Raw genomic sequence first — 167,566 nt, forward strand, 5'->3', positions numbered from 1 at the left:
CCCGGAAGCTAAGACCCACAGCGCCGATGGTACTGCACCCGCGAGGGTGTGGGAGAGTAGGACACCGCCGGACAACACCACCAGGTCGAGCCCCCCAGCACCCGCCGGGGGGCTCCCTGCATTTAAGCCACGCCCCGGGGCAAGCCCCGCCCACAAAGGCGAACCGCTGGAGAAAAAGAGAGGGCCCCGGAGCGCACAATTGGGGGGGTATGCGCTCCGAGGCGGTTCTCTGGTGCCGCCCGCACTCCTAAGCTTCCGAAGGAAACTGAGTGTGCGCTGGCACATAAAAACACTACATGGCAGAACTGCCCTTGGCCAGCATTCGAGCGCCCAGCGCGCCGCAACCTGGGTGCCGCGCCCGCGCCGCCGGTGCGGAGGGCGCCGCCCGTCCTTGTCGGCGTCGTGCGCGGGTGCTCGAATAGGCGCATGGACTCTCCCCGATACCTTCTGGCCATCGGCACGAAGAAGGGCCTGTGGCTCGCCACGAGTCAGGACCGCACAACCTGGACCCTCGGAGCACCGCAGTTCCTCATGCAGGAGATCCCCTCCGTCGGGATCGACACGCGCGGCGGCCGCACCCGGCTCCTGGTCGGCGTCCGTTCAGAGCACTTCGGCCCTACGGTTGCACATTCCGATGACCTCGGAGCGACGTGGACCGAGCCCGAGGCGGGGTCGGTCGTGTTCCCCGAGGACACTGGCGCTGCCGTGGAGCGCATCTGGCAGATCCGCCCGGACAACGAGGACCGGCCTGGGGTCGTCTGGGTGGGCGCCGAGCCGATCTCGGTGTGGAAGTCGACGGACGGCGGCGAGACCTTCGAGCTCAACCGCGCGCTCTGGGAGCACCCCGACAGGAACAAATGGGGTCCGGGGGCCGGCGGCGCGGCCGTCCACACCGTGGTCCCCGATCCCGCTGACGATGACCGGATCCACCTCGCGATCAGCGCCGGAGGGGTGTACCGCAGCACCGACGGCGGAGCGAGCTGGTCGGCGCGGAACCACGGCATCTCCGCGTACTTCCTTCCCGATCCCGAGCCCGAGGTCGGGCAGTGCGTGCACAAGATCGCGAGGGATGCAGACGGCCGCCTCTACGCCCAGAACCACCGGGGCGTATACCGCAGCGACGATGCGGGGGACACCTGGACCTCGATCGCCGACGGCCTCCCGGCGGACTTCGGCTTCGTCATGCTGACGCACCCCCGCCGCAGCGGGACTGCGTGGGTCGTGCCGCTGGTCTCCGACTGGGAGCGCGTGGCGCCCGGGGGCCGCCTCGCAGTCCACCGCACCGACGACGCCGGCTCCACGTGGCGCCGGCTGGACGCAGGCCTGCCCGAGTACGACTGGAACACCGTGCTCCGCGACGCCGCGTGCGTCGACGCCGCCGATCCGGTCGGCGTCTACTTCGGCACCCGCGGCGGCTCGGTCTACGCAAGCGCCGACGAGGGCGAGAGCTTCCGTGAGGTCGTCTCGAGGCTCCCCGATGTGCTGTGCGTGCGGGCGGCCGTGCTCGACGACGGGCAGGGCGCCTGAGCGTGGCGGTCACCGTCGTCGTGCCCTCCGTCCTCGCGGACGTGGCCGGAGGCCGCACCGAGTTCGAGGTTCCGGACGCCGAGGCGACCACCGTGCGCGCGGCCCTCGACGCCGTCGCCGCCCAGTTCCCGGTGCTCGGCCGGAGGCTGCGGGATGAACGGGGGTCGCTGCGCCGGCACGTGAATGTCTACCTCGGCGGGGAGAGCGTCCGTTCCCTCCAGGGCCTGGAGACCCACGTGGCCGCTGGCCAGGAGGTGCTGGTCATCCAGTCGATCGCCGGCGGATGACCAGCTCGGTCCTCGTGCGACGGCAGCGGACGCTCAGGCAGCCTGGTCGCGCACGTGCCACAGGGTGAAGTCCTCGGACTGCACCGCGCGGCGCGCGTGGCTCGCCTCGAGCCTGATCCAGACGAGCCCCACCCCGGGTGCCGTGTCGTAGACCGTTCCCCGCAGGATGGTCTGCCCGCTGCGGGCCTCGATGAGTTCGCCCCGACGGACGTCGGTGAGGCGGCGGATCCGGCTGTGGGTATCGGCGGTCATCGTCTGCCCCTTCTCGAACATGTGCGCTGGTGAGACCAGTGTCCCGGGGACCGGTTTCCATGCTGTTTCCGGCCGGTAATCGGGCCGTAAGCAGATCTCGGCGGCTCCGTTTCACGTTCCCCTCGGCTACGGCGGGGCGTCGAGAAAAGTCACGTACTCAGTGGTAAGGCGAAATTTCGCCTTCCTGTGGCTAGCCTCGAATGCGCAGATGTCATGCGCGTCACACGCGCATGGGCCGAGAATGCAGGAGGGTGTCTGCTCATGGCAGCAAGGTTTGAAGTACGTCGCGGCGGCAAGGGTGCCGGCGCCTATCTGGTCCAGCTCTGCGCCGGCGACGGCAAGGTCGTCGCTGATCTGGGGGGATTCCCGAGCCTCGACGAGGTCAAGAGGGCCATCGCGTTCCTCCGCGAGGGCGCGGCGCAGGGCCACGTCGTCGACCTGACAGGCACTGCGTGACCGGCGCCGGCTGAGGGCCCCGGGTGGGGCCGCCGTCTGGATGGTCCAGGGGCGGAGAGCGCGGGTCCGGACCGATGCAACGTGCATGCAACCTCCGCCCACGGACGACCCGGGGCGACCGCGATACACTTGTGAGCCACGGCACACATGAAGGGGTGGGTGGACGTGCGCACACAGGACCCGGTGGACGCCCCGGAGCGGCCCGTCGTCGCTGACTCATGGCGTCGGTCCCTCGCTGCGCACCCGCGCCGCGAGGACGCGGTCGTCACTGACGTCCTCGACGACGACGAGCTGGCCTCCTACCGGGAGAGCCACGCACTCGCGCGGGTCATGCCCGTGATCGAGGAACTCCTCGTGCAGCCCGCGCGCGACTCCGGCATCCTCGTGGCAGTCGGGGACGCCGACAGCAGGCTCCTGTGGCTCGGGGGCGATGCCTCGGTGCGCCGCCGCGCCGAGGGCATGGCGTTCCTCGAGGGCGCCGACTGGTCCGAGTCCAGCATCGGGACGTCTGCCCCCGGCACGGCGCTGGCCACCGGGGGTGCCGTCCAGATCCGCGGAGCAGAGCACTTCAGCCCCCTCGCGGAGGCCTTCTCGTGCACCGCCGTCCCGATCCACGACCCCCGCACCGGGGACCCGATCGGCGTCGTCGACATCACGGGAGGCGAGCAGGCCGCCGCCGGGCACGCGCTCCCATGGCTCCGCGCCGCCGTCGCCGCGGCCGAGGAGAGGCTGCGCGGCCTCGCCAAGGCGGCACCGCGCACGACGCCGGGCCCCCCGGGCGGGGGGAACCGCGCCGGCGCCGGGCCCTCGGCCGGGCCAGCGGTCCTGTCGGTCACCGGCCGGGACCAGGGGATCCTCCGCGCGGGTGCACATGAGCTGAGCCTGAGCGTGCGCCACTCCGAGATCCTCGTCCTGCTCGCCGACAACCCGCGCGGGCTCACGGCCGAGGAGCTTGCCGAGCGCCTGTACACCCAGGCCGTGCCGCCCGTGACGCTGCGGGCCGAGCTCGTGCGGCTGCGCAAGGCGCTCGACGCCTCGGGAACCGGCGTCCGGCTCCTCTCTCGGCCGTACCGCGTGGAGGGTCTCGAGGTCGACTCGATGCATGCGCTGGCCCTGCTCGAGCGGGGGTCGCACCGCCAGGCCCTCGGGTCCTACGGAGGGCAGCTCCTGCCGCGCTCGGAGGCGCCCGCCATCACCGAACTCCGCGAGGAGCTGTCCGCGACGCTGCGGGAGGCCGTGGTCGGCAGCGCCGCGGTCGACGTCGTGCTGCACTACCTGCGCCTGCCGGAGGCCGCCGATGACCTCGAGGCGTGGCGCACCGCCCTCCGGCTCCTCCCGCCGCGCTCGCCCAAGCGGGCCGCGGTGGTCGCACACCTCGAGCGCCTCGCGGGCTGAGGCGCGACCTGCCGGGGGTTCAAAGTGTCGGTGCCCGGGCGTAGGCTCACGCTCGTCAGCGAGGATCTGCGATGCAAGGAGCGGCTGTGACAGCGACACTGAACCCCTACATCAGCTTCAAGGACACCACCCGGGAGGCCATGACGTTCTACCAGTCGGTGCTGGGCGGTGACCTGGCCATCTCCACCTTCGCCGACCTCCACGCGGCCCAGGATCCCTCCGAGGCGGATCTGGTGATGCACTCCCTGCTGAGCACGCCGAGCGGCTTCACGCTGATGGCCTCGGACACGCCAGCACGCATGGAGTACGCGCCCGGGAACAACTTCTCGATCTCGCTCAGCGGCGACGCTGCGTCCGAGGATGAACTCCGTGGCTACTGGGACCGGCTCTCCGACGGGGCCACCGTCTCGATGCCGCTCGAGAAGGCCATCTGGGGCGACACCTTCGGCATGCTCACGGACCGATTCGGCATCGCGTGGCTCGTGAACATCGCGGGCGACGACACGCCGACCGGTCACTCGTAGCCACCAACGTTCATCATCGCCACCTCCGCGGAAGGATCCATCGTGCCCACGCTCCTCAACCCCTACCTCAGCTTCACGGGAGAAGCCCGCGAGGCCCTCACCTTCTACCAGTCGGTCTTCGGCGGCGACCTCACCATCAGCACGTTCGGGGAGTTCCAGCCCCCCGCGGACGCTGGCGGGAACGCCCCCGGCATGCCGGCGTCGGAGGCGGACAAGGTCATGCACGGCATGCTCGTCACCCCCAACGGACTGGTGCTCATGGGCTCGGACACGCCGGAAGGCATGCCCCACACCGAGGGCAGCAGCGTCTCCCTCTCGCTCTCCGGCGAGGACGAGTCCCAGCTGCGCGGCTACTGGGACAGGCTGGCCGAGGGCGGCAGAGTCACCGTGCCCATGGAGCGGGCGCCCTGGGGCGACGTGTTCGGCATGCTGACGGACAGATACGGCATGGCGTGGCTGATCAACGTGAACTCGGGCCAGCAGGGAGGGGCGGCCCAGGGCTGACGGCCGCCGGCGCGCCGCCCGGCGCGTCGCCCCTGAATCTGCTCCCTGCTGCAGCGGGGCCTGGCACATAGACTCGGCTCACGGGCGGCAGCGGGGCCGCCGGAGCGGAGGATGCGCGCGTGAAGGTCGGGATTGCGAGGGAACGTCTTGCCGGGGAGCAGCGCGTCGCGGCCACGCCCGAATCCGTGCGGCAGCTCGTGGGCCTCGGGCTACAGGTCATCGTCGAGTCGGGTGCGGGGACGGCGGCCGGCCACTCCGACGCCTCCTACACCGAGGCGGGGGCGGAGGTTGCCTCCTCGCTGGACCCGGCTGCCGTCGACGTTGTGGCCCACGTCCGCGCCCTCGCGCCGGGCACGGCCGCGCGGCTCAAGCCCGGTGCCGTGACCGTCGGGCTAGCGTCGCCCTCGACTGACCTTCCCACGGTCCGGGCGCTCGCCGACGCGCGGGTCACCGCGTTCGCACTCGAGCTCGTCCCGCGCATCTCCCGGGCGCAGTCGATGGACGCGCTCACCTCCCAGGCCCTCGTGACCGGCTACCGGTGCGTGCTCGAGGCCGCGATCCGCCTGCCGCGCTTCTTCCCGCTCTACATGACGGCTGCCGGGACCGTCCCGCCGGCGAAGGTCCTCGTCCTGGGCGCCGGGGTCGCCGGCCTGCAGGCCATCGGCACGGCGAAGAGGCTCGGCGCGCGCGTCTCCGCGAACGACATCCGGCCAGCTTCCGCGGACGAGGTCGCCTCCATGGGCGGCACCTTCATTCGGCTCGACGTCGAAGGGGAGGCCGCCGGCGGGTACGCTCGCGAGCTCACCGCCGACAGGGGGGCGCTCCAGCGCGAGCTCCTCGCCCCCCACGTCGCCGACGCCGACGTCCTCATCACGACCGCCGCCGTCCCCGGCCGCCGGGCCCCGCTCCTCGTCACCCGGGACATGGTCGCCCGGATGCGCCCAGGATCCGTCGTCGTGGACATGGCCGCGGAGTCGGGCGGCAACGTCGAGGGCTCCGTTCCCGGCCAGGACCTCCGCGTCCCGACGGCCGACGGCGCCGGGGAAGTCACCGTCGTCGGGCTCAAGGACGCGGCCTCCGCGATGGCCGCCGACGCCTCGCGGCTGTACGCGAAGAACGTCGCGAACTTCATCGCCCTGCTCGTGCCCGGGGCGGACGGCACGGTGGCGCCCGACTTCAGCGACGAGGTGGTCGCCGGCGCGTGCCTGACGCGCGACGGCGAGGTGCGGCACGAGCCCACGGCCGAGGCGCTCGCGGCGCTCGCCTCGGCCGAGGCCCCGCCGGGCGAGATCGACGAGACCGAGGAAGGAGCAGGCTGATGGGCGGCATCGAACTGCTGACGATCACGGTGCTGGCGGTGTTCGTCGGCTTCGAGGTGGTCTCAAAGGTCTCGAGCATCCTGCACACCCCCCTGATGTCGGGGGCGAACGCGATCCACGGGATCATCCTCGTCGGTGCGATCACCGTTGCGGGGCAGGCGACCGACGCGTGGGTGCTCGCGGTGGCGCTGCTCGCCATCGTGCTCGCCACGGCGAACCTCGTGGGCGGGTTCGTCGTGACGGACCGCATGCTTGAGATGTTCCGCGGACGGAAGGCGCCGGCCGTCGGGGAGCCGGGAGCGTTGAGCCAGGAGGCGGGCAGGTGAGCGCCGTTCTGGACCCGACGTGGACGGAGCTGCTGTACCTGGTCGCGGCCGTGTGCTTCATCCTCGCCCTCAAGGGCCTGTCCTCGCCGAAGCATGCGCGGCGCGGCAACCTCGTGGGGGCGTTTGGCGCGCTTGTGGCCCTCGTGACGGTGTTCCTCTCGAGCCGGCTCGGCAACATCCCGTGGATCCTCGCGGCGATCGCGGTGGGCGCGGCCATCGCCGCCCCCGTCGCGCGCCGGGTCCAGATGACCCAGATGCCTCAGCTTGTGGCCCTCTTCAACGGTGTGGGCGGCGGCGCCGCGGCGCTCGTGGCGCTGCTCGAGCTCCCGCACGCAGACGATGCGTGGGTACGCCTCGCGATCGTGTTCACCCTCCTGGTCGGGGCCGTCTCGTTCGCGGGCTCTGCCGTGACGTTCGCGAAGCTCCAGGAGCTCATGACCACCCGGCCGATCGCCTTCCCGGGCCTTCCGACGCTCATGGGCGCCGTGCTCCTCGCCGCCGTCGTCGCCGCGGGCTTCGTGGTCGTGCTGCCGCTGTCCGCCGGGTCCACCGTGGTCGCCGTCGTGCTCCTCGCGCTGGGCCTCGTGGCCGGCGTCCTGCTGGTGCTGCCCGTGGGAGGGGCAGACGTGCCGATCGTCATCTCGCTGCTCAACGCCTTCACGGGCCTGGCGGTGGCGGCGTCGGGCCTCGTCCTCGGCAACGTGCTGCTCGTCGTCGCGGGCACGCTCGTGGGAGCCTCCGGCACGATCCTGACCCGGCTCATGGCCGCGGCGATGGGCCGCAGCGTCTCCCACATCATGTTCGGCGCGTTCCGGGGAGGCTCGACGGCGGGCTCCACCGCCGTCTCCGAGCGTCCGGTGCGCTCGAGCACCGCGGAAGACGTCGCGATCCTGCTCGGGTACGCGCAGAAGGTCATCATCGTGCCCGGGTACGGGCTCGCCGTCGCACAGGGCCAGCACACCGCCGCCGAGCTCGCGCAGGCCCTCGAGGCGCGCGGCACCGACGTGGAGTTCGCGATCCATCCCGTCGCCGGGCGCATGCCGGGGCACATGAACGTCCTCCTCGCCGAGGCGAACGTCCCCTACGAGTCGCTCAAGGAGATGGCGGAGGTCAACGGCGACTTCCGGCAGGCCGACGTCGCGCTCGTGGTGGGCGCGAACGACGTCGTGAACCCTGCCGCGAAGTCCACCCCCGGATCCCCGATCTACGGCATGCCGATCCTCGAGGTCGCGGATGCGAAGCAGGTCGTGTTCCTCAAGCGGTCCATGCGGCCGGGCTTCGCGGGGATCGAGAACGAGCTCCTGTACGAGCCGCAGACCACGCTGCTCTTCGGGGACGCGAAGGATTCGCTCACGAAGGTGCTCACGGCGGTGAAGGCGCTGTGATTGAAGGCACTGTGATTGAAGTCGCTGTGACGGGCACGGGAGGACTGGCATGACGGACAGGACCATCGCGGTGGTCGGCACCGGCCTCATCGGCGCGAGCTGGGCGGCCTACTACCTCGCGCGCGGATTCCGGGTGGTCGCGAGCGATCCCGCTGCGGGCGCCGAGGAGGCGCTGCGCGAGCGGATTGACGGCTTCTGGCCCACGCTCGAGACGCTCGGACTCGACGAGGGCGCGTCCAGGGACCGGCTGGAGTTCGCGCCGTCGATCGCTGACGCGGCCCGCGGAGCGGACTTCGTGCAGGAGAACGGCCCGGAACGCCTCGACATCAAGCGCTCCATCCTCGCCGAGATCGAACAGGGGGTGGGCGAGGACGTGCTGATCGCGACATCGTCCTCCGGACTGCTCGTGTCCGAGGCCCAGAAGGGCATGCGCCACCCCGAGCGGCTCGTGCTCGGGCACCCGTTCAACCCGCCGCACCTCATCCCGCTCGTGGAGGTGCTCGGCGGGGAGCAGACCTCCCCGGAGAACGTCGAGCAGGCCCTGGCCTTCTATGCCGCGATCGGGAAGAAGCCGATCCGGATCAACCGGGAGGTTCCGGGCCACGTGGCGAACCGGCTCCAGGACGCGCTGTGGCGGGAGATGTTCCATCTCGTCCGCACCGGGGTCGCGAGCGTCGCGGACATCGACACCGCGATCTCCTACGGGCCCGGCCTCCGCTGGGCGCTCATGGGGCCCTTCCTCACGATGCACGCGGGCGGCGGCGACGGCGGGATCACCCACTTCCTCGAGCACCTCGGGCCGGCCATGCGGGACTGGGCCAGGGACCTCGGCGAGTACCCCGAGACCGACGAGTACGTCAGCACCATGGCCGAGGGCGTCGAGGACGAGCTCGCGGGACACGACTGGGCCGCGGCGCTCGCGGCACGGGACCGGCTCCTCCTGGGCCTCCTCGCGGCCAAGGCCGAGGCGCCGGAGATCCCCTGACTACCTCGGCCCGGGCCGGATCGGCACGCAGGTCGCGCAGGCCTGCGCTTCCGCCGGATCGGCCAGGGCGTCGCGCTCGAGCTTGAGCCGCGCTGACAATGCGACGGCCATGAGCACGACGGCGGCGACCCCCACCGCCGGCTGCACTCCCCAGCGGATCGCGTCCAGGGGCAAGCCGGCGAACATCTGCACGAGGAGGCTGGCCTGGCTCTGCGTTGTGGCCAGCAGCAGCCCGATCGCGCCGAACAGCGGGCCGCGGAGGTCGCAGAAGGTCGCCTCGGCGCCGATCGGGGCTCTCACGAGGCTGGCGACGAGCAGACCGAGCGCCCCCGAGCCGGCGAGGACGAGCGCTCCGGTCCACGCGGCACCCGGGAGGGCTGCGCCGTCGAACGCGCCGTTGGCGAAGACCAGCGCGGCCGCGGAGAGCACCGCGGCCGCCGAGCCGATGCCCCAGCGGGCCGCCGTCCACGTCGTGACGACCGGCCAGCGGCTGGTCACCGGAACGAGAGCAGCTTGTTGATGAAGCTCGCGTTGGACCCGGTGCCGGAGTCGTGGCCGGGGCAGCGGCGATCCTGGGGGACGTTTGCGAAGACCTGGTCGATGTGCTGGCCGCAGCCAGCCCAGGTCACCTTGCCGCAGGTCGAGCACGTCGCGGGGCTGCACATGGGATTCTCCTTCTTGTCACATCTAAATACCCTGGGGGGTATTTCTAGAATAGCGTCGAGGGGGCCTCCGGGCAAGGGAGGAGCCTTGCGGCCGCACCGGCGCGAGAACCGACACGCGCCGGAGGTGCGCCGATGAGCAGCCCGGATGTGGATACCCTTCGCGTAATTGGGGGGCCCATTCGTTCTCTGGCAGGAGGGGACAGCCAAGGGCCTGAAGCTCCCCCCGGCACGAGTGCCGGGGCATCCAGAGAGGGGGGCCAATGCCGGCCCACAGGAACATGTCCGCCGTCGCGGCGCTGTCCGTCTCCGTACTCCTTGCGCTCACCGGGTGCAACCCGGCGGCGAACTCCGGCGGCTCGGCGGCTCCGAGCAGCTCCGGCGGCTCGGGCGCCTTCAGCAAGGACCAGTCGGGAACGCTCAAGACGAGTGGCTACAACCCCTCCGACGAGGTCGGCAAGGCCCGTTCGGACCTCGCCACCCAGGCGGTGGCGCCCGCCGAGGTGTCCATGGACACGACGAACTTCGACGCCCAGAAGTTCGCGGCGCAGGCGGCCTCCGGCCAGGTCCCCGACCTCATCCAGGTGGACCGCAGCATGGTTCCGACCCTGGCCGACAAGGGCCTGATCCAGCCGCTCGACGCGTGCTTCTCGCTCTGGGGAGTCACCCCCAACGACCAGTACTACCCGGCCGCGGTCAAGAGCGTCACCTACAAGGACAAGGTGTACGCGGTTCCGCAGTTCTTCCAGACGTCCATGCTCATCGCGGACAAGACCGTCATGCAGGCCGCCGGCGTGACCGAGGACCAGCTCGACACCTCCAAGCCGGACCAGATCATCGCGGCGGCCCAGAAGATGTACAAGGCCTCGGGCGGCAAGCCCTCCGTGATCGGGTTCGATCCGGACCTCCCGGGCTCGGCCGACCTCTGGCTGCAGGTCTTCGGGGGCAACGCGATGGACGGTGACGGCAAGCCGACGCTGGACAACGGCGACAACGTCAAGGCACTCACCTGGATGAAGCAGCTCATGGACGCCCAGGGCGGCTACGCGGCCATCAAGTCGTTCAAGGACTCGATGGACGTGTTCGGGAACCAGAACCAGTACGTGAAGCACCAGGTGGGCGCCCAGACGTGGGCCCAGTGGTACATCAACGTCCTGTCCAACACGAAGGGTGACGTCAGCGTCGTCGGCGCACCGATCAAGACGCTCCAAGGCAAGCCGATCGGCTACGCGGGCGGCGCTTCGCTCGCCATCCCGACCGCGGCGAAGAACCCCTCGGCGGCGTGTGCCTGGGCTATCAAGGCCACCTCGCTGGACGCCTGGAAGGCCGCCGGGGACGCCCGAGCCCAGACGGTCCAGAAGAAGAACTCCATCAACACCGGCCTGTTCACGGGCTCGCCCGCCGCGGACAAGGCTGTCCGGGACGCGCACGTCACCCCGTCCGGGAACGCCGACTTCGACCAGCTGATCAAGACCTCCTACTCCACGCTCGACAACACCGCCTCCTTCGGCAGCTCCGCCGCCGGCCAGACCATCAAGGACTCGCTCGCCAACGCCGTGGCCGTGGCGCTGTCCGGGGAGAAGGACCCGACCGCCGCCCTGAAGGACGCACAGGACACCGCGATGCGCGCCTGGCAGCAGACCTCGGCCGGGCAGAACCACTGATCCCTGTGGGCACGCGCATGAGCCGGCGCACCCGGTCGAGGAAGTACAACGTCCGGGAGTCCATCGCGGGGTACCTCTTCATCTCGCCGTGGATCGCCGGACTGCTGATCTTCACCGTGATCTCGATGGGCTGGAGCCTGGTGCTCTCGTTCCAGAACTACGATCTGGCGACGGGAGCCAGCTCGCCGGCCGGATTCGAGAACTACCGTCTGCTGGCCGAGGACCCCAACGTCCTCGGCTCGCTGGGCAACACCTTCGTGTACGCCCTCATGGCGGTACCGCTGGACATCGCCTTCGCGCTCCTGCTCGCCTCGCTGCTGAACGGCGTCAAACGGGGCTCCGGGTTCTTCCGGCTGGTCTACTACCTGCCGAAGATGACCCCGGGCGTGGCGACGGCGGCGGTGTTCCTGCTCCTCCTGAACGGCAACAGCGGCGCGATCAACAACTTCCTCGGGCTGTTCGGGATCGCTGGACCGCAGTGGCTCTCGGACCCCGTCTGGATGAAGCCCTCGATCGTGCTCATGAGCCTGTGGGGCGTGGGCGGCACGACCGTCATCCTGCTCGCGGCCCTGCAGGCGGTTCCGAAGGAGCTCTACGAGGCGGCTGCGACGGACGGTGCGAGCCGGCGGCAGCAGTTCTTCTACATCACCATCCCGATGATCTCGCCGACGCTGTTCTTCCTGGTCATCGTCAACACGATCGCGGCCCTGCAGATCTTCGACCAGGCGTACCTGCTGTTCTACCGCGACGGGAACTCCAGCGTCCCCGACGCGGCCCGCTTCTACGGGGTGTACCTCTACCAGCAGGCGTTCCAGCACTTCAACTTCGGGCCCGCGGCGGCCATGGCATGGCTGCTTTTCGTGATCATCATGGTCATCACCGTGGTCCAGATCAGGGTCGGGAACCGCTTGGTCCACTACGAGGGGGGTGATCGCCCGTGAGCAACGTCAACCCGGGTCTGGAACCGGGCACGACGGCGGGGCCGGCCGCCGCGCCGGCAGGAGCACCGGCGGTGCCGCTTGCGGGAGAGGGGGCGAGCCCGGTCGACAGGGCCGGGCGGCCTTCGAACCCGGCCGACGTCCAATGGGCGGGGGAGCGCCGCAGCCGGCTGGCACGGCGTGTAGGCCAGGGCATCCGGTGGCTGCTGCTCGTCGGCTTCGCCCTGCTGTTCATGTACCCCTTCGCGTGGCTGCTCGCCGCCTCACTCAAGCCGCGCGGGGAGGTGTTCGACAACCGGCTCATCCCGCTGACGCCCACGCCGGAGAACTACGCCGAGGTCTGGAACCAGCTGCCGCTGCTGAGCTGGGTCTTCAACTCGGTGTTCATCGCGCTGGCCTCGGCCACCATCGTGACGCTGACGAGCTCTGCCATCGCCTTCGGCTTCGCGTACTTCCGCTTCCCCGGGCAGAAGATCCTGTTCGGCATCCTCTTGGGCACGATGATGCTCCCGGGGGCCGTCACCCTCATCCCGAACTACCTCATCTGGAAGACCCTCGGCTGGCTCGGGACGACCGTGCCGCTGTGGGGCGGGACGCTGTTCGGCTCCGCGTTCTACATCTTCCTGATGCGGCAGTTCTACCTGTCCCTGCCGCGGGACCTGTTCGAGGCGGCGCGGATCGACGGGTGCTCGTTCTTCGGGCTGTTCCGCAGGATCGCCTTCCCGCTCGCGCTGCCGAGCGCGATCATCGTGTTCATCTTCGAGTTCCAGGCGTCCTGGAACAACTTCGCGGGCCCGCTCATCTACCTCAACTTCGGCGACCCGAAGGGGTACACGGTGCCGCTCGGGGTCGCCTATGCGATGACGATGTACTCGCCGACGGCGGGCGGCCACGGCGACTACCAGTTCGTGATGGTGGCGTCCCTGCTGGTGACGCTGCCGATGATGGTCATCTTCGCCGTGGGCCAGCGCTACTTCATCGAGGGCATCGCCGCGGGCTCGCTCAAGGGGTGAGTGGTCTGGATGGGTGACGTGGGGTGCGTTCCGGGCGCCGGATGGGCTGACGCCCTGGCCTGAGTCGGAAACGATCGTTTCTGAGACGCCCGGGAATGGCCCTGTATCGCCGCGGAAATGTGATCCCTGATTTGTAATGCTTGCCACGTACGCGCCTATGTTCTGCATGCCCCGGTTTCTGATACGTTCCTGGTATGCGTGTTGGGTACGGGAGAGTGTCAACGAGGGACCAGCACGTCGATGCCCAGCGGGATGCCCTTGCCGCGACCGGCTGCGACCAGGTCTTCGTGGACTCGGCCTCCGGAAAGCTCGCCTCCCGTCCCGGGCTGGAGAAGGCGCTGCTGTGCGCGAATCGGGCAGGGGACCAGCTGGTGGTGACGAAGCTGGACCGGCTCGGTCGGTCGTTGGAGAATCTGATCGAGCTCTCGAAGCAGCTGCAGGCCAGGGGCGTCGACCTTGTGGTTCTGGATCAGGGGATCGACACCTCGACTCCGGTGGGGAAGATGTTCTTCCACATCCTCGGGGCGATCGCAGAGTTCGAGCACGCCCTGATGTCCGAAAGGACCCGCGATGGTCTCGCCGCTGCCAGGGCCCGCGGCCGTACCGGCGGCCAGAAGCCCAAACTCGGTCCCCGTCAGGTACGCCTGGCCCGCCAGATGTACGAGGAGACCGGCCCCGACGGCAAGCGGGCCTACACGGTGGAGCAGATCGCGGCCGAGTTCGGCGTGACTCGTCCGACCATCTACCGGCACCTCTCGAAGCAGCCCCGAGTCTGACCGTGAGGAGACACAGCCCATCGAACCCCGCCCAGGGTCGCTGCCGCGGCGACCCACCGGCCAGATCTCGTCAAGCACATGCGATGAGCATCCCAAGTTCCCTGCAGCTTCGCCGCGGTCCTAGCGCATGGTCCTTGACGTCGGGCGCACAGCTTGACCCGGCCGCCCCTGAAGTGCCCTGACCGGCAGCCATCTGGGGCCAGCCTCCTACAGCAGGACCAGACCGCTGTGTCCGCCTCGCCGTGGAGAGCCGGCAATCAGGGGTCGTCCAGTCAGGGCTTCCCAGGAAATGTCGCCGGCCTCATCAATATCCGAGGTCCCGTTGCCCTCAGGGAACACCGCATACAGCTCATAGCTAAGGAGCCGTTCACGAGTTAGCGCGGGTGTGCGCTGACTGAGCTCGAAGACCGCCACCTCCGCTCGGCCGGACTCGACCCATTCCCCAGCCTGCTGGGAGTCGCTGGCCTCTGCTATGGCAATCTGCACACCGGGGTACTGCTGCGTGAAGTGGCGGACGAGCTCCGCCGTGGGGTACGTGATCAACGACGACGGAGCAACACGACGAGCACGAACGGCTCGTCCGCGAGCGAGGCGAGCTCCACGGACGGGGCCGCGGCGAGCAGGTGGTCTGTGGCGACGGCGATGCCCGGTGGGTCGTCGGCGACGACCCGCGCGCGGAGCCCGTGCACTGTGCGCTGGCCTGCGGTGAAGCCGATGTCGAGCGCGTCGGTTGTGAGCAGGTCCATCACCTGGGTGCTGCCGAGGTGGGCCGTGAAGCGCAGCTCGATCCCCGGATGCCGGCGGCGGACGAGCCGGGAGATGTCCGCGACGGCCGGGGCGCCCATGCCTCCGGCGAACCCGATGCGCACGATCCCGTGGTCGTCGCGCTCTGAGTTCCGTGCGGCGCGCACTGCCTGGTCTGTCCGGGCGAGGACATCCTGGGCGAGGGGCAGGAACGCCAGTCCCGCCCGGGTCAGGGCCACGGTGCGGGTGCTCCGCTCCACCAGCTTGACCCGCACGCTGGCCTCGAGCTGGCGGATGTGCTGGCTCACCGCAGGGTGGCTCAGGTGGAGCGACTCGGCGGCCCGGCTGTAGTTGAGCTCATGGGCGACCGCAACGAACGAGGCGAGCCAGCGCAGTTCCATGGTGACAGGCTAGGGGAATGGCAGGCCCGGGCTGGGCGCGCGTCGGGCCGAGCGGGAGGCGATGGGCATCGCACCCCCGGTTCCTGTCCGGGCGGTCCCCTCGCAGCGGGCCTCGGTCAGTACGGGACTGAAGGCAGGCGAACCGTCTCTGCCTGCGGCGCCGGTTCCCTCGCTGGGATGGACGCGCAGGACACCTGCCTGCGCCCGGGCCCCACCCCGCGTTCCCGGCGGGAAACGGCCGGGGGGCGACGGACTGCGGGGTGGGGGGTGGGTGCCGGGTCTCAGTGGCTGAGGTCCTTGCCCTTGGTCTCGGGGACGGAGAGCACGACGACGGCGCTGACGACGAGCAGGGCGACTGAGTAGAGGTTGAAAAGGCCGGCGGAGCCGATCCCCGTGAGCCACTGCTGGAGGTAGGGCGCGGTGCCGCCGAACACTGCAACGCAGATCGAGTAGGGCACGCCGACTCCGACGGTGCGGATCTTGGTCGGGAAGAGCTCGGCGTACACGGCGGGGACGATCGCGGCCGAGCCGGCGATGAAGAACAGCATGACGGACATCGAGACGGTGAGCTGCCAGGGCGAGTCCCTGAGCAGCCAGATCATGGGGTAGTGCATGGCGGCGGCGCCGAGTGCGGAGGCCCACATGATGGGCTTGCGGCCGAACCGGTCTGCTGCCCTGCCCCACAGGGGCAGGACGGCGATGAAGACGACGAGGGCGATGCTGGATGCCCAGAGGGCCTCGCCGCGGTCCATGCCGAGGGTGGTGGAGGCGTAGGTGGGGGCGACGACGCCCCAGATGTAGTAGGAGACGGTGAGGCCGACGGTCAGCCCGATGACCTGGAGTGCCTGCCTGCGGTGGCGCACGATCTGCGGCCACATCGGCTCGTGGCGCTCCTGGACGGTCTCGTGCTCGAATGCGTCGGTCTCCTTGAGGCGGGCGCGCATGATGAGCGCGTACAGGCCGAAGGCGGCACCGATGAGGAACGGGATGCGCCAGCCCCACGCGGCCATGTCCGCCTTGCTCAGGACTCCCGAGAGGACCGCGCCGAGCAGCGTCCCGCCGAGGATGCCGACGGTCCCGGAGGTGTAGATGAGCGTGGACCACAGGCCACGCTTCTCGCGGGGGGCCATCTCGGAGAGGTATGTCTGCGACGAGGGCAGCTCGCCGCCGTGCGCCAGGCCCTGGATGAGGCGGGCCACGAGCAGCAGCAGGGACGCCCAGGCGCCCACGGCGCCGAAGGTCGGGGAGATGCCGATCAGCAGGCTGCCCAGGGCTGCGAGGCCGACCGCGAGCGTCATGGAGGACTTGCGGCCGATCCGGTCGCCGATCCAGCCGAAGATGAAGCCGCCGAACGGGCGGGCCACGAAGCCGACGGCGAAGATCGCCAGCGTGCTCAGGATCGCCGAGGTCGGGTCGGTGTTGCTGAAGAGCTGGGCCGCGAAGTACGGGGCGAAGGTCGCGTAGATGGCCCAGTCGTACCATTCGACGGCGTTGCCGATGCCGGTGCCGATGAGGGTGCGCCGCGTCGACGGGGCGCCTTTCGCGGTGGTCGAGGCGGGGGTGGCGGTGGTCATGGTGTTCTCCGGGGGCGTCGGTGGGGTCGGGGGCGTGGGGTCGGGGACGGGGTTCACAGGCGTGGGGCGAGTTCGGCCGAGCGGGTGAGCGCGAGGTGGGCGTAGAGCGCGGCGCCGTCGGCGAGCACGCTGTCGTCGAAGGTCGCGAACGGGGAGTGGTTGAACGCGGTGGTCGCCGGATCCGTCCCGGGCGGGACGGCGCTGAGGCCGATGAAGCTTCCGGGGACCTCCGCGAGGATGCGCGAGAAGTCCTCCGACCCGCTCAGCGGCTGGGCGAGACGGGCGTGGCGGCCGTCGAACAGTTCCGCGATGGAGCCCTCGGCGAAGTCGGTCTCCGCCAGGTCGGTGACGGTGAGCGGGTATTCGGCCTCGTAGCGGACCTCGGCCTCGAGCCCGTGCGCGTAGGCGATGCCCTCCAGCAGCCGGGGGACGGCCTGCTGCATGCGCGCCCGGTGCGCGTCCGAGAACGTGCGGATCGTCGCGTCGAACTCCGCGGTGTCGGGGATGACGTTGCGCTTGGCGCCGGCCGCGAGCCTGCCCACCGTGATGACGGCCGGGTCGAACATGTCGAACTGGCGCGTGAGCATGGTCTGCAGGGCGAGGACCATCTCCGCGGCGACGGTCACGGGGTCCTTGGCCAGGTGCGGCGCGGACCCGTGGCCTCCGGCGCCGTGGACGGTGACGAAGAGGCCGTCCGAGGCGCTCATCATCACGCCGGGACGCGTCACGAACTGGCCGTGCGGGGCCAGCGACGAGAAGACATGGAGGGCGTAGGCGGCGTCGGCCCGGCGCCCGGCGGCGTCGAGGACGCCCTCGCGGACCATGTGCGCGGCCCCGTCGAAGCCCTCCTCGCCGGGCTGGAACATGAGGACCACGTCGCCGGCGAGGGTGTGCCGGCGGTCGGCCAGGAGGGTCGCGGCGCCCACGAGCATCGCGGTGTGCAGGTCGTGGCCGCAGGCGTGCATCGCGCCGTCGATCCGCGAGGTGTAGTCCACGCCCGAGCGCTCCTGGACGGGGAGGCCGTCCATGTCGGCGCGCAGCAGCACGACGGGCCGCGTCGCCTCGCGGGGGAGCGCCCCTCCGCGGAGGACCGCGGTGACGGAGGTCGTCTCGGTGCCGGTCGTGACCTCGAAGCCGAGGCCGTCGAGCGCGGCGAGGACCCTCTCCTGGGTGCGGGGCAGGTCGAGGCCGATCTCCGGCTCGCGGTGGAGGTCGTGCCGGAGGGCGGCGATCTCGCCCTGGAGGTCGCGGGCATCCTGGAGAAGCGTCACGGCTGCCTTCCTATGGGGTGGCTATTGTCTGCTGGTCGCCTTCAAGTGTCAGGCAGCGGTGGCCTCTGAGCGTAAACTCGTCATTATCATGCAAACGGATGCCGGTATTGGTAGTGATCATGCATCGAGTGGTCTGGAACACGTCCTCACGGAGGCCGACCTCGAGCTCATCAATGCCCTCCAGATCGCGCCCCGCGCGACGTGGCAGGACGCCGGCCGCATCCTCGGCGTGCGGCCGGCGACGCTCGCCGTGCGGTGGGAGCGGATCCGGCGCAGCGGCGTCGCGTGGATCACCGGGTACAGCATCGGCGACCCCACCGCCATGAACCTCGCGTTCGTCGACGTGGACTGCGAGCCGGGCCGCGTGGGCGAGGTCGCCGACGCCCTCTGCGAGATCCCCGAAGTGCAGTCCGTCGAGCTTCCGGCCGGACACCACGACCTCCTGCTGACCGTGTTCACGCCCACCGTGACCGACTACGCCCGCACTACCGGCCCGGCGATCCTCCGGGTGCCGGGGGTCGAACGCACCCAGACCTCCCTGGGCAGCCGCCTGCACCTCGCGGGGCACTCGTGGCGCCTGTCTGCCCTCGACCCGGCCAAGGCAGCGGCGTTCGCCGCGCTTCCCGCCCCCCGGCCCGCCCCCGGACCGCTCCCCGAAGCGTGCCAGGACCTGCTGCCGCTGCTCATGCGGGACGGGCGGGCCACAGCTGCGCAGATGGCCAAGATCCTCGACCGGAACGCCTCGACCGTCCAGCGCCAGCTCGCACGCGTGCTCGGCTCGGGCCTGATGTCCTTCAGGTGCGACGTCGCCCACGGCCTGGTCGGCTTCCCCGTCACCTGCACGTGGTACGCCAAAGTCCCGCCCGGAAAGCACGCCGCCGCCGCGGTGGCGGTCCGCTCGCTCCGCTCGGTCCGGCTGGCCGCCTCGGTCACCGGACAGGCCAACTTCATCGTCACGATGTGGCTCCGGTCAGTCGCGGAGGTCATGAACGCCGAACTGGCACTGCAGGAGAAGATTCCAGGCATCGAGCTCATCGAGAGCCTCGTGATGCTCCGTATCGCCAAGCGGATGGGCGTACTGCTCGACGCGGACGGGCGCTCGCTCCACCGCTCCGTCGTTGCGGGCGGAGTCCTGCCCAGCGATCTCGACGACAGCAGCCTGCCAGCCGGTTGACGCCCTCGGACTTCGAGGGACTCAACCGCCCGGGAGGGAGGCCGTGGCCCGGATGAGCAGCGATTGAGAGGATGCCCAGCCGCCGCCGAACCATCGGCGAGTGACGTCGGAGCGGACCCGTGGCGGCTTCGCCCCGGCCAGGGCCCGTGGCCGCATCGGGGGGCCAGAAGCCCCAGCTCGGGCACCTTCGGTTCAGCGGCGCTTCCCAAATCGGTGAACTGCAAGCCTGCACGAGCAGCCTCGGCTTCTGGCGTGTTACGTACCGCCCCCGCTTCTCACGTACCCACCAACCCGGACGGGTTATGGAGAAGCCATCAGCTACTCAAGTCTGGAAGCAAACCCGAGAGGTGCTCGGGAGATTGCTGCGCGCATCAGCAATCGGGTGATTGTTGATAGGCCCCTACTGAATGGGCAGGCGAGACGGTTCCATGAGGCCCGGAGAGCCGCTTAAAGGTCTGCGCCGAAGAGAGCAGGAGTGAGAGTTATCTGGCAGAAGGTTGGCGTGGGGCGGAGCTGATTCCCCCTCGGTCGGCAGCTCGCCGCCGCAGCTCCAAGGCCAGGCTTGCGTGCCCCCAATGAAATGTGTGCTTCCACTGGGCGGTCACCCCGTCCGGCTTGGGGGGCGCCGGGACGGGGCGCCGCATGCCGGCTTCCCATCCCGAAGGCGGCAGGCCAGCACCATTTCAAGGTAGGGAAGTGCGCCCCCATGCGTTAGAGGATTTCTGCCCTTGCCGAGGGTTGCGGGCGAAGAGCTGCGAGACTGCGGGGGTTCGCGCTTCTACTGTGGCCGCCGCTCTTGCGGCGTCGGCGACCCCGAACCATGTGGGCGACACTGGCCCCAGCCGAAGCCTGGCCGGCCGAGCGGCAGAGCCCAAGCTCGAGTCTCGGCAGGTGTGTCTATCTGCGAGGTGTGCGACAGACCGGCTCGGTGGGAGGCGGCACCGTAGCAGGAGATCGCGCCGAGTTCGGACCACCCCTCTGACGAATCGCTGGCACCCCCAAATGACTCAGCGCATCCCATCGGGTGGCCAGGGCCGGTCTTGAGCACGGGCCGACTGCTCTTTCCGCAGGCCGCAGGCCGCTGGGAACTGGGGTCGGCTCCGGCCCGGCGACGAGGGGGAGCACAACATCCGCAAGTCCCGGAGAAGGGTCACTTCTGGAGATCGATAGGTTTTTACGGTCATAGAGACCGTCGATTTGTATTGGACGCGAACGTTCAGTTGGGCTGGAATTGATTGAGGAGATGTGAAGCACGTCTCAATCGAATCCGCTCCCTGCGCATCCAGTCCAAGGCGCGCCCGAAACCCAGGGGCCAAGAATGACCAACAAATCGGAAGCATTGAAGTCTGCTGAATCAGGTGTTCGGCCGCGGCTTGCCATGACGCCGCTGCGGGCATGGGCGATCACGGTGCTGCTGGCCGTCTTCCTGTTCATCAATTACGCCGACAAGTCCCTCCTGGGCCTTGGCGGTTCCCAGATCATCAAGGATCTGGGCATCACGGCTGAGCAGTACGGCATCATCCAGAGCGCGTTCTACTGGATCTTCGCCATCGGCGCCATCGTCTTGGGGGCGCTCTCGGGCCCTGTGAACCTGCGCTGGTACCTCCCGGTCCTCATGCTCGTGTGGGTGGCCACGATGGTCCCGCTCATGGGGACCATCGGGTTCACCGGGCTGCTCGTGTGCCGTCTCATCCTCGGGTTCGCGGAAGGCCCTGCCTATGCGCTGGCCAATCACTCCGCGCAGTCGATGTTCCCGCCCGAGAAGCGCGCCCTCGCCTCGGGCGTGGTCACGGCGGGATCATCGCTCGGCCCGCTCGTCATGGCCCCCATCCTCACCTGGATCATCGTCCAGTGGTCGTGGCACACGGCCTTCGGCGTCCTCGCCGTCGGCGGCATCGCCTGGGCCCTGGCGTGGCTGGCGTTCGGTGGCTCGTCCAAGGCCCGCAAGGCAACGGCCACCAGCGGGCCCGAGGCCGGAGCGGAGGCCGAGGACAAGCGCGCCAAGGCCGCCAGCGCCGAGCCTGTCCACGTTCCCTACTGGGTGCTCCTTGGCACATCCACTGTGATCGGCATCGCACTGCTGAACTTCTTCAGCTACTGGTCCACGAGCCTGAAGGTCGCGTGGCTCCCCGTCTACCTCAAGGACGGGCTCGGATACGGCACGATCGCTGTCGGCCAGCTCGTGGCCGTGCCCTTCGCCACTGCGGCGGCCTTCTCGATCGGGGCCGGCTTCGTCTCCAACTGGCTCTACAAGCGGGGATTCTCCCGCCGCGTATCCCGCGGCTACCTCGCCGGCGGCCTCGTGGCCGGCTCGGGTGTGGCCATGTGGGCCTTCACCGTGATCCCGGCGGGTCCGTCCCAGATGGTGCTGGTGACCCTGGCCTTCTCCCTCAACACGGCATCGATCGGCGTGGGCTTCACGGCCCTCGGCGACCTCATCCACAGCAGGAAGCGCGGCGGCATCATGGGCGGCATCGTCGCCTTCTCATCCCTGGCGGGGGAGAGCCCCTCGTGGCAGGACTCGCCTCCCTCGGCGCCCAGCACATCCACCTGGCAGAGAGCGAGCACGTGGGCAGGCTCGTGGGAGCCGCCGAGCTCGAGGCGCTGGCCGTGGCGGCCGCAGCCCTCGAGCCGGCCGCGATCCTCGTGCCGCACTCGGTGCTCGGCCGCGAGGTGGCCGGCCGCCTCGCGGCCCGCCTGGGCGCCGGCCTCGCGATCGACGCCGTCGACGTGCGCGGGGAGGACCGCCGCACCGTTGCGACGCACTCCGTCTTCGGCGGCGCGTACACGGTCGAGTCCACGGTCGAGGGCGGCCTCCCCGTCATCACCCTCCGTCAGGGGTCTGTGGAGGACCGCGCCCCCGCAGTGGACGCCCCCACAGTGACCCGGGAAGCCATCCCGGCCGACCCCGGCCGCTTCGGCACCATCACCGCCATCCGGGAGCCCTCCGCGGCCTCCTCGCGGCCCCCCCTCCGCGGCGCCGAGAAGGTCGTCTCCGGCGGGCGCGGACTGGGCTCGAAGGAAGAATTCGTGCTCGTCGAGCAGCTGGCCGACGCCCTCGGGGCGGCACTGGGCGCGTCTCGTGCGGCAGTCGACGCCGGCTACGTGGACCAGTCAGCCCAGGTCGGCCAGACCGGCGTCACCGTCTCCCCGAAGCTCTACGTCGCGCTCGGGATCTCCGGCGCCATCCAGCACCGCGCCGGCATGCAGACCGCCAAGACCATCGTGGCGATCAACAAGGACCCCGACGCCCCGATCTTCGAGGTTGCGGACTTCGGCGTGGTCGGCGACGTCTTCACCGTCGTCCCGCAGCTGATGGAGTCACTCAAGGAAGTCGCCCGGTAGCAGCCATGACCACCCTGACGAAGCTGATCCCACCCGGCAAGAGGAAGATGGCCGTGCGGTCGGGACTGGCCCTGGCCGCCGTGCTCCTCCTCGCGCTGCTCTCCCTCGTGGCCCGCTCCATCCTCCCCACGGCGCCCGTGCAGGCTTTCCTCGCCGCCTACCCGGGGCACACCCCGCTGCCCGCCTCGGCCCCCGTGGGGCTCCCCGCATGGCTGGGATGGCAGCACTTCCTCAACGCGTTCTTCCTCCTGCTGATCATCCGTTCCGGCTGGCTCGTGCGGACGACCGCGCGGCCCAAGGCGTACTGGACCCGCAACAACAAGGGACTGCTGCGCACCAAGAACGCGCCGAAGAAGATCAGCCTGGACCTCTGGCTGCACCTGAGCCTGGACGCCCTGTGGGTGGTGAACGGCGCCGTGTTCGTCGTCCTGCTCTTCACCACGGGCCAGTGGATGCGGATCGTCCCGACGAGCTGGGACGTCGTCCCCAACGCAGCATCCGCGCTGCTGCAGTACGCCTCCTTCTCCTGGCCCCTCGAGAACGGCTGGGTGAACTACAACAGCCTCCAGGTACTCGCCTACTGCGCGACCGTGTTCGTGGCGGCGCCGCTGGCACTGATCACCGGTCTGCGCATGTCGCCGGCCTGGCCCCGGAACGCGGCAGCGCTGAACAGGGCCTACCCCATCGAGGCGGCCCGCGCGGTGCACCTGCCGGTCATGGCCTACTTCGTGGCGTTCATCATCGTCCACGTGGGCCTCGTGCTCACCACAGGCGCCCTTGCGAACCTCAACCACATGTACGGCTCACGCAACGACGACAGCTGGGTGGGCTTCTGGGTGTTCGTCGCGTCGGTGGCGGTCATGGCCCTCGCCTGGCTCGCAGCGCGGCCGCTCTTCCTGCGGCCCATCGCCGCACTCATGGGAAAGGTCAGCCGATGACCGTCCCCGCTCACCGAAGGGAAGCACAGATGGACCACCGCGACCAGGCACCGCTCGTCGTCCAGGAGCGCGGACGGGTGCTCGTCCTGACGCTCAACCGGCCGCTGGCCAAGAATGCCGTCTCACTGCAACTGGCCGAGAAGCTCGCGGACGCACTGGAGGCGTTCGACGCCAACCCGGCTCTGAGCGTCTGCGTCATCACCGGCGCGGGCGGCACGTTCTGCGCCGGGATGGACCTCAAAAGGTTCGCCCGCGGAGAGGTCCCCGTGGTGGCGGACCGAGGCTTCGCCGGCATCGTCAAGCAGCCCCCGCTCAAGCCGATCATCGCCGCCGTGGAGGGCTACGCCCTAGGCGGAGGATTCGAGATCGCACTGTCGTGCGACCTGATCGTGGCAGCGGAGAACGCGGCGTTCGGGCTACCCGAGGTGAAGCGCGGACTGACCGCGAACGGCGGAGGGCTGCTGCGGATCCAGCACCGCGTTCCCTACCACTTCGCCATGGAGCTCGTCCTCACCGGACGCATGCTGCCCGCGGCCGAAGCCGCCGAGCTGCATCTCGTCAACCGCGTTGCCCCCGAGGGGGAAGCACTCGGCATTGCCCTGGGCCTCGCGGACCAGATCGCCGGGAATGCCCCGCTCGCGCTGACTGCGTCCAAGCAGGTCCTCGTCAACTCCGTCGACTGGCCAGTCGGGGAGAAGTTCTCGCGCCAGCACGAGTACGTCGGGCCGATCCGCAACTCGAACGACGCCGCCGAGGGTGCACGGGCCTTCATCGAAAAGCGCGAGCCTGTGTGGTCCGGAACCTAGCCCGATCCGGGATGCGCCCTCAGCGCCGCGCGGCGGTCCCAGGCCTGGAACGCGGCCGCCGCGCGCTCGATCAGCGGAGCGTGGGCGGCGGAGGGCGCCGTCACGGCATCGACCCAGTGGTCCAGCGAGGACTTCGCGGCGTCCAGGAAGGCGGCCGTGGCAGGGGTCAGCCTTCCCTGCCGGTGCACCGCATAGATCTTGGTGGTGGGCATGGGGTCGAGTTCGCGGACCACACCTCCCCTCTGCCAGAATCCGACAGCCACGCGCAGCGGGACGATGCCCACCGCGCAGCCCGAGAGGACGAGCGGGACGACGGCCTCCCGCTGCCGGATCTCGACCGCGATCCGGGGCTCGACCCCGTGCTCGCGGAGCAGCTGCTCCACGTACTCGCGGGTTCCCGTTCCCTGCTGCGCGAGGACGAAGTGCTCGTCCCGCAGGGACCGCACGGGCACGGGATCTGGCCAGCGGGCCTCGCTGCCCGGGGGAGCGATCAGTACGTACCTCTGCTCCACGAGCTCGTCACTTTCCAGGTCTCCGAGCGCCGGGGCCGAGACGAAGCCCAGCTCGCACGCGCCCGTGCGCACCATCTCCGTGACCGCGGCCAGGTTGTCGCCCTGTTCGACCCTGCACCGGACCTCCGGATGGTCCATGAGGAAGCTCGCGATCCAGGTGGACACCGGATCGACGGCAAGGTCCGAGAGCGTCGCGATGTCAATTGAGCCCGCCCGCACCGCCGCGATGTCCGTCATGGCGCGCTCGGCACTGGTGACCTCGCGGAGGATCGACCGGGCCGGCCCCACCAGGCCCTCACCGGCAGGGGCGAGGACGAGTCCGCGGCCCACCCGCTGGAACAGCTCGGTGCCGAGGTCGCGCTCCAGCGCGCGCATCGTCTGGGACAGCGAAGACTGGGCGATGTGGAGAGCCTCGGCCGCGCGGTGGACACCGCCATGGTCGACGATCGCCAGGAAATAGCGCAGCTGCCGGAGGTTCATTCCAGTCATTGTGGCATCCATGTGCATGGCCTCCCGGCACGGACCTTGGACCTTGAACTCGTAGGCGCTTCTGACCCTCCCGCCCGCCAGCTTCGTCCCGTCAAAGGTCAAATTCGCTTCCTACTGAGAATTGCCATCTGAGACACATTGCTGAGACGGCGAGGGAGCCAGAAGTGCGAGAGCGACCCTCGGACTGTGGATTTCATCGGTGTTTGGCGGTTCTTTGTGAGCGGTAAGTGGCGGTCAGTTGCCGATGACGAGGATGCTGGCGGCGGCTTCGATGACGTCGTCGGTGATGGTGTCGAGCTGGTTGATCTTGAGCACGCGGCTGATCTGCGGGAAGAGGCGCTCGAGGAGGCGGAAGTTGCCGCGGGTGATGCGTTCGATCGCGGCGATGGCCTGGGCGTCGGTGAAGTCGTCGGGGTCGAGGGTGCGGCCGAGCCTCTTCCAGTGGCGGTCGAGGACGAAGAGCAGCTCGTCGCGTCCGAGGGCGCGGTAGCGGTGTGAGAATCCGAGGCGGCTGTAGAGCTGGGGGTAGTGGCGGAAGCGCTGGTCGATGCCGGGCATGCCGATCAGGATGATGGCCAGGTGCTGGCGGTCGTGCTTGTCGCGCAGGAGTTCGAGCGCCGGTGGGGTGAGCCGTTCGGCCTCGTCGATGATGAGTAGCTCGACCCACTTGTCGGTGTCGCCCACGACGGTGCCGGTGATCTTGCCGGTGAGGCGCTGGTGTTCGTCGACGCAGACGCCGAGCCGGACTCGCAGCTGGTCGATCTCGCGCATGAGGTCCTTGGGTCTGGGGAGCACCTCGGGGGTGTAGAACACGGTGCGGGAGCGGTTGGCGGCCGCGAAGTGCTTGGGGTCCTCTTCTTCGCTGCGTGGTCCCCACTCGGTGATGAAGGGTTCGAGGGTGTCCCAGTGGGAGTAGCGCCGTGCCGACTGGGTCTTGCCCACGCCTGCGTCGCCGTGGCAGATGCCAATGGTGCGTTCCTTGCGCACTGCGTTGGCGAACTCGGTGAAGCGGCGGTGTTCCTTGGTGACGATGAAGTCCTGGCTCACGGGTCGTCCTCTTCGTAGGTTCGCAGCCGCACGGGCCGTTGGGCCGGCTGGGCAGGGCTGGGCTCGTCGCGGGCCGCGGTTCGGGGGATGCGGTCGTTGATCTCCTTGCGCAGCTGCCGGCGTCGGGCCCGGCGCGCTGTCTCGATCTCGCTCAGGCTCAGGCGCTGGTTCGGGTGGTTCTCGTCGATGGCGGTGCAGACGAAGGCATCGTGGTCGTAGACGCGGATCTCGGAGAGGTCGCGGGGGTCGTACCGGATGGTGACGGTGTGGCCGACGAAGGGTGCGAGGGTCGTGGAGAGGTAGCGCTGGCCCTGGAAGTGGATCCCGTCGCGCTGGACGGTGCGGTGCTTCGGGACGGTCAGGAGGAGCCCGTCGAGCTCCTCGAGGGTCTCGGGCATGCGGGGCAGCCAGCCGTCGGCGGTCCAGGCCTTCTTCGGGCTGATCCCGAGCTCGCGGTGGGGGCGTTCGTTGTATGCGGTGATGAAGCCGGCGATCGCCGCATCGAGTGCGGGCAGGTCCAGGACCGGCTTCGGCGCGGCCGTCCCGTGGGCGATGTGCCCGGGGAGTGCCTCGAGGAGTTCGGTGTTGAGGGTGCGGAAGAACCGTTCGGACTTGCCCCTGCCCTGGGGGCGCCCGATGGTCGAGTAGACCAGGCGGATCTTCAGGGCTACCGCCGTGTATTCGAGGTGGCGGCTGGTGAAGTCGCTGCCGTGGTCGACGTGGAGCACGTCGGGGATCCCGCACATCGCCCAGGACGGGTCGCTCTTGCGCCAGATCGCCTGCCGCAGCGCGAGGGCTGTGTTGAGCGCCGATGGCGCGCCGGTGAAGACCATGTAGCCGCAGACCGCCCGCGCGTAGTCGTCCATCACGACGGTCAGCCACGGTCGCTCCGGCTTGCCGTCGGCGCCGACGATGAGGATGTCCAGCTCGGTGTGGTCGGGCCTGCCATGTGGCGTTCGGCCTCTCCGCCCGTCGCCGGAAGACGAGCTCGTGCCGGTCGCGGTAGGCCGCTGGGCCCTCCAGGGCCAGGGTCACCAGGGCCGGGTCGAGGCCGCGCACGATCCCGCGCACTGTCGCGTAGCTCGGGGACGGGAGCCCGAGCCGGTCGGCCTCCGCGACGGTGAGCCGATGGACCGTGGCGATGCCCGGGCGGGGCCTGGTCAGTGCCAGCCGCTCGATGAAGGCCACCAGCTGCTGGGCGGTGCGCCGGGTGCCGGCGTCGTTGCGCGGCCGCGGCTCGAGTGCGTCGATGCCACCGTCCTTGTAGTTCTGGTGCCAGCGCTGGAGGGTGCGGAGCCCGATCTCTGTGTCCCGGGCTAGGGCCGTCAGCGGGATGTCGTCCTCGACATGGAGGCGCAGGACGCTCCACCGCTGCAGCCCGTCCACCTCAGGCCCCTTCGGCCTCGGTGCCGGTTGGCCGCGCCGCGAGCTGGTGCCGGTACAGGGTCGCCCTGGACCATCCGACCAGCTTTGCGGCCTCCTCGGCCGTGCGGCCCTTGGCCCTGGCATCGTTGACGATCGCGAGCTTGGCCGCCACCACCTCCGGGCTCAGCGGCGGCCTGCCGAACCGGGTGCCGCTCTGCTTCGCCGCGGCGATGCCCGCGTTGACCCGTTCGACGATGAGCTCGCGCTCGTACTCGGCCAGGGTCGCGAGCATCCCGAGCATCATCCGTCCCGAGGACGTCTCGGGGTCGATCCCGTCCGAGACCGAGCGGATCTTGATCCCGCTCTGGCGCAGCAGGTTCACCGTGTTCAGGACGTCGATGAGGGAGCGTCCGAGGCGGTCGATGCGCCAGACCACCACGGTGTCCCCGGACTCGGCGTACTGCAGCAGCCGCTTCATCCCCGGCCGCTGGACCGCGGCCCGGCTGCCGGAGGTCACATCAGAGAACACGTCCCGGGACTCCACCCCGACCCCGCGCAGCGCCTCGAGCTGCAGCCGCGCGTCCTGGCCGACAGTGCTCACCCTCGTGTACCCCAGAAGCCTCACCTGCCCAGTGTGCCTCACAAATCCCTGAATCGGCCGCCTGTGAGGCAGAATCCGTCAAGACACCTTTCCAAGGCACCGCGGCCCCTGGTGCGGCGGCTTCCGAGGACGGGTCGGCAGGGGCCGGGCCGGCGTCTCGTAAAGCTGTAGGTTCTCAAGGCGGACCGATGGAGTGTCCCCGGGAGTACCAGGTCAGGGGGAGGCCGAGGATGACGAGCTTCAGCAGCTCGGGCGCGAGGGCGAATGTGCCGAAGACGATGTCGAACGCTTCGAACCCGATCAGAGAGCCAGCCGCGAACCAGACCCACCCGCCGAACAGCGCGACGCACATGCCCGGCCCGCGGCCGGCCCGGCAGACTCGCAGCCACAGGAGTTCGAGTCGGCGGAGTGCCGGCGGGCGACGCCGTCGGCGCTTGCCGCGGAGTGAGGAGAACAGGATCTTGAAGGACATTGGCGAAGGGGGCTTCTTTGGCAGGCGTCAGAGAGGTCTCCTGACATCCGGCCGCCGTGCGGATCCAAATATTGACGTGGACGAAGCGCCGGGGCACTAGGCCTGTGCAAGTCGGGAGGACCTCGCTGCGGGTCCCGGCCACCACCGCCGGGCCGAGCGAGGGCGCGGTACCGGGCTCCGTCGTGGCCAGGCCGAGATCGAAGGCCTGTTGGCCTGCGTTCAGGGGGTCCTGGGCAGCCTGCATCAGCACGGCCAGATCTGCTTCGCCATGCGCGGAGCCCAAATGCTCGAGGATACGCCGGACTCCCGAGCGCTTCTCCACGATCTGCACCGCGGTCGCCCCGGAGGTCGTCTTCACCTTCCGGATGTACGCAGACACCCCGAAAGGCTAACGGCTAGTGCCCCATTCCAGCACCCGACCCCGCCCTGACGCGAAGACACCCCAGAACCCGATTCACCTGTGCAAGTCGGGGCACCAGTCTGGCTACGACCGACATCTACCGGGATGCTGATTTCTGCCGAGCCAGTATCACGTCCATAAGGACCGCTCCTATAAGTGCCAAGGTGAAGGGAGACGTGGCCCCGTAGATAAAACTGAGCCAGATCATCGGTTCGGTCTCTCCCCCCGAAGGAAGGGGATGCAGGGTGTAGGAGCCGAGGATGCCTGCTACAACCAGAACGAGCACCGCGGTCAGGCGCGAAGCCCAAGAGCGGCAGGCAGCCCGGTAGGTCACAAAGGCGAGCCCAGCCAACACGACGAGGGCTATCCGAATCAGGTATGGAATCCACGGCGAGCGTGCTTCCGTCGGGTGAGAACCGAGATCGAGGAGGGGAGCGCCGATCTCGGAGAGCTCTAGCTGAATCGTGAGATATCCAGCCACCACAACGAGAAGCAACGGCCCCACTACGGCGGTGGCGAAGGCCAGAGGTGTACTTCTGGTAGCAGGAGGGGGGGAATAAGGTCGGTTAGAATCTGTCGCTTTTTCCTTCATGCTTCCCCCAAAGTTGGCTCTCGATGCGAAACAACGAACGCCTTGCTCCTGTACTGCATGGCCGGCGGATTTCGAGAGGGCCAAGTGCCCTCAGAGGACAGCTGCGCAGGTTGGTCCGGTCACTGGCCTTGGCGGCAGCTTACAGCTGATTGAGCTGGTACGCCATGGTGTTGTTAGGGTGATTTCTAAACCCTATTGACTAACGGAATGCACTCTCCTAAGATCAGCGCAATCGGCATCTGCCGAGGTCTCATATTGGGGGGATCACGAGTGCCTTTACCTTGTTTCTTGCGTGCAGCTCCACCTCGGCCATGACCGGGTTTCGTATAAGGGTGCGCGCGGGTAATCCGGTACCAGGGGTGGTCTTCCCTGCGAGTATTTCTAGGGGGAGAAGAATTGAAGAAGAGGTTCTCGGCAGTTTGGGTTGCGGCTCTTGTCGCAGTCGGGGCGGCGTTGGCAGGATCGCCTTCTGCCGTCGCCGACAGTGCTGACGGAAGCGCTGCGGTCATCGATCGGAGCCCCGTGGTCCGTGCGGTGACAGCAGAGGATTTCCCGGTGATCCCAGAGGTGGGCAAGAGCGCAACGGTCGCAAGCCGCGGAAAGCAGGTGACCGTTACACGTGTGTCCTCGGCCTGCTCCATGTCCTATTCACTCGGCACGCCGTACAAGGCAAACAATCGGATCTACGCTTCTGCTGACATCGCGCGTTCCAGCGGATGCAGCGGAGACCTGTACGTCTACGCCAATCTCTGGGGAACAAACTTTGGCGGGGGCGACATCTCGCAGGCAAGCAACGGCATTACTCTGCAACCCGGAACCGGAGCCTATCTTCCCCTGATTACCAATATCTGCACCTACGGCTATAATGCGAACTGGCACTCAAACGCCCAAGGGTGGGGCTCAGGCAACAACAGCCCCACAGTAACGCTGCCCTGCCATTTCTAGACTGCACGGCTTGCGCTGAGTCGTGCTGGAATAGCACGGCAGCACTGGTCGAGCGGAGAACGCCCCCGGAGTAATCCCGGGGGCGTTCTCCCGCAGATTTCCTCCTTGGATAGAAACGCTGCGAAGTCCGGCTCGGCGTCTGCGTCGACGAACACCAGCGCCTCACCGGCAAGATCACCGACCTTGGATAGAAACGCTGCGAAGTCCGGCTCGGCGTCTGCGTCGACGAACACCAGCGCCTCACCGGCAAGATCACCGATGTCGTGGTCGGCGACCTCACCAAGTGGGTCGAGCTGCTCATCATCGACGAGGCCGAACGGCTCACCCCGACCGCGCTCGAACTCCTGCGCGACAAGCACGACCGCCAGCACCTGGCCATCATCCTGATCGGCATGCCCGGCATCGACCAGCGCTTCCGCCACTACCCCCAGCTCTACAGCCGCCTCGGATTCTCACACCGCTACCGCGCCCTCGGACGCGACGAGCTCCTCTTCGTCCTCGACCGCCACTGGAAACGCCTCGGCCGCACCCTCGACCCCGACGACTTCACCGACGCCCAGGCCATCGCCGCGATCGAACGCATCACCCGCGGCAACTTCCGCCTCCTCGAGCGCCTCTTCCCGCAGATCACCCGAGTGCTCAAGATCAACCAGCTCGACACCATCACCGACGACGTCATCGAAGCCGCCGCCAGCATCCTCGTCATCGGCGACTGACCGCCACTTACCGCTCACAAAACACCGCCAAACAGCGATCACATCCACACTGACCGAAGCCACGGGCTGCCAGTCCCATCAAAGGAACCGTTGACGGGATGGCATCTCGAGAGCTAAGGGCTTGCTCGATCTCTACAAGAGTCGGCGCGTCTGCTTATCGTCTGTTACAGAGAGCGGGTTCTATAAGAGACGATAACGAGAGGTGGCCCATGCAGCCCAGGCGCCCGGCACACGCCACGGCCTGAGGCGGCCGCGGCCGTTCAGGACTGGGCGGCGGCGAACACGCACCACGTGATGAACCGCTGTGCGCGCACCGCGCGCGGCGCATTCGCCAAGCCAGGCGGGCACGCGATGAGGGCCCGGCAGCCCCGTTCCCGGGGCAGAAGCCGACTGCGGAGCTGAGCCTGGACGGCGTGCCCCGGACGTCGTTCGAGGTGGACCCGGACGCGCGGCGGGCGCTTCCTGCCCCGGTAGGACACCAGGACCTCGCGCGGGCGGTGATGTCGCTGTCGCTCAGGGGCCGAACCACGCGGCCAGCGCTTCCGGGAGCTCCACATCGTCGGGGCCTCCGGCCCACGCCACGTGGCCGTCGGGCCGGATGAGGACGCCCTCGGGGGCCGGGACCTCACCGAGCACCGGAAGCCGCCACGCGCCGTCGTGCGAGGCGTCCACGAGCCGGACCCGGTCCGTCCAGCGTCCAGTGCGCAGGGCCCCCGCCTCGCCGAGGTTCAGCAGCACGGGCCGGGCGTCGCGGAGGAGCCCGAACACACGGCGCGGACCGTCGGCCGTCACGAGGTCGAGGTCCGGCATGCGGCGCCCGAGCAGCGGATGGCCCTCGCCGGCTCGGGCGCCCAGATCGTAGCGGATGTCGAGGCCCGACTGCATGGCGGCGTACGTCCGCCGCGGCTCCTCCATCGCGAGCAGCTCCGCCACCACGGCCCGCAGGGCGTCCGAGCGTGGATCGCGGCGGGTGAGGGCCGTCTGCGCCATGGTCGCCTGCAGGACGCGCGCGCCGACGGGGTGCCGCTCCGCGTGGTAGGTGTCCAGCAGGGCCTCTGGCGCGTTGCCCCTGACCACCTGGGCGAGCTTCCAGCCGAGGTTCACGGCGTCCTGCACTCCGGTGCCCAGGCCCTGGCCGCCCACCGGGTAGTGGACGTGCGCGGCGTCGCCGGCGAGCAGCACCCGGCCCCGCCGGTAGGCCTCGGCCTGCCGCGCCGCGTCCGTGAACCGCGAGATCCACGTGGGGCTGTGGGCGCCGAAGTCGGTGCCCCAGACGGAGACGAGTGCGCGGCGGACGTCGTCGAGCGTCGGCTGCCCCTGGCCCGCGTACGTCTCGGTGACGACGACGCGCACGCGCGGACCGGCGCCGATCGGCCCGATCGCCTGGGTGCCCTCCTCCGTGTAGCGGATGCTCCGCTCGGGCTGCTCTTCCACCTCCACCTCCGCGATGAGCGAGCTGACGGACGGGTCCCAGCCCGGGAACGCGATCCCCGCCGCCTTGCGCACGAGGCTGCGGCCGCCGTCGCACCCCACGAGGTAGTCCGCCCGCAGCGACCCGCCGTCGGAGAGGCGGACGACGACGCCGCCCTCCTCCTGCTCGAGGCCCGTCACCTCGCGCTCGCGGAGGGTCGGGATGCCGAGCTCGGCGACCCAGCCCGCCAGGAGGCGTTCGATCTCCGCCTGCCTCAGCGCGAGGCTGTAGCGGTGGCGGGTGGGAAGGCCGGCCATGTCCAGCGGAATCCCGGCGAATGCCGTGATCTGGACGGTCTGCCCGGCATCGAGGAACCGCTCGGCGATGCCGCGCATGTCCAGGATCTCGAGGGTCCGCGCGTGCAGGCCGCCGGCCCGCGAGCCCTCGACCTCCTGGGTGGCGCGGCGCTCGACGATCACCGCCTCGGCCCCGGCGAGGGCGAGCTCCGCCGCGAGCATCATCCCCGTCGGGCCCCCGCCGGCGATCACGACCTGATGGCTGTCCGCACTCTCCACAGCCAGCATTGTCGGCCTGCCGGGGCCCCTTGCCGGAAGCCCCGGTGCGGCCGATAGTCTGAAAGTGAGGGGACGCCATTCCGGGCGCATCGTGTGGCCGCTGGGGTAGCCTGCAGGATGACAGCCACCCTCGGCGCCTCGGAGTGCATCATGTCCTACACTGTGGATTTCACCACCGTCTCGCCCGTCGGGCTCGAGTCCTCGCCGGTCGCGGACGCACTGGCAGGCCTGAGGGCGAATGAGGCCCGCTACTTCAAGAACAAGTACGACCATGCCTTCACAGTGGAGCCCGCGGGCGAAGCTCGGGACGTCATCGACTGGGTCCACCGGATCCTCAAGGAGGAGCGGGACATCGTCATCTCCTCCCCGCCGCTCGAGGCCACCGCCTTCGAGGTGGACGGCATCCGGATGGCCTACGTCTTCTACGAGAGCGGGCTGTCCGTCAATGTGATGTACACGGTGGATGAGGCCGGGAAGCGGGCGGTCGGGTTCAAGCTCTCGGACGGGATGGAGGTCCCAGAGGAGCTTGCCTCGAGGTTCAAGTTCGCACGGCAGAAGTCGAAGCTGGCCGGGACGATCCGCGGCTCCTTCTTCGTCATCAAGGGCGAGTACTGATGCTTCCCCGGACCCCTGGCGTCTACCGCACGGCGTGGTCGTTCCCACGCATCCGCACCGCGACGACGACGCCCGAGAGCGCCGTGAGGCCCGCGACCGCGGCGATCGCCGTCGGAAGGCCGTAGAGGTCCGCGAGGACGCCGGAGACGAGCGCCCCCACGGCGAACCCGCCGTCCCGCCAGAGGCGGTAGATGCCCACGGAGCGGGCACGCCAAGCCGGATGCGCGACGTCGCCGATCGCCGCGAGCAGCGTCGGGTAGACCATCGCGGTGCCGAGCCCGAGCAGGACGGCGGCGGCGAGCCAGACCGCGAAGCCGTGCCCGGCCGCGACCATCACGAGGCCGACGGCCTGCACGAGCATGCCAGCGGTGATGAGCCACTTGCGGCCCCATCGGTCGGAGGCGGCGCCCGTGACGAGCTGGCCTGCGCCCCAGACTGCGGGGTAGACGGCGGCGAGGATGCCGATCTCGCCCAGGCTCAGTCCTGCCGAGGCGAACAGGATCGGGAAGAGGCCCCACGCGAGGCCGTCATTGAGGTTGTTGACCAGGCCGGCCTGGCTGACCGCGGACAGGGATCGGTCGGTGAAGCTCGTGAGCCGGAAGACCTGCCCATTCGTGAGCCCGGCGTGGGCGCCGCCGTGGGAATCCACGTGCTGCGCCGCCTCGAGCTTGACGTGGTGGTGCGTCTCGCGCACGAACAGTGCTGACATGCCGAGGCCCACGGCGATGTACGCCGCGCCGACAAGGAAGGGGCCGGGGCGCAGGCCGTAGTGCCCAGCGATGTAGCCCGTCGCGAGGGCGGTGAGTGCGACGCCGAGATACCCGGCGGCCTCGTTGAGCCCCATCGCGAGGCCCCGCTGCTGCGGGCCGACGAGGTCCATCTTCATGACGACCGTGGTTGACCAGGTGAGTCCCTGGCTGATGCCCAGGAGAACGTTCGCCGCGACGATCCAGCCCCAGTCGGGCCCGAAGATCAGCAGGAGCGGCACGGGCAGCGCCACGAACCACCCGGCGATGAGCACGGGCTTGCGCCCGAAGCGGTCCGAGAGGGTCCCCGCGAAGTAGTTCATCGCCGCCTTCGAGAGTCCGAACGCGAGGATGTACGTCAGGGCGCTCGTGTAGAGGCTGAGGTTGAACTCCTTCTCGGCCAGCAGCGGCAGCACGGTGCGCTCCTGGCCGAGGGCCCCCCCGACGAGCGCGTTCACGGCCACGAGAAGCATGAACTGGGACAGGTTCTGCCGCAGTCCGAGGACGGGCGGGGCGCTGGCGGTCTTCACTAGTGGTTCTCCAAGAAAACATGGAATAGGATTAGATCCAGTATTACACGGATTGTTGGAAAAGGATGGGTGTGCAGATGGCGGAGCTCGATACGCGATCATCCAAGCGGGCCGACAAGGCCGCGCTGTTCGAAGAGTTCGCGCGAGTCGGGAAGGCGCTCGCGAACGGCAAGCGGCTCGAGCTCCTGGACCTCCTGACCCAGGGCGAGCGCAGCGTCGAGGCGCTCGCGGACGCCGCGGGACTTGGGCTCTCGACCGCCTCGGCGCACCTGCAGACGCTCCGGCAGGCGGGGCTCGTCGCCACACGCCGCGAGGGCACCAGGATCTTCTACGACGTCGCCGGCCCGGACGTCCTGCGCCTGTACGCGCTCCTGCGCGGCGTCGCCCAGGAGCGCGTGGCCGACGTCGAGCCGCGCCGCGTGGCCTACCTGAGGCTCGCGGGAGCCCGCGCGGACGAGGAGGGGCTGACGCGGGACGAGCTCGTGGCCCGCGCGGCCCAGGGAAGCGTGACGGTGCTCGACGTGCGGCCGGAGGACGAATACCGCGCCGGCCATGTGCCGGGCGCCCGGTCCGTACCCCTGGACGAGCTCGAGGCCCGGCTGGCCGAGCTCCCCCCGGGAGCCGACTTCGTGGCGTACTGCCGTGGCGCGTACTGCGTGCTGGCGTACGACGCCGTCGACCTCCTCCGCGCGCATGGGCGCCGCGCGCAGCGGCTCGAGGACGGCATGCTCGAGTGGAGGCTCGCCGGGATGGAGGTCGAGTCCGGCGCAGGCCCTCGTCCCGCCTGACCGGCGGGCGTCGGCCTGCGGGCCCTTCGGTCAGTGGCTGTAGTCCCCGCGGCTGTACTCGAACACCCAGCCGATGAGCCCGACGGCGCCGAACGCGGCGCCGATGGGAAGGATCCAGAAGGCGATGGCCAAGCCGAGGAAGGTCACCGCGCAGGCGGCGCCGAGGAAGACCGGCCACCAGCTCCACGGGCTGAAGAATCCCTGTTCGCCCGCGCCCTCGTAGATGTGGGCATGGGGCCGATCCTCGGGTCTGCTGCCCACGCGCCGCCCGGTCAGCCAGAGGTAGGTGGCGATCATGAGCGCCAGCCCGGCCACGAGGGCGAGGGGGATCCCGCCTCCGAATTCGACGAAGTGCGTCAGGACCGCGTAGACGGCCCCTGTGACGAGCAGGAAGACGAAGAGCACGGCGAATATGAGTGTTTCGGCCTTCATGGGCTCCTCCTGGATGGTCTGTCCCCTCGCTCGCCTCATGCGTTGAGGCCGCCCCAGGGGGGCGGGCTGTCGGCGAGCCGGCGGGAGGCTTCGAGCATGGCGGCGTGGACGAAGGCCTGCGGGAAGTTGCCCCGCAGCTGGCGCTGTTCGACGTCGTACTCCTCGGTGAACAGCCCCGGGGTCCCGCAGGCGGCCCGATTCCGTTCGAACCAGCGGGCGGCCTCGAGGGGCTGGTCACTCTGGTGCAGGGCCATGGCGAGGTCGAAGCCGCAGAGGAGGAAAGCTCCCTCTGACAGGTCCAGGGGGCGGCGGTCCTGGCGGAACCGGTAGAGGTAGCCGTTGCGGGCGAGCTCCTCCCGGACTGCCCGCAGGGTCGCGATCGAGCGCGGGTCCTGCGGTGCCACGGCGCCGCGGATCACGGGGCGGAGGAGCGCGGCGTCGACCCTGCTGTCGGTGGGGGACCGCTGCCAGCGCCCGCTGGGGTGGAGGCAGTCGTTCGTGACGTCGGCGATGAGCCCGTCCGCCTGGGAGGACCAGAGGGCGCCCTGCGGCGCGGGGGCGTGGCGGCCGATAGCCCGCAGCCCGGCGGCGCAGATGAGCCGCGAGTGGGCCCACCGCTCGTTGTCGAGCTCCCACATTCCGGCATCGGGTTCTGTGTGCCTTTGGGCGATGGCGTCCGCGGCGACCTCGGCGGCCTTCCACTGGTCGAGGTCCAGCCGGTCGTTCTCGGCTGCGGCCGAGAAGAGGAGCAGGGCCTCGCCGAACACGTCCAGCTGGAACTGGCCGTTGACCCAGTTGCCCGCCCGGCCGGACCCGCCGGGGTAGCCCGGCAGGCCGACGTCGTGCTCGTCGGGGACCTTCCCCCCCGTCGACGGTGTAGGCGGGGTGCAGGCCGGGCCCGTCCTCGAGGAGCCTGGCGGCGACGAAGCCGACAGCGTCGTCCATGAGCGGGAACTCCTTGCAGGAGGCCGCGGCGACGCCCACGAAGCACTGGTCCCGGATCCACGCGTAGCGGTAGTCGTAGTTGCGCTTCTGCTGCGCACGCTCTGGCAGGCCCATGGTTGCTGCCGCGACCATCGCACCGCCGGCGCCGGTCATGCCGCGCAGGACGGCGTAGGACTGGCGCGCGTCGTCTGGCGCGATGGTGTTCCCGAACTGGGGCACCTCCCGCTGCCATCCGTACTCGGTCGCAGTCCAGGTCTGGTCCGGCTGGATCAGCTCGCCGGGAAGCTCGGTGTCGGAGACCTCGAGCACGAGGTCGTAGTGCTCGCCTTCGGGGACCTTCACCGTGAACTCGACTGCCCCGTCCTTGGCCTCCGCCTGCGGAGCGCCCGTGAGCCTGATCCTCAGCGGGCCGCTGCGGGCGGTCCAGACTCCGTCATCCCTGCGCAGGCGTCCCATCCGGTGGTGCCCGAAGCCTGCGCGAACGTCGACGACGACGCGAACCTCCGCCGCGCCCTGCACGGCGCGGATCCGGCGCAGCAGAATGGCGCGGTGGGGGTCCCCGGGATACGCCAAGGCTTCGCGGCACTCGATGATGCCGGCGCTCGTGATCCAGCGGCTGACCCAGATGAGGGTCCCGTCCTCGTACTGCCCGCCCCAGACGAAGCGGGGGTCGGCCGGCGTCACCGCGAAGCAGCCAGGACCCCCGAGGAGCGTGGAGAAAACCGCGTCGTCGTGCCACTTCGGCACGCACATCCAGGAGATGTCCCCGCGTGGGCCGATCAGGGCTGCCCGCATCCCGTCGGCGAGCATCGCGTACTCCCGGAGCACATGGGGTGCAAACTGCTCGGGCATGCCAGCAGACTAGGGCAACTATTGCGCTAGAGCAATAGAAGCCACATTCATCTCTTTTGTTTCAGACCATCTGTTGCGGGAATGCACTTATTGCGTGGGGTCCGTGAGTGCGTGCACGGTCGCTCGCGGGCCTCCGCCGACGGGGGCGTCAGACAACGGGGGCGTCAGACAACGAACCGACCCACAGCCGGGGGGAATGAGGCTTGGAAGGAGCAGTCCAGATGGAAACAGCACGCCGGGTTGTCGTCGTCACGGGCGCAAGTGGCGGGATCGGCCGCGCCTCGGCCGTCGCCTTCGGGAGGGAGGGAGACGCGGTAGCGCTGCTGGCGCGCGGCGAAGCCGGACTCGCCGGGGCGGCCGCCGAGGTCGAGGCCGCTGGCGGGAAGGCGCTCCCCATCGCCGTCGACGTCGCGGACGCCCACGCCGTGGACGACGCCGCCGAGCGCGTGGAGCGGGAACTGGGTCCCATCGACGTGTGGGTCAACGTGGCCTTCACCTCCGTCTTCTCACGCTTCGACGAGATCGAGCCCGAGGAGTTCAAGCGGGTGACTGAGGTGGCCTATCTCGGGTATGTCTACGGGACCATGTCCGCTCTCAAGCGCATGAAGGCGCGGGACCACGGGACGATCGTGCAGGTCGGCTCTGCCCTCGCCTATCGCGGGATCCCGCTGCAGACCGCGTACTGCGGTGCCAAGCACGCGATCCAGGGGTTCAATGAGTCGCTCCGTACCGAGCTCCTGCACGAGGGCAGCGGCGTCAGGACCACGATGGTCCAGATGCCGGCGGTCAACACCCCGCAGTTCTCGTGGGTGCTCTCACGCCTGGCGCACCAGGCGCAGCCCGTCCCGCCGATCTACCAGCCCGAGGTCGCGGCGCGCGGCGTCGTGTACGCGGCGGACCACCCGGAGCGCCGCGAGTACTGGGTAGGTGGCAGCACTGCGGCCACCCTCATCGCGAACGCCATCATGCCGGGCCTCCTGGACCGCTACCTCGCGAAGACGGGATTCCAAGCCCAGCAGACCCCGGAGCCCCGCGACCCGGACCAGCCCGCCAACCTGTGGAAGCCAGCTGATTCCTCGCGAGACTTCGGAACCCACGGGATCTTCGACAGCAAGTCCTCCGGCCGCAGCTACCAGCTCACGGCCTCACACCACCACGGCGCGGTCGCGGCCGTGGCGGGGACAGTCCTCGCCGGGGCTGCCGCAGCGGCGACTGCCTTCCTGCGGAAGGGCCCCCGGTGAAGCCCCTCGAACTGCTGCGCGCCGCCTACGGCACCGCTGAACTCCTGGCCCCCGGGACCGTCGAGGGCCTGCTCATCGGCCGCGCGCCGGACCAGCGTGCCCGGGCCGTCATCCGCATCCTGGGTGCACGGCACCTGCTCCAGGCCGTCGTGACAGCCTGCGGAGGGCGCACCCTCCATCGCCTCGGCGGCGGGGTCGACCTGGTCCACGCCCTCACCATGGTCGCCCTGGCCGCGTTCGACCGACGACGGCGACGCCCCGCCGTCGTCAATGCTGCCGTCGCACTGGCCTTCGCTGCAGGGGAGTGGCGGTGACCGGCGCAGCGTGCACGAGCACACGTGTCCCTTCTGAACCAGGAGCCGCATCATGAGAAAGGCCCATGAGACCCCACTGGAAGGCATCGACCGGCTGCTCGAGAACGTCGAGAAGGGCCGGTTCGAGCGGTCGCTCTCGGCGCTGACCGCCGCCGGCGCCCTCGTCACCGCCGCCGAGATCTACTTCGAGCACGACAAGGCCAGCTTCGGCAATCCGTGGATGTGGGCGCCGGTCGCGCTCGGCCCTGTCGGGGCAGCCGCGGGCGTCGCCGGGTTCTTCAGCCGGCGCATGGCCAAGACGGCCCTGCCGCTGGCCAGCGCGGCGATCGTGGCCAACGGACTCCAGGGAACGTACCTCCACGTGCGGGGCATCGCCCAGAAGCCCGGCGGGTTCTCGAACCTCCGCTACAACCTCGAGATGGGGCCGCCGCTCCTGGCACCGCTGCTGGTGACCCTCGTCGGAGGCATGGGACTGCTCGCCTCGGTGCTCAGGAGGGAGAAGTGAGCGCGCTGCCGCTCCCGTCCGTGGAGGGCGGCGACCGCTACCCCGGCTTCAGCAGCGCCGACCAGTCGAAGCACTGGGACCGGGCGACCCAGGGAGTGGTCCTCGCCCGGCTCGGCCGCCCTGCCGACATCCGCTTCTTCACGGTGCGCGAAGAGGCGATCGCCGGCGCCCTGTTCGACCAGCTGCTCGGGCAGCACTCCGACCCGCGGGTCCCGGTGCTGAACATGGTAGACACCCGGCTGGCCGAGGCGCGGACGGACGGCTGGCGCTATGCCGACCTTCCCGAGGACGGACAGGCGTGGCGGGACACGCTCGCGGCGTTGGACCAGGACGCCAGGGAACGCTTCGGGGACGGCTTCCCCGAGGTGGGACAGGACCACCAGGCGTCGCTCCTGCGCAGGATCCAGGAGCTCGGGACCGAGACGTGGCACGGAATGGCCGCGGCCAGGGTCTGGAGCCTGTGGACGCGGTACGCCTGCACCGCCTTCTACTCCCATCCCTGGGCCTGGGACGAGATCGGCTTCCCCGGACCCGCCTACCCCCGCGGCTACAAGAACCTCGGACTCGACCGGCGGGAGCCCTTCGAGGTCCGCGATGCCAAGCCCCGCGAGGATCCGGTGGAGCGGTGGAAGGGGGGCACGCGGTGAGCGCTCTCCGCGAACGGAACGACTCGGCGTGGCTCCTGCCGCCGCGGCCGGGGATGAACCACGGCCTGCGCAAGGACATGCGCCGCTTCGGTGACCAGGACGAGGTGGACGTCGCGATCGTCGGCTGCGGCGCCGGCGGGTCTACGCTGCTCCAACGCCTGGCCCGGGCCGGGTGGAAGGCCGTGGCGTTCGACGCCGGGCCGTTCTGGGACCCGGACCGGGACTGGGTCAGCGACGAGGCCGGCTCGCACCACCTCTACTGGACCGAGCCCCGCGTGATCGACGGAACCGATCCCGTGCCGCTGGGCTCGAACAACTCCGGCCGCGGGGTGGGCGGGTCGATGGTCCACTTCGCCGGGTACACCCCACGGTTCCACCCGAGCGACTTCCACACCTACAGCCTCGACGGCGTCGGGGCGGACTGGCCGCTCGAGTACCCGGACCTCAAGGGCTTCTACGAGGACATCGAGGAGGAGCTGCCCGTCGCAGGCGAACCGTGGCCGTGGGGTGACCCGCACGAGTACACCTACCGTCCTCACCCCGTGTCCGGGAACGGGGAAGTGTTCCTGCGCGGCGCGCTCGCCCGCGGGATCACCGCGAAGGTCGGCCCCGTCGCGATCGCCAACGGACGGTTCGGCAACAGGCCGCACTGCATCTACCGCGGCTTCTGCCTCCAGGGCTGCAAGGTCAACGCCAAGGCCTCGCCGCTCATCACCCACATCCCCGACGCGCTCGCGCACGGCGCGGAGGTGCGCGCCGACTCCATGGTGACCCGGATCGGCTTCGACGAGCACAGCGGACAGGCGACCGGCGTGCACTACGTGCGCGGCGGCGTCGAACGCTTCCAGCGCGCCCGCCTGGTCGCCGTCGCCGGGTACTCGATAGAGACCCCGCGCCTGCTGCTGAACTCCGCCAACCCGCGGTTCCCCGAGGGCATGTGCAACGACTTCGACCAGGTGGGCCGCTACCTCATGGTCCAGGGCGCGCCCCAGACCGGAGGACGCTTCGCCTCGGAGGTGCGGATGTACAAGGCGCCGCCGCCGGAGGTCAGCACCGAGGACTTCTACGAGACGGACCCCTCGAAGCCGTACAAGCGCGGATTCTCCCTCCAGACCGTCTCGCCGCTGCCCATCACCTGGGCCGAGCATGTGGCCTCGCAGGGCCACTGGGGCCAGGACCTGCGCCGCTACATGAGCGACTACCCGCACTGGTCGTGCCTCGGAGCGCTGTGCGAGTTCCTCCCGCTGGCCGAGAACCGGGTGACCCTCGCGGACGAGAAGGACCGCCACGGGCTGCCGGTCGCCAAGTTCTCCTACAGCCAGTGCGAGAACGACCGGATGCTCATGGAGGCTGCACAGACCGCCATGGAGGAGGTCCTGACCGGAGCCGGCGCCGAGGAGACGATGACCGTCAAGCGCTACGCCCACCTCGTCGGCGGCGCACGGATGGCCGGGGACGAACGGCACGGCGTCGTCGATTCCACCGGCCGCAGCTTCGCCGTCCCGAACCTCTACATCACCGACGGGAGCATCCTGCCCACCCAGGGCAGCGCCAACCCTGCCCTGACCATCATGGCCCTCGCAGCCCGCACCGCCTCGATCCTCATCAACGGCAAAGGAGACTGACATGGCATCCCAGACCGTGGCCGACTACCTGCTCTCACGCCTCCGGGAGTGGGACGTGGACAAGGTCTTCGCCTTCCCGGGCGACGGCATCAACGGCGTCCTCGCCGCCTTCGGCAAGGCAGGCAACCAGCCGAAGTTCATCCAGGCCCGGCACGAGGAGATGGCTGCGTTCGAGGCCGTCGGCTACGCCAAGTTCAGCGGCAGGGTCGGCGTCTGCATGGCCACCTCGGGCCCGGGCGCCATCCACCTGCTCAACGGCCTCTACGACGCGAAGCTGGACCACGTGCCGGTCGTCGCCATCGTCGGCCAGACCGCCCGCAGCGCGATGGGCGGCGCCTACCAGCAGGAAGTCGACCTGCTGACGCTGTTCAAGGACGTCGCCTCCGACTACCTCCAGATGGTCACCGTTCCCGAGCAGCTTCCGAACGTGCTCGACCGCGCCATCCGGATCGCGCTCGGCAAGCGGGCCCCCACCGCGATCGTGATCCCGAGCGACGTCCAGGAACTCGAGTACAGCGCCCCGACGCACGCCTTCAAGATGGTTCCCTCGAGCCTCGGGATCCGCTGGCCCCGGACCCAGCCCGACGACGAGGCCATCCTCGGCGCCGCGGACCTGCTGAACCAGGGCGAGAAGGTCGCGATGCTCATCGGCCAGGGAGCCCGGGGAGCCGCGGCCGAGGTCCGCGAGGTCGCCGACCTCCTCGGCGCCGGCGTGGCCAAGGCGCTCCTCGGCAAGGACGTGCTCGCCGATGACCTGCCCTACGTCACGGGCTCGATCGGCCTCCTGGGCACGCGCCCCAGCTACGAGATGATGATGGAGTGCGACACGCTCCTGACCGTGGGCTCGAGCTTCCCGTACACGCAGTTCATGCCCGAGGAGGGCCAGGCCCGGGGCGTCCAGATCGACATCGACCCCGGCATGATCGGGCTGCGGTACCCGTACGAGTACAACATCGTCTCCGACGCCGCCGCGGCCCTGCGCGCGCTCATCCCGCACCTGCGCCGGAAGGAGGACCGGTCCTGGCGCGACGACCTCGAGTCCAAGGTCACCCGGTGGTGGGAGACGATGCGGGCCGAGGCCATGGTCGAGGCCGACCCGGTCAACCCGATGCGCGTCTTCTCCGAGCTCTCCGACCGGCTCCCCGCCGACGCCATCGTCAGCGCCGACTCCGGCTCGTCCGCGAACTGGTACGCCCGGCAGCTGAAGTTCCACGGCACCATGAGGGGCTCGCTCTCGGGCAACCTCGCCACGATGGGCCCCGGCGTCCCCTACGCCATCGGGGCGAAGTTCGCCCATCCCGGGCGCCCGGTGATCGCGTTCGCCGGCGACGGAGCCATGCAGATGAACGGTCTGAACGAGCTCATCACGATCACCCGCTACTGGAGGGAATGGGACGATCCGCGGCTCATCATCGCGGTCCTGCACAACGACGACCTCAACCAGGTGACGTGGGAGATGCGCGCGATGGGCGGCGCGCCGGCGTTCCGTGAATCCCAGGACCTCCCCGACGTCGACTACGCGGCCATCGCCGGCGTCCTCGGCCTCGGCAGCATCGCCGTGGACAGCCCCGACCAGCTCGGACCCGCCTGGGAGGCGGCTCTCGCGGCTGACCGCCCGACCCTCCTCGATGTCCGCACCGACCCGGACATCCCTCCCATCCCGCCGCACGCCACGTTCGAGCAGGCCCTCAACAGTGCCAAGGCCATGCTCAAGGGCGACAGCAGCGCCTGGGGAGTCATCCGGGAAGGGGTGAAGACGAAGGCCCAGGAGTTCCTCCCCCACCGAAGCGAGGAGCACTGAGCAGTCAGCATCACAGCCGGTACCGGAGCGGCGCCGAGGGGTCGGGGGAGAGCGCGTCGACCGCGTCCTTCGCCGCCGCGCTCTGCCCGTTCGAGGTGAAGCACGGGACTGACTGGCTCTGCGGTTCCGGCGGCGAGATCCTGTCGCACATCTCGTTGACGTGCAGCCAGAGGTTCGTGTCGAACCAGTAGCCCGTGTGGCTGAGGATGCGCGGCAGGGCCTGCCCATAGACGTACCTGTCCGAGGGCGGGTCGAGGAGCAGCACGTCAACGCTCCCGACGGCGACCGTCTCGTCGCCGCTGTTGGCGGGCACATCCCAGTCCGCCTCGACATCCCCGCCGATGTAGTCGGTGAGGTAGTACAGGTTCTTCCACCGCACCGGGGCGAGGCCGCCCCTTCCCGCGGCGAGGCACCTCAGCAGCCCGTCGCTGAACAGCGCCGGGAAGGCCCACCGGTAGAGCTTCGCGAGCGGGGCACCGAACGTGACGAGGCCGATCTCGTGGTCCTTCGTGTCCTTGCGCTCCGAGCGCCGGGCCACGGTGGCGGCGGCGATCACGCTGCCCTGGGAATGCGCGCTGAGCACCACCCGGCCCCCGTTGTCGTGGATCCACCAGATGCGGCGCGTCAGGTCGGGGACGGCCCGCTCCGCGTACGCGGGCGGGGCGAAGGGGTGGAAGGCGCGGGGGAAGAACGTCCCGACGTCGAAGGGGACCATGAGGAGCCGGCGCTTCCGCTCGTCGCGGAGCGCGTACCGCACCACGAATCCGTAGGCGACCGGCAGGACGCCCACGATGCCCATCACGGCACCGGGGAGGATCACCGGAGGATCCTGGGCCATGAACAGGACCCAGAGCGGATAGGCGAACGCCCCGACCAGGCTGGGGACCGCCACCACGATGACCAGGGCCGCGGCGAGGGCGGGCGTCCTCTCGGCGATGACCCGCACCGTGGCCGTCCTCCGGACCCAGGACGTCGGCTCGCCCCGCCCTCCGGGGTCAGGATCGAGCGCCGAGTACATCCAGGCCTCCCGGTCCTTCGCCGCCGCCGCGGCCGCGGCATCCTGGACCACGGGGGGCGAAAGCGCGGGCTCCACGCCATGCGAAGGGCGGTAGGCCCGGCGGAGGTCCGCGGTGAGCGTCCCCGCATCCTTCCGGACGCGGGCCCACAGGCGCACCCCGGCGACCATCAGGAGCCCGACCAGGACGGCGCCGAGCGCGCATACCAGGATGGTCTGGACCGAGATGACCGCCTTGGGCACGCAGACCACTGAACCGTCGCATCCGTCGGCCGCGCCCACGCCGTACCTGACCGGGCCGAGGCCCAGGGCGACGAGCAGCATGGCGGACACGAGCACTCCGTTGGCGAGCACGAGCGCCACCGCGTTGAGCACCACGGGGGCCGCCCAGGGGAAGACGCCGATCCGCGTGTGCGCCTCGCGGTCACCCGTCGTCTCCCTCCTCCGCTCGTCTCTGCGGCGGGAGGCCCACGCCGCGATCTGCTGGACGATGAGGGGGAGCAGGAGGAGGACCGAGAGCCCCCAGCCCGTATTCACCGCAGCGACGATGCCGGGCAGCACGCCGCCGGGCTGCCCGGGGTGGGCGGGCAGCAGGAGGGCGGCCGCGACCGCGGCCCCGAGAGCGGCGACCGAGGCCCCCAGGAGGACCCAGGACAGCGGCCCGCGCGCCTCGTCCCCGGCAAGGGCCACGAGCACGGCCGTGAGGACCAGCACGGCAAGGACCAGCGCCGAGACGGCGAGCACTGCGACGGCGGACCCGCCGTCCGGCGCCCCGGCGCCCTGCCTTTGACCCGCGCCGACAGCGGCCACGCACCAGGCCAGCATCGCCGCGGCCACGCCGATCCCGGCTGCAAGGTGGAGGTTGGAGAGGTGCGAGTGCCAGAGCCGCCCGGACCAGAAGGCGGGGCTGCGCAGGCCCCCGGGCTGGGCCGCCGCGCAGCGGGTTGAGGGCTCCGGTTGGGACTCCTTGTCCGCGGGCGGCTCCACGTTCTCGTACCGGTTCCGGGAGACCCGGGCCAGGAGGTAGAACAGGACTGCGACGGCCACGGGCGGCAGAGCTCCCCACGCCAGGCGCACGCCGAGGAGGTCCCGCGGGGCCAGGGCGTCCAGGACGCCTGTGGCCCACAGGTGCTCTCGGCAGGGGACCTGCCCGAGGCACTGGAACGCCACCGTGTCGAGGCTCGGCAGCGTCACCATCACCGCCACGCTGACCGTGAGCGCCAGGGCCGCGAGCCTGGCACACCAGCGGAAGGCGCGGGTGGTCGGCGGCCTCTCGGCCTCCTCCGACCCGGACATGACGCGCCGCCGCGCCATCCAGCCGGCCATGTTCGCGAGCATCGCCGGAGTGAGCAGCGTCCACAGCACACGGACCGGCGAATGCGAGGTCAGGCCGCCCCACGCGTACGCCTCGAGGTGGCGACCGCGCGAATCGGCAGTCCGGTAGAACCCTGCGATCCGGTCACCCCAGACCCGCGTGGGCTTGAGGTCGCCGAGGAGCTCCTCCGGGGTGAAGCCGCCCACGCCGTGCACGCGGATTTCTGTGAGTCCCGCCAGGGCGGCTGGTTCCGGTACCAGGCCCCCTGACCCGTTCGAGTCTCCCGTCACGCCACAAGTTGACCACCGCGGGCAGCGCGCGGGAATACGCGGCACGATCCCATGCGCACGACTTTTCGCGCCCGCGGATGACGCAGGGCCGGAATCCGGGGTAGCAAGGAGGCATGACGCTGACTCCCGTGCGCGCAGGGGCGAAGGCGGTGCAGTCGCTCGTCGACGAGCTGCGCCGGACCATCGAGGGCGACGTCGACGACTCCTCGCTCGCCCGGGCGCTCTACTCCTCCGACGCCGCGAACTACCGGGTGGTGCCCGGCGCCGTCGTCCTCCCGCGCTCGCGGGAGGACGTGCTCACGGCGGTGGCCGCCGCGCGCGAGCACGGTGTCCCCGTCACGGACCGCGGCGCGGGGACCTCGATGGCGGGCAACGCCGTCGGCCCCGGCCTCGTGCTCGACTTCTCGCGCTACCTCAACCGCATCGTCTCCATCGACCCGGGCGCGCGGACTGCGGTGGTGCAGCCCGGCGTCGTGCTCAAGGACCTCCAGGCCGCCTGCGCGCCGCACGGGCTGCGGTTCGGCCCGGACCCCGCGAGCGGATCCCGGTGCACGCTCGGCGGCATGATCGGCAACAACGCCTGCGGCGCCCACGCGATGTCCTACGGCCGGACCGCGGACAACGTGCTCTCCCTGACCTGGCTCACCGGCACCGGCGAGGTGGTCACGGCCTCCTCCGGGCCCGGCGCCATCGACGCCGTTCCCGGCCTCCGCGGCTTCGCCGACGCGCACTTGGCGCTGCTCCGCACGGAGTTCGGCCGCTTCAGCCGGCAGGTCTCGGGATACGCCCTCGAGCACCTCCTCCCCGAGAACGGCCGCAATGTCGCCGCCGCGCTCGTCGGCACGGAGGGCACGTGCGGGGTGCTCCTCGAGGCCGCCCTCCGGCTCGTCCCGCGGGCCGAATCGCCCGCGCTCGCCGTGCTCGGCTACCCCGACCTCGCCGCCGCGGCCGACGACGTCCCCCGCCTCCTGCCCTTCCACCCCCTCGCGCTCGAGGGCCTCGAAACGCGTCTGCTCGACGCCGTCCGCCGCTCCAAGGGCCCGGACGCGGTGCCCGACCTGCCCGAGGGCGGCTGCCTCCTCCTCGCCGAGGTCCCCGGGGACTCGCCCGACGACGCCCTCAACGCTGCGCGCCGCCTCGCGGATGCGGCAGCCACCGACGAGACCCAGGTTTTCCCCGCCGGGCCCGAGTCCGCCCGGCTGTGGCGCATCCGCGAGGACGGCGCGGGGCTCGCGGGCCGGACCGAGAAGGACGACCAGGCCTGGCCCGGCTGGGAGGACTCCGCCGTCCCGCCCGAGCGGCTCGGCGACTATCTCCGCGACCTCAGGGCGCTCATGGACAGCGAGGGCCTCACCGGCATGGCGTACGGGCACCTCGGCGACGGGTGCGTGCACCTCCGCATCGACTTCCCCCTCGAGCGCGACGGCGCGCTCATGCGCCGGTTCCTCGGGTGCGCTGCGGAGCTGGTCGCCGCGCACGGCGGATCCCTCTCCGGAGAGCACGGCGACGGCCGCGCCCGGTCCGAGCTGCTGCCCGCGATGTACAGCGCCGAGGCGCTCGCCGCCATGGCGGAGTTCAAGGCCCTCTTCGACCCGGAGGACTTCCTCAACCCGGGGATCGTGGTCCGGCCGGCGCCGCTGTACGCGCACCTCCGCCGCCCGCGCGCGGCCGAGCTCACGGTCACCGACGGCTTCGCCTTCGCAGACGACGGCGGCAGCGTCACCAAGGCGGTCCACCGGTGCGTGGGCGTGGGGAAGTGCCGCGCGGACCCGAGGGGCGAGGGCGGCTTCATGTGCCCGTCCTTCATCGCCACGCGAGAGGAGAAGGACTCGACGCGGGGGCGGGCGCGGGTGCTCCAGGAGATGCTCAACGGAGGCGTGGTCCGGCTGGGATGGCGGTCGCCCGAGGTGCACGACGCCCTCGACCTGTGCCTGAGCTGCAAGGCCTGCGCGACGGACTGCCCGACAGGGATCGACATGGCGACCTACAAGTCCCAGACCCTGTTCGAGGCCTACCGCGGCCGGATCCGCCCCCGCACCCACTACACCCTGGGCCGGCTGCCGCAGTGGCTCCGCGTCGCGGCGCCCTTCGCAGTGCTCCTCAATGCCGCCGCGCGGGTCGCACCGCTGCGGCGGGCCGCGCTCGCGTTCATGGGGGCGGACCGCCGCCGCTCGCTCCCGCGCCTGCCCACGGTGCCGTTCCGCTGGGACCGGGCCGCGCGGCGTCGTGCGCCCGCCCCCGCCGGGGCGCCGCGCGTGCTGCTGTGGGTGGACTCGTTCTCCGACGCGCTCGACCCGGCAGTCCCGCGCGACGCGCTCGAGGTGCTGCGGGCCGCGGGGTGCGACATCGAGGTGGCCGGCGCCGGGGCGTGCTGCGGGCTCACGTACATCTCGACCGGGCAGCTCGCCGCAGCGAAGGCGCGCCTGAGGCGGACCCTCGACGTGCTCGTGCCGCACGTGCGGGACGGGCGGACGGTGGTCGGGCTCGAGCCGAGCTGCACCGCGACCCTGCGCTCCGACCTCACGGAGCTCCTTCCGGACGATCCCCGCGCCGCGGAGCTCTCGGGGGCCGTCACGACCGTCGCCGAGTTCCTGACAGGCATCGGCTGGGAGCCGCCGCGGGTAGGGGAGAAGCTGCTCGTCCAGCCGCACTGCCACCACTACTCCGTGATGGGCTACGGCGCCGACCGCGCTCTCCTGGCCGCGATGGGATGCGATGTGGAGGTCTCGGCCGGCTGCTGCGGCCTCGCCGGGAACTTCGGCATGGAGGCCGGGCACTACGAGGTGTCCGAGCGGATCGCCCGGGGCGGGATCCTCGCGAAGGCCGCGGCCGCGCCGGACCGGGCCGTCCTCGCCGACGGCTTCTCGTGCCGCACCCAGGTCCGCGACCTCGCCCGCCTGGAGAGCAGGCACCTCGTGCAGGTCCTCGCCGAGGCGCTGCGCGCACGGCCCTGAGGCGGGCACGCACGACGGCGGGTGGGCGACGCTGCTGCGCCGCCCACCCGCCGTCGTCCGTGCGTTGCCGCTAGCGGTTGCGCCGGCGAAGGCCCTCACCGTCGACACCGTCGGTGTCGATGTGCTCCTTCGCGACGTCCTCGCTCACGGTCTCCTCGTCGGTGACGGTCTCTGTGCCGAGCTTGACGCGCTCCACAGGGACGGTCTCCTTATCGACCACGGGACGCTCCTCGTGGAGGGTGACCTCGTGCTCCTCCTCGGAGAGGTCCGGGCCGTCCATCGCGGCGCCGCGGTTCTCGTCCGTGATGGGCTCGCGCTCCACGCGGACCTCTTCGCGCTGGACCGGGACCGTCTTGGTGACGTTCTCGGTCGTGACGTACTTGCGCAGGCGGGCACGGCCCGTCTCCTGCCGCTCGGTGCCGACGTTGAGCCGCTCCTCCGAGCGGGTCATGGCGTCGTCGGTCGTCGGGCCGGAGGTGTCGCGACCCTCGGTGCCGGTGACCTCGTCCGTGCGGCGCGTGCCGGTGCCCTCGTCGTAGCCCGGCTCCACACCGCCGGCTGCCCGTGCGTCGGTGCGCCCGTCGCCGCGGAGGCCGTCGCCGCCAACGCCCTCGCCGGTGCCGTAGGACGGCGCGGTGCGGCCGTAGTGGGTGTAGAGCCGGTCCTCCTCGGTGCGCTCGAGGTGCCCGTCGGGATCGACCCGGGGAGCGTCTTTCACCTGATCCTTGGTGTAGGGCACCACGATGTCCTCGCCGCGCACGCTCGAGTCGTGCAGGGGGACGAAGGACTCGTGCGTGCCGAAGAGCCCGGTCTTGACCGTGACCCAGTTCGGGTTGTTGGTGTCGTCATCGAGGTAGAGGTCCCCGATCCGTCCGATCTTCTCGCCGTCCTGGCCGATGACGTCCCCGTTGCCGGGCGTAATGGTGTCGAACTGTTCCCGTGTGACCATCGTGATTTTCTCCTTTGGTCTGCTGGATCGTGCCGTACCTTCTCGGGTACCCCCGTGTCTTGAGGGAAGTGGCTGTTCTCGCGCCAGCCGCGTCGACCGTGATCGTCGGCAGTCGCTGCCCGGCGCGCGAATGACTCACCAGTACCCAAGGCTTCCCCGGCCAAAACATGGCCGCCGAGGTCACCCCCTGTGCCGCCGAGGTCACCCGGTGTGGTGCCGAGGTCATCCCGTGTGGGCGCGAGGTCACCCGGTGTGGTGCCGAGGTCACCCAGTTCAGACGGGGCACGGGTGGAAGTGCCGTTCTCGCGGTGCAGTCCGCGAGGAGCAGAGTTCGTTGCGAGAGAGGCACGCGGGGTGACTTCGCGCCCACACGGGATGACTTCGCGCCGACAGGGGGTGATCTCGCGCCCACGGGGGGTGACGTCGCGCCCACAGGGGGTGACCTCGGCGGAGTGGGGCGGGGAGCATTGTGCGGCCTTATGCTGGCGTGCTACGTTTCGGGCGATCGTGACGCATCGGCAGGAGGTGAGACCCATGAACGCAGTATCCGCAGTGGGTGCTCCCCCGCAGACCACGATCGCGCGACTGGGCTAGTCGCCACCGGGAGTGCCCGAGAGGCACGTTCGCGAAAGGCGACTCCCATGAACGCAGCACCTTCTTTCAACGCAGCACCTTCTTCACCTCGTCACACCCCCGATGCCCCCACCGAGCGGGCTCTGGTCCTCGGCGGCGGCGGGTCGACGGGCAACGCCTGGCTGATCGGCGTCATTGCGGGCCTGTCCGAGGCCGGACTCGACGTCACCGACGCCGACCTGATCGTCGGGACCTCCGCCGGATCGACCGCCGCGGCCCAGATCACCGCGGCCAGCCCCGCCGACCTCTACGCCGCCGTCCTCGCCGCGCCCGAGCACGCAGGGCCGGCAACGCCGCAGTCTGCGAGCGTGGGCGCCGCGACCGGAAGGGTGGCCGACCAGCTCGAGAGGACGGCGAAGATCATCGCCGCCGCCCAGGATCCCGAGGACATGCGCCGCAGGATGGGCGCGTTCGCACTCGAGAGGGACGCAGGGCCGGACGGCGCGGCACACACCCGGTGGCACGCCGTCGTCGCCGGCCGCCTCCCGAGCCAGGGCTGGCCGGACCGGCGCCTGCTGATCACCGCCGTCGACGCCGTCACGGGGGAGCCCGCCGTGTTCGACCGCGACACCAGAGTCGAGCTGGTGGACGCCGTGGCCGCAAGCTGCTCGAGTGGCTTCGCCTACGCCATCGGCACCAGCCGCTACATCGACGGCGGATACCGACGGAACGAGAACGCCGATCTGGCAGCCGGATACCGGCGCGTGCTGGTGCTGTCGCCGTTCGGGGGCAGGACGCGGCATCCGCTGCAGTGGCGCATGCAGCTCGCCGCGCAGGTCGACGAGCTCCGCGCGGCCGGCAGCAGGGTCGAGACGGTCTTCCCGGACAGCAGCGCCGAGCACCTGTTCGGGGCCAACGCCATGGACAACACCCTGCGCCCAGCGGCCGCGCGGGCCGGCCACAGCCAGGGCACGGCCCTGGCCGGCCGGCTCGCGGCGTTCTGGCGCTGACCCCGGCGGAAGCCCCGCGTCGTGGAACGCAACCCCGTGGTCCGGTGTTGGCAACTCTTCGGTTCCTGTCACGCCGTCACGGACCCTTGAACCTTCGTGACAGGACGCGCAATCTTGCCGTGTCCAGCGAGTGAGGCATCTGACGAACGGAGCCAGCGATGACGCAGATCACGATCAATGGCGTGTCCCTCGACCCGGCCGCCGAGGCGGCGGCCCCCGCGGCGCACGCGCGCGAGGTGACCGATGCGGCGTCGTCGGACTACATCCTCGTCCAGACGGCCGAACCGCTCACCGAGGACCACCGCGCCCAGCTCGAGGCGACCGGCGCCGTCGTGCACGAGTACGTCCCCGACGACACGTACCTGTGCGGCTTCGAGCCCAAGGACCTCGGGCCGGTGCGGGCGCTCCCGTTCGTCACGTGGGCAGGCGTCTACCTGCGCGGCTTCAAGGTCAATCCCGCGCTCCGCGACGAGCCGCCCGCCGTGGCACGCGAGATCGTGCCGCGGGAGGTCGGACCACGGCCCTCGCGCAAGCCGCGCACGGTCGACGTCGTGCTGCACGACGACGTCGACCCCGCCTCGGCGGGGGTGCTCGAGCAGATCGCCGCCGCGGCCAAACTCGACCCGAGCTCGCTCGAGCCCGGGCGGCACAAGGTCCGCATCACGGTCGAGCAGGGCATGCTCGACCGCATCGCCGCCGTGGACAAGGTGCGGCACATCGAGGAGGTCCCGCAGCGCCAGCTGTTCAACAACCACTCGCGGGTGATCCTGCACGCGGACGTGCTCGTCAACGGGACCGAGTACAAGGGCGACGGCGAGGTCGTGGCCGTCGCGGACACCGGCTTCGACAAGGGCTCGACGACGGACGTCCACCCCGCGTTCACGGGCCGGGTCGACAAGCTGTACGCGCTCGGCCGGCCGAACCCGGCCAACGCGGACGACCCGCACGGCCACGGGACCCACGTGGCCGGCTCCGTCCTCGGGGACGGCACCTCCGCCACGATGGGCGGCGCGATCCAGGGGACGGCGCCGGCCGCGAGGCTCGTCCTGCAGTCGACGCTGGACTCCGCAGGACAGCTCGGCGGCCTCCCCGCGGACCTCCACGACCTGTTCCGGCCGCCCTACGACACCGACGGCGCCCGGGTGCACACCAACTCGTGGGGCTCGACGACGCCGGGCCTCCCGTACGATTCGAGCTCCCAGGAGATCGACGACTTCGTCTGGACCCACCAGGACATGGTCATCACGTTCGCCGCCGGCAACGACGGGGCCGACAAGGACCGGGACGGACTCGTGGACGGCGGCTCGATCGGGTCCCAGTCCGCGGCGAAGAACTGCATCACGGTCGGGGCGAGCGAGGGGGACCGGCCGGCGTTCGCCCCCACCTACGGCCAGTACTGGCCGGCGGACTTCCCCAGCAACCCCGTGCGCAGCGACCGGCAGGCCAACCGCACCGACGGCATGGTCGCCTTCAGCAGCCGGGGCCCGACCAAGGAGCAGCGCATCAAGCCCGACGTCGTCGCCCCCGGGACCTGCATCCTGTCCACCCTGTCGCGGAGGGTCGCATCGCCGTCGTCCGACTTCGGCACCTCCACGGACCCGCTGTGGTTCTTCGACAGCGGCACGAGCATGGCCACGCCGCTCGTCGCGGGGTGCGTCGCCGTCCTCCGGGAGACGCTCGTGAAGAACGGCACGGCGACGCCCAGCGCCGCCCTGGTGAAGGCACTCCTCATCAACGGCGCGGTCGAGCTCGCCGGGCAGTATGTCCCCACCGAGGCCGGCGTCTCGCCCAATGGCAGCTCCGGCTGGGGCAGGGTGGACCTCGCCGGGTCCGTCATCATCCCGGGCCCGAGGTCGGACGGCGGCTTCGGCGAGGGCGGCCCGCTCAAGCAGGGCGAGGAGGAGAGCTTCACGGTCGACATTCCAGGCAAGGGCGACGCCGCCGCCTCGCCTGCCGCTGCCGGCTCGGCGACGTTCAAGGTCACCCTCGTCTGGTCCGACCCGCCCGGGGCGGCCCTCCAGAACGACCTCGACCTCATCGTGCGGGCTGCGGACGGCACGGAGCGCCACGGCAACATGGGCACCTCCGACGGCTTCGACCGCCGCAACAACGTCGAGCAGGTCCTCTGGCAGAACATGCCGCCGGGGAAGGCCACGGTCGTGGTCCGCGCGTTCCGCATCACGCGGTTCCCGCAGCCGTACGCCTACGCCTGGCGGATCGGCTGAGGCGCGCTCGGCGTCTCCTTCTGCCACGGCCAGCGGCCGGTGATCTCCAGCTCGAGGGAGAAGCTCAGGAACGTCCGGATGAGGACGATCACGGCGAGCACGGCAACGCTCTGGAGGGTCGGGGTCACGGCAACCGTGCGGATGATGTCCGCTGCGACCAGGAGCTCGAGCCCGAGGAGGATCGACCTGCCCAGCAGCTGCCGGTAGGAGCGGTACACGCTCTTGCCGGCCGGACCCGGCTTTCGGAGGGCCAGGGGAATCGACACGAGCGCTCCGATGACCATGACGGTCACCCCGGCGACGTCCACGTACTGGCCAATTGCCTCGATCACTGCCCGGTAGTCCACGCGCGTCTCCTCGTCGCCGTCGTCCGCTGGGACGTTGCCCCGGGTGCGCGGGGCTGAAACGCCGCACGCGGCGGCGGGACGCCGGGGGCGAGGGACGCGCGGAGGAGGGCCTCACCCTGAACGGGTGAGGCCCTCCTGCAGCGCGGTGGCTGGCCCGATCAGCCGGCGATTCAGCCCTCGGCGGGGTCGAGGACGAAGTCGTACACCATCTCCTCGCCCTTGCCGTCCGCGGCCGGCTTGGGGTCGAGGATGAGCTCGGGCTTGACGGCCGAGGCGATGTCGTCGTCGTTGTGGGCGTCGCCCGGGAAGTAGAGCTGCGCGGTGATGAGCTCGTGGCCCGGAGCCGAGACCTTGACGTGGATGTGCGCCGGGCGCCACGCGTGCCAGCCGGCGGCGGCGATCAGCTTGCCGCAGGCGCCGTCGGTCGGGATCTGGTACGGGGCCGGGCGCATCGTCTGGATCTCGAAGTTGCCGTTCTCGTCGGCGAGGACGGTGCCGCGGAGGTTCCACTCGGGCAGGCCCGGGGCGTACTGCGAGTAGAAGCCCGCACCGTCGGCGTGCCAGATCTCCACCTTGCCGGGGAGGCCGTTGCCGTCGAGGTCGCGGATCTGGCCCTTCCAGGTCAGCTCGGTGCCGGGCTCGTCGTCGCGGCGCGGCAGGCGGGCCGGGGTCTTCTGGGCGGGGGAGTCCGGCACGTAGTACGGGCCCTCGATGGTGCCCTTGGAGCCCTTGCGGTTCTCCGTCGCGACCTCCTCAACGACGTGCTCGACCCACACGTCGAGGAAGAGCGGCCACTCGCCGTCCTCGCCGACGCTGATCAGCCAGTCCTTGAGGGCGTTGTACTCGGCGTACGTGACCTTGTGCTTGCGGATGGTGGCGTAGACGGCCTCGAGCACCTCGCGGGCAAGCAGCGAGACGCGCTCCTGGGGCACCTCGAGCGCGGCGCGCTTGCCGCTGGCCTTGAAGCGCTCGGTGGCCTTGTTGCCGGACTCGGCAGCCTTCGCGTCGAATTCGGTGATGGTCTGGCTCATGGTCATCCTCCTCGATGATTGGCCGGGTGGGGGCTGTCTGATCAGCCGTCGGCGTGATGGGCGGCACAGTCGGTCGCGTTGCCCTTCACGCTAGGCCTCGGTATTGCGTGCACACAAATACCTAGTTCCATCTCATTGATATTCAGTGCGTTTGAAAAGCACCCTTGGTCGACCCTAGGCAAAAGCCCAGTGTGATCGGCCTCACGGCTTGACAGGATCTTTCACAGCCCGCGACGACGACGTCGTGGAAAGCCACAGGCAAAGGGAGACAACCAATGACGGAAACCCTGGACCACGTCCGCGCCCAGCTCTCCGACGCACTCATCGAAGACGCGTCGACCGGGACCTACCGAGCCAAGCGCAGCATCTTCACCGACGAGGAGCTGTTCGAGCTCGAGATGAAGTACATCTTCGAGGGCAACTGGGTCTACCTGGCCCACGAGAGCCAGATCCCCAACGTCGGGGACTACTTCACGACCTACATCGGCCGCCAGCCGATCGTCATCTCGCGCGGCAAGGACGAGCAGCTCCACGCCCACATCAACGCCTGCAGCCACCGCGGCGCGATGCTCTGCCGCCGCAAGACGGACAACCGCACCACCTTCACCTGCCCATTCCACGGCTGGACGTTCTCGAACAACGGCAAGCTGCTCAAGGTCAAGGACCCGAAGGGCGCCGGCTACCCCGAGCAGTTCAACAAGGAGGGCTCGCACGACCTCACGAAGGTGGCCCGCTTCGAGAGCTACCGGGGCTTCCTGTTCGGCAGCATCAACCCGGATGTCAAGCCGCTGACGGAGCACCTCGGCGAGTCCACCAAGATCATCGACATGATCGTGGACCAGTCGCCGGAGGGCCTCGAGGTGCTCCGCGGCTCCTCGACCTACACGTACGACGGCAACTGGAAGGTCCAGGCCGAGAACGGTGCCGACGGCTACCACGTCTCTGCGACCCACTGGAACTACGCCGCGACCACCGCCCGCCGCGGCACCGGCGAGTCGGCCAACGAGACCAAGGCCATGGACGCCGGCACGTGGGGCAAGCAGGGCGGCGGCTACTACTCGTTCGAGCACGGCCACCTCCTGCTGTGGATGTGGTGGGGCAACCCGCAGGACCGCCCCAACTTCGACATGAAGGAGGAGTGGACAAAGAAGTTCGGCGCCGAGCGCGCGGAGTTCATGATCGGCGCCTCCCGCAACCTGTGCCTCTACCCGAACGTCTACCTCATGGACCAGTTCAGCTCGCAGATCCGCCACTTCCGGCCGATCTCCGTGGACAAGACCGAGGTCACGATCTACTGCATCGCCCCGAAGGGCGAGTCCGCCGAGGCCCGCGCCAACCGCATCCGCCAGTACGAGGACTTCTTCAACGCCACCGGCATGGCCACCCCGGACGACCTCGAGGAGTTCCGCTCCTGCCAGAAGACGTACCTCGCCTCCGCCGCCCCGTGGAACGACATGAGCCGCGGCCAGACCCACCAGATCACCGGCCCGGACGAGACCGCCAAGGGCCTGGGCCTCAACCCGATCTCGAGCGGGGTCAAGACCGAGGACGAGGGCCTGTACCCGATCCAGCACGGCTACTGGCGCGAGGCGATGCACGCCGCCATCGCCGAAGAGACGAAGAACGAGACGAAGGAGTTCTCCAAGTGACGCTCATGGCAACGATCGTGCCCGGGACCGTCGGGCTCGAGGACGTCCGCCAGTTCCTCTACCGCGAGGCCAGCTTCCTCGACGACCGAGAGTTCGACCGCTGGGTGGACTGCTACCACCCCGAGGCGGAGTTCTGGATGCCCGCGTGGGCCGACGACGACACCCTCACCGAGGACCCGCAGCGGGAGATCTCCCTCATCTACTACCCCAACCGGGGCGGCCTCGAGGACCGCGTGTTCCGCATCAAGACCGAGCGCTCGGGTGCCACGAGCCTCCCGGACCCGCGTACGGGCCACAACATCACCAACGTCGAGATCCTGCGCCAGGAGGGCGACGTCGTGGACGTCCGCTTCAACTGGTTCACGCTCTACTACCGCTACAACACCGTTGACACGTACTTCGGAGTCTCCTTCTACACGATCGACTTCTCCGGCACGCAGCCGGTCATCACCAAGAAGAAGGTCGTCCTCAAGAACGACTACATCCACCACGTCGTGGACATCTACCACATCTGAGAAGGCCTTCAGGAGACCAACCATGACTGACACCAACCACTCGGTCGCCCTGTCCTTCGAGGACGGCGTCACGCGCTTCATCAGCGTCGCGCCCGGCCAGACGGTCGCGGACGCGTCCTACCGCGCCCGTATCAACATCCCCCTCGACTGCCGCGACGGCGCCTGCGGCACCTGCAAGGCGTTCTGCGAGTCCGGGACGTACGACGGCGGCGACTACATCGAGGAAGCCCTCGCCGACGACGAAGCCGAGGCGGGCTTCTGCCTCCCCTGCCAGATGACCCCCGAGAGCGACCTCGTGCTGCGGATCTCCGGCACCGCCGAGATGGCCAAGAGCGGCATCGGCCAGTTCACCGCCACGATCGAGAAGCTCCACTGGTACGCGGACAACACCGCGGGCCTGACCCTCGCCGTTGAGGACCGCGAGAAGCTCGCGTACCTCCCCGGCCAGTACATGAACGTCAAGGTCCCCGGCACCGACGAGGAGCGCAGCTACTCGTTCAGCAGCGGGCCTGACGCGGAGAAGCTCACGTTCCTGGTCCGCACCGCCCCCGACGGCGTCATGACGACGTACCTCAAGGAGCGCGCGGCCGTGGGCGACACCCTGACCCTCGAGGGCCCCAAGGGCAGCTTCTTCCTCCGCGACGTCAGGCGCCCCGTGCTCATGCTCGCCGGCGGCACCGGCATCGCCCCCCAGCTGGCGATGCTGGAGAAGATCGCCAAGGCGGCGGCCGACGGCGTCGTCCCCGCCTTCCCGATCCACCTCGCCTACGGCGCGACCTGGGACAAGGACCTCGTGGAGGTCGAGGCGCTCGAGCGCTACGCCGCGGCGATCCCGGGCTTCACCTTCGACACGATCGTGGCCGACCCCGAGTCGGAGCACCCCAAGAAGGGCTACGTCACGCAGCACCTCCTGCCCGAGCACCTCAACGACGGCGACGTCGACGTATACCTGTGCGGGCCGCCCGCCATGGTCGACGCCGTGCGCCGCTACTTCGACGCCGAAGGCATCGAGCCGGCCAACTTCTACTACGAGCGCTTCGCGGTCGGCGCCGCCAAGGTCCTCGCGACGGCGGGCGCGGCGTGACCGTCCACGCCGGCCGCTTCGCGGGCAAGGCGGTCGTCGTCACCGGCGCCGCCCAGGGGATCGGGCGCGCCGTCGCCGAGCGCATCGCGGCGGAGGGCGGCGAGGTGGTCCTCGCCGACCGGGCCGAGCTCGTGCACGAGGTCGCCGGCGCCCTCCGCGAGGCCGGCGGCAAGGCGCACAGCCTTACCGCAGACCTCGAGACGTACGACGGCGCCCTGGCCGCCACCGACGGCGCGCTCGCCGCGGCGGGGCGCATCGACGTCGTCGTGAACAACGTGGGCGGGACCATCTGGGCCAAGCCGTACGAGCACTACACGCCCGAGGAGATCGAGAAGGAGGTGCGCCGCTCCCTGTTCCCGACGCTGTGGATGTGCCGGGCCGCGCTGCCACACCTCATCGCACAGCGGTCCGGGACGATCGTGAACGTCTCCTCAGTCGCTACCCGCGGCGTCAACCGCGTCCCGTACGCGGCGTCGAAGGGCGGCGTCCGTGCCATCACCACCGCGCTCGCGCTCGAGGCGGCCCCGCACGGCGTGCGCGTCGTCGCGACCGCGCCCGGCGGGACCGAGGCGCCGCCGCGCGCCGTCCAGCGCGGGCCCCTCCCCGCCACCAAGCAGGAGAAGGCCTGGTACCAGCAGATCGTCGACCAGACCGTGGAGTCCTCGCTCCTGAAGCGCTACGGCACCCTCGACGAGCAGGCCGCCGCGATCTGCTTCCTCGCCTCGGACGAGGCGTCCTACATCACGGGCACCATCCTGCCCGTGGCGGGAGGCGACCTCGGCTGAGGCCCTCCCCTTCGCGTTGCCGCCCCCGGGCCTGCCAGGCCCGGGGGCGGTTTCGGATCACCCCTGTGTGATCAGCGTCACCCATCACCACCATCACCAGCAGTTGTCCAGCTCCAGATCCCAGCACAGACATCGGAGTCTTGCATGTCATCTTCAGCATTTGCTGCGCCCTCGCAGCGACAGCGCACCACCCTGGCGTGGGTCGTCGCCCTCGGCGCGGCGGCCCTCACCTTCGACGGCTACGACCTCGTCGTGTACGGCACGGTCGTCTCGGGCCTCCTGCGCGACCCGAGCCAGATCGGCCAGCTCGACCCCGCCACCGCCGGCGCCCTCGGCAGCTACGCGCTCATCGGCGTCATGGTCGGCGCGCTCGCGAGCGGCGCGATCGGCGACTTCGTGGGCCGCCGCAAGGTCATGCTCCTGGCCCTCGCCTGGTTCTCGGTCGGCATGGCAGCCACCGCCCTGACCACGAGCGTCACCCTGTTCGGCGCCTTCCGGTTCTTCACCGGCATCGGCGTCGGGGCCCTCGTGGCCACCGCCGGGGCCATCGTCGCCGAATTCGCGCCCAAGAACCGGCGCAACCTCTGCAACGCCCTCGTCTACTCCGGCGTCCCCGCCGGCGGCGTGCTCGCCTCGCTCCTCGCGCTCGGGTTCGGCAACGGGCTCGACTGGCGCCCCCTGTTCTGGATCGGCGCCGTCCCGCTCGTCACGATCCTCCCGCTCGCCCTCGCCAAGCTGCCCGAGTCGCCCATGTGGCTGCTCTCCCGGGGCAGACGCGAGGAGGCCGAGGAGCTCAGCCGCCGCACCGGCGTCGTGCTCCCCGAGACGGACCCGACGCCGGCCGCCACCCGCGCCGACGGCGCCCCCCGTGAGCGTGCTGGCTTCGCCGGGCTGGCCACGCGCCGCTTCGCCCTCCCGACGGCGCTGCTCGGGCTCATGAGCTTTGCCGGGCTCCTGCTGACGTACGGGCTCAACACGTGGCTGCCGGAGATCATGGGCCAGTACGGGTTCGGGAAGGCGTACTCGCTGACGTTCCTGCTCGTGCTCAACGCGGCCGCGATCGTGGGCGGCCTCGTCGCCGCGGCGACGGTGGACCGGACCGGGCCCAAGCGGATCATCGCCGGCACGTTCGCGCTCGCCGCCCTCGCCCTCGTGCTGCTGACGTTCCACATGCCGTTCGCGGTGCTCCTGACGGCCGTCGGCGTGGCCGGGGTCGGCACGATCGGGACGCAGGTGCTCGTGTACGGGTTCGTCTCGAACTTCTACACGACCCCGACCCGCGCGGCCGGAGTCGCGTGGTGCGCCGGGTTCGGGCGGCTCGGCGGCATCCTCGGCCCGCTGGCCGGGGGGCTTCTGCTCTCGGCGGGCGTGACCGGCCAGGCCGCATTCTGGATCTTCGCGGTCGTCGCGCTGCTCGGCGCGGTGGTCACCGCCCTCGTCCCGCGGCCGGCGGCGCACGAGGAGACGCTCGGCGCGGCCCCGACGCACGACGGCGAGGCGGAGCCGGCCCTGCGGTGAGGTCGCCTCGGGAACGCCGGATGTCGTGGCGCACCCCCACCCCGCACCATACGGGAAGCCCGTGTGGTGCGGGGGTGTCAGCGGTGTTGGTAGGTGAGGCAGTCGGCGGCGTCGGCGCCGGGTCCGACGCGTACGTCGTGGGCGTTGCACATGAGGTGGTCGTTGTGGACGCACTCGTTGCGCTGGCAGGCTCCGACGTGGGCGAGGACCTTGGGCAGGCCTCCGAGGGAGGAGGTGTCGATGAAGGTCCCGCAGCTGGCGTGGTCCGCGGTGCCGGCGACGGTGATGGCGTAGGCGTTGCACTCGTGCTCGTGGTTGAACGCGCAGTTGTCCACGGAACAGGTCGAGACTTCTGTCACCTGCTGGGTCATGGCTCTTCTCCTCGGCTCGTGGGGCGGTGGGTGAGACGCTACCCCGCGCCGCCCGGCATGGGGAGGGTGGAATAGCGCATATTCCGCTGCCCCTTCGCCGCTCCCAGCCCGGCCAGGGGAGCCATGCCGACCGCCGGTCCACACGTTTCCTCCAAGGCAGCCGAGGCCGGTACCCGCCGGGGCGAGGTCAGAGGGCGCCGCCTGCAGCGCGGGGGGCGTCCGGGTCGCGGCCGTGGTCGCCGATGGTCTCGCGGGCGACGTAGTTCTCGAGGTCGAAGAGGTTGTCCCCGGCCCTGCGCGCCACGTTCAGGAGGGTGGTCATGGAGGCGACTTCTTCGACCTGTTCCTTGAGGAACCAGAGCATGAACTGCTCTCCGAGGGCGTCCTCCTCGGCCCTTGCTGCGCGGAAGAGGTCCTTGATCCGGGCGGTGACCTCCTTCTCCTGGGCGAGGGCCAGGGCGAGGGGTTCGGTGGCGTCGGCGAAGTCGTTGCGGACCTCTCCGATGGGCGGGATGCGGACGGGGAGGTTCCGGTCGAGCATGTACTGGACCATCATCATGGCGTGGTTGCGCTCCTCGAGGGACTGCCGGTAGAAGTGGGCGGCCAGGCGCGGCAGGTCCCGGTCCGCGTACCAGACGGCGACGGCGATGTACTGGTGCGAGGCGGTGAATTCGTTGGCGATCTGCTCGCCGAGCGTGTCGTTGAATCCCATGGCCCCTACCTTGGGCAGTCCCGCCGCTGGGGTCAATGGCCCCCCGGCGGCCTTCCCCACCTCCGGTGGAAGACGAGCCTTCATGACGAGCCAATGCGCTGTTTCGGGTCCCTCTCGGAGCGTGCTTGTCCCTACCCTTGAAGGATGCACGCTTCTCAGCCTGGCCGGGGCGGGGCCCTCCTGTGAGGCATCCCGGTGCCCTTGCGGGGGCGTGGGCGGTGATGGGGGCAGGGCTGCTGGCTGCCTCCGTGGTGGGAGAGGAGGCTTGGGCGCACCATGCGCGCCTGGTCGGTGTCCTGTTCCTGGTCCTGGCGGCCGGATGCGCGGCGCTGGTGCTGTTACGGCGCTGAACCGGGGACTTCCCTGTGGGCAGGATGGCTGGCGCGGCAACGGCCCCCGGTCTTGGTGGCCGGGGGCCGTTGCCGTGTGTGGGGTGTCGGGTCAGGCCGTGGGGAGGTGGGGATCGACGTCGTACTTCTCGGCGAGCTCGGTCAGGACGGCGTTGGCGCCCTGGAGGCTGACGGAGGTGGCGAAGGTGACGTCGTCGACGTCCATGACCTCGCCCTTGAGGGTCTTGAACAGCGGGTTGGCCATGAACTTCTCCTTCTGTGCCCGGGACTTGTCGCCCTCCGCCGTGCTCTGGCCGAACGCAGAGACGATCACGAGGCCGGCGTCTGCAGCGGGGAGCTGTTCCTGGGAGAGCGGGACGAAGATCTTCTCCTTCGAGTCAGGCTGGCCTGCTGGGCGGGGAATGCCGGCGTCGGCCATGATCTCGCCCAGGAACGAGGCCGAGGAGTAGAGGCGCGCGGTATCCTCGCCGGCGAAGCGCAGGTAGGAGTAGGTGAGCTTCGGGTTCTTCTTGAGGATGTCCGCGCCGACAGCCTTCGCGCGCGCCTTGTAGTCGGCGATGAGCCTCTCGGCCTTGTCCTTCTCGCCGAGGGCGTCGCCGAGCATGACGATGTTCTCCTTCCACGTCGGTCCCGTGGTGACGGAGAAGAGGGTCGGGGCGATCTTGGCCAGCTGCGGGTACAGCGCCTCGTGGCGGACCTTGGCAGAGACGATGAGGTCCGGCTGGGCCTCGAGGATCTTGTCCAGGCTCGGCTCGGCGAGGGAGCCGACGTTGAGTGCGTCCTTGGTCTGGGCGGACACGTCGCCGAGGTAGGACGGGAAGGGCGCATCGCCCTTGCGGTAGATCGTGTAGCCGTTGACCTGTGCGCCGAGCGCGAGGGCGGCGTCGGTGTAGCTCGGGTCGAGGGTCACGATCCGCTTGGGCTGGGCCTTGATCTCGGTGGACCCGAGGGCATGCTGGACCGTCTTGGGGAACTGGGCGGCGGCGGTGTCCGGTGCCGACGGCGCGGGCGAGGCAGCGGTCTGCGCGCCGCATGCTGTGAGCGCGAGCAGGCTCGCGGCCGCGGCGGCGGCCAAAGCGGATCGGACGTGGCGGAAACGGGTCATGGTGGTCCTTCGGGGTGCAGGTCACGGATCTTCCAGTAAGGCAAGCCTTGCCTCACTGTCGTCGTAGACTGTACCGGTGCGCAGCGGAATACGCGCAACTTTTCTGACCTAATGAGGATGTGCTGTGGTTCGAGTGCTGCCTGCCCGATCGACGCCGCCCGGCCAGAGCGGGCCCCAGCCGGGTCCGGGCTTGACCCCGGGGTTGGCGCTGGGGCTCGGCGCTGCGCTCGTCGTGGCCGCGGTCGCGGTGAGCCTGGCATTCGGCGGCCGGCCGACCGGCCTCGACGAGCTCCTCCACGCGGTCCTCTCCCCGGACGGTTCGGTGGCGGACATCGCGATCCGCGAGTTGAGATGGCCGCGCACGCTCAACGCCCTCGCCGTCGGGGTGTGCGTAGGAGTCGCCGGCTGCCTGGCACAGGGACACACGCGCAACGCGATCGCAGACCCGGGCCTGCTCGGCATTTACCCCGGGGCGGCGCTCGCGATCGTGGGCGGTTCGCTCGTGCTGGGCGCCGCAGGCACAAGCACCTACGCCCAGGCCGCGCTGGCGTTCGGCGGCGCGGTGGCCGCGAGCGTCCTCGTCATCGCGGTGGGTTCGGTGACCCGCCACGGCGCCACGCCGGTCACCCTCGTCCTGGCGGGAGCGGCCGTCTCGGCGCTTGCCGGCGGCGTCGTCTCCCTCATCGTCCTCAGCAATGACTCGGCGCTGGACACGCTGCGCTTCTGGCAGCTCGGCTCCGTCGCCGCGCGGGGGGCCCTGCTGCCGCAGGTCGCGCCCCTGATCGTGGTCGGCGCCGTCCTTGCCGTGCTGAACATCGGCCCGCTGAACGCCCTGGCCCTGGGGGAGGACACGGCCCGATCGCTCGGCGTCTCGGTAGCGCGCGCCCGGCTCCTCGGCCTCGCAGCGATCGGGGTGCTCTCGGCCAGTGCTGTGACCCTCGCCGGGCCCCTCGCGTTCGCCGGCCTGCTCGTACCGCATGCCGCACGCGGCGTGGTGGGCGCCGACTACCGCTGGCAGGTCCCGGCCAGCGCCCTCGGAGGCGCGGCCCTCCTTCTCCTCGCGGACACGGCCGGGCGGCTGATCGCACGCCCTGGAGAGCTGCCCGTCGGCGTGGTCCTGGCCGTGGTCGGCGCACCGTTCTTCGTGTACCTGGCCCGCCGACGCCGGCTGGTCGCCCTGTGAGCCGCACCGTCACCGTGCTCCGCGCACCAGAGTCAGTGAGCCTCCCGCAGGGCACCCGAGTGATCCGCGCGGGCAGCGCCTCCGTGGTGCTGCGGCCGCGGGTCATCGCCCTGTCCGCCACTGGGGTCGCCGTGCTCGCGACCGCGATCGTCGGCCATCTGCTGTGGGCGGGGCGTCCGCTCCAGCTCGGCCAGGTCCTCGGGGCCCTCGCCGGGGACCCGGCGCTGTCCCGCGCCGTGCGGCTGACCGTCCTGGAGTTCCGGCTGCCGCGCACCCTCGCAGGTGCCGTTGCCGGAGCCTGCCTCGCGGTGGCCGGCGGGATCACCCAGACCGTGGCGCGCAATCCGCTCGCGACTCCGGAGATCCTCGGCGTGACCGCGGGCGCCTCCACCGGTGCCGTCGCCGTCGTCGTGCTCGCCGGTGCCGGGCACGGCGGCGCGAGCGGCCTCGCCGCGGTCGTGGGCATGCCCGTCGCGGCCGCGATCGGAGCCCTCGGCGCGGGCACAGCGGTCTTCCTCCTCACCCGCCGCCGCGGCGGCCGCGAGTTCGACAGCACGCGCCTCGTGCTCGTAGGCCTCGGCATTGCCGGGCTGGCCTCGAGCCTGACCACGTGGCTGCTCACCCTGGGAGACGTCACGAACGCGGCCCAGGCCCTGACCTGGATGATGGGTTCGCTCAACGGGCGGGACTGGGGCGCCGTCGTGCCCTCCCTCCTCGCAGCGGTCCCGCTGCTGCTGGCCGCCGCGGCGTGCGGGCGGTGGCTGGCCGTGAGCTCGTTCGACGACGACACGGCCCGCGGCCTCGGCCTGCCCCTTGCCACGAGCCGCCCGCTTCTGCTGGGGCTCGCCGTGCTGCTCGCCGCGCTCGGCACCGTCCTCGCGGGGCCGGTCGCGTTCGTGGCGCTCATGTGCCCGCTCGCGGCGAAGTCCCTCGCGCGGGCCGTCGTCCCCCCGCTGAGCCTCACGGCCCTGCTCGGTGCGGTGTTCGTGGTGCTGAGCGACCTGGCGGCGGGCTTCCTCCTGCCCCATGCGGTGCCGGTCGGCGTGTTCACGACCGTCCTGGGCGCCCCTGTCCTGATCGTCCTCGTCCGCCGAAGCCAGAAGAGGCCCGCATGACACACAGCACGAGCACCGCCGTGCCTCCGCTCTCCGCCCACGGGCTCACGCTCGGCTTCGACGGCCGCGCCGTGGTCCCCGCCCTCGACGTCGAGTTCACGCGGGGGTCCGTCACCTCGGTCATCGGCCCGAACGGCTGTGGCAAGTCCACGCTGCTGCGCGGCCTCGGCCGGCTCCTGCGCCCGCAGGCCGGCAGCGTGAGGCTCGACGGCACCGACATGGCCGCGATGCGCCCCCGGGCCGTCGCCCAACGGCTGAGCATCCTGCCGCAGACACCGCACGCGCCCAGCGGCCTCACCGTGGGGGAACTCGTGGCCCGTGGCCGCCACCCCCGCCAGCGCTGGTACCAGCAGTTCGGCCGCGGTGACGAAGCCGCCGTGGCCCACGCGCTGGACGCGACGGACATCGCGGACCTCGCTGCGAGCCCGCTCGAGGACCTCTCCGGCGGCCAGCGGCAGCGCGCCTGGATCTCCATGACGCTCGCCCAGGAGGCCGAGCTCCTGCTCCTGGACGAGCCCACCACCTACCTCGACCTCGCCCACCAGGTCGAGGTCCTCGAGCTGATCGCCAGCCTCAACCAGGACCTGGGGCGCACCGTCGTCATGGTCCTCCACGACATCTCGCTCGCCGCGCGCTACTCGGACACGATCGTGGCGATGCGCGACGGGCGGATCGTCGCCCAGGGCACGCCCGCGGAGGTCGTCACCGCGGACCTGCTGTGGGAGGTGTTCGGCCTCAGGGCGGAAGTCATCACGGAGCCGACCGAGGGCCGCCCGCATGTGGTCCCCCTCGGCGCGTCCCGGGTGAAGAGCGCTGCAGGCGCGGTCCGCGCGGACGGGGCCCGGGCGTGAGCGGCCCCCGCATCGCCCAGGACGCCACCGGGCGCTCGAGTTCCGCCCTGCCCTCCGGCGAGCCGGGAATGGGAGCGCGCCGCGCGCCGTCGGCCGCCGCCGTGCCCTTCCCCCTGACGGTCCTGGCCGTGGAGGACCTGGGACCGCGGCTGCGCCGCATCACCCTGGGCGGGGTGAGCCTGCTGCGCTTCGCCACGGACGACGGCGCGACCTGGGACCTGCGCGTCAAAGTCCTCGTGCCGAGCCCCGGGCACACTTTGCCGCCAGCTGACGTGTTCGCGCCGAAGGGGTGGCGCCAGGCCTGGCTCGGGCTGCCCGAGAATGCCCGCGGCCACTTGCGCTCCTACACCGTGCGCGAGGCGCGGCTCGAGGAGGCGTACCCCGAGATCGACATTGACTTCGTGCTGCACCCCCATGGCCCCCAGGGCCCGGCCGCGCAGTGGGCCCGCACCGCTGCCCCCGGGGACCAGGCCCTCGTGCTGGGCCCAGCCACCCGGCCCGGCTCCCCAGAACAGGCCGGTGTCGAGTTCGCGCCCGGAGCGGCCCGGCACGTCCTCCTCGCCGGCGACGAGACCGCCCTGCCCGCGATCGCAGGGATCCTGCGCGACCTCCCCGCCGGGGCCACGGCTCAAGCGATCATCGAGGTCCCAGACGGTCATCTCGTAAGGGGGATGCCCACCGGTGCCGATGCCGCCATCGAATGGCTCGTGCGCGGAACGGCCCCCCACGGCGAACGCCTCACGGAGGCGGTGCGGCGTGCCGTCCCAGCGCCGCTGCGCTCTCCGGGCCCCGCCGTCCTCAACCGCGCACTCGCCGCCGAGCCCCTCGACATCGGCCCCGAGCGCGAGCTCCTGTGGGACACGCCGCAGTACCGCCGCCTGTTCTCGGCCGGCGAGCCCGACGGCCACGGCATGCCCGGGGACGCGGTGTACGTGTGGATCGCCGGAGAGTCCACCATGGTCACGGCGCTGCGGCGCTACCTGGTGCGGGACTGCGGGCTGGACCGCGGGCAGGTCGCCTTCATGGGGTACTGGAAACACGGCGTCGCCCAGCACTGACCCGCGTGGCCGCCGTCGCCTTCCAGGGCGGGGACAGCCTGCCTCACTCGCCGACGTGGACGACGGTGGGCTCCGGGTGCATGAGGAAGCCCGTGTGGCTGATGTTGTGCGCGTACGCGCCGGCCATCCCGAACACCACCAGGTCGCCCACGGCCAATGACTCGACGGGCACGTCCGCCGCGAGCAGGTCCTTGGGGGTGCACAGCTGCCCGACGAAGGTCACGGGCTCGTCGGCCACCTCCGCGTCTGCGCGTCCTGATGCCGCTGGCACGACGGCAAGCGGCTGGCTGTGCCCCTTGGCCGCCGGTGTGCGCAGGTGGTGCGTCCCGCCGGCGCACACGGCGAACCAGCTGCCATGGCTGCGCTTGAGGTCGAGCACCCGGGTGGCATACCAGCCCGAGTAGGCGCTCACGGCCCGGCCGGGCTCGATCCGCACGCGTATCCCGGGATGCCGGTCCAGGACCTGGGCCATGAGGCGGCCGTACTCGTCCCAGTCGAAGGTGGCTTCGGGCCGGGCGTAGTCCACGGACATCCCGCCGCCGACATTGACCTCCTCCAGGGCGAGCCCGTGTCGTGCGGCGAACGCTTCCGCCCAGGACAGGATGCTCTGCGCTGTCGCGGCGCAAGCGGTGGGTCCGAGGCCGCTGGCGAGGTGGGCGTGGACGCCCACGAACCGGATCGCCGCCAGGTCGGCGATGAGCGCGGCGGCTTGGTCGGCGGTCTCGGGATCCATGCCGAAGGGGCTCGGTGTCCCGCCCATCACCAGCGCGGCCCCTTCCGGCCCAGCACTGCTTCCGTCCAGGGGGATGTTGCACCGCAGCAGCACGTCTGCCGTGGTCCCGCGCTGGCGGGCGAGGCGGTCCAGGCGGCGCAGCTCGCGCAGGCTCTCGGCATGGAACCGGTCGACGCTGGCGTCGAGGGCCGCTGCGAGCTCGCCGTCCGTCTTGCCGGGCCCGCCGAAGGCGAGGCCGGCCCCGGGCGCGACAGCGAGGACATGGGCGAGCTCTCCTCCGCTGGCGACCTCGAGCCCGTCCACGTGCCGGGCGATCGTCCGCACCAGGCCGGCGTCGGGGTTCGCCTTGACGGCGTGCAGGAGGGACAGGCGCGGACCGGCGTGGGCGAGGCCGGAGCGGATCCTGGCCAGGTGTGCCCGGAGGTGGGCGAGGTCGTAGATGTAGGCCGGAAGGGCTGCGTCTCGCGCGGCGGCGCGGGCTGCCTCGAGGACGGCTCCCGTGACCGGCATGGCGGGGGCGGCTCCGACGGTGGGGGTCATCGGGGAGCCTCCGTGGTCGTGGCGTCCGCGGGGAGCACGGCGCCGAGGGGGTTGGGGAAGGGGACGTAGCCTGCGTGCCGGTCGGCGGCGCGCTGCCAGCGGATGAGCATGTTCGTCTTGGCAGGCAGCGGGACCCCGGAAAGGAGCGCCCGCAGGCGGGCGGGCTGGCCGAGCTGGCCGCTGACCCGGGCCACGGTGTCGGCCAGGCTCACCCACAGGGTGTCCTCGAAGCCCTCGAGGTGCGGGACGAGGTCCGCGAGGGCGCCTGCTGTCTCGGCGAGGTTGTTGACGAAGAGGCAGTATGCGACCCGGTTCCAGGCCCGCTCCTCGTCGTACGCCGCGCCTGCGGCGACCTCGGCGGGAAGCCCCGCGAGCGTCTGGGCATGCTGCGAGTCCAGGAGCTTGGTGCCCTCGAGGTCCCGGGCGAGCACGGACTCGGGCAGCCCGTGGGCATCGAGCACCGCGAGCACGTTCTGCAGGTGCGGCTCGAGCACCACCCCGTGCTCGGCCCACAGGCGCAGCACGGGCGGGACGAGCAGCCTCACGTACCGGTCCCACCAGTCGGCGGCCCACGCCGCGCGGCCGTCCGGGGATGCCGGTGCGATGTCGGCCAGGCGCGCGCGGGCGCCTTCGGCCGTTCCGGAGGCGACGAGGCTTCCCATGAGGTGGATCTCGGCCGAGCCGGGCGCGGCCGCGCGCAGCCCGGTGCGCACGATGCTCCCGAAGCCCTCGAGGATCGCGAGCCGCTGCTCGGCCGTTCCGAGGTGGTCAGGCAGCCGGACGCTGCGCGCGGCCGGCTCGAACAGGAGGCCGAACCCAGGCTCGGCGGTCCGGAGCGCGGCGATGGCCTCCTCGAGGAGCGCGGTGAGGGCCACCGCGCCGGAGAGCTCGTAGGCGGCGTTCTTGCGCAGGCAGTTGGTGAGGCGCACATTGAGGCTGGCCTTGAGGAAGACGTCGGCCTCGGGCTGGTAGAGCGTGCGCACGCTAGCAGTGGGGTGGAAGGGCAGTCCCACGGCGCCCAGGTCCACGATGGCCCCCTCGGCGAGGGCCTGGGCGAGGACCGGGCCGAGCCCGGGGTCCGAGGCGAGCAGCTCGAACTGCCAGGGGTGGACCGGGACGGCCCGGTGCCCGGCGGGGACGGCCGTGCCGCCGAGGAGCTTCGCGGTGGCAGCGTGCTCGTCGAAGCCCGCCCGTCCCGCGTGCGCGGCTGCGTGCTCGAGCGTGTTGGCCTCGGGGACGGCGAGCCAGCGGAGCTGGAACGCCGTGCGGGTCTCGGGGGAGAAGCGCCGCCAAGCCGCCGGCTCCCCCGAGCGCCATTTGGGGGAGGGATGGCGCGGGTGCCCGCCAAGCAGTGCCTGCTCGGAGTCGAGGTACGCCTCGGCCGCGCGCCCGGTCCCGCGCTGGGGCGCAGGGGGCCGGGCATTGAGGATGTCCGAGAGCGAGTCCCGGCTGGCCAGCACCTGGGCTGTGAACTCGGGGTTCTCGATCCCGGTGCGTGCGGTGAGCTCGGCGGCAGTGAGTCCGGCGAGCTCGGCCAGGCCGATCTCCCGCCAGGCGGGGCGGGCGCTGCCTGGACCGGTGCGGTCTGCCTCGCCGCCGGCGAGGAGTTCCACGGGCCCCTCGAACCGGTGCATCGCCACAGTCGAGACGCGCGAGACGCGGGCCCGCAGGCGGGCGCCGATATGGGCCAGGCGCAGCAGGAGATGGCCGTCGTGGAGGGCGAGCTGCCGGTCGGGCCCGGCCACCTCGCGCACGAGGCAGCCCAGGAGCGTGTGGGCGGAGGCGAGGTCGGCGTCGAGGCGGGCGGCTGCGGTGGGGGCTGTGAGGCTCATGCGAGGCTCCGTTCACTGGCGGGGACGGGGGAGGAGGCGGGAGGGGGGACCGCGCGGGAAGCGGTGAGGGAGCGCACGCTGGCGGCCAGCACGGCGCCCGCGGCGAGGGGTATGGCCAGGGGGGCCGCGCCGAGGACGGGGCCTGCGCCGGCCAGTGCCGACGCGCCGAGGCCCGCGAGCACGGCACCGGACTTGGATCCGGTCTCGACCCGGCCGAACAGCCGTCCGGGCCGGTGGTGCGCGGCCGCCTCGGATGCCAGCAGCGTCAGGGAGGGCAGGCCGAGCGCGAGCGCGGTGCCGAGCAGGGCGCGCCCGGCGATGACCCAGGCGAGCGCGTCCTGTCCAGGCAGGAGCGCCGGGACCGCATGGACCAGGCCCGAGAGGGCCGCCGCGCCGTAGGCGGCGCCGAGGCCGGTGCGCGCCCGTCCCTGCAGGAGCCGCAACGCGATCGCCGCGGAGGCGAGGTACGCGAGGTGCGGGGCGGCGAACAGCACGCCCGGCGCCCATGCGGGCAGGCCGGGGGCGAGATGGTGCACGTACGGGACGAAGTACGGGTACGTGGAGACCGTCACGAGCACGAACCCGGCCTCGGCGAGGCACAGCCCCAGGACCGTGATGGCGGACGGCTGCGGGACCTTGCCCGCCACGGCCTCCCCGGCGGTGGCCGTGGCCGGCCTCGGCCGGACGGCGCGGCCCAGCGCGGGCATGCGCACCATGGCCGCCGCGGCGGCCAGCGGCAGGAGCGCGGCCAGCCCGTACATCTGGCGGACGTCGACCAGGCCGGAGAGGAGGCCCGCGAGCACGGGTGCCGCGACAAGCGCGGTACGGGCCGAGCCCTGCATGAGGGCCAGCGCCCGCGAGAGCCGCTCGCCCTCGAGCCCGGAGGCGAGATAGGCGGTGCTCGCCGAGTAGGTCCCGCCCAGGACACCCTGGGCGACGAGCGCGGCCACGAGCGTGGGCAGGTCCTGCGCGATCGCCGCGAGGCCGAACGCTGCCGCGAGGCCAAGCTGCGCGCGCACCAGCAGGGGCTTGGGACCGACGCGGTCCGCGAGCCGGCCCCACAGGCTCGCGGACAGCGCGGTGCACAGGGTCGGGACCACGTACAGGACCCCGGCCCAGCTCGCTGCCGGGTCGCCCAGCTGCGGCAGGAGCACGCCGAGGTAGGGCGGCAGGCCGAGCGCCGCGAACGCCGAGGCGCAGTGCGCCGCTGCGACCACTCCGACGTGGCCGCGCCCCAGGGCGCTCACCTGGCACCCGCCCTCGTGCCGGTCTGCGCCGCCGCGCCGGGCCGCGCCGCACTGGGCGCGAGGTAGTTGGGGCCGGTGCGGAAGTAGAACTTGTTCACGTCCGAGCATCCGAGGCGCTCCTTGGGTAGGAGCGTGCCGGCGGTGAGCATGCCCTTGATGGGCAGCCGCTCGGCCTCGAGCACGCGCTCCCGCAACAGGGCCGCGGCGGCGAGGGAGCCGGCGTCGGACGGATCGGTCCAGCGTTCGCAGGCATCCTCCAGGCGGGCCCGCACGCGCGCGAACATCGCCGCCCGCGCCTCGGCGTCCGTCCCGCCCGCCTCGACCACCATCGCCGCGATGCAGAGGTGGAGGGTGATGGTGGTGAACATGTCGGCGAGCTCAGTGGGGTCCTGCGCGGCGATGCGGGCATCGCTGAAGTCTTCGGCGCGCACCGGGCGGCCCAGCGCGGCGGAGGCCCTGGCGCAGTCGATCCGGCCGCTGTCGTTGTCCTTGTAGACGAGCCGCAGTCCGGCCGGGCCCTGGGCCACCGTGATGTTCTGCTGGTGCGCCTCCAGCGCGATCCCGTAGCGCAGCCAGAGTGCCACGTGCCAGTCCAGGAGCAGCGCGGCGTACTCCTCGATCCAGGCCTCGCTGCCGAGGCCCGCCTCTGCCGCGAACGTGTCCAGGACACGCACGCCCGGGTCCCCGGGGGCCGGGGCGAGGAGCGCGGCGGCGGGGGCGAGCAGGTCCTCCTCGATGGTGCTGGGGTATTCGCGGACGAGGACCGCGAGGAGGTCGCTTGCACTGTCAGCCCACCGGGACTCGTCCGCGAGCAGCACGCGCGGGGCGAGCTCCGGCTCGCGTGCGAGGACGTCCTCGAGGATGCGCTGCATGGTCTCGCCGCCGGCCAGGCTCCCGGGCTTGATGGTGCGCCGGTTGCGCCGGCCGAGCGAGGCCGTTGGCAGCGGGAGCTTGAGGTGGACGCTCGGGCTGTCCAGGAGGGCCACCGTGCGGGTCGAGAGCGTGGGCGCAACGCGCAGGCCCGGAATGGCAGGGCACGCGAGCACGGCGACCTCCCCGCGCGCGACCGTGAGCGGGTGCACGGGCAGGACCACATGCTCCCCCTCGTCGGCCCCGAACTGCGCAGCCGTGGGCCACCAGGCTGGCAGCCCCCCGCGCAGCGCCTCGGAGGAGCGCACCTCGGAGCGCGTCACGAGCGTCCACGCCAGCTCGAACTCGGGCAGGTATTCGGGGGCGTAGGCGCGCACCTCGTCGTCGCTCAGACCCCAGCGGGTGCGGCCGTTCGGGTGCACCGGGTGGTCGCGGACGGCTGCGGCGGCCTCGTGGACCAGGAGCCCCGCGAAGCCGCGTGGCGCGGGCGCCCCGGGGCCCGAGGCGCCTGCGGCCGCGGCGAGGTGGGAGGCGATGTCCGCCGACTCGGTCTCGTGCATCGCGACGATCCGCCCGCTCTGGCGGCACTCCTCGCGGAAGTCGTCCCAGCCGGCCTCGGCCTCGGGATCGTCCTCGGGTGCGAGCGCATCGAGGATGGCATCGAGCGTGCTGGGCGTCGCCTCGGCCCCTTCGGCGTCCCGCACGGTGAGGAACGGGGCGGCGAGACCGATGTCGGCGAGGTAGCCGTCGTCGCGTACGGGGAGCACCAGTGTCCGGCCGCCCGGGAGCGGTGCTGTCCAGGAAGCGGGGTCGGCGGTGAGGCTCCCGCGCGTGAGGATCCCGAGATGGTCCTCGCGCAGGAGCGCGTCGAGGATCCGGACGGTGAGGCCGTCCAGGGCGCGGGAGGCCGAGGGGACGGCTTCGGGTGCCCGCTCGGCGGCGTTGTCGATGGTCGCCGTCACGCGCGCACCTTCCAGCTGTTCCGCGCGATGAACGCCTCGACGGCCCCGGCCGCGTCATCGCTGCGCAGGCCGATCGCGTGCACCACGGACAGGTAGTCCCGGTTGGTCCCGTGCAGCGGCGCGGTCACGCCCAGCTCGCGGAGCCTGCGGTGCCGGAGCCGCACGGCGTCCGCGAACACGCCGTCCTCCGGTGCCTCGACGAGCGTCCCCGCGCGTTGCGCCGTCACGTAGCGCAGGTGCGCGCACCGGTCGAGGGACACGGGTTCGGGGAGGTCTGCAGGCAGGCGCTGACCGGAGTGGACCCGGATCACCTGCTCGAAGAGGTCCACGCCGAGCAGCTCGGAGTAGATGAGGTCCATGGTGTCGCCGATGAGCCGGTAGTTGACCTCGATGATCCGCGCCCGGTCGCCCTGAAGCACGAACTCCGTGTGGCATGCGCCGAGTCCCACCCCGAGCGCCGCGAGCTGGGCCAGGAGGTCGCGCACCACGGCGTCCGGCAGCTCGGGTTCCCAGTCCCGCCTCGACTCCGTGAAGGAGGGGGGCGGCCCAAGCGACGTACGCCACGAGCCGAGCACGTGCAGCGACCGCCCGTCGCCGAGCGTCTCGAACGTGTGCAGCTCGCCGGAGAGGTACTCCTCGACCACGAGCCCGGCGCCCGGTCGGCGCCTGCGGATGCCCGCGACCGTCTCGAGGAGGTCGGCGGGGCTCTGCACGAGCACCACGTCCTCGCTCGCCACGCCCTCGCAGGGCTTCACGACGGCGGGGTACGGCACCGCGGCGGCGGCAGCGGCGGCGTCGTCCTCGGGATCGAGCTGGACGGAGGCCACGGTGTCGAGGCCCGCATCGGCGAGGGCGCGGCGGGTGAGGAACTTGTTCTTGCAGCGCAGGGCCGCGCGCCAGTCCTTGGCAGGCAGAGCCAGGAGCGATGCGGCGAGGGCTGTCGCGGCCTGGAGGTGGTCGCTGTTGCTCAGGACCGCGGTGGCGCGGCCGTGGCGCCCCTCGAGTCCCAGGACCCGGGCGGCGACGGCGCCGGCGTCGCGGACATCGGCGTGCTCGACCGCGGTGGGCGGGTGCGGGACTCGTGCGTAGGCGGCCCGATGCGATGCCGGGTCGTCTGTGAGGATCACCGTGTCGAGCCCGAGCCGTGCCGCCGCGGGCAGGAAGCCGAGGGTCAAGGCATCGGTGGGATTGAGGGCGGTCAGGTAGAGGCTCACGCTGGGGTCTCCGGGACTCTCTCGGAAGTTAGGCAAGGCTAAGCTAAGCACCTTGGGATGCCCTCCCGTCAATTCCCGGGGTAAATTTGCGCACGGAAGTGTGTCGTATTACGACCTTGGCGTCGGAACCCAGTCGCCGGCGGCCGTAAAGGAGGAATCATGGAACAGCGCCCCACGCTCTCCTCCAAGCTGGCCGGCACGGGGGCGGTCGGGCTCTACTGCTCGGTTCCCAGCCCCGTCATCGTGGACATGATCGGCCACGCAGGGTTCGACTTCGTCATCCTCGACACGGAGCACGCGCTCGTCGGCCCCGCCGAGCTCGCCGCGCTCCTGACGGCCGCCCGCGCCACCGGGCTCGACGCACTGGTCCGCATCGCCGAAGGCGACCACGCGGCAATCCTCCGCGCCCTCGACGCGGGTGCCGCCGGCGTCGTCGTGCCCCATGTGCGCTGCCGGGCGGACATCGACGCCGCCGCGAAGGCTGCGAGGTACCATCCGGACGGCACGCGTTCGCTCGGCGGAGGCCGCGCCGCCGGCTTCGGCGAGGAAGACCCCGTCCAGCTGATCTCCCGGGCCAACGCCGAAGTAGTGGTCGCGGCCCTCATCGAGGACCGCGAGGGCGTCGAGGCGATCGGTGACATCCTGGCCGGGGGAGGCGTGGACCTGGTGCTGCCCGGCCCGGGTGACCTCTCCCAGTCGTACGGGGTGCCCTGGCAGGTCCGCCACCCCGAGGTGCGCGCCGCCGTCGAGGCTGTCCACCAGGCGTGCAGCCGCCACGGTGTCCCATTCGCCCCGATGGCCACCCATCCAGAAGCAGCTGCCCGCTGGAAGGCCGCCGGCGCCCGTTCGTTCGTCATGGGAGACGCGCAGGACATCGCCGCAGCCGCCATCCGAGCAAGGCGCGCCGTCGCAGCCGGCCCCACGCCCCATTCGGAGACATGAAGACCATCCCGCTCCCCGCCAGCCCCCCTCCACAGACTCTCAGTAGACGTCGCTCCTCGCGCCGGGGGGAGGAGCTGAATCCCTCGCGGAGAATCCCTTTGCAGGGGTGTTTGTTGGGTGCCCTTTACTGAGGCGTGCCTGAGGGAGCGGTACGGCTGGTTCGAGGCGGTGTACTGCAGGGGGTCCAGGCACGCATCTGCTCCCTGCCGTCTTCCGTGATCCGGTCCGGACCCCAGCGCGGGGTCCAGACCCAGGCCAGATGCCATTCGTCGACAACGCCTTTCAACGCCCTGCCAACCTGCTCTTCTATCTCTTCGGTCAGGGCGCAGGCTGGTGAGGTCAAAGTCATCGTGATCCGCAGGGCGTTGTCCGGCCCATATTCGAGGCCGTAGAGGAGGCCAAGATCCACGATGTTGACGCCCAGCTCGGCGTCGACGACATCCTTGAGGGCCACTTCGACATCCTTGAGCGGCCTGGGGACGAGGATCTCGGAGGGAGCACGCATCCGGACCTCTGCATCAGACATGCTGCTGCCTTCGAATCGAACGTCTACAAGCGAGCGCCCGCCCTGGCGCTCCGCCCGTTTCGGCTTGAGGTTCGGCGCGCGGCCCTCGCGCTGGTGAGCCGGCCAATCCGGGCATGGTAAGGCTTACCTAAACATCCATCGTGCGATGTTAGCTTGAAGGCGACGCGGTGAGAACCCCTTGTCTCGGGAAGGTCGCGCCAAGGGCCTGCCTTCACAGCAGCCGGGCAGGAGGCGCGCCTCCCTCTTGCAGGCGAAGCGCCGATCCCGGCCGCGGCCGAGGCGGCTAGGAGCCTCCCAGGACCCGCGGCCAGGCCCCTGAAACCCGGAGGTTCGATTGCGAAAGATTCTTGCATCCTATTTCCTCTTAGGTTAGGCTCACCTTGCCCGAAGCCCTTCGGGCCCCTGCCCTCTGCACATAGCCCGAGGTTGCCCATGCCTGTGCCCGCCGCCCCCGCCGCGCGCCTCCCCGGGTTGCGTCAGCACGGCGCGGCCCGTGAGGAGGTATCCGGGTGATCATCTGCCACTGCGGAGTCGTCAGCGACGACGACGTACGCCGTGTCTGTGCCGACGGCGCGCGCACGCTCGGGCAGGTGTGCCGCGCCACCGGAGCCGGGCAAGACTGCGGCTCCTGCGTCTTTACCGTGAAACGGCTGCTGTGCCAGCATAAGGAGTCGGTCGACTCCCTCCTGGAGGTGGAAGGTGCAGCCTGTTAGTCCCCGAATCGAAGAGATGCTCAACGATGCGCTCACCCTCGAGCTCACCGTCACCAACACCTACTTCCTGCACGCCAGGATGCTCGACAACTGGGGCCTTCCCAAGCTGGGCAAGGTGTTCTACGACCTGTCCATCGACGAGATGAAGGATGCCGACGCACTCATCAGTCGCATCCTGCTTTTCGACGGACACCCCAACGTCCAGCGGCTCAATGCAATCCAGAGCGGGCAGAACGCCGAGGAGATGCTTGCGCTGGGCCGTGACTCCGAGAGGGCCGCGGTCGCCCAGTTCAACGCGGCCGCCGAAGAGTGCCATCAGCTCGGCGACCACGGCACCGCCGCGGTGTTCGAGGCGATGGTGCTCGACGAGGAGAAGCACGCCGACTGGTTCGAGAGCCAACTCGATGCCATCGAACGGGTCGGCCTCGCGCAGTACCTGGCACAGCAAATGACCGCCGGCGACGGTCCAGGCTGACCCCGCGTGTTCTGACTCGGCCTTACGGACGAGGTCGCGGGCTTGAGCCACTCAGCCCAGCGCGGCGCGGTGGTGACCGTCCTTTGGCTCAGGACCGGGCACAGGGTGGGCGGCGCGTACCGTCGAAGTCGAGGGAATCGGCAGCAGGTCCTCGTCTTCTAGGACGGCCTCATTCCGCGGACATACCACGAGCGGGACGCCGTCGCCGGCGACTGGGGTGGGTATGCGATCGGTAAGCGACTTGGCGCGCAGCCTGGGTCCAGGCCCCAGCGTCGCGTCGACCCACCTCTGGGGTCCGGCCCGAACCCAAGCGGGGTGGTTTCCCTCGTTTGACTTCGTCAAGGTGTGGCCGGAACTTGGTTCGGGCCTATCAAGAGTCCATTGGTCGGCTGAGCCACTCTGGGGCAGAGGTTAGGGGCGCCACGGCCAACAGAGGGCCTGCCCTCCCGTCTGGGAGGGCAGGCTACGCTATATTCACGCGGTTTCGGCGTTCAACTTGTCCATCGTGCCGCAGCAGCAGGTGGGGTTCTGGTCGTCTTCGCAGTCGGGCGGTGCGTCCTTGGTGACGATGACCTCGCAGCCGCAGCCGGGGCAGCGGTAGACCTCTCCCTGGTGGAACGCCATCTCGTTCCTCCCTTGCCTCGTTCCTAGTGCCCACAGGCTAGAGTCCGGCTCCGAGGTCCGGGTCGATACTGGTTGCACCGGCCGGGCGCCGCCTGCAGTCGACTGGAGGAGGAGCCGTGACTGGTGTCGGACAGGCGTACTGCACGATGGGGTAGGCCGCGCGGCTCGCGGGGACGACTCGCAAGGCGATCCGGGTCTACGCGTCGAAAGGGCTGCTCTCGGGCCCCGAACGCGTCGAAGCCGATTACCGCCTGTTCGTACCCGAGGACGTCGGGGTGCCCCGGTTCATCCGGCAGGCGCGAAGGCCCTCGGCCTCACCCTGGCCGAGATCGGGGAGGTCCTGGACCTCCAGCGCGGCGGGTGCGCTCAGCCCTGCGGGCACGTCATCGCTCTCATGGATGAACACCTCGCCTAGGTCGAGAGGACCCTCAAGGAGCTCCGTGGTCTGCGGCACGCGCTCTCCTCAGCGCGCCGGGCGGCGGATCGGGCCCGCATCAACGGCGCCGGGGGGGTGGTCTGCAGGATCATCGAGGCTCCGCAGCCCGGTCCCGGGGGATGCTGCCGATACGGCCCCGGAATGGAGCGGGCCGGTCCTGACATCATCCCTTTACTGGGCGGCCGGTTCGCTGCTGCGCCCGTCGAGGAGGCCTGCGGGGAGCCGGGAGCCGACCGAGACCGCCTCGGTCATCCCGCCACACACCACGAGCCCTCCTCTAGCGCTGCGTCGGTGGAGCAGGCCCCGTGTAGAAGATCCTTCTCCGGGCGGGTAAGCACCCTCGAGCTGGCGGGGCCGTGGGGATGGAGATCCCGGGCTAGGGGGTGCGGGCCGCGTTGCCGGTTCCAGGGCGGAGCGGGCGGCGGTAGTTGATGGCGCCCTTGGGCTTGTACACCGAGAGCACGGTGACCACGGCCAGGACCAGGAGCGCTGCCCCGGAAGCGACGGCCAGCTGTACTTGGGTGCGCAACTCGTCCGCGGGCACCGGGCCGAGGACGGCGAGGGCCGCCATACGGTCGATGGGCTGGGTGTGGATCATCAGCACCGCGGTCGAGGCGGCGGTGAGGAGGAGCTTGAACAGGACCCACCAGTGGCGCATCAGGCCCCACGGCGATGCCAGTGCCGAGGTCAGGCCCGTGAGCAGCGCGGCGAAGGCCAGCGGGACGATGACCGTCCACGTGATGGGTTCCATTGCCACGTAGAGGGCTGACACAGTTGCAGGGGGGCCGTCGGCAAGGCCGGCGACGGCGAGGGCGAAGAACGCCGCGACCGAGCCCATCCAGCCGACGGAGGCGGTGATGTGGGCGACGAGCACGGCCTTGCGCAGGCCAGCCGGCATCAGTGGCCCATCATCGGCGACAGGCCGGCCAGGTGCAGGGCCACGAACGCCAGGAGGAGGATCCCGATCGCGACAATTGTGGCCTTCACCCAGCGCGGGGTCCCGCCTGAGTGCCGGCTCTCCGGACGTCGGCGGCCGGGCTGGGGCATCTGGTCTTCCTCGGAATGGGTCACCTCCCGCAATTTATCAATCCACCGTGTATCGATCAAGACACTGCGTCGGGAGCATGGCATTCCGTATATATTCGTGGTGTGCCAAAGCTGTGGAACGAGACGATCGAGGCCCATCGACAGGCCGTGCACGAGGCCATCCTGGAGGCCGGGCACGCCCTGGCCGTCGAGCGGGGGGTGGCTTCGGTGACGATGTCGGAGGTCGCGGCTCGGGTCGGGATCGGGCGCGCGACGCTGTACAAGTACTTCCCGGACGTCGAGTCCATTCTCATCGCCCGCCACCAGCGCCACGTCGCGCACCACCTCGAGCGCCTCGAACGCCTGCGTGACCAGGCCCCCACCCCGGCCGCCCGGCTGGAGGCAGTCCTGACCGGGTTCGCGTTCGCCGCGCACCAGCGCAGGGACCACGCCGGCACCGAGGTCTCCGCCCTCGTGCACCGGCGCGAGCACATTGCCGCCGCCGAGGCCGAGTTGGCCTCCCTGATCACCTCCATGCTGGCCGAGGCCGCCGCAGGCGGCGTCGTGCGGACGGACGTCCCGTCGGCCGAGCTGGCCTCCTTCTGCATGCACGCCCTCGCCGCCGCGGCCGGGCTGCCCGACGGGGCGGCGGTCCACCGCCTGGTCGCCCTCACCCTCGCCGGCCTTCGCTGAGCCCGGAAGCCCAGCCGCTGGGCGCTCACTGCCGGCCCATCGCAGCAGTCCTCACTCCGCATCCGGAGACATGAAGATCGTCCTTCTCCCGGGCAATCCCACCACCACGGACTCTTGTAGACGCGAATCTAGCGTCGGGGACGTATTGAACGCCTCGCCGAGCACTCAACAAAGGGGTTCCTTTGTCGGAACGGTCATTCGCTCTCGTGAGGACCAGCGGGCGTTCCCGCGCTTAGATTCGACGCCGGTACCTGGCCACATGTACAGGGATCTCGCCGGGATACGAGTACCAGTAGGAGGGGCACGGATCCGCGGCCTGACCGGGTACGGCGGGAACCGCGGATGAATACTTCCGTGGGCACTTCCGCCCCTTCAAGATCAGCGGCCGCCCTCCTACAGTGAGGCCCACCGGGAATCCCACGGGCGCCTCAGATGGCTGCGGCCGGTTCGGCGGGCAGCTTCTGCATCGTGAGGCCGCAGCAGCAGGTGGGGCTGCTGTCGCCTCCCTTTCCGGGGGCTGCGCTCTTGGTGACGGTCACCTCGCAGCCGCAGTCGGCGTCGGGGCAGCGGTAGACGTCTCCCTGGTGGAACGGCATGGCACGATCCTCCTCGTCGTCTGGTTCTGAAATGTCCTTCCATCCTGCACCTCGGCCCTGGGGGCAAGGTCAAGGGCAGAGTCCGCTCATCGGGTCCAGGAGTTGAGCTGGCCCTTGGGGCAGGGCTGACACTGGAGGAAGGAGATCAAGGTCGTGGGAGGTGCGCGTGCTGGTCGAGGAGGTCCCTGCCTACACGGTGGGGGAGGCGGCGCGGAGGGCCGGGGTGACGCGGAAGGCGATCCGGGTGTACGAGTCCAGGGGGCTGCTGCCGGCGCCGGAGCGGACCTCGAGCGGGTACCGGCTGTTCACGGACGGGGATGTGGCGGTCCTGCAGTTCATCCGGCGTGCGAAGTCGCTGGGGCTGAGCCTGTCCGAGATCGCCGAGGTCCTTGACCTCCAGCGCGGGGACGCCCAGCCGTGCGGGCTAGTGATCGGGCTGCTGGATGGGCATCTGGCCCAGATAGAGCGCACCCTGGCCGAGCTCGGGGCGCTGCGCGAGTCCCTCCTGGCCGCTCGGGACGCGGCAGAGGAGTCGATGCGCTCCGGGCAGGAGGCGGTATTCTGCCGCATCATCGAGGGCCCGTGGGACCGGACGGGCCTCGGTGGCCGGGCCCGGCGGCGGTCAGAGATAGCTGCAGACCTGCCGGGGGTCGCAGGCCTCCGGCCCCGATGCGGCGGCCCGGAGCCGGTCGGCGAGGGTGCTGCGGAGGGCCTGGAGCTCTGAGATGCGGGCGTCGAGGGCCTCGAGCTGGTCGGCCAGGCGGTCGCGGACGTGGGAGCAGGGCCTAGTCCCGCCGTCGTGCACGGCCAGGAGGGCGCCGGCCTGCTCGAGGGTCAGACCTGCAGCGCGGGAGCGGCGGACGAACGCCGCCCGCTGGACGGCTTCCTGTGGGTAGTCGCGGTAGCCGGCCGGGGTCCGGCCGATGCCGGGCAGGAGGCCGATGTCCTCGTAGAAGCGCAGGGTCTTGGCGGTCGTGCCCGCGGCGGCCGCCGCCTCGGAGATGCGCATCAAGTGCTCCCTTAATTCCCGATCCGGTCCTGACGGTCTCAACCGCTGCCGGTTCCCTGGGATTCCCGCCCTTGACCTTCCAGCGGCTGGAAGGCGCAGAGTCGGGGACGAACAGCAGCATGCGTATGAAGTGGAGGAGACGAAGGTGACGATTGCTCAGGAGTACGATCTGGTCGTCGTCGGGTCGGGCAGTGCCGGGTTCGCGGCGGCGATCCGGGCAACGGGCCTGGGACTGCGGGTGGCGATGGCAGAGGCGGGGACGGTGGGCGGGACCTGCGTGAACACCGGGTGCGTGCCGTCCAAGGCCCTCCTGGCCGCAGCGGCCGCCCGCCACGCCGGCGCGGACGCGGCCCGGTTTCCGGGGCTGGAGCCGGCGGCCGTGGGCCTGGACCTGCCTGCCCTCATGGCCGGGAAGGACGACCTGGTGGGGTGGATGCGCCAGCAGAAGTACCTGGACCTGGCCGATGACTACGGCTGGGACATCCACCGTGGCACCGCGTCATTCGTCGGGACCCCGGAGGACCCGGTCCTGGAGGTGGCCGGCGACGACGGTGGGGCAGCTGTTGTGCTGCGGGGGCGACACCACCTTGTCGCGACCGGGTCGGCGCCGTGGGTGCCGGAACTGCCCGGACTCAGGCAGGCGGGCTACCTGACCTCGCAGACCGCCATGGAGCTTGCCGAGGTCCCCGAGTCCCTGCTCGTGGTCGGCGGCGGGTACGTCGCGGTCGAGCAGGCCCAGCTGTTCGCCCGCCTCGGCTCCCGCGTCACCATGCTGGTCCGCTCGCGGCTGCTCTCCGGCGAGGAGCCCGAGGTCTCCATGGCCCTGGCATCCGTCTTCCACGACGAGGGCATCCGGATCGTCCGCCGCGCCGTCCCCACCGGGGTCCGCACCGAACCCTCCACAGGGGAGGCGGTCGTCACGGCCGACGTCGGCGGCGCGGCGGAGGAGTACCGGGCGGAACGTGTCCTGATGGCCACCGGCCGCCGCCCCGTGACTGCGGGGCTGGGCCTGGCCGGGGTCGGGGCCGCCACCGGCAGCCTCGGCGAGGTCCTGGTCGACGCGGGCCTGCGGAGCACGAACCCGCGCATCTGGGCTGCGGGGGACGTGACCGGGCACCGGGAGTTCGTCAACGTCGCCGCCGCCCACGGCGCCCTGGCCGTGGAGAACGCCTTCACCGGCGCGGGGCTGGAGGTGGACTACTCGCAGCTGCCGAGGGTGGCGTTCACCAGCCCCGCCGTCGGGGCGGTGGGGCTGACCGACCGGCAGGCCAACAGCGAAGGGCATACGTGCGAGTGCCGGGTGCTGCCGCTGGAGTTCGTGCCCAGGGCACTGGTGAACCGGGACACCCGCGGGTTCATCAAGATCGTCGCCGATCAGGGCACCGGGCGGATCCTGGGCATCACAGCCGTGGCCCAGGACGCCGGCGAGCTCGCCGCGGCCGGGGTGCACCTGATCGGCACCGGCACCACCGTCCACGAGCTCGCCTCGCGGTGGGCGCCGTACCTGACCATGGCCGAGGGGCTCAAGATCGCCGCCCAGTCCTACACCACCGACGTCTCCCGGCTCTCCTGCTGCGCCGTGTGAACCACCTCGGCCGCGGGTACCGATCTGCCGGGTGTTCTGTGCGCAGGCACACAGAAGACCCCCCGGCCGGGCCCCTAGCGTGGAAAACCCGCCCGAGAGGGCAATGAGAAGGAAACAAGAGGCGCGGCCCCGGCGCCAGAACCGCCGCCAGTGCCTCTCGAGGAAACGAAGAAGGAGTAAGTCCTATGCCCCGCATCCCCGTCCACACCCTCGACACCGTCCCGGAGGCCTCCCGCCAGCATGCCGAGCGTCTGGAGAAGCGGATGGGCCGGTTCATGAACATCCACGCGGAGATGGCCCACTCCTCGGTGGTGATCGCGGCCTACCAGGGCATGCAGAACGCCATCGCCGAGCACGGGACCTTCGACGCGGCGACCCGGGAGGCGATCGCCCTGGCCGTGGGCAACCAGAACGGCTGCGACTACTGCCAGGGAGCCCACACTGTCTCGGCCCGCAAGGCCGGACTCGCCGACGAGCAGATCCTCGCCCTCCGGGCCGGGGAGGTCGGCTTCGACCCCCGGCTCGCGGCCCTGACCGAGGTCGCCCGGGCCGCCGCCGCCGACACCGGCAATGTCCCCGAGCCCCTCTGGCACGCCGCCCTGGAGGCCGGGTGGACCGACACCGAGCTCACCGAGGCCTTCGCCCACATCGCCGTGAACCTGTTCACGAACTACTTCAACCACTACGCCCATACCGAGCTCGACGTCCCCGCCGCCGAGCCCCTCACCGCCTGACCCGCGCCCAAGCCGTTCGATCGAGGAAGGACCAGACATGGCCGAAGCACCCGAAGTGATCGTCTTCGACGTCAACGAGACCCTCTCCGACATGTCCCCCATGGGAGGCCGGTTCGCCGAGACCGGGGCCCCCGAGCACCTGGCGAAGCTGTGGTTCGCCACCCTCCTGAGGGAAGGGTTCGCCCTCGCCGCCGCCGGAGACGCGGCCCCTTTCGGCGAGATCGGCGCCGAGGTCCTCACCGGACTCCTCGATGGGGCAGGCGTGGCCGATCCCGCGGGCACGGCCCGGAGCCTGGCCGCCTCTGTCGCGGACCTTCCTCTGCACCCGGACGTGCCCGAGGGGGTCCGGGCCCTGAGGGCGGCAGGGCGCCGGCTCGTGACCCTGACCAACGGCTCAGCCCACGTCGCCCAGAAGCTCTTCGACGCTGCCGGGATCCGGGAGGAGTTCGAGGCGCTCCTGTCCGTCGAGGACGCCCCTGCCTGGAAGCCGCACCCCTCCTCCTACCAGTACGCCGCCCAGCGGTGCGGGGTCCGGGAAGAGGACATGCTCCTGGTCGCGGTGCACCCCTGGGACATCCACGGCGCAGCCCGCGCCGGCCTGCGCACCGCCTGGGTCAACCGCGCCCGCGCCACCTACCCGTCGTACCTGGCCCGCCCGGACCTGGCGGTGGCTTCCCTGACGCACCTCGTCGACGAGCTCCCGGGCCGCTGACCCCGCCCCGCCGTGCTGGGCCAGCCAACCTACGCGGCGGTCCGCGGCGCCCGCAGCCGCTATTGTCATCTCCATGGGCACCGAACCGCGGACGTGGCAGGGAATGGTCGAGTGGAACCAGTCGCTGCTGCTGCGCCGGACCGGGCACGACATCCGGTGGTGGGCCGACCTCGCCCGGCAGCAGGGCTTCACGGACAACACGGCCCTGGCGGCGTGGCTGCGCAGCGAGCACGGCGTGACCGGCTACGCCCAGTACGCGGTCTCGTGGGAGGTGTTCGGCTACCCGGACTTCATGCTGCACACCGCCGACGAGCTCCTCGACGGCCAGTACGCCGACCGTCCCCATCTCCGCCCCATCGCCGACGCGGTCCTGGCGTGGGCCGGGACGGCCGACGGCGTGACAATCCAGCTGCGCAAAGGGTATGTCTCCCTCCTCTCGCCGCGGCGGAAGTTCGCCCAGGTCACCGCGGCGACCAAGTCCGGCGTCGACGTAGCGCTCCGCTGGGACGGCCCCGCCCCCAGGCGCCTGGAGCCGCTCCGGGCCCATGGTGGGAACCCGTTCGCGTGGCGCGTCCGCCTGAGCTCCGCGGAGGACGCCGACGACGAGTTCTTCGGCCTCCTCACAGCCGCCCTCGAGCAGAACAGCTGAACACGGCCTCCCCGCCGGAGGCCCGTCGAGCAGAGCCCTGCCCTCCTCAACGACCACTTGGGCGCCTTTCCTGAACGAGACGGCGCTCCAGCCGAGACAGGTGAGTGCAATCATTTCTTGACCCCATATCGGCCTTGGCCCCGTCCCCGTATTCGTCTCCGAAGTCGAGCAGTGCCATGGAAGACCACCCCGTTGGCCCCTGCCTCTGTGCTGGGTGCGTGCAGAACCGGTTTAGCGGAACCGTTGCCGGTGTGGGGGTCACCCGGACACGTCAGTGGTGTTGTAGGACTGGGCGACGATCTTGATCCCCTCGGCCATCCATCTGGCGGACGGGGTGCCGCAGGCGCAGATCGCAAGGCCGCTGGGCCTGTCGAGGAACACGGTCGCCCGCGCCCTGAGGTCCGAGGGACCGCCGGTCTACCGGCAGCCTCCGCGGCCCTCGGCGTTTGACGAGTACGAGGCCCGGGTGCGGGCGATCCTGGCCGAGTTCCCGGGCATGCCGTCCTCGGTGATCGCCGAGCGGCTGGGCTGGCCGGGCTCGGAGTCCTGGTTCTGGAAGCGGGTGGCGCTGCTGCGGCCCGAGTACGCCCCGAAGGACCCAGCCGACCGGCTCGAGCATGCCCCCGGGGACCAGGCCCAGTGCGACCTGTGGTTCCCGCCGCACCGGGTGCCCTCCGCCACGGGGGAATGGGACTCGTTCCCGGTCCTGGTGGTCGTCGCCTCGTACTCGCGTTGAAGTCGGATCAGGTGCACCGCAGAGATGGCCTCCTCGGGCAGGCCTTGTCCTGTTCGGCAGTGGGAAGTCTGCGTGGGGTGGAGTGTGCCAGCCGGGGCCGGTACCCGCCGGGGCGAGGTCAGAGGGCGCCGCCTGCGGCGCGGGGGGCGTCGGGGTCGCGGCGGTGGTCGCCGATGGTCTCGCGGGCGACGTAGTTCTCGAGGTCGAAGAGGTTGTCCCCGGCCCTGCGCGCCACGTTCAGGAGGGTGGTCATGGAGGCGACTTCTTCGACCTGTTCCTTGAGGAACCAGAGGATGAACTGCTCTCCGAGGGCGTCCTCTTCGGCCCTTGCTGCGCGGAAGAGGTCCTTGATCCGGGCGGTGACCTCCTTCTCCTGGGCGAGGGCCAGGGCGAGGGGTTCGGTGGCGTCGGCGAAGCCGCCGCGGACCTCGCCGACGGGCGGGATGCGGATGGGGACGAGCAACGCGGTTGCGCTGGCCTCGTGGGCCCTGAAGAGGAGAGCGTTGGGCTCTTCTGTCCGGCGGCACGGTTCTGTGATGATGCGCGTCACGTCGGCGCGGGATACGGTCGAAGCATGCTGAATCCCCACGACGGCGTGGTCGCGCGCGCCCAGGAGCTGTCCGAACTGGACGCGCTCCTGGGCGCTGCCGCGTCCGCGGGCCCGCAGTGCGTCATCGTCGAGGGACCGTCCGGGATCGGGAAGACGGCGCTGGTTGATGCGTTCGCCGCGCTCCACCCAGACCTCCCGGTGCGCCGCGCGGAGGGGACGCCGTGGGAGCGGGGGCTTCGCGGCGGCGTCCTTGCCCAGCTCGGGGTCGCGTCGCCGCCGGGCTCCGGCCGGCTGGACGAGGAGGGCTCCGGGGCCGAGGCGTGGGGACCCGACGGCGACCAGCCCGCGTGGCTGCCCGCCGGCCGCGCCGCGGGGGAGTGGCTCGCGGGGCTGACGGGGGCCGGCGGTCCGACGGAAGGCGGCCCCGCCCTCGTCGTGCTCGACGGCCTCGAGGACGCCGACGAGCTCTCCCTCGAAGCCCTCGCCTTCGCCCTCCGCCGGCTGCGCGGCCCCGTCCTGGTCCTCGCCGCATGCGGGCCAGCCGGGACACGCCCGGCCAGCCCCGCCGCCCAGTTCGCCGGCGCCGTCCGGGCCCGGCGCCTCCGGCTCGGGCCCCTCACGCACGAGGCCCTGCGCGAGCTCGCGTTCGCGCGCGCCGGGGTGGACCTGGGACCGGACGCCGTGCAGGCGCTCTGGCGCGCGACCGGCGGGAATCCGGGGCTCGCCCTCGAGGCGCTCGCGGACGGAGTGGAGGCCCTCGGGGCGGAGACGCTCGCAGCGGAGGGGCCGCGCGCCGTCGTGCGCTCTGTTGCCGAGCGTGCGGAGGCCGCGCTCGCGGGGCTCCCCGCGCCGTCGCGCGCTTTGGTCGAGGCGGTGAGCGTGCTCGGGGGCACCCCGAGCGCCGCTGCGGCCGCGCAGCTCGCGCGGCTCCCCGAAGGCGATGCGGAGGCCCTGCTCGCCGCCGCCGACGCCGCGTGGGCGGCCGGGCTGCTCGAGTGCCGCACCGTCGCCGGAAGCCTTCAGGTCACGATCCGCGACCCGCTGGTCCGCGACGCGGTGCACGCCGGCCTCGGCCCGCTCCGGCGGTCGACGCTCCATGCGCGCGCCGCCGAGCTCTCCGAATCGACCCGGGACAGGGTCCGCCACCTTGTCGCCGCTGCGGCGATGCCCGACGGCGACCTCGCCGCCGCCGTGGACGCCCTCGCCGAGGCGGAGGCGGCCGAGGGCGACTGGGGGGCCGCGGCGGATGCACTCGTCGCCGCCGCGCGGCTCCACGTCGACCCGGCGCTGCGCGAGGACCGTCTTGTGCGGGCGGCGGAGGCGATGATCGGGGCCGGGGACCTGACCCGGGCCGCCCCGCTCGCCCGGCAGATCGAGTCGCTGCCGCAGGGCGCCGAGCGCGATGCCGCGCTGGCCTACCACGCCATCCACACCGGGCAGGCGCGCCGGGCCGGTGCGCTCCTCGCGCGGGCCTGGGAGACGCGGCCGCCCACGGCCCCCGCGGACCTGTCCGCGCGCATCGCCCAGTACCGGGTCCTGGACGCCCTCGGGAACTGGGACGGGGAGGCCATGCTGGCCTGGACCGAGACCGCCGTGCGGATTGCCGGCCCCGACAGCACCGCCGGGATCGAGGCCCGCGCGATGCTCGGGCTCGCCCTCGGCCTCATGGGGCGCCACGAGGAGGCGCGGCGGGCGTACGACGAGCTCTCGTCCTCCGCGCACCTCGCGGGACGAGACCAGCGGCTCCGACTCGGCCGGGGATGGGTCGCGCTCGCCCTCGACGACATGGACACGGCGCGGCTCGAGCTCCGCGCCGCGATCCCGCCGGCGCGGCGGCCCGGCTCGCTGCGCATCGCCCTCTGGGCGCACGCGTGGCTCGCCCGCGCCGAGTTCGCTGTGGGCCGCTGGGACGACGCGCTGGCGACGGCGCGTGCCGGGCTCGCGCTCAACGACCCCGTGGGGATCAGCCTTGTGGAGCCCGTGCTGCGCCTGACCGCCGCGCAGGTCTGCGCCCTGAGGGGCCAGGCCGCCGAGGCCGCGGAGCACAGCCAGCAGGCCCAGTCGGGACCCGAGGCCTACCCCGTCATGCGGCTCAGCGGCGCGATGGCGGCCGCGGCCGTGGCCGAGAGCGCCGGGGACTACGCGGCCGTGCTGCGCGCCTTGGAGCCCATCGTGCACATGGACCGCACGCCGTGGGTCGACGAGCCCGGATTCTGGCCGTGGCAGGACGTCTACGCCAACGCCCTCGTGATGGCCGGCGAACTCGACCGCGCCGACGCCTTCCTGGCGCCGCTCGAGGCGGCCGCGCGCGGCGTCGGGCACCGAAGCACGACGGCGCGGCTCGGCTCCGTGCGCGGGCGGCTGCTCGGGGCGCAGGGCCGGCTGGACGAGGCCGTGGCGGTGTTCGAGGAGTCGCTGGCCGCGATCGAGGGGCTGCCGCTGCCCTGGGGCGCCGCTCGGGTGCGGTTCGCCTACGGGCAGACGCTGCGCAGGGCCGGGCGGCGCCGCGACGCGAGCGGTGTCCTCGCAGCGGCCAGGGACGCGTTCGCCGTCCTGGGTGCGAGCGTCTACGTGGCCCGGTGCGAGCGCGAGCTGCAGGCTGCCGGGACCGGGGTGTTCCGTTCGCGGGCCGGTTCCCGTGCCGAGTCCGAGGACGCGGGGGCGCATGCACCGGTTCCCGCTCCCGCCGCGTTCACCGCGCAGGAGGAGGCCGTCGCCCGGCTCGTGGCGGACGGCCGCAGCAACCGGGAGGCGGCACGCGAGCTGTTCGTGTCCGTCAAGACGGTGCAGTACCACCTCACCCGGATCTACGCGAAGCTCGGGATCGGCTCACGGTCGGAGCTCGCGGCCGTGTACCGCGGGGGAGCCGCCGACGAGGAGGCGCTGTGAGGGGCGGGGCCGACGAGGGGAACGCGTCGCACGGGAGCCGCGCCCCCGCCGACCCGCCCCCTCACGCCAGCGGGACCCGCAGCGCCAGACCCGGATAGATCACATCGGGGTCGAAGAGGATGTCCCGGTTCGCGGTGAAGATGAGCCCGTACTTGCCCCCGTCGCCATAGTACTGCTGCGCGATCCCGGAGAGGGTGTCGCCGTTGGCGACTGTGTGCAGCGAGAACCCGGAGTAGGTGCCGCCCATGAGCTGCCGCCCGAAGGTGACCGGGACGGTGACGGACGCGTCGTTCTCGGGCAGCCCACTGGGATTGGCGCCCTGGACTGTCACGGTGCCCTCCGGCGTCGTGGGCGAGCCGAGCCCGAACGCGGCGTGGAACAGCGAGAAGCCGTTGCCCCCGCCCAAAAGGTGCGATTCGGCGACGACGTGCCCGGCGGCGTCGCGCACGATCACCGAGCCGTAGACGCCCTCGAAGGCGGCGCCCAGACCCGCCACGACCACTTGGGCGCCCAGGATGTCGAAGGGAAGGGGAGTGCGGAGGCTGATCTGCGGCAGGATCGACATGGCACCAGTGTCGGCGGTCACCTCAACGCTGTCACGGGTTGATCTGTCGGATTTTTCCGACGTATAGTGGACGCATGCTACCCGACGTCTTCGGTGCCCTCGCGAACTCCGCGCGGCGCACCGTCCTCGACGCGCTCCGCGCCGGGCCGAGGACGGCGGGCGAGCTCACCGGGCTGCTCGACCTCAGCCGCTCCGCCGCCTCGGAGCACCTCGCGGTCCTCCGCGATGCGGGCCTGGTCCGCGAGGAGCGCCGCGGGCGGAACCGCGTCTACCACCTCCAGGCCGCGGGCCTCCTCGAGGTGCGGGACTGGGTGGGGCATTTCGAGCACTACTGGGGCGGGCGCCTCGACGCGCTGGCCGACCTTCTGGACGAGGAGAGAACCCCATGACCGAGAACGACCGCGCCGAGAACACGATCCGCCTCGAGCGGCGCTTCGCCCACCCGCCGGCCGCCGTGTGGGCCGCGCTCACGACGCCGGAGCTCCTCGCCCGCTGGTGGGCGCCCGGCGACATCGCCCCAGCCGTCGGCCACCGCTTCACCATGGACATGGCCGAATGGGGCCAGCAGAAGTGCGAGGTCCTCGCCGTCGAGCCCGGCGTGTCCATCCGCTTCAGCTTCGCCGAAGGCACGCTGGACACGACCATCACGTGGAGCCTCGAAGCGGTCGACGGCGGCACCCTCCTCACGCTCGAACACGCCGGGTTCCGCCTCGACACCCCTCTGGGCGCCCGTGCGATCGAAGGCATGGGGAACGGCTGGCCAGGCGTCCTGTCCCGGATCGACCGCGTGCTCGCGGAGGCAGATCAGGCCTGACGGTCCTGGCGGTCGTCGGTGAGGCGAATACGCCCCCGGTCGGGGCGGAAACCGTGCTCGATGCCCCAGAGGATCGCCTGGCTCCGGTTCGTCACGCCGATCCGGCGGTAGCAGCTGCGGATGAAGGTCTTGACCGAGTTGATCGACAGGTGGGTGCGGCTGGCAATCTCGGCGTTGGTCAGTCCCTGGGTGATGAGCGCGAGGACCTCGGCTTCCCGAGGGGTCATTCCCTCCTCGCGGCCGGGCCAGTCGCCGCCGACCGCCTTCGACGAGCCGTCCCGGGGCGAAGGCGCCCGAGCCTCTCCCCGGTGCACGGCCTGCAGCGCGGTGACCAGGTGCCCCGCCGGGAGGCTCTTGGGCAGGTAGGCGGTGGCCCCGTTGGCCAGAGCGGCGTCCACGAGTCCGGGATCGACGTTCCATGAGTACACCACCACCTTGCCGGCCATCGGATTCGAGGCAAGGCGGCGGACATCCTCGCCGTCGCCCTGCGCCGCGGCGAACGTGTCGTACAGCGTGACGTCGACCGGCTGGGCGACGTTCTTCCTGAAGTCGACCTCGACGATCTGGATCACGTCCCGGTACGACCGGAGCATGCCGATCAGTCCTTGCGCCACGACCTCGTAGTCGTTGACGAGCGCCACACGGATCGCACTCATTCCCCAACTGTAGGCCAAAGGGCTCCTCGCAACTGTGCCCCAGGGCTCTTCACCCCGCGGGGTGAAGACGTACCTGTCTACCCGACCATACGCTGGATGCATGTCGTACCCCTCAGCGGATTCCGAGCCAGCCACCGTCCGCGAGCTCATCGTCCAGCTCGCGCAGGTCGAGGACGCCATGCGCCAGGCAGCGGGGGCCGCGCCGAGCGGCGACACCGCCGCGCTTGCCGAGCGCGAGCAGTCCATCGTCCAGGCGCTGCACGAACACGGCCTGCCGTTCCACGCCCAAGGCGTGGAAGGGGCATGAGCCGACCCGACGTGCAGATGGTGATCGTCAGGGAACGCGGCAATGAGATCCACGGGTATGCCGTAGCGTCCGGCGGCGGTCGCGTCTACGTTGTCTGGGAGGTCGCGTCCGGCCGGCGCCGCCAGCGTGGCTTCCGTGCCGAGCACGTCTTCGTGCCGGGAACCGAGCTTCCCTGGAGGGGCCTGCCGATCCCGCCCGACCAGCTCGAGGAGCCCCGCCGGATCCGCCGCTGACCGCTCCGTCTCGTTTCACCGAGCGGACGAAGGGGTACCTTCCCAGAGACCGTGGGGCGGGGCCATGCCCGCCGCGCCGCATCAGGGACAGGAGCTCGGACACGTGATCACCTCAGGGGGTCAAGACCAGTCGTCTTCCGCCCGCGTGCCGACGGCAGTGGGAATCGGCGGCCTCCTGGCCGCCCAGGAGGAGACGGCAGAGCCTGCCGACCACCCGGCTATCGTCGGGGGAGGCCGGGGAGGCCCGCGGCGCCGTCGTCCGCTCCGGACCGCGGCGATTGCCATGGGCGTCGTCATAGCCCTCGTGGTCGCCGGCTCAGTTCTCGTGGCGCTGGTCCTGCGCTCTGCCCTTGGGATGGACAAGGTCGCCGACTACCCGGGCCCCGGAACGGACCCGGTCACGGTCACGGTCCAACAGGGCGATGCCCTTGCCACGGTCGCCAAGGAACTGCAGGAGCAGGGCGTGGTCGCGGACGCCGACACGTTCGTCCGCGCGTTCGGGGACACCGGCGGGAAGGTCCACCCCGGCGACTTCACCTTCAAGAAGGAGATGAAGGCCTCGGACGCCGCGCAGGTCCTGGCGGGCGACGGCTCGAAGGTTATGTACTTCGCGCTGAGCGCTGGGTTGCGCATCAACGAATCGCTCGACGCGATCGCCAAGTCGGCGGGCGTCGACCGGAAGGAACTCGACTCGCTGAACAGCCAGCCTTCCCAGTTCGGGCTCCCGTCACAGGCCAAGACCCTCGAAGGCTATCTGGCGCCAGGCGAGTACCGCTTCCCGGTGGGGACGCCGGCGAAGGACGTCCTCACCTCGCTCGTCTCGGCGACCCTCGACGAGCTCAAGCAGGACGGCATCACTGACCCGGCGAAGCAGTACGAGGTGCTGACGGTCGCGAGCATCGTCCAGGCCGAGGGCGGCCGGGCCGACTACGGCAAGGTCGCCGGAGCCATCGAGAACCGCCTCAAGCCGAACGATGAGACCAAGGGCCTCATCCAGTCCGACGCCACGGTGACCTACGGTCTCGGCACGAAGACCGTCCAGCTCACCGAGGAACAGAAGGCGGACGGGAACAACCCGTACAACACCTACGTCCATCCCGGCCTCCCGCCGGGACCCATCGGCTCGCCCGGATCGAAGGCGGTCGCAGCAGCGGCGCACCCCACCGCCAACGACTACCTGTTCTGGGTCACCGTCAACCTCGACACCGGCGAGACCAAGTTCGCGAAGACCTACGCGGAGCACCAGGCCTACGTGGAGCAGTACCAGCAGTGGTGCACGGCGAATCAGGGGAAGTGCAAGTGAGGAGGCTCGAGGGACGACGGCGGCGCGTCGCCCACGCGTGAGCGCGCCTACTCGTTGACGAGAACCGGCACTCCGACGGCAACGGAGACTGCCTTGCCCGTGGCGTCGGCCGGCACGGTGATGCTGAACTCCTCGGTCTCGCTCGGCGGCCCGACGTGCCCGTGGCCTGCATCGCCGTCGGCGTGGTGCTCGAACCGGGCCGTGCCGAGGAGCGTGCCGGCGGCATCGTAGAAGCCGGCGACGACGACGAGCTCGAGCAGGTCGCTCACGTCCGAGGTAATCCGCACCGAACCTGTGACCTTCTGGCCGTCGAAGGCGAGCCCGTCGATCTCGAAGCGGTTGTCGAACGGACCCGCGGCGCGGACTGCCTGGCCAGGCTGCGGGTGAGCGTCCGCGAGGGACGGGAGGTCAGGCTCCCCGGAGGGCGCCGTGAGGCCGGGCAGCTGCGTCTGGACCGAGGCCGGCTGGGGAGTGGCGGTCTCGGACGGGGCCGGAGCTGCGCAGCCGGCCAGGAGCGCGGCAACGGCGAGGGCGGGGGCGAGGAAGAGCTTCATGGCAGTCCTGGTGGGAGGTCGGCGGCCGGGTGAGGGGCAGTCTGGGGACTGCCCCTCACCCCGCCCGGAAGTGGATCAGCGGAGCCCGAGGGCGTCCGTGACGATGCCGAAGAGGTCGGTGTTGTCCACCGTGCCCTGCAGCTTCTCGGAGCCCGCTCCGTAGGAGTAGACCGGGACGTCCGCGCCGGTGTGGTTTCCCGAGAGGTAGGTCAGCCACAGGCTGGCCTCCTTCGTCCCGTCCGTGACGCCTGCGGGGTCGTCGGCGGTGCGGAACGTGGCCGGAGCGAAGTTGTGCGGGTCGCCCGCGCCGGCGCCGTTCACGATCCCGGTCGAGCGCGACGCGTCCTTCGTGTTGCCGCCCGTGCGGCTCGGCGTGGAGTTGTTCGCGGGGTTGCTGCCGTCGGCGTTGACCGGCGGGTTCGCGGCCTCGGCGTTGGTGAAGCTGCCCTTCTCGATGACGTTGAAGCCGGCGCACTCGTGGTCCGCCGTCACCACCACGAGCGTGTGCCCGTCCTTCTTCGCGAAATCGAGGGCGACGGCGACCGCGTCGTCGAACGCCTTGATCTCCCCGAGCGTCTGCGCGGCGTCGTTCGCGTGCGAGCGCTTGTCGATCAGCGCGCCCTCGACCTGGAGGTAGAAGCCGTTGCCCTTCTCACCCGTGCCGAGCAGGTCGATGGACTTCTTGGTCATCTCGGCGAGCGTCGGCTCCTTGGCCTCCGGCGAGGCGGGGTTGTCCTGCTTGGACTTCTCGACCGTCAGGTTGCCCTTGTTGAACAGGCCGAAGACCTTGCCGCCCTGGGTCTTCGCGAGGTCGTCCTCGGTGGCGACGGTCTGCGAGGCCGGCGAGCTGAGGACGTCGTAGCCCTGGTCGCGCAGCGCCTTCTCGTCCGCGGTGTCGAACCGGCTCAGGCCGCCGCCGAGGATCACGTCGGCGGTGCCGTTGCGGGCGATCTGCTTGGCGATGGGGGTCACGCGGAGGTCGTCCGTCGGAAGCTCCGAGCCGGTCACGCCGGTGTCCTGGCAGGACTTGGCCGTGTACACGGGTCCCTGGCAGCCGCGTGCGAGGGCGTGGCTCATCTGGCCGGCCGGGGTCGCGTCGGTGATCTCGGCGGTGCTGACGTTGCCCGTGCGGTAGCCGGCCTGCTTGGCCATCTCCATCACGGTCGGGGCGAGCTCGCCCTTGGCGTTCACGCCGAGGGCGGCGTTGTAGGTCTTCACGCCGGACGACCAGGCGGTCGCGGCGGAGGCGGAGTCGGTGACGTAGTTCGGCGCGAAGCCGGCCTCCCCGGGCTGGCCGGACTTCTTCTCCACGGCGTAGGTGCTCACGAAGCCGTGGGACGGCAGGGTCTCCATGACGAGGCGGCCGTGGGCGCCGTAGAACCGCTCGCGGCCGGCGGTGACGTGGGTGCGGCCCATGCCGTCGCCCAGCAGGTAGATGACGTTCTTGATGCGGCCGTCGTTCGCAGCCGGAGCGGCCGAGGCTGGCTCCGCGGCGCCTGCACCGATCGACGTGGCGATGATCGCTCCGACCGCGCAGGCCGAGGCGAGCGCCGCAATCGTGCGCTTCATGTGGGGTTCCTCCAGGGGGCGAGTGCGCGGCGTCGACTGGCGCCGCGACCGCGACACTAGTTCCGGTGGGCAACGAGCTGCCCATGCCACGGGGAACTCACAGGAAACTGGACATTAACTGAAGGAACGCTGGCAGTCTTGCCCTGCCTCTACTTCACGCAGGGGACTCCGCCGCCGACGAGGGCATCGGACCAATCGCCGGCGTTGAAGGTCGATGACGGCGACGGCGCGGGCGGTGGGGCGGCTTGGGCGGCCGGAGCTGGAGGCGCGCTGGGTGCCGCCGGCTGCGGTTGGGTGGCGGAGGGGGACGCTGGGGCGGCCGGGGCCTTGGGCGTCAGCAGGTCCGCGACCTGCGCACGGACGGCATCCTTGTCCACGATGTTCACGGACTCGCCAGCGTCCGACCACCCGAAGTCGACGATGGGCAGTGTCACGAACTTCGTCTTGTTCTCGGTGAGCTGCTTGGCCTTGAGCCCGAAGTCGACGACATTGAGACCTTGGTCCACGGCGATCTTGCCTTTGAGTGCATCGAGGATGCCGTTGACCTTCCCGAGGTCGGTGAAGGTCCCCTTCTGCTTGAGCTGGGTCGCGAGTGATGAGATGAAAGCCTGCTGGCGGCGCGAGCGGTCGAGGTCGCTGAGGAACACCCCCGAGCCGGCGGTGTCACGCCGCTGGCGCACGAAGGCCACCGCCTGTTGGGCGTTGATCTGCTGCTGCCCTGCCTTGAAGTCGGCGCCCGAGTAGGAGTCCTTGGTGCTCTCCTGGAGGCACACGGTGATGGGCGCAACGGCTTTCGCGACCGAAAGGAATGCGGCCATCGTGACCTCGGCAAAGTGGTCGATCTTCACGCCGAGGAAGTCCTCGACCGTCTTGATCTCGGCCTTCCGGCCCTCGTCACGGGCCTGCTGGTAGATCTCGTCGTCGCTCCTGCTGCCCCGCGCGGAGGCGAGCTCCCGCTGGGCCTCGTCCATGCGGTATCCGTAGGCCTGCTTGACCTTGCCCTCCTCCACGCCGTCAGGGTGCCCGGCGAGCTCGACGTAGTCGTCACGGGGGATCGAGAGGACCGTGGCGGTGCTGCCGTCCTTCGGTACGTGCAGGACCATCAGGACGTTGCTGTTGTAGCCGCCGTCGTCAGAGCTTCCGGAATGCAGTGCGTCGTAGTCCTCTTGGGCGAGGGGCTTGCCGTCCTCGTCGAGGCGTGAGTCCAGGCCCATGAGCAGGATGTTGACATCCTGATCGAGGCCCTTTCCGCCCTCGAGGGCCTGGGACCGGCGGATTCCATTCTGGAAGCTGAAGTACGTGGTCAGAGCGTAGACGCCACCGCTGATCACGAGCACGACGGCGAGGAGCCCCGCCAGCACGGCCACCCGGCGTCGGCGATAGACCCAGCGGCGGTCATAGGCGAGTGAGCGCTCGTACAGATTGCGGTAGGGCGCGTCGAATCGGCGCATGCGGCATACCTCTCGAAAGTGGCCGGGCAGGGATCAGGATTCCGGACGGGTCTCGTGGTGGTGAGGCTCACGATTGGACCAGTCATCGGGGATGGCGGCCTCGAGGGCGTCGTCGACGGTAATGGCGCCGAGGATGCGGCGGTCCTCGGAGAGGACGGGCATGGCGAGGAGGTTGAAGTCGGCCATGCGGGTGGTGACGTCGATGACGTCATCGGCGGGCGAGGCAGAGACGACGTCGCGGTCGGCGACCTCTGCCAGGCTCCTGCCGGGGTCGGCCTGGACAGCGTGGACGAGGCTGAGCGCGCCGTCGAGCGTCCCATCCGGTGCAAGGGTGTAGATGACCGTCAGTGCCTGGGGCTGGAGCAGGCTGGCCCCGCGGACGGCCGTGAGGGCGTCGGCCACGGTCGAGGTGGCGGGGAGGGCGAGGAAGTCGGTGCCCATGAGGCCGCCGGCGGTGAGGTCGTGGTACCCCAGAAGCTGGTGGACCCGGGAGCGCTGGGGCTCGGGCAGCAGGCCCAGGACCGGGGAGCGGCGTTCTTGGGGCAGGTCCATGAGGGCGTCGGCGGCGTCGTCGGCCTGCATGCGGCCGAGGACTTCGGCGACCTCCGCGTCGGAACGGTCCTTGAAGAGTTCGGACTGGGAGTCCTCGTCGAGCTCTTCGAAGACGTCGGCCTCGAGCTCTGGGTCGGCGTGGACCTGGGCGAGGAGCTCGTCCTGTTCCCCGCCGGTGGCCTCTTCGATGATGTCTGCAATCTGGGCCGGCTTCAGCTCGGGGATGCGCCCGGTGACGGCCCGAACCCGGGCCGACTCGGCGTGGCCGATGAGCGGTTCGAAGTCCTTCCAGTCGCGCGGGGCATGGGCGGCGTGGCGGGGGCCGAGGCTCAACCAGCGACGGCGGTGGACGTCCAGGCCGGTGGCCGCCCAGCCGTCCAGGACCGGGCTGAGCTGGACGTCGTACGCCTTGACGAACGCGGCGCGGGAGACGTCGATGAGTCGGTGCCCGAGGACATCTTCCGAGAGGAGGACCTCGCCCTCCCGACGGCGGAACTCGCGCACGTCGACCGTGCCGACCCCGAGCTCGATCCTCTCGGGGGCGAGGGCTGCGAGATCCTGGGCCGAGACGAACACACGTGTGCTCCCGACCGTGACGACTAGGCCGGTCACGAGCGGGTAGTCGTCGCGCCGGAGGCGGACGATGAGATCGGCGAGAGTGCCCATGCGATGCCCGTCGGAGTCCGTAACTGGCTGGCGCAGGAGGGCGGAGAGGGAGAGGGCGGCGGTCGGTGCTGCGGTGGTCATCGAGTGCCTTTCGGTGCACATGGATGCGTCTGGAGGTGACTGTATGCGACCGCCGGACGCCTCAGGGAGGGAAGATTCGGGTCAGGCGACGGCGAGCTGGACCACACGGACGATGACCAGGATCATCGCCACGAGCAGGTACAGGCGGAGGACGCTCAGGCCTGCGCGGCGCGCCACCGACAGCTGCGGCCGTTCGAGCAGCGCCAGCGGGGGCATCCGCCACCGGGAGCGCTGGGAACGGTCCACCGGCTCCTCCGGTACGAGCCTGCCCGTGGCCCGGGCGCGTGCCCGGACCACCACGAGGGCGATGGCGGCCAAGACTGCCAGCGCGGCGCCGCCGCCGAGGATCTCCAGGATGGTGGCTCCGTCGATGTCCGGGAACAGCACCGCGGCGCTGAGCACCACCGACAGGATCACGAGGACGGCGATGACCGCGGACGTGAAGGCGTTCATCGCGCGTCCGTTCACCCACGGGCCCATGACCTGCCGGTCGTTGCACAGCAGCAGGAGGAATACCGTGGCCGAGGGCAGCAGCACCCCGGCGAGGACCTGCACGCCGACCGTGAGGAGACCGAGGGGGCTGCCCGGGATGACCACGATGACGGCCGATACCAGGATGACCGCTGCGAATGCGGCGTAGAAGCCCTTGGCCTCGCTGGGCTTGCGGTGGAGGGAGTGCTTGAGGCCGAGGACGTCGCCGAGCGCGTACGAGGTCGAGAGGCCAACGGCCGCGGCGCCGATGATGGAGGCGTCAATGAGCGCGAGCGCGAACAGGATGCCGGCGAGGTGGCCCACATACTTGCCCAGACCTTCCGCGACCCCGCCAGCGTCGGTGAACTGGCCGAACTCGGGCTGTCCGGCGAACGCGAAGGCTGTGAAGGAGATGATGGCCGCGGCGCCGAGGACCACGATGACGATCCCGAGCCAGAGGTCCACGCGCTCGTACTTCATGTAACGCGGGGTGATGCGCTTGTCGATCACGTAGGACTGCTGGAAGAACAGCTGCCAGGGCGCGATGGTCGTGCCCACGATCGCGATGATCAGCAGGGTGACATCGGCGATATCGGAGCCTGCCGGGATGCCCGGCACCACGAAGTCGTGCGCCATCTGCCCGTAGTCGGGGCTGCTCATGAAGAACACCGGGACCAGCAGCACCGAGCCTGCGACCAGCGCCAGGCAGACCCGTTCGAAGCGCTGGAATGAGCCGGTGCTTGCCGCACCGACGACGAAGAGCGCCGCGACGACGACTCCGCCCACCTTCGGCACGCCGAGGTAGTCCAAGCCGATCGAGATGCCGATGAACTCCGTGACGATCGTGAGGGCGTTGAGGATGAACAGGTCAATCGCGCTGAACGCGCCCCAGAACTTCCCGAACCGCTCGAGGATGAGCCGGGCGTGGCCCACGCCGGTGACGACGCCGAGGCGCAGCACCATCTCCTGGTTGACGTACAGGACCGGGACCAGGAGGAGCAGGGTCCACAGCAGGGACGTCCCGTAGTTCTGGCCGGCCTGGGTATAGGTGCCGAACGCTCCGGCATCGTTGTCGCCGACCATGACAATCAGGCCGGGCCCGACGACGGCCAGGAGGGTCTTCAGCCGGGCCTTCCAGCTCGCCTGTGCCGAGGAGTCCTCGAGCTGGATGGTGCCGAAGGCACCCTTGATGTCGCCAATGTGCGCGGAATCAAGGACCGCGGAGGCGTTGGCGCGAGTCTGGGAGGCGGGGGGCTGTGTGTCGCGGCGGCCGGGCGGCGCCATCTTGTTCGGGGGGACCGTGGGCATGGTGGCCTGCTTCCTCCCGGCGGTTGCCGGGCATTCATGAAGCGGGCATGCCGGAAGGGCCCGGCTGGGGCGTCGCCGGCATGCGTCGAGGAGGTGGGGCGGCTGGAGAAAAGGTCCAGTCAGAAAGTGCGTCGGCAGGAGGTACTATCGCCGCTCGCCATGGCGAACCACCTCCTGAGCATCGTCAGTGCGTGCCTCGGGGGGCTCTGGGCAGACCGCCCAGGATTGCCCTTCCTCGTAAGACCTTTGGCACTTCGCGTCGTGACCTCGGGGCCGGTGCCTCGAGGAGCCAATCGGGGTTGCCCCTTGGATCCGGGGCAGCCTGTCCTGACCCGTGGCGTCTCTCGACGTTTGGGGTCGCTGGCTTCTGTACGCGAAGGAGCCTCAGCTAACGAACGGCACCTTGCGACCGCCATGGTACACGGCGAACCTCCGCGTCAGACACAGGGAACGGGTCCACGTCCCGGCAAGCGTTTCCCGGTTGCGGACTGGCAGGCTGCGGGGGGCAGATGCGCTGCCAGCCGGTTCAGCTTCCTGCGCCGGAGAGGACCATGAGCGGGATGGCCGGCAGCGCGGCGGCCAGGATCAGCGCCAGGAACAGCGTCCCGACGGCGTTGAACCATCTGCCGTTCACGTGCTCGCCCATGTAGTTCCGGTCATTTGCGACGATCATGATCGGGATGTGGGTCAGCGGCAGCGCGACTGCCGAGAGGATCACAGAGACTTCGGTGAGCTGGACCGGGTCGAATGCGGCCAGATTCGCCAGGGCATCGCGGGGCCCGAGCCGCTCCCGGATGACCTCGAAGACTGCTCGCCCGCTCACGGCGGCCACCCGCCCGGACATCTCGGCGTCGCGCTCAGGATTCCGAGCGCGACGCCCAAAAGCCTCTTCACCTCCGAGCCTCCTCTCATCGGCCGAGCCGAGGCGGACTCGCAGGATGCTGACCTGACCCCCTCGGAATTCCCGCCTCCGAGCGGGGCAAGCCGATCGGCCTGTGATACCCGCCACACTCGTGCAACCAGTCCGCAACCTCACCGCTCCTACGCTCGGTGCAACGCCGGTCCACCGGCCACCTCGGCCGGCACCACCGGCCACAGGCACAGAGACAAGGGAGTTTCGCCATGACCGTCTACGCATTCCCCGGCACAGAAGGCAGCAAGGTCACCTTCAAGGACCGCTACGAGAACTACATCGGCGGCGAATGGGTCGCTCCGGTCGGCGGGGAGTACTTCGAGAACGTCACCCCGGTCACCGGCAAGGTGTTCTGCGAGGTCGCGCGCTCGCAGGCGGCGGACATCGAGCTCGCCCTCGACGCCGCCCACAAGGCCGCCCCGGGCTGGGGCAAGACCAGCGTCGCTGAGCGCGCGCTCATCCTGCACCGCATCGCGGACCGCATCGAGGAGAACCTCGAGACCCTCGCCGTCGCCGAGACCTGGGACAATGGCAAGCCCGTCCGCGAGACCCTGGCCGCGGACCTGCCGCTCGCCGTCGACCACTTCCGCTACTACGCCGGCGCGATCCGCGCCCAGGAGGGCTCGCTCTCCCAGATCGACGAGAACACCACCGCGTACCACTTCCACGAGCCGCTCGGCGTGGTCGGGCAGATCATCCCGTGGAACTTCCCGCTCCTGATGGCCACGTGGAAGCTGGCCCCCGCGCTCGCGGCGGGCAACGCCGTCGTGCTCAAGCCCGCCGAGCAGACCCCGGCGAGCGTCCTGGTCCTGGCCGAGATCATCGGCGACCTCCTCCCGGCCGGCGTGCTGAACATCGTCAACGGATTCGGCGTCGAGGCCGGCAAGCCGCTCGCCTCCTCCCCGCGCATCCGCAAAATCGCCTTCACCGGCGAGACCACCACGGGCCGGCTCATCATGCAGTACGCGTCCCAGAACCTCATCCCCGTCACGCTCGAGCTCGGCGGGAAGAGCCCGAACATCTTCTTCGACGACATCGCCGCCAAGGATGACGCGTTCTACGACAAGGCCCAGGAGGGCTTCACCCTCTTCGCGCTCAACCAGGGCGAGGTCTGCACCTGCCCGTCCCGGGCGCTGGTCCAGGAGGGCATCTACGAGAAGTTCCTCGGCGACGTCGTGGAGCGGACCAAGGCCATCAAGCAGGGCAACCCCCTCGACACCGAGACGATGATCGGCGCGCAGGCCTCCAACGACCAGCTCGAGAAGATCCTCTCCTACATCGAGATCGGCAAGGCCGAAGGTGCCAAGGTCCTCGCCGGCGGCAAGCGGGCCGAGCTGCCCGGCGAGCTCGCGGGCGGCTACTACGTCGAGCCCACCGTCTTCGAGGGCAACAACAGGATGCGCATCTTCCAGGAGGAGATCTTCGGCCCGGTCGTCTCGGTCACGAGCTTCTCGGACTACGAGGAGGCGCTCGAGATCGCCAACGACACCCTCTACGGCCTCGGCGCCGGCGTCTGGTCCCGCGACGGCAACACCGCGTACCGCGCCGGCCGCGACATCCAGGCCGGGCGCGTCTGGGTGAACAACTACCACGCCTACCCCGCGCACGCCGCGTTCGGCGGGTACAAGTCCTCCGGGATCGGCCGCGAGACCCACCTCATGATGCTCGAGCACTACCAGCAGACCAAGAACCTGCTTGTCTCCTACGCGGAGTCCAAGCTCGGCTTCTTCTAGAGCGCACGGCGGTTGAGCGGAGCGAAGCGGAGTCGAATCCTCCGTGGTTTCGACTCCGCTCAACCACCGGCTCCGCCACCCACCGGCTCCGCTCAACCACCGGCTCCGCAGTACCCACAGGGGTTTCGACTCCGCTCAACCACCGGGGTTTCGACTCCGCTCAACCACCGGCTCCGCAGTACCCACAGGGGTTTCGACTCCGCTCAACCACCGGGGTTTCGGCTCCGCTCAACCACCGGGGTTTCGGCTCCGCTCAACCACCGGGGTTTCGGCTCCGCTCAACCACCGGGGTTTCGGCTCCGCTCAACCACCGGGGTTTCGGCTCCGCTCAACCACCGGGGTTTCGACTCCGCTCAACCACCGCAACATGCAAGGGAGCATGACCATGACCAGCACTTTCAAGGCCGCCGTCGTCCACACGTTCGGCGACGAGCTCACTGTCGACGAGCTGCAGATCCCCACCCCCGGCCCCGGCCAGACGCTCGTGAAGCTCATCTCGAGCGGCGTCTGCCACACCGACCTCCACGCGGCCCAGGGCGACTGGCCCGTCAAGCCCAAGCTGCCGCTCGTGCCCGGCCACGAGGGCGTCGGCACGGTCGTCTCGGTCGGCGAGGGCGTCACCGATGTGAAGGAGGGTGACCTCATCGGCAACGCGTGGCTGTGGAGCGCCTGCGGCACCTGCGAGTACTGCCGCACCGGCTGGGAGACGCTGTGCGAGTCGCAGCAGAACGGCGGCTACGGCGTGGACGGCTCGTTCGGCGAGTACATGCTGGTGGACACGAAGTTCGCCGCCCGCATCCCCGAGGGCTCGGACCCGTATGAGGTCGCCCCGGTCCTGTGCGCCGGCGTCACGGTGTACAAGGGTCTCAAGCAGACCGAGGTCCGCCCGGGCGAGTGGGTCGTCATCTCCGGCATCGGCGGCCTGGGCCACATCGCGGTGCAGTACGCCGTCGCGATGGGCATGCGCGTCGCGGCCGTGGACGTCGCGGATGAAAAGCTCGCGCTCGCGAAGAAGCACGGCGCCGAGGTCACCGTCAACGCGTTCGCCGAGGACCCGACCGAGGCCATCCAGAAGGCCACCGGCGGCGCCCACGGCGTCCTCGTCACCGCCGTGCACCCGGCCGCCTTCGGCCAGGCCATCGGCATGACCCGCCGCGGCGGCACCATCGTCTTCAACGGCCTGCCCCCGGGCGACTTCCCGGCCCCGATCTTCGACATCGTGCTCAAGGGCCTCACGATCCGCGGGTCCATCGTCGGCACGCGGCAGGACCTCGAGGAGGCGCTCGACTTCTACGCCCGCGGCCTCATCCACCCCACGTTCCACACGCGAGAGCTGGAGGAGATCAACCAGGTCTTCGACGAGATGCACCACGCCAAGATCGACGGCCGCGTGGTCATCAAGTACTGATGCCCACGCCTTCGACGCCGGTGCTCAAGGCCCGGCCGGTGCGCCCGGGGGAGGACTTCTCCCGGGTGGCACTGACCGAGCCGGCCCTGAACCTGCTGGACGCGCTCTGGGAACGGCACGGCCCGCTCATGTTCCACCAGTCCGGCGGGTGCTGCGACGGGTCCGCGCCCATGTGCTACCCCGCCGGCGACTTCCTCACGGGCGACGCCGACGAGCTCCTCGGGCTCTTCGACCTCCCGGGGCGGGGCGAGCTCGGGTTCTGGATGTCGAAGGAGCAGTTCTCGTACTGGTCCCACACGCACCTCACGGTGGACGTGGTGGCGGGACGGGGGAGCGGCTTCTCCCTCGAGGCCCCGGAGGGCAAGCGGTTCCTGATCCGCAGCGAGATCCTGGACGTGCCGTAGGCGCGTTCCTTCCTGCTCGTATTGACTCCCACCAGGCGGCGTGTCGAACACGACACGCCGTCTGGCCGTGCCAGCCCCCGGCCAGTGTGGGCAGGATCGCACACGTCCTGCTTTGACACCCCTCGCGGGCCGGGCGAAGCTGGCCGCGTGAGCGAGAACCATCACGGCCTGAGCGTGCACGAGGTGGTCCTGCTCCTCGAGACCGACCCGCGAGAAGGCCTCGACGAGGCCGAGGTGGAGCAGCGCCGCGGGCAGTTCGGCGAGAACCGCCTCCCCGGGGCCCGGGGCAACGGGACCCTGCGGCGGGTGTGGGGCCAGGTCAACAACCCGCTGATCTACGTGCTCCTGGCCGCCGGGGCGGTGACCACGTACCTCGGCGAGGCCGTGGACGCGACGGTGATCTTCGGCGTCGTGCTCGTGAACATGGTGGTGGGCTTCATCCAGGAGTCCCGCGCCGAGTCCGCACTCGACGCACTCCGCACCATGGTGACCACCCCCGCGACCGTGGTGCGCGCGGGCCGGCGGCAGACCGTGCCCTCCGAGGACCTCGTGCCGGGAGACCTCCTTCTGCTCGAGGCCGGGGACCGCGTTCCCGCGGACGCGCGGCTCGTGGCCCATGCCGAGCTGCGCGTCGACGAGTCGGCCCTCACGGGTGAGTCCGAGCCCGTCACCAAGAACGAGACTGTCCTGCCCATACCCACCCCGGTGGCCGACCGCAGCAACATGGTCTACAGCGGCACCCTCGTCACCGCGGGAACGGGTGCAGCGGTCGCGGTCAAGACGGGCGCCGAGACGGAGATCGGCCAGATCCACCGGCTCGTCGGCTCGGTCCGCGGCGTCGAGACCCCGCTGACCCAGAAGCTCGGCCGCTTCAGCGCGTTCCTGACCGTCGCGATCCTGGCGCTAGCGGCGGTGACATTCGCGGTCGGCGTCGTGCGCGGCGAGCATCCCGCGGACATGTTCACGGCCGCGGTCGCGCTCGCCGTGGGCGCCATCCCCGAGGGCCTGCAGGCCGCGGTCACGGTCACGCTCGCGATCGGCGTGAGCCGGATGGCCCGCCGCCGCGCGGTGGTTCGTCGGCTGCCGGTGGTCGAGACGCTCGGCAGCACCACGGTGATCTGCTCCGACAAGACCGGCACCTTCACCGAGAATCAGATGACCGTGCTCCACGTCTGGACGCCCGCCGGCTCCTACGCCGTCACCGGGACGGGCTACACCCCCGAGGGGCAGCTCCTCGACGCGTCCGGCCGGCCCGTGGACCTCGCACCGCACGAGGCCGGCGGCCCCCTCCGGGCCGCACTCGTCGCCGGGGCGGTGTGCGGCGACGCGACGCTGGGCCTGCACGGCGGCGGCTGGCGCGCCTCGGGTGACCCGACCGAGATCGCGATGGTGGTCGCCGCGGCGAAGGCAGGCGTCACCCGCGAGGAGTTCGAGGGTACCCACCCGCGCGCGGCGTCGGTGCCGTTCAGCTCCGAGCGGCGGTTCATGGCGACCGCCCACCACGACCCGGCCGAGGGCGGCGGCATCGTGTTCGCGAAGGGCTCTGTGGAGAGCATCCTGCGCCTGTGCTCGGGCCGGCTCGGCGCGGACGGCACGGTCCAGCCGCTGGACCCGGACGACGTGCACGGCATCGCCGCCGGGCGCGCGGCGGAGGGCCTCCGCGTCCTCGCCACCGCGGTGCGACGCCAGGACGACGCCGTGCTCGAAGAGGCCTCCCTGCCCGGATCCATGCTTCTGACCGGCATGGTGGCCATGCAGGACCCGCCCCGCACCGCCGTCGCCCCGGCCGTGCGCGCGTGCCGGGAGGCCGGGATCACGGTCAAGATGATCACCGGGGACCACGCGGCGACCGCCACCGCGATCGCCCACCGGGTGGGCCTGCTCGACGGCGAGCCCGGCCATGCCGTCGGGCAGGGCCTTGTCCTCAACGGCCCTACGCTCGAGGCGCTCGAGGGCGCGGACTACGACCGCGCCGTCGACCGCGCCAGGGTCTTCGCCCGGGTGTCCCCCGAGCAGAAGCTCAGGCTCATCGCCTCGATGCAGTCCCAGGGGAACGTCGTGGCGATGACGGGCGACGGCGTCAACGACGCCCCGGCGCTGCGGCAGGCCGACATCGGGATCGCCATGGGACGCGGCGGGACCGAGGTGGCCAAGGAGGCTGCGGATATGGTGCTGACCGACGACGACTTCTCCACGATCGAGGCCGCCGTCGAGGAGGGCCGCGGGGTCTTCGACAACCTCACGAAGTTCATCGTGTGGACCCTGCCGACCAACATGGCGGAGGGCCTCGTGATCCTCGTGGCCATCCTGCTCGGGACCACGCTGCCGATCCTCCCGACCCAGATCCTGTGGATCAACATGACCACCGCCGTGGCCCTGGGGCTCATGCTCGCGTTCGAGCCCAAGGAGCCCGGCATCATGACGCGGCAGCCGCGCGAGCCGGACCGGCCGCTGCTGACATGGCCGCTCCTGCGGCGCACCGGCCTCGTCTCGGCGCTGCTCCTCGCCGGCGCGTGGGCCGGGTTCCACGGGGCGCTGGGGCAGGGCGCCTCCGACGCCGAGGCCCGCACCCTCGCGGTGAACCTGTTCGTCGCGGTCGAGACGGTCTACCTCTTCGGCTGCCGGTCCCTGCGCCGATTCGGGCAGCCGGGCGGGCCGTTCAGCAACCGGTGGCTCATCCTCGGGGCCACGGCGCAGGCCGTCGCACAGCTCGCGCTGACCTATGTGCCGGCGATGAACACGCTCTTCCAGACCGCGCCGATCGGCTGGCAGGCTTGGCTCGCGATCCTCGCGGCCGCGATGGCGACAGGCGTCGTGGTCGCCGTGGACAAGCGGGTGGGCTCGGGGGAGTTCTGAGACGTCGGCGTCACGAAGAACCCCCAATGCTTGATGCCTCAACCAATCCGCCGTAGGATTGATTGAAGATTCAAGCATTGGAGAGTCCATGTCCCAGTCCGCGTCCCCGCAGGGTTCCGCCGCCGTCCGCACCCGCGTCCGCGTGCCCCTGCGCTTCCCCGACGGCTACCAGACCACTGCCGACGTCCTGACGTTCCACGGCCTTGCCGACGGCAAGGAGCACCTGCTCCTCGGCCTCGGCGGCTGGGAAGCGGCCGCCGTCCCGCTCGTACGCCCCCACAGCGAGTGCCTCACCGGAGACGTGTTCGGCTCCCAGCGCTGCGACTGCGGGCCCCAGCTCCGTGAGGCCGCTGAGCGCATCACCGAGGCCGGAGGCTTCCTCCTCTACCTCCGCCAGGAGGGCCGGGGGATCGGGCTGTACTCCAAGCTCGACGCCTACGCCCTCCAAGACGCCGGCCTCGACACCTACGAGGCCAACACGGCGCTCGGCCACGGGGAGGACGAGCGCGACTACACGGCCGCCGCCCAGATGCTCGCCGCGGTGGGAGTCGGGCAGATCCGCCTGCTCTCCAACAACCCGGACAAGGCTGGCCAGCTCGAGCGGCTGGGCGTCGCGGTCGCCGAGCGTGTCCCCACGGGCGTCCACGTCTCGGAGTCCAACGTCCGCTACCTCGCCGCGAAGCGGGACCACACCTCCCACAGCATCGACCTCGATACCGCCTTCTCCCTGGGGGTGACCGCGTGACCGAGGTCCTGTCCGCGCCCGAGGCCGCGGCCGGCGTCGTGCGCTACAGCGAGGAGGAAGCGATGCGCCGCGCGCTGCGGCTCGCCGCGACCCCGGGCGTCCCGCTCGGCCCGAACCCCCGTGTGGGCTGCGTGCTGCTGACGCACGACGGCGAGCTGGTCGCCGAGGGCTTCCACCGCGGCGCCGGGACGGCCCACGCCGAGGCGGACGCGCTCGCGCGAGCCGGCGAGGCGGCCCGCGGCACGATCGCGCTCGTCACGCTCGAACCGTGCAACCACACCGGGCGCACGGGACCCTGCGCGCAGGCGCTCATCGCGGCGGGCGTGGACCGGGTGGTGTACGCGCTCTCCGACCCCAACCCGCTCGCCCAGGGCGGTGCTCAGACGCTCCGCACCGCCGGAATCGGCGTCGAGGGCGGCCTGCTCGAGGCGGAGGCGCGCGAGGTCAACGCGGGCTGGCTCGAGAGCATCCGGCACCCCGCTTCGGCCTGACTCCCCGCGCTGCCTGCGCGGAGGCTGGGAATGCGTTTCACCCCACCCCACGCAGGGGAAGGCGTGAGCGTCCGCAAGAGGTGCGAGCGCGATCGTGTGCGAGGTGAATCTGGTGAAGGCATTGGGTGTGACGCCGGGCGTGAAGGACTCCCTGGAACTGCTCGAGATGGACGAGCCTGCCGAGTCGGAAGGGGAAGTCCTGGTCGAGACCCTCGCGGTCGGCCTCTGCGGGACGGACAAGGAGATTGTCTCCGCCCAGTACGGCGAGGCCCCGCCGGGGGCCAAGCACCTGGTCCTCGGGCACGAGAACCTCGGCCGCGTCGTCTCGGCCCCCGAAGGCTCGGGCCTGGCCGAGGGGGACCTTGTCGTCGGGATCGTGCGGCGCCCCGACCCGGTGCCGTGCGAGGCCTGCGCCGCGGGGCAGTGGGACATGTGCCGCAACGGCAAGTACACCGAGCACGGCATCAAGGGACTGAACGGGTTCGCGCGGGAACGCTACCGGGCCGACGCCGACGCGCTCGTGAAGCTGGACCGGGGCCTTGAGCGGATCGGCGTCCTCCTCGAGCCCACGACCATCGTCGCCAAGGCGTGGCAGCACGCCGAGGCCATCGGCAAACGGGCGTTCTACGATCCGAAGGTCGCCGTGGTGACCGGCGCCGGGCCGGTCGGGCTGCTGGCCGCGCTGCTCGGGGTCCAGCGGGGCCTCGACGTGCACGTCTACGACCGGGTCACGGACGGCCCCAAGCCTGACCTCGTCCGGGACCTCGGCGCCACCTACCACACGGATTCCCTCACGGACTCGGGTGTCCGCGCGGACGTGCTCATCGAGTGCACCGGCGTGCCGTCGGTGGTGATGGAGACGATCACGGAGCACGCGCTCGACGCCATCACATGCCTCACGGGGGTCTCCTCGATTGGGAAGACGCTGCCCGTGGACGTCGGGGCGGCCAACCGGGAAGCGGTCCTGGGCAACGACGTCGTCTTCGGCTCGGTCAACGCGAACCGGAGCCACTACGAGGCCGCCGCTGCGGCCTTGGCGAAGGCCGACGCCGACTGGCTGGCACGCCTGATCACGCGGCGGGTGCCGCTCGCCGACTTCGGGAACGCGTTCGAGCACGAGAAGAACGACGTCAAGGTGGTCCTGGACGTCAAGGAGGCCTGAGATGAGCCGGATCGAGGACTACGCGATCATCGGCGACCTCCACACGGCGGCACTCGTGGCCCGGAATGGGTCCATCGACTGGCTCTGCCTGCCCAACTTCGATTCCCCCGCCTGCTTCGCCGCGCTGCTCGCGGACTCCGAGGCCGGCCGCTGGCTGCTCGCTCCGAAGGGCGCCACGACGTGCACGCGCCGGCAGTACCGGGACAACACCCTCGTGCTGGAGACCGAGTGGGAGACGGACGACGGCGCGGTGCGGGTCCTGGACTTCATGCCGCCGAGGGACGGGGTGGCCGACCTTGTGAGGATCGTCGAGGGCATCCGCGGCTCGGTGACGATGGCCCTCGAGCTCGTCCTGCGGTTCGACTACGGGCACATCGTGCCGTGGGTCCGCCGCAGCGGCAGGGGGCTGCACGCGGTCGCGGGCCCGGACTCGGTCTACCTGGCGAGCGACGTGCCGGTCCACGGCGAGCACATGCGCACGCGCGGCGAGTTCACGGTGGGCGAAGGGGACCGTGTGTCGTTCGTGCTCACCTGGGCGCCCAGCCATGCGCAGCAGCCCCGGACGGTGGATCCGGACAAGGTGCTGAAGGGGACCACCGACTACTGGACGGGGTGGTCATCGAGGAGCAGGGCGGGCGGGCCGCACAAGGACGCGGTCCAGCGTTCCCTCATCACGCTCAAGGCGCTCACCTACATGCCCACCGGCGGCATCGTCGCAGCTGCCACGACCTCGCTCCCGGAGCAGATCGGCGGCCCGAGGAACTGGGACTACCGGTACTGCTGGCTCAGGGACGCGACGTGGACCCTGCAGTCGCTCATCGCAGGCGGCTATACCGACGAGGCGGTGGCGTGGCGGAACTGGCTGCTCCGCGCCGTCGCCGGTGATCCCGCGGACCTCCAGATCATGTACTCGCTCCACGGGGCCCGCCGGCTGCCGGAGGCCGAGCTCGACTGGCTCTCGGGCTATGAGGGGTCGAGGCCCGTCCGAACCGGGAACGCTGCCGCAGGCCAGTTCCAGCTCGACGTCTGGGGCGAGGTCCTGGACGGCCTCGCCCTGACCCGCAGCAGCCTCGTGGCGGACCACGACGAGTCGTGGGACCTGCAGACCGCGATCATGGAGCACCTCGAGAAGATCTGGGACCAGCCGGACAACGGCCTCTGGGAGATGCGCGGACCGCGGCGGCACTTCACCCATTCGAAGGTGATGGCGTGGGCGGGCGCGGACCGCATGGTGAAGGGGATCCGGAAGTCCGGCCTGCCCGGTCCCGCGGACCGGTGGGCCGAGCTGCGCGACCGGATCCACGACGACGTCATGCGCCACGGTTTCGACGAGAAGCGCAACACGTTCGTCCAGTCGTACGGCAGCGACGAGCTCGACGCGAGCCTGCTCCTGATCCCGCGCGTGGGCTTCCTGCCCAAGGACGACCCGCGCGTCATCGGCACGATCGAGGCGATCCAGCGGGAGCTCACCGAGGACGGGTTCGTGCTCCGCTATCGGCCCGAGGCCAGCGACGACGGCCTCCCGGGGCGCGAGGGCGTGTTCGTGGCGTGCTCGTTCTGGCTCGTCGAGGCGCTGATCGGCGCAAGGCGGCACGACGAGGCCGGCGAACTCTTCGAGCGCCTCCTGACACTGCGCAACGACGTGGGCCTCTTCAGCGAGGAGTGGGACCCTCAGGCGTCCCGCCAGCTGGGGAACACCCCGCAGGCCTTCAGCCATTTCGCCCTCATCACGACGGCCCTCCAGCTGCACCAGGGCGACGCCCGCGACAGCGACACGCCCGTGAGGAAGAGCCACGGGCAGCAACAGGCCTGACCCCTCAACGCAGGAGATGACCCCCCAACGTCACAACGTTGAGGGGTCATCTCCCTGCCCTTGCGGGGTCCCGTCCCTGCTGTTGCGGGGTCGCGTCCCTACTTCGAGCCGTGGACCTGGTTGCCCAGCTCGTGGATCGGGGTCCGGTAGGTCTCCCGGGCCCAGAGGGCGCCGATGAGGGCCAGAACGGTCGAGCCCGCGACGATCCAGGCGGCGGGCCCCCAGTTGGCGGCGGTGCCGCCGACGAGCGCGGTGCCGAGGAGCGGCGTGAAGCCGGCGCAGAGGATGCCGATCTGCAGGCCGATCGCCATGCCCGAGTAGCGGACGCGGACGTTGAACAGCTCGGCGAACCAGGCCGGGTAGATCGCATTGGACATCGCGTAGGTGCCGGCGGTGATGAGCGTGGAGACCACGAACACGAGGGGGATGTTCGCCGTCGAGATCGCCCAGAAGTAGACGAAGATCAGCGCGCCGGAGCCGATGATGCCGGCTATGAAGATCGGCCGGCGGCCGAACTTGTCCGCGAAGTAGGCGGACAGCGGCTGGGTGGCGATCGCGATGACGTTCCCGAGGATGCTCACCCACAGCATGGTCTGGGCGTTGATGCCCACCGAGACGGCGTAGGCCAGGCCGAAGGACTGCATGAACGTGTTCGTGACGGTCTCGAAGGACATGAGCGCGACCTGGAAGAACTGGGCCGGGTGCGTCTTGAGCATGTCCATGAAGGGCAGCTTCACGAGGTCCTTGTGCTGGGCCTTCTCCTCGAAGACCTCGGGCTCCTCGAGCGAGCGGCGCACGAGGTACGCGACGATGAGGACCACGAGCGAGGACCAGAACGGGATGCGCCAGCCCCATGCGAGCCGGTCGGCCTCGCTCATCGCGGCGACCGGGAGGAACACGAGGGAGGCCAGGACGATGCCGGTCGAGATGCCGCTCATCGCGAAGGACGGGAAGAACGCGCGGCGCCCGATCGGGGACTCCTCCATGGTCAGCGCGGAGGCTCCTGCGGTCTCGGCGCCGGCGGAGAGGCCCTGCAGGAGGCGCAGCGCGACGAGGAGGACCGGGGCGAGGTACCCGGCGGCGTGGAAGTCCGGCAGCACGCCGATGAGGAAGGTCGCCGCCCCCATGAGGACCAGGGTCATGACGAGCGTGTTCTTGCGCCCGATCCGGTCGCCGAGGTGGCCGAACACGATCGCGCCGAACGGCCGGGCGACGTAGGCGAGGCCGAAGGTCGCGAACGCCGAGATCTGCGCCACGACCGGGTCACCGGCCGGGAAGAAGATCTTGGAGAAGATGAGCGACGCCGCCGTCGCGTAGACGAAGAAGTCGTAGTACTCGAGGGCGCCGCCGAGGAACGCCGCGAGCGCGGCCTTCTTGGCGCGGCGGAGCCGGCGCTCCTGCTCCTCGGGGGTCTTGACGTCCGGGTCGACGATGCCGGACACGTTGCCTGGCAGGTTGCTCATGTGCTCGCCTTTCATGCGGGGCGGGACGGAAGGATAAAGCGGAAGGGGGGGTGGCCGGTCAGTCGAGCTGGGCCGGCGCGGGGCCAGTGCTGCCGCGGACCACGAGGTCCCCGGACAGGTGGACGGTGCTCGCCGGGCGGTCGGGGTCGCCGATCCGCTCGGTGAGCATGCGGAGGGCGACGGCGCCGCCCCGCTCGTACGGCGTGGTCACCGTGGTGAGGGTTGGCCGGGAGGCCGAGGCCAGCCAGATGTCGTCGAAGCCGACGACGCTGACTTCCTTTCCGACCTCGACGCCGCGGTCGATGAGCCGGTTCATGCACCCGAAGGCCATGAGGTCGTTGTGCGCGATCACTGCCGTGACCGGTTCTGCGAGGACGAGGTCCGCGCCCCGGACGCCGGCAGCGTAGGTCGGCTCTGCGTGGGTGAGCACGCGGAGCGTGACGCCGAGGTGGTCGGCCGCCTCCTCCGCGGCCGCCAGGCGGACGCGGGACGAGTAGTTGTCCTCCCGGCTCGCGAGGTAGGCGATCGCCCGGTGGCCGAGGGCCGCGAGGTGTTCGATCGCCTGCCGCGCACCCTCGGGCGCCGAGAGGATCACCGAGGGGAGGCCCTCGGTGACGTGGTTGATGAGCACGACGGGCGCGACGGCGTCGAGCGCGCGGAGGCGCCCGGCGTCGAGCCTCGGGGCGAAGACGATGGCCCCGTCGACGCGCCCGATGACCCGCTCGAGCTCCTCGGCGTCCGCCTCGGGGTCGTCCTCGCCGTCGACGACGATCAGCGAGAGCGACTGCCGCTGGCAGGCAGCCTGGATGGACTTCACGAGCGGGGGGTAGTAGGGGTTCGCGATGTCCGGGATGAACAGCGCGATGGTTCCGGTGGTCTCGGCCTTGGCGGGGGCGGGCCGGTAGCCCAGATCCGCCGCCACGGCCAGGATGCGCTCGCGGGTCTCGGCGTTGACCGAGTCGGGACGCGTGAACGAGCGGGACACGGTGGACTTGGAGACGCCGGCGGCGTGCGCGATGTCGGCGATCGTCGCCATGCGAACCTCCTCGTTCGGTCACCTTCAGCTGTGGTCGCTGTCACAGCGACCTCCTAAGAGTGACATCATTTCTGCAACGCGTCAACGTGTTGCAGAAACACATTGCATCAATGCATCTCCGGGGAGCGGTAGCCGATCGCCTCGCTCGCCGCGCGGGCGGCGCGGGCGACCGCGGGGCCCAGCCACTCGACGTCGTCCGGGCCGATGCGCTGGAGCGGGAAGCCGACGCCGAGAACCGCGGCCAGATCGCCGAGGTGGTCGTAGACGGGGGCGCTGATGGAGCCGACATCGCTGTTGCGCTCGCCGAACGCGGCGAAGAAGCCCTGCGAGCGGGCCAGCTCGACCTGCGCGTCCAGCTGCTCCCACGTGCCCGGGGTGTTCTCGGTGAACCGGGTCAGCTCGCTCGCCTCGATGGCCGCCCTCGCCTCCGGGTCGAAGGCGAGGAAGATCTTCCCCGGCGCGCCGGCGTGGATCGGCATCACCTGGCCCACGTAGAACGGGCGGATGACGACGTGCCGGGTCTCGGCGACGGCGACGACCGTGCGGTGGGCGCCGTCGCGCACGTAGAGGCATGCCGTCTCCCCGGTCTCGTCCCGGAGCGCGTGGAGGATGGGCCGGACGGCCCGCACGATGTCCAGCCCGATGGTCCCGGGTGCCGACCACTGCACGAAGCGGATCCCGATCCGGTACCGGTCCCCGTCCCTGTCCAGGAAGCCCTCGCGCACCATGTTCTGGACGAGCCGCTGGCACGTGCTCGCCGGCAGGCCGGTCCTGCGGATGATCTGCTGGAGCGTCGGCTCCGGGTCCTCGAGGGAGAAGCACTTGAGGATCGCGGCGACCTTGACGAGCACGAGGAGCGGCGCGGACGCCGCGCCCGGTTCCTTGGCCATTGGCTCGGGCCTCCTTGCGAAAAACCGTTGACAGCTGGTTTTCGAAATCCGGATTATGGGTACCGGAATCAGCATACGGGTTTGCGCTACCACGACGACGTGGGGGCTGCCGACGGCAACCGCCACCCTCGACCCTGCGACGAGCAGCGGCCTTCTATCCGCATCGAGCACCCACATTTCAGGGCCCGCCAGGCCCCGCATCATGCCACTGGAGGTAGTGATGAGTGCACCAGCAGTAACCCGAGAACAGGCCGTACGGCGCGCCACCTACGCGAGCGTCGTCGGCACCACGATCGAGTGGTACGACTTCTTCCTCTACGGCACGGCGGCCGCCCTGGTCTTCCCTCAGCTGTTCTTCCCCGGCGGCGACAACTTCGCCGGCGTCATCGCTGCCTTCGGCACCCAGTTCGTCGGCTTCGTGGCCCGGCCCGTGGGCGCGGCGATCTTCGGGCACTACGGCGACCGGATCGGGCGCAAGACCACGCTCATGGTCACGCTGTTCCTCATGGCCTTCGGCACGGTGCTCATCGGCGTGCTGCCCACCTACCAGGCCATCGGCGTCTGGGCCCCGATCATCCTGACGGTGCTGCGTGTCATCCAGGGCATCGGCGTGGGCGGCGAGTGGGGCGGCTCGGTGCTCATCGCGATGGAATGGGGCCAGCAGCACCGCCGCGGTCTCTCCGCCAGCTGGCCGCAGATGGGCGTGCCGCTCGGCCTGGTGCTCTCGACCGGCCTCGTCCGCCTCACCTCGGGGGTGACGGGCAGCGACTTCATCACATACGGCTGGCGCATCCCGTTCCTGCTGAGCATCGTCCTCGTCGGCGTCGGCCTCTTCGTGCGGCTGCGGGTCGTCGAGAGCCCGGAGTTCGAGGCGGTCCGCAAGGCGGACAAGGTCGTGCAGGTGCCCCTGATGGAGGCCTTCCGCCGCCAGCCCAAGGAGATCCTCCTCTCCGCCTTCGTCCGGGCCTCGGAGCAGGCTCCGTTCTACATCTTCATCACCTTTGTCATCACGTACGCGACGAAGCAGTTGAAGACCAGCAGCGACGCGATCCTCGTCGACACCCTGATCGCCGCCGCGCTCGGGCTCATCAGCATCCCTGTCTTCGGCATACTGTCCGACCGCTTCGGCCGGAAGCTCGTCTACGGCATCGGAATCGTGGCCACGGCGCTCTACGCGTTCCCGTACTTCGGCCTGCTCAACACACGCGATGCCCTGCTGATGGGCGTCGCGGTGGTGGTCAGCCTGATCTTCCACGACGTCCAGTACGGGCCCCAGGCCGCACTCATCGCCGAGAGCTTCGACGCGGACATCCGGTACACCGGCGCTGGCATGGGCTACCAGCTCGCGAGCGTGATCGCGGGCGGCCCCGCGCCGCTCATCGCGGCCGCGCTCCTCCAGGAGACCGGGGGGTCCACCGCGATTTCGATCTACATCATCATCTGCGCGGCCGTGGCCATGGTGGCCCTCCTGCTCCTCCCCAAGAGGAGCACCGCGGCGCCCGGGTCGACCGAGAGCCGGACCCACCGCGGCCGGGTGCGCCACACATGACCCTGCGCGGCACCGACGTCCGCCCCGACGCCGCTTCTGGGGGCGGCGGCGTGGCGGCCGGCCCCCTGGCGGACCTCGTGGTCCTCGACCTGAGCCGCATCCTCTCCGGGCCCTTCGCCACGATGACCCTCGCCGACCTCGGCGCGGACGTGATCAAGGTCGAGCAGCCGGGGCAGGGTGACGACACCCGGCAGTGGGGGCCGCCGTTCCACGGAGGGCAGGCGGCGTACTACCTGTCGGTGAACAGGAACAAGAGGAGCCTCGCGGTGGACCTCAAGTCGCCCGAGGGGCTCGACGCCGTGCGACGGCTCGCGCGGGAGGCCGACGTCGTCGTCGAGAACTTCCGCCCGGGCACCGCCGCCCGGCTCGGGCTCGGCTACGAGGAGCTCGCCGCCGGGAACCCCGGGCTCGTGTACGCCTCGATCAGCGGGTACGGACAGACGGGGCCCGACGCCGGCCGGGCCGGCTACGACGCGATCGCCCAGGCCCGCAGCGGGATCATGAGCGTCACGGGGGAGCCGGACGGTCCGCCTGTGCGGGTGGGGATCAGCAGCGCCGACCTCATCGCCGGGACGTGGGCCGTGATCGGGATCCTCGCCGCCCTGCACGAGAAGGAGCGCACCGGGCACGGCCAGTGGGTGGACATCAGCCTGCTCGACGGCTCGGTCGCGTGGCTCACCTACGTGGCCAGCGGGTACTTCGCGAGCGGCGAGACGCCCCGGCGCTACGGCTCGGCCCACCCGACGATCGCCCCGTACCAGGCGTTCCCGACGGCGGACGGCCACCTCATGCTCGCCGTGGGCAACGACGGGCTGTGGCGGCGCTTCGCCGAGGCGGTGGGCCGGCCGGACCTCGCCCGGGACCCCCGGTTCGCCACGAACCCGCTGCGCGTGGAGCACCGCCGCGAGCTCATCCCGCTCCTCGAGGAGATCCTCGCCGCAGAGACCACCGGCACCTGGGTGGAGAGGCTCGACGCCGCGGGGGTGCCCGCCGGGCCGATCCAGACGGTGCCGGAGGCGCTCTCCGACCCGCAGGTCCTGGCCCGCGGCATGGTCGCCGAGCTCGACCACCCGGCCGGCTCCCTCCGGACGCTGGCCTGCCCCATCCGGCTCACGCGCACGCCGGCCACCGTGCGCACCCCGCCGCCCGGCCTGGGCGAGCACAGCGACGCGGTCCTCGCCGCGGCCGGCTACAGCCGCTCGGACATCGAGCGGCTCCGCGCCGCGGGGGCTGTGGGGTGACGGGGCCGGCCGTGGATGCCGCGGGCGGGGTGAGGGTCGACGACGACGGCTCGGTCGCCGTCGTCAGCTTCGGCACCGGGGAGCGCCTCAACGCGCTCCGGTCCGGCCAGTGGGACGAGCTCGGGGAGGCCGCGACCGCGCTCGCCGGGCGCAGCACGCTGCGCGCGGTCGTCTTCCGCGGGCGCGGCGGCGTCTTCAGCTCCGGATCGGACCTGCGCGAGTGGGACGGTGCCAGCTCCGCGGAGGTCGACCGCAGCTTCTGGCGCCTCGAGGCGGCGCTGCGGGCCATCGAGGACCTGCCCATGCCCACGCTCGCGGTCGTCGAGGGGGTGGCGGCGGGTGGGGGCTGCCAGCTCGCCCTCGCCTGCGACGTCCAGCTCGCCGAGGCCACCGCGCACCTCGGCATGCCGATCTCGCGGCTCGGGATCCTCGTACCGGCATCGTTTGCGACCCGTATGTCGCTGCGCATCGGGCCCTCGCGGACCAAGGACCTCCTCTACGGAGGACGCATGCTCTCCGCCGAGGAGGCGCAGCGGATCGGCCTCGTCACCACGGTGGCCCACGAGGGCACCCTCGACGACGAGCTGGAGGGGCTCCTCGCGAGGTGGCGGCCGCTCTCGCCGGCGTCGCTGCGGGCGGCGAAGGCCGCCGTCGACCGCGGGCTGGACCCGCTCGTGGCCCCTGTCCGCCGCGAGCCGCCGCGGCCCGCGGCGGATCCCCAGGAGTTCCCCGGCCGGCTCGCCGCATTCCTGCGGCGCCGCAAGGCGTAGGCCGCGCCTTCCCCCGCGCTCCCGCCCCCACGTGCCCCCAACCGCGCAATTGTCGAGTTGGAGCGGGTGCGGCGCTCTGCCACCCGCGCCAAGCCGACAATTGCGCGCTTGGATTGATTCCGGCATGGGCGACGTCTAAAATTGGGAAATAAGATTTTAGAGACGCAGCTCCCCGGGCCAGGTAGGAGGAGGGATCGAGATGATGTTTCCGCCGAGGATCGAGGTCCTCTACATCGAGGACTGCCCGCAGTGGCAGGCCGCCCTTCATCTCGCCCGGTCCGCCGCCCGTATGGCAGGGGCGGCGGAGGTGGACGTGTTCGCCATCGAGGTTCGGAACCGGCAGCAGGCGCTCCGTCTGGGCTTCGCCGGGTCGCCCACCATCCTGGTCGGGGGCAGGGACCCCTTCCCCGGCGTCCGCACGGGGCGCTTGGCCTGCCGCGTCTTCCAGACGCCCCGCGGACCCGCCCCGCTGCCGGACGGCGGGCAGCTCACCGACGCCATCCGGGCGGCGCTGGCCGGGCGGCCCTTCACCCAGAGCGCGTGAGCCGCGGCCATTGCCGTCGCGGAACGGCCGTGATTCCCACATCTCGGCGATCGTTGCCACATCGTGAGAACTGTGGCACCATCGAAGCATGACCCCGCTCACTCCGGACGAGCCGGCGCCGAAGCCGGGCAAGACCGACATGGTCGGCAAGGCGCTGAGCCTGCTCGTCATGCTCGGAGACGCCCCTGGCGCCACGACCGCCGCTGACCTCTCCCGCCGTGCCGACCTGCCCTTCAGCACCGCGTACCGGCTGCTGCAGTCGCTCCAGCGCGCGGGCTTCGTGGACTTCGAGCCGGAGGGGAAGAAGTACAGCCTCGGCCTGCGCGTGTTCCAGCTCGGCCTCTACGTGGCCAACAGCCTCGGCTTCGCGGGCACGGCGACTCCTGTGCTGACCCGCCTCACCGAGAAGACCCAGGAGGCGAGCATCCTCGCCGTCCGCGACGAGGGCAGGTTCCTCACCGTCGCGAAGGTGGACGGCCCCAAGGCCTTCCGCGTCACGAGCGACCCCGGCTACCGCGGCCACCTGCACTGCTCCGCCGTCGGCAAGGCCCTCGTCGCGTTCGCCGCCCCCGAGGACCGCGAAGACCTCGTCGAGACCCTCGAGCTCGCGGCGGTCGCGCCCAAGTCCATCACCGACCGGGGCGCGTTCCGCGCCGAGATCGACCGCATCCGCAGCCAGGGCTACGCGCTCATGGACGAGGAGAACGAGGTGGGCATGCGCGCCGTCGCCGTTCCCGTCCTGGACGAGGCGGGCCGCGCCTTCGCGGCCATCGCCTGCTCCGCCCCGACCGTCCGCATGGGCGTCGATGATCTCGTCGACCAGCTGCCCGCGCTCCACGAGGCCGCCGAGGAACTCGCGGCGCGCCTGCCCCGCCACTAGACCCCACGACGGGCAATCGCCCGAAAGGAAACCATGAGCCTCACCACGGAGTCGTACCTGATCGGCCTCATCGGGGACGGTGTCACGCCGTCCCTCACCCCCTCGCTCCACGAGCGCGAGGGCGCCGAGCACGGCCTCCTCTACCTCTACCGGCCCATCGACATCGCCGCCCTCGGCCTCGCCCCCGAGTCCGTGGGGGAGCTCGTGCGCGCTGCCCGGAACCTCGGCTTCAACGGGCTCAACATCACGCACCCGTGCAAGCAGCTCGTGATCGAGCACCTCGACGAGGTCGACGCCGACGCGGGCCGCCTCGGCGCCGTCAACACCGTGGTCATCGGCGCCGACGGCCGGACCGTGGGCCACAACACCGACATGTCCGGCTTCCTCTCCGCCTTCCGTGCCGGGCTGCCCGACGCGGCGCTCGGCAGGGTCGTCCAGCTCGGCGCGGGCGGGGCCGGCTCCGCGGTCGCCTACGCGCTGCTCACCGCCGGGGTCGAGCACCTGGTGATCGTCGACGTCGACCGCTCCCGCGCCGAGGGCCGCGCCGCCGAGCTCGCCGGGCTCTTCCCGGCCGCGTCGGTCGAGGCGCGCACGACGGCGGAGCTCGCCTCGCTGCTGGAGGCCGCGGACGGCGTCGTGCACTGCACCCCGGTGGGGATGGCGGCGCATCCGGGGACCCCCTTCGACACGTCGCTGCTGACGCCGCGCCACTGGGTAGCGGACATCGTCTACCGGCCGATCGAGACGCAGCTGGTCCGCGACGCGCGCGCCGCCGGCTGCCGCGTGCTGGACGGGGGCCGCATGGCCGTGGGCCAGGCCGTCGACGCCTTCCGCATCTTCACGGGCCTCGAGCCCGACGCCGAGCGCATGCGCGCGCACTTCCTCGAGCTGATCGCGGCGGAGCAGCGCGCCGAGGCCGAGACAGCCGGCGCGACGACGGCGGGGGCCCGCTGATGCGCACCGGGATCGCCACCGTCTGCCTGTCCGGGACCCTCGAGGAGAAGCTGCGCGCAGCGGCGAAGGCCGGCTTCGGCGGGGTCGAGATCTTCGAGACGGACCTCGTGACCTCGTCCCTGAGCCCCGAGGACGTGCGGCTGCTCGCGGAGGACCTGGGCCTCGGCCTCGACCTCTACCAGCCGTTCCGCGACCTCGACTCCGTGCCCGAGGAGCTGTACCGGGCGAACCTGCGCCGCGCCGAGGCGAAGTTCCGGCTCATGGGCCGCCTCGGCATCGACACGATCCTGGTGTGCTCGAACGTGGGCACCGCGAGCATCGACGACGACGCCCTGCGAACCGAGCAGCTCCACGGCCTCGCCGAGCTCGCCGCGGACCACTGCGTCAAGGTCGCCTACGAGGCCCTCGCGTGGGGCACCTACGTCAACGACTACGAGCATGCGTGGCGCCTGGTCGCCGATGCCGACCACCCCAGCCTCGGGACGTGCCTGGACACGTTCCACATCCTCTCGCGCGGCTGGGACACCGAGCCCATCGAGAAGATCCCGGGGGAGAAGATCTTCTTCGTCCAGGTCGCCGACGCGCCCAAGCTCTCCATGGACGTCCTCAACTGGAGCCGCCACTACCGCGTCTTCCCCGGCGAGGGCCAGTTCGACCTGCCCAAGTTCCTCGGCCATGTGGCACACACGGGCTACAACGGCCCGGTCTCGCTCGAGGTCTTCAACGACACGTTCCGGCAGGCCGACGTGGAGCGCACCGCCGTGGACGCGATGCGCTCGCTCATCTGGCTCGAGGAGCGCACGGCCCAGCACGTGGCGGCCCAGCGCGTCGCCGCGGAGCACGGCGGCGCCCTGGCCGCCCCCGCGGCGAAGCCCGCGATGCCCCTGCGCACGCTCCCCGAGGTCGCGCCGCCGTCGGGCATGAACTTCGCCGAGGTCACCGCCGAGGACACGCACCCCCTCGAGCGGCTCCTCGCCCAGCTGGGGTTCGCCTCCCAGGGCGAGCACCGCACCAAGCCCGTCTCGCTCTGGACGCTCGGGGATGCTCGGATCGTCCTGAACCGCCAGCGGGCCCGCGGCGTCGCCCCGGGGATCTCCGCGCTGGCCTTCGACGTGGACGACGCCGTCAAGGCCGTGGCGCGCGCCGCCCAGCTCAAGGCCGTCCCCGTCGCGCGCGCCTCCCAGGCCGGCGAGGAGATCCTGCAGGCCGTCCGCGCCCCCGACGGCACCGAGGTGTTCCTCTGCCAGGACACTCGCTGGACCCGCGAGTTCGGCGGCGGGGAGGGCGAGGCGGCGCACGACGGCGACCGCTCGCCGTCGTCCGTCGGCTCCGGCGCGCGCGGTGGCCGGGCGAGGATCGACCACATCAACCTCGCCCAGCCCTGGCAGCACTACGACGAGGCCGTCCTGTTCTACTCCTCGACGCTCGCCCTGACGCCGCAGCCCTCGCAGGACGTCTCGAGCCCGAGCGGCCTCGTGCGCTCGCAGGTCATGCAGACCCCGCTCGCGGACGGGGGCCGGGCGGTGCGCCTCGCACTGAATCTGGCCCCGTGGGTCCGGGCGGACTCGGTGCGCGGGACCGTGTTCGACACGTTCGCCGAGCACATCGCGATCGAGGTCCCGGACCTGATCGCGCACGCCCAGGCCTGCCGCCGCCGCGGCCTGCCGTTCCTGCCCATCCCCGACAACTACTACGAGGACCTCGACGCACGCTTCGAGCTGCCGCCGGGCAAGCTCGCGGCGCTGCGCGAGTTCGACCTCCTCTACGACCGCGACGAGAACGGCGAGTTCCTGCACTTCTACACGTCCACGGTGGGCAGCGTATTCTTCGAGGTCGTTCAGCGGATCGACGGGTACGACGGCTTCGGCGCCCCGAATGCGCCCGTGCGGCACGCCGTGCAGCATGCCGTCCAGCATGCGGCGCAGCGCTGACCGCCCACAAGCGCCTCAGGCGGCCTTCCCGAAGAACCGCAGCGCTCTGTCTGCCACGGCGTCGGGGGAATGGTCGGGGAGGAAGTGGCCTTCGCCGGGCAGGATCTCGGCGGTGACATTGCTCCCGCGCCCGCGGCGGTGGCCCATCTCCTGCAGTGTGCCCGAGGGTTCCATCGCGCCGACGAGGACGAGGGTAGGGGTGGTGAAATCCCGCCTGGCGTGCGTGCCGACGATGATGCCCATGAAGGCCGGGAGGATGGTGCGGCGGTAGAGGGCAGAGCCTGCATAGGCCCTGTCCGGCTGCACCATGGCGGTGCGGTAGAGCTCGATGTCCTCCTCGGCGACTCCCCCCGGCGGTTCGAAGGCGGTGAGGAGGTGCCGCGCGAGCTTCCGGCTCCGCTGGAAGCGCGGGCCCACTGCCGGGAGCGCGAGGGCGAAGACGTGCCAGAGCTGGGGGAAGAGGGGGAGCAGCCGGGCGTTCGGCCTGATGTGCAGGTCGGGGGCGCCTGTGACCACGAGCGCCTCGACGAGATCCGGCCGTTCCATGGCGAGGAGCTGGGCGACGAGTGCGCCCCAGTCGTGGGTGAGGAACCGCGCCTGAGGGACGTCCAGGCGTTCCATGAGCCGGACGATGTCCCCGACGAGCGTGGCGGCGTCGTACCCGCGGCGAGGCGCGTCGGTCCAGCCGAAGCCGCGCTGGTCGACGGCGATCACGTGGAAGTGCTCGGCAAGGCGGGGGATCAGGCCGTGCCATTCCCACCAGTTCTGGGGGAAGCCGTGCAGGAGGATGAGCAGCTCGCCTTCGCCTGCCTCGGCGAGGTGCATGCTGAGCCCGCCCACGTCGACCCACCGGTGTGTGACACCGTCGAGCCGGGGCATGGCTGCTCTGCGCGGAGCCAGGGAGGCGTGGTGGTCGCCCAGAACCCGGGACAGGGTCCTGAGGTTCGTGCGGAGGGACCGGCTTAGGAGCCGGTTCAGCAGCGGCGCGGGCAGTCTGCCCACGAGGCCGCTCATCTCGGTCTCGAGCCGCTCCGTGACGCGGGTGCCGCCGTCGGACGGTGCGAGGGTGAAGGCCGCGGTCAGGTCCCTCTGTCCTCCGACCGAGCGCGACACCATCCGCCGGGGCGGCTCGAACTCCGTGAACTCGACCACCCAGTCGAACTGCCGGCCCATGAACCGCGTGGTTCCGCGGCCGCGGGTCCCGAGCCCCGGCGGGCCGTCGCCGATCTGGCTGGACGCAGTCACGAAGGCGTCGTACAGCGAGAGGTTTCCGAACTCTGCCAGGAAGTCGAAGACCTCCTGCTGGGGTCGGGCAACGACCACGCTTTCTTCCACTGCAGACATCGCATCCTCCCTTTGAGGCTGACCTGCTGCTGTGCCGGTGATGGAAACAGGGTACTACGTCTTTAGTGAAAAATCACTGCATCTATAGTGATCATCATGTCGATGCGAGAACGGGTCCTGGAATCCGCTGCCGAACTGCTCGGCACACAGGGGCTGAGAGCCCTCACGCATACCCGCGTCGACGAGGCGGCCGGGATGCCGAGGGGCTCGACCTCGAACTACTTCCGCACGCGCTCCTCGCTCCTGACCGGCGTGGTGCAGTGGCTCGCGGAGCAGGACCTGGCCGAGCTCGGGGCACCGCCGAGCCCGCCAGCCGATGTCGCGGCCTTCGTCGACCTCCTGACCCAGGCTGTGGAGACGATCACCACCGCGTCCCGGACCCGGACCATCGCGCGCTACGTGCTCTTCCTCGAGGGCACGCACAACGAGGACGTCCGGCGCCCCCTGCTCGCAGGCCGGGTGTACTTCCGGACCTTCGTCGAGAATGCCATGGCGCGCCTCGGAGCTCCCGATCCGGTGGCGGCGGCCACCGCGATCACGGCGATCGGCGAGGGCATGACCTTCCAGCGGATCGCGGTGGACCCGGACGCGGACGTCCGCGCCCCCCTTGACGCGGTGGTGCGGGCGTTCGTACCGCCTTCCACCCCCCGCGGTGAGCCTCCGCCTCGGGCCGTGGCCTAGAATGGGTGCCCGATGACGGCATCCCCTGGACCCCAGACCAGCCCCCTGCCCGTTCTGCAGACTCCCGACCCCGGGCCCGACCCTCTGGCCGGACCCATCTTCGTCGACTCCACCGGGCGCAGGCTGCGTCGGGTGCGGGCCATCTGGATCCTCGCCCTCGCCATCGTCGCCGCCTATGCCCTGCTCCTCGCCGTGGCGCTGCTCGGCGGCCCGAACGTCGCCGCCCCCTACCTTCCCCGCCAGGCCATGGGCGCCCCCGCACCGTCCGCCCCGCCGTCCCCGGCTCCCTCCTCGGCGGCGACCGCGGACGCGCCGGAGCCCTCTTCCGTGGCCCGGGCGCAGGCGGCCGCCCATCCCGCGGGCAACGAGCCGGCGGCGGTTCCGCAGCCCGGTGCGGTCCAGGCGCCGGCGACAGCGGCGCCCGCTCCCGCTCCCACCTCGGCTCCAGCGGCCCCTGTGCCGGCGGCCACGGCCGCCTCGGCCCCGATCCCGTCCGCCGCGGCGTCGGCCGTCAACGGCAAGAGCGACACGGCTCCGGGCCAGACCACCCGCCCGACTGCCCCCGCGCACCCGTGACGGCCCCGGCACTCACCCCGGCCACGCGGCGTCGTGCGGGGGGCAGCCGGGGCGCGCAGCCTGCCCGAGTCCGCGCGCACTGGCTCGTCCTGGCCATCACGATGCTCGCCCTGGGCCTCGCGCTCACGGTCCAGGGGTATGTGGGGCGCTCGGCCAGCTACGCGGATCAGTCGACCGGCGCCGACGCCGGAGCCGCCAGCGTGCCCACCGCCGTCTCGCACGGCGGCCCGGTGATCGACGCGCGCGGCGGCGCGGTGCAGACGGCCCGCCCCGCGGACGGCACGCTCGCGCTCACGTTCGACGACGGCCCCGACCCCGTGTGGACGCCGCAGATCCTCGACGTCCTCGCCAAGCACCGCGTCCATGCGACGTTCTTCGTGGTCGGCTCGGCCGCGATCGACCACCCGGACCTCATGCGCCGCATCACCGGCGAGGGGCACGAAGTCGCCGTCCACACCCTCACCCACGTGGACCTCGGCAACGCCCCCGCCTGGCGCCGTGACCTCGAGATCGAGGGGGCCCAGCAGGCGATCGCGGGCGTGACCGGGCTGTCCCCCTCGCTCCTGCGCCCCCCGTACAGCTCGGACAACGAGGCGGTCGGGGACGACACGTGGTCGGCCATACGCTCAGCCGCCGACCAGGGTTATCTCACGGTCCTCAGCACCCTCGACAGCAAGGACTGGCAGCGTCCCGGCGAGCAGGCGATCCTGCAGAACCTCGCCCTGCCCGGTCCGGGCGCGCGGCAGCGCCCGGGCCAGGTCGTCCTCATGCACGACGGCGGCGGGGACCGCGCGCAGACGGTCGCCGCCCTCGACTCCTTCCTCACGGACGCCGCCGCCCGAGGGTACCGGGCGACGACGGCGGGCGACGCCGTCGGCGTCGAGAGCACCCGCCCGGCGAGCCTGGCCCAGGAGGTGAGCGGCACGGCCTTCGTCTGGGGCGTGCGGCTGAGCGACTGGGTGGTCACCGCCATCTCCTGGGCCCTTGTGGCCGCCGGCGCCGTGACGTTCGCCCGGGCCGTGCTCGTGATCGGCTTCGCCGCGCGCCACAGCCGGGAGGCCCGGCGGAGGCGGCGGGTCGGGCGCGGCCGCCGCACCGTGGGCGTCCTGAGCCGGCCCGAAATCACGGAGCCGGTCACCGTCATCGTGCCCGCCTACAACGAGTCGGCGGGCATCGAGGCCGCCGTCCGCTCCATCGCCGCCTCGACGCACCCGGTCGAGATCATCGTGGTCGACGACGGGTCGACCGACGGCACCGCGGACCTCGTCGACGCGCTCGGGCTGCCCGGCGTCGTCGTGATCCGGAAGGAGAACGGCGGGAAGCCCTCGGCGCTCAACGAGGGCCTGCTCGCCGCGAGCCACGAGATCGTGGTGATGGTGGACGGCGACACCGTCTTCGAGCCGGACACCGTCCACGCGCTCATCCAGCCGTTCGCGGACCCGCGCATCGGTGCCATCTCCGGCAACACCAAGGTGGCCAACCGCGGCGGCATCCTCGGGGCGTGGCAGCACATCGAGTACGTCGTCGGCTTCAATCTGGACCGCCGGCTCTTCGACCTCGCCGAGTGCATGCCGACCGTGCCCGGGGCGATCGGCGCGTTCCGGCGCGACGCGCTCCTCGCCGTCGGCGGCGTCAGCGACGACACGCTCGCCGAGGACACCGACCTGACCATGGCGCTGTGCCGCCACGGCTGGCGGGTGGTGTACGAGGAGAGCGCGCGCGCCTGGACCGAAGCCCCCGCGACGCTCGGCGCGCTGTGGAAGCAGCGCTACCGTTGGTGCTACGGCACGCTGCAGGCCATGTGGAAGCACCGCGGCGCCGTCGTCCAGCGCGGGGCGGCTGGGAAGCTCGGCCGGCGGGGCCTCGGATACCTGCTCATGCTGCAGGTCCTGCTGCCGCTCTTCGCACCCATCGTCGACGTGTTCGCCGTCTACGGGCTGATCTTCCTGGACCCCTTCCGCATCGCGGCGCTGTGGCTCGTGTTCCTGCTGGTCCAGCTGCTCATGGCCGCGTACGCGTTCCGGCTCGACCGGGAGCGGCTCGGTCCGCTGTGGACGCTGCCGCTCCAGCAGTTCGTCTACCGTCAGCTCATGTACCTCGTCGTCATCCAGTCCGTCGTCACCGCCCTCGCCGGGGTGCACCTGCGCTGGCACCGCATGGAGCGCTACGGGAGCCTGACGGTCCCGCCGGCGGCGAAGGCGTAGGCGTGGAGCCGCTCGCGGGCACCACGGTGGTGTGCCTGGCGGTGAACCTCCCCGGCCCGCTCGCCGCGGCGCGGCTGGCCGCTCTCGGTGCGCGTGTCGTCAAGGTCGAACCGCCGGAGGGAGACCCCCTCGCGGCCGCCGCACCGGACTGGTACCGGGAGCTGGTGGCCGGCCAGGACGTCGTGGCACTGGACCTCAGGCACGACGCCGGCCGCGACCGGTTCGCGGAGATCCTCGCCGGCGCCGGGCTTCTGCTCACGGCGATGCGGCCCTCGGCCCTGGCCCGCCTCGGGATCCCGGAGGCGGTGCGGCGCCTCCGGCTCGCCCACGTGGAGATCGTGGGCTTCACGGGCGAGGATGCCGAGCGCCCCGGCCACGACCTCACCTATCAGGCCCTCCACGGGCTGCTGAGCCCGCCGTCGATGCCGCGGGTCCCGGTGGCGGACCTGCTCGGAGCCGAGCGCGCCGTGTCCGCGGCGCTGCTGGCCCTGCTCGGACGGGAGCGGGGTGGGGACGGCGGCCACGTCCGGGTGGTTCTCGATGACGCCGGCCGGGACGCGGCCGCCGCGGTACGGCACGGCCTCACCGCCCCCGGCGGCGTGCTTGCCGGCGGGCTGCCCGGATACGGCGTCTACGCGACCAGCGACGGCTTCGTCGCCGTCGCCGCCCTCGAGCGGCCCTTCGCTGAGCGGCTCGCGGCCCACGTGGGCCTCACGCGTGAGGACCTCGTTCGGCGGTTCGCGGGGGAGACGTCCGCGCACTGGGTGCGGCTCGGCCGCGACCTCGACATCCCCCTTGCGGAGGTCCGGGGCCCCGGGGGCTGAAGCTCCCCAGGGCGGCAGTGGACGGGTGCGGCGCGCGGGGAGGCTGCCGGGTGCATGATGGGCAGCACGAGAACCCACACGAGGGGAGCGGCTGTGTCCCACGAAGACGGTGCCGACCTGGTGGCCCTGCGCCGTGAACTCCACCAGGTCCCGGAAACCGGCCTCGACCTGCCCCAGACCCAGGGCCTCATCCTCGAGGCGCTCCGCGGCCTCGACCTCGACGTCACGACGGGAACGCGCACGACGTCGGTCACCGCCGTCCTGCGCGGCGGAAACCCTGGTGGCGGCCCGGCCTGCGTCCTGCTGCGCGGGGACATGGATGCCCTGCCGCTGTCCGAGAGCACCGGGCTGCCGTTCGCCTCGCGCAACGGCTCCATGCACGCCTGCGGGCACGACCTGCACATGGCCGGACTGGTCGGTGCCGCCCGGCTCCTGCATGCCCGGCGCGCCCAGCTGCAGGGGGACGTCATCTTCATGTTCCAGCCGGGAGAAGAAGGGTTCAACGGCGCTCAGGTCATGATCGAGGAAGGCGTTCTCGACGCCGCCGGCCCCCGGCCGTCCGGCGCCTACGGCCTCCACGTCGTCTCCGACTCCGTGGCCGGGGTGTTCACCAACCGCCCCGGTCCCTACATGGCGGCCTTCGACCGGCTCGACGTCGTCATCAACGGGCGAGGCGGCCACGGCGCCCGCCCCTTCCAGGCGCTCGACCCGATCCAGGCCGGCGCCGAGATCATCGGGGCCCTCCAGACCTACATCACGCGGCGGTTCGACGTCTTCGACCCCGTCATCCTCACCGTGGGAGAGTTCCATGGGGGAACCGCGCCGAACGTCATCCCGGACAGCGCCTGCTTCAGGGCCGGCATCCGCTGCTTCACCCCTGAGGTCGAAGACCGTCTGGAGCGCGAGCTCCCCGAGCTGGTCACCGGGATCGCCCAGGCCCACGGGCTCAGCGCAGAGGTGGCGTTCCGACGCACGCTCCCTGCCACCATCAACGACGCCGAACACGCCGAGTTCTGGGCGTCCACTGCGCAGGACCTGTTCGGCGGGAGCCGCTTCGAGACCCTGCTCAACCCCAAGGCAGGGTCCGAGGACTTCTCAAGGGTCCTCCAGCAGATCCCCGGCTCCTATGGACATCTGGGGGCCGGCTCGCTGGACATGGACCCCGCGGACTGGGCACCGATCCACTCCGCGCGGGCGGTCTTCGAGGACGCCGTCCTGCCGGACCACGCCCTGTTCCTCGCGACGCTCGCCGAGCGGCGCCTCGGACTCGCCGCGGCAGCCTCTGCCTAGCACGGGGAACGCCGGAGTGCTCCGGCGCCCTGCGCGGGCTCCGGAGCACTCCGTGCTGGACGTCAGTGCGGTGCTGGGCGTCAGTGCGCGCCCACGGGGACTGCAGCGCCCTGCTTCTCTGCCTCCGTCTCTGACTGAGTCTCTGACTCCGTCTCCGCCTCAATCGGCACGAATCCCGAGCTGAGCTCGGCCCGCAGGACCTCGGTGTCCAGGGCCTTCTCCCACCGCGCCACCGCGATGCAGGAGACGATGTTGCAGATGGTGCTGGTCAGGGCGCGGGCCTCGCTCATGAAGCGGTCGATGCCGACGATGAGCGCGACGCCCGCGACCGGCAGGGTCGGCATGACGGCGAGGGTGGCCACGAGGGCGACGAAGCCGCTTCCGGTGACGCCCGCGGCGCCCTTGGACGTCAGGAGCATCATGCCGAGCATGAGCAGGATCTGGTCCCAGCTGAGGTGGATGTCGCAGGCCTGGGCGATGAACATCGAGGCGAGCGTGAGGTACACGGCGGTGCCCGTGAGGTTGAAGGAGTAGCCGGTCGGGACCACGAGGCCGACGACGCCGCGGCTGCAGCCGATGCGCTCGAGCTTGGAGAGCAGGCGGGGGAGCACGGGCTCGCTGGAGGAGGTGGCCAGGACGATGAAGATCTCGTCCTTGAAGTAGCGGATGACCTGCCAGAGGCTGACGCCGTTCATCTTGGCGAGGATGCCCAGCCCGATCACGACGAAGGCGATGCACGCGGCGTAGAAGGCCAGGATGAGCAGGCCGAGGTTGCCGATGGAGTGCGCGCCGTACTTGCCGACGGTGAACGCCATGGCGCCGAAGGCCCCGATGGGGGCGACCTTCATGAGGTAGCCGAAGATGACGAACAGGAGCTTGTTGAAGCTGTTGACCACATCCAGGGCGAGCTTGCCCGCTGAGCCGAGTCGGGTGAAGGCGAAGCCGCAGAGGAGCGCGATCAGGAGCACGGGCAGGACCTCGCCGTCGGCGAAGGCGCCCACGAAGGTGGTCGGGATCAGGCTCAGGAGGAAGTCCACGGGGGTGTTGTTGTGGATCTGGCTCGTGTACTTCGCGGCGACGCCGGCGTCCAGGTGGGCGGGGTCGACGTGCATGCCTGCGCCGGGCTGGAACAGCATGACCGAGGCGAGGCCGAGGGCGAGCGCCAGCGCGGTGAGGGCGTAGAAGAGCCCGAGCGAGCGCAGCAGCGTGGGGCCGATCTTCTTGGTGTCGGTCAGGGAGGTGATGCCGCTGACGATGGTGCAGAACACGATCGGGGCGATCATGAACTTCACCAGCTTCACGAACCCGTCGCCGAGCGGCTTCAGGTCTGCGCCGAGGTCGGGCCAGAGCGCGCCGACGAGGATGCCCAGCCCGACGCCGATGAGGACCTGGACGTAGAGGTGCCCGAGGATGGCTTTGATCTTCATTGAACAACTTCCTGGAGTTCTGCCCTGTCCATGATGACAGGGGGCTGGTGATGAGTGCTACGCCGTCTGGGCGAGCGGCCGTGCGACGTCGATGTCGGCGACGGCGAGCTGGCGGGCCGCCCGGTGGAGGGCGACTTCGTTGACGGCGCCGGAGCCGTCGGTGATGGCTTCGGTGGTGATGACCCCGGCCGGCGTGCCGATGCGCAGGAGCCTCGTGCTCCTTCCGGTGTCCACCGGAGACAGGGCGTCGGCCACGACCGATCCGGCCACCGCCCCCGCGAGGGAGACCGCGACCGCCGAGGTCAGGCCGATCGCGGGGTGGGGCGCGAGCATCGAGAGCATCCGCACCCGCACGTCGTGGCTGTCCGCCGCGATCCTGGTGCCGTCCGCCGCGGTGTAGTCCGCGGCAGGAGCCACGACGCCGACCTTCGGGATCGCGTTCTGCGGCGGATCCTCCGGCCTCCGCAGCCCCATGGCGACGCCGGCGGCGGCCCGGGCGGCGAGGAGCTGGGGCAGGTGGTCGGCCAGGCCGGAATCCATCCTGGACAGGTCGATCCCGGCCTCGTCCGCGCGGAGGAAGACGGCGGGAGCCCCGGCGTCGACCATTGAGGCGGTGAGTACCGTGTGGCCGACGGCGAGCCGGTCAGCCGGGCTGCCGGTGGGAAGCACCGCTCCGGTCGTCTGCCCCCACGGAGCGTGGAAGGACAGGCTGACCGGCACGCCGGGAGCGTCGCTGCCCGGCACCGTGGCCCGCCCGGAGGTCGGAATGCGGCGGCCGGGCGTCGCGATCGTCCCGGTCAGGACGGCGCCGGTGTTGAGGTTGCGCATCCGGACGCGGGTGCTGCCCTCCGCGGGGGCGACAATGCCGGCCTGAACCGCATACAGGGCGATCGCGGTGGCGCAGTTGCCGCAGTTGGACCCGAGCTCGACGGTCGGCTCCCCGATCCCCACCTGCGCGAACAGGTAGTCGAGATCGGCAGCGCCGTCGGGGGTGGCGGTGATGATCGCGGCCTTGGAGGTCGTCGAGGTGCCGCCGCCGACGCCGTCGAGCTGGCGGGCGTCCGCCGCACCGAACGCGTCGGCCAGCAGCCCGACCATCTCCTCGCGGGTGTCCGCGTGCTGGGCCATGTCCTGTGCGTCGAAGAGCCAGCACTTGCTCGTGCCGCCCCGGTACCAGTGACCGTGTAGTCGCACTGCCGTCTCCTTCGTGTCGTGGGGTGTCGCGCCTCACAGCGCCTGCTCCTTCTACGATCGGGGCGGTGAGCCTTCAGCACAATCACGAAGAATTCGACCACTGTCTATTCCTGCTAAACTCTCCGCATGGCTGACCTCGATCTGCGCCGGCTCCACCTGCTGCGCGAGGTGGCACGCCTCGGCTCCCTGACGTCCGCCGCGGCGGCGCTGTCCTTCACCACGTCGGCGGTCTCCCAGCAGATCGCCAAGCTCGAGCAGGAGATGGGCGTGGCCCTGCTCGAGCGGCGCCCGCGGGGGGTGGCCCTGACGGAGGCAGGCACGGCACTGCTGCGCTATGCCGACGACATCGACAGGACGATCGACGCCGCCAGGGCGGAGATGGACGAGTTCGCGGGACTGCGGCGCGGGCAGCTCCGGATGGGCACCTTCCCCACGGTGGGCGCCTCCCTCATGCCCGACGTCGTGCTCGCGTTCCGCGCGCGCCACCCCGACGTGGCCGTCACGGTCGTCAGCGCGCGCCGCGGCGGCCTCATCGAGCGGCTGAAGAGGCGTGACATCGAGCTGACGCTCCTGTGGGACTATCCGTGGGAGCGGATCGAGGACGACGAGCTCACGGTCACGCCCCTCATGAGCGACCCCACCGTGCTCCTCGTGCCCCGCGAACACCGGCTCGCCGACGGCGGCCCGGTGCGCGTGGCAGACCTGCGGGACCACGAGTGGGTCGTCCGCGACGAGCACCCGGTGGCCGACGTCCTCAGCCGGGTCTGCCGCGACGCCGGCTTCGAACCGCGGATCGCCTTCGCGGCCAACGACTACCAGGAGACGCAGGGCATGGTGGCGGCGGGCATCGGGATAGCCCTCGCGCCCCAACTAGCGCTCTCCGCCCTGCGCCCGGACATTGTCTCCGTCCCCATCGAGCGTTCCCCCAACCGCAGGATCCTCCTGGCCCACCTCGCCAACCGCCGCCTCAGCCCCGCAGGGCAGCAGGCCGCCGCGGTCTTCCGCTCGACAGCGCGGCGCGCCCAGGGCCGCAGGCGGCAGGATCCGTCGCGGCCGGTTCAGCACCCCGGCGCCGGGTAAGCCTCCCGCGGACGGCGCGTCCCGGCGTCGTGCGTCCGGAAGGAGGAACTGCGGTGAAGCTGAACAGGAAGGCGTACGAGAACGCGAAGGCGCTCGTGCGCGAGGGCAAGGTCGTGCGGGACTCGCGGGACGACTGGAGCGAGCATGCGCCGTCGGCCAAGGACCTCAGCGCGTACCTCGACAAGCACGGCGAGGACGAGTACGCGAAGTGGTTCCTCGGCGTGGACGACGACGAGGGCGGGACGAAGGGGCGCTACAAGTTCCCCTTCAGCGACCTGGCGAAGGTGCACCGGTGCGCCGTGATCTCGGGGGAGAGCCGCGCCTCGCAGTACGGCCACGACGACATCCGCGAGGCCCTCGGCGACCTCCTCAAGCGGATCGACGAGGGGTAGCCCCAGCGCGTGGTGACGGATTCTTGCAGAGTGTGTAAACTTGCAGAGTCTGCAAAGTTGCCTCGGCGAACGACTGCGCTCCCAGGCCCTCTGACTCCTGAACCCCTCTGACAGATTCGGACACCTCCATGTCTCACGCATCGGCAGGCTCCCCGGCGACAGCTGCGCCGTCGGACGCCGTCATGACCCAGCGGCAGATCATGCTGGTCATCTACGCCCTCATGGCGGGGATGTTCCTCTCGTCCCTCGACCAGACCGTGGTCGGCACCGCGATCCGCACCATCGGGGACGACCTCCACGGCCTCGACCAGCAGGCCTGGGTCACCACCGCGTACCTCATCACCTCGACGATCACGACGCCGATCTACGGCAAGCTCTCGGACATCTTCGGCCGCCGCCCGCTGTACATCTTCGGCCTCGCGGTGTTCATCCTGGGCTCGTTCCTGTCCTCGTTCTCGACCTCGATGATCATGCTCGCCGGGTTCCGGGCGTTCCAGGGCATCGGCGCCGGCGCTCTCATGTCGCTGCCGCTCGCGATCATGGGCGACATCCTCGCTCCCCGCGAACGTGCCAAGTACCAGGGCTTCTTCCTCGCCGTCTTCGGCGTCTCCTCGGTGGTGGGCCCGCTGATCGGCGGAGTCTTCGCCGACGCGAACCAGATCATGTGGATCTCCGGCTGGCGCTGGGTGTTCCTGATCAACGTGCCCATCGGCATCCTCGCGCTGCTCATGGTCCTCGCGTTCCTGCACCTGCCGAAGTTCCACAAGCACGAGGCCCCGCGGATCGACTGGTGGGGTGCCACCGCCGTCGTCGTCACGCTCGTCCCGCTACTGCTCGTCGCAGAGCAGGGGCGCGAGTGGGGCTGGGACTCCGCGGCGTCGATCGCCTGCTATGTGATCGGCGGCGTCGGGCTCGTCGCGTTCATCGCGATCGAGCGCGCCATGGGCCCGGATGCGATCATCCCCCTGCGGCTCTTCCGCTCGCGCACGTTCTCGATGGCCACCGTCCTCGGCTTCCTCGTGGGCTTCGCGATGTTCGGGGCCATGCTCACGCTCCCGCTGTACCTCCAGCTCGTCACGGGCCTCACGCCCACCGAGTCGGGCTTCGCAACGCTGCCCATGATCGGTGGCCTCATGATCGCCTCGATCGCCTCCGGCCAGATCGTCTCCCGCACTGGGAAGTACCGCATCTTCCCCGTCACGGGAACACTCCTCGTCGCGATCGGCTACCTGGTCCTGACGTCGATGACGGTCGACAAGCCGCTCTGGTACCTCATGATCGCGATGTTCCTCATCGGGCTCGGCATGGGCCAGCTCATGCAGTCGCTCATCCTGGCCTCCCAGAACTCCGTCACTCCGCGGGACATGGGCGTCGCCACGAGCTCGGCCACCTTCTTCCGGCAGATCGGCGGGACGCTCGGCACGGCCGTGCTGCTCTCCGTCCTCTTCGCGACGATGTCGGCCAACATCAGCTCCGCGATGCAGAACAAGGACGACCTCACGAGCGCCCTCGACGCCGCCCTCACGCCCTCGGTCGCGTCCGATCCCGCGAACAGGGGCGTCATGGAGAAGATCTGGAACCCCATCGTGGGCCCGGTGAAGGAGCAGGTGCAGTCCGGCCTCGACCAGGGCGCCACGGCTGCCAAGCAGGCCGCGGATCAAGCGGTGACGCAGCAGGTGACCGCCGCGGTCCAGAAGCAGGTGGTCGCCGGGGTGCTCCCGGCGTCCGCCGCCCAGGGGGTCATCGACAGCCAGGTGGCAGCCGCGAAGCCGGCCGCCGAGCAGCAGGCCCTCGAGGCCGCCGCGCAGAAGGCGGGCGCCGTCGTCGAGAATGGCCGCCTCGTGGTGGACTACTCCGACCAGGCGCAACGCTCCGCGATCGTGGACAGGCTCGTGCCGACGATGGTCGACAAGCTCAAGGACGGGTCCTCGTCCGAGGGGTCCTCGTCCTCCACCACCTCGGACACCTCCTTCCTCAAAGGCGCCGACGCGCGGCTCACCCGGCCGTTCATGGTCGGCTTCAACGAGTCCGCGGTGAACATCTACTGGGTCGGGTTCGGGATCACGGTCCTCGCGTTCGTGCTCTCGTGGTTCTTCAAGGTCCCGCCGCTCCGCCAGCGCTCCGCGCTCCAGGAGCAGGCCGACGCCCGCAGCACCGCAGAGGACCTCGAGTCCGACGCCGCCCTGGCCGCCGCCGAGACCGGCTCGCCGACCGGCCCCGACACCGGCGTGATCCGGGTCCACCGGGGGTGAGCGGGATGGAGGGCAGCACTGCGCACGAGGACGCGCCGGGAACCCTGCGGGAGCGCAAGAAGGAGCGGACGCGGCGGGCGATCCACGACGCCGCGTTCGCCCTCGCCGCCGAGCGCGGCCTCGCGCAGGTCACGGTCGCGGACGTCTGCGCCGAGGCGGGAATCTCCGAGCGGACGTTCTTCAACTACTTCCCCTCGAAGGCGGCCGCGACCCTGGGGCTCCCCGCCACGGCGCTGTCCGAGGAGCAGGAACGGCGGTTCCTCGAAGCCCCCGGCACTCTCGTGGACGACCTCTGCGAGCTCGTGGCGGGGATCGCCGGCGGCCCGGAGGGCGACATCCCGCGCATCAAGGAGCTCATGGGGTTCGAGCCGGACCTCCTCGCCGCTCTCCACCAGTGGTCCTCGGGGGCGCGCAAGGGAGTGATCCGCCTCGCCGAGCAGCGCGCGACGTCAGAGACGGCGCGCCTCGCCGTCGCGCTCGTCTTCGCGGCGCTCATGCTGCACGCCGACGCCGCCTATTCCGCGGGGACGGGCAGGGCGACTCCCGCCCAGCTGCGCGCCACCGTCTCCCGGCTCTGTCAGGTGGGGGGGTCCGGCGTTTAGGATCCGACGCATGGGGGTACGCCGACTCATTGGAGTATGCCGATGAGGATCCTAAGGAGGCAGGACATGACTGACGAAGTGCCTGAGGCAGACGCAGTGGAGCAGAGCATTCCCGCAGGTCCCGTCACGCCCGACGAACCCGCCGCCGGCACCCCGCTGGAGGCCTCCGAGGCCGACTACCTCGAGCAGCGCACCTCCGCACTGCCCGGCGGGGGCGCGCCCGCTGCCAGCACGGATCCGGAGGCGAACGAGGCCGACCTGCTCGAACAGGCGGAGCCCTTGCCTGATGATGACGACGACTACCCGCCTGCGGGCAACGACGAGTACGAGGACTAGGAAGGGCGCGCGCATGGAGTACCGCACACTGGGGCGCAGCGGCGCCGCCGTCTCCGCCTTCGCCCTCGGGACCATGACGTTCGGCGCGGAGGCCGACGAGCCGACGTCGCACGCCCTGCTCGACGACTACGCCGCCGCCGGGGGGAACTTCCTCGACACGGCCGACGTCTACAGCCGGGGCACCTCGGAGGAGATCATCGGGCGCTGGCTCGCGGCCAACCCGGACCGGCGGGACCAGCTGGTCATTGCGACCAAGGGGCGGTTCCCCATGGGGGAGGGGCCCAACGACCTCGGTACGTCGCGCCGCCACCTGCGCACCGCGCTCGACGCGTCGCTGCGGCGGCTCGGCGTCGACCACGTGGACCTGTACCAGATGCACGCGTGGGACCCGCACACGCCCATCGAGGAGACCCTCCGCTTCCTGGACGACGCCGTCTCGGCGGGGAAGATCGGCTACTACGGGTTCTCCAACTTCCTCGGCTGGCAGATCACCAAGGCCGCCTACGAGGCCAAGGCCCACGGCTGGGCTGCCCCCGTGACGCTCCAGCCGCAGTACAGCCTGCTCGTGCGAGGCATCGAGTCGGAGATGGTGCCCGCCGCGCTCGACGCCGGCCTCGGCCTCCTGCCCTGGTCTCCCCTCGGCGGGGGCTGGCTGAGCGGGAAGTACCAGCGCGACACCCAGCCGACGGGTGCGACGCGGCTGGGGGAGAACCCGCAGCGCGGCATGGAGGCGTGGGGCCCGCGGAACGCGCGGGAGAAGACGTGGGACATCATCGGAGCTGTGGAGACGGTCGCCGAGGCCCACGGCGTCTCGCACGCCCAGGTGGCGCTGCGGTGGGTGGCGGACCAGCCCGCCGTGACGTCCGTGATCCTCGGTGCCCGCACCCGGGAGCAGCTGGCCGACAACCTCAAGGCCGCCGACCTCACGCTCACCGCCGAGCAGTCCGCCGAGCTGACGAGGGTCAGCGAGCCCGAGCTCGACATCTACCCGTACGGCGGCCGGGCCATCGAGCAGCGCAGCCGCAAGATCGAGGGCGGGCGGTAGGAGCGGCGTCGTAGATGTCGATGGCGTGGGCGACCTCGCTCGGCGTGACGGTCGCCGGCGGGACGACGTGGATCCATTGAGCCTGGAGTTTGCCGGCTTCCTGGTGCGAACATGGGGCCGCGGCCCAGTGTTCTGGCCAGCGCGAGCAAACGAATAGTCTCTGTCGATCTGCATGGCTCGCGCGCCTTGGATCGGCGATCCGCACGCCGGCCTCTAGCGTCTGACTCCGCCACTGCGTGCCCGCGGTCTACGGAGAGTGCGGCGCCACCCTCCTGAGGGGCTGCGTATTCCGAACGGGGGCATGATGGCAGCATGGCAAAGTCCTTCACCCTCGTGCAGCTGCGCTACTTCGCGATGGTGGCCGACACGGAGAACATGACGGAGTCGGCTCGGCGACTGAATGTCAGCCAGTCAGCACTCTCCGCAGCCGTGTCTCAGCTTGAGCGTGAACTCGGCCTCCAGCTCTTCATCCGCAGCCGGCACCGGGGCCTGGTCCTTTCTGCCGCGGGGGCCCAGTTCTACCGTGAGATCCGTGTCTTCCTCGAGCACGCGGACCAGCTCTACGACAGTGCCCGGGGGATGGCGGAGAGCCTCACCGGCGATCTGCGGGTGGGCGTCTACTCGCCGCTTGCCTCGTTCAGGGCACCGGAGATCCTGAACACCTTTGAGGACAGGCATCCGCGAGTACATGTCACCTTCACCGAGGGGGACCTTGAGTACCTTCGCGATGAGCTGATTGCCGGACGGTGCGAGCTCGCCCTGATGTACGACATTGGGCTTGACGAGGGGTTCGATTCGTCGGTCATCGTCGAGACCCCGCCACACGTCGTGGTAGCGGCCGGCCACCGGTTAGCACAGGAAGGCCGCCAGTCGGTGTCCCTCACGGAACTGGCCGACGAACCCCTCATCCTGCTCGACCTCCCGTACGCGCGTGACTACGTTCTCGGCCTCTTCGAGGCGCAGGATGTGACTCCGTACATCCGCCACAGAGTCAACGGCTACGAGACCGTGAGGTCTTTCGTCGCATCCGGGATCGGCTACGCCGTGATGAACCAGCGGCTGCCCGGAGGCTGGACGTACGCAGGTCAGGAGGTCGCGGCGATCCCGATCGAAGGACCCACCCGTCCGATCCGGGTCACCGTTGCACGGCCGACCGGAGTGATCCCTACCCGACGTTCTGCCGCATTCGAAAAGGTCTGCCACGACGTCCTCGGCGCACACTAAGGATTCGGATCGTTATTTTCGATTGGGTCGTTGAAATCTATCTGTTAGACAGTGTGAGGCGCGCCACCGAATACTGAATTCACTCGGATGCGCGGCGCGGGCCCATGCCGGCGAGGTCAAACAGCGAACCCTGTCGTTGAGGCCCTCCGCCTGTGGCGATGGCCGGGCAACGGGGCCTAAAGGGAAAGGATTCAGCGATGCGAATAGGCGTCGAATGTGGGGGAACCTTCACAGATCTTGTTGTTCTCGGCGATGACGGGCGCCTGATGGCGACCGACAAGGTGTTCTCGACGCCCTCGAACCCCGCCGCAGCCGTGCATGAAGCGATCAGCCGCCTCCCGACGGACGTCGTCGAGGGCGCACATCTGCTCCACGGGTCGACCGTTGCCACGAACGCCCTCATCGAACGCAAGGGAGCGCGGGTGGGGCTGCTCGTGACGAAGGGGTTCCGTGACATCGTCTTCCTGCAGCGCCAGGACCGGACGCACATGTACGACCTCAAGATCACCAAACCGCTTCCGCTCGTGCAGAGGGAAGACATAGCGGAAGTGCCCGAGCGAATGTCCGCCGACGGTTCCATTGAAGTGCCTCTGGACGAGGCCGCGGTGCACGCGGCCCTCCTCGAGCTCATTGGGCGAGGTGTGGATGCGGTCGCCGTGTCCCTTCTCCATTCCTACGCCAACCCGGACCACGAGGAGCGCATCCTGGCCATCGCGGCCGAGGTCGCGCCCGAGCTCATGGTAGCGATCTCCAGCCAGTGCGCCCGCGAGTTCCGCGAGTACGAGCGGACGACCACGACAACGGTCGACGCCTTCCTGCGCCCGCGAATCAGCGGGTACCTCAGGCAGCTGGAAGAGGACACGCGCGCTTCGGGAGTCGTCGGGCTTCAGATCATGCAGTCCAACGGCGGCATGGTCCCCGCCGCGACTGCGGCGGCCAATCCGCTGACCATGCTCCGCTCCGGTCCTGCCGCCGGCGTCGCCGGAGCGATCGCCGTGTCGCGGGCGGCCGGGATCGACAAGATCGTCACGATGGACATGGGCGGCACCAGCACCGACGTCGCTGTGATCCGGAACGGCGAGCCTGACCAGACCGCCGAGAGCACCGCCGACGGCCTGCCGCTCCGGGTACCGATGGTGGACATCGTGGCAGTCGGAGCGGGAGGCGGCTCGCTCGTGGACATCGACAGCGGCGGTCTGCTGACCGTCGGACCGCGTTCGGCCGGCGCCGTGCCCGGCCCCGTCAGCTACGGCCGCGGCGGCACCCAGCCCACGGTCACCGACGCCAATGTTGTCCGAGGCCTCCTCCGGCCCGAGGCGTTCCTCGGCGGGAACGGCGTCCTCCTGAGAGATGCAGCCGTTGAATCGCTCAGGCCGCTGGCCGCACAGCTCGGCCGCAGCGTCGAACGGCTCTCCGAAGACATCTACCGGCTCGCGTCGGTGCACATGGCCACAGCCATCCGCATGACGACGACCGAACGCGGGCACGAGGTCACCGAGTACTCCCTGTGCGCCTACGGCGGGGCAGGTGCGCTCCACGCAGCTTGGGTCGCCGACGAGCTCGGCATCGGAAAGGTCATCATCCCCCCGTACAACGGGCTTGCTTCCGCCTACGGCCTGCTGACGGCGGGGTTCCGCCGCGAGTTCTCGCACACGCTGCTCGTGGCTCTGGGGGAGACCTCGGACGAAGGGCTTCGCTCCAAGCTCCGGTCGCTGACCAAGGACGCCACCGAGCGACTCAGCGAGGACGGGGTCACCCTCGATGACCCTGTGTTCCGCTTCTCCGCCGACATGCGGTACGCAGGCCAGGGCTTCGAAGTGCTCGTGGACGTCCCCGCAGGTGAGAGGCAGACCGTCGCCGGGCTGGCAGAGCACTTCTCGACTGTCCAAGAGCGACGGTTCGGCTACACCGACCCGTCCAAGGAGATCCAGCTCGTCACGCTCAGGCTCACAGTCAGCATGCCGTCCCCGTCCGTTGCGCTCCCGCGGGTCGAGGTCGATCCCGGGCTCCCGGCCCGTACCCACGAGATCGTCGAAGGAGGTGCCTACGTGGCCGCCACCTTCAGGCACCGCCGGTCCCTCCCTGTCGGTGCAGTCCAGCACGGACCGGCAGTGATCGAAGACGACACTTCCACCACCTTCCTGCCTTCGGGCTGGAAGGCCGTCGTGGACGAGAACACCAACCTGATCCTCACCAAGGAGGCATGACATGGCCGTGGACACCAGTGAGCTGAGCATCATCAAGGCCGGTCTGGACGCAATCTGCCGGGAGATGGCCGTCAACCTCCGACGTTCGGCGATCTCGTCCATCGTGCGCGAGGCCCGGGACTTCTCCGTTGCCCTCACCGATGCGCGTGGAGAGGTGGTCTCCCAGGCCGAGTGCATCCCCATCATGACGGCCGGAATCTCCCTTGCCATGAAGGGCCTCGGCGCGGCCTTCGAGATCTCGTCACTGACCGAAGACGACGCGTTCCTCATGAACGACCCGTTCAGCGGAGGCCAGCACCTCCAGGACGTCTACCTCTTCACACCGATCGTCGTCGGCGGCGCTGTCGTCGGCTTCGGCGCATCGACGGCCCACCACGTCGACCTCGGGGGCATGCACGCGGGCATCTCGACGCAGGCGACGGAAATCTACCAGGAGGGGCTGCGAATCCCGCTCTCCCGCTTCTCCGTCTCGAGGGACTTCGATGACCCCCGGGGTGCGGTGCGCCAGATGATCGCGGCCAATGTCCGTGTCCCGGACGCGGTCATCGGCGACCTTCGCGCCCAGTTCGCCGCCAACAGGACGGCCTCCCGACGCCTGAAGGAGCTCATGCAGCGCCACGGGATCGGCGAATGCCTCGAGGCCATGGAGCGGCTCAAGGACTACTCCGAGCAGCGTTTCCGGCAGGCCATCGCCGAGATCCCCGACGGGGAATATCTGGCCACCGAGCACTTCGACGGCCGGGCGTACGGCCTCGACGATGTTCCCGTCTGCGTGCAGGTGAGCGTCCACGGCGATTCGATCACGGTGCGGTTCGAGGGTACCGGCGCCCAGGTCGTGGGGAACGTGAACTGTCCGCTTGCCTCCACCGTCTCTGCGGTCCAGTCGGCGATCCGCTGCTGCCTGCCGACCCAGGACATCGACTTCAATGAAGGCTGCAACCGTCCCATCGACATCGAAGTCCCCTTCGGTTCGGTGCTCAACCCGGCGGCACCGGCGGCCGTACGGTCAAGGCTCACCCCGGCATCCCGCGTCTTCAACGCAGTCGTCCGCGCGCTCTCGGGCGCCCTGCCGCAGAACGCCGTGGCCACCGGGTTCGACACGACGACCGCCATCGCGCTCAGCAGCCTCGACTCCTCAGGGGCTTACCAGGTGACCTTGGAGATCCTCGGTGGCGGATGGGGCGCCTGCGCAGAGCACGGGGGAGCTGATGCCCTCGACAACCCCATCTCCAACTGCGCCAACGCGCCGGTGGAATCCCTCGAGACGGACTACGACCATTTCTGGATCGAGGAATACGCCCTCGTGTCCGGCTCCGGCGGCGCAGGAGCGACTGACGGAGGCAAGGGAATTCGCCGTGTCTACGTCGCGAAACACGACAACGTCAAGGTGGCCGGCTACTCCGACCGGCACCGCAGCGGCGCCGAAGGGATCTTCGGCGGGAAGGCCGGAAGCGGCGGATCCCACACGATCATCCGCGCCACAGGCACAGAGATCCCCCTATCCACCAACTACGAGGAGACGCTGGCCGCGGGCGACCGGATCGTCGTCGTCACCGGCGGCGGCGGCGGATTCGGAGAGGCGTGCGTCAAGCCGGCCGCCCCGACACTCCTCAAATGACTCATTCGACCAACGCCGTTCGATGAAACCGAAGGACATGATCATGATCGACTCCGACCCCACAGCACTTCCACCGAAGGCCAAGAAGCCTGTCTCCCTCACCCGTATCGGCATGTCGTCCTTCATCGGGACCTCTATGGAGTGGTACGACTTCTTCATCTACAGCACCGCTGCCGCGCTGGTCTTCAACGAGCTGTTCTTCCCCTCCTTCGATCCGCTCACCGGCACTGTGCTTGCCTTCTCGACGTTCGCTGCCGGGTACCTCGCCCGGCCTGTCGGTGCAATCCTCCTGGGCCACTTCGGTGACCGGATCGGGCGCAAGAGCGTGCTCGTCATCACGCTGGTGTCAATGGGTACCGCGACGTTCCTCATGGGCGTCATGCCGACCTACCAGCAGGTCGGGGCATGGGCCCCGATCCTCCTTGTCACGCTGCGCATCATCCAGGGCCTTGCGGTCGGGGGAGAGTGGGGCGGAGCCGTCCTGATCGCCTCCGAGAATGCGCCCGAAGGGAGGAAGACGTTCTACGCCTCCTTCGCCCAGATGGGATCACCGGCCGGTCTGCTGGTCGCGACGGTCGTGTTCACCGTCCTCCAGATCTCCGTCCCGGGCGGCGCCCTGGCCGACTGGGCATGGCGGATCCCGTTCCTCATCGCCGGAGTCCTCGTGCCGATCGGCCTTGTGATCCGCCTCAGCATCGACGACGCCCCCGAATTCAAGGAGGCATCGCGCCGCGCCGAGAGCGCTTCCGTGCCACTCGTACAGCTCGTCCGCCACCACTGGCGCGGTCTCCTCATCGGAACCGGCGCATTCCTGGGCGTATTCGCGATCTACTACCTGCTCACTACCTTTGTCCTCACCTACGCCACGAAGACCCTCCACATGCCCACGGAAGTCGTCCTTCCGGCGAACATCATCTCTGCAGTCGTGGAGGGTCTCGGCATCGCCCTCGGAGTATGGCTGTCCAAGAGGATGACGGCGAGGTCCGTCGCCACCTGGTCTGCTGTGGCGCTCGGCTTGTGGAGCGCGCCGGCCTTCCTGCTGATGCACACCGCAGTGGCGGCAAACCTCTACCTCGCCGTGGGCGTAGCGATGCTCTTTGTAGGAACCTCCTACGGAGTGCTCGCCAGCGAAGTCGCAGAACTCTTCACACCCACGGTGCGCTACACCGGAATCGGCCTCAACTACCATCTCTCGGGCGCCCTCGGCGGTGGCCTCGCCCCCGTCGCGGCCACGGCCATCCTCGCAGCCTCCGGATCGACCACCGGAGTCGTGATCTTGTGCGTGGTGGTGGCGGTGCTGATGGTGGCCTCCTGCCTCCTCCTTCCCAGGAGTAACACCGCCAAGCTCGTCCGCCGCCCGGAGCCGGCGCGATGACCGCTGCACTCGCCCGCCGGAACGGGGAGCTGGGTTTCTGGCTCGCCAGCGCAGCAGACGATCGGCCGCGGTTTCCGACCTTCTCGGGCCGGGACGCCTTCGACCTGGCCATCGTCGGCGGGGGGTTCACGGGCCTGTGGGCCGCGTACTTCGCCAAGAAGCTCGATCCGTCTCTGTCCGTGGCCGTCTTCGAAGCGGAGCGCCTCGGCTATGGCGCGTCGGGCCGCAACGGAGGCTGGGTCTCGGCCCTCGTTCCGGGAAACCGTGCGAGGTTCGCCAAAGCATCCCCTCAAGGCAGGGCGGCGAGCATCGCGCTGCAGCGGGAGTTCATCGATTCAGTCGATTCGCTGCTCGGCATTCTCGCGCTCGAGGGCATCAATGCGGACCAGGCCAAAGGCGGCTCGCTCTCAGCCGCCCACACCGAAGCGGGCATGAGCAGACTCCTGGCAAAGCGCCAGAGCGACCTGTTGTACGGGCTCACGCCTGAAGAAGTCAGCGTCCTCACGCGCGCAGAATTCCAGGCTGAGATCGCCATCGACGGCGTCCACGGCGGCCTGTTCTACAAGGACGTCGCGCGCATCAATCCGGCCGAGCTCGTCTTCGGCCTTGCACGAGTCGTCTCAGGCATGGGCGTGTCCATATTCGAGGGCAGCCGCGTGGAATCCGCAGTCGACCGCAGACTGGTCCTGGAGGCCGGGGAGGCAGAGGCAGACCGGACGTTCATCTGCACCGAGGGGTACTCCGGCCCGCTCCTGGGGCAGCGACGGATCATCCCGATCAACTCATCCATGATCGTGACCCAGCCCCTCGACGATGACGTGTGGCAGGAAATCGGCTGGTTGGGATCCCAGTGCCTCAACGACTCGGCGCACACCTTCATCTACGCGCAGAGGACAGCCGATGACCGGATCGCCATCGGCGGACGCGGCGCACCCTACCGCTTCGCCTCCGGCACCGGGGGAGAAGGCGGGACCGCCGAATCGACAGTCCAGCAGCTGCTCGGCAAGCTCCGGACGTTCTTCCCCGGCGTCCACTTCGAAGCCGACCATGCCTGGTCGGGCGTGCTCGGAGTGAGCCGCGACTGGAACGGAGGCGTGTCCTGGGACCCGGTGCGAGGAATCGGCTCCTCGGTCGGGTACGCGGGCCACGGCGTCACGAGCGCGTTCGTCGGGGGCAGGACACTGGCAGAGCTTGCCCTCGGCTACGATTCCCCTCGGACCCGACTGCCTTGGGTCGGCTACAGCGCCCGTGACTGGGAGCCGGAGCCGATCCGCTGGGTCGGGGTGCATGCGATGTACCGGCTCTTCGGCATTGCTGACGCGTGGGAAGAGCGCCGCGGCTCCTCCCGAACCTCGCTCCTGGCGTCATTCGGCAGCCGGCTTGCTGGCTTGCACGAGTGAGGGATCGTGGGCCAGGAGATGACGACCACCACAGGCCCGCAGAGAGGCGCGATCTGCGATCTTGAGTAAGTCTTCTCCAGATCGATGAGACGAACTTACGGCAGGAGGGGCTGGCAGTCATGATGCCAGCCCCTCAATTGCGCTGCTCAGCGCCCGACGGCGGTGAGGGCGGCGTCGTAGATGTCGATGGCCTGGGCGACCTCGCCCGGCGTGACTGTCGCCGGCGGGACGACGTGGATCCTGTTGTCTGCGGTGAAGGCGAGGAGGCCGCGCGAGACGAGCTCGGTCTTGAGCTGGGCCATGAGTGACGCGGAGACGGGCGCCTTCGTCTCGCGGTCCTCGACGAGTTCCAGCGCCCAGAAGACGCCCATGCCGCGGACCTCTCCGATCACGGGGTGCTCGGCCGCGAGCCGGAGCAGGGCCGGCTCGAGGTGGTCCCGGCCGATGCGGGCCGCGTTTCCGACGATGTCCTCGTCCTCGAAGGCCTCGATCGAGGCGACGATGGACGCGGCGGCTAGTGGGTGGCCCGAGTAGGTCAGGCCCCCGGGGAAGACGCGATCGTCGAAGGTCGCCGCGATCTCCCCCGAGATGACCACCCCGCCCACGGGCACGTAGCCGGAGTTGACGCCCTTGGCGAAGGTGATGAGGTCGGGGCGCACGTCGAAGGCGTCGAGGGCGAACCATTCGCCGGCCCGGGCGAAGCCGGCCATGACCTCGTCGAGGATGAGGACGATCCCGAACTCGTCGCACAGCGCGCGGACTCCGGCGAGGTATCCGGGCGGGGGAAGGAGGATGCCCGCGGTGCCGGGGATCGTCTCGAGGAGGATCGCGGCGATGGTGCCGGGTCCCTCGAGTTCGACGACGCGGCGCAGGTGCTGCAGCGCGCGCTCAGCCTCCTGCTCGGGGCTCTGGGCCCAGAACTCGGAGCGGTACAGGTACGGGCCGAAGGCGTGGACGTGGCCGCGGGCGTACTCATTGGGGATGCGGCGCCAGTCGCCCGTCGCGACGATGGCGGCTCCGGTGTTCCCGTGGTACGAGCGGTAGCGGGAAATGACCTTGTCCCGGCCGGTGTGGAGGCGGGCCATGCGGATCGCGTTCTCGTTCGCGTCGGCGCCGCCGTTGGTGAAGAACACCTTGGACATGGACGACGGCGCGTGCTTGAGGATCAGCTCTGCGGCTCGCCCGCGGACGTGGGTCGCGTGGGCGGGTGCGACGGTCGCGAGCGTGGTGGCCTGCTGGGCGATCGCAGCGACGACGCGGGGGTGCTGGTGGCCGATGTTGGTGTTGACGAGCTGGCTCGAGAAGTCCAGATAGGTGTTCCCCTCGTGGTCCCACACCATGCTGCCTGAGCCGCCGGCGATCGCCAGGGGCTTGAGGGACTTCTGGGCAGACCACGAGTGGAAGACGTTCTCGCGGTCCAGCGCTACCGTGTCCGCGTTGGTCACGGACCGCTCGACGAGCGTGGGGGTGGCGACCATGGCAGGTCCTTTCGGAAGAGGGAGGGGAGTGACTCCATCATTGGTCCGGAAGGCCCCTCTCGTCCTCGGACGTGAGTACAATTTCCAGACTGCTAGAGGACATTCGTCGAAGGGGGCTTGCTGTGGGACTGACCCTCAAGGACCTGCTGGGCAGCAGTACGCTGCGGCTGCGACTCATTGCTCCCGAGACGCTCAGCCAGGACGCTCTCGCGGACGAGATCACCTGGGTCCACAGCTCAGACCTGCCTGATCCCACGCCCTTCCTCGACCGCGGCCAGCTGCTCCTCACCGACGGCAGCCAGTTCCCGCCTGAAGGCTCCGCACCCGGCCGGGAAGACGAGTACGTCGGCAGGCTCGTCGAGCACGGGATCTGCGGACTGGGCTTCGCCACCCAGGTCCTGCACGAGACGATCCCCGCACAGCTCACGGAGGCCTGCCGGGCTCGGGGCCTGCCGCTCATCGAGGTGCCGGACAGGACGCCGTTCATCGCGATCATCCGCTTCGCAGCGGACTGGATCGCCCGCGAGCAGCACGCCCAGGCCGAATGGTCGCTCCAGGCACAGCGGGCCATCGCCCGAGCGGCCCTGCGGCCCAACGGCCTGACGTCGATACTGGGGGAGATGGAACGCCAGCTGCGGTGCTGGGTTGCCCTGTTCGACGGCGCCGGGAACTACATGCGCATGCCCGTCAACACGCCCGTCCCCTCCGGCCTCCTCCCCGGAGTGACAGCTGTGGCGCGGGCCGCGCTCGAGAGGGGCGAGCGCGCCGTCGTGCGCCCGGAGATCGACGGCGAGGAGATCCTGCTCCAGACGCTCGGGCGCAGGAACCGGCTGCGCGGCGCCCTCGTCCTCGGCGGCCTCGAGTCGCTCGATCCGGCGCGGACGGACATCGTCAACAGCGTGATCGCGCTGGCAAGCCTCGCCCTCGAGCAGACGAGGAGCCTCGACACCGCCCGGCAGCTGCTGCGTGCCGGCGTCTTCGAGCAGCTGCTCGCAGGGCGCAGCGACGTCGCACGGAACACGGCCCGCCAGGTGTGGGGCCGGCTCCCTCCGGACCCGGTGGTGCTGACCCTCGCCCGTTCCGTGGGCCAGCGCGAGAACCTCCTCGAGGCGCTCGAACTGCTCTCCGACGACCACCGCGGAGCGGTCTTCTACGCGCCCAGGGAGGCCAACGTCGTCGTGCTTGCCGCGCCCGCGCAGCAGGCGAAGGTGCTCGACGTTCTCGGCAGGTACGGCGCGGCGGCGGGCGTCTCGGACGGCACGCCGTTCGCGATGCTGCCCGAGGCGCTCGGTGAGGCGGAGCGGGCGCTCGCGCGCGCCGTCGAGCTCGAGCGGGCGGTTGTCGAGTTCTCCGAGATTGCCGAGCGGGGGATGCTCGGGCTGCTGCGCTCGGAGCAGGCGCGCCCGGTCGCGCTGAGCCTCCTGCAGCCGCTCCTGCACGATGACGCCGCGGAGGGGAACCAGCTCCTGCGGGCCGTCACGGTGTGGCTGGCGCACAACTGCGCGTGGGAACGGGCCGCCGCCGAGCTCGGCGTGCACCGCCACACGCTGCGCAACCGGATCGACGCCGCGGGGCGCGCCCTCGGGCTCAACCTCGACACCCTCCACGACCGCCTCGAGCTCTGGGCGGCGGTGCAGTTCCTCGACCTAGAAACAACGACTGCTCCGTAAGTGTCGGTCTGGGGGACCATTGCGACACTTACGGAGCAGTCGATGAGGGCCGGGAGCCAGCCCGGCCGGTCAGTTCTGGGGGAAGCCCAGGTTGAGTCCGCCGTGGCTCGGGTCGAGCCAGCGCGTCGTCACGGCCTTCTCCCGGGTGTAGAAGTGGAAGCCCTGCGCACCGTAGGCCTTGGTGTCGCCGAAGATCGAGTCCTTGAACCCGCCGAACGAGTAGTAGGCGACCGGCACGGGGATCGGGACGTTGATGCCGACCATGCCCACCTCGACCTCGTTCTGGAAGCGGCGGGCCGCCCCGCCGTCGTTGGTGAAGATCGCGGTGCCGTTGCCGAACGCGCCCGAGTTGATGAGCTCGAGGCCCTCCTCGAAGCTGCGCACCCGGACCACCGAGAGCACCGGGCCGAAGATCTCCTCCTGGTAGGCGCGCGAGGTGACCGGGACGCCGTCGAGCACGGTCGGACCGAGCCAGAAGCCCTCCGGGGCACCGTCGGCCTTGACCTCGCGACCGTCAATGGCGACCACCGCGCCGTCGGCCTCGGCTATCTCGATGTAGGAGGCGACCTTGTCGCGGTGCTGCCTGGTCACGAGCGGGCCCATGTCGCAGTTGCGGCGGCCGTCGCCGATCTTCAGGGTCGCGACGCGCTCCTGGATCTTCGCGATGAGCTCGTCCGCGACCGGCTCGACCGCAACAATGACGCTAATCGCCATGCAGCGCTCGCCGGCGGAGCCGAAGCCGGCGTTGACAGCGGCATCCGCGGTCAGGTCGAGGTCGGCGTCGGGGAGGACGAGCATATGGTTCTTTGCGCCGCCCAGGGCCTGGACTCGCTTGCCGTTCTTCGAAGCGGTCTCGTAGATGTAGCGGGCGATCGGGGTCGAGCCCACGAACGAGATGGCCTTGACCTCAGGGTGCGTCAGGAGACCGTCGACGGCCTCCTTGTCGCCGTGGAGGACATTGAAGACGCCGTCCGGCAGGCCCGCCTCCGAGAAGAGGGCCGCGAGCCAGTTCGCCGCCGAGGGATCCTTCTCGCTGGGCTTGAGGACGACGGTGTTGCCGGCGGCGATTGCGATCGGCAGGAACCACAGCGGCACCATCGCGGGGAAGTTGAACGGGCTGATGATGCCGACGACGCCGAGCGGCGCCTTGATCGAGTGGACGTCGACGCCGGTGGAGACGTTCTCGGAGTGCTCGCCTTTGAGCAGGTGCGGGAAGCCGGTGGCAAGCTCGACGACCTCCAGGCCGCGGGCGATCTCTCCCAGCGCGTCCGAGACGACCTTGCCGTGCTCGGAGGTGATGATCTCGGCGAGTTCGCCCTTGCGCTCGTTGAGGAGCTCCCGGATGCGGAACAGGATCTGCTGGCGCTTGGCCATCGAGAGGTCGCGCCATGCGGGGAAGGCCTTAGATGCCGCGCCGATGGCCGCCTCAATGTCCTGGGCGGAGGCGAGGGATACGCGCTTCGTCTCGATCCCGAGTGCCGGGTCGAAGACGGAGGCAGTGCGATCGCCTGAGGACAGCGACTCTCCGCCGCTGATCCAGTGGGGGACGACGGGCAGGTCCTGGGTGTCGGTCATGGGGGTTCCTGTTCTGTCTCTGAACTGGGTGTGTCCCTTCACGGTAGAGTCCGGAAAGGGAAGGTGACCCTCGACATCTGGCCCGTTCGCGCCTTGACGATCGACAGATGTCCTGACGCTATCTAAGCAGTACGGCACCTAGTCTGAGTGCGGTCGGCGCTCGGCCCACGTCCTACTCACCCTCGGGAGTCCTTCGATGAAACGCCGTGATTCGCTCGCCCGTGCTGCCTCCCGCGCCCGTCAGGAGCGACTGGCCCGAACAGGCGAACATTGCCCTTCGACGGGCTGGTGGATGGTGGACGCCCAGACTGCGGCCACCGGTGCACCGCGGTTCTTTTTCCGGGGAAGCATGATGCCCTCCTTTGGCGGTGCTCCTGCGTCCTGGAGGTGGATCCCCGCCTCGTGAGCCGTCGGGGGGCTGAGCCACGTCCCGAGCCTCCGCGCCTCACGATAGCGAGTTCGGGGCTCCGGCAGTCTCGAGCCACTCCACGACCTCCTCTGCGTGGGTATTCGGCGAGAAGACAGGCTCGGATCCTGGCTGGAGACGCCGAAGACCGCGTTCGCTCCGGCTCGACAGAGTTCCTGGAAGTGGTCGCGGAAGCTGCAGGCTTCTGTCGAGCGGCCGCGCGCCCCCGGGATAGCATCCCATCCTCGGGGCAGGTCGGCCCCGGGCTGGCCTGTCAGCGGGTAGAGGTAGAGCACCGTTCTGCCGGCACCGAGCTCGGAGATGCTGACTCTGCTGCCGTCGCTGGCCGGCAGTTCCAGGGTCGGGAGAACCATGCCGGGAAGATGGTCGGCCTTCCCATCGTCCTCAGGGACGGGGAGGCTCGCGGGCAACGCGGTGTAGTCGTCCATGATGGCTTCCTCCGCGACGGCGGGACGCATGGTGAGACCACGGTAGACGTCGATCGCGGAGCCGGACCGCAGGAATACCGCGCCGCCACGCGCCGGGTCGTCCATGCTTGCTGAAGGCAGGTTTGCGCGACACTCGGAGGTCTGAATCCATGGCACGGTCCTTTACCCTGGTGCAGCTGCGGTATTTCGCATCGGTCGCCGAGACGGAGAACATGACCGAGTCTGCAGGGAGGCTCAACATCAGCCAGTCGGCCCTGTCCTCGGCGATCTCCCAGCTTGAGAAGGAGCTCGGGGCCCAGCTGTTCATGCGCCGGCACCAGCGGGGGATCGTCCTCACCGACGTCGGGCGTCTCCTGGCTCAGGAACTTCGGCCGTTCCTGGACCACGCCGACAGGCTCTTCGATATCGTGCACGGCGCAGCACATGAGCTCGACGGGGATCTCACCGTGGGCATGTTCGCGCCCTTCGCCTCGTTCCGCGCTCCGCTCATCCTCAAGGCCTTTGAAGACCATTATCCGAAAGTCCGCGTGACATTCGTCGAGGGGGATCTCGAGTACCTCGGCAGAGCACTCCTTGATGGGCGCTGCGAGCTCGCACTGATGTATGACATCGGGGCCGTGGATGGCCTCGAGACGACGGCGATCGAGGTGCTGCCCCCTCACGTCATCCTGCCCGCCGACCATCCATTGGCTGGTCGCCCCGAAGAGGATGTCTCCCTGGACGAACTGGCAGAGGAACCGCTGATCCTTCTCGATCTGCCCCACACCCGGGAGTACTTTCTCGACCTCTTCACAGCCCAGGGAATCACTCCTGTGGTGCGCCACCGCGTGTCCGGGTACGAGACGGTGCGCTCCTACGTGGCGGGAGGATTCGGCTATTCCATTCTGAACCAGAGGCTCCCCGGTGACTCGACGTACCTCGGCAGGGACGTCGCCGTGCGCTCTCTCAGGGGGGCGCACCGTCCGATCCGCGCCGTCCTCGCCCGGCCTGTGGGGCTGCGCCCAACGCGCCGCGCCAGCGCCTTCGAGGACGTGTGCCGGCGGCTCTTCTCGCAGCAGCCTGATGAGTCTGCTATCGATTAAATCGATCAGCCTCCCTCAATCAATCCATTGGACCGGTAGTGATCTGCGCCACCAAGATGATGGCAACCCCGAGCCGTGCTCACGAGGAGGCAGACATGACCGTCAACACCAACGAGGAGTCCCGGCGCGCAAGCCAAGTGGCTGATGCGCCAACTCCAATGTCCAAGCGCGTCCTTCTGGGAGGAAGCGTCGGCCAGTTCGTCGAGTTCTACGACTTCGCGCTCTACGCCCTGTCCGCGGTCACGCTGTCCCATCTGTTCTTTCCCAAGGGGAATGAGATCGCCGGGCTCCTGGCAACCTTTGCGACGTTCGGAGTTGCGTTCGTGGTCCGGCCGATCGGAGGCCTGTTCTTCGGGCAACTCGGTGACAAGCTGGGCCGCCGTCGGGTCGTGTACGTGACGCTCCTGTCCATTGGGGCGGCCACTGCGGCGATCGGGCTCCTTCCCGGCTACAACGTGATCGGATGGGCGGCGCCGGCCCTGCTCGTGCTCTGCCGTCTCATCCAAGGCTTCTCTGCGGGGGGAGAATCCGTCGGCGCCCCAGCCTTTGTCTTCGAGCACGCTCCCGTGAACCGCAGGGCCTTCTGGCTCAACATCACCCTCGCCGCCACGGCGCTCCCCTCGGTTGTCGCCGGCACCCTCATGCTGGTCCTGAGCAATGCTCTGTCCCAGGCAGACTTCACGGACTGGGGTTGGCGGATCCCCTTCCTGCTTGCGCTCCCGCTCTCGCTCGTGGGCCTCTGGATCCGCTCCCGCACCGAGGAGAGCGAGGCGTTCAAGCAGGTCGCCGAGGAGGTCGCACACCGCGAGTACAGCCCTATCCGGGAGGCCTTCCGTGACAACCGGCTCCGCATCGTCCAGGTCATTCTGGTCATGGGCATGACTGCCATGGGCTTCTACTTCCTCTCCGGGTACTTCGTCTCGTACGTCCAGACGAGCGGGAAGCTTGGCCAGGAGGCCTCCCTGGCCGTCAACGCTGTGGCAATGCTGGCCTATGCACTTCTCCTTCCGGTGGGAGGCCTGGTCGCGGACCGCGTCGGCAGGAAGCCCATGCTCATCGCCGGGTCAGCCGCCCTTGCCCTCCTCGCCTTCCCCTGCTTCATGCTCGTCACGAGCGGGACGTTCGGGCTCGCGCTGCTCGGTGAGGTCCTGTTCGTGGTGCCGCTGTGCCTCTACGGCGGTGGCTGCTACACGTTCTTCGTCGAGATCTTCGAGACCAGGACCCGCTTCACCTCGGCCGCGTTCAGCTACAACGTCGGCTACGCGCTCTTCGGAGGAACCGCACCGTTCGTCGGCACGTGGCTCGTCGGCGCGACCGGGGTGGCCTTCTCACCCGCCTACTGGCTCTGCGGCATGGCCGTCATCGTGTTCCTGTTCCTCACGCTGACACCAGTGCCGGAGACGCGCGGCCGCCACGCCTGAACACTCGCGCCCGCCTCATTCCCTACCGATCGACCCAGCAGAGGTTACCCACATGTCTTCGCAGGCCTTCCTTGATGACTTCCACTACATCGCGACCATCGGCTCGACTCCTCGTCACGGCGTCGACCGGCAGGCGGCAACACCGGACGACCAGCGGGCACGTGACTGGTTCACCGCCTTCGCCCAGGAGCGGGGATGGACCGTGCGGGTCGACAGCATCGGCAATGTCTTCGCCCTCATCACGTTCCGCCCAGACGCGCCGTTCATCATCGTCGGGTCGCATCTGGACAGCCAGCCACTCGGGGGAAGATTCGACGGCGCATATGGGGTCATCGCGGCACTGCACGCGGCTGAACGGGTCGAGAAGCGTGCGACCGAGACAGGAGAGTGCCCCGAGTTCAACCTCGCAGTCGTCGACTGGTTCAACGAGGAGGGGGGCCGGTTTGCGCCTTCGATCATGGGAAGCAGCGTCTTCGCTGGCATCAAGGACCGTGACGAGATGCTCGCGGTCAGGGATCTCGCCGGGACCTCGGTCGCAGAGGCGCTCACCAGCATCGGCTATCTCGGATCGGACGACGGGCCAGAGGCGGCCGGCTACGCAGAGATCCACATCGAACAAGGCAGAGTCCTTGAGCGCGAGGGCCTGACGATTGGGGCGGTCGACTCTTCGTGGTACACGCAGAAGCTCGACATAGAAGTGAACGGCGAACAGTCCCACACCGGGGCGACGGCGATGGCAGATCGCCATGACGCCCTGCTGGCTGCCGCCAAGATCATCTCCATGGTGCATGACGTGACGTTGGACTTCCCCGCAGAAGAACTCGTGTCCTCGGTCGGGCAGCTCACCGTCGAACCGAACTCTCCGATCGTGGTCGCCCGGCATGCGCGGCTCGTCGCGGACCTCCGCTCCAATTCCCCCGAGATCGTCCGCCAGGCCCGGGACACCCTCAGGAGGCAGATCGCCGAACTCGCCGAGGCATCAGGACTCGCCGTCAACGTGCGAGACTTCGACATCCGCGAGAACCAGTACTACCCGGAACCCGGAGTCGAGCTCACTTTGGGCGTCGCTGCCGAGCTGGGCCTCGGAGCCCGCCGCATGCAGACCATGGCCGGCCACGACTCGGTCGCCATGAACCGGATCGTGCCCTCCGTCATGATCTTCATTCCGTCAGAAGGAGGCGTCTCGCACTGCGAGCGTGAATTCACCTCGGACGCGGACATGGTGGCAGGCCTAGACGTGCTCAGCGAAGTCGTCCATCGCCTTGTCTATGGCGCTCTGGCCCCCTCGCCGCTCCCCGCCGCCCAGGGCCGGGCCTGATGTCGAAGCTTCACTACCTGAGCGCCACGGAAGCGCTGAGGCTGTTCCGAGGGTGCGAGCTTTCTCCCGTTGAGCTGATGCAGGATGTGATCGACCGGTGCGAGGCGGTGAACCCAGTAGTCAATGCCCTGACCGAGACGATGTTCGAGGAGGCCATTTCCGCAGCGAGGGAAGCCGAGAAGCGCTACCTCGAGCTCCGTTCTGGTGAGGCAGAACCCGGCACCGAGCTGCTCGGCCTGCCGATTGCGGCCAAGGAGAAGCACGCCATGCGGGGGCGGTCCTTGACCCAGGGCCTGATCCACCAGTCGGGGGCAGTCGCGCCCGAAGACCATCCCGTGATCGAGCGCATTGTTGCTGCCGGCGGAATCGTGCACGCTCGCACCACGTCGCCTGAGTTCAGCTGCGCAACGGTCACCCACAGCCCGCTGTGGGGTGTCACGCGGAACCCATGGAATCCCGCGTACTCCCCGGGAGGCTCCTCGGGGGGCGCTGGTGCCTCACTCGCTGCCGGGATGACCACCCTCGCGACGGCATCCGACATCGCCGGTTCGACCCGTCTTCCTGCGTCCTTCACCGGAAGCGTGGGGTACAAGGCACCGTACGGGCGCATTCCGGGAATGGGGGTACTGTCCGCCGACTGGTACCGCGGCGACGGGCCGATGGCCCGCACGGTGGCCGACGTCGCGCTGCTTGCCGGGGTGATGTCGGGCCGCCACCCTCGGGACCACGCCACCGTCGGAAACCCATCACTGATCGGCCCCTTCGAGTCGGTCCGGGGCCTGCGCATCGCGCTCTGCATCCGGCTCGGGGATTACCTCGTGGCGCCTGAGATCGAAGCGAATACTCGGCGCACGGCCGCCGCCCTCGCCGCCGCCGGATGCGAGGTGGAGGAGATCACCCTCCCCTGGCGCAGTGCAGAGATCGTCGAGACGATCTTCACCCACTTCGGATACATCCTCGGCCCGGCCATGGCGGAGGCCACGGCTGGACACGAAGACGAGCTCGCCGCATACACCCGGAAGTTCATGGAGGATGCGGCGGCTGCTGCCGGTCGGAACACGTTACTCGAGGGGCTCGAGGCCGAGCACAGGATGCAGAGCGAGCTCGCCGAGGCCATGGAGGGCTTCGACGCTCTCCTCTGCCCGACGTCGGCCGTGCCCCAGCTGGCCGCCGAAGGCGACTACCTCGATGGGATCACGCTCGATGGGCAGCACCTCGGCCACTACTGGCAGGCGCACATGACGTCCCCGTTCAACATCGCCAATCGATGCCCCGTGCTCGCCGTGCCGAGCGGAGCTTCGGGGGAGGGCGTCCCGACCGGTGTGCAGATCGTCGGCCATCCGTTTGCAGAGGCGACGGTGTTCAACGTCGCGGCCGCACTCGAGGCGGTTGCGCCCTGGGAGGGCCGCCGACCTTCGCTCTAGAAGCTCCCCCGAGCGCGTCAGTAGGTCGCCGCGTTGGGAAGGATGATGGGCGGCGACGGCGGCTGGCTGAAGTCGAAGTCGTTGACGAGGTCACCGAGCTGCGGACTGTTCTCACGGACGTCGGGGCGCGGGTCGGGTCGACCATCGGTCGAGGGATCGAGCCGCTGGCCGTGGAGGAAATCGTCTTCGATGAACTTGACGTAGGCGTCGTGGCTCAGGGTCTGGTGGTCGATGAAGCCCTTCTTGGCGTAGGGGCTGATGACGACGCCGGGAACGCGCAGGCCGTACCCGTTCTGGTCCACGGACGGCGGAGTGACGTGGTCGTAGAAGCCGCCCCAGTCGTCCCACGAGAGGAAGATGGCAGTGCTGTCCCAGTCGGGGCCGGACATGATCGCGTTGACGAGCCCGGTGACATAGGCCTGCCCGGCGCTCACGAGCGACGGCGGGTGTTCGCTCACCGTGCCCGAGGGATCGATCCAGCTCACCGCGGGAAGCGTGCCATCCTTGGCCGCGGCGTAGAAGTTGGCGAGGGACTGGATGTTGCCGAGCTGGCCGTCCTGCTTGACCGTGTCGAAGTAGGGGAGGGGGTTCCAGATGCCCGGCGTCTTCGCCTTCTGGGCGACTGGGGCGCAGGTCATGGCCGCATCGTCGCGGCAGTCCGGCTCGGTGCCGTCGAACACGTAGTACGCCCACGGGACGTTCTCCTTGTGCAAGAGGTACGTCAGGTCCGTCCACGCGTAGTCGGGGGGCGCGATCTGCGCCGCAGCCGTCTGCAGGTCGCGCTTGAGGGTGTCGGGCAGCTGGGCCTGGTCGATGGCCGTGCGGCAGTCGGCGAACGAATCGGCGGCCTTGCAGTGCTGCTGGAGGAAGGCGTGCAGTTCTGTGGCCAGATCGGGGCTGATGCCGGCGGCCGCCAGCGCCTTCTGGCATCCCGGTGTCTTCAGGCCGCCACGGCACTCTCCGATGATCGTGGTGCGGAGGCCGGCTCCGAAGTCCGGCGGGTTGCCGGGGCTCTGCAGGGCGTTGAGGCAGGATTGCGGGTTGCCTGCCGTGCTGCACTTCGCCGACCACTCGGAGACCATGTACAGGTGTGCGGGGAGGCTCCAGGATGCGTTGGGCTCGAACATGTGGTCCTGGAGCGTGAAGGCCTTGGCATATGACCAGTAGTTGGGGATGTCGCGGCCGTCGTGATAGCCCATAACGTCTGTCCGCGTGGCTCCCGCGCACGAGGGGTCATTGGGCGAACAGTCCGACGCCGCGTGCTCGGCCTGGGCGATGAAGCCGTCCATCTTTCCGCCGTCGATGTCCGCGGCAGCATTCGACTGCCCGTGCGGGCCACCCGAGTTCTTGTCTTCAGGATCGTAGTACGGCCTGACGCAGTCCCCGTGGGCGGGATCGGGGATGCAGGCAGTCGGCGTGCCGTCCTGCATCGGAATCCCATCGGCGCCCGGGTACGTGCCGAAGTAGCTGTCGAACGAGCGGTTCTCCTGCATGATCACCACGACGTGCTGGATCTTCGAGATCCCTGCGCCCGCGGCCTGGGTGCTGGGTGCGAGATGGCTGGCGGTCGCGAACACCCCGCCTGCGACGATGAGGAGAAGGACGACGGCGGCCGCGGACAGCGCGCTCAGGACGCGGTGGGAGCGGATCCACATCCGGATCCTGCGCTGACGTGGCCCGCGGCCGTCGGAGGTCCTGTCGGGAAGCGCGGGCGCTGGCTCGACCACTGGTGCTCCTTGTCATCTGGGCCTCACAGGGACAGATGCATCGGATGCACACAAGATACGCCTCCACGGCTTGCGCGACATCAGCTCCTCCCTGTGAGGCATCAGGGTTGACCTACGCGGTGACGGGTAGCTTCCGGAGGACAGACGCCCCCAGCGGAAAGGAGAACCAGGATGAGCGAAGAGCAGCCGAAGGGTCTTCACCCCGACGAGGAGCAGCCCGACGTCGAACGGCTGGACGGGTTCCAGCACGACACCGGCATCGCCTCGGACGAGAACGACGCAAAGGCCAGGGACCTTGAGGAGAAGGCCTACGGCGACGAGGACGACGCTCCCGACGTGCCGCTGCCGGGGTAGGGGCGGGACGCAAACCGGCCGCCCGACGTCCCCTGTCGGGCGGCCGCTCCGTTTCCCGGTCAGCCCTGGGTCGTGCCGCTCGAGGCGCTCGGGCTGCTCGAGCCGTTCGACGACGAACCCGACCCGCCGCCGTCGTGCATGTGGCCCTGGCCGAAGCCCGTGTCCGTGGTGACGGTCGCGTAGTCGGCGCTGACCTCGTACTTCACCCTGGTGCCGTTGGAGGTCGCGACAACGTCGAACGAGCCGTCGGAGTCCTTCCACGACCTCTCGATCGTCGCGCCGGCGTCCTTGGCCTTGACGGCCGCCGTGACTTTGGCGAGCTCGTCGTCGGTGAGGGCGGCCTGCTGACCGCCCATGCCCCGACCCATGCCCCGGCCGGCGTGGTCGTCTGCCGTGACGGTCGCATAGTCCGCGCTGACCTCGTAGCGGACGGTGGTGCCATTGGACGTCGCCATCGCGTCGAACGACCCGTCCTCGTCCTTCATCACCTTGGAGACCTGGGCGTTCGCGTCCTTCGCCTGGACGGCTGCCGTGACCTTGGCGGTCTCGTCGGCTGACGCGTCGGTGTGCTGGTGCCCTCCACGTCCCTGAGCCGTTCCGGATCCGGCGGTGCCGCTCGACGACGGCGACGGGCTGGGCGTGGACGCCGCGTTCGCGACCGCGGCCCCACCCCCGATGAGCCCGGCGACGGCGACGGCCGACGCCGCGGCGTAGCCGATGCGCTGGGTGATCTTCATGGTGTGCCTCCTGTGGTCACACGCGGCGTCTGCCGCGATGTCCACTCCACGATGCGCAGCGAACCTGTCATTCACCTTTCGAGGGGTTGTGCCGGGCGTGAGAGTCTGCTGGGGAAGCACTGCAACGACGCTCGGCGCTCGAGCGGCTCAAGCTGTCGAGGCGGACCTTCGGCTCTGGAAAGAGAGCCGGCCGTGGCCCAGACTGGGCCCCATGAGCGGCCCAGCGACGGCGAACCCTCCCCTCGAGCGCAACCTCGGCTTCAACCACGCACTGCACCCCGACAGGCCCTGGATCCGCCTGGTCCGCGCGGCGACCGGTCTTGCCATGCTCGCCGCGCTCGCCCAGGAGACCTACGACGCCACGCAGCCGGGCAACTCCGTCGACATCCCGCAGCTCTTCTCCCAGTTCACCTTCCACTCGAACCTCGTCCTCGGGATCATGTTCCTCGTCGCGGCGACGCGGCGGAGCGAGGCGCTGCCGCGCTGGTGGGACCACGTGTCCGGGGCGCTCGCGTTCTACCTCGTGATGACGGGCATCGTGTACGCCGTGCTGGTCGCCCCTCCGGGCGAGCCCTGGTGGACGCTGAACCTCTACTGGCCATGGATGGTCACCCACAAGATCGCGCCGGCGGTCGCCGGCCTCGACTGGCTCCTCGTCACGCGCACCACCCGCGGGCGGTGGTGGCGGCCGCTCGCCTGGATGGGCTACCCCGCGGCCTTCCTCACGTTCTCGTGGATCCGGGGCGCCCTCGACGGCTGGTACCCGTACGACTTCCTCAACCCGACGCTCGACGGCGGCTGGTCCGCCGTGCTGGTCGCGGCCGCCGAGGTGCTGGCCGCCTTCCTGGTGGTCGGCGTCGTCGTCCACGCTGCGGGGAACGCCCGGGCCGCGCTCGCGGTGGGCCGCCCGCACCGCCGGGGCCCGTTCGGCCGCATGCACGTCGGGAGCAGGACCGGCGGCAGGACCGCGTAACGGCGGACCTTCGCCTCTGGGGGCGGACAGCAGCGGCGGCGGACACTGGCTGCATGAGCGGCCCATCGACGCTGAACCCCCCGGTCGAGCGGAACCACAGCCTCATCGGCGCACTGGACCCGGACCGGATGTGGATCCGACTGCTGCGCGCGCTGGTCGGACTCGCCCTCCTCGTGGCCCTCGTCCAGAAGACGCTGGACGCCACGCTTCCGACCAACGATGTCGACATCCCCCAGCTCTACTCCGAGTTCACCATCCAGTCCAACCTGGCGCTCGGCGTCGTGCTCATCGCCTCGGCCGCGTTCCCGCGGGCGGCGCTGCCGGCGTGGTGGGACCACCTCTTCGGGGCGCTCGTGTTCTACCTCGTCATGACGGGCATCGTGTACGTCGTGCTCGTCGCGCCCCCCGATGAGCCGTGGTGGACGCTGGACCTCTACTGGCCGCAGATGCTCCACCACCGCATCGCCCCGCTGTTCGCGCTGCTCGACTGGCTCGTCGTCAACCGGACCGTCCGCGGCCGCTGGTGGCGCCCGTTCGCATGGATGGTCTACCCGGCCGCGTTCCTGGCCTTCTCGTGGATCCGCGGCGCCATCGACGGGTGGTACGTCTACGACTTCCTCGACCCGACGCTCGACGGCGGGTGGGCGGCCGTGTTCGTCTCGACCGGCCAGGTGCTGCTCGGCTTCCTCGTAGTCGCGGTGCTCGTGCACCTCGCGGGGAACCTCCGGGTGGCGCTGGGGCGGCGTGCCGCGCATCCGGGTCGCGCCCACCAAGGGCGCCCCTCCTAGGATGTCCGCATGAGCTCGATCGTGGTCCAGGCGTTCCTGACGCTCGACGGCGTCGTCCAGTCGGCCGGCGGCCGGGATGAGGACCGTGACGAGGGCTTCCCCTACGGCGGCTGGCAGAACGACTACGACGACGAGCTCGGCACCGAGATCGTCCGGGACTGGGAGACCAGGACCGAGGCGCTGCTGCTCGGGCGCGTGACCTACGAGATCTTCGCCGGCTCGTGGGGCGTGTGGGACGAGGACGCACCCGGCCTGCAGGGGGAGCTGACCCGCCGGTACAACCGCATCCCCAAGTACGTCGCCTCCCGCACGCTCGGCGGCGCCGACTGGAAGAACACGCAGCTCCTCGGCCCGGACGTGCCGGAGGCGGTGCGCAGGCTCCGGGCGCAGCCCGGCGGCGAGATCCGCGTCTGGGGGAGCACCCAGCTGGTGAGGACCCTGGCCGAGCACGACCTGGTCGACGAGTACCGGCTCCTCGTCTACCCGCTCGTGCTGGGCACCGGAAAGAGGCTCTTCGCCGAGGGGTTCCCCGTCTCCCGGTTCGCCCTGGCCGAGTCCCGCGCCCTGCCGTCCGGGATCGTTCTCTGCGTCTACCGCCGCGACGACGGCTGAGATGGCCAACAGCTCCACGGGCGAGTCGGTGATCCGCCGGGTCGTGCGGATCATGGACGCCTTCACCCGCGACCAGCCGGCCCTCACCCCGGCCGAGCTCGCCCGCGCAGCCGGCCTCTCGACGTCGACCGCCCATCGCCTCGCCACCGACCTCGCCGCCGAGGGCCTCCTGGCCCGGACTCCCGACGGCCGCTTCGCCGTCGGCGCCCGGCTGTGGGAGCTGGCGGCGCGCTCCACCCCGCTCGAGGAGTTCCGCCGCCGGGGCCTGCCCTTCCTCGAGGGCGTCCACGCGGCCGTGCGGCAGCACGTCTCCCTCGCCGTGCCGGATCTGGACACCGGCACGGTCCTGTACGTCGAGCGGCTCGACCAGCACGGCAATGCCGTGAAGAACCTCGGGGAGGTCGCCGCGCGCCTCTCGCTGACAGAGACCTCGCCCGGCCTCGCGATCCTCGCCTTCTCCCCGCCCGACGTCCGCGAGCGGGCGCTCGCCCCCGCGGCCCCGGCGGACTCGGGCGGGTCCGCGCACGACGCCGCGCCCGGCCTCCGCGCGGCCCTCGCCGAGGTGCGGCGCACCGGGTACTGCCGGCTGGCGGGCGTCCTCGTCGAGGAGAACGTCGGCTACGCCGTGCCCGTCTTCGGCGAGGGGAACGCCGTCGTGGGCGCGATCGCCGTGGTCATGCCGCTGGAGGACGAGCGGGCCGAGCTCGTCCTCCCGGTCCTGGTCTCCGCGGGCCGGGGGCTCTCGCGGGCGATGGGTGCCGAGCGGCGCCCGTACGGCGAGAGGGCGTGGCTGCGCCCGCGCGGAGACGGGCAGTAGGGGTCACTCGGGGACGACGCGGACGGTCTGGAGCTTCGGGTCCGCGGGGTCCGGCAGGTACAGCCCGGCCTCGAGGCCGCTGAGCAGGTAGTCCAGGATGGTCTGGCTGATGCGCTCACCCGGCAGGATCGCCGGCACCCCGGGCGGGTACGGGGTGATCTGCTCGGCGGCGATCCGGCCCGCCGCCTCGCCCACGGCGACCACCTCCACCGGGCCGAAGAAGGACGCGCGCGGCTGCTGCGCCATGTCCGGCTCGAAGTCGGATCCGTGCGGCAGTTTGATCTTCGGCGGCGTGGGCATCGAAGGCGCCGCCCGGACGAGCTGCTCGAGGGCCGCGAGGAGACGCTCGGCGCTCGCGTCGTCGTCGGCGGTCGTGATCACTGCCTCGACGCGGCGGTGGTCCACGAGGCTCATGTCGATGCGCTGCTCGGCCCGGAGCCAATCCGAGGCCTGGTAGCCGCTGATGCCCAGTCCGGTCACGTCGATGAGGATGTGCAGCGGGTCCAGATCGTGCGATGCCTCGGCCTCGAGCAGTTCGTCGTGGGGGACGTGCAGGCCCGGGAGGGCCTCGATGTCCGCGCGCAGGCGCTGGGCGAGCTGGATGGCACGGTCCAGGAGCTCGGTCCCGTGGAGCGCCATCTGCCGGCGCCACCCGTCGATCCCTGCGTAGAGCATGACGTTCGAGCTGGTGCTCGCGAGGAGGTCGGCGCACTGCTGGAGTCGGACGGGGTCCACGAGCGACCCCTGCAGGTGGTAGACGGAGCCCTGCTCGAACCCCATGCCCATCTTGTGCACGCTCACGACGCAGATGTCGGCGCCGGCGGACATGGCCCACGTGGGCAGCCCGTCGTGGAACGGCAGGTGCGCGCCCCAGGCCTCGTCCACGATGAGCGGCTTGCCGCGGGAGTGGCAGACCTCCGCCATGGCCTCGAGGTCGGCGCAGGTCCCGTAGGGCGTGGGGCTGACGATCAGGGCCGCCGCGGCGTCCGGGTGGCGCTCCCACATCTTCTCGACGGCCTCGGGCGCGGGAGGGTGGGCGAGGTGCAGGTCCTCGTCGTAGCGCACGGGGATCCACTGCGGGCGCAGCCCCGAGAAGAGCAGGCCGGCGGTGACGGACTTGTGGGCGTCGCGGCTGATGAGGATTTCCCCGTCGCCCTGGGTGACGGCCAGCATGGCGGCCTTGACCGAGAGCGAGCTGCCGCACGTGGAGAAGAAGGCCTGCTCTGCGCCGACGGACTCGGCCATGAGCTTCTCGGCGTCGCTGAGGACACCCCCGGATGCCTTCCGGTCGTCGAGCCCGGCCGTGGCGAGGACGTCCGAGCGGAACGTGTCCCGGCCGAGCGCATCGATCGTGCGGGGGTCCGCGCCCCGCCCCTGGCGGTGGCCCGGGGGCGTGAAGCCGTACCGGTCCAGTCGGTGGTACTCCTCGAGGGCCTCGAGCACCGGAGCCTTCCTCTGGTCCATCTTCTCCTGACCCATCACTGTCCCTTCGTGCTGGTGGGTGGCTGCCTGCGGGTGAGCACGACGCCGCTCCTCGGCGCCGCGGGCATGTGCCGCAGATCGATCGTGAGGTCCTGGATGCGCGCCTCGAACTCGGGGTGCTCGCCGACCACGCGCGCCGCGGAGCTGATCAGGCCCAGGGTGGCCCCCTCGCCCGGGCAGCGGTGGCCCGTGACCACGTCGCCGCCTCCCTGGGGGATGAGGGTGTTCGGGTCGGGGTTCCACCTGTGGAAGCGGTCGGGGTCGAAGCTCTCCGGGTCGTGCCACACCCGCGAGTCGTGGTTGGTCCCGTACAGGTCCAGGAGGGCCATGTCCCCGGCCTCGAACTCGTGGCCGCGCCAGGCGAACCGGCGCAAGGCCGTTCCGCCCACGAGGGGGAAGAAGGGGAAGTAGCGCCGCACCTCCTGGGAGAAGAGCAGCTCGTCCTCGGCGGAGCCTTCTGCCAGCCGAGCCCGCCAGAGCGGGCGCTGGATGAGGGCCACCACGGCGAACGCCATGAAGCGCCCGACGGCGACCACGGGCCGGAGCAGGTTGAGCAGCTCGACCGCCGCCACCGGTTCCGGCAGGAGCTGGCCGCGGTCGTCGCGGTGGAGAGCGACGGCGGCGGCCGGGCTTGCGCTGTCCGCCCCGGCACCGTCCTCGCGCAGCCGGGCGATCTGCTCGGCCGCCCAGCGCTCGGTGGTGACCCGCCGGCGTCGTGCCTTCCAGTTCGGTGGACCCAGCGAGCCCGCCTTGTCCACCATGAGCCCGAATTCCTCCGAGCGCTGCTGCACGACCGCGGGCGGGGCCTCGAGGCCGGCCCAGCGGAGGGCCGCCTCCGTCAGGACGGCGCGCACCTCGGTGTCGAGCACGAAGCGTCGGCAGTCGGGCCTGCTGAGGGCGGCGTCGAAGGCAGCCGCGAACCTCTCGGCCAGGCGTTCCTCGGAGCGGTCCGTGAGCTGGTCGAGGAAGAGGCGCTTGCGGCGGTGGTGGGCCAGGCCCGTGAGGGTCTGGACGCTGCCCTGGTCCTGGAGGAGGTGCTGGGCGCTGCGGGGGACGGCGTTTTCCCGGGTGAAGTTGAGCGGGTCGTAGAACGTGGCCGAAGCCTCGGCCCCGCGCAGGCACACGACCGGGCGCAGCAGGAGCCGCGTGCCGAAGACGTCGGTTCCGAGCCGGTCGCAGCGGGTGGAGATGAACGTGTAGCCCTCCCTGCGGAAGGCGAGCGTGCTGTCGGGGAGCCGTGGGATTGCTGAGGGCGCCATGGACCCGGTCCTCCCGTCGAAGGTTGGTGTCGAGCAGGCACTACCCCGTGGAGAGGCATCCAAAAGGAGCGCGCGCGGTCGGGCCGAGCCGGTGGTTGAGCGGAGTCGAAACCACTTACGGGTTCCGACTCCGCTGGGTTCCGCTCAACCAGCGGCGTGGTCGGGCCGAGCCGGTGGTTGAGCGGAGTCGAAACCACTTACGGGTTCCGACTCCGCTGGGTTCCGCTGAACCAGCGTGGCTAGTTGGAGGGGAAGTTGTAGGAGGCGCCGGAGGCGTGGGCGGGTTCGGGCCAGCGCTGGGTGATGACCTTGGCCCGGGTGTAGAAGGCCACGCCTTCCTCGCCGTAGATGTGCTTGTCGCCGAAGAGGGAGTTCTTCCACCCGCCGAAGGAGTGGTACGCGACCGGGACGGGGATCGGGACGTTGACCCCGATCATGCCCACGTGCACCCCGCGGTGGAACTTGCGGGCGTTGGACCCGGAGGAGGTGAAGATCGCGGTGCCGTTGCCGTACGGGTTGGAGTTGATCAGCTCGATCGCCTCCTCCACGGTCTCCACCCGCACCACGGACAGGACCGGGCCGAAGATCTCCTCGGTGTACGCCTCGGTGTCGGTGGCCACGTTGTCGATGACGGTGGGCCCGAACCAGTTCCCGCCCTCCTTCCCGGGAACGGTGAACTCCCGCCCGTCCACGACCAGGTCCGCCCCGGCCTCGGCCGCGGCGGTGACGATGCCCTTCATGCGGTCCCTGGACGCGGCGGTGATGATCGGGCCCATCTCCGCGCCCGGGTCGGTGCCCTCGGCGACCTTGACGGCCTCGGCCCGGTCCTTGACCTTCCCCACCAGCGGGTCGGCGGCCTCCCCGACGGCCACGGCGACGC

General features: G+C 70.4%; 153 protein-coding genes, 1 rRNA gene, 5 pseudogenes and 1 riboswitch. Of the genes and pseudogenes, 101 read left to right on the forward strand and 58 right to left on the reverse strand.

The window, feature by feature from the left end; translation table 11 throughout:
* The 3 genes from rrf to ACQ5BE_RS13765 form a co-directional block, all read left to right on the forward strand.
* A 5S ribosomal RNA gene (rrf, locus tag ACQ5BE_RS13755) occupies positions 1–73 on the forward strand; the annotation flags it as partial.
* A 353-nt stretch (positions 74–426) separates the two neighbouring features.
* Positions 427–1,527, forward strand: a complete 1,101-nt coding sequence (locus tag ACQ5BE_RS13760; RefSeq protein WP_430297531.1) for a WD40/YVTN/BNR-like repeat-containing protein — start codon at positions 427–429, stop codon at positions 1,525–1,527.
* A gap of 2 nt (positions 1,528–1,529) precedes the next feature.
* Positions 1,530–1,814, forward strand: coding sequence for a MoaD/ThiS family protein (locus ACQ5BE_RS13765; protein ID WP_430297532.1), 285 nt, complete (start codon positions 1,530–1,532; stop codon positions 1,812–1,814).
* Positions 1,815–1,847: 33 nt separating this feature from the next.
* Here ACQ5BE_RS13765 and ACQ5BE_RS13770 read toward each other — a convergent pair whose 3' ends face one another.
* A complete protein-coding gene (locus ACQ5BE_RS13770; protein ID WP_430297533.1) occupies positions 1,848–2,066 on the reverse strand; it encodes a hypothetical protein in 219 nt (72 codons plus the stop codon).
* A 261-nt stretch (positions 2,067–2,327) separates the two neighbouring features.
* Here ACQ5BE_RS13770 and ACQ5BE_RS13775 point away from each other — a divergent pair, with 261 nt between their 5' ends.
* The 8 genes from ACQ5BE_RS13775 to ACQ5BE_RS13810 all read left to right on the forward strand — a co-directional run bounded on the left by ACQ5BE_RS13775 (position 2,328) and on the right by ACQ5BE_RS13810 (position 8,960).
* Positions 2,328–2,522 (forward strand): hypothetical protein, encoded by a 195-nt coding sequence (locus ACQ5BE_RS13775; RefSeq protein WP_413249309.1) that lies wholly within the window; start codon positions 2,328–2,330, stop codon positions 2,520–2,522.
* Between the two features lie 159 nt (positions 2,523–2,681).
* A complete protein-coding gene (locus ACQ5BE_RS13780; RefSeq protein ID WP_430297534.1) occupies positions 2,682–3,917 on the forward strand; it encodes a transcriptional regulator in 1,236 nt (411 codons plus the stop codon).
* Between the two features lie 86 nt (positions 3,918–4,003).
* Entirely contained in the window at positions 4,004–4,441 is a 438-nt protein-coding gene (locus ACQ5BE_RS13785; protein ID WP_413249307.1) for a VOC family protein, read from the forward strand.
* Positions 4,442–4,483: 42 nt separating this feature from the next.
* Positions 4,484–4,945 (forward strand): VOC family protein, encoded by a 462-nt coding sequence (locus tag ACQ5BE_RS13790; RefSeq protein WP_430297535.1) that lies wholly within the window; start codon positions 4,484–4,486, stop codon positions 4,943–4,945.
* Between the two features lie 119 nt (positions 4,946–5,064).
* Positions 5,065–6,264, forward strand: coding sequence for a Re/Si-specific NAD(P)(+) transhydrogenase subunit alpha (locus ACQ5BE_RS13795; protein WP_208710949.1), 1,200 nt, complete (start codon positions 5,065–5,067; stop codon positions 6,262–6,264).
* Positions 6,264–6,590: an NAD(P) transhydrogenase subunit alpha gene (locus ACQ5BE_RS13800; protein ID WP_430297536.1), complete on the forward strand. Its 327-nt coding sequence runs from the start codon at positions 6,264–6,266 to the stop codon at positions 6,588–6,590. The genes ACQ5BE_RS13795 and ACQ5BE_RS13800 overlap by 1 nt, the downstream gene beginning before the upstream one ends.
* Positions 6,587–7,975 (forward strand): NAD(P)(+) transhydrogenase (Re/Si-specific) subunit beta, encoded by a 1,389-nt coding sequence (locus ACQ5BE_RS13805; protein ID WP_430297538.1) that lies wholly within the window; start codon positions 6,587–6,589, stop codon positions 7,973–7,975. Before ACQ5BE_RS13800 ends, ACQ5BE_RS13805 begins: the two co-directional genes overlap by 4 nt.
* A gap of 49 nt (positions 7,976–8,024) precedes the next feature.
* Positions 8,025–8,960, forward strand: coding sequence for a 3-hydroxyacyl-CoA dehydrogenase NAD-binding domain-containing protein (locus ACQ5BE_RS13810; RefSeq protein WP_430297539.1), 936 nt, complete (start codon positions 8,025–8,027; stop codon positions 8,958–8,960).
* Here ACQ5BE_RS13810 and ACQ5BE_RS13815 read toward each other — a convergent pair whose 3' ends face one another.
* Positions 8,961–9,458 carry a hypothetical protein gene (locus ACQ5BE_RS13815; RefSeq protein ID WP_430297540.1) on the reverse strand — a complete coding sequence of 166 codons (498 nt, stop codon included), beginning with the start codon at positions 9,456–9,458 and terminating at the stop codon, positions 8,961–8,963. It abuts the gene before it with no gap.
* Positions 9,455–9,625, reverse strand: a complete 171-nt coding sequence (locus ACQ5BE_RS13820; RefSeq protein ID WP_208710945.1) for a hypothetical protein — start codon at positions 9,623–9,625, stop codon at positions 9,455–9,457. The genes ACQ5BE_RS13815 and ACQ5BE_RS13820 overlap by 4 nt, the downstream gene beginning before the upstream one ends.
* A gap of 260 nt (positions 9,626–9,885) precedes the next feature.
* On the opposite strand from ACQ5BE_RS13820, the gene ACQ5BE_RS13825 reads away from it, so the two are divergent.
* The 4 genes from ACQ5BE_RS13825 (at position 9,886) to ACQ5BE_RS13840 (ending at position 14,013) form a co-directional block, all read left to right on the forward strand.
* Positions 9,886–11,286 (forward strand): sugar ABC transporter substrate-binding protein, encoded by a 1,401-nt coding sequence (locus ACQ5BE_RS13825; RefSeq protein ID WP_430297541.1) that lies wholly within the window; start codon positions 9,886–9,888, stop codon positions 11,284–11,286.
* 17 nt (positions 11,287–11,303) lie between these two features.
* A complete protein-coding gene (locus tag ACQ5BE_RS13830; RefSeq protein ID WP_430297542.1) occupies positions 11,304–12,227 on the forward strand; it encodes a carbohydrate ABC transporter permease in 924 nt (307 codons plus the stop codon).
* The gene (locus ACQ5BE_RS13835) at positions 12,224–13,237 is read left to right on the forward strand and encodes a carbohydrate ABC transporter permease (protein WP_430297543.1); all 1,014 of its coding nucleotides are present in this window, start codon (positions 12,224–12,226) and stop codon (positions 13,235–13,237) included. The genes ACQ5BE_RS13830 and ACQ5BE_RS13835 overlap by 4 nt, the downstream gene beginning before the upstream one ends.
* A gap of 194 nt (positions 13,238–13,431) precedes the next feature.
* Positions 13,432–14,013: a recombinase family protein gene (locus ACQ5BE_RS13840; protein WP_344300834.1), complete on the forward strand. Its 582-nt coding sequence runs from the start codon at positions 13,432–13,434 to the stop codon at positions 14,011–14,013.
* Between the two features lie 207 nt (positions 14,014–14,220).
* Here the strand turns inward: ACQ5BE_RS13840 and ACQ5BE_RS13845 are convergent, their stop codons facing one another.
* The 4 genes from ACQ5BE_RS13845 to ACQ5BE_RS13860 form a co-directional block, all read right to left on the reverse strand.
* Positions 14,221–14,556, reverse strand: coding sequence for a LysR family transcriptional regulator substrate-binding protein (locus ACQ5BE_RS13845; protein ID WP_430297544.1), 336 nt, complete (start codon positions 14,554–14,556; stop codon positions 14,221–14,223).
* Positions 14,553–15,158: a LysR family transcriptional regulator gene (locus ACQ5BE_RS13850; RefSeq protein WP_430297545.1), complete on the reverse strand. Its 606-nt coding sequence runs from the start codon at positions 15,156–15,158 to the stop codon at positions 14,553–14,555. Before ACQ5BE_RS13850 ends, ACQ5BE_RS13845 begins: the two co-directional genes overlap by 4 nt.
* 281 nt (positions 15,159–15,439) lie before the next feature.
* On the reverse strand, positions 15,440–16,732 hold the full coding sequence (locus tag ACQ5BE_RS13855) for an MFS transporter (protein WP_430297546.1): 1,293 nt from the start codon (positions 16,730–16,732) through the stop codon (positions 15,440–15,442).
* A 53-nt stretch (positions 16,733–16,785) separates the two neighbouring features.
* Entirely contained in the window at positions 16,786–18,003 is a 1,218-nt protein-coding gene (locus ACQ5BE_RS13860; RefSeq protein WP_430297547.1) for a M20 metallopeptidase family protein, read from the reverse strand.
* A gap of 88 nt (positions 18,004–18,091) precedes the next feature.
* On the opposite strand from ACQ5BE_RS13860, the gene ACQ5BE_RS13865 reads away from it, so the two are divergent.
* The 6 genes and pseudogenes from ACQ5BE_RS13865 (at position 18,092) to ACQ5BE_RS13890 (ending at position 24,266) form a co-directional block, all read left to right on the forward strand.
* Entirely contained in the window at positions 18,092–19,177 is a 1,086-nt protein-coding gene (locus ACQ5BE_RS13865) for an Lrp/AsnC family transcriptional regulator (protein WP_430297548.1), read from the forward strand.
* A 1,378-nt stretch (positions 19,178–20,555) separates the two neighbouring features.
* Positions 20,556–21,617, forward strand: a pseudogene (locus ACQ5BE_RS13870) (MFS transporter); the annotation flags it as partial.
* Positions 21,618–21,688: 71 nt separating this feature from the next.
* Positions 21,689–21,979: pseudogene (locus ACQ5BE_RS13875) on the forward strand (electron transfer flavoprotein subunit alpha/FixB family protein); the annotation flags it as partial.
* A 63-nt stretch (positions 21,980–22,042) separates the two neighbouring features.
* Positions 22,043–22,522: an electron transfer flavoprotein subunit alpha/FixB family protein gene (locus ACQ5BE_RS13880; RefSeq protein ID WP_430297697.1), complete on the forward strand. Its 480-nt coding sequence runs from the start codon at positions 22,043–22,045 to the stop codon at positions 22,520–22,522.
* Positions 22,523–22,569: 47 nt separating this feature from the next.
* Positions 22,570–23,460, forward strand: coding sequence for a cytochrome b/b6 domain-containing protein (locus ACQ5BE_RS13885; RefSeq protein ID WP_430297698.1), 891 nt, complete (start codon positions 22,570–22,572; stop codon positions 23,458–23,460).
* Between the two features lie 29 nt (positions 23,461–23,489).
* Positions 23,490–24,266 carry a crotonase/enoyl-CoA hydratase family protein gene (locus ACQ5BE_RS13890; protein ID WP_430297549.1) on the forward strand — a complete coding sequence of 259 codons (777 nt, stop codon included), beginning with the start codon at positions 23,490–23,492 and terminating at the stop codon, positions 24,264–24,266.
* Here ACQ5BE_RS13890 and ACQ5BE_RS13895 read toward each other — a convergent pair.
* The 6 genes and pseudogenes from ACQ5BE_RS13895 to ACQ5BE_RS13920 all read right to left on the reverse strand — a co-directional run.
* On the reverse strand, positions 24,263–25,267 hold the full coding sequence (locus ACQ5BE_RS13895; RefSeq protein WP_430297550.1) for a LysR family transcriptional regulator: 1,005 nt from the start codon (positions 25,265–25,267) through the stop codon (positions 24,263–24,265). The genes ACQ5BE_RS13890 and ACQ5BE_RS13895 overlap by 4 nt on opposite strands.
* Positions 25,268–25,501: 234 nt before the next feature.
* Positions 25,502–26,314, reverse strand: a complete 813-nt coding sequence (locus ACQ5BE_RS13900; RefSeq protein WP_430297551.1) for an AAA family ATPase — start codon at positions 26,312–26,314, stop codon at positions 25,502–25,504.
* A complete protein-coding gene (locus tag ACQ5BE_RS13905) occupies positions 26,311–27,240 on the reverse strand; it encodes a Mu transposase C-terminal domain-containing protein (RefSeq protein ID WP_430297700.1) in 930 nt (309 codons plus the stop codon). Before ACQ5BE_RS13905 ends, ACQ5BE_RS13900 begins: the two co-directional genes overlap by 4 nt.
* A 461-nt stretch (positions 27,241–27,701) precedes the next feature.
* A complete protein-coding gene (locus tag ACQ5BE_RS13910; RefSeq protein WP_430297552.1) occupies positions 27,702–28,304 on the reverse strand; it encodes a recombinase family protein in 603 nt (200 codons plus the stop codon).
* Between the two features lie 151 nt (positions 28,305–28,455).
* A complete protein-coding gene (locus tag ACQ5BE_RS13915; protein WP_430297708.1) occupies positions 28,456–28,752 on the reverse strand; it encodes a hypothetical protein in 297 nt (98 codons plus the stop codon).
* Positions 28,753–28,867: 115 nt separating this feature from the next.
* Positions 28,868–29,131, reverse strand: a pseudogene (locus tag ACQ5BE_RS13920) (IS1634 family transposase); the annotation flags it as partial.
* Between the two features lie 1,009 nt (positions 29,132–30,140).
* On the opposite strand from ACQ5BE_RS13920, the gene ACQ5BE_RS13925 reads away from it, so the two are divergent.
* The gene (locus ACQ5BE_RS13925; RefSeq protein WP_189695376.1) at positions 30,141–30,689 is read left to right on the forward strand and encodes a hypothetical protein; all 549 of its coding nucleotides are present in this window, start codon (positions 30,141–30,143) and stop codon (positions 30,687–30,689) included.
* Positions 30,690–30,892: 203 nt separating this feature from the next.
* Positions 30,893–31,405: pseudogene (locus ACQ5BE_RS13930) on the forward strand (AAA family ATPase); the annotation flags it as partial.
* A 513-nt stretch (positions 31,406–31,918) separates the two neighbouring features.
* On the opposite strand, the gene ACQ5BE_RS13935 reads toward ACQ5BE_RS13930, so the two are convergent.
* Entirely contained in the window at positions 31,919–33,391 is a 1,473-nt protein-coding gene (locus tag ACQ5BE_RS13935) for an FAD-dependent monooxygenase (protein ID WP_430297554.1), read from the reverse strand.
* A gap of 150 nt (positions 33,392–33,541) precedes the next feature.
* On the opposite strand from ACQ5BE_RS13935, the gene ACQ5BE_RS13940 reads away from it, so the two are divergent.
* Positions 33,542–34,006, forward strand: coding sequence for a phage tail protein (locus ACQ5BE_RS13940; protein WP_430297555.1), 465 nt, complete (start codon positions 33,542–33,544; stop codon positions 34,004–34,006).
* Between the two features lie 22 nt (positions 34,007–34,028).
* Here the strand turns inward: ACQ5BE_RS13940 and ACQ5BE_RS13945 are convergent, their stop codons facing one another.
* Positions 34,029–35,225, reverse strand: coding sequence for an MFS transporter (locus tag ACQ5BE_RS13945; protein ID WP_430297701.1), 1,197 nt, complete (start codon positions 35,223–35,225; stop codon positions 34,029–34,031).
* A 134-nt stretch (positions 35,226–35,359) separates the two neighbouring features.
* Between ACQ5BE_RS13945 and ACQ5BE_RS13950 the strand changes: the two genes are divergently transcribed.
* The gene (locus ACQ5BE_RS13950; protein ID WP_430297556.1) at positions 35,360–36,070 is read left to right on the forward strand and encodes an ArsR/SmtB family transcription factor; all 711 of its coding nucleotides are present in this window, start codon (positions 35,360–35,362) and stop codon (positions 36,068–36,070) included.
* 30 nt (positions 36,071–36,100) lie between these two features.
* Here ACQ5BE_RS13950 and ACQ5BE_RS13955 read toward each other — a convergent pair whose 3' ends face one another.
* The 3 genes and pseudogenes from ACQ5BE_RS13955 to ACQ5BE_RS13965 form a co-directional block, all read right to left on the reverse strand.
* Positions 36,101–36,502, reverse strand: coding sequence for a cytochrome c oxidase subunit 4 (locus tag ACQ5BE_RS13955; protein ID WP_430297557.1), 402 nt, complete (start codon positions 36,500–36,502; stop codon positions 36,101–36,103).
* Positions 36,503–36,537: 35 nt separating this feature from the next.
* Entirely contained in the window at positions 36,538–37,584 is a 1,047-nt protein-coding gene (locus ACQ5BE_RS13960; protein ID WP_430297558.1) for a glycoside hydrolase family 15 protein, read from the reverse strand.
* Positions 37,481–38,299: pseudogene (locus tag ACQ5BE_RS13965) on the reverse strand (trehalase-like domain-containing protein); the annotation flags it as partial. The gene ACQ5BE_RS13960 and the pseudogene ACQ5BE_RS13965, both read right to left, overlap by 104 nt.
* Positions 38,300–38,520: 221 nt before the next feature.
* Here ACQ5BE_RS13965 and ACQ5BE_RS13970 point away from each other — a divergent pair.
* Genes ACQ5BE_RS13970 through ACQ5BE_RS13995 form a run of 6 tightly spaced genes read left to right on the forward strand, consistent with a single transcriptional unit; the run spans position 38,521 to position 44,432 of the window.
* Entirely contained in the window at positions 38,521–39,540 is a 1,020-nt protein-coding gene (locus tag ACQ5BE_RS13970; RefSeq protein WP_430297560.1) for an SDR family oxidoreductase, read from the forward strand.
* Positions 39,537–39,854 carry a hypothetical protein gene (locus tag ACQ5BE_RS13975; protein ID WP_430297561.1) on the forward strand — a complete coding sequence of 106 codons (318 nt, stop codon included), beginning with the start codon at positions 39,537–39,539 and terminating at the stop codon, positions 39,852–39,854. The genes ACQ5BE_RS13970 and ACQ5BE_RS13975 overlap by 4 nt, the downstream gene beginning before the upstream one ends.
* A 52-nt stretch (positions 39,855–39,906) precedes the next feature.
* Positions 39,907–40,359 carry a hypothetical protein gene (locus tag ACQ5BE_RS13980; protein ID WP_344300820.1) on the forward strand — a complete coding sequence of 151 codons (453 nt, stop codon included), beginning with the start codon at positions 39,907–39,909 and terminating at the stop codon, positions 40,357–40,359.
* Positions 40,356–41,006, forward strand: a complete 651-nt coding sequence (locus tag ACQ5BE_RS13985; RefSeq protein WP_430297563.1) for a gluconate 2-dehydrogenase subunit 3 family protein — start codon at positions 40,356–40,358, stop codon at positions 41,004–41,006. The genes ACQ5BE_RS13980 and ACQ5BE_RS13985 overlap by 4 nt, the downstream gene beginning before the upstream one ends.
* Positions 41,003–42,631, forward strand: coding sequence for a GMC family oxidoreductase (locus ACQ5BE_RS13990; RefSeq protein WP_430297565.1), 1,629 nt, complete (start codon positions 41,003–41,005; stop codon positions 42,629–42,631). The genes ACQ5BE_RS13985 and ACQ5BE_RS13990 overlap by 4 nt, the downstream gene beginning before the upstream one ends.
* A gap of 1 nt (position 42,632) precedes the next feature.
* Entirely contained in the window at positions 42,633–44,432 is a 1,800-nt protein-coding gene (locus ACQ5BE_RS13995; protein WP_430297567.1) for a thiamine pyrophosphate-requiring protein, read from the forward strand.
* A gap of 10 nt (positions 44,433–44,442) precedes the next feature.
* On the opposite strand, the gene ACQ5BE_RS14000 is transcribed toward ACQ5BE_RS13995, so the two are convergent.
* Positions 44,443–46,977, reverse strand: a complete 2,535-nt coding sequence (locus ACQ5BE_RS14000) for a hypothetical protein (RefSeq protein WP_430297568.1) — start codon at positions 46,975–46,977, stop codon at positions 44,443–44,445.
* 188 nt (positions 46,978–47,165) lie between these two features.
* Here ACQ5BE_RS14000 and ACQ5BE_RS14005 point away from each other — a divergent pair, with 188 nt between their 5' ends.
* Positions 47,166–50,006 carry an FAD-binding and (Fe-S)-binding domain-containing protein gene (locus ACQ5BE_RS14005; protein ID WP_430297569.1) on the forward strand — a complete coding sequence of 947 codons (2,841 nt, stop codon included), beginning with the start codon at positions 47,166–47,168 and terminating at the stop codon, positions 50,004–50,006.
* Between the two features lie 70 nt (positions 50,007–50,076).
* Here ACQ5BE_RS14005 and ACQ5BE_RS14010 read toward each other — a convergent pair whose 3' ends face one another.
* Positions 50,077–50,955 carry a DUF2382 domain-containing protein gene (locus ACQ5BE_RS14010; protein ID WP_430297570.1) on the reverse strand — a complete coding sequence of 293 codons (879 nt, stop codon included), beginning with the start codon at positions 50,953–50,955 and terminating at the stop codon, positions 50,077–50,079.
* 641 nt (positions 50,956–51,596) lie between these two features.
* Between ACQ5BE_RS14010 and ACQ5BE_RS14015 the strand changes: the two genes are divergently transcribed.
* Together ACQ5BE_RS14015 and ACQ5BE_RS14020 are read left to right on the forward strand one after the other, a co-directional pair.
* Entirely contained in the window at positions 51,597–52,538 is a 942-nt protein-coding gene (locus ACQ5BE_RS14015) for a patatin-like phospholipase family protein (RefSeq protein WP_430297571.1), read from the forward strand.
* Positions 52,539–52,696: 158 nt separating this feature from the next.
* On the forward strand, positions 52,697–54,763 hold the full coding sequence (locus tag ACQ5BE_RS14020; protein WP_430297572.1) for a S8 family serine peptidase: 2,067 nt from the start codon (positions 52,697–52,699) through the stop codon (positions 54,761–54,763).
* Here the strand turns inward: ACQ5BE_RS14020 and ACQ5BE_RS14025 are convergent.
* Positions 54,742–55,110, reverse strand: a complete 369-nt coding sequence (locus tag ACQ5BE_RS14025; RefSeq protein WP_208710927.1) for a DUF1622 domain-containing protein — start codon at positions 55,108–55,110, stop codon at positions 54,742–54,744. The genes ACQ5BE_RS14020 and ACQ5BE_RS14025 overlap by 22 nt on opposite strands.
* Positions 55,111–55,280: 170 nt before the next feature.
* Positions 55,281–56,141 (reverse strand): catechol 1,2-dioxygenase, encoded by an 861-nt coding sequence (catA, locus tag ACQ5BE_RS14030; RefSeq protein ID WP_430297573.1) that lies wholly within the window; start codon positions 56,139–56,141, stop codon positions 55,281–55,283.
* 275 nt (positions 56,142–56,416) lie between these two features.
* On the opposite strand from catA, the gene benA reads away from it, so the two are divergent.
* The 5 genes from benA to ACQ5BE_RS14055 all read left to right on the forward strand — a co-directional run bounded on the left by benA (position 56,417) and on the right by ACQ5BE_RS14055 (position 61,692).
* Positions 56,417–57,790: a benzoate 1,2-dioxygenase large subunit gene (gene benA / locus ACQ5BE_RS14035; RefSeq protein WP_430297574.1), complete on the forward strand. Its 1,374-nt coding sequence runs from the start codon at positions 56,417–56,419 to the stop codon at positions 57,788–57,790.
* A 5-nt stretch (positions 57,791–57,795) separates the two neighbouring features.
* Entirely contained in the window at positions 57,796–58,305 is a 510-nt protein-coding gene (gene benB, locus ACQ5BE_RS14040; RefSeq protein ID WP_344300855.1) for a benzoate 1,2-dioxygenase small subunit, read from the forward strand.
* Positions 58,306–58,327: 22 nt separating this feature from the next.
* Positions 58,328–59,389, forward strand: coding sequence for a benzoate 1,2-dioxygenase electron transfer component BenC (benC, locus tag ACQ5BE_RS14045; protein WP_430297575.1), 1,062 nt, complete (start codon positions 58,328–58,330; stop codon positions 59,387–59,389).
* Entirely contained in the window at positions 59,386–60,174 is a 789-nt protein-coding gene (locus ACQ5BE_RS14050) for a 1,6-dihydroxycyclohexa-2,4-diene-1-carboxylate dehydrogenase (protein ID WP_430297577.1), read from the forward strand. Before benC ends, ACQ5BE_RS14050 begins: the two co-directional genes overlap by 4 nt.
* A gap of 144 nt (positions 60,175–60,318) precedes the next feature.
* Positions 60,319–61,692, forward strand: a complete 1,374-nt coding sequence (locus tag ACQ5BE_RS14055) for an MFS transporter (RefSeq protein ID WP_430297578.1) — start codon at positions 60,319–60,321, stop codon at positions 61,690–61,692.
* A gap of 77 nt (positions 61,693–61,769) precedes the next feature.
* On the opposite strand, the gene ACQ5BE_RS14060 is transcribed toward ACQ5BE_RS14055, so the two are convergent.
* From ACQ5BE_RS14060 to ACQ5BE_RS14070, 3 genes are all read right to left on the reverse strand, one after another.
* Complete coding sequence (locus tag ACQ5BE_RS14060; RefSeq protein WP_430297579.1) at positions 61,770–62,063, reverse strand: DUF1540 domain-containing protein; 294 nt, start codon at positions 62,061–62,063, stop codon at positions 61,770–61,772.
* Positions 62,064–62,250: 187 nt separating this feature from the next.
* Complete coding sequence (locus ACQ5BE_RS14065) at positions 62,251–62,775, reverse strand: ferritin (RefSeq protein ID WP_430297581.1); 525 nt, start codon at positions 62,773–62,775, stop codon at positions 62,251–62,253.
* A gap of 441 nt (positions 62,776–63,216) precedes the next feature.
* The gene (locus tag ACQ5BE_RS14070; protein ID WP_430297582.1) at positions 63,217–64,230 is read right to left on the reverse strand and encodes an ABC transporter substrate-binding protein; all 1,014 of its coding nucleotides are present in this window, start codon (positions 64,228–64,230) and stop codon (positions 63,217–63,219) included.
* A gap of 190 nt (positions 64,231–64,420) precedes the next feature.
* Between ACQ5BE_RS14070 and ACQ5BE_RS14075 the strand changes: the two genes are divergently transcribed.
* From ACQ5BE_RS14075 to ACQ5BE_RS14090, 4 genes are read left to right on the forward strand one after another with little or no spacing between them, the layout of a single operon-like run.
* Positions 64,421–65,413, forward strand: coding sequence for a FecCD family ABC transporter permease (locus ACQ5BE_RS14075; protein WP_430297585.1), 993 nt, complete (start codon positions 64,421–64,423; stop codon positions 65,411–65,413).
* Positions 65,410–66,528 carry a FecCD family ABC transporter permease gene (locus ACQ5BE_RS14080; RefSeq protein WP_430297586.1) on the forward strand — a complete coding sequence of 373 codons (1,119 nt, stop codon included), beginning with the start codon at positions 65,410–65,412 and terminating at the stop codon, positions 66,526–66,528. Before ACQ5BE_RS14075 ends, ACQ5BE_RS14080 begins: the two co-directional genes overlap by 4 nt.
* Positions 66,525–67,379: an ABC transporter ATP-binding protein gene (locus tag ACQ5BE_RS14085; protein WP_430297588.1), complete on the forward strand. Its 855-nt coding sequence runs from the start codon at positions 66,525–66,527 to the stop codon at positions 67,377–67,379. Before ACQ5BE_RS14080 ends, ACQ5BE_RS14085 begins: the two co-directional genes overlap by 4 nt.
* The gene (locus ACQ5BE_RS14090) at positions 67,376–68,437 is read left to right on the forward strand and encodes a siderophore-interacting protein (RefSeq protein WP_430297589.1); all 1,062 of its coding nucleotides are present in this window, start codon (positions 67,376–67,378) and stop codon (positions 68,435–68,437) included. Before ACQ5BE_RS14085 ends, ACQ5BE_RS14090 begins: the two co-directional genes overlap by 4 nt.
* A 43-nt stretch (positions 68,438–68,480) precedes the next feature.
* Here ACQ5BE_RS14090 and ACQ5BE_RS14095 read toward each other — a convergent pair whose 3' ends face one another.
* From ACQ5BE_RS14095 to ACQ5BE_RS14115, 5 genes are read right to left on the reverse strand one after another with little or no spacing between them, the layout of a single operon-like run.
* Positions 68,481–69,710 carry an alanine racemase gene (locus ACQ5BE_RS14095; RefSeq protein WP_430297590.1) on the reverse strand — a complete coding sequence of 410 codons (1,230 nt, stop codon included), beginning with the start codon at positions 69,708–69,710 and terminating at the stop codon, positions 68,481–68,483.
* Positions 69,707–71,542 carry an IucA/IucC family protein gene (locus ACQ5BE_RS14100; RefSeq protein WP_430297591.1) on the reverse strand — a complete coding sequence of 612 codons (1,836 nt, stop codon included), beginning with the start codon at positions 71,540–71,542 and terminating at the stop codon, positions 69,707–69,709. The genes ACQ5BE_RS14095 and ACQ5BE_RS14100 overlap by 4 nt, the downstream gene beginning before the upstream one ends.
* Positions 71,539–72,789 (reverse strand): MFS transporter, encoded by a 1,251-nt coding sequence (locus ACQ5BE_RS14105; protein WP_430297592.1) that lies wholly within the window; start codon positions 72,787–72,789, stop codon positions 71,539–71,541. Before ACQ5BE_RS14105 ends, ACQ5BE_RS14100 begins: the two co-directional genes overlap by 4 nt.
* Positions 72,786–74,621, reverse strand: coding sequence for an IucA/IucC family protein (locus tag ACQ5BE_RS14110; protein ID WP_430297594.1), 1,836 nt, complete (start codon positions 74,619–74,621; stop codon positions 72,786–72,788). Before ACQ5BE_RS14110 ends, ACQ5BE_RS14105 begins: the two co-directional genes overlap by 4 nt.
* Entirely contained in the window at positions 74,618–75,835 is a 1,218-nt protein-coding gene (locus ACQ5BE_RS14115; RefSeq protein ID WP_430297595.1) for an ATP-grasp domain-containing protein, read from the reverse strand. The genes ACQ5BE_RS14110 and ACQ5BE_RS14115 overlap by 4 nt, the downstream gene beginning before the upstream one ends.
* 159 nt (positions 75,836–75,994) lie before the next feature.
* On the opposite strand from ACQ5BE_RS14115, the gene ACQ5BE_RS14120 reads away from it, so the two are divergent.
* Entirely contained in the window at positions 75,995–76,777 is a 783-nt protein-coding gene (locus ACQ5BE_RS14120) for an HpcH/HpaI aldolase family protein (protein WP_430297597.1), read from the forward strand.
* 124 nt (positions 76,778–76,901) lie between these two features.
* Here the strand turns inward: ACQ5BE_RS14120 and ACQ5BE_RS14125 are convergent, their stop codons facing one another.
* Positions 76,902–77,282, reverse strand: a complete 381-nt coding sequence (locus ACQ5BE_RS14125; RefSeq protein WP_430297703.1) for a metal-sulfur cluster assembly factor — start codon at positions 77,280–77,282, stop codon at positions 76,902–76,904.
* Between the two features lie 530 nt (positions 77,283–77,812).
* On the opposite strand from ACQ5BE_RS14125, the gene ACQ5BE_RS14130 reads away from it, so the two are divergent.
* Positions 77,813–78,016 carry a (2Fe-2S)-binding protein gene (locus ACQ5BE_RS14130; RefSeq protein ID WP_430297598.1) on the forward strand — a complete coding sequence of 68 codons (204 nt, stop codon included), beginning with the start codon at positions 77,813–77,815 and terminating at the stop codon, positions 78,014–78,016.
* Positions 78,003–78,491 carry a bacterioferritin gene (gene bfr / locus ACQ5BE_RS14135; protein WP_430297599.1) on the forward strand — a complete coding sequence of 163 codons (489 nt, stop codon included), beginning with the start codon at positions 78,003–78,005 and terminating at the stop codon, positions 78,489–78,491. Before ACQ5BE_RS14130 ends, bfr begins: the two co-directional genes overlap by 14 nt.
* A 474-nt stretch (positions 78,492–78,965) precedes the next feature.
* Here bfr and ACQ5BE_RS14140 read toward each other — a convergent pair whose 3' ends face one another.
* The gene (locus ACQ5BE_RS14140) at positions 78,966–79,115 is read right to left on the reverse strand and encodes a hypothetical protein (protein ID WP_430297600.1); all 150 of its coding nucleotides are present in this window, start codon (positions 79,113–79,115) and stop codon (positions 78,966–78,968) included.
* A gap of 340 nt (positions 79,116–79,455) precedes the next feature.
* Between ACQ5BE_RS14140 and ACQ5BE_RS14145 the strand changes: the two genes are divergently transcribed.
* The gene (locus ACQ5BE_RS14145) at positions 79,456–79,530 is read left to right on the forward strand and encodes a hypothetical protein (RefSeq protein ID WP_430297704.1); all 75 of its coding nucleotides are present in this window, start codon (positions 79,456–79,458) and stop codon (positions 79,528–79,530) included.
* A gap of 397 nt (positions 79,531–79,927) precedes the next feature.
* Here the strand turns inward: ACQ5BE_RS14145 and ACQ5BE_RS14150 are convergent, their stop codons facing one another.
* On the reverse strand, positions 79,928–80,449 hold the full coding sequence (locus tag ACQ5BE_RS14150) for a DUF2269 domain-containing protein (RefSeq protein ID WP_430297601.1): 522 nt from the start codon (positions 80,447–80,449) through the stop codon (positions 79,928–79,930).
* A complete protein-coding gene (locus ACQ5BE_RS14155) occupies positions 80,449–80,622 on the reverse strand; it encodes a hypothetical protein (protein WP_430297602.1) in 174 nt (57 codons plus the stop codon). The genes ACQ5BE_RS14150 and ACQ5BE_RS14155 overlap by 1 nt, the downstream gene beginning before the upstream one ends.
* Positions 80,623–80,700: 78 nt before the next feature.
* Here ACQ5BE_RS14155 and ACQ5BE_RS14160 point away from each other — a divergent pair, with 78 nt between their 5' ends.
* Positions 80,701–81,270, forward strand: a complete 570-nt coding sequence (locus ACQ5BE_RS14160; RefSeq protein ID WP_430297604.1) for a TetR/AcrR family transcriptional regulator — start codon at positions 80,701–80,703, stop codon at positions 81,268–81,270.
* Between the two features lie 428 nt (positions 81,271–81,698).
* Here the strand turns inward: ACQ5BE_RS14160 and ACQ5BE_RS14165 are convergent, their stop codons facing one another.
* Entirely contained in the window at positions 81,699–81,866 is a 168-nt protein-coding gene (locus tag ACQ5BE_RS14165) for a hypothetical protein (RefSeq protein ID WP_430297605.1), read from the reverse strand.
* 166 nt (positions 81,867–82,032) lie between these two features.
* Here ACQ5BE_RS14165 and ACQ5BE_RS14170 point away from each other — a divergent pair, with 166 nt between their 5' ends.
* Positions 82,033–82,590 (forward strand): heavy metal-responsive transcriptional regulator, encoded by a 558-nt coding sequence (locus tag ACQ5BE_RS14170; RefSeq protein ID WP_430297607.1) that lies wholly within the window; start codon positions 82,033–82,035, stop codon positions 82,588–82,590.
* Here the strand turns inward: ACQ5BE_RS14170 and ACQ5BE_RS14175 are convergent.
* Positions 82,489–82,875 (reverse strand): MerR family DNA-binding protein, encoded by a 387-nt coding sequence (locus tag ACQ5BE_RS14175; protein WP_430297608.1) that lies wholly within the window; start codon positions 82,873–82,875, stop codon positions 82,489–82,491. The two genes, ACQ5BE_RS14170 and ACQ5BE_RS14175, sit on opposite strands and share 102 nt — an antisense overlap.
* 151 nt (positions 82,876–83,026) lie before the next feature.
* Here ACQ5BE_RS14175 and merA point away from each other — a divergent pair, with 151 nt between their 5' ends.
* The 5 genes from merA to ACQ5BE_RS14200 all read left to right on the forward strand — a co-directional run bounded on the left by merA (position 83,027) and on the right by ACQ5BE_RS14200 (position 87,291).
* The gene (gene merA / locus ACQ5BE_RS14180) at positions 83,027–84,460 is read left to right on the forward strand and encodes a mercury(II) reductase (RefSeq protein ID WP_430297706.1); all 1,434 of its coding nucleotides are present in this window, start codon (positions 83,027–83,029) and stop codon (positions 84,458–84,460) included.
* Positions 84,461–84,645: 185 nt separating this feature from the next.
* Entirely contained in the window at positions 84,646–85,194 is a 549-nt protein-coding gene (locus ACQ5BE_RS14185; protein ID WP_430297609.1) for a carboxymuconolactone decarboxylase family protein, read from the forward strand.
* Positions 85,195–85,231: 37 nt separating this feature from the next.
* Entirely contained in the window at positions 85,232–85,906 is a 675-nt protein-coding gene (locus ACQ5BE_RS14190) for a haloacid dehalogenase type II (protein WP_430297610.1), read from the forward strand.
* 73 nt (positions 85,907–85,979) lie between these two features.
* On the forward strand, positions 85,980–86,555 hold the full coding sequence (locus tag ACQ5BE_RS14195) for a DUF5655 domain-containing protein (protein WP_430297611.1): 576 nt from the start codon (positions 85,980–85,982) through the stop codon (positions 86,553–86,555).
* A 301-nt stretch (positions 86,556–86,856) separates the two neighbouring features.
* Positions 86,857–87,291, forward strand: a complete 435-nt coding sequence (locus ACQ5BE_RS14200; protein ID WP_430297612.1) for a hypothetical protein — start codon at positions 86,857–86,859, stop codon at positions 87,289–87,291.
* 118 nt (positions 87,292–87,409) lie between these two features.
* Here the strand turns inward: ACQ5BE_RS14200 and ACQ5BE_RS14205 are convergent, their stop codons facing one another.
* Positions 87,410–87,841, reverse strand: coding sequence for a ferritin (locus ACQ5BE_RS14205; protein ID WP_430297614.1), 432 nt, complete (start codon positions 87,839–87,841; stop codon positions 87,410–87,412).
* A gap of 24 nt (positions 87,842–87,865) precedes the next feature.
* On the opposite strand from ACQ5BE_RS14205, the gene ACQ5BE_RS14210 reads away from it, so the two are divergent.
* The gene (locus ACQ5BE_RS14210; RefSeq protein ID WP_430297615.1) at positions 87,866–90,730 is read left to right on the forward strand and encodes an AAA family ATPase; all 2,865 of its coding nucleotides are present in this window, start codon (positions 87,866–87,868) and stop codon (positions 90,728–90,730) included.
* Between the two features lie 61 nt (positions 90,731–90,791).
* On the opposite strand, the gene ACQ5BE_RS14215 is transcribed toward ACQ5BE_RS14210, so the two are convergent.
* Positions 90,792–91,295, reverse strand: coding sequence for a LysM peptidoglycan-binding domain-containing protein (locus tag ACQ5BE_RS14215; protein WP_430297616.1), 504 nt, complete (start codon positions 91,293–91,295; stop codon positions 90,792–90,794).
* A 74-nt stretch (positions 91,296–91,369) separates the two neighbouring features.
* Here ACQ5BE_RS14215 and ACQ5BE_RS14220 point away from each other — a divergent pair, with 74 nt between their 5' ends.
* Together ACQ5BE_RS14220 and ACQ5BE_RS14225 are read left to right on the forward strand one after the other, a co-directional pair.
* Positions 91,370–91,684: an ArsR/SmtB family transcription factor gene (locus ACQ5BE_RS14220; RefSeq protein ID WP_430297617.1), complete on the forward strand. Its 315-nt coding sequence runs from the start codon at positions 91,370–91,372 to the stop codon at positions 91,682–91,684.
* Complete coding sequence (locus tag ACQ5BE_RS14225) at positions 91,681–92,109, forward strand: SRPBCC family protein (RefSeq protein ID WP_430297618.1); 429 nt, start codon at positions 91,681–91,683, stop codon at positions 92,107–92,109. The genes ACQ5BE_RS14220 and ACQ5BE_RS14225 overlap by 4 nt, the downstream gene beginning before the upstream one ends.
* On the opposite strand, the gene ACQ5BE_RS14230 is transcribed toward ACQ5BE_RS14225, so the two are convergent.
* Positions 92,100–92,765, reverse strand: coding sequence for a response regulator transcription factor (locus ACQ5BE_RS14230; protein ID WP_344300795.1), 666 nt, complete (start codon positions 92,763–92,765; stop codon positions 92,100–92,102). The two genes, ACQ5BE_RS14225 and ACQ5BE_RS14230, sit on opposite strands and share 10 nt — an antisense overlap.
* Before the next feature lie 100 nt (positions 92,766–92,865).
* Here ACQ5BE_RS14230 and ACQ5BE_RS14235 point away from each other — a divergent pair, with 100 nt between their 5' ends.
* From ACQ5BE_RS14235 to mltG, 3 genes are all read left to right on the forward strand, one after another.
* Positions 92,866–93,072 (forward strand): hypothetical protein, encoded by a 207-nt coding sequence (locus tag ACQ5BE_RS14235; RefSeq protein ID WP_344300793.1) that lies wholly within the window; start codon positions 92,866–92,868, stop codon positions 93,070–93,072.
* A complete protein-coding gene (locus ACQ5BE_RS14240) occupies positions 93,069–93,305 on the forward strand; it encodes a hypothetical protein (RefSeq protein ID WP_344300792.1) in 237 nt (78 codons plus the stop codon). The genes ACQ5BE_RS14235 and ACQ5BE_RS14240 overlap by 4 nt, the downstream gene beginning before the upstream one ends.
* 145 nt (positions 93,306–93,450) lie before the next feature.
* Positions 93,451–94,608 carry an endolytic transglycosylase MltG gene (mltG, locus tag ACQ5BE_RS14245; protein WP_344300791.1) on the forward strand — a complete coding sequence of 386 codons (1,158 nt, stop codon included), beginning with the start codon at positions 93,451–93,453 and terminating at the stop codon, positions 94,606–94,608.
* A gap of 47 nt (positions 94,609–94,655) precedes the next feature.
* Here the strand turns inward: mltG and ACQ5BE_RS14250 are convergent, their stop codons facing one another.
* From ACQ5BE_RS14250 to ACQ5BE_RS14275, 6 genes are all read right to left on the reverse strand, one after another.
* A complete protein-coding gene (locus tag ACQ5BE_RS14250) occupies positions 94,656–95,162 on the reverse strand; it encodes a hypothetical protein (protein WP_430297619.1) in 507 nt (168 codons plus the stop codon).
* A gap of 75 nt (positions 95,163–95,237) precedes the next feature.
* Positions 95,238–96,731: an alkaline phosphatase gene (locus ACQ5BE_RS14255; protein WP_430297621.1), complete on the reverse strand. Its 1,494-nt coding sequence runs from the start codon at positions 96,729–96,731 to the stop codon at positions 95,238–95,240.
* A 149-nt stretch (positions 96,732–96,880) separates the two neighbouring features.
* Entirely contained in the window at positions 96,881–98,182 is a 1,302-nt protein-coding gene (locus tag ACQ5BE_RS14260; protein WP_430297623.1) for an LCP family protein, read from the reverse strand.
* Positions 98,183–98,215: 33 nt separating this feature from the next.
* Positions 98,216–99,481: a magnesium transporter MgtE N-terminal domain-containing protein gene (locus ACQ5BE_RS14265; RefSeq protein WP_430297624.1), complete on the reverse strand. Its 1,266-nt coding sequence runs from the start codon at positions 99,479–99,481 to the stop codon at positions 98,216–98,218.
* 81 nt (positions 99,482–99,562) lie between these two features.
* Complete coding sequence (locus ACQ5BE_RS14270; RefSeq protein WP_430297625.1) at positions 99,563–101,260, reverse strand: NRAMP family divalent metal transporter; 1,698 nt, start codon at positions 101,258–101,260, stop codon at positions 99,563–99,565.
* Positions 101,261–101,484: 224 nt separating this feature from the next.
* Positions 101,485–101,663: riboswitch (M-box (ykoK) riboswitch) on the reverse strand.
* A 123-nt stretch (positions 101,664–101,786) separates the two neighbouring features.
* Positions 101,787–102,083, reverse strand: coding sequence for a hypothetical protein (locus ACQ5BE_RS14275; protein WP_344300781.1), 297 nt, complete (start codon positions 102,081–102,083; stop codon positions 101,787–101,789).
* A gap of 299 nt (positions 102,084–102,382) precedes the next feature.
* Here ACQ5BE_RS14275 and adh point away from each other — a divergent pair, with 299 nt between their 5' ends.
* The 8 genes from adh to ACQ5BE_RS14315 all read left to right on the forward strand — a co-directional run bounded on the left by adh (position 102,383) and on the right by ACQ5BE_RS14315 (position 112,785).
* Positions 102,383–103,906 carry an aldehyde dehydrogenase gene (gene adh / locus ACQ5BE_RS14280; RefSeq protein ID WP_344300780.1) on the forward strand — a complete coding sequence of 508 codons (1,524 nt, stop codon included), beginning with the start codon at positions 102,383–102,385 and terminating at the stop codon, positions 103,904–103,906.
* A gap of 385 nt (positions 103,907–104,291) precedes the next feature.
* Positions 104,292–105,314, forward strand: a complete 1,023-nt coding sequence (adhP, locus tag ACQ5BE_RS14285; RefSeq protein ID WP_430297627.1) for an alcohol dehydrogenase AdhP — start codon at positions 104,292–104,294, stop codon at positions 105,312–105,314.
* Positions 105,314–105,718, forward strand: coding sequence for a DUF779 domain-containing protein (locus ACQ5BE_RS14290; protein ID WP_430297628.1), 405 nt, complete (start codon positions 105,314–105,316; stop codon positions 105,716–105,718). Before adhP ends, ACQ5BE_RS14290 begins: the two co-directional genes overlap by 1 nt.
* A 147-nt stretch (positions 105,719–105,865) precedes the next feature.
* On the forward strand, positions 105,866–108,574 hold the full coding sequence (locus ACQ5BE_RS14295; protein ID WP_430297630.1) for an HAD-IC family P-type ATPase: 2,709 nt from the start codon (positions 105,866–105,868) through the stop codon (positions 108,572–108,574).
* Between the two features lie 88 nt (positions 108,575–108,662).
* Positions 108,663–109,319: a GTP cyclohydrolase II gene (locus ACQ5BE_RS14300; protein WP_430297631.1), complete on the forward strand. Its 657-nt coding sequence runs from the start codon at positions 108,663–108,665 to the stop codon at positions 109,317–109,319.
* Positions 109,316–109,810 carry a bifunctional diaminohydroxyphosphoribosylaminopyrimidine deaminase/5-amino-6-(5-phosphoribosylamino)uracil reductase RibD gene (gene ribD, locus ACQ5BE_RS14305; RefSeq protein ID WP_425564462.1) on the forward strand — a complete coding sequence of 165 codons (495 nt, stop codon included), beginning with the start codon at positions 109,316–109,318 and terminating at the stop codon, positions 109,808–109,810. Before ACQ5BE_RS14300 ends, ribD begins: the two co-directional genes overlap by 4 nt.
* 112 nt (positions 109,811–109,922) lie before the next feature.
* A complete protein-coding gene (locus tag ACQ5BE_RS14310; protein ID WP_430297633.1) occupies positions 109,923–110,972 on the forward strand; it encodes a glucose 1-dehydrogenase in 1,050 nt (349 codons plus the stop codon).
* A 1-nt stretch (position 110,973) separates the two neighbouring features.
* Positions 110,974–112,785 (forward strand): glycoside hydrolase family 15 protein, encoded by a 1,812-nt coding sequence (locus tag ACQ5BE_RS14315; protein ID WP_344300774.1) that lies wholly within the window; start codon positions 110,974–110,976, stop codon positions 112,783–112,785.
* 98 nt (positions 112,786–112,883) lie between these two features.
* On the opposite strand, the gene ACQ5BE_RS14320 is transcribed toward ACQ5BE_RS14315, so the two are convergent.
* The 3 genes from ACQ5BE_RS14320 to ACQ5BE_RS14330 form a co-directional block, all read right to left on the reverse strand.
* Positions 112,884–114,248 (reverse strand): MFS transporter, encoded by a 1,365-nt coding sequence (locus ACQ5BE_RS14320; RefSeq protein WP_430297634.1) that lies wholly within the window; start codon positions 114,246–114,248, stop codon positions 112,884–112,886.
* 58 nt (positions 114,249–114,306) lie between these two features.
* Positions 114,307–115,284 (reverse strand): LacI family DNA-binding transcriptional regulator, encoded by a 978-nt coding sequence (locus ACQ5BE_RS14325; protein ID WP_430297635.1) that lies wholly within the window; start codon positions 115,282–115,284, stop codon positions 114,307–114,309.
* A 107-nt stretch (positions 115,285–115,391) separates the two neighbouring features.
* A complete protein-coding gene (locus ACQ5BE_RS14330) occupies positions 115,392–116,174 on the reverse strand; it encodes an IclR family transcriptional regulator (protein ID WP_430297636.1) in 783 nt (260 codons plus the stop codon).
* Positions 116,175–116,394: 220 nt separating this feature from the next.
* On the opposite strand from ACQ5BE_RS14330, the gene ACQ5BE_RS14335 reads away from it, so the two are divergent.
* The 7 genes from ACQ5BE_RS14335 to ACQ5BE_RS14365 all read left to right on the forward strand — a co-directional run bounded on the left by ACQ5BE_RS14335 (position 116,395) and on the right by ACQ5BE_RS14365 (position 124,043).
* A complete protein-coding gene (locus ACQ5BE_RS14335) occupies positions 116,395–117,723 on the forward strand; it encodes an MFS transporter (protein WP_430297638.1) in 1,329 nt (442 codons plus the stop codon).
* Positions 117,720–118,964, forward strand: coding sequence for a CaiB/BaiF CoA transferase family protein (locus ACQ5BE_RS14340; protein WP_430297639.1), 1,245 nt, complete (start codon positions 117,720–117,722; stop codon positions 118,962–118,964). The genes ACQ5BE_RS14335 and ACQ5BE_RS14340 overlap by 4 nt, the downstream gene beginning before the upstream one ends.
* Positions 118,961–119,734 carry an enoyl-CoA hydratase/isomerase family protein gene (locus ACQ5BE_RS14345; protein ID WP_430297640.1) on the forward strand — a complete coding sequence of 258 codons (774 nt, stop codon included), beginning with the start codon at positions 118,961–118,963 and terminating at the stop codon, positions 119,732–119,734. The genes ACQ5BE_RS14340 and ACQ5BE_RS14345 overlap by 4 nt, the downstream gene beginning before the upstream one ends.
* Before the next feature lie 199 nt (positions 119,735–119,933).
* On the forward strand, positions 119,934–120,278 hold the full coding sequence (locus ACQ5BE_RS14350) for a thioredoxin family protein (RefSeq protein WP_430297641.1): 345 nt from the start codon (positions 119,934–119,936) through the stop codon (positions 120,276–120,278).
* Between the two features lie 88 nt (positions 120,279–120,366).
* Positions 120,367–121,158 (forward strand): IclR family transcriptional regulator, encoded by a 792-nt coding sequence (locus ACQ5BE_RS14355; protein ID WP_430297642.1) that lies wholly within the window; start codon positions 120,367–120,369, stop codon positions 121,156–121,158.
* Positions 121,159–121,191: 33 nt separating this feature from the next.
* On the forward strand, positions 121,192–122,112 hold the full coding sequence (locus tag ACQ5BE_RS14360) for a shikimate dehydrogenase (RefSeq protein ID WP_430297643.1): 921 nt from the start codon (positions 121,192–121,194) through the stop codon (positions 122,110–122,112).
* Complete coding sequence (locus ACQ5BE_RS14365; protein WP_430297645.1) at positions 122,112–124,043, forward strand: bifunctional sugar phosphate isomerase/epimerase/4-hydroxyphenylpyruvate dioxygenase family protein; 1,932 nt, start codon at positions 122,112–122,114, stop codon at positions 124,041–124,043. The genes ACQ5BE_RS14360 and ACQ5BE_RS14365 overlap by 1 nt, the downstream gene beginning before the upstream one ends.
* A gap of 15 nt (positions 124,044–124,058) precedes the next feature.
* Here the strand turns inward: ACQ5BE_RS14365 and ACQ5BE_RS14370 are convergent, their stop codons facing one another.
* A complete protein-coding gene (locus ACQ5BE_RS14370; protein ID WP_430297646.1) occupies positions 124,059–125,387 on the reverse strand; it encodes an alpha/beta fold hydrolase in 1,329 nt (442 codons plus the stop codon).
* Between the two features lie 96 nt (positions 125,388–125,483).
* Here ACQ5BE_RS14370 and ACQ5BE_RS14375 point away from each other — a divergent pair, with 96 nt between their 5' ends.
* The 5 genes from ACQ5BE_RS14375 to ACQ5BE_RS14395 all read left to right on the forward strand — a co-directional run bounded on the left by ACQ5BE_RS14375 (position 125,484) and on the right by ACQ5BE_RS14395 (position 130,962).
* Positions 125,484–126,068 (forward strand): TetR/AcrR family transcriptional regulator, encoded by a 585-nt coding sequence (locus ACQ5BE_RS14375; protein ID WP_430297647.1) that lies wholly within the window; start codon positions 125,484–125,486, stop codon positions 126,066–126,068.
* 12 nt (positions 126,069–126,080) lie between these two features.
* Entirely contained in the window at positions 126,081–126,644 is a 564-nt protein-coding gene (locus ACQ5BE_RS14380; RefSeq protein WP_430297648.1) for a hypothetical protein, read from the forward strand.
* Positions 126,641–128,848, forward strand: a complete 2,208-nt coding sequence (locus ACQ5BE_RS14385; RefSeq protein WP_430297650.1) for a bifunctional polysaccharide deacetylase/glycosyltransferase family 2 protein — start codon at positions 126,641–126,643, stop codon at positions 128,846–128,848. The genes ACQ5BE_RS14380 and ACQ5BE_RS14385 overlap by 4 nt, the downstream gene beginning before the upstream one ends.
* A gap of 2 nt (positions 128,849–128,850) precedes the next feature.
* Complete coding sequence (locus tag ACQ5BE_RS14390) at positions 128,851–129,672, forward strand: CoA transferase (RefSeq protein WP_430297652.1); 822 nt, start codon at positions 128,851–128,853, stop codon at positions 129,670–129,672.
* 93 nt (positions 129,673–129,765) lie between these two features.
* On the forward strand, positions 129,766–130,962 hold the full coding sequence (locus ACQ5BE_RS14395; protein WP_430297654.1) for a M20 metallopeptidase family protein: 1,197 nt from the start codon (positions 129,766–129,768) through the stop codon (positions 130,960–130,962).
* An 80-nt stretch (positions 130,963–131,042) separates the two neighbouring features.
* On the opposite strand, the gene dctA is transcribed toward ACQ5BE_RS14395, so the two are convergent.
* Together dctA and ACQ5BE_RS14405 are read right to left on the reverse strand one after the other, a co-directional pair.
* Positions 131,043–132,389, reverse strand: a complete 1,347-nt coding sequence (gene dctA, locus ACQ5BE_RS14400; protein ID WP_430297656.1) for a C4-dicarboxylate transporter DctA — start codon at positions 132,387–132,389, stop codon at positions 131,043–131,045.
* A gap of 57 nt (positions 132,390–132,446) precedes the next feature.
* Positions 132,447–133,583, reverse strand: a complete 1,137-nt coding sequence (locus ACQ5BE_RS14405) for a PrpF domain-containing protein (protein ID WP_430297657.1) — start codon at positions 133,581–133,583, stop codon at positions 132,447–132,449.
* A gap of 126 nt (positions 133,584–133,709) precedes the next feature.
* Between ACQ5BE_RS14405 and ACQ5BE_RS14410 the strand changes: the two genes are divergently transcribed.
* The 11 genes from ACQ5BE_RS14410 (at position 133,710) to ACQ5BE_RS14460 (ending at position 147,114) form a co-directional block, all read left to right on the forward strand.
* A complete protein-coding gene (locus ACQ5BE_RS14410) occupies positions 133,710–134,663 on the forward strand; it encodes a LysR family transcriptional regulator (RefSeq protein WP_430297659.1) in 954 nt (317 codons plus the stop codon).
* 53 nt (positions 134,664–134,716) lie between these two features.
* Positions 134,717–135,055, forward strand: a complete 339-nt coding sequence (locus tag ACQ5BE_RS14415; RefSeq protein ID WP_430297661.1) for a hypothetical protein — start codon at positions 134,717–134,719, stop codon at positions 135,053–135,055.
* Positions 135,056–135,183: 128 nt separating this feature from the next.
* The gene (locus ACQ5BE_RS14420) at positions 135,184–137,307 is read left to right on the forward strand and encodes an MDR family MFS transporter (RefSeq protein ID WP_430297662.1); all 2,124 of its coding nucleotides are present in this window, start codon (positions 135,184–135,186) and stop codon (positions 137,305–137,307) included.
* A 5-nt stretch (positions 137,308–137,312) separates the two neighbouring features.
* Complete coding sequence (locus ACQ5BE_RS14425) at positions 137,313–137,909, forward strand: TetR/AcrR family transcriptional regulator (RefSeq protein ID WP_430297663.1); 597 nt, start codon at positions 137,313–137,315, stop codon at positions 137,907–137,909.
* A gap of 66 nt (positions 137,910–137,975) precedes the next feature.
* Positions 137,976–138,245 (forward strand): hypothetical protein, encoded by a 270-nt coding sequence (locus ACQ5BE_RS14430; protein WP_222703669.1) that lies wholly within the window; start codon positions 137,976–137,978, stop codon positions 138,243–138,245.
* 13 nt (positions 138,246–138,258) lie between these two features.
* On the forward strand, positions 138,259–139,290 hold the full coding sequence (locus tag ACQ5BE_RS14435; protein ID WP_430297664.1) for an aldo/keto reductase: 1,032 nt from the start codon (positions 138,259–138,261) through the stop codon (positions 139,288–139,290).
* A gap of 333 nt (positions 139,291–139,623) precedes the next feature.
* Complete coding sequence (locus ACQ5BE_RS14440; protein ID WP_430297665.1) at positions 139,624–140,514, forward strand: LysR family transcriptional regulator; 891 nt, start codon at positions 139,624–139,626, stop codon at positions 140,512–140,514.
* A 197-nt stretch (positions 140,515–140,711) separates the two neighbouring features.
* The gene (locus ACQ5BE_RS14445) at positions 140,712–142,721 is read left to right on the forward strand and encodes a hydantoinase/oxoprolinase family protein (RefSeq protein WP_430297667.1); all 2,010 of its coding nucleotides are present in this window, start codon (positions 140,712–140,714) and stop codon (positions 142,719–142,721) included.
* Between the two features lies 1 nt (position 142,722).
* On the forward strand, positions 142,723–144,339 hold the full coding sequence (locus tag ACQ5BE_RS14450) for a hydantoinase B/oxoprolinase family protein (protein WP_430297669.1): 1,617 nt from the start codon (positions 142,723–142,725) through the stop codon (positions 144,337–144,339).
* Positions 144,340–144,382: 43 nt separating this feature from the next.
* A complete protein-coding gene (locus tag ACQ5BE_RS14455) occupies positions 144,383–145,714 on the forward strand; it encodes an MFS transporter (RefSeq protein WP_430297670.1) in 1,332 nt (443 codons plus the stop codon).
* On the forward strand, positions 145,711–147,114 hold the full coding sequence (locus ACQ5BE_RS14460) for an NAD(P)/FAD-dependent oxidoreductase (protein ID WP_430297671.1): 1,404 nt from the start codon (positions 145,711–145,713) through the stop codon (positions 147,112–147,114). Before ACQ5BE_RS14455 ends, ACQ5BE_RS14460 begins: the two co-directional genes overlap by 4 nt.
* 146 nt (positions 147,115–147,260) lie before the next feature.
* Here the strand turns inward: ACQ5BE_RS14460 and ACQ5BE_RS14465 are convergent, their stop codons facing one another.
* Positions 147,261–148,592, reverse strand: a complete 1,332-nt coding sequence (locus ACQ5BE_RS14465) for an aspartate aminotransferase family protein (RefSeq protein WP_430297673.1) — start codon at positions 148,590–148,592, stop codon at positions 147,261–147,263.
* A gap of 122 nt (positions 148,593–148,714) precedes the next feature.
* Between ACQ5BE_RS14465 and ACQ5BE_RS14470 the strand changes: the two genes are divergently transcribed.
* Entirely contained in the window at positions 148,715–150,262 is a 1,548-nt protein-coding gene (locus ACQ5BE_RS14470; protein ID WP_430297674.1) for a PucR family transcriptional regulator, read from the forward strand.
* Positions 150,263–150,331: 69 nt separating this feature from the next.
* Here ACQ5BE_RS14470 and ACQ5BE_RS14475 read toward each other — a convergent pair whose 3' ends face one another.
* Positions 150,332–151,837, reverse strand: coding sequence for a CoA-acylating methylmalonate-semialdehyde dehydrogenase (locus ACQ5BE_RS14475; RefSeq protein WP_430297675.1), 1,506 nt, complete (start codon positions 151,835–151,837; stop codon positions 150,332–150,334).
* 1,004 nt (positions 151,838–152,841) lie between these two features.
* Here ACQ5BE_RS14475 and ACQ5BE_RS14480 point away from each other — a divergent pair.
* The 4 genes from ACQ5BE_RS14480 (at position 152,842) to ACQ5BE_RS14495 (ending at position 157,937) form a co-directional block, all read left to right on the forward strand.
* Complete coding sequence (locus ACQ5BE_RS14480) at positions 152,842–153,774, forward strand: LysR family transcriptional regulator (protein ID WP_430297677.1); 933 nt, start codon at positions 152,842–152,844, stop codon at positions 153,772–153,774.
* 95 nt (positions 153,775–153,869) lie between these two features.
* On the forward strand, positions 153,870–155,195 hold the full coding sequence (locus tag ACQ5BE_RS14485; RefSeq protein WP_430297679.1) for an MFS transporter: 1,326 nt from the start codon (positions 153,870–153,872) through the stop codon (positions 155,193–155,195).
* Positions 155,196–155,247: 52 nt separating this feature from the next.
* Positions 155,248–156,513, forward strand: coding sequence for a M20 family metallo-hydrolase (locus tag ACQ5BE_RS14490; RefSeq protein WP_430297681.1), 1,266 nt, complete (start codon positions 155,248–155,250; stop codon positions 156,511–156,513).
* Positions 156,514–156,590: 77 nt separating this feature from the next.
* Entirely contained in the window at positions 156,591–157,937 is a 1,347-nt protein-coding gene (locus ACQ5BE_RS14495; protein ID WP_430297682.1) for an amidase, read from the forward strand.
* Positions 157,938–157,954: 17 nt separating this feature from the next.
* On the opposite strand, the gene ACQ5BE_RS14500 is transcribed toward ACQ5BE_RS14495, so the two are convergent.
* Entirely contained in the window at positions 157,955–159,664 is a 1,710-nt protein-coding gene (locus tag ACQ5BE_RS14500; protein ID WP_430297684.1) for an alkaline phosphatase family protein, read from the reverse strand.
* Positions 159,665–159,835: 171 nt separating this feature from the next.
* Here ACQ5BE_RS14500 and ACQ5BE_RS14505 point away from each other — a divergent pair, with 171 nt between their 5' ends.
* Positions 159,836–160,018, forward strand: a complete 183-nt coding sequence (locus ACQ5BE_RS14505) for a hypothetical protein (protein ID WP_208710889.1) — start codon at positions 159,836–159,838, stop codon at positions 160,016–160,018.
* A 59-nt stretch (positions 160,019–160,077) separates the two neighbouring features.
* Here the strand turns inward: ACQ5BE_RS14505 and ACQ5BE_RS14510 are convergent, their stop codons facing one another.
* Positions 160,078–160,755 carry a hypothetical protein gene (locus tag ACQ5BE_RS14510; RefSeq protein WP_430297685.1) on the reverse strand — a complete coding sequence of 226 codons (678 nt, stop codon included), beginning with the start codon at positions 160,753–160,755 and terminating at the stop codon, positions 160,078–160,080.
* Positions 160,756–160,966: 211 nt separating this feature from the next.
* Here ACQ5BE_RS14510 and ACQ5BE_RS14515 point away from each other — a divergent pair, with 211 nt between their 5' ends.
* From ACQ5BE_RS14515 to ACQ5BE_RS14530, 4 genes are read left to right on the forward strand one after another with little or no spacing between them, the layout of a single operon-like run.
* Positions 160,967–161,728 (forward strand): Pr6Pr family membrane protein, encoded by a 762-nt coding sequence (locus ACQ5BE_RS14515; RefSeq protein ID WP_430297687.1) that lies wholly within the window; start codon positions 160,967–160,969, stop codon positions 161,726–161,728.
* Positions 161,729–161,781: 53 nt separating this feature from the next.
* The gene (locus tag ACQ5BE_RS14520; RefSeq protein WP_430297689.1) at positions 161,782–162,516 is read left to right on the forward strand and encodes a Pr6Pr family membrane protein; all 735 of its coding nucleotides are present in this window, start codon (positions 161,782–161,784) and stop codon (positions 162,514–162,516) included.
* Between the two features lie 9 nt (positions 162,517–162,525).
* The gene (locus ACQ5BE_RS14525; RefSeq protein ID WP_430297690.1) at positions 162,526–163,128 is read left to right on the forward strand and encodes a dihydrofolate reductase family protein; all 603 of its coding nucleotides are present in this window, start codon (positions 162,526–162,528) and stop codon (positions 163,126–163,128) included.
* A 1-nt stretch (position 163,129) separates the two neighbouring features.
* Complete coding sequence (locus ACQ5BE_RS14530; protein ID WP_430297691.1) at positions 163,130–163,945, forward strand: IclR family transcriptional regulator; 816 nt, start codon at positions 163,130–163,132, stop codon at positions 163,943–163,945.
* 3 nt (positions 163,946–163,948) lie between these two features.
* On the opposite strand, the gene ACQ5BE_RS14535 is transcribed toward ACQ5BE_RS14530, so the two are convergent.
* From ACQ5BE_RS14535 to ACQ5BE_RS14545, 3 genes are all read right to left on the reverse strand, one after another.
* Positions 163,949–165,409: an aminotransferase class I/II-fold pyridoxal phosphate-dependent enzyme gene (locus tag ACQ5BE_RS14535; protein ID WP_430297693.1), complete on the reverse strand. Its 1,461-nt coding sequence runs from the start codon at positions 165,407–165,409 to the stop codon at positions 163,949–163,951.
* 14 nt (positions 165,410–165,423) lie between these two features.
* A complete protein-coding gene (locus ACQ5BE_RS14540) occupies positions 165,424–166,686 on the reverse strand; it encodes a cytochrome P450 (RefSeq protein ID WP_430297694.1) in 1,263 nt (420 codons plus the stop codon).
* A gap of 239 nt (positions 166,687–166,925) precedes the next feature.
* A partial coding sequence (locus ACQ5BE_RS14545) for an aldehyde dehydrogenase family protein (protein ID WP_430297695.1) occupies positions 166,926–167,566 on the reverse strand: 641 nt, incomplete at its 5' end.

The organism is Sinomonas sp. B1-1, assembly GCF_050474465.1.
Taxonomy (GTDB): Bacteria; Actinomycetota; Actinomycetes; order Actinomycetales; family Micrococcaceae; genus Sinomonas; species Sinomonas flava.

Excerpts from the sequence above, each read along its gene's own strand:
- ACQ5BE_RS14260 (WP_430297623.1), bottom strand. The coding sequence starts at position 98,182 with ATGCGCCGATTCGACGCGCCCTACCGCAATCTGTACGAGCGCTCACTC.
- ACQ5BE_RS14460 (WP_430297671.1), top strand. The coding sequence starts at position 145,711 with ATGACCGCTGCACTCGCCCGCCGGAACGGGGAGCTGGGTTTCTGGCTC.
- ACQ5BE_RS14010 (WP_430297570.1), bottom strand. The coding sequence starts at position 50,955 with ATGGTCACACGGGAACAGTTCGACACCATTACGCCCGGCAACGGGGAC.
- ACQ5BE_RS14120 (WP_430297597.1), top strand. The coding sequence starts at position 75,995 with ATGGAACAGCGCCCCACGCTCTCCTCCAAGCTGGCCGGCACGGGGGCG.
- ACQ5BE_RS14480 (WP_430297677.1), top strand. The coding sequence starts at position 152,842 with ATGGCACGGTCCTTTACCCTGGTGCAGCTGCGGTATTTCGCATCGGTC.
- ACQ5BE_RS14515 (WP_430297687.1), top strand. The coding sequence starts at position 160,967 with ATGAGCGGCCCAGCGACGGCGAACCCTCCCCTCGAGCGCAACCTCGGC.
- ACQ5BE_RS13955 (WP_430297557.1), bottom strand. The coding sequence starts at position 36,502 with ATGAAGGCCGAAACACTCATATTCGCCGTGCTCTTCGTCTTCCTGCTC.
- ACQ5BE_RS13760 (WP_430297531.1), top strand. The coding sequence starts at position 427 with ATGGACTCTCCCCGATACCTTCTGGCCATCGGCACGAAGAAGGGCCTG.
- ACQ5BE_RS14300 (WP_430297631.1), top strand. The coding sequence starts at position 108,663 with ATGTCCCAGTCCGCGTCCCCGCAGGGTTCCGCCGCCGTCCGCACCCGC.
- ACQ5BE_RS14060 (WP_430297579.1), bottom strand. The coding sequence starts at position 62,063 with ATGACCCAGCAGGTGACAGAAGTCTCGACCTGTTCCGTGGACAACTGC.
- ACQ5BE_RS14325 (WP_430297635.1), bottom strand. The coding sequence starts at position 115,284 with ATGGCGACGATCGCCGACATCGCGCACGCCGCCGGCGTCTCCAAGTCC.
- ACQ5BE_RS14220 (WP_430297617.1), top strand. The coding sequence starts at position 91,370 with ATGCTACCCGACGTCTTCGGTGCCCTCGCGAACTCCGCGCGGCGCACC.
- ACQ5BE_RS14185 (WP_430297609.1), top strand. The coding sequence starts at position 84,646 with ATGCCCCGCATCCCCGTCCACACCCTCGACACCGTCCCGGAGGCCTCC.
- ACQ5BE_RS14175 (WP_430297608.1), bottom strand. The coding sequence starts at position 82,875 with ATGCGCATCTCCGAGGCGGCGGCCGCCGCGGGCACGACCGCCAAGACC.
- ACQ5BE_RS14420 (WP_430297662.1), top strand. The coding sequence starts at position 135,184 with ATGTCTCACGCATCGGCAGGCTCCCCGGCGACAGCTGCGCCGTCGGAC.
- ACQ5BE_RS14445 (WP_430297667.1), top strand. The coding sequence starts at position 140,712 with ATGCGAATAGGCGTCGAATGTGGGGGAACCTTCACAGATCTTGTTGTT.
- ACQ5BE_RS14380 (WP_430297648.1), top strand. The coding sequence starts at position 126,081 with ATGACGGCATCCCCTGGACCCCAGACCAGCCCCCTGCCCGTTCTGCAG.
- ACQ5BE_RS14230 (WP_344300795.1), bottom strand. The coding sequence starts at position 92,765 with ATGAGTGCGATCCGTGTGGCGCTCGTCAACGACTACGAGGTCGTGGCG.
- ACQ5BE_RS14535 (WP_430297693.1), bottom strand. The coding sequence starts at position 165,409 with ATGGACCAGAGGAAGGCTCCGGTGCTCGAGGCCCTCGAGGAGTACCAC.
- ACQ5BE_RS13825 (WP_430297541.1), top strand. The coding sequence starts at position 9,886 with ATGCCGGCCCACAGGAACATGTCCGCCGTCGCGGCGCTGTCCGTCTCC.
- ACQ5BE_RS13775 (WP_413249309.1), top strand. The coding sequence starts at position 2,328 with ATGGCAGCAAGGTTTGAAGTACGTCGCGGCGGCAAGGGTGCCGGCGCC.
- ACQ5BE_RS13995 (WP_430297567.1), top strand. The coding sequence starts at position 42,633 with ATGGCATCCCAGACCGTGGCCGACTACCTGCTCTCACGCCTCCGGGAG.
- ACQ5BE_RS14520 (WP_430297689.1), top strand. The coding sequence starts at position 161,782 with ATGAGCGGCCCATCGACGCTGAACCCCCCGGTCGAGCGGAACCACAGC.
- ACQ5BE_RS14490 (WP_430297681.1), top strand. The coding sequence starts at position 155,248 with ATGTCTTCGCAGGCCTTCCTTGATGACTTCCACTACATCGCGACCATC.
- ACQ5BE_RS14240 (WP_344300792.1), top strand. The coding sequence starts at position 93,069 with ATGAGCCGACCCGACGTGCAGATGGTGATCGTCAGGGAACGCGGCAAT.
- ACQ5BE_RS14495 (WP_430297682.1), top strand. The coding sequence starts at position 156,591 with ATGCAGGATGTGATCGACCGGTGCGAGGCGGTGAACCCAGTAGTCAAT.
- ACQ5BE_RS14235 (WP_344300793.1), top strand. The coding sequence starts at position 92,866 with ATGTCGTACCCCTCAGCGGATTCCGAGCCAGCCACCGTCCGCGAGCTC.
- ACQ5BE_RS14375 (WP_430297647.1), top strand. The coding sequence starts at position 125,484 with ATGTCGATGCGAGAACGGGTCCTGGAATCCGCTGCCGAACTGCTCGGC.
- ACQ5BE_RS13810 (WP_430297539.1), top strand. The coding sequence starts at position 8,025 with ATGACGGACAGGACCATCGCGGTGGTCGGCACCGGCCTCATCGGCGCG.
- ACQ5BE_RS13980 (WP_344300820.1), top strand. The coding sequence starts at position 39,907 with ATGAGAAAGGCCCATGAGACCCCACTGGAAGGCATCGACCGGCTGCTC.
- ACQ5BE_RS14360 (WP_430297643.1), top strand. The coding sequence starts at position 121,192 with ATGAGCCTCACCACGGAGTCGTACCTGATCGGCCTCATCGGGGACGGT.
- ACQ5BE_RS13820 (WP_208710945.1), bottom strand. The coding sequence starts at position 9,625 with ATGTGCAGCCCCGCGACGTGCTCGACCTGCGGCAAGGTGACCTGGGCT.
- ACQ5BE_RS14250 (WP_430297619.1), bottom strand. The coding sequence starts at position 95,162 with ATGAAGCTCTTCCTCGCCCCCGCCCTCGCCGTTGCCGCGCTCCTGGCC.
- ACQ5BE_RS14465 (WP_430297673.1), bottom strand. The coding sequence starts at position 148,592 with ATGGTCGCCACCCCCACGCTCGTCGAGCGGTCCGTGACCAACGCGGAC.
- ACQ5BE_RS14190 (WP_430297610.1), top strand. The coding sequence starts at position 85,232 with ATGGCCGAAGCACCCGAAGTGATCGTCTTCGACGTCAACGAGACCCTC.
- ACQ5BE_RS14270 (WP_430297625.1), bottom strand. The coding sequence starts at position 101,260 with ATGCCCACGGTCCCCCCGAACAAGATGGCGCCGCCCGGCCGCCGCGAC.
- ACQ5BE_RS14315 (WP_344300774.1), top strand. The coding sequence starts at position 110,974 with ATGAGCCGGATCGAGGACTACGCGATCATCGGCGACCTCCACACGGCG.
- ACQ5BE_RS14015 (WP_430297571.1), top strand. The coding sequence starts at position 51,597 with ATGAACGCAGCACCTTCTTTCAACGCAGCACCTTCTTCACCTCGTCAC.
- ACQ5BE_RS13940 (WP_430297555.1), top strand. The coding sequence starts at position 33,542 with ATGTCCTACACTGTGGATTTCACCACCGTCTCGCCCGTCGGGCTCGAG.
- benA (WP_430297574.1), top strand. The coding sequence starts at position 56,417 with ATGACGGAAACCCTGGACCACGTCCGCGCCCAGCTCTCCGACGCACTC.
- ACQ5BE_RS14510 (WP_430297685.1), bottom strand. The coding sequence starts at position 160,755 with ATGAAGATCACCCAGCGCATCGGCTACGCCGCGGCGTCGGCCGTCGCC.
- ACQ5BE_RS14525 (WP_430297690.1), top strand. The coding sequence starts at position 162,526 with ATGAGCTCGATCGTGGTCCAGGCGTTCCTGACGCTCGACGGCGTCGTC.
- ACQ5BE_RS14370 (WP_430297646.1), bottom strand. The coding sequence starts at position 125,387 with ATGTCTGCAGTGGAAGAAAGCGTGGTCGTTGCCCGACCCCAGCAGGAG.
- ACQ5BE_RS14020 (WP_430297572.1), top strand. The coding sequence starts at position 52,697 with ATGACGCAGATCACGATCAATGGCGTGTCCCTCGACCCGGCCGCCGAG.
- ACQ5BE_RS13850 (WP_430297545.1), bottom strand. The coding sequence starts at position 15,158 with ATGGAACTGCGCTGGCTCGCCTCGTTCGTTGCGGTCGCCCATGAGCTC.
- ACQ5BE_RS14150 (WP_430297601.1), bottom strand. The coding sequence starts at position 80,449 with ATGCCGGCTGGCCTGCGCAAGGCCGTGCTCGTCGCCCACATCACCGCC.
- ACQ5BE_RS13770 (WP_430297533.1), bottom strand. The coding sequence starts at position 2,066 with ATGACCGCCGATACCCACAGCCGGATCCGCCGCCTCACCGACGTCCGT.
- ACQ5BE_RS14540 (WP_430297694.1), bottom strand. The coding sequence starts at position 166,686 with ATGGCGCCCTCAGCAATCCCACGGCTCCCCGACAGCACGCTCGCCTTC.
- ACQ5BE_RS14195 (WP_430297611.1), top strand. The coding sequence starts at position 85,980 with ATGGGCACCGAACCGCGGACGTGGCAGGGAATGGTCGAGTGGAACCAG.
- ACQ5BE_RS13855 (WP_430297546.1), bottom strand. The coding sequence starts at position 16,732 with ATGACCACCGCCACCCCCGCCTCGACCACCGCGAAAGGCGCCCCGTCG.
- ACQ5BE_RS14435 (WP_430297664.1), top strand. The coding sequence starts at position 138,259 with ATGGAGTACCGCACACTGGGGCGCAGCGGCGCCGCCGTCTCCGCCTTC.
- ACQ5BE_RS14410 (WP_430297659.1), top strand. The coding sequence starts at position 133,710 with ATGGCTGACCTCGATCTGCGCCGGCTCCACCTGCTGCGCGAGGTGGCA.
- ACQ5BE_RS13840 (WP_344300834.1), top strand. The coding sequence starts at position 13,432 with ATGCGTGTTGGGTACGGGAGAGTGTCAACGAGGGACCAGCACGTCGAT.
- adhP (WP_430297627.1), top strand. The coding sequence starts at position 104,292 with ATGACCAGCACTTTCAAGGCCGCCGTCGTCCACACGTTCGGCGACGAG.
- ACQ5BE_RS14265 (WP_430297624.1), bottom strand. The coding sequence starts at position 99,481 with ATGACCACCGCAGCACCGACCGCCGCCCTCTCCCTCTCCGCCCTCCTG.
- ACQ5BE_RS14455 (WP_430297670.1), top strand. The coding sequence starts at position 144,383 with ATGATCGACTCCGACCCCACAGCACTTCCACCGAAGGCCAAGAAGCCT.
- ACQ5BE_RS14055 (WP_430297578.1), top strand. The coding sequence starts at position 60,319 with ATGTCATCTTCAGCATTTGCTGCGCCCTCGCAGCGACAGCGCACCACC.
- ACQ5BE_RS14425 (WP_430297663.1), top strand. The coding sequence starts at position 137,313 with ATGGAGGGCAGCACTGCGCACGAGGACGCGCCGGGAACCCTGCGGGAG.
- ACQ5BE_RS14065 (WP_430297581.1), bottom strand. The coding sequence starts at position 62,775 with ATGGGATTCAACGACACGCTCGGCGAGCAGATCGCCAACGAATTCACC.
- ACQ5BE_RS14085 (WP_430297588.1), top strand. The coding sequence starts at position 66,525 with ATGACACACAGCACGAGCACCGCCGTGCCTCCGCTCTCCGCCCACGGG.
- ACQ5BE_RS14125 (WP_430297703.1), bottom strand. The coding sequence starts at position 77,282 with ATGCGTGCTCCCTCCGAGATCCTCGTCCCCAGGCCGCTCAAGGATGTC.
- ACQ5BE_RS13865 (WP_430297548.1), top strand. The coding sequence starts at position 18,092 with ATGCAAACGGATGCCGGTATTGGTAGTGATCATGCATCGAGTGGTCTG.
- ACQ5BE_RS14140 (WP_430297600.1), bottom strand. The coding sequence starts at position 79,115 with ATGGCGTTCCACCAGGGAGAGGTCTACCGCTGCCCCGGCTGCGGCTGC.
- benC (WP_430297575.1), top strand. The coding sequence starts at position 58,328 with ATGACTGACACCAACCACTCGGTCGCCCTGTCCTTCGAGGACGGCGTC.
- ACQ5BE_RS14215 (WP_430297616.1), bottom strand. The coding sequence starts at position 91,295 with ATGTCGATCCTGCCGCAGATCAGCCTCCGCACTCCCCTTCCCTTCGAC.
- ACQ5BE_RS14450 (WP_430297669.1), top strand. The coding sequence starts at position 142,723 with ATGGCCGTGGACACCAGTGAGCTGAGCATCATCAAGGCCGGTCTGGAC.
- ACQ5BE_RS14320 (WP_430297634.1), bottom strand. The coding sequence starts at position 114,248 with ATGAGCAACCTGCCAGGCAACGTGTCCGGCATCGTCGACCCGGACGTC.
- ACQ5BE_RS14255 (WP_430297621.1), bottom strand. The coding sequence starts at position 96,731 with ATGAAGCGCACGATTGCGGCGCTCGCCTCGGCCTGCGCGGTCGGAGCG.
- ACQ5BE_RS14430 (WP_222703669.1), top strand. The coding sequence starts at position 137,976 with ATGACTGACGAAGTGCCTGAGGCAGACGCAGTGGAGCAGAGCATTCCC.
- ACQ5BE_RS14005 (WP_430297569.1), top strand. The coding sequence starts at position 47,166 with ATGACGCTGACTCCCGTGCGCGCAGGGGCGAAGGCGGTGCAGTCGCTC.
- ACQ5BE_RS13950 (WP_430297556.1), top strand. The coding sequence starts at position 35,360 with ATGGCGGAGCTCGATACGCGATCATCCAAGCGGGCCGACAAGGCCGCG.
- ACQ5BE_RS14070 (WP_430297582.1), bottom strand. The coding sequence starts at position 64,230 with ATGACCCGTTTCCGCCACGTCCGATCCGCTTTGGCCGCCGCCGCGGCC.
- dctA (WP_430297656.1), bottom strand. The coding sequence starts at position 132,389 with ATGAAGATCAAAGCCATCCTCGGGCACCTCTACGTCCAGGTCCTCATC.
- catA (WP_430297573.1), bottom strand. The coding sequence starts at position 56,141 with ATGAGCCAGACCATCACCGAATTCGACGCGAAGGCTGCCGAGTCCGGC.
- ACQ5BE_RS13800 (WP_430297536.1), top strand. The coding sequence starts at position 6,264 with ATGGGCGGCATCGAACTGCTGACGATCACGGTGCTGGCGGTGTTCGTC.
- ACQ5BE_RS14330 (WP_430297636.1), bottom strand. The coding sequence starts at position 116,174 with ATGGCCAAGGAACCGGGCGCGGCGTCCGCGCCGCTCCTCGTGCTCGTC.
- ACQ5BE_RS14100 (WP_430297591.1), bottom strand. The coding sequence starts at position 71,542 with ATGAGCCTCACAGCCCCCACCGCAGCCGCCCGCCTCGACGCCGACCTC.
- ACQ5BE_RS13895 (WP_430297550.1), bottom strand. The coding sequence starts at position 25,267 with ATGACTGGAATGAACCTCCGGCAGCTGCGCTATTTCCTGGCGATCGTC.
- ACQ5BE_RS14340 (WP_430297639.1), top strand. The coding sequence starts at position 117,720 with ATGACCCTGCGCGGCACCGACGTCCGCCCCGACGCCGCTTCTGGGGGC.
- ACQ5BE_RS13830 (WP_430297542.1), top strand. The coding sequence starts at position 11,304 with ATGAGCCGGCGCACCCGGTCGAGGAAGTACAACGTCCGGGAGTCCATC.
- ACQ5BE_RS13945 (WP_430297701.1), bottom strand. The coding sequence starts at position 35,225 with ATGCTTCTCGTGGCCGTGAACGCGCTCGTCGGGGGGGCCCTCGGCCAG.
- ACQ5BE_RS14355 (WP_430297642.1), top strand. The coding sequence starts at position 120,367 with ATGACCCCGCTCACTCCGGACGAGCCGGCGCCGAAGCCGGGCAAGACC.
- ACQ5BE_RS13885 (WP_430297698.1), top strand. The coding sequence starts at position 22,570 with ATGGCCGTGCGGTCGGGACTGGCCCTGGCCGCCGTGCTCCTCCTCGCG.
- ACQ5BE_RS14290 (WP_430297628.1), top strand. The coding sequence starts at position 105,314 with ATGCCCACGCCTTCGACGCCGGTGCTCAAGGCCCGGCCGGTGCGCCCG.
- ACQ5BE_RS14475 (WP_430297675.1), bottom strand. The coding sequence starts at position 151,837 with ATGACCGACACCCAGGACCTGCCCGTCGTCCCCCACTGGATCAGCGGC.
- ACQ5BE_RS14485 (WP_430297679.1), top strand. The coding sequence starts at position 153,870 with ATGACCGTCAACACCAACGAGGAGTCCCGGCGCGCAAGCCAAGTGGCT.
- ACQ5BE_RS14350 (WP_430297641.1), top strand. The coding sequence starts at position 119,934 with ATGATGTTTCCGCCGAGGATCGAGGTCCTCTACATCGAGGACTGCCCG.
- ACQ5BE_RS14095 (WP_430297590.1), bottom strand. The coding sequence starts at position 69,710 with ATGACCCCCACCGTCGGAGCCGCCCCCGCCATGCCGGTCACGGGAGCC.
- ACQ5BE_RS14530 (WP_430297691.1), top strand. The coding sequence starts at position 163,130 with ATGGCCAACAGCTCCACGGGCGAGTCGGTGATCCGCCGGGTCGTGCGG.
- ACQ5BE_RS14365 (WP_430297645.1), top strand. The coding sequence starts at position 122,112 with ATGCGCACCGGGATCGCCACCGTCTGCCTGTCCGGGACCCTCGAGGAG.
- adh (WP_344300780.1), top strand. The coding sequence starts at position 102,383 with ATGACCGTCTACGCATTCCCCGGCACAGAAGGCAGCAAGGTCACCTTC.
- benB (WP_344300855.1), top strand. The coding sequence starts at position 57,796 with ATGGCAACGATCGTGCCCGGGACCGTCGGGCTCGAGGACGTCCGCCAG.
- ACQ5BE_RS14210 (WP_430297615.1), top strand. The coding sequence starts at position 87,866 with ATGCTGAATCCCCACGACGGCGTGGTCGCGCGCGCCCAGGAGCTGTCC.
- ACQ5BE_RS13970 (WP_430297560.1), top strand. The coding sequence starts at position 38,521 with ATGGAAACAGCACGCCGGGTTGTCGTCGTCACGGGCGCAAGTGGCGGG.
- ACQ5BE_RS13890 (WP_430297549.1), top strand. The coding sequence starts at position 23,490 with ATGGACCACCGCGACCAGGCACCGCTCGTCGTCCAGGAGCGCGGACGG.
- ACQ5BE_RS14165 (WP_430297605.1), bottom strand. The coding sequence starts at position 81,866 with ATGCCGTTCCACCAGGGAGACGTCTACCGCTGCCCCGACGCCGACTGC.
- ACQ5BE_RS14505 (WP_208710889.1), top strand. The coding sequence starts at position 159,836 with ATGAGCGAAGAGCAGCCGAAGGGTCTTCACCCCGACGAGGAGCAGCCC.
- ACQ5BE_RS13915 (WP_430297708.1), bottom strand. The coding sequence starts at position 28,752 with ATGTCCTTCAAGATCCTGTTCTCCTCACTCCGCGGCAAGCGCCGACGG.
- ACQ5BE_RS14335 (WP_430297638.1), top strand. The coding sequence starts at position 116,395 with ATGAGTGCACCAGCAGTAACCCGAGAACAGGCCGTACGGCGCGCCACC.
- ACQ5BE_RS14225 (WP_430297618.1), top strand. The coding sequence starts at position 91,681 with ATGACCGAGAACGACCGCGCCGAGAACACGATCCGCCTCGAGCGGCGC.